Genomic DNA, 230,686 nt, shown 5'->3' on the forward strand with positions numbered 1-230,686 from the left:
CTAGAAAAAAATGCCTCGGAAGATATCTTAGAAAAGATTATTGGGGTAATTTTATTTGCTTGTGCTTTAGTATCTGTTCTGACTACTTTTGGCATTGTAGTGATTATCTTTAAGGAAACTTGGGGATTTTTCCAAGAAGTTTCCTTTGCCCAATTCTTCCTTGATACTAAATGGACACCACTGTTTGCAGATAGACACTTTGGCGTTTGGCCTTTAATTAATGGTACGTTGTTAACAACAGCGATCGCTATGGCTGTTGCTATTCCTCTTGGTTTATCTTCGGCAATTTATTTGAGTGAATATGCTCAACCCAAAGTAGCAGCAATTTTACGTCCCGCAGTAGAACTTTTAGCCGGGATACCAACTGTAGTCTATGGTTATTTCGCGTTACTGTTCGTCACCCCATTGCTACGAAATGTAATTCCTCTAGAATTATTCAACGCCTTAAGTGCAGGATTAATGATGGGAGTAATGATTACTCCTACTGTTGGTTCTATTAGTTTAGATGCTATTCAAGCCGTTCCCCGTTCTTTACGAGAAGGCGCTTATGCTTTAGGTATTACAAAACTTGAAGCAATTTTTAGAGTTGTGCTTCCATCTGCACTTTCGGGAATTATCGCTTCAATTATTCTGGGTGTTTCTCGCGCCGTGGGTGAGACGATGACTGTTGTTATTGCTGCGGGACAACAACCAAGAATTACTATTAACTTCGCGGAATCTGTAGAAACAATGACAGCCTACATGGCTCAAATTTCCGGCGGAGATAGTCCCCGTGGAAGTCTGAATTTTCAGACTTTATATGCAGTAGGCGCTCTTTTGTTTTTAATTACCCTAGCTTTAAATATTTTTAGTTATTGGGTTGCTAATCGTTTTAAAGAAAAGTACGACTAATTAAGTATGGCTACAAGTTATCAACGTGATGATGAATTAGATTCAACGGCGGAATTTACTGATAATATTGAGAGAAGGGAAATCTTAGGTAAAGTATTTGAACTACTCTTTTTATTCGGTTTATTGATTGGCTTATTCGTCCTGGCATTACTACTTTTTGATATCCTCAGAGACGGATTAGGCAGATTTTTAACGCCTGGTTTTTTAACCGAAACCCCTTCCCGTTTTCCAGATGAAGGTGGTATACGCCCTGCAATTATCAGTAGCATTATCTTAGGAATTGTGGTGATTGTGGTAACGGTTCCCATTGGTGTGGGAGCAGCTTTGTATTTAGAAGAGTATGCACCGAGAAATTGGTGGACAGCAATTATTGAGATTAACATTAGTAATCTCGCAGGAGTACCTTCTATTGTTTATGGGTTGCTAGGTTTAGGGGTTTTTAATTACTTACTTGGCTTTGGCCCAGCTTTAATTTCTGGCGCTTTGACTCTCTCTTTGCTGTCTTTACCAGTCATTATTGTGACAGCTAGAGAAGCAATTCGCGCCGTTCCCAACTCCCTCAGATATGCCTCCTACGGGTTAGGTGCTACCAAATGGAAAACTATTAGTAGCCATGTCGTACCCTATGCTGTTCCTGGTATCCTCACAGGGGTAATTATTTCTATATCCCGTGCTATTGGTGATGCAGCTTCTCTCATTGTTGTCGGCGCTGTAGGTTTCCTCACCTTCAACCCTGGTTTATTCCAGAGATTTATGGCGTTACCTATTCAAATCTACAGCTACATTACTCGTCCAGAACCAGGATTTGCTAACGCCGCCGCCGCCACAATTATTGCGTTGTTACTCTTGATTTTAGTGTTGAATGGTGTAGCCATTTATATTAGACAACGCTTCATTATTCGCTAATGAGATTTTTTAATTCATCAGGCATTTATACATACTAGGAGATTAGCAAATGCACTATAGCAGTAACGGTAGAAGTCAATCAGATAGCGCCACGCTAGAACAACACAATACAATCTTTAATGTTGAAGGTGTGAAAGTATATTATGGGGGATTTTTAGCACTTCTAGATGTGTATTTGCAGATTCCCCAGAAACAAATAGCGGCTTTTATTGGCCCTTCTGGATGTGGTAAAAGCACCCTGTTACGTTGCTTCAACCGCATGAATGATTTGATTCCAGGGGCTAAGGTAGAGGGTAGGTTAAATTACCGCGATCGCAATATTTACGACCCCAAAATTAACCCTGTTAAATTACGTCGTCAAGTAGGAATGGTTTTTCAAAGACCAAATCCATTTCCTAAATCAATATACGAAAATATTGCTTTCGGCCCCCGCGCAAATGGATATAAAGGCAATATTGATGAGTTAGTCGAAGACTCTCTCAGACGCGCCGCTATTTGGGATGAAGTCAAAGACAAACTCAAAGAGAAAGGTACAGCTTTATCTGGTGGACAACAACAACGACTCTGCATAGCTAGAGCGATCGCCATGAAACCAGATGTATTATTAATGGATGAACCATGCTCTGCACTTGACCCTATTTCTACTCGTCAAGTCGAAGAACTTTGCCTAGAACTCAAAGAGCAATACACCATCATTATGGTGACGCATAATATGCAGCAAGCCTCCAGAGTGGCAGACTGGACAGCCTTCTTCAATACTGAAATAGATGCAGGTGGTAAACGTCGCGGGAAGTTAGTAGAATTTAGCCCGACAGAACAAATGTTTAATTCTCCTAACACTAGAGAAGCACAAGAATATATCAGTGGACGCTTCGGTTAATTTCTAGTGATATTGCAACATCTTATAAACTGGTTTTCTTAACTCTTACTAAAGAAAACCAGTTTTTTGTTAGCAATAACGGAGAAAACCCTTTATCTAAGCGCTGCTAAAGTTCTATTGCCGATAATTCCGTCTGCTTTCAACCCTCTGGACTTTTGAAATTTAACTACGGCTGCGCGTGTCTTATTATCAAACACACCATTGACGCTGGCGGTATAAAATCCTTTTTGCTTTAACGAATTTTGCGCAGTTTTAACTGTCTCTCCTCTACTACCTACTTTAAGAGTGCTTTCGCGCTGGGCTACATTATTAGACTTGCGTTTAATACTGGCTTTAGGTAATGAGCGAGTTATTTTCATTGTATGAGTTTTTTGGCTAGCTTGCGCTACGTGGGTAGTAGTATTAGCCGCGTGAGTAGCAGTATTAGCCGCGTGATTTTTATCCTTAGTCATGGAGTAACCAGGTAAAGCAGCAGCTAGAGCTAGAACAGGTGCTAATGCAATTACTTTCCAATTCATAACGTTGTTCCTTCTCAAATATCAGACAATTTACATTTAGACAAAAAGAGCATTTTGAACTAAGGCTTGTGCCTTATTCAACTCTTTCTGATAGACTGGAGTTGGGTTGTATTTCAACCATGAGCTATAGCATCACACGTTTAATTGACAGAGTTATTGCAGGGTTATGTCAAAAGCGTGAATTATTTATTAAGGATTGTATTGCACAAGTTATTACTCTAGATTAATGCAAATATATCTAAAATTTTCCTTAAATTATTAATCATTTTATGGTTATCAAGACCTTCAAAAAATCAGCTTACTAGCCATAAATGATATATTTATAACCGTATAACCTTTGATGAATCTATCCCACTAATAAAATCCGATTAATCCAAATATGAATTGTGGCTAGAGAAACAAAAGCGTTGAAGCAGTCTGAAATTCTTTCCCATCGCAATAATCCATCTTCCCTTACTACTCTTAAAATACCCAGAGTAAGATTTAAAACCACAGAGGTACGGAGGCACAGAGAATTTTATTTTCTACTAAGTTAAAATTATTTAGTCATTAAAATATTCAGATGACCTACACACCACCTAAAATACTCACCTTTGAGGAATTTATCGCCCAATATGGTGATAATACTCGTTATGAACTAATTGATGGGGAATTAAGAGACATGGAACCTACAGGCCCCCATGAAGCTGTGGCTGGTAGTATTGCAGGTAGAATCTATGTCGAAATATTTAATGCAAATTTTAACTGGTTGGTTCCTAAAACTTGTCTAATTAAACCACCTGCGGCTGAGGCTACAGCATTACGTCCTGATGTCATAGTTTTAGATAAAGCAGAACTGAGTAAAGAACCACGTTGGCAAAAGGAACCTGTGATTTGTAACGGTAGTACCATCAAACTTGTTACGGAAGTTGTAAGTACAAATTGGCAGGATGATTACGCTAGAAAAGTAGAAGAATACGCTTTTTTAAACATTCCTGAATATTGGATTGTAGACTTTCGGGGTTTAGGTGGTTTGCAATTTATCGGCAATCCAAAACAACCAACGTTTACTGTTTGTCATCTAGTTAACAGTGTATATGAACAGCAAAAATATCGATTAGGAGATACTATTCATTCTTATCTATTACCAAATTTACAACTGAAACTTGACGATATTATGCCTAATTGATAATAAATATTTTTTTTAAATTTAATCATAAATAAAAATTTATGCAGCAATTTATTATTTATGTTGATGTAGACGATACTCTTGTTCGTACATCTAGCGGTAAACGTATTCGGATTCCATCAACAATCAACCATATCAAAGAACTGAAGCAGCAAAATGCTGTACTTTACTGCTGGAGTTCCGGTGGAGCAGAGTATGCAAAAATGGTTGCTGAAGAACTTGGTATATCAGAACTATTTGCAGCTTTCTTACCTAAACCAAATATGCTACTCGACGATCAGAATGTTAATGATTGGAAGTATTTAATCCAAATTCATCCTATGTCTTGTAATTCCATGAGTTTAGATAAATATAGACAACAAGTTTCTGATAACGTTAACTTTGCTGGCTACGCCGATGATTAGCAGCTTGTAGTAACAAGGATTCCGCAAAAGCGATCGCATCACTTGCCGATTTCCCTCCAGCTAGTTGTGCTAGTTCTTCCCGGCGCTTAGTTAAGTCATCTAAGCTAGTCACCCGGACAACAGTACGCTGTTCTGTACTACCATTGTTAGACTTTTTACCTTTACCTTGGGTAATAATTTGCTTATCAACACGGAAATGCCTATCAGCCATCGCTGCAACTAAAGGCTGGTGAGTAACACATAATACCTGATGATGGTTGCTTAACTGTTGTAATTTTTCGGCGATCGCCTGTGCTACCCTTCCCGATACTCCTACATCAATTTCATCAAATACCAACGTCCCCGCCGCATCGGCTTGGGTAAAGCAAGATTTCAGCGCCAGTAAAAAGCGGCTCATTTCCCCACCAGAGGCAATTTCTGTTAATGGTTGCAATGGTTCGCCAGGGTTAGGGCTAAACATAAAAGTAATTTTATCTGCCCCCGTTGCCGTTGGTGCTATTGGGACAATTTCTACTTGAAACTGTACCTTTTCCATTGCTAAAGGTTTGAGTTCAGCTATTAACCGCGATTCTAAATTAGCGGCTGTTTTCTTACGCAGTTGGGTTAACTTATGACAAGCTTGAGTCAGTTTATCAAAACAAGCTTTTTCTTGCTGTTCTAAATTTTCAATAGATTGTTCACTATCATTGAGGGCTGATAATTCGGCTTGAATTTTTTCGTAATAGGCGATCGCTTCTGTTAAACTCGGCCCATACTTGCGGCCAATTTGTTTTAACTCCTGTATCCGTTCTTCTACTTCCTCTAAACGCTGGGGATCAGCTTCTAAACTTTCCCCATAAGTATTAATTTGCCTTGCTACTTCTGTTAATGCTGTTTGCGCGTCCCTAATTAAATCTAACAGTGGTTGCAGCCCAGAATCATATTCCACCATGTTATTTAAGGCGACTTCACTGTCTCCCAACAAATCTGATGCCGAGGGCGCATCATCTTCGTTTTGATACAAAGCTTGATAGACTTTGTAACTCATCTGTTGTAGATCAACCACATGATTCAGGCGTTCCCGTTCTTGTTGGAGTTGTTCCAATTCTTGGGGATCGCTGAGGTTGGCTGTAGATAATTCCTGGACTTGATAAGTTAATAAATCTAGTTGTTGCAGCCGTTCTCGTTCCGAAGTCCGACGTTTTTCTAAATTTGTATGCGCTTGCTGATATGCACTAAAAGCTGTGGCGATCGCTTGACGCTGCTGCATCGACGCATCACCCGCGTACAAATCCAACCAATCACGCACTTGGGCGGATTGCCCTACTTGTACAGTTTGACCTTGGGCTGTAATTTCCACCAAGCGATCGCGTAATCCTACCATAACTTGGCGATTAACCAACACCCCATTCACCCGCGATCGGCTACGGATATTACTTGTAGCCGCTGTAATTTCACGACTAATCACTATAGAATGATCATCAATTAAATCTATTTCTTGTTCTGTTAACCAAGCCGCTAACGGGGGTGTTGTAGTGAAAGTTCCTTCCACCATTGCCCTTGCTGTCCCAGTGCGGATTACCCGACTAGAGACTTTACCACCCAACACAGCATCAATCGCATCTAAAATAATCGATTTCCCCGCACCGGTTTCGCCCGTTAAAACATTCAGTCCCGCGCCGAAATCCAGTTCTAGTTCATCAATTAGGGCAAAATTCTCAATTCGCAGGCAGAGCAACATCAAGCCAAATTCTCCTACAAGGGCAGATGCCGGATATTTCCCACTTTCGGCAACCAGCAATACCTACTAACATTGAAATAGCAAGCACATTCAAGTGTAACAAAAGTCATTAGTTATTAGTCCATAGTCTATAGTCTATAGTCCATATTTATTTTCCCCTGCCCCCCTGCTCTTTAATACCCAGCACTTAGCCCCAAATTACGAATTATTAAATATCTATTGTTACAATACTTAACAAGTTCAATCCGACCGGTGGCTTTATTCATGACTGTGAAGACAATTCCCCCAAATTCCCGACCGATTGAGGGCGAACTACAGCTAAAGGATACTCAAGCCTTGGTTGTCCGCTCACCAGAAACCGTTACAACTGACAGACCCCAGGTATTTATAAATACAAATACCGAATCTGAGACAATAGTTTATGATCCTGTGGCGGTAGCAGAGCATTATCGCCAACGACCACTGCAAGTTATTAATAGGATTTTTGCGGTTTTGCAGCCTACTCTCGCCTTCGTCTTGGGGTTGTGGTGGGACAATAAGCGGGGAGTAGTCGTCAAAAATGACCGCCGGCGGGCTATTCAGTTAAGAGAGTTATTAACTAGGCTTGGGCCAGCTTATATCAAAATTGGGCAAGCTTTATCCACAAGACCAGATTTGGTTCCCCCGGTATATTTAGAAGAATTTACCAGGCTACAAGACCAATTACCGCCTTTTCCTAACGAAATTGCTTACCAATTCATTCAAGAAGAATTAGGACAGCCTCCTCAAGAGATTTACACAGAACTTTCACCCCAACCCATCGCGGCGGCATCTTTGGGGCAGGTTTATAAAGGTAAACTCAAGACAGGTGAGGAAGTAGCTGTGAAGGTGCAGCGTCCTGACCTGAGAGAACGCATTACGATTGACTTATATATATTGCGTGGACTGGCTGCTTGGGTACAGAAGAAAGTCAAACGGGTAAGGAGTGACTTAGTTGGGATATTGGATGAATTAGGCGATCGCATTTTTGAAGAAATGGATTACATCCATGAAGGTCAAAATGCCGAGCGTTTCTTCCAACTATATGGTCACATCAAAGACATATATGTGCCGAAAATATACTGGGAATATACTAACCGTCGTGTCTTAACGATGGAGTGGATTAACGGCACAAAACTTACCCAGGCAGCAGAGATTAGCGCTCAAGGCATAGATGCGCGTTATCTGATTGAAGTGGGTGTGCAGTGTTCCCTGCGGCAACTTTTAGAACATGGATTTTTCCATGCAGATCCACACCCAGGAAACTTGTTAGCCACAACAGATGGAAAATTAGCTTACCTCGACTTTGGCATGATGAGCGAGGTGAAACCGCTCCAACGTTATGGTTTAATTGAGGCGATCGTTCACGTAGTTAACCGCGACTTTGAAGGGTTAGCCCAAGACTACGTAAAACTAGATTTCCTATCCCCAGAAACAGATTTAACCCCAATTATTCCTGCCTTTGCTAAAGTTTTCGCCAACGCTCAAGGTGCAAGTGTCGCAGAATTTAATATTAAAAGCATCACTGATGACCTATCAGAATTGATGTATGAATATCCTTTCCGCGTCCCTCCCTATTACGCTTTAATTATTCGCTCTCTCGTCACCTTAGAAGGGATTGCTATCTATATAGATCCCAACTTTAAAGTGTTAAGTGAAGCATATCCTTACGTATCTAAACGCTTATTAACTGATCCAGCACCAGAATTAAGAACATCATTAAAAGATTTACTTTTCAAAGATGGTAAATTCAGGTGGAATCGTTTAGAAAATCTATTACGTAATGCACGGAAAAGCCAAGATTATGACCTCAGTTTAGCACTCAATCAAGGCGTTGATTTTCTCTCATCTGAACGCGGTGCTTTTATCCGCGACAAATTAGTAGATGAGTTTTTAACAGGTGTCAATGCTTTAGGTAAAAATGTGCTGCATAACTTCACCTACTTATTAAGAGAACAAGTAGGTATTACAGCCATTAACGAAACTCCAGCCGCGACAGTAGAACAACAACAAACCCTACAACACATCCAAAATATCCTAAACATTCTGCGAGAAACCCGTGGCTTTGACCCAGCTAAACTTGCACCCCAAATTGCTCAATTGCTATTTAACCCAGGCGTGCAACGTTTAGGACAACAAGTAGCTAATCAACTACTACAGAAAGCCACCGTCCGGCTAATTCGGGAATTGTTAACACCTCAAGAAACCACAAACAGCGATACAACCTACATAACTACACCTGTAAGAAGAAATTGAGTGAGATAGAAGGGCAGATGGCGCAGCCTCTTCCTACGAGACGCTCCGCGTTCGCGTAAACGTCTGTCTCCGACACGCTCCGCGAACGTAGAGAATGTAGAGAAGGGAATATAGCCCTCTGCCTTTCTTGATAAAATTATGTTGACAGTAGACATTAAGAAACAGAGTTTATGACCATAACAGTCAACAGACTCACATTAAAAGAATATCTAGCCTATGATGATGGTACAGATATTCGCTACGAACTTGTGGATGGAGAGTTGGTAGAAATGCCACCCGAAACTGATAGGAATAACTTAATCTCTCTCTATTTATTGACCCAGTTTCTCAAGTTTGTTCCTATTCAACTTATCCGCCATAAAGATACAGAACTGGTAGTTACAGGGAATAGAACTCGTGTACGGCTACCAGACTTGATGATACTGACACAGGACTTATTAGAAGCGCTCGCACTCGGACGAGCTACAATAACTTCTGATATGCCTTCCCCAGCACTTGTAGTAGAGGTAGTTTCCCCAGGAAAGGTAAATGAAGATAGAGACTATCGCTACAAACGCTCTGAATATGCTGCACGAGGTATTCCTGAATACTGGATTGTTGACCCTGATAAAGCCAAAATTACTTTACTAACTCTGGTAGATGGACTGTACGAAGAAACGGTATTTCAAGGAACAGACGCTATCATCTCCACAATCTTTCCCATGCTTGATTTAACCGCAGCCCAAATATTAAATGCCGGACAGGCGTAAAACTCTGACATAAACATATTTTTGGTTCTGCCAGTAGGACGTAGTAGGATTGTTCAGGTGTGCCTAGCATAGTGATTCATTTACAGTTAGGCGACCTAAAATTAGAGCAAAAGACGATTCCTCAAACAAGCACACTCAAATGCGTATTTCTTTAAACTGGCTGCGGGAACTAGTAGAAATAAAACTTAGCCCAGAAGAACTAGCCCAAACCCTAACAATGGCTGGGTTTGAAGTTGAAGATATTGAAGACCGCCGCACTTGGGCAGATGGCGTTGTTGTGGGGAGAGTGCTTGAACGTCAACCCCACCCCAACGCTGATAAGTTAAGTGTTTGTCAAGTAGATGTCGGTGCAGCCGAGACATTAAATATTGTCTGCGGCGCTGCTAATGTCCGCGCAGATATTTATGTCCCCGTCGCCACCGTCGGCGCTTATTTACCTAACATTGATTTAAAAATTAAACCCGCAAAACTGCGTGGTGTTCCTTCTCAGGGCATGATTTGTTCCTTAAAAGAACTCGGTTTACCCACCGATGTAGATGGCATCCATATTTTCCCTCAAGAAAACCTCACCTTGGGTAGCGATGTTCGCCCCTTGTTAGGTTTGGATGATGTAATTTTAGATGTCACCGCCACTGCTAACCGTGCAGATGCCCTCAGTATGGTAGGTATAGCGCGAGAAGTGGCAGCTTTAACAGGTGGAAAATTAAGTATTCCTGAACCTGGGGAAGTATCTTTATCCAGCACCACCGGGAAGTTAGGTTTAAAAATTGCCGATACTCAAGCCTGTCCTGCTTATATTGGTACAGTAATTGAACAGATAAAAATAGCCCCTTCCCCTGAATGGTTGCAGCAGCGTTTACGCTCGGCTGGGGTAAGACCCATTAGTAATGTAGTTGATATTACTAACTATGTATTGTTGGAATGGGGACAACCGTTACACGCATTCGACCAAGAGCGATTAAAGTCCGTTGCTAATGCCGATAATTTAACTATCGGTGTGCGTTTTGCCAATCAAGGGGAAACACTGAAAACCCTAGATGGACAAACTCGCAACCTAACAACACAAAACTTATTAATTACAGCTAACGATAAACCTGTAGCTTTAGCCGGAGTTATGGGTGGTGAAGAAACCGAAGTTCACGACGGTACGCAAAGCCTAGTTTTAGAAGCCGCATTATTTGATTCTGTCGCCATTCGCCGTTCTTCTCGTAGCGTAGGGTTACGTAGTGAAGCCTCTGGCAGATATGAACGCGGCGTGAACCGTGCAGAGTTGGAGACAGCTAACCATCGCGCCTTATCCCTAATTAGTGAATTGGCTGGTGGCGTAATTGTCCATCGGGAAATCTCTGATACCCGACCCGATCGCTCAACTTGGAGCCATTCAATTATATTGCGTTTAGACCGCGTGAATGAGGTACTAGGCCCCGTTAATTTTGGTGAGACTGGCGAAGTAGAAGCAGCAGATGTAGAACGCATCCTCACAGCTTTGGGATGTCAGCTAACACCAGCCGGAGAAGGTACTTGGAATGTTACCGTCCCACCCTACCGTTACCGCGACTTGGAACGGGAAATTGATTTAATCGAAGAAATTGCCCGTCTCTACGGTTACGACAATTTCTGTGATACCCTCCCAGACAAGGCGGAAGCTGGTTATTTACCCGTAGACCAGGAATTAGTGCGGAAATTACGGGCTTCCCTACGGGCGGAAGGTTTGACAGAATTGATCCACTACTCCCTAGTTAAGCCAGGGGAAGATAGACAGATAGTTTTAAGCAACCCCCTATTTGCCGAATATTCAGCCTTGCGTACCGATTTACTTTCTGGGTTAATTGATGCTTTTCAATACAACCTCGAACAAGGTAACGGTTCCCTCAATGGTTTTGAAATTGGGCGGATTTTCTGGCAAGAAGAAGACGGCTTGCAAGAAAAAGATGCGATCGCAGGTATTATAGGAGGCGATACTACCGTTGGCAAATGGTCAAAAGGTGGTCGGGAACAACCCCTAAATTTGTTTGAAGCCAAAGGTATCTTAGAAAGCGTCTTTCAGCAATTAGGTATTTTAGTAGAATATCAACCCGATTGTCGTGATCATCGCCTGCATCCAGGACGCACCGCCTCATTATGGATTGGTGGTAACAGATTAGGTGTCTTTGGTCAACTCCATCCCCAACTACGCCGCGACAAAGGTTTACCCGAATCAGTCTACGTGTTCCAGTTGGATTTGGATGTGTTGTTAGATGCCTTGGACAAAGATGAAATTATTGTACCCGCATTCAAACCTTACTCTACCTACCCCGCCAGCGATCGCGATATCGCTTTCTTTGCACCTGTCAAAGTCTCCGTCTCAGAAATCGAGAAAGCCATTAACAAAGCTGGTAAAGGCCTACTAGAGTCCGTAGAACTATTCGATGAATATCGCGGCGAAAACGTCCCCCAAGGACAACGGAGTTTGGCATTTAGACTAGTATATCGAGCAAGCGATCGCACCCTCACAGATAACGAAGTCGAACCAGTACACAACAAAGTGCGTGAAGCCTTAGTAGAAAAATTCGGCGTGAATTTGAGAAGTTAACCAAAAAGAAGTGATGAGTTGATATTTCACTCATCACTTCTTTATTATTAATTTTGCGGAAAGTTGCGGTGCGGGGGTTCCCCCCGTTGAGCAAACTTTCCAAGACGAATTTTGAATTGGTATTACTATGCCTAAATATATTGTGTGGGGAACTTATTGTGACGACGTTCTCGAAAAGCGCACCCCTTACCGTCAAGCGCATTTAGATGGACTAGCAAAACAAAAAGAATCAGGTGTACTCATCACCATCGGCCCTACTAAAGATGTCACCAAAGTCTTTGGTATTTACGAAGCCGAAACAGAAGAAACTGTACGTCAGTTAATTGAAAATGATCCCTACTGGCAAAATGGTATCTGGACTGAATATTCTGTAAAAGAATGGATTCAAGCCATCTAGCATTTCCCACAAGGATCATCAACCTTAACTGAAACGTCATAAAAAGTGAAAAATCTGGTGTTGTAGATATGACTTATCCAGCCAAATCAACCAACACCATAACGATTTTTATAAAATGACAAAATTTGCTCTACACGTTGCCGACTTTCGGAGTTAGCTTTTTCTGTCCAACACAGAGATATACTCTCAATTTGGCTTTGATAGTAATCAAACTGTGAGGATGATTGAGGAATTAGACTCACCTCTACGCCTTCGACTTGACGCAGATGAGCGGCTATCTCTCGATACACCGCCAACGGTAAACCAGCAAATTCAATTTTTTCTTTAGTCTCCATCTTTACGAGGCTCCAACAGCAGGAAGATTAAGTTGTAGGTGTTCCCACTGAAGCCGGAGTACCAGCAGGGTTTGTATTCCCTGGTGCTGCTCCGACAGGTGCTTCACCTACGGTTCTGGCAACTTCAATACCATATTGTTCCAGAATTACAATCGGATTGGAACCTGCATTCATTTCAATTCGTTTTACTAGCAAACCATTTGCTAATCTTTGTCCTGCTTGCACATAACGACTGGCAACTTCGTTAGGTATTTTGATAATAGCTTGGGGTTCTCTACCAACAATAACTACACCTGTCACCATCACTGCTCTAGCCAAATCAGGTTGTGCTGGTGGGGGTAATACCGAGACTAAAGTGGGATTAGGCACGATTTGAGGTAGAACTTTAGGTAAAACTGGCATCAAAGTAGGACGCGGTTTTACAGCAACTAATTTCTTACTGGTAGTTGCAGTTGTGTTAGTGTTCGGATTTACCTTTTGTGGCTTAACAGCAGCAGGTAAAGGAGGTAAAGAAGGAACTACTTTGGAGGGTACATTTGTTGGCATTTCGGCAACTGGCTGTCCCATAATGCCAGCAAAGGGGTCAACTCGTCCTTTGGTAACGATATTTACCCGCTCATTGCTATTAGTCAGTTGAATTAAATTAGGAGTCGTAGAGGCAACTTTTTCAGGCACTTTAGCTGATACTACCGGATTACTGAAAGATTGAGCCTTGGCTGGCGCTTTCGCTACAGGCGCAGCAGCTGGGGGGGTAGGGGTTGGAGTAGCAGCTTGTTGTGTATCCTCCGAAGAACATCCGGCGATCGCCACTGTAACAATAGCTGCAAGTAAAATTTTATATTTTCTGCCCATTAGCCGTTCTCTCAAGCTATAGGAAACTGCGATTTACAAAAATCAAAAATGCCTGTTTGTAATTCAGGCATTGTTGTCGTTTCCTTTATAACCTAATTTTTCAAATTTCAAGAGTTGTTTTTGGCACTAATATTTCCGAATAAATGCTGATGACTTAACAGCAAGTTAATCATCCACTGCACACATGAGATTCTTTAACAAGTCCAGTCCTTTTTTGACTCTTCTAGAAACTGTGACTACACTAATTCCCAAGTGTTCGGCTACTTGTTTTTGCGTCAAGTCTTGCAAGAATACACACTCTAAAACTTCACGAGTGCGTTGTTCTAGCTGGAACAATGCTTGTTGTAAACGGATTTGGTCTTCTTGTGCCAACTGAAAGCTACGATAGTGGCTGTCAGGAACCAAGTCTCCCAAACTAGTAGCACCCTCTTCACCATCCTGCACAGGTACATCTAAACTCAAGGGAGCGCGATTTACCCAGGCTAATTTTATTTCCTGCCATTCATCCGGCGAAATTTCCAATGCTGTTGCTAATTCTGTGTCGGTTGGTTGGCGGTTATACTGTTCTCGTAAGGAACGGGAAACACCTATAGCTCGTTGTTGTATCGCTAAGTAACGCCGAGGAATCCTCACTGTTACACCCTTATCACGTAGGTAGTGTTGAATCTCGCCGCGAATATAGGGAATAGCAAAAGAGCTAAAAGCGTGACCTTTAGAAATTTCAAATCTTTCAATAGCTCTAATTAAACCTAAACAACCAACTTGAACTAAATCATCGTAGCTTTCTCGGCATTGATTCATCCAGTAGTGAGCTTCTTTCCTCACCAATCCAAAATTAAGTTGTACCAGTTGATTACGAATATTTTCTGAGCGAGATTGCTGATATTCTCGTAACAACTGCCAAATTTCGTACTTTAGTTCGTTGGTAGCTGCTGTAGGCATAGCATTGCATTATTAGGGAAATAATTATTTGGTTAAACGCTCTTAAATGAACTTGCTAAGAGTTACTCTCCATCTTTGGAGGTCACTGGGTATTAAGAAAAATTGCATATCTACTGTGAGAACTTTGATCAACTCACGGTTTGTATAATCAAAATGCCAAGTATCTAGCAACTAAGCAGAGTTTCACTGAGCAAAAAAAGGTTTTGTATTTGTTATGGGTTTTTGGTATTTTGTGTCGCTTTTTTAGAGCGACATACAGACAAAATATAAAATTTTTAGTTAAATTTAAAACCGAGATTGTACTTAACTTTGTAGAGAAGTCTTTAGGCTGAATTTCTCAGATATTCTTGACTATAGGAACTCTAAGTTCTCAGTAAAGATACTAGTAAAATCATGGTAAATTCATCTAAACTTTAAAACTTACAAGTGAAAAAAAGTAAATAATGATATGTATGAAAATTTTTGAGAAATATCAAATGTAGTCGGAGTGACATGTCAAAAACGCATCACTACTGAAAAATCAGCAGAAAAGTTTATATATTGTTATAAATAGCTTTTAAGGTGAGTGTCATAACCCTCACCCTCAGTAACTTATTCTTTGATATTAGAAAAATATTTAGTTAAGTAGCTCAGTGTTAAAAATTATCGCTATGGCAAGGCAGGAGGCAGGAGGCAGAAGGCAGGAGGGAAGAGGGTTATAGCTTTATTTACCTTTCTTAACTTAGTTTTGTTTTTTCCCACCGACTTACTTAACTTAACGCCAAATGAGTCTTAGAAACTGCCTTTGCAGGTTAAAAACCTAATTCTTTGTTAGTTTGCATAGGCATAAAAAAAGGGCTAGAAGCCCCTCTCTATTGTCTGCTTTTTACCAGATATGGAACTATATTGTCTCTCAGTCCTTGTATTGGCTAGATTCTATCAACTTGAAAATTGCTTAATTAAGCGAATAGCTAACCCATACATGCCTACAAAATTAAGGGAATATGGGTTAACCTTTCACAAGGAACTTGAGTATATGGACAAAAATTGGTTCTACGTGAATCAAGAGAATTTAAGCACGGCTGGGTTCAACACGAGCGTAGAATATTCCCCGAATCTTCACTTCTTTAGGTTCATCAGCACCTAAATCTGTATCAGAAGGCTGTTCGCTCTCAAAAGTACCAGCAATTTCTCCACTAGCACTATCAACTTTAGCTACTTGGAGAGAAATTTTGCCTTTGAGAATTTCTGCACGCTTAATGTTAGTACGGGTGAGGTCTTCATTATCAGCTTGAGCAGGAAGAGCAACAGCATTATCGTAGCCGCTAGTAACACCACGACCTTTAGGATCTAAGAATGCAGCACCACGATAAGAAGGTACTTTGAATGTACCTTCAAAGTCTGTAGAAGTGTTGAGACTGGTTAAATTGGGTTGTGTCTGAGCAACTAAGTTCTTGATAGTGAAGAGGAAAGGTACTCGTTCGCCACCAGGTAATTGCACAGTAATGGCTTGGAAGTCAAGACCATCAGTTTCTACAAAAGTCAAGCTGTTATCATCATTGAACTTAAGATCACCTGCTACTTGGTCAATGGTGGATGTGTATCTGGTTAACAATTTACCAGCGACAAATTCTGCTGATTGACGTTTATTAGCAGGTTCTTCTTTGACGAAGAAGTTAGTTGGTTCTAAGCAAAGTTCTTTGATGACGTAAGACTGGCTAGAATCCAAGGGAATTGAGCCACGGCTTGTTTCTGTCAGTTGAGGACATTTGTTAGCCAAGCCAGTGCCACGAATTTGTTCGTAAGTCAGTATATCTTTGCCACTAGCAGCTGGAGCATCACTACAAGCAGTCAGTAGCCCCAAGCACACAGCCAAGAATGCAACAATTAAAGCGCGATACCTCATGATCAACCTCAATGTCAAAAATCGATATATAAAGGGTTTAGGCATAGGGATAAGTACATTTTGCGCCAAAGTGGCATCACTACTTACCTCAATTAACGCGAAGATTTGTTTTGACTTCGCGCTGTGCTAATGCCACAAGCATCAGCAGGTTCGCCCAAGTCGTTCTGTATTATGTATGTGTTACCACGAAATACAGCCGATCGCTTTATTAGGGAAATCAGCCAGATCATACGATTTTTTTTAACTCAAAATCAAAGCACTCTAGTCTTGAGTAGCTACCGTTGATCCCGTCAGGCTTCTTTTGAGTCTGTGAGAAACGTTACTGCGTCACTTTAGTATTAGAAAGCAGGAGGCAAATCAATTCAAAATTCAAAATTCGTCTTGGAAAGTTTGCTCAACGGGGGGAACCCCCGCACCGCAACTTTCCGCAAAATTCAAAATTAAGAATTTCTCAGCACGGGCTGAACGCCCCGCTTCCGCTAAAAGTACTCAGAACTTTTAAGCTAGAGAGCAGGGTAAAAATCTCTTGAGTATGCCTGTAAAGTTGTATTGAGGCAGAAAAGACAGCTATATTCGGTAAATTTAAGTAAACTTTATCTACACAAAGAGGATTGCATGAGCAACAACGGTACTACAGAATCAGGGCAATTATCGGAACAGTTACATAAGATTACAAATGTAGTGCAGGATGTTGCTAGAGGTTGCCAAGGAAATACTACGGCTCTTTTACAATTGCTGCGTCAGTTGGAGCTATTACACAGAGAAATTCGTGATGGAACATTTCAAGAGAGTTTGCCTAATAATCGTCAGCAACTCTACGCTTTGCTAAAAGACATTGAAGCAGAAGGAGGTTGGCCTTACATTGAACGTATGAGGTTGCAAGCTTTTTTAAGAAATTTGTTAGCAGCAGAGATGGAAGAAAACAACCAAAAGGATGGCAGTCATGATTTATTACGTGGCGATCGCTCTTGAAGTTAGTACAGTCATAATAAACAACTAACAGCACTAGCCCAATAAATTTTACAGATCATCCTTGATATCATCACAAAGTGAGCGATCGCGCTCGTCTACATTGTTATTGTGTTTGAGATAGTTATTGACCCAGCCACAACCACGAGTTAGTAGGTCATCAAGATGTAAATTCCATAAAATAATTGTGCCGTCATCACTAGCTGATGCTAATGTTTGCCCATCTGGGCTAAAACTGACGCTTAACACAGGCGCACTATGACCGTTGAGGGTTTTAATCAATTTGCCCTCACGGCTCCATAATTTGACTGTGCTGTCCCAATTAGCAGTAGCGAGGATTTCACCATTAGGACTAAAAGCTACGGCATTAACACTGTCGCTGAGTCCTTTTAAAAGGGTTTGGATCAAAGTTCCGTCTCGTCGCCATAACCTAACTGTGTTGTCCCAACCCGCAGAAGCTAACAATTGTTCAGTGGGGCTAAAGCTGACACCTAATACCCAGCTATCATGGGGAGCGAGAGTTTTAATTAAACTGCCATCTCGTCGCCACAGTTTGATTGTTTTGTCGTTACTGGCAGAAGCTAAAATTTCTCCATCGGGGCTAAAACTGACGCTATTTACTCGTGCTTCATGCCCTTTTAAGGTTTTGAGCAGACTACCATCACGATTCCACAGTTTAATTGTGCTATCTCTACTAGCTGAGGCGATTAAACTTCCATCTGGGCTGAAGTTAACACTGGTGACAGCATCATTATGACCAGGGAGAGTTTTGAGGAGAGTCCCATCAAGTCGCCAAAGTTTGATGGTTTTATCTTCACTGGCAGACGCTAAGATTTCGCCTTTGGGATCAATACTCACACTGTGAACCATAGCAGTATGATCCTCTAAAACTTTGTAGATATGAGCATCAAGCTTGCCTTTACCTAATTCTCGTCGCCATAGCCTAATGGTGCGATCGCGGCTTCCCGAAGCCAATATCTGCCCATCAGGACTCCAAGCAATGCTGAGAACGCGATCCTTATGTCCTTGGAGAACTGGTAGTGTAGGTGCGGCCAAACTCCACAGTTTTACACTTTTGTCATAGCTTCCTGAAGCCAGCATTTTATTATCAGGACTAAAAGCCACGCTAACAACAGCATCACCATGTCCCTTAAAGGTCTTGATTAATTCGCCAGTCTGACTCCAAAGGTTGATAGTGTTGTCATCACTGGCAGAGGCTAACTGTTTGCTGTCAGAACTGAAACTGAGGCTCCAAATTGTACTGGTATGTTGTTGTAAAGTTCTGTAAAGATTGACTTCTGGACTATTTTTATTAGTGCCGTCCCATTGCCACAGTTGAATTGTGTTGGCGCGATCGCCTGATGCGAGTAATTTACCATCAGGACTAAAGGTGACAGATGTTACACCCTGTCGATGCCCAGATAGAGTTTTCACTAATCTGCCATCTATCCGCCAAATTTTCACGGTCTGATCCTCGCTACCTGATGCCAGAAATTGATTATCTGGGCTGAAAGTGACCCAATTTACAGCATCTTGATGCCCTTTGATGGTTTTGACTAAGCTACCATCTCGATGCCAGATTTTGATGGTTTTATCTTTGCTGGCAGTAGCGATTAATTTTCCATCAGGGCTGAAGTTGACGCTATAAACAAAATCCTGATGTTTTATCGGCTGTTGGGCTGCTGGTTCGTATTTGCCCGTAGTTGGATTTTTCTGCCAAAGTAGCACTGTTTGGTCGAGACTAGCTGACGCTATGGTCTGGCCATCAGGACTAAAAGCAACGCTAGTAACTGCACTAGTATGTCCTTCTAGAGTTTGAAGTAACGTCCCGTCAGAACGCCATATTTTGAGCGTTTTGTCAGTGCTACCTGATACTAACAGTTGCCCATCAGGGCTGAAAGCCACACCCCAAACAATATCGGTGTGTCCCTCCAAACGATTTAACTCAGTGACTCCATAAACTGCCTGCTGCAAAGCTGTCACTACGCGCATGTGAGTTTCTGGATTGACTTCTTTGGCTTGTTTGAGTTTTTGCCAAGCCCTTAAACTTTCTAATAAGGCATCAAATTCTTTGTTAGAAGAAAATAGAGCTTCACTGGATGCAGCGATCGCGCTAATTTGCAAATTGGTTTCGCTAGTTTCAGCACGGGCGGTTTGTAGCTCGGCGGCTTTTTTCTGCATATCAGCTTGCCACCATAAAGAGGCGATCGTCCCACCCATAACCGCCAGCATAATACCTGCTGCCCGTGCTTCTCTTAATCTACGCTGCAACACAGCGTTGAGATGTTCTTGCGATAATTTTTGCGCTACTTCTGCTTGGTTTTTTTCCGATTTGACTTTTTCCAATTCGGCAATAATGCCACGGTCATTTTTTTTGCGAATTGGTTGGACTAAATAGTCATGTACTAGCTGGTAGCGATCGCCTAATTCTTCTCGCCAACACAACACTAAACCGGAACCGACTAAAATTTCTAAAATTAATTCCCAGCATGATTCAAAGTCTGGCTGAATATCAATATCTTTTTCTAAAGCTAGAATCAAATCAGACTTAGTTTTGAGAGGGCGTGTACCTTTTTCATCAGTTAATTCATACAATAATTTCCAACTTAATTCCTCATTTTGTTGACCGCAATCTCTAATAACCTCCTCTAACCAGCGTTCTATGAGTTTTTTTGTTCCCCCACAAAGTTTATATTTTTCTAGCGTTGTAATATTTTCTGCTTGTAGCTGTGCGCCTACTATTTGTAACTCAATAGGATTAACTTCTCCATTTTCTCCGGCTAGATCCTGCACCAACTCTTGAATTAAGTCATCCTTAACTTCATATTGAGATGTTTTGGTAAAATAGCGAATAATGCCGATAGCATCATCACTAGAAAACTTACCTAAATAGTAGCGAATATCTTTATCTAAAATATTTCGGTTAATAACATCTAAATCATGAAAATTGTCAGGTTGAGTCTTATCCCAACGTTCAAAATCTAGTAGATAATGGAGATAGTCTTCGCGGATAGAAATAATGATTTTAACGTAAGGAATATTTAAACACTCACTAAAAAACTGATAAAAATCTAGTTTTTGCTGAAAGCTACTGACAAAGAAGAACTCTTCAAATTGGTCAAAAATGATAATTATGGAGTGGTTGCGTGTAGTAGCAGAGCGCAGTTTATCTAAAAGAATAGTTGGTGTTAATTCTAGAGAACTTGATATATCTAACGGCGCTAACGCATTGTAAAAACTACGTCCAAAAGTTGTGATCCAATCAGTGTAAGCAGATATCACAATAGGTAATGCTACTCGCTCACCGATGAGTTGGTTTTTTACAGTCGGTAATAAGCCAGCTTTGAGTAGTGAACTTTTTCCAACGCCTGAATGCCCATGTACTACTGTTAGTTTATAATCAGCACGGGTGAGCCTTTCAATTAAACGGTTGACATCTTGCTGTCTTCCTGATGCAGCTATTTCATGAGCAACTTCCTCTGGGATGAAGGGGATGTTTTGGGGTTCTAAGACTGAGTTGATTTTGTAACGTTGTGGTTGTAGTTGACTTGCACCAATAAAAGCACGTAAGCCATACTGATGTTCAATTTGAATTTTTTCTTGCTTGAGCTTAAAAGCTTCTAAATATTCTTGTTTCTCAATGAAGTAGAGCGATCGCAATTCTTCTAAAATTTCTAAATATAAAAAGGGATCATACTGTAGCTCACATACTACCCTTGCCCATTCTAAGTTATTGATAGCTTCTTCCCACTTTCCTAACTGTCTCTGGGAACGAGCCAGCAGCAAAAGATACCAGCTTTCATTCTGCCGAGATTCTGTTCCTTGTTCTGTTACTGACAATGCGGTATTAGCTAATTCATGGGCTAGTATCCAATCAGAATTTGCACCTGCCACTGCTGCTAAAAAGCCATAGTCTTGAGCGATTTGGACTTGATGACCATAACTTTTATGTAGATATAAAGACTTTTGAGCTAACTTCTTTAACTCTTCCCAATCTTGCAAGCGGTACAACATTTCACAAGCTGGTGAGATAAATTTAGCAACTAAATCTTGTCTATCTCTCTCCTCTAATACATCCAAACACTGACGAAACCATAAGAGTGCATGTTGCCAATAACTATGATTAGCACTCTGATGTAAATCAGCCATGCGGCGATAACATAGTCCTAAATGAAATAGGATGATGGCTTGCCACAGTCTTTGGTGTTCATTTAATTTTAGATATTTGCTTTCATAACTTTCTTTCTTATCTTCTTGCTGCCGTAAAGCTAGGCTTCTTTGATAATGAGCTAGGGCGCTATTGATTTGATCATTAGCATATTTATCTCTGCCTAGAACAAACTCTAAACTTGCCTCTAATCCCGGTTCTAGTTGGATATTATAAGAACGGTGTAAATCATTACGGGCTGATTCGATTTCGTGGCGATGTTGCGATTTTGGTGCTAAATCAAGGGCATCGTTAGAGATAAATTTTTCCGCACCTACTTCTAAAACCTTGGCAAATAAAGATTCTGTTTGTTGGGTGATTAAGTCAATTAAGTCTTCTTGAGGCATCTCAAATTTAATCGTAGTTGCTGCCCAGCTTTTAAAATCTGGAGCCAACCGAGACAGCAGTGATGCCACTTCATCTTGTAGCCATAAGATTAAAGGAAAGGGAAAACTAGCGGCATAAATATCTCTTGATTGATTAATTCCGGTTAATAAATCTTCTAGTGCAATCACAGACTCTAAACCAAAAACCATGACGGCTGATGGTAGAGAGTCTGTAGCAACTGCTGGGTTATCTAAATGTAGTTGCGATGTGATTGTAGTGTGTAAAGCAGTAATCGAAGCTTGAAGATATAACTCTCGAATATTAATATCCTTAGCTACATCTCGCAGGATATATCGCATTTGTTCGCGTAATTGCTGATAATTGCAACGAACTAGAATTAGAGAAAACTCTCCTTTAGATAGATTGATGGCGCGAATCAGCCTTTGTAATGATTGCTCGTTATTATTGGCGATCGCTGTTGCAAGTTGCGACTGAATCATAATTATAATCTTGGTAATAAAAATCTGAGAAATCACATAGCAGAATTTAGAAAGGCTTGGTTTACCTTTCTAAATCCTGGAATTAAAATGTCAAAAAAACTATTGAAAATGCAACTTGCTACCTTGGTTGTCGCCAAGCTAGAACCTTTTCTGTCTCTGCCAAAGCTGGACTAATACCAAACCAACGCCCCACGCGATCACGGTATTCAAATAAGTACATACTTCTGAGTAAACTTTGATAATCAGATTCCCCTTTGACACTTTGTTGCTGGACTACTTCAAAGAGTAATTCCCATTGGCATTCATCAATGGCTAAAAGTAAATCGTCGCGGTAGTCTTTGATGACAGCTTCCAAACAATCACGGGAAAAGGGTGGATCTTGGCGTTGGAGGCAGCTGTAGAGTAAGCCCAGTAAGTTCCGAATATGTCCACCGCTAACACGGCACAAACGGTCTAGGGTTTCTGTTTGCTCAAATAATTCTGTAACGAGTTGTTGTCTTTGCTGAGTATTAACTTCTGGGAAAGCCCGCGCTAGTACCAACTGACGTAGCAATGACATTCCTGGTTCATAGTCGTTACCATCCCTTTGCCGCACTAGCACCATTGGTAATACTTTCGGTGCAATACCCCCACCTAAGCGGTTTTTCAGGGTTTCGTACTCGCTAGAAAAAATTAAGGCTAGAGGAATGGTGTATACTACGTGACACTTCAGCCTACGTAGCTGTTCGCCTCGATCAATAAATAAGTATTCTGGTTGCGTCCGTCCTGATGCCACAGGACGCATATCTACTCGATCTAAGTTATCTACAATGACTACTAAACCTTTTTGACCGCGCCGCTTTAACTGTTCTACAGCTTTTTCTAAAATTTCTTCATTAATCGCTTGCAGAATGCTATTGGTGCGGGGTTCTAAATACTGTCTGAGTTGATTACGTAACTGAGTGCTATCTTTCGTTTTGGCTGTAATTTTGGCAATTCCTAGAGAAAATTCTGCTTCACCACTAATTTCTATAGGAGCATGTAAAAATTCTCCTATTTCTTGAAATAAATTGGTGAAGTAACCAGGTCTGAGTTTTATGCCAATGGCTTCTAAACTGACACAGACTTGACGAGCTACACTCAACAAAATATCGCTAACGTCAATATCTGCCATATCTAAGTCTTGACTAGACTCAAAATAGACTACGTGAAATCCAACTGCTTCTAATTCTGCTTTGAGGCGTTGTAATTCTGTGGATTTTCCGCAGCCTATGTGACCTGTAAATAACTGGCAGGTTGGTTCATCGGGAGAAATACGGCTGACAGTACGTTGCAGTTCCTCAACAATCTTGCAGCCACGCACATCAGCAAAATCGATATAGTATTGGCGGTCAAGCATCACGCCCATGTTGAGGGTGTAACTAGGGTTACATGCTTTGTAGAAGCGTGACAAATTGATTGTATTTCCCATGCCCAGTAGTAGATGCTTGTTTTTATGTTTTTTTATGTACTAATTTTCTCTTACTATTAATGATTTTTTCTAAGGGCTATTTCGGAACTTTGTTTGAAATAATTGCAAATATAGCTACTAATAGCTTAAGTATACTTACAGCAGAATTATAAAGATGAGATTATTCTTCCGAAAATAGATTTTGCTTTTTTGAGGAAATTTTTGTTGGCAGGATACATAGAAGTTGTGCCATTATTCTCATGTGGTTGCTGTAAAGTTTTACTAGCAAGTCAATTTCAGCTACTTGGCTACAGTGAACAAATTACACAAAACTAGTTAAAAAATTCGTAATCAAAGCAATAAAGAGGTGTTGATGCCAGATATAGTTTCAGTTAGCCAAACAGAATTAGCTCAAAGGCGGAAAAAATTACGCAGACAGCGCCAGATGAAAATTATTCAAGCTATTTGGCGGACTTTGGCGGTTACGGGTTTGGCAGGTGGTTTATTGTGGGTGGCGCTACAACCGATATGGGTACTAAAAACCCCTGAACAGGTGTTGATGAAATCTGGCAATCAACCACTGTCAAAAGAAGCGATGAAGTCTCTGCTACATTTATCTTACCCTCAATCTTTATGGCGGATTCAACCTGGCGCGATCGCTGAGGCTTTGAAGCAACAGCCAACTATTGCTCAAGCAACCGTCAACCGTCGTCTTTTCCCACCAGGACTAATTATCGAAATTGAAGAAAGAATACCTGTAGCAGTGGCTCAAAGGACTCAAGCACAGTCTAATAATACAGGTAACAAAACCACTACAGGTCTAATTGATGCCAATGGAGTCTGGATACCATTAGAAAAATATAAATTGGTAAATCCGCAGATCAAACTGCCTAGTCTCAAAGTAACAGGCTCACCAGAACAATACGCTCCCTACTGGCGAAAACTTTACCCCTATCTCAGCCAAAGTTCTGTAAAAATTACAGAAGTTGATTACCAAGATCCTAATAACTTGATTATCAAAACCGAATTAGGCAAAGTTTATTTTGGAGCAATTACTAGTCAGTTACCCGACCAGATCAATTTATTAGCTCAATTGCGTCATATCAATACAAAATTAAATCCGGCGGAGATAGACTACATCGATCTCAAAAATCCTGAATCTCCTTTAGTACATATGATCCAAAAACCAGAGCCAGTGAAGGCGGAAACTCCTTAACATTGTGTCAAAAATTCCTCATATATTAATAAATTTTATTTTTGTAAATCGATATAATTGTTTACTTTAATGTTTTTGCAGAGTTGCAAAACTAATGGCGATCGCAACTTACGTAAACGAAGAATCATTTGGTACTTATTATTACTGTAAGTTATTGTTGAGCAGCAAGTTTTGAATCCTTGGTAGAGGTGGGAATCTCTTATGTTAATGACTAAAAAGCTTGGTAGGCTTAAATAGTGTTGTCATTAAAATTATATTTAGTCACAAAAAGTAACAAACTGACTCATAAGTCAGGATTTTCTTCATTACCTATGAAGTTTAGGGATATATAACGCACAAAAGCCTACTTTTTTGGTTAGTGTTAAAATTATCCCCAATTTGGAAACCTATCAACTATATTATTAAGGCAGTGAACACTTCCTGTAGCTTCCCTATACAGATGAAGCGCTCTGCTGAGAACCTTTAGTTATGTTATTACTTATATTTTTATTGAGTGTATGTTTAATTGCCTAGAGTTAGCCATTAATACTAATTATGCCAGAGTCGAAACATCATATACTCAGTATATTTTTACATATAAAAATAGCAAACTATACAAAATGTTATCAGTGTTTAATGCTATTGCTCAAAGAAATAACACTATTAAAGGTCAAATTAACTACCAAATAAAATCTTTAACAGAAGTGTTAGCTGGGCATTCCATATACCAACGGTATACTAGGCAAAAACTACAAAGAGGAGAAAATATTAATAACTTGTGGAAGTTATACAGATCAATTTTCAGTAAATGTATGTATACTTCTCTAGAATTAGCTGTACGCTCACCTGTGGTGAGCAAAACGTCATCTCTATGTTCCCTTCTCTTAAAGGATCTGCGTCAACAGGCTACTGCACCATCAATTATGAGTGATGGCTTGGCTCATGGCAGACCTTCACACTTACAATCTTGTTAAGGTTGGGAGGAGTGAACACAATAGAGAACAGTGCGAAAATTTTCAGCACCGTCAAACTTATAGTTGACTCCTAGATGCGCAACACCTAAAAAGTCGTTTATCTACCTTTCACAAATCCAATGACACTTGATAATAACCAAGAACTTACTTATAGAAATTCCCAATCGATGGGACAACCGAGCTTATCACTGGCGGTGAACTCCGGTAATCCCTTTAATCACTCAGGGCTGAATTTTGGACAAAACAACGATAGTAAAAAGATTTCTGTGGAAAGTAGTCGTATTGGTGAGATTGTTCCAGGACGAGTTGCCAACATCAAAGTAATTGGTGTTGGTGGCGGCGGTGGTAATGCTGTGAACCGCATGATTGAGTCAGATGTTTCTGGTGTAGAGTTTTGGTCAATTAATACTGATGCTCAAGCTTTAACTCTAGCCGGCGCTCCCAGCCGTTTACAAATTGGGCAGAAACTTACACGCGGTTTAGGTGCAGGTGGTAATCCTGCAATTGGTCAAAAGGCTGCTGAGGAATCACGCGATGAAATTGCAACAGCGTTGGAAGGTGCTGATTTAGTATTTATAACGGCTGGGATGGGCGGCGGTACTGGTACAGGTGCAGCCCCCATTGTCGCAGAAGTAGCCAAAGAAATGGGCGCTTTGACGGTTGGTGTAGTAACACGTCCGTTTGTATTTGAAGGTCGTCGTCGTACCAGTCAGGCAGAACAAGGTATTGAAGGTCTTAAAAGTAGAGTTGATACTTTAATTATTATTCCCAACAATAAATTACTGGAAGTGATCCCAGAACAAACCCCAGTTCAAGAGGCTTTCCGCTACGCCGATGATGTCCTACGTCAAGGGGTACAAGGGATTTCCGACATTATCACTATCCCCGGTTTAGTAAACGTAGACTTTGCTGATGTGCGGGCTGTCATGGCAGATGCGGGATCAGCCCTGATGGGTATTGGCGTAAGTTCTGGTAAATCAAGAGCTAGAGAAGCTGCGATCGCCGCTATTTCTTCACCACTACTAGAATGTTCTATTGAAGGTGCTAGAGGTGTTGTTTTCAACATCACTGGTGGTAGCGACCTCACCCTACACGAAGTCAACGCCGCCGCAGAAACAATATATGAAGTAGTTGATCCCAACGCCAACATTATTTTTGGTGCGGTGATTGATGACAGATTACAAGGAGAAGTAAGAATCACCGTCATTGCTACTGGTTTTACCGGAGAAATACAAGCAGCACCTCAACAAAATACCTCAAATCCAAGGGTAGTATCAGTTCCCCCAAAACGAACATCACCACAAACACCAGCCGTCAATCCCCCAGCAGCTACTCCCGAACCAAAAGAAAAATCTGGATTAGATATTCCTGATTTTCTCCAAAGACGGCGACCAAAAAATTAAGCGGTTTCAGATTTGGGATTATTTAAAATTTATAGTCTCTAGTCAAGCTAAATGCTTTATAAAAACTGCTAATTATCAAGTTGAGCCAGAGGTGCTTTTGTGATCTCCGGTAAATCTTGATGCTGTTAAACATAAATTGTTAGTATTCAAAAAATAAATACACTTGGGCAAGAGTCTATTGACTTTTTTGTCCAAATGTGTATTAAAAACCAAGATAGAAATTAGGTTTATAGCCATCGCTGGATAGATGAGCATACAAACTAACCAGCAAAAAATCCCAAGTAATACCAATTCTCCAAAATTCAGCAATACATACAAACTCCCAAATCCTTGCCAAATGAGGCTTTCTTAATTTTGAATTTTGAATTTTGAATTGGTATAACTTCTAAACTTGTACCTCATACCCTACTTTTGATTCTGTTCTACCCATTGAATTACTTGATGAGCCAGATGAGTTCCATCTAGTCTGTCAATTTCGCGTATCCCTGTGGGGCTAGTAACGTTAACTTCTGTCAAATAGCCACCAATAACATCAATACCTACAAAGATTAGCCCATCTCGACGTAAATTAGTGGCGATTTGGCTACAAATTTCTTGCTCACGGGGAGTAATTTCCGTTTTGGCGACTGTTCCCCCAGTTGCCATATTATTACGGAAATCGCTGCTACTTGCCAAGCGATTGAGAGCGCCAATAGGTTCACCATTAAGTAAAATAATCCGTTTGTCTCCTTCTTTCGCCTCTGGTAAATAGGTTTGTACCATTACAGGTAATCGACCTTGTTGGGTGCTAAGTTCAACTATGGAGTTAAAATTGCGATCGCCTGCTTGTAAAAATAAAATCCCTTCCCCAGCTTTGTTACCCAAGGGTTTGAGAACAGTAGCGCCTTTAGCTTCCACAAATTGGCGGATAAATTGTTTATCAGCACTGACAATAGTTTCGGGAATTGCTTTGGTAAACTGGAGGGCATACATTTTTTCATTGGCCCTACGGATACCATCAGGATTATTAATCACCAAAGTCTTGTTTTGGTCGATGTAATCGAGGACATAGGTAGCAAAAAGGTAAGCATCATTTACTGGTGGATCTGTCCGCATAAATACGGCATCCATCGTTTCTAAAGAATTGAAAGTGCGATCAGCTACGCTGGGCGGAACGCCATCGCCTCCGGCGGGGCGTAGCCCATCGCCTAACTTATACCAAGGATTTGTTGCTACCCAACGCCCTTCAACTAACTGTATGGGTACTAGTTCTACCCGATGTAATATAGCCCAAGCTTTGCTGTTTACCACACTCAACCAATTCGCTTGAGTCACCCAAACTTCATGTCCTAAAATTTGTGCTGCTTCCATCAGTGCCACACTAGTATCATGACATGGGTCTAACTGATGAATGGGATCAATAATAAAAGCCAGTTTCACGCCTTTTGCCTCAACGCCAGGAATTACTCTGATAAATTATCCCCCGATATCCTGACAGATTGATAACTACTGTTGAGGGAAAAAGCGTAAATCTGTTCCATAATTAGCCAGATGCTAATAGCTCGTCTAGTTTACCTTTACTTTCCAGAGCATGGATATCATCACAACCACCTATATGGCGATCGTTGATAAAAATCTGTGGTAGTGAGCGTCTACCATTAGCTCTCTGAGACATTTTAGCCCGTGCTTCCTCATCCCCATCAATACCATATTCAACAAATTCCACACCCTTCTTGTTCAGCAAATTTTTAGCTCGGATGCAGAAAGGACAAGTTGCCCAAGTATAAATTTCCACTTTAGCTGCCATACATTCCTCAGTTTAATTTCATACTCCTTAATTCTCAATTTTAGAACTTTGCTAGGTCTTGTGGTGAGTTAAGGGCTATCTTCCTATGTTGGACAAACAATTCTCTAAATAAGAAATTGGGTTGAGAAGTTTTAATCCACTCCTCAACCCAGAACTATTGATGTTAGTTACTCAATGGTTTTGTTTACGCCTGTGAGTCATCCTTTTTGTTTTTCTTCCTAATTTTCAAAGCACCTGCTGCAAATAGTCCTAAAGCTGCTATTGTACTAGGCTCTGGAACTTTTCTGGGTTTTGGTGTTGGAGTAGGCGGTTGATAGTAGGGGGTTGGGGTTGGTGTTGGGGTTGGTGTTGGTGTTGGGGTTGGTGTTGGGGTTGGGGTTGGGGTTGGTGTTGGGGTTGGTGTTGGTGTCGGTGTTGGGGTTGGTGTTGGTGTCGGTGTTGGAGTCGGGGTTGGAGTCGGGGTTGGAGTCGGTGTTGGGGTTGGAGTCGGTGTTGGGGTTGGAGTCGGTGTTGGGGTTGGAGTCGGTGTTGGTGTTGGTGTTGGAGTCGGTGTTGGGGTTGGAGTCGGTGTTGGGGTTGGAGTCGGTGTTGGTGTTGGTGTTGGAGTCGGTGTTGGGGTTGGAGTCGGTGTTGGGGTTGGGGTTGGTGTTGGGGTTGGTGTTGGTGTTGGGGTTGGTGTTGGGGTTGGGGTTCTTACAGCCCATTCCTCAAAGCCACCATCATTACCAGTAAATTTCGAGTACAGGTAAACAAACTGGTTCGGGCCTGTAAATAGATCGTCAGGAATGTTTGCCAACATATCATAGCGACCGCTACCAGGATTAATATCTTTCAGTGCAATGGTATTGTTACCATTTGCGTCTAGGTCAAACACCTTGGTAGCATTCGCACCAAAACCATTAGTGGTGGAAAAATTAGTCAGATTTCCGGCATTACCAAGGAAAATCTGTAACATATCTAAGTTGATCGAGCTTTTTTTATCACTATTTGGTTCATTGATATCTAGAATGAACTGGCGATAACGTATCCCATTGATGTCTACGACAGGTACAGCACTTAACAACAGAGAGCGAGTGAAGTTAGAATCTGTTTTCTCATCAAACTGCACACTCCGATAATCTGTGTTGTAACCTTGCTCTGTATCTTGATTGGTGTCAATTCGCAAAAATGAATTAATCAAGCCAGTACCAGCAGGATCATTATTACTAATTTGTTGAAATAAAGCATTATTGATAGATCCTGACGAACCTTGATTAGTCAGATTTAAATTTATTGGAGTTGGTGTGGGTGCGGGTGTTGGCGCGGGTGTTGGTGCGGGTGTTGGTGCGGGTGTGGGCGCGGGTGTTGGTGCGGGTGTTGGCGCTGGCGTTGGTGCGGGTGTTGGCGCTGGCGTTGGTGCGGGAGTTGGCGCGGGTGTTGGTGCAGGTGTTGGTGCTGGTGTTGGCGCTGGTATTGGTGCAGGTGTTGGTGTTGGCGTTGGCGCTGGTGTTGGCGCGGGTATTGGTGCTGGTGTTGGCGCGGGTATTGGTGCTGGTGTTGGTGTTGGCGTTGGCGCTGGTGTTGGTGTTGGCGTTGGCGCTGGTGTTGGTGCTGGCGTTGGTGTAGGTGTTGGCGCTGGAGAGGCTATTCCAGCCAGTTTACTACTGCCATTACGACTAGAGTTGGCAAGCCCTACACTTGTTACACGCAAACCAAACTCCTGACCATAAAACTGGTCTAGAGTTAAAGGTAATGAACTGTTGGACAGAATAAAGGTTGCTACTTGAAAGTCATCTTTGCCGCCTTTTAAACCATTTTCACCAATTTCTATACCATATTCAAATTTATGGGTATTTCCATCACCGTTTAGATTGGCATTACCAACGCTTTCAAGCTGTCCAGCAAGATTAAATGCAGTCGTTGTTATGGGTGTGCCATTTAAACCTGTAACTGTGAGACCAGATAACAGATTGTTGTTTTTAATATCGAAGAAGATTCCGCGTATGTCGCCGATATTATTATTGGTTGCGTTAGGGACAATTTCTACCTTAAACTGAACTTTTCCAGCACCCGCTATTGTGTCATCCAGCGTAAATTTAGCTTGTAACGGGTCGCCAGTAAAATTAGTAATGTTAAAACTCATCGAAGCTGCATTGGCTTGAGAGATTTGCCCAGCCATAACTACAGCTAATGATGACAAACCACAGGTTAAATAACCTATTATTTTTTGTGTATTCATTTGACCCACTTACTTATAAACTCCTTTAAAATGCCAAAAGCCTCAGTGAAATTGCATTTCAGCAGCAAAAATCCCTTCAAAATCTACTTTGAAGCAGTCACAAAATATATGGCTTTCTTTTAAAATTCCGCTTTTTGCGTGAATTATTGCTTCAGCATTTTACTAACTTACTAGTTTGTAGCTGCGAGTTGTATTTACCAATGTTTGAAGGTGGGATGCGCTTAATAGCAATTTCTAAGGCTGTTATCTTTTCAGTTATTAGTAGATACAATTTGCCACAGCAACTTCCATATAGTCTATAGTTTATTTATATTTTTATAGTAACTTTAATTTCAAGGGTAAAAGAACTAAAATTCATGTAAATACCTAAGTATTAACATTTTTAGGCAATAGCTAAATATAAGTATTTTTATGCAATTTTATTCTTTTCCAGAAACTTACTTAAATGTTTTATATATAAATTTTCTTAAAACAGAACAAATTACTTATCTTAAAACGGTTTGTAAAGATTGCAGTAATTTTGATTAAAGTAAATAGGGCTTGCTGAAAAAGTCATTTCAAAGGAAGAGAAAAATTGATTAAGTAGTCAGTCCAGAAAAAAGATAAGTTTTTGTTGTTTAAGGTTTAATGAAATATCAGTTTCGATAATAGAAGAAGTAAAAAAAGACTCAGTTTTGAAAAATAGGCAAAAAAATACACAAAAAAGCCGTAATAGCAGAGTAGAAAGATTCATAACTAAAAAAGTTATGGCAATAGCGGTGAAAGAAGTATGAGGAAGTTTAGCCATAACTCTACCAAGGCTAAATCTTCGTTTACCTTGTCCAAACTTGCCCTCAATACAATTACGAATCCTTTCGTCATAAGCGGCTTGTTTCTTCTTTTCAGGGCTGACATTTTGGGGGGGTCTACCTAGTGGTGGGCCACTAATTCTAATTCCCCTTTCTTGACACCAAGCTCGATTCTCCCTCGTCCGATAAATCTTATCAACATGAACTGATTCAGGATAATATCCGGTGTAGTTTTTGTATGCTTCTACTTGTGATTTTAAGTCTCCTGATTCGTTAAAGTTGTCCCAACTAATATGGTCTAAAAATACATAGCCATCATAGTAACTAGCTGAAAACTTAGCCCCAAACTCTACTGTTCTCCCGGCTTTACCTCGGATAATCGGACGAATGTGTGGTTGGTTTAAACTGACAATGCGGTCTTGTATACTAATTTTTTGATTTTCATATAACCATAACTGTTGACGATAAACTTCTGCTACTACTAGCAACATCTTATATTGACTGTTGCTCAGTTTTAATAGTGACGCACCTAAATTTATTAGCTGCTGAATATGAGTTAAATTTCTGTTGATATATTGCAGTTGCTTTCTGATAGCTTTCCTTCTTTCTTTAACTGTTGGTTTTCTTTTCTTGGCTACTGCTAAATAATCCTTTCTTGCTTTGTTTCTGTAGGTTCTTGGTTTGTTGATATTTCTTACTAATAAGGACTTATATAATGTATCTATGATTGTTTCTGTTTGCTTTCTGGCTTGATTTAATAATCCTAAATCTGTCGGATAACTTATGTCTGCTGGCGCACAACTAGCATCTAATATTAATTTTCCTCTATTGGCTGGCTTACTTTTTGAATCCTCGACCTCTGGCTTTTTTGCTCTTACTTCTACCTCCTGTTTATTTTCTAACATCTTCCTGACTATTTCTTGATTGATTTTATTGACTAATTCTATATCTATCCTTTCTCTAAAATGAACTAGCATTGACGGGTCAAATGCAGATTCATTACTATATGCTGACATTCCTATAAAGTATTGCAGATACGGGTTCTCCCGAATTTGTTCTACTGTCTCTCTGTCACTTATTCCTAATTTTTCTTTAATTATTAATGCTCCCAACGCCATTCTAAATGTTTTGGCTGGCGCTCCCATTCTTGCTGAAAATATTTCTGCGTACTCTGCTTCAAATTTTGACCAAGGTATCATGTTCGCCATGATTACCCATCGGTTATCTGACGCTAGTTTTCCCCCAAAGGGTAGTTCAAAGTTTTCTGCTGCTTTTTCTTGCTTTTGCGCTCTTCGATACATTTTAACGCAACTTGCTACAAGGATTTTTACTTATCTTACCCTTTTTCTTTTCACCTTATTTTTCTTTCCTGACCCTGAAACTCTTCATTCTGCTATCTTTCGCCCTTATTCAGCCAGCCCTAAATAATATAAAAAGAAGACAATGATCAGCGCCTTCTTTACATTAAAAATATATTGCAATGATTCGTTTGATAAAGTGATAGTTAAACTTCTGTTCTACGTACCCAGCCATTGATGGTAAAGCGGCTATCTGCGAAAGACTTAGAAGGACAATTTACAGGTAGAACTTCGTGCATATATCGACTGAGGAAAAACACAAGACTGTTATTACGCGGCTCAACAGTCTTGAATGATTCAGCACTTACATAAAAATTGTTTTTGACTTCACTATCGTAGATAACTAACTCTCCACCAGAAAACTTTTTAGGTTCTCGATAAAAGTAATAGACATATGTGAGTTCTCTTGTAGCTGTCTCTGGGCTACCATTATCATTATGCACTTTATAGAAGTTACCATCATTATGTGCTGTAAGCTGGCTTTCTATTTGCGATACATTAAAGGACGGCATATCTAATTTACTGATGATGTCAGGAATCATTCTCTGAATTTTATTAACAATTAATTCTGAAAATTCAGGAAACGAGTAGAGAGCCATTGAACGACGATAATTTTTATCATTAGTAGAAGTATTAGTTTGTGCAAACGCTGATTTGTTCGCTAGTACATATTTAATTAACCTTTCATGCTCTTTAGCAGATAGAAAATTATCTAGTTGAATATAATTAGAATTTAAAACATTGGTAGTAACAGGTTTGATATTTTCTACTTGTTGTACCCACACAGGAGGTTCTGTAACTACGCCAATAAGTTGGTCACTAGAAAAACATAAAGCAGAACGGCCTTCATTTATAGGAATTTGAAATAAACAATGACTGGCAGATTCTTGTTGAGCAGCACGAGCCACAATTGTAGTTACAAGGTTATTTAGTATTGGTGCGTCTGATTTTAAATAAATAGTATATTGATGTCCTCCAGCTAATAGCAGTTGAACTTTGACATCTTGTGATTGTGATGGTTGCAAACCTGTTTGTATAGTCATTGCTGATAATACTTTGTGAAAGTTGACTTAGTGGCTAAAGATAAGTTAAAAGGCAATTTCTAATGTAATATTCTTTACCTATTATTAATCGTTCTAACATGCCTATCTCAAGATTGTCATTAAGTAAATTCCACATCATTCAATATTAAGAAAGTAGGATGAGCAATGCAGCACCAAAATCATCATAGTTTGAACCTATCCCTAGCTATGAATAAAAAATGCCGCAGTCACAAAGACTACGACAGTATAATAATTTTATGAAGACTAAGGGTTTACCCCAGGTCTACAGCGTACTCAATTAGTTGACCTAAACGATGACGTAAGGTTTCTAATCCTAAACGCTGACTGGCAGAAATAAACACAGCCAGGGGAAACTCTTCCCGTGCTAAGGCTAGAGTTTCACTATTTACTTGATCAATTTTGTTAAAAGCTACCAACGCCGGGCCTGGGGTTATCGGCATTTGTGCTAGTATTTCCCGCACTGCACGAATATGACTTAACCAAGCTGGATGAGATAAATCAACCAGATGTAGTAAAGCATCGGCTTCTGTCACTTCTTCCAAGGTGGCGCGGAAAGCATCCATCAATGATGCAGGTAGTTCATGGATAAACCCTACTGTATCTGTAATCAGAATCTCTTGGGGTTGTCCAGTCTCCGCGTGAGGAATGACTAGGCGGCGTGTAGTTGGGTCAAGGGTAGCAAATAGCTGGTCTGCTGTATATACTTCAGCGTTAGTTAACGCATTTAATAAGGTAGATTTACCAGCATTGGTATAACCCACCAAAGCAACGGAAGGAACTTCCTGATGTTGTCGCCGTTGTCTTAACCGGGAACGGTGCGCTTGTAATTGGTCAACTTCTTGTTGCAGTCGAGAAATCCGGCGTTGAATGGCGCGGCGTTCGGTTTCTAGTTTAGTTTCACCAGGGCCGCGTGTACCAATACCACCCCCCAGTCGGGACATTGCTTGACCTCTACCAGTGAGTCGCGGCAGCATATATTCTAGCTGTGCTAGTTCGACTTGTAATTTCCCGGCGCGAGATTGGGCGCGTTGGGCAAAGATATCTAATATAACTTCGGTGCGATCAACTACGCGGATACCAATTTGCGCTTCTAGGTTGCGGACTTGGGAGGGTGAGAGGTCGCGGTCAAAGACCACTAGATTACACCCCAAGGTTTGGGCTGTCAGGGCGACTTCTTGGACTTTACCCTCGCCAATGACGGTTTGCGGATGAATGCGCGATCGCTTTTGTTGTACTGTCTGTAGTACGTCTCCACCAGCCGTATCCACAAGCCGCGCCAATTCTGCCACAGTGTCGTGGAATTGTTGTAATGACATATTATCAGTCATCACACCTACAATTAACACGCGATCGTGGTCAGCATCTACTTCCTGGGCGACGAACTCTCGTCGGAACTCCTCTTCCAGTCCTTCCACTAGGTCAAGGAAATCTTGATCTGCCAGATCATCTAAATCCAGTGGTGGTGATATACTCCAACCGCCAGACTGACCATTGTTTGACCCAGAAAGTACTGTACTAGGAATCAACGCACGGGCATCTTGCGGGACTAGGTGCGCTAAATACGCTTCTTTGACGTATCCTGTAGCCCCACCACCGCGCCTTGTAAAGCCTGTCCCGGTAATATTGATGACCACTAAGGCATCTAAACGCTGCATTGCCATTGCTGTTAAAGCGGACTCATTAGGCGGTTCCGCCTTGAGATGAGTGGAAATGCAACGGATCCCACTAAGACGTTCTGCACCATAACGCGGTAATTCCATCGGTGGAATTTGCGTCTGACGCGGTGTGCCTACGCCAACCCGAATCACTTGTCCGCGACGGTTGACATAGGCACATACAGGGAGGTTAATTTCCGTGCTAATAGCCGCCAGACGCTGGGAGAACTCAGGCGTTGTGATGCGATCGCCTGGGATGCGCTGGTGGTACAGTCGCTGTAGCTGCTTCAGCTGACTGGATTTTAAACCCTGAAGATTACCGAAAATAGTTTCTATAGGCGTTTCGACCAGCTAAACTGGCCCCCCGAATCCATCTATTGTCTATTTTACAACAGTGCTAAGGGTGCAAGGTCAATCTTGTGTGGGTACATGGCTTTTTAGCTTATCAGCCATTGTTTTCATAAGTATAATCAATACATACAATTGCCTCTATTTCATCCAGCAATGGTCAGCAAATTGGTGTAATGGCAATGGCAAGAAACTTTCGCCATTGGGTGAGGGAACAGTTAGAGATTGAGAAATAGTTGGTTATGAAAATGTGAGTTATACCATTAATTTATATGGTTATTATAGGTATAAGTTTAAAGGTAATCTCATTTTATTTTTCCATCAAGCCTTGAAAACGTTCATCATCCTTAATACTATTAAAATCATCATCATTAATTGCCCATTTACGACATTCATGAGGATTTAGATTAATGGCTCTTTGCAAACTTTCAATTGCTTGTTCAGTGTTACCTTGCAGTGCATAGCAGCAAGCCTTATTGTACCAAGCAAGGTGATCATCTGGTTTAAATTGCAGTGCTTGATCGAAGGATGCGATCGCTTCTTCATTACGTCCTAAATTCCTGAGCGCATTGCCACGATTGTTCCAAGCTAGGTGATAATCTGGTTTAAATTGCAGTGCTTGGTCGAAGGATGTGATCGCTTCCTCATTGCGCCCTAAATTCCCTAGTGCAATGCCACGATTATTCCAAGCTTGATGATCATCTGGTTTAAATTGCAGTGCTTGGTCGAAGGATGCGATCGCCTCTTTATCGCGTCCTAAATTCCCTAACGTATTGCCGCGATTGTACCAGGCTTGGTAATAATCTGGTTTAAATTGCAGTGCTTGGTCAAACGATGCGATCGCTTCTTCATTGCGTCCTAAATTCCTGAGCGCATTGCCGCGATTGTTCCAAGCTTGGTGATAATCTGGTTTAAATTGCAGTGCTTGGTCAAACGATGCGATCGCTTCTTCATTGCGTCCTAAAGTCCCTAGCGCAATGCCTCGATTGTACCAAGCCTGGTGTATATCTGGTTTAAATTGCAGTGCTTGGTCAAACGATGCGATCGCTTCTTCATTGCGTCCTAAATTCCTGAGCGCATTGCCGCGATTGTTCCAAGCTTGGTGATAATCTGGTTTAAATTGCAGTGCTTGGTCATAGGATGCAATCGCTTCTTCACTTCGTCCTAAATTCCTGAGCGCATTGCCGCGATTATTCCAAGCTTCGTGATAATCTGGTTTAAATTGCAGTGCTTGGTCATAGGATGCGATCGCTTCTTCATTGCGTTCTAAATTCCTGAGCGCATTGCCGCGATTGTTCCAAGCTTCGTGATAATTTGGTCTAAATTGTAGTGCTTGGTCGTAGGATGCGATCGCTTTTTTGTAATCGTTTGCAGCAGCGTATAATCTACCTAGTTCACGTAATAATTCTGCTTTGTTATTAACTATTTGATTTTCTGTTGCGATTAATTCTTGAATAGCTAGTATTTTTTGTGTTCGTTCTTCTGGTGTTAAAGCCTGATATTTTTCATAATCTGCATCCTGAAGTATCCGTGATGATTCTTGTTCTAGCGTTTCCGCATCAACAGGAAATTCAAACAAACCTGAACGCCAGTCAAAGAAGTCTGGAGCGCGTTGGATAAAATACTTAATTGCAAATATAGGTAGCAAGAACACAAAACAGATATTAAATTTCTCTCGAAAACGCTCTCGCTGTTGATTGAGGTTGATTAAAACAGGCGGTACACCTTTCCAACTATATGAATGTGTATCTCTACTATCCCATCCTGACAAAGCTTTACATTCTTCGTATTGATAAAATGATTGCTCTAAACCAGTTATAAATAAAATATCAATTTTTTGTTTATTGTTTAATTCATCAATTATTTGATATAAGTTATCAACAGATTCCTTTAACTCCAAAACTTCAATATTTTTATCAGTAACATCTTCTGTAACTTGGTTAACTAACTGCTTACCTTGGGATGGAGAACATCGCACAAATAACAAACCAAAGCTATCTGTAAACTTTAGCGTGCGAACTAAGGCTTGATATTCTTCATCTGCGGCTACTGGTAAATCTTCATCCCAATTAGTTAATTCTAATGTCATAATTTCAGACAAATACTGTAGATACAGTTTAGCTTGATTTAACTTAAGCCTGGGCTAATGTAATTCGCAGCTATACAAGCAAAGTCCGCCTACACGGACTAACCAAAAGTTTAGGGTTTTTCAACCTGCGTTAGGCTTTGCCGTTGCCGTTCGCGGTAGCGTCCCGTAGGGAAGGCTAGGCAGGTTTCGTCTGTGTACACGCACTTTCTAACCGCCCATTTAGCTTTTATTATGAATAAAGTTGATTATATTTATCTTGAAATTCTTTAATTCCTTTAATTAATGGATGGATATCATACCATACCTGACTTTCTCCCTCTTCATTCAAATAACGATATTCCAAAATACAGCGATTAAATAATAAACCTCGATACAGTTGGTTGTTTTCTATTTGTTTAGATTGATACACCCTTGCTAATGCTTCCCATTCATTATAAAAAACAGTATTGCGATAGGTATTTCGCAACTCGCTAATTGAACGCTGTAAGGCTCTCTTAGAAATGGGTAAGCTCTTAGTGTATTTAATCGCTTCCTTCATTAATAATAATAAATTTCGCACATGACCTCCGCTCATCAAGCAGAGATTGTCTAAAGCTTCTCTCTGCTCAAACATATCGACGACAGATAAACTAGGGTTAATCAAACTCAGCCGTTTTTGCAATATTTCCTTAACTTTCTCAATTCCACGCTGATAAGCTTCATTCTCTGGTGTTTGCACCATAATCATCGGCAGAACTTGAGTATTGCCATATATATTTGCCACATCGGCAGCGCGGTTAGAATAAAGTAAGGAAATTGGCACTGTATAAATTAAATGGCAATCTAAAGCTTGTAACTGTTCACTCCTATCAATAAAAATCTGGTCATGATTACTGCGTCCATCTTCTTGAGGTATAGGGACAATTCGGTCTAAGTTATCAGCAACTAACACCAGTTGAGAATAACCATCAGGTAAGTGTTTTTTTGCATCTTTAATGAACTGATTCAACGCCTCAATTAAAGTAACAGTATGCGGGTTGACTCTTTCACGAATTTTTTGACGTTGACTAGGTTCAGTTCTTAAATTGGCGGTGATTTTGGCAAACTGAGAAATTTGAGCCTCTACACTTAAGCTTTCTAAAGCAACTTCCGTCAAAGCAAAATCTTTTAAATCTTGCCAACGGTTGTTGAGCCAATTCAACAAACTTACAGGTTTAACAGTATCTTTTAATCCTTCTAATAAATGTCGGGTGCAAGCTAGGAGAATATCAGTATATTGGGCATCTTCTGGATCAATATCTTCTTCATCGCTGGGAAAATAAACTACAAAGCAGCCACTCTCATCCAAAAATTTCTGGAGACGCAGGAGTTCCGTTGACTTACCCGCACCTCGATGTCCTGCATAAAGTTGACAAGTCTTTCTGTCTGACAACAAAATTTCTCTACCTACTTCCACAAGAATATCGCCGTCTCCCCGCACTTCCCCACAATCGACATAAGCCGGATCTCCTGCGGGTAAAGGTCGGAATGGGTCAAAAGCGTTGTATATTCGCTTCAAAAGAGCAAATTCTTGTGTCATAAGTATAAGTCTCCCAGGTTAGCGCCATATTAGCGCATAATCACGGAGCTAAGTATGCTCAAACTGTAATGTTTTAATACACAATATATATTCAGTTCTAAAACTCGCCAATGAGTATCAAAGACTCATTCATCAGTATCAAAGACTTACCGTCGAGTATCTAGGATAGATGAACACCGTTCAAAGACTCATTCACGAGTATCAAAGACTCGTAGCCGAGATTTCAGAACTCATGAATAATGAGAATATAAGAACATAAACAACTTTGCACAGCTTAATTTTCACAAAATAGAAGCTGGTGTTAAAGTCTTTCGCCATTGTTGCACCGCTTTTTGCAACTCCTCTGACAACCAACCATCAAATTGCGGATACACAGGTAAACGCGGGACTAACTGCCAACCCGCCGGCTGTAAAATTTCCCTTAATTCCTGTTCTTGAAGATGGGGATAATCGGGATTGACTTCATCTATCGGCCCAATTCCCCCTAAATCTCTTGCACCAGCTTCTATACAAGCTAGTAACCATTGCTCATCCTTAACCAAATTAGGCGGAATTTGAATTGTAATATCTGCGGGTAAAATCTGCCTTGCTTGGGTAATGATTTTTGGTAATTGATGGGGGTTAAAAGCTGGTGCATCAAAGGTTTGCTGATTTCCTGGGCTATGGGGTTGTAAAATCACTTCTTGTATATGATGATGACGCTGATGCAGGTTCGATATTGCTTGTAATGTTTCCCAGCAATCATCCAAGGTTTCCCCAATTCCCAACAGTAACCCTGTTGTAAAGGGAATTTGCAACTCTCCAGCCCATTCTAATTGTTTTAGCCTGAGTTCTGGTAACTTACTCGGTGCATGACGGTGGACTGTTTCTAATAATTTTGGCGTTAACTGTTCCAGCATCAAACCCAGAGAAACATTGACGGTTTTTAGTAGCTGCATCTCTGCAAAACTTAAAGGCCCCGCATTGGTATGGGGGAGAAATCCCAGGTTTAAGGCTAATTTACATAAATCATAGATTCTTTGGAACCATGCCTGACGCTGCGGTGAGTGGGGGTGTACTTCACCACTGAGGATGAGGATTTCACAGACTTTTTGCTTTTGCAGTCGCCGTAAGATTTCCTCTGCTGCGGATAAAGTCATCCAGGGACTCTCTCCTGGGTTGGTGCGAAAGTTGCAGTAGGTGCAGCGATTAAAACACTCGTAGGTAGGAACGATTGTATATGCAGGGCTGTAGGTAGTGTAATTGCGGTGAGGCTTGTTACAGTATATCGCACTTGCACTATCGGCATCTAACATAAGAATGATTTTTCCTTAATATAAGTTAATTTGAGTGTGAGTAACACAATTTTATTTTCATTACAAGTTAAAACTATTGTAATAACTGGATCTCAGCCTATTTAATAACTATTTAGAAAAAAGTTTTCTCAAAATACTTTACAAAACGCAATAAGTAGGATTAAGATGTGTAACAGGTGGAAGCACCTAAAACATTCATACAAGCAACGTAATCATAAAGACATGACAGCAACCTTACAACAGCGCCAAAGCGCCAACGTATGGGAGCAGTTCTGCAACTGGATCACCAGCACCAACAACCGCCTATACATCGGTTGGTTCGGCGTACTCATGATCCCCACATTGCTAGCTGCAACCACCTGCTTCATCATCGCCTTCATCGCTGCACCTCCAGTAGACATCGATGGTATCCGCGAACCCGTAGCTGGTTCCTTACTATATGGAAACAACATCATCTCTGGTGCAGTTGTTCCCTCCTCCAACGCAATTGGTTTACACTTCTACCCCATTTGGGAAGCAGCATCCTTAGATGAGTGGTTGTACAACGGTGGCCCTTACCAATTGGTAGTATTCCACTTCCTCATCGGCGTATTCTGCTACCTCGGTCGTGAGTGGGAATTATCCTACCGCTTGGGTATGCGTCCTTGGATCTGCCTAGCATTCTCCGCTCCAGTAGCAGCAGCAACCGCAGTATTCTTGATCTACCCCATCGGACAAGGTTCCTTCTCAGATGGAATGCCCTTGGGTATCAGTGGTACATTCAACTTCATGATCGTGTTCCAAGCAGAACACAACATCCTGATGCACCCCTTCCACATGTTAGGTGTGGCTGGTGTATTCGGTGGTTCTTTGTTCAGTGCAATGCACGGTTCATTGGTAACTTCCTCTTTGGTTCGTGAAACAACCGAGAACGAATCACAAAACTACGGTTACAAATTCGGACAAGAAGAAGAAACCTACAACATCGTTGCAGCACACGGTTACTTCGGACGCTTAATCTTCCAATACGCATCCTTCAACAACTCCCGTTCCTTGCACTTCTTCCTAGCTGCATGGCCCGTAGTTGGTATCTGGTTCACCGCGTTGGGTGTAAGCACAATGGCGTTCAACCTCAACGGTTTCAACTTCAACCAGTCGATCATCGACTCACAAGGTCGTGTCATCAACACCTGGGCTGACATCATCAACCGCGCTAACTTGGGTATGGAAGTCATGCACGAGCGTAACGCTCACAACTTCCCCTTAGACTTAGCGTCTTCTGAAGTTGCTCCTGTTGCTATCAGCGCTCCTGCTATCCACGGTTAATTCCTAAGCTTTAGCTGAATAAAAAAAAAGCGCCCCCAACTGGGGGCGCTTTTTTGCTTTGAGTTTGTAGTAAGGACTTTAGTCCTTTTTTGACTTATCTGAGGACTGAAGTCCTCACTAAATAACCTTCTTAGGAAATATCATCGGCATTAACCCATTCATCATAGGATGAGTCGTAACCGACGTAATGAAGAAAGTATTGATGTCCTTGAATTTTCTCAATCGTTGCAGTGTACCAAGTTTCCTCATCTTCACTCCAACGTTTCACCTTTTTACCGACTGCATATCCGTTATCATCAGTTGCAGCATAGTCGCCTGTACGAATGTCATCTTCACCAACCCATTCGTTATAGGATGAACCGTAGCCGATGTAATGGATAAAGAATTGATCATCTTGAACCTTTTCTATTGAGGCTTCATACCAATCTTCTTCTTCTTCATCCCAAACCTCTACTTTCGTACTGACTGTGTATTGAGTTGTATTATTTTGCAGAGGTTTTGCTGGTTCTGGTGGAATTTCTTGTTTGACTAAAGTATGTGCTTGCAAGATTAATTTGCGAGCTACTGTTTGAATACCTGTATGCTCAAAGTAATTGGTGGTTTGGTCTAGGAATGCAGCTACGAAATCTAAATTATCATCAGCAATTTGAATAAAATTACCCAGATGACTGGAAATTGATTGTGGGGTGATACCTGTCTTACTAACTAAATTATTCATCCAGCCTTGGACAGAGTTGAAACCTTGATTGATAAAGCCAAGTTTATCGGTGGGGTTATTGCCTGGGAGGGAGCTGTTGATGGCTTGGAATACAGGATTTTGAGTTACAGCATTGGAGTCAGCACCACTAATCATGGACTGAATTTTACTCAGGAAGTCGGGGCCTAATGGCAAAATACCATCTAGACAAACTAGGGCTACCATTCTAATTAAGGAAGCATCCTGATAATTATTAGCCAGAGAATTGGCAAACTCTTGGGGGTTTGGTTGGGGAATACCGTTGAGTTTGCAAAAAACGATAATTTCGACGGCAATTTTTAATAGTAAATCAATGGTTTGAGTGAGGTCGGCTTTAGGGGTAATATTGTTTAAAAATGAGAGGAAGCCAATTTTCTCGCCTAATTTATTGGCTAAGGCCGCAGTCGCCATTGCTGTATCGGCTTTATCTAAGGTTTGGTAAAGTTTGATGGCTGCTTGGTAGCCTTGTTGAGGATCGTGATACAAAGAAGTGGCGCGATCGCGGATTCTTTGAATAACCTTAGTATCGGTTTCTCCGGTGACTGCCCGGATGGTATTATCGAAACCTACTAAATTTTGCCATTGACCAGGGGCTACATAATCTAAAGCTTGTAAAACTTTGACGGTAATATTATCACTGGGTAACTCATCAACCAACTGAATAATTGACTTATCCACAAATTAAACCTCACAATCTTGCAGAATACTGATGCAGATAAGGACTAGAGATAGGGGTTTTGCTGATGTATACCCTCATACCCTCCTCAACTCATGGGGCTGATGTTGGCGGTAAACGATACATAGCCTCTTGAGGTAAATCACTAACTGAACAGTATTTATAGAGTTCCCAAGATGGCAAAAAAAGTAACTTATATTTCCTAATACTTACTTAAAGAATGTTAAGATTACTAGTTTAAAATTATTCAAGATGGTTTGGCAAAATTCTTGTAGGTGTATACAACTCTCAGCCATACTTATCCGGTGGCTGATTTGGATGTGAGGTTTTATCGCAAAAATAGAATTTTCTGTAACAATTTCGATATAAAATCTAAAATCCAAATCCTCAATTAAGATGGCAGACTTAACCCCCAATTCTAGTTTTAGTGTTACTCTCCGGTTGCAGATTCCCAATCGTGTGGGAATGTTAGCATCTATTACTCAAGCGATCGCATCCACTGGTGGTAATCTTGGTCAAATCGATTTAATCGAGCAAACTCGGCAGATATCTGTACGTGACTTGACGGTTGATGCTGCAAGCACTGAACACGCGGAAACTGTTGTGCAAGCAGTCAAAGCTATACCTGATATCAAGGTGGTCAGTGTTTACGATCGCACCTTTAATCTACATCGTGGTGGCAAAATTAGCATCACCAGCCGGATACCGCTCAAGAGTGTGTCTGATTTAGCAATGGCTTATACTCCTGGTGTGGGTCGGATTTGTACAGCGATCGCTCAAGACCCCGCAGAAGTTTATAATTTAACGATCAAACAAAATACGGTTGCCATTGTCACCGATGGTAGTGCGGTTTTAGGTTTGGGTAATCTCGGCCCCTATGCAGCTTTGCCAGTGATGGAAGGTAAAGCCATGTTATTCAAGGAATTTGCTGGGTTGGATGCTTTTCCTATTTGCTTGGATACCCAAAATACAGATGAAATTATCCAAGCAGTAAAAAATATTGCTCCTGTTTTTGGTGGAGTAAATTTGGAAGATATCGCCGCGCCACGCTGCTTTGAAATTGAGCAAAGATTACGCGAGGAATTAGATATCCCCGTATTTCACGATGACCAACATGGTACAGCGATTGTCACCTTGGCAGCTCTATTTAACTCCTTGAAACTGGTAAACAAATCAATCGCTGATATCCGTATCGTGATTAACGGCGCTGGTGCGGCTGGTGTGGCGATCGCTCGTTTACTACGGAAGGCGGGAGCGGATAAAATCTGGATGTGCGACTCTAAAGGAATTATTTCTACTAGTCGTACTGACTTGAATGAAGAAAAGAAAGAATTTGCTGTGAAAGCTCAAGGTACACTAGCTGGTGCAGTCCAAGGTGCAGATGTATTTATTGGTGTGAGTGCGCCTGGGGTGTTAACACCAGAGATGGTCAAGTCGATGGCGAAAGACCCAATTGTCTTTGCTATGGCTAACCCCATTCCCGAAATTCAGCCAGAAGTAATTAATAACGATGTGGCTGTAATTGCTACTGGTCGCAGTGATTACCCCAACCAAATTAATAACGTGTTGGCTTTCCCTGGCGTATTTCGTGGTGCTTTAGATTGTCGGGCAAGGACAATTACTACGACAATGTATTTAGAAGCAGCTAGTGCGATCGCTTCTTTAGTTAATCCCTCAGACTTAGATCGAGAACATATTATTCCCTCTGTTTTTGATGAACGTGTTGTGACAGCAGTTGCGGCGGCTGTGCAACGTGCAGCACGGGAAGAAGGAATTGCGCGGGGTTAATACTAATTCCCAATGTTGTCTAGTTAAGAAATAATTCTTGTAGGGTAGGCATCTTGCCTGCCCTGAAAATATGCAAGATACCTAGCCCATACCATTAAAATTATTCTGTACTTTATTATAGTTGGTAGTTTAGCGTGTATATATTATGGTTTCTTAGGAATTGCCTAAAACCATTACCATGTATAAAAAATATTAAGCAGCATAATTTGACGATGTAATTTTAGCTGACATCGTTAATCAATGAGATCAAACTGTGCTGCTATTTTATGATGTTTCGTCCGAGGGTAGCTCTGGTTTGACCCGGCGAATGGGTAAGTTAGCAATCAAGGCGGTTGTTCTTTGATTGCTTTCTAGGGCAAATTCTAGACCATCTGCTTCTACTTCTACATAGCGGCAGACGATATCTAAAATCTCTTTCCGCATTTTTTCTAGAGTTTCAGGGTCTAAGCCGGCGCGGTCGTGAGCAATGACGACTTGCAAACGACGTTTGACTTGAGAACGGCTGGTGTCAGAACCACGTAAAAAAAGTTTATCTAATAATTCGAGGATCATTGCGGATAAGTATGCAGAGATTGGAAAGTAGGTTACACAATCTTAGTCCATAACAATCTTCGCAGGCGGGCGAAGATACTGTCGTGGGGTGCGTCAAGGTCGAGAAATTCAACCGTTTCTCCTTCTAGTCTGCGAGCAATATTCTCAAAGGCTACGGCAGCTAGGGAGGGGGTATCAGCTAATACTAGAGGTTCGCCGCGATTGGTGGAAACAATAACACGCTCGTCATCAGGAAGTACCCCAATTAAAGGTATTGCCAGAAGTTCCTGGACATCCTGAACAGACATCATATCATTTGCTCGTACCATCGCTGGTCTGATGCGGTTGATAATGAGGTGGACGCGCTTTACACCTTGAGCTTCGAGTAAGCCAACTACTCTATCAGCATCTCGGACGGCAGAAATTTCCGGGGTGGTGACAATGAGGGCTTCTTTGGCTGGGGCGATCGCATTTTTAAAGCCGTTTTCGATCCCGGCTGGGCTATCGATGATAACGTACTGGTACTTCTGCGCTAAAGCGTTTACCAATAGCTTCATCTGTTCGGGCGTTACCGCGTCTTTTGTCCGGTTTTGCGCTGCTGGTAGCAGGACAAGGTTTGGCTGGCGCTTATCTTTGACTAATGCTTGTTCTAAGCGGCATTCTCTTGATAGAACTTCTACAGCTGTGTAGACGATCCGATTTTCTAGCCCTAGTAGCAAATCTAAATTCCTCAGACCAAAATCCGCATCGACAAGGGCGACTTGACGACCTATTTTAGCTAAGGCCATCCCCAAGTTTGCCGAGACTGTAGTTTTACCCACCCCTCCCTTACCGGAGGTAATTACGATAATGCGCGTCATGATAACTATGTGCTGGATTTATGGTTAGACAAATATATTAAATATTTATGGTGTTTGGTTGATCTTACTTATTTGATTTCGGGAAAAATCAGTAGCTCTAACGATACGTATGCCTTGAGTAGTAATATGTGCTACTTCTGGATAAAAGTGCGTCGGCGATTTTTCTGGCGCTCTAGCTACAGCATCCGCGATTCGCAATTGGGTAGGTTCCATTTGCAATGCCATAATCAGGCACTCGCGGTTTCCCGCAGCCCCAGCATGAGCAATTCCTCGCATACGACCCCACACCAGAATATCCCCATCTGCCACTACGATACCACCTGGATTGATATCTCCCAATAAAATTACTGTACCTGGATGGCGTATTTCTACTCCAGAACGGATGGTCATTTCCAGATAAAGTGCGTCTGCTTGGGGTGTGGAAAGTGCTTTTGATTCAGAACTGAGGGCCGTTTGGGGTTGTAATTGTTCTACAGAATAACCGGATGTAACGGCGGCGATCGCAGTTTGTCGTCTACTAGTGGCGACTGATTTGAGTTGCAACTGCACTTCACTAAAGGTTTCAGCGAGTTGTTGCAGTTGTCTACCATCTAATAGGCGGTCATAGGCTACTAGGTGTACAGATGTATTCCGAGTACGCAAGCGATCGCCTGCATTTAAACGGAACTTTAACTGTTGCCAAATATCAGCCCAAGTAAATTCTGTTGCAGGCACTTGTAACTCTGTAGGTAGAACTACTAATAATCTTCCCGCTTCAGTTTTTAATTGTACTTGGATGTTATTTTTAACTTTACTCTCAGCTACCACTTCAGGCGCATCAAGACTCTCAAGACTCAACAAACTAGAATTAGTTTCTACTTCAGTTTCCTGAGTATTTGGTTCTAAATTTAGGTCTAATTCGAGGTTAAGTAAGTTTATATCAGTTGGGGTAGAATTTACCTGCTCATCCACAATTGACGAGTCGGACTCAACCTCAGTAACTTCAGAATTTGACTTTAAATACTGAAGAACAGAATTTAGTTCCGCATCAGGAATAACAGAGTTAGATTCTGCATCGGGGTGTGCAGAATTTGCCTCAGAATTGACAACGGTAGAATTATACTCTGCGTCGGAAAATGCAGAATTTGACCCTAAATTGGGGATGGCAGAATCAGAAGTCATGCAGTACCAGCCATAAAGACAAGGGACAGACCCGGTAATTACCAATATTAAACTAGTTGCTTATTACAACAACATCCTTACTTAAGTATTTTTAGTTAATCTTTGATAAACTTTTCCCAAGGCATTAGTATCACCTACGTTACCTGGGAATAATACTACTGGTAAATTGGGGAACTGTGGGTGGTTAGATGATGTTATCACCATTGAACAACCTGGTAAAATTTGCCCTAGTAATCGGGCTGAAGTTAAATCTAATCCTGTACTTAATACATCATTGGAAGTAATTCCACCTTTGCTAATCAGAAAGCCGATATCATTAGGTAAGTTATGGACAATATCCATCAATAAACTTGACACTTTCAGTCCAAAATTTAAACGAGTTTTCACATCCTTAAAGGTGAGTTCTTGACGGCTGGTGTAAACTACTGGTGTTTTCCCTATTTGGTGTACTTCCTCAACCTTTGTTTTGATTTCAGCTAACAGTTTATTTGCTGCATCTAATTGTTCATCAAGTAATCTTGACACATTCACCTCAATTCCTACCGTTCCCGCCTCTTGTAACAGCGCTTCTAATTGTTGTGTCGTCTTTTTTACATGGGAACCAACTATCACGGCTCCTGGTTTACCTTTACGTACATACTCAGCCATATTTTCGGCGGCGACTGGTTGGGGAGGTAAGGCAGCTAAGGCAGTTAAAATACTAGCAGCACTACGAAATAAAAAGCGTTTACCTTGACTGGCGGCGGCTAATACATCGACAGCAAAATTATTGAGATCAGCTTGAGTTTCCCCATCAACTACAGCACACTGATTAGCTGTAAGCTTGAGCAAGCGTTCTAAGCTTCCCTGACGTATGTCATCCAATAAAAATCTTTCTACAGATTCAGCTTGAATCTTACCTTGAGTTTTTTCTTCCACATACTTAGGTAAGTAACTGTGATGATAGGAGAAAACTGAATCACGGGCGAATTCAGTTTCATGGACTGGGGTAGGTACACCATCGATAATTAGGTAGTGGATGCTATCGAGGGTGATGCGTCCTCCCTCGCTACGCGAGGCTTCGCCAACAAAAAAGGCCGGAACGAGAAAATGAGCATCAAACGGGCCGAGTTCTTGGGCGATCGCATCTGTTTCGATGGGATAATGCCCGCGCAAGGTAGAATCAGAACGGCTAACTACGAGAAAGTCGTCCACACCTTCAGCCGCCAGTGCTACCTTCAGGTTTTGACAGACTTCTTTGGTAACAGATGCGGCTGATTCTGGGGTTAAAGCTCTGGTATTGGTCAGTATAAAGAAAATTGGTGCATCATCCCGTAACCCTGCGCGTAAAGTTTCCACATCCCAACGCATCAGCAGCAAACAGCTATGAACTGTTTGAGAACCTGTAGGATCATCATCCAAGACAATAATTTTTGGTTTGTTGCTCATAAGCGTGCTGAGTGCTGAGTTGGGAGTGCTGAGTTAAGATTGTAATTTTCTTAATTGTGCTTCTACATCAAGACCAATCTGCAATACTTGATTGATAATTTGACCATATTCGCTTGCCTGGGTATTTTCTTGGATGGCTTGAATATTGGTTAAATGATTGACAAATAACTCTTGTTGATTAGCAAGCAGTTTTTTATTATCCCGCAAAAGCCGCTCTGTTTTCAAAGCTTGGACTAAATCTTCTCGCAACAGTTGCAGAGTGGTAATAACTTGATCCCTATCTTCAAGACTATTATCTAAGTTCCCTGACACCGCTAATTGGTCGTTGACATCAACGGCTACAATTAAGGCGTGATATTGGTCAACTGCATCTAAAAGCTTGGTGAGGGTTTTGGAAGTTTTGGCACGTTGAGCAAGCGATCGCCCCAGTAACAGCACTACTGCGACTATAATGAATAAAATTATACCTAATTGAATCGCTGAACCAATTGTTGGCAGGATAATTAAGGTATAAATCAAGCCAACAATGATTATAGATAATACAAATACTAAAGATATTTCCTGCTGCCAAAATTTTAAGCGCTGTTGACTGTTGCCAATAGTTCCAGGACGAGAAACTCTATCTGGTGACACTCCTATTAAGCGTCTCAGTTCTCCTTTACTAATTTCTAAACCTATCAAGTCTGGTTGCACAACTGGATACTCCTGTGGGGGTGGGAGTTGTGCAATTATTTTAATGTGGTTTGGTAGCTGTTTTACGCCAATAAAGAAAGTTGAGTAACAGATTCATTAGCAACATAAGCCACTGGCTTATTAATTTTTCTCACTTTCCCCTGTTGAACTGCTTTTTTTAACCACTCTTGCATTTGCGATGGTTGGACTTCTAAACAATGCGCCAGAGTTTTTGCATCTTTCGGTTGCTGTAAATGATTAAGGATGAAAGGTAAAACAGCTTCATAGATGTTTTGTGGAGTTGATGTTAACTCTCGTGCTTGTTTATCCTGGACTATTTCTGTAGAAGTTTGGTTTATTTGAGGATGAGTCTCAACCGCAGAAGTAGCTTCTACCAAAAGTTTTTTTAAGGAACTATTCCCAAGTTCACCAGGAAAAGGTTTTGCACCTTGATTGTATAGCTGCTGATTACCTTCTGAGGCGGTAGGAGACATTCGCACAAAAACTGGAATTTCCTTGAGTTTAGAAAGGGCTTCTACTGCACCAGCCCAAGTCCCGCCTTGACCGAAAGCAGAATTAACTACAAGCGCATAATCAGCTAGGGCGTAGACATACTTGTTACGCCCCATTGCGTTCCCAGCATTAAAACCAGCATCAGGATCGTAACTAGAAATGAGGGTTAGTCTACCTTCTTTAATACTGGAGCGATACTTGCCATTTACTGCGGCTTTAGTCAAACTATCCGCCAGTACACCTACAGATGTGCCTCCATCATTCAAAATACTTAACATAGCCTCTTGATCTACACCACGGGCTGCACCGGAAATTACCTGTATTCCATCTAATGCACTAGCTTCTGCAACTTTTCGCGTATAAGCAAGTAACTCTTCATCCACATCACGGGAACCAACAATTGCTAGCCCTCCCTGTGATAAAAGTTCTCTATTACCAACACCATAAAGAACGGCTGGTGCTGAATGTTTTAGTCGCTGCTTCAGCAGTTTAGGATACTGTGCGTCACTGCGTCCAAGTATCCATAACCCGCGACTTGTCCATTTCTCTACGGCTAAACTTAGCATTGCGCCCCGTTCTAGTAAAGCTAATAGCCTCTCAGGGTCAAGTTTATTGATATGGAGTTGTTTTAATTGTTTTTTTGCTGTTGGTTCGAGTAAATGTGCTGGACGCATTTCCTGTTGCAGCAACCATTCAGCTAAAGAATTATATTCACTTAAGGTTAACGGTTGCGGTTCAATTTGGCGACTTTGCCCAAAGCTTGCACACAAGAGCAAAATTGCTTGAGTATCCGGTGGTAAAATATGATTTAACATCGTCTTCTAGTCGCCTTGACTTAATGTATTGAGGGCTAATGCAACAGGAAACACCTGTCCACTACCAGCACTGCGTAAAAGCGCCGCAATTACAGTAAAAGTCCAACGGGAATCTACCATATCATCAACTAAGAATACAGAACCACCAATTCCTGGCCAAGCATCAATTTTAAATGCACCATCCAAATTATGAGCTTGTTGGTAACTGTTGCTCATAGATTTTTGTAGCTGTGTTTGCTTAACCTTTAGCACAATTGGCATGAAAGTTATACCGAGTTTTTCAGCTAATCTTTGAGCAAAATTTGGTACAAGTTCTGGACGATTTAATGAAGGCACACAAGTCACCCAAGTAGGAAACGGCTGTGGTTGCCAACGTTGAATCATGTCAACAGTAGCTTGCACCAATACATCATCAAAATAATTATCTCTATATTTACCTTGTTTTACCAATTCACCCCAACCAGCATCACCCCATAATGATAATGCCCTTCCTGGTTCTGCTCTTAAATTATTACTAATATTTCTAGGGTTATAAGATGATGGCCATTGTTTACGCGGTTCAATAATTTGTTCACTGCGACGTAAATATAAAACCGCTTTATTTACCATTTCTATTGAACAAATTACTGGTAACAAAGGTCTACCTAAGCAAGCAGCACATTTACCACAGTTTCGCGGATTTGCATCGTCTAATTCGTTTCCCAAAAAAGCCATTAAACATTGTTGACTTTGCATATATGCTGACATTGTGGCTTGTTCTGCGCGACGAATTGCTGTTAATTTGGCAATCTTTTCTTCATCTGGTTGATAATTAATAGCAGTCGCATACCATTTAGAATCTATTTTAGTAACTGGACTAGGAAATTCCAATGATAACAGTTTTAAAACTTTGTCTATTTGTCCTCTAGCAAGATTTAATCTTTGTTCTAATTGTGGTACTGAAAGACCTTCTTCTTCGTTCAGTAGGTTGAGAATCTGTTGAGTATGAATTTGGGGAGGGAAAGCTGTATTAATAAAGTAGTTAATAATTTCCTCATCTTCATCACCACTCAAAAGAATACCATAAGCAAGGTCTACTGCTCTACCTGCTCTACCTACTTGTTGATAATAGTGGACAACGGAACCAGGGCGTTGATAATGAATTACAAAACCTAAATCTGGTTTATCAAAACCCATACCTAAAGCTGTAGTTGCTACTAAAGCTTTAATTTGATTATTTAGTAGTTCGTCTTCTAATGTTTCACGAAGCTCATTTTCTTTTATATCGCTATGGTATGCCTTAGCATTAATGTTTTGAGTTTGTAACCAATTAGCAACCCGATTAGCATCTCTCACTGTTAATGTATAAATAATCCCGCTTCCTGGTAGTTGAGGTAATTGTTCGGCTAACCATGCGATTCTTGCGGCTGGGCTGGGAAGGTAAATATTTTGTAACCGCAGGCTTTCTCTAGTTAAATTACCTCTCATAACACGCAAATTTGAACCTAATTGAGCGATAATATCATCGACAACTCGGTTATTAGCGGTAGCCGTTGTAGCGAGGATGGGAATATTTTGTGGTAGTGCTTGTAAAATTCTCACAATTCGCCGATAATCTGGGCGGAAGTCATGTCCCCAATCGGAAATACAATGGGCTTCATCAACCACAAATAAGCCTATGCGCTGAGATATTGGTAAGAGAATATTTTCTCTAAAATCATCATTAGCTAGTCTTTCAGGGGAAATTAGTAAAATATCTACTTGTCCTGCTAATAATTGTGTTTTGACGGTTTCCCATTCATCTTTATTACTAGAGTTAATTGTTGCAGCCTTGATGCCAATGCGTTTTGCGGCTGCAATTTGATTTCGCATCAAGGCTAGTAAGGGTGAAATTAACAGAGTAAAACCCAGACCTTGATCTCTCAATAGCTTTGTTGCTAAAAAATAAACTAGGCTTTTACCCCAGCCAGTACGTTGAACGACGAGTAAACGCGATCGCCTTTCGATTAATTCTTCTATTGCTTCCCATTATCCTGTGCGAAAATTAGATGTTGGGTTGTCTAATGTCTGACGTAAGAGTATTAATGCTTTTTCTTTATTTGGAGTTACCATATATACACTGTGATTAATTATTCTTGTTTTAGCATCAAAAATAACTAGTATCAGTAATAATAAAGAAAAAAGTGTATAAATTTGGTTGTTTTCTAAACGTAAAGGAATGAGAGGTAAGCACAGAGGGACGCTGAGGAGTGTGGAGTTGAGGAGGGTTTTATAGTTTTAATGACCAATGTATGATGGCTTGGGTTAGTCCATCTAGGGTGTATTCTTGGGCTTCTATATCTACTCGACCCAATAGGGTATGGCAAGTTTTTGAGGTTTGGGGGCCGATGGAAGCAATACATACTCCTTCTAAAGCAGTGGCGATGTTATTAGGAAATACGTTCTCTACAAGTTGGCAGAAAAATTGCACTGTTTTAGAACTGGCAAAGGTAATTACATCTATTGTGCGGTTTTTTAATGCTTGTTCTGCTGCTGCGGGGATACTTTTAGGACAGGAAGATTGATATGCTGCAACTTCTATTATTTCTCCCCCTTTAGCAGAGAGTTCTTTGACTAAAATTTCTCGTCCACCACTTTCTACTCTAGGGAATAATATCTTTTTTCCTAACAGTGTTTCAGGGAAGTTTTCTACTAAGGAATCAGCAACAAAATTAGGCGGAATAAAATCAGGTTGAAGTCCTCTTTGTTTAAGACATTGGGAAGTTTTTTCACCAACAACAGCGATTTTTACTCCAGCTAAAGCGCGAGTATCTTTATCTTGAGTGTTGAGTCTTTCAAAGAAATAATCAACGGCGTTTGTAGAAGTAAGAATTAACCAGTCAAATTGAGATAAATTAGCGATCGCCTGATCTAATTCCTCCCAACTAGAAGGGGGAACTATTTCTAAAGTTGGCATTTCAATTACTGTAGCGCCAAATGCCGTTAGGCGATCGCTAAATTGATTCGATTGTCCCACGGAACGGGTGACTAAGATAGTTTTACCAGTGAGGGGGAGGTGGGAAGGTGAGGGAGATGAGGGAGATGAGTTAATAGTCATAGCCATAGATGTGGTTGAGTTCTCTGAAGATATTTTCTCAGGTTGTAGGTAATTACGTAGCCCAACAACTTCACCAATGACGATGACAACTGGGGAGAGGGATACACCAGCCGTCTGTTCTAAAATATTGCCCAGTTGACCAGCCCAAACTTGTTGACTAGGGGTTCCTGCCCAGCGAATAATGGCTATGGGTGTGAGGTGCGATCGCCCTCTGCGTAAAAGTTCATTTACAATATCTGCAAGGTTTTTCCCACCCATCAATATTACCAGTGTATCTAACCGTGACAGCGCTTCCCAGTCTAAAGCTTCAACTTCGTGGGCTGTCAAGACTGCAAAGCAGCGACTCATCACGGGATCTGTGAGAGGTATTCCTGCTAATAAAGGTGCGGCTGTGGCTGAGGAAATTCCCGGTACTACTTCAAATGCACAACCTGCGACTTTCAAAGCTTCAATTTCTGAGGTACACCGTCCAAAAATAAAGGGGTCGCCTGATTTTAACCTGACGACTAATTGACCTTCTTGGCAGAATTTAACTAATAAATTATTAATGTCGGCTTGGGGTGTGCTGGGTTTACCGCCACGTTTGCCTACATCTATTTTGAGACAATCAGATGATACACACTCTAACAATTGCTCATCTACTAGGGCATCATAAACTAACACTTGAGCCGCCGCCAAAAGATTATCAGCTTTTACTGTCAGGTATGCGACATCGCCAGGCCCCGCGCCGACAAGGTAGACTTTACCCTGTTGTTCAGTCATAGTCATTAGTCCATAGTCATTAGTCCGTAGTCCATAGTTATTTTCCTCTGACTTGTACTAAATTTCTTGATCTGGAAGAAATAAAGTAAATTGACTCCCCACGCCTAAAGTAGATTTTACACTCACATCGCCACCGTGTAATCGAGCTAATTTACGTGTTAAAGCTAAACCTAATCCTGTACCTTCGTATTGACGATTTAACCGACTATCTAACTGTTTAAATGGCTCAAATAAAAATTGAAAGTGATTGGAGTCGATACCAATTCCTGTATCTGATACTGTAAAAGTGATGCCTTCAGATATTTTATTGACTGTCAAAGATACTTCCCCGACTGGGGTAAATTTAATCGCATTGGTGAGTAAATTAAGTAGCATCTGCTTAATGCGACGCTCATCTGCTATAAAAATGTTTGCTTGTGGGTCAATTTCATAAGTGAGTTTTAAGCCTTTAGCAGTGGCGCGATCGCTTACTATGGATAAGACCTCATGACACACATCTACTACTAGCAAAGGTACAAGAAATAATTCCTCTTTACCTGCTTCTACCTTTGATAAATCCAAAATATCATTAATCAGCGCCAGTAGATGTTCTCCACTGCTGTATATACCATCTATATATTCTTTTTGTTTTTCATTGAGCGAACCAACTATTTCCGCTTGCAACAACTGCGACAAACCCATAATTGCATTCAGGGGTGTCCGTAGTTCATGACTCATAGTGGCTAAAAATTCACTTTTAGCTCGACTACCAGCTTCTGCGGCTGCTTGGGAAGTAAGAAGTTTCATTTCCGTTTGTTTGCGTTCAGTAATATCATCAATCATGGCTAAAAAATACTCTGGTTCACCATGAGAACCAGGAATTACGGAAACAGACAGCTTAGTCCAAATTAAATTACCATCTCGATGTATAAAGGCTCTCTCAATGTTTAGATGTGGTTTTCCACCTAGTTGCTTGATATCTCTGGAGGCTGCGATAATTAGTTTTTTATAAAGCTCTCGATCTCCCCGTTGTGGGCAAATATAATCGGTGAAATGCTTACCACATAACTCTACTCGTTGGTATCCTAACATTTGACACAAAGCCGGGTTAGCATCGACTATTTGCGCCTGCATATCCACAAGCCCAATACCAATAGAGGATAGTTCAAAAATTCCTCGAAATTGCGCTTCGCTCTTACGTAAGGCTTCCTGTGCTGTATTGCGTTCTCTGGCTTCGATAGCTAGGGAAACAAAATCTGCAATTGAACCTGCAAAATATTCTTCTTCTGGTGTCCAATGGCGCACTTCACCACAATGTTCATGACATACTACACCTAATAAACGTCCACCTACCCAAATAGAAGCATCAAGTAAGGATGTAATACCGAAAACCGATAGATAAGTAGCAGATAACTCTTGAGTTCTTTTGTCGTTAATGGCATCGTGTACAGCAATGCTGCGTTCTTCCTCCAAAGTTTGAAAGTAAACTGGATAACTCGCTTTTAATAGAGACTGTCCCGAAGTATGAACTTGCTGATTAACATCATATAAATCCATACACTCAAGCGCTGAAGCATTCTGGTTATATAACCACACACTAACCCGTGCAACTAGAAGTGTTTCGGCAGCAGCTTGTGTAATTTCTTGAAGTACAGCATTGAGAGGTTCTTGCTGAAATGTTTTGCTCCTTGCCAATTGCACTAGGGTCTGATTTTGTTTACGTCGCACGTTTTGTGTGTTTCGCACACCCTCCTGATTTGCCTGGCTTTCTGTAACATCTGGAACCACTAGCACCTGCATTTGTTTTCTCTGGAAAGAAATCACTTTGCCTTGCAGTTCTGCAAAGAGAGTAGAACTGTTTTTATTACTACAATTACGCCAGCAACTTTTACATATCTGGAAAATCTTTTTTTCTTTAAATTGATGAATTTAAAATGAAATATAGACACATTTCTGCATCAAAAGCTACGCAAATTTATTTAATTTTCATCGTATATAATTACAACCAGACTAAGCGATCGCACTGAAAAAATAAATTTAAAGTTTTTATAACTTGAGTATAACAAATTTAACATAAATAAATTTATTTACTGATGTCAAAAGTAAAATAAAGACAAATATTAAGTGTTTTTAATTTTTGTCTTTTACTTTTTGCAACATAATCTCACCTGTGGAAAGATACCCCAGAAGTGGAAGTCTGTAACAATGAACTGAAGAACGCAGCTGCTGTTGTAGAGGTGTGTAATGGCAAATGGTAATGTAAGAATTGTCTCTCTAATTCCTAGCGCTACTGAGATTTTAGCAAACTTGGGATTAAGTGATGCGATTGTTGGGCGATCGCATGAATGTGACTATCCCCCAGAGATTCAAAATCGCCCTATTTGTACCCAAGCAAGGTTAAATAGTAACGCGCATAGTAGTGAAATTCATGATGAGGTAAATAAGATACTGCAATCTGCGCTGAGTATTTATCAAATCAAGACAGATGTTTTAGAAAAGTTACAACCCACCCATATTGTGACGCAAGACCAGTGTGATGTCTGTGCAGTCAGCCTTAAAGATGTGGAAAAAGCTGTTGCAGAACTTACCCAAAGTTCACCCCAAATCATTTCCTTACAACCCAATGTGCTTGAGGATGTGTGGCATGATATTGAGCATGTGGCTAATGCGTTTGGGGTTGATTCAGTAAAAGTACTAGAAAATTTAGAAGCGCGGGTCAAAATTTGTCAACAAAAAATCCAAGGACTTTCTCTAGAAGAAGTACCCACTGTAGCTTGCATCGAATGGACAGATCCTCTCATGGCTGCAGCCAATTGGATTCCTGAATTAGTCAACTTAGCTGGAGGACAAACACTATTTTCTGTAGTAGGTCAGCCCTCCCCTCATTTAAAATGGGAAAATCTGGTAGTTAGCAATCCAGATATTATAATTTTTATGCCTTGTGGCTTTGACTTACAGCGTACTCGCCAAGAAGCCCAATTATTCACCCAAAACCCACAATGGCAGAAACTCCATGCAACCCAAACAGGTAGAGTTTACATTACTGATGGTAATTCCTACTTCAACCGTCCAGGGCCAAGACTTGTAGATTCTTTAGAAATTTTGTCCGAAATTTTGCATCCAGAAATATTCGATTATGGCTATAAAGGTAAAGCTTGGGAACCTTTATAGTTGATAATTCACAATTGTTTCATTCAAGGTTTAAAACTTCTCCTTGATAAGGAGAAAAAATAAAAAATTCTTATTGTCCAATACTCTCACTTTCTCCTGCGAGGTAATTAACAATTGTCAATTGTCAATTGTTAATTGTTCATTTCTTAAGAAGATGATGCTTGATTTAGCCATTCAATCAATGTTTTTAAACTATTAGGTAACGCTGCTTCGCCAGCAGTTACCGTATGCCGTTGACCATTATCTTCTATTGTTATTTGATACTGAAAGCGGTCTATTTGACGGTGAGAAGAAATAATCTGTGCAGGTAGGTGAAACAAATCAGCTGCTTCTATCAGCCGTGATAGTTCCTCAGCTTCCTGTTGAGAGAGTTGGTTTGTGTCTACATTAATGCTTTTACTAATTCCAGCAAAGCCGCCTGTGCGTTCTAAAGATACCCGCATTTAACTCAGCCTGGAAGATAAGATTTTCACCTTCCAGTTTAACAAAAATGGGGAATGGGGAGTGGGGAGTGGGGAAAGAGTTATAAGCAATAATAAATTCGTAATTCGCAGTAGAAACCTTTAATTACGAATTACGAATTACAAATTACGAATTAACCCCTACTTGTTTCCAAGCATTCTTCACTGCTTTATGTTCTAAACTACCATCACCATAGAGTTCGCTGGCAACTTGTGTAGTGACATCAGCTGCTTTTTGGAAGTCGGCTTTAGCACGCAGGCAATCGCGCAATGCAATGTACCAAATTTTACCAGATTTTTCCCAGGCGTAGCCGCCAATCTCCATTGCTGCTAGATAAAAAGCACGGTTAGGAATACCTGAATTGATATGTACTCCGCCATTATCCGCCCAACCTGTGTATTGGTCTTTGATATGACCAGGTTGGGGGTCTTTGCCCATAACTGGGTCATCATAGGCTGTTCCCGGTGCTTTCATGGAACGGACAGCAATACCTTTAACTTTGGGCATTAATAGTTCACTACCAATTAACCAGTCGGCTTCTTCCACCGTCTGATTTTTCACCCTTTGTTTAACTAATGTACCAAAGACATCAGAAAAAGATTCGTTTAAAGCCCCTGGTTCACCATAATAAATTAATCCAGCTTCATACTGAGTTACACCATGAGTTAATTCATGGGCAATCACATCAATTGATTTGGTAAAGCGATCAAATAATTCACTATCACCATCACCATAAACCATTTGATCCCCATTCCAAAAAGCGTTTTCGTACTTCACTCCAAAGTGGACGGAAGAGTCTAAACGTAGTCCTTTGTCATCAATGGAATTGCGTTCAAATATTTCGTAAAACAAGTCATAAGTAGCACCTGCACCATCATAAGCCTCATTAACTGCTGCATCATTACTAGGAGGATCGCCTTCAATACGGGCAATAACTCCTGGTAATTGTTCAGTATTTTTAGCATCATAAATAGTGCGGCGTTTTTCACCAGGAGAAGGGGCAAAAAAGACATTACCCACAACATTTCTGCGTCCGCGCAATTGTGCCGAAACATTCAATGTTTGAAAAGCCCAGCTTTTTTGTGTTTCTGTACCATTCAGAGCAATATTTTCTAATATGTGTGGTGGAATAACACAGCAAATAGGACATCTAGTATTAAGTGAATGATGACAATTTAATCTAGATGATTTCTTTTTCTTTCTAGCCATCTAATCCATTCTCCATAGGGAAATAAACATGAAAACAGGAGAGAAATTAAGGTAGATGGCTATTCCCTGGTTAATAATTTGATGAGTCGGTGATACTTTTATTCTCCAATAATTTCATTAAAAGTAAACAGTACTTGTCAAGAGCGATCGCAAATCAGATATTCTGTGGAAATACAGAAATTTCTAATTTATGAATTGTAAGTCGAAGCGAAAATAAGGATTGTTCTGTATTCACACTGGCTATGTTTTAACCAAAGTGGGTTTAAGAATTAGTGGCTGAGAAGAATTATGGCTAGCAATTGATGAAACGATGACATTTTAGAGCGAAGCAGCCAAAATAGAAGTCAAATGCCAAGGCGAAGTATCAGTTATTTTTAATTAAAAAAACACGTATATTTACTCTATGCTGAAAACAAAATTAGATAAAATCCAGCCAACAATCTTCTTAATTGCGATCGCCTGCGGTGTTAGTCTGGTGGTTACGCCTAGTTATCCATCTTCTGCACAGCAAACCATCAACCTCAACGGCTTCACCTTCCGTCCCATCGCCCATACCCGGACTCCAATTCCCAATGGTAAAGGGGGTTTTACCAAATTTGAAGCGCCAATTATTAGCGGAGGTAATATAGCCTTTGTCGGTCGAGGAGAGGAACAAGAGGGAATTTATCTATTTACTAACAACACCCTCAAGCGTGTAGTTGACCGCAATACTACTATCCCTGGCGGTCGTAGTCGATTTCGTTATGTTTCCGCAACAGTCCCAGCAATTAGCCAACAAACCATAGTCTTTCGGGGTAAAGATGGTCGTCCTTTAGCTGACCCTAACGTAGAAATTGGTTTGTATATTTACCGCAATGGCAAATTGCAACGTTTGGTAGACCGCAAAACCCCTATTCCTGGTGGGGGGAATTTTGAAGACGTTGGCGAACCTGTAATTGTTGGTAATAGCATTGCCTTTGTCGGGTCTAATGTCGGCGTTTTAGGAAATGCACCACAAAATACAACTACCCTAGTTGCAGGGGTTTACCTTCACAACGGCACTTCTATACGACCAATAATTAACTTACAGGGTTCGGCTAAAAAGTCGCTGCCTCATATGTTTAGTACCAACCTGTTTCAAACTCTCCGTTCCAGTGGTACAAATATTGTTTTTGTGGGGATGGGGGAAACAGGCAAGTATTATCTCTACTCTAATAATCGTTTGCAAACCCTACCTATGTTACTTAAATTAAATGCTAATCCAGCTTCTTTAGCTCTCAGTGGAACAAATGTAGCATTTGATTCAACTTATGCTATTCCCCAGCAGCCATTACTCGCTTATCAAATTTATATTTATAAACGTGGTAATGTCAAAAAAGTAGTCAACACTACTCAACGCCTTCCTAGCGGAAGTGGTAATTTTCAAAGTTTTGCCAATTTATGTATGAGTGGTTCCAATATAGTTTTTAATGCTGCGGGTGCAAATGACCAGTATGGTGCTTATGCTTATTGGAATGGCAAATTAATTAAGGTTTTAGCTAAAGGCGATAAGATTAACGGTAAAACAGTGCGATCGGCTGTACTGCAAAATCAACAAAGTTTTGATGGGAAAACTATAGCTTTGTTAGTAGTATTTACTGATGAGTCTCAATCTATATATACTGCTACTCGTAAATAATTGAATCAACTACCTGTCATTGCTAAAATTTTCTGAGCTACTACATCAGCAACAGGTATTACAGATAATCTATTTCCTTGTTTAACTAGCAACAACTCATCTGCACTAAATTTTTCTTTCAATATTGTTAATGATATAGGTTGAGAGAAACTTTTGACAAATTCCACTAATACTGTTTGCCAACGTGGGTTTTCAGGAGTTGATTTTGAATCATAATACTCACTTGTGGAATCAAACTGAGAAGGGTCAGCAATATCTGTTTTAACTACACGCATTAACCCCACGATACCCGGTGGGTTTGTATTGGAGTGGTAGAAAAAAGCTAAGTCTCCCGGTTGCATTTGTCGCATAAAGTTACGAGCTTGATAATTACGCACACCATCCCAAATAGTTTGATTATCATTTTGTAGATGAGTGATGCCGTAACTTTCGGGTTCCGACTTCATTAACCAATAATTCATAGAGATTTAATTCTGACAATTTATTTATATAGCAATACGTTTTAGATAAAAATAATTAACCGCCTATAAATACTGATGAATCAATATTTTATGACAGCCTAAAATGCCTAACCTTAGAGGTTGTTTAACAACCTCTAAAATTTTTCTGGTTTGATTTATCAGCGTTTAAGCTACTGGTGTTGCTGCTTTCAAAGTAAAGATTTTCTCAATCACATCTTCTACTACCTTATCTGGTGTAGAAGCACCGGAAGTAACACCGACAACAATTTGTCCTGCTGGTAGCCAGTTTTCTGTAGTTACTAACTCACCATTTAATTGCCGATGTTCAATGGCATTTCTTGATTTAATTCTCTCAACACTATCGATATGGTAAGAAGGCAACCCACGTTCTTGGGCGATTTGTTGTAATTGAGTAGTATTAGATGAATTAAAACCACCAATTACTATCATTAAATCAACCTTTTCTTGCACTAATTCTAACATCGCATCTTGACGTTCTTGAGTAGCGTCACAGATAGTATTAAAACTTTGAAAATGCTGATTTAATTCCACTGGCCCATACTTTTGTAGCATGGTATGTTCAAATAGTTTACCAATTTGCTCAGTTTCACCTTTGAGCATTGTTGTTTGATTAGCAATACCAACTCTTTCTAAATCTGTATCAGGATCAAATCCTGCTGAACAAGCTTTAGCAAATTTTTGCAGAAATTCTTCTCTGTTACCACCGTGCAAAATATAATCAGCCACATATTGGGCTTCTTTTAAGTTTAAGACAATTAAATATTTGCCAGCGAAGGAACTAGTGGCAACAGTTTCTTCATGCTTATATTTACCGTGAATAATTGAGGTATAGTCACCTTTTTTATGCTTTTCTACTGTATTCCAAACTTTCGATACCCAAGGACAAGTTGTATCAACAATTTTGCATCCTTTATCGCTCAATAGCTGCATTTCTTGAACACTAGCACCAAAGGCAGGGAGAATTACTACATCATTATTAGCAACGACAGAAAAGTCTTTCTTCCCAGCTTCAATAGGTACGAATTGTACCTGCATCTCCTGCATACGTTGGTTTACCGAGGGATTATGAATAATTTCATTGGTAATCCAAATTCGTTCTGTGGGAAAATGCTTGCGAGTTTCGTAAGCCATCGCTACGGCGCGTTCCACACCCCAGCAAAAACCAAAGGCTTGGGCTAGGCGGATAGTGACATCACCCCTTTGCAGAGTGTAGTTGCGATCGCGTATTTCCTGAATTAAGCTACTCTGATACTCAGACTGCAATTGGGTAGCGACTTCCGCCTGATGTCCAAAGCCTTTACGGTTGTAATTTTCTGAATGTTGTAAGTTACGCTTAAAAGTTTTTGTATCCATTGTTGTATTTGTTAATATCTTCTCTTTTTGATTCTCTCGCGCTATGAGGACATTTGGGAAGGAGGCAGTTGACAGTTGACAGTTGACAGTTGTTTTTTCTCCCCTACTTCCCCATCTCCCCCCGCTCCCCACTCCCTACTCCCCACTCCCCGCTTCCTGCTGATAAACTTGCAACGCGGTGCGCCAAACTACGTAACCTGCGGGGCTGAGGTGTAAGCCATCGCTGCTAAATTCTTGGCGAATATTGCCTTTTTGATTGATAAACAAGGGGTATAAATCCATGTATTTAACCCCTTGTCTGGTAGCGATACTTTGTAATTGCTGATTTAATTTCTGAATACGGCTGTTGGGAATAGCTAAAAGTTTTTCTCGTCCTTCCCAAGTCGCTTCCTCTCCACCATGAGGCAAAATCGATTGGAGAAAAATCTTTGTTTTGGGGTGAGTTTTTCGTAGGTAACGAAGAATCTGTCGATGATTATCTAAGATGACATCATCACTAACACCGCGAATTAAGTCATTAATGCCAATCATGACAAAGATTGTATCCGGCTGAGTCTTGTCAAACAAACTCAATCTTTGCAATAGCCCACGGCTGGTTTCACCTGAAATTCCCTGATTGAGCCAATTTCTATCCTCTGGTAATAATTCCACCGGAAACCACAAACTCAAAGAATCCCCCGCTAATATGCTTAAGCGCGGGGGACGTTTTTCAGCAGCGACGTTGGCTTCCTGTTTGAGAATCTCTAGCCACTGTTGATAATTGAGTTGGTGGCGGGGGCCTAACTCTGGGGTAGCGGTTTGGGCTTGGTTGGCTGGAACTGATGCAGGTTCATTAGAAAAGACGGTCAATCTCTGCTTTTGCCAAATGAGCAGGATGACCGCCAGCATCAGTATGCCGTTGGATATGAGCGAGAAAAAAGCCCAAACAGGAAAGTGTTTTGCAGTTGACACGACTAGCGACATCTACCAATGATTTGACTCAGATTTTAAATCGGGATGAGTCATTAGTCATTAGTCATTAGTCAACAGTCATTAGTCAACAGAGTTCTGAACTATGGACTGTGGACTATGGACTACTGCACAATGCGATCGCTAAACTCGGAGTTGTATCCTTCTTCTCCGTGTTCGTTGATGTCTAGTCCTTGGTATTCGGCTTCTTCTTTGACTCGTAAGCCAACGGTAGCATCAATAATCTTGAGAATTACCCAAGTGCCAACTGCGGCGATTACGTAAGCAATAAGAATTGCGACTAGTTCTACACCTAGTTCAGCAAAATTACCCTTGAGTACACCGTTTTTACCTGCTGAGTTTACTTCGGCAGTGGCAAAGACGGCGGTGAGGATGGCCCCGACTGTACCACCAACACCATGTACTGGATAGGTATCTAAGGCATCATCAATATTTAGCTTATGTTTGAAACTGACGGCGTAGAAGCAAACGAAAGCGGTGATAAAACCAATCAAAATTGCGGCTAATGGTGTGACAAATCCGGCGGCTGGGGTAATACCTACTAAGCCTGCTACTGCCCCTGTGGCTGCACCTACGGCAGTGGGTTTACCGCGTAACCATGCTTCTAAAATTAACCACATTAAAGCGGCGGCGGCGGCTGCGGTGTTAGTAGCAACAAAGGCTGTTGTCGCCGGGTTGGTGATTAAGTTACCAGAAGTACTACTAGCTATAGATAAGGCACTTCCTGCGTTGAAGCCAAACCAACCAAACCAGAGTAAGCCAGCACCTAACAAAATAAATGGGACGTTGTGGGGAGGGGTGAGGCGGTCTGGATAGGTTTTGCGAGGGCCTAAGACGATCGCCGCAACAAGGGCCGATACACCTGAGCTAATGTGAACAACTGTACCGCCTGCAAAATCGAGCGCACCTAAGCCACCAGCTAAACCTAAAAATCCACCTTTTCCCCATACCATATGAGCTAGTGGTGTGTAAACAAAGGTTGACCACAGCAACACAAATAAAGAATAGGCACGGAAGCTCATCCTTTCGGCGATCGCACCAGAGATTAAGGCTGGGGTGATAATGGCAAACATGGCTTGATAAATCATGAATGCCTGATGGGGAATTGTTGGGGCATAGGAAACTACCTCTGCTGGAGCTGAACCTTGGAGATAACCTGTGGTTTCTAGCCCCACACCATTCAATCCAAACCACTGTAAGCCACCAATAAATGGTAAGCCTGGGGCAAATGATAAACTATAACCCCATAAAACCCAGGTAACACCTACAATCGCCATCAATACAAAACTCATCATCAATGTATTGAGAATATTGCGCGATCGCACAAAACCACCGTAAAAGAATGCTAATCCTGGTGTCATAAGTAGGACTAACGCTGCTGATATCAACATAAATGCTGTATCCCCAGTATCAGCAGGCGGTGGAGTAGTTGCGGGGGTTTGGGCAAAAGCATAGCCCATTATTGGCCATCCTAAAAGTACTAGAGTAGCTACCCCAACGATCAAAACTTTCTTAAACACGTTAATTTCTTTCTCCCAGATGACTAGTAACCTTGTATACTTAGTTACATTTCAATGCTTTTAGCTTAAGATATTTGTCTTACAAGCTACCCAGATTAATCTTTCCATAAAATTTAATCAAAAAATAATTCTTCTGGGGGTGTCTTTAGTCAATAGATTATGCTGTTGCTAATATTGAACTAATAGGGAAAAGCCTGGTTTTGGGAAAACCAGGTTTATGAGCTTCTAACGAAAAGATTGATTAAGTAGTTGAGAAATCTTCACCTTTCGAGTATTCACCAGATGATTTACCTTCTGTAAAGCCATCGGAACTAGCTTCTTTGAGGAATCCACTGTAGGCTTCCATACCGTGTTCACCAATATCCAATCCTTCCAGTTCTTCTTCTCTGGTAACTCTAATACCTAAAGTGGCTTTCAGTGCTAGCCAAAAGACAGTGCTGAGGAGAACGGTAATTCCACCAACAGAGAGAACACCAATTACTTGGGCAATTAATGAGTTAAAACCACCGCCAACAAATAAGCCATGTGGGCCGACTTTGCTACCAGCTGCGTCAACCATCCAAGAATAACCACCAGGGCCGACGGAAAATAGACCAACAGCTAAAGTACCCCAAATACCACAAACTAGGTGAACTGAAGTAGCACCTACAGGGTCATCAATGCCGAGTTTATCGAAAAATGGTACAGAGAAAACAACTAAAATGCCGGCGATTAAGCCAATAACTATGGAACTGGGAACGCTGACATAAGCACAGGAGGCGGTAATACCAACCAAACCGGCTAAAATGCCGTTGATAATCATTGACAGGTCTGGTTTACCTAAGTACACCCAAGCTGTAACAGTAGCAGCAATCCCACCAACTGCACCAGCCATGTTAGTTGTCAAGGCAATATGAGTAATGGCATTGGGGTCAGCAGCCATCACAGAACCAGGGTTAAAACCAAACCAACCCAACCACAGAATTAAGCAACCCAAGGTAGCAATACTCATGTTGTGACCGGGTAAAGCCACAACTTGCTTATTTTGATATCTGCCAATACGGGGGCCAAGGAAGGCTGCACCCATCAAAGCTGCCCAGCCACCAACAGAGTGTACTACTGTAGAACCAGCAAAATCCCAAAACCCAAGGTCAGCTAACCAGCCAGCGCCCCAAATCCAATGTCCGGTGATGGGGTAAGCAATACCGACGAGTAGAAGGCTGAAAATTAAAAAGTCTACAAATTTAATTCTTTCTGCGACTGCACCAGAAACAATTGTGGCTGCGGTTCCAGCAAACACTAGCTGGAATAAGAACTTGGCGGCTAAAGGTACGCCTGTCCAGTTCAGCGCACTAAACACACCTTTGTAATCGGTTCCTATTGCAGGGCTGTTATCTGCCCCAGCTAGGAAAAATCCGTTCCAACCGATGAAATCATTACCATCGCCGAACATTAAGCCAAAACCAATTGCCCAAAATGCTACGGTCGATAAGGCAAATACAATCAGGTTTTTTGCTAGAACGTTAACAGCATTCTTCTGACGGCAGAAGCCGGTTTCTAACATACAAAAACCAGCATTCATAAAGAATACTAAAAAAGCGGCGATCGCTACCCAAAGAGTATCAAGTGCCACTTTCAAATCTGCCGTTGTTGGCCCTGCTGGGGCTTGGGCAACTGCCACATAACTCCAACCTAAAACAATTAAACAAGCTAGAGGTATGCAGGCTTGCCAAGTAGGAGAGAGTCGTTTTACTAGATTAGATATCTTGTTTGTTGAGCTAGATTGTCTATTCTGAGCGTAATTTCTTGCAGAAGAACGCCTATTGTTTGCCCTTGATTTCTGTTTGTACATGGTTGTGAAAACTAACCCTCCAACTAGCTTAAACAGGGAAATATACAAGTGAATAGAAAAACTAACACCTCTATTTCTACACAGTGGCTAAGATAATTTTCCTTTAAAACCACTCGTTCACACATTGTCGATTTAATTGATCCAATTAAAAGTTTAAGAAATTAAAGGTGCTTTTGTAAATATTTATTCCTTTAATCCTGAATAAATTATTTATCATATGTTATTTGGCACATAATTATATATTCTTCATTAACTCTTTAATCAAGATAAAATATTATCTGCTATTGTTTTCATAACTTAAATGGTGGTTAGAATCATGCTGCCTCAAGTCAACCAGTTTAATGAGGTAAATTAAACGAAATTTCGCCGAAGATTACCCAATTACTCCCAAAATCAACTCTGTTTAATAATGCTCATAACTCAAAACGCAAATTGCAGGAATTATGCAAGTAACTCCTGTTCTAAAAGTTGAAATTCAACTCGCTTGTAAATAAATTTGATTGATTTTCTAGTTACTTAAACATTAATTCTGTATTCTGAGCTACAATTTTTATACTTGACAGAGATTTTTTTAGTTATTAAAAGTCAAATAAACTACTTCAATGCCACGCCAAGTCAGCAATTCACTATAATTAGCTCTACTTAGCTATAAAACTATTAAGTTTTAATAAATTTGGTCATTAGTAATTAGTCATTAGTCCATAGTCAAAAGCTATTCTCCTCTGCTCTTCTGCTTCCTCATTCTCCACCCTACGGGTGAATCCTGCAGATACGCTGCGCGAGCGCGTAGCGTCTGTCTCCGACACGCTACGCGTTCGCGTTAGCGTCTCGTAGAGAACGTTAGAGAAGCAAGCTACATCTTCCCCCACTCCCTCATCTCCTTTAAGAAAGTTCTTGCTGTAAATACTGTTGATAGCCTAACTGTTCTAGCTTGGCTTGCTTTGCCATGACTGAGGCTGACAAGTTTTGACGGTACTGTTGGACTTTGGTTAGTAATTCTGGCTGCTGGGTGGCGAGTATCTGTATTGCTAATAGTCCAGCATTTTTAGCATTACCGATCGCCACCGTAGCGACAGGGATACCCGCAGGCATTTGTACAATCGAGTATAGAGAATCTACGCCTTGTAAGTTTCTGGTAGCCACTGGGACACCAATTACAGGTAGGGGGGTGAGAGAGGCTACCATACCGGGGAGATGAGCTGCACCACCCGCACCTGCAATAATTACTTTAATACCTCGATGGTGCGCCTGCTGGGCATATTCCACCATGCGTTCTGGTGTGCGATGGGCAGAAACGATCGCCACTTCATTTTCTACACCAAACTCATCGCAAATTGCGATCGCCTCTTTCATCGTGGGCAAATCTGAATCACTGCCCATAATAATGCCAACCAAAGGAGCCATAATTAATTCAAAATTCCAATTTTCTTTCACCCATCTAGCATCTCATAGGGAGTGGGGAGTGAGGGAGATCAGGGAGAACAACTGTTGACTGTTGACTAATGACTATGGACTAATGACCAATGACTATCGACATAATTAACGCTAAAGTTACCGGCTACCAGGGTTTACAGATGCTTTTGGTAAATCAGGCTGGGATAATTGAACAAATTTTGCCGATGGGAACTGTATTCAAAAGGGTTCCGCCATCAGATTTACAAGTATTGGATGTGGCTGGGGATTGGGTTTCTTTGGGTGGGGTTGATTTGCAAATTAATGGTGCTTTGGGTTTGGCATTTCCTGATTTAGCGGCGGATAATGCCCATTTATTGAGTAAAATATGTGATTTCTTATGGAATGTGGGCGTAGATGGGTTTTTGCCTACATTGGTGACAACTTCAGTGGAAAATATTCAGCGATCGCTTGCTGTCATTGCTGATTTTATCTCGACTGCTCAACTAGGTTCCCAAATCTTGGGCATACATCTGGAAGGCCCATTTTTGAACTACCAGAAGCGGGGCGCTCACCCAGCAGAATACTTATTACCTCTGACAATAGATGAAGTTAAACGAGTTTTGGGAGATTATGCCCATGTTGTCAAAGTTATCACCCTAGCACCGGAGTTAGACACCACTGGCGAAGTGATCCCATATTTACGTTCTTTGGGAATAACTGTCAGTTTAGGACATTCTCAAGCCACAGCGAATCAAGCCCAAGATGCTTTTGCCTTGGGTGCGACGATGGTAACTCATGCCTTCAATGCTATGCCGCCTCTACATCACCGTGAACCGGGACTTTTGGGGGCGGCAATTACTAATCCTCATGTTATGTGTGGATTTATTGCTGATGGGCAACATGTTTCACCTATTATGTTGCAAATACTTTTGCGTGCTACTCCAGGGTTGTTTCTGGTGAGTGATGCCCTCGCCCCCCTTGGGCTACCGGATGGGGTGTATCCTTGGGATACTCGGCAGATAGAAGTAAAACAAGGTACAGCAAGGCTACCAGACGGTACATTATCGGGAACGACTTTACCGTTATTGGTGGGGGTGGAGAACTTGGTGAAGTGGGGAATTTGTGACGTTGAAACTGCGATCGCTCTAGCTACGGATGCGCCAAGAAAAGCAATAGGTTTACCAGGAATTATACAAGATCAAGCTGCGAATTTATTACGCTGGCATTGGGATAATTCTACAAACCAACTTTCTTGGCGGCGGTTGTTATCTTAATTTATAAAGATGCAACGCATTTAACAGAGCGAACTTCCATCACATCGGAAATGTAACAAGTACCGCCAAATTTATTGAGAATTGGTTTGATGTTTTCCACTACTGGTTTGACAAATTCAGGCTGACAGAAAGCGATGATATAAACGTTATCAACCATTATGGTATCTAAATCTTCTGTTGTGCCACGTAATCCTTTACCTTCAACATTACGGATGACGGCGTGACCTTGTACACCTGATTTATCTAATCCTGCTAAAATTTTGCTCAATTCAAAAGCATTGGCAATAATTTCTATCTTTTTAACTAAGTGCATATTATTACTTCCAAAATAAGTTAATACCGTACTGATATAAAGGAATGCCCACAATAATATTGAACGGAAATGTTACTGCTAAAGCGGTGGAAACATACAGGCTGGGGTTAGCTTCTGGAACAGTTAACCGCATAGCGGCTGGGACGGCAATATAAGAGGCACTAGCACACAGTACGGCAAATAATAGAGTGTCTCCTGGAGGCATACCAATGAATTTGGCAATTAGTAAACCAATGCCTGCATTGAGTATGGGAATTAGTATGGCAAATAAAATGAGGAAAAACCCGGTTTTTTGCAAGTCTTTAATTCTTCTAGCGGCTACTAGTCCCATATCTAAAAGAAAGAAGGTAAGAGCGCCATAAAATAATCCTTGGGTGAAGGGTTCTAAAACTTGCCAACCGTGTTCTCCTGTTAAGAAGCCAATTATTAGGCTACCAATTAACAAAAAGACTGAACTATTCAAAAAGGCTTCTTGCAAAACATCTTTCCAGGCAAATTCGCGCTTTTCGTCTACGCTAAAAAGATTAACTAATATTAAACCAACGATGATGGCGGGGGATTCCATTAAAGCTAAGGCTGCTACCATGTAACCATCGAAATTAATGCCCAGTTGACCCAAAAATGTGCTAGCAGTGATGAAGGTGACGGCACTGATGGAACCATAGGTAGCTGCGATCGCCGCTGCATCATAAGTATCTAGTTTTAGTTTTAAAATGAAAAAGGTGTAAATTGGCACTGCACAAGCCATCAGCATCGCCGCCAGAAGTGTCAACACCACATCCTGAGTCACACCACTTTTGATTAGTTCTACACCCCCTTTAAAACCTATCGCAAACAGCAAATACAGAGATAATGCTTTAGGTATAGGCGCGGGAATTTCCAAATCCGACTTAACAAAAACAGCAACCATTCCCAAAAAGAAAAACAGGATCGGCGGATTGAGGATGTTCGACACAATCAAGCTACCATCCATTTCCACCCCTCCTTATACTGATGAAGTCTGTAATTTAACAAATTTTCCATCTTCTAAATTTTAGTGTTTGACTCATGATGTAGCGTGTATTGCCACCTCATGTCAATCGGGTAGGTATGAGTCCAAACTGTTTTCATGAGTTTGTAGTCAGCACTAAAGTGCTTTAGAGATTATTTATAAAGTAAATCTTAAGTAGTGGGCTATCTAGATTAAAATGTTGTATCAGCTAACTACATAGGTACAGAAACACAGAGGTTAGAGAGATTGGAAGCTTTATTTACCTCAATCTAAATGTAGGGAACTCAACAAAATATCTATCATCTTATATCCCCATTTATAGGTGAAAAACCCACAAACAAGTGCCAGAGTTAAACTGCCAATTATGTTTATGGTTAAGGATTGTGAAGTTCCAAACCAATCAGCATAACTCCAATATACGGCTGCAATTAAGGCTCCAGTTAATGCACCAGCACTAAAGCGCATAATTACTATTTTGATACTTTCTGATTTTAATTCCTGTGGGTTTGGCTCTGGTGGTAAAGGATTCATAATAAATTTGTTTTTTGTACTATTTTATGGTAGCTGAAAGGATGAATAAATTCTTTGTTTTAGGAAAATAAGCAGGCGATCGCTCAGTTCTCTTAAACTTAAGCAATCGCCTCTATTATCTACTATCTTCGTTGGATTCCTGTGGAAGTTAAGTATAAATCCTCATTTGCGTTTACAATCCAAGCCAAGCCAAGAAATTTTCCCACCAGGAATAATTGAGATTACCTAAACTCAACTTCATTTTTTTCCGAATATCTTGGATATTCCAGTTAGTTAGTTTTGCTAGAGTTTGCGCTTCTTGTTCAAATCGTTTGGGTAAAGACCGCTTGTATTCTCTACTAGCTTGGCAATTGAGTTCCCCAGTAAAGGGATGCTGCAAAATGTATCTCCCTTGAAAAGACTCGCGGCTAGAGGTTGTTTGAAACATTGGGTCTTCTGGGAATTTGTCGCGGCTGTAGCGAATATGCAGCCGGGTAATGAACACGCTACTACGCGGAAACGGACGACGAATATTAGGTGCTAGAAAGTTATCGTTGGTATCATTATCTAACCAAAATACACCAGCTTGCTTGAGTTCTTCTTGATTGAGAGGTTCTGCTGAACAAGGATCGCAACTACTCATATCCCAAGCATATTCCAAGAAAGCCACTTTCCTGTCTTCTTTAAGGTAGGCAGTTTGGAACATAGATTTGTAGAAATCACTAAATTCATTTTTGACAAACACAGGAATATTTGTATCGGAAGGAACCTTTACTGTGCGATAGTTAGTAATTTCTGCTTGTCCTTGAGGTGAAAGGATATAAACTATTAAATCTTGAGCAGTGTTAGCATTCATCATGCCCAAGCGAATGGGTAGCATGAATTTAGGTGATTGATATGAAATCTGTAGTGGACGCAGAAATTCATAGCCAGATTGCTCAAATTTATCAAGGTTAACTTTAGCAACAAAAAATTTCATGCGAGAGCGAATATAAGGCTGAAGTAATTGTTTTGCTCCTCTAGGAATTTTGTAACCATTACGATTTAGCCAAGTTTCTAGTCCACCTGATTCTTTAGCACTCAAAATTAAAATTTCGTATTCACCTACATTAAATTTTGCTTCAATGGTAACGCCCAAGTTTGCATTATCACCTCTAGTTGCTCCACTAATTCTCGCTGCTGGTGCTGGTACTGCTTCATATAGTCTATCCCTGTATTGTGGAGCGCAAGGATCAGAGTCAAAATATTCTACTAAGCGTGGGGCGCTAAAAGCATCTAATCGCTCGATAATTTTCGGTTGAGCAACGCGCACTTGCTCTTTTTGTATAACTGTGGGTACAGGTACAACCATAGCAAAATCTTTGACTTCGCCTTTAAAGTCATTAGCCATAGTCAAGACAGTGCGATCGCCATCCCGCGCTATCACCACCTGAGATGCTTGATTGTATAATTTACTATCAGCCTTGGCTACATAAAATCCACAAAAAGCCCAAGCTGTCGGCGCAAAACATAAAACGCCTATAGATAATACAAATAATGAAATGATAAGTCTAAATTGCTTCATTTTATACCTCTGTAATTAAAGTGCTGAGTGATGAGTGCTGAGTGCTGTTAGCGGAAGCGGCGCATTTAGCGCGTGTTGAGTTATGAGTAGGAATTTCTCCCTTGTCTCCCCCCTCTCCCTCATCCCCCTCATCGTCCTCCTGCCTTCTGCCTTCTGCCTCCTGCCTCCTACCTTCTCCTAACCAAGAAAATCTGGGAGAAGACCAGAGATAATCTAGGAAAATAGTCAAGGGTGCTAGAGCGAATAGTGACCAGAAAACGGCTGTGGAAAGGAAGAAATAATTTCGTAAAATAAAAGTTAAGCAAGCAATGCAGACAGCCCAAACTACACGGCCGATTTTGGCGTTGGGAATTGAGCGTGGGTCAGTTACCATAAACAGGGCAAACAACAGTAATGAACCACTCATTAAACGATGCCAATATACGTCCCAAGTCCAACCCAACCAAAGGTTACGTATGGCTTCTAATAGGGAGTAGGAACCTAAAAAAGCGACTGTAGTATCCCAACGACCTATTTTTCGCAGAATTAAACCACCAGTCCCGACGAAAACTAAGCAGTACCACCACTCCTCACCCCACTGTCCTGGGGATACCCACGCATTAGATGTGAGAGTTAAAGCAGAGATAATGCCAAAATTGGCAGGATTGAAGAAATGTTTATCGCCAATTTTTAAGAAAAATTTACTGGCGATCGCACTGACGGCTGCTAATGCCATAGTTATCCAATGGTCTGTGCGTAATAACAAACTGAGTCCTAGCGATGTAATCAAGGCGCTACGCAGATTTATGCTGGGCTGTTGTTCTTGATTATTATCAAATGACCAAAAACCCTTGACAGATGATAATAGCCACTGGGTTGATAAACAAAAAGCGATCGCCACAGCGATAAATTCTGGATGCAATGTCCAGTCTCTTGTGCCAATTCCCAAAACCAGAAATAAACCCAAAAAGAGAATTTGATAGTCCCGTGTATCTTTAAGCAAAATTACCCCTATATACGGGGATTACCCATAAATTTCTCCCTAATCTAACCGAGTAAACTGTCAAATACTGTTGCTGTTACAGATTTTGTTACAAGTAGAGTTTCCTCAGTCAAGTTATAATATTTACCCCTAATTACATCTTCTAAAATGAGTACCTAGCCTGTATGATGCTGAGTAGCTTACAAAATAAACTATTTCCGTCAACAACAGTTACACAACCAGATTGGATTAGCAGCAAAGGAGTGTACACAGATGGGGAAGGGTAGATTAGAAGCATTCAGTGACGGCGTGCTTGCTATTATCATCACTATTATGGTGCTGGAACTAAAAGTACCGCATGGTGATAATTGGGCGGCACTGCGTCCACTTATACCAGTATTCCTCAGCTATATACTCAGTTTTATTTTTGTGGGTATCTACTGGAACAACCATCATCACTTACTACAAGCCGTCCGCCACGTAAATGGTCGGATTCTTTGGGCTAATCTGCATCTATTATTTTGGTTGTCATTAATTCCCTTTGTTACCGCTTGGATGGGCGAGAACCACTTCACTGCCTTACCCGTTGCACTGTATGGTGTGGTATTGTTATTTGCAGCGATTGCTTACTATATCCTTACCCGCACCCTGATTGCTCATCACGGACAAGAATCTACATTAGCGATCGCCGTTGCTGAAGATTTCAAAGGTAAGATATCTGTCATTTTGTATGCAGTGGCAATTCCCTTGGCTTTTGTGAACTCATGGTTAGCCTGTATATTCTACGTTCTGGTGGCGATTATGTGGCTCATTCCCGACCGCCGAATTGAAAGGACTCTAACACAGTAAAAAGTCATCTGTAGTTTTTTTAGGCGTTGCAGAATAGAAATATGAATTAGAGCGATCGCATGATTCACATTTTGATTGAGCAACGCCTGATTTTGAGATACCCTTTTTGCAGAAGTTAACGTTTGTGATGGTTTCGCATAGCTTTATGGATTTTCTTCCAACGTTCTTTCTCAACTAAATGTGCCTGTTGATCTTGTTTGCGCACCAGATAACTTAATTCTTTTTGCAATTTTTGGTAACTCAAAAGCCGCGAGTAATCCAGTTTTCCCGATACCACAGCTTGCTGTACAGCACAATCTGGCTCATGCAGATGCTGACAATCACGGAAGCGACATTCCTGAGCTAAAGCGTCGATGTCTGCAAAAGTGCCTTGCAAACTTGCTTCACTTGCCCAAATTTGGATTTCCCGCATTCCTGGAGTATCAATAATTAAACCACCATCAGGCAGTAAAATTAATTCACGATGAGTAGTTGTGTGCCTACCCCGATGATCACTAGCTCTAACAGGTTGGACAGCTTGCACTGTCTCCTCTTTGAGTTGGTTGGTAATGGTAGATTTTCCCACACCAGAAGAACCCAATAAAGCTACTGTTTGTCCTGGTTGCAAATATGCTTGTAAAGCCTCCAATCCTTGCCCATTAGTAGCACTTAAAACAACAATGGGTACACCAAGCGCAACTGTTTCTATTTGGGCTAAGTAATCGTTTAAACAGTTACACAAGTCTGCTTTATTTAAAACAATTACTGGGTTTGTACCACTTTCCCAAGCCAAAATTAGATAGCGTTCTATGCGTCTAGGATTAAAATCTTTATCCAAGCCCGAAACTAGAAATACAGTATCTACGTTAGCAGCAACAATTTGTTCTGCTGTTTTAGTGCCTACTGTCTTACGAGAAAACTTGCTTTTTCTTGGTAAAATTTCATGGATAGTAGCCTGGGTATCTTGTACCTGTATTACAACCCAATCTCCAACAGCCGGAAAATCTTCTCCTTTAACAGACTGATGGCGAAATTTACCTGCAACTTCTGCTGTTAGTTCACCCTGTTCACCATATAAAATGAAAGTGTCTCGGTAAGCGATCGCTACCCTAGCAACACTAAATCCTTTTTTGGCATAGGCTGTAAAGCTGTGAGCAAAAAAGTCACTCCAGCCCAAATTGTCTAAATTCACTGGTATTATCCTCAATATGTGTGGCTTGTGCTACACAGAGCTACACAGAGGAATTACAATTCATTCCTATAAGACTGTGCTTTGTGTAGTTTGGTGAGAAATAGTCAAAGTAACCTCGACAAAAACAAACTCAGTCATATTTTCTCCCTACACGTACTACACAATATAATCTACATTACTACATTAACCGATTTTAGAAAAACTTAAACTAAATCCGTGGTGAGAAACTGCTTCCCCACAGGAAAAACCTGCCCACTCAAATTTAAAAAACTTAGCTTTTCGCCTCTACCTATGCAGTGAGTCTAGTACCTACGGCGGGAAACCCACCATAGGAAACTAAATTACCAAGGAACTACACCATTCTCATCAAAGAACCCACCACTAACACCATCATCAGGTAGGGTAGCCAATTGGACAGCAGCCGTCGCTCCCTGCTCAACAGTGCGATAACCTCGGTATTGATTAATATCTGTAGCTGTGAAACCAGGATCAGCCGCATTAACTTTGATAGGGGTATCTTTTAACTCAGCAGCAAACAATACTGTAAAGGCATTTACTGCTGTCTTTGATGAGTTATAAGCAAGCAATTTCATATCAGCAAACTCGTAATTTGGGTCAGAATTTTGAGTAAGTGAAGCTAAACCACTAGATATATTCACAATTCGCCCGGCTGGTGATTTCTTCAACAGAGGTAACATCGCTTTGGTAACGGCAAACACACCAAAAACATTTGTTTCGTAAGTCTGCCTTAGTGTTTCAATATCTAATTGGCTTGGTGGAACTCGGTCTATGGCAATTCCTGCATTGTTGACAAGGATATCTAGTTTTCCAAATTCACCGTCAATTTGGGATGCAGTGGAATCGATTGTTTTTTGGTCAGTAACATTAAGTTGAACTGCACGTGCATCAATTTGATGGGAAAGAAGCTGATTTGATGCTTCAGTGCCACGTTCTATATTTCTTGCGCCAATGATAACAGTAGCACCTCTGGAACCCAGTTGGCGTGCAATTTCGTACCCAATGCCTTTGTTTGCACCTGTAATCAGCGCCACTTTTCCCTTTAAATCGTCTGACATATTAATTCTCTATTGCTTAGTTTATTTTGAGTCGGTACATCAGAACATTGACAATATAGCGTACAGAAATTTATCAAAGAATAGGTATTAAAGATGCTAAAAAAGCAAAATTAAAATCTGCTGTCCAAGCATGGTTATTGTTATTGCAAAAACATTTTCCTAAGCAATAATATTTGTTTTGTTTGTATAGTTAGCAAAGCACAAAAGACTGGCGAAATATTTCTACGAATTGAAACTCTGCTATAAAAGCCCAATGTCAGCACCTATACGCTACCATTGCCTGACCTTAATAAATATTCCCAAATACGCCGAATTTCTTCTCTAAAAGCTTCCCTGTCGCTCTCAAGAATTTCTATGGCGTTTGTCACTACATCAGTCAAGCTGGCAACATCTTCGGTTAACTGAGCGATCGCCTGAGTATTGGTAGCTTGTTGTATGATGTTTTGGCGAGTTTGTTCTTCAAGCTGGGCAAGCACTTCATTATGGCGGCCCAGTGTCTCTGATGTATTCGTAGCTATCTGTGCGACTTGTGCTATCAGTGGTGTTAGCTGATTCAACATTTGGGCGTGAGTTGTGAGCATAGCTTCAAGCCGCTCTAGTTTATTAGAGCCGTTTTGTGTCATAAAGGGTTGCCATCGTTGTGATCTAGTTTCCAGCGTAAAGCATTTTCAGATTGCTTTCTGCGAAAAGTTCTGTGGATTGGTGCAATTGTAACTCGACGGGAACCGCGTCGGTGCTGGCGCAGCCTCACATAGTGAAGCCTTGAACTGCTTATTTTTAAGAAATGCTTTACACGGCTTGAAAATCTTTTCTAATCAGCATAGAAAAGGACTTTCGTTGACAGTTAACAGTTAAGTGTCAACAGCAAGACATACTAAGTTATTGCGAAAGGATAGCAATAACATCAGCAAAAGAACGATCGCGATCGCGTTCTTCTGGTGTTTCCTTACCCAAAGGCGTATCTTTCACAAAGCGATAAATATCTGCGGCTCCGGTAAAAGTGCTTTCTGTTAAACCAACTGCACCAAAGGTAGCTGCTATTTCTTCCATTTCTCCTATCCAACGGTGTGCTTTTGGTGTCATGGCCGGGATGGAACGCTGGAGGATATCGAATAATTCCTTTTGACTAGTAGATAATTCTTGCCACAATACATCTTCTAAATCTAGACGATGGGCAGCAATTAGTAATTCTGTAGCGATCGCTGTTAATCCTTTGGTGAGGGCAGCATAACACATTTTCAACCCGGACGCTTGCCCAATTTCATCCCCAATCACGCGAACATCCAAACCATAGTCACGTAGTTGTGCAAGGGTTTCGGCTTGCTTACCAGAGGCGTAGATACGGGTGCGGTTGGGTACGTGGGGAGGCGGGCCGATAATTGAAGCATCAACAAACTGTCCGCCTGCACCCTCGATAATTGTGGCGATTTCCTTGACTCTATCAGGTGCGATCGCATTACAATCTGCGTAGACAACACTTTTACCTAGTTGTTGAATAGCCTGTGCTACCTGTTTAGCTGCTTGTGTAGCTGCTGATGGTACTAATACAGAAAGTATGACATCAGATTCGCTCACGAGGTTTTGCAGTGAGCCGACATTCTCCACCTGCACCGCAGCCGCTAATTGCTGTGTCCTTTCACTCCTATCATCCAGCGCCGCCACAGTTCTTAACCCATTTTGATGGAGTACCGAGGCGATCGCGCCTCCCATATCACCAGGGCTGAAAATACCAACGGTTTGTATTTGCATAAAAAGCTTCCTAATTCATTTATTATCAGCTTTTATTTACCACGCTGATTCAGGCTCTTGAATTAAAATACTATAACTCTATCGACTTTTAGCCTTTTTAATTGTACTTAAGTATTTATTGTTTTAACATGAATTATTGTGTTACATTGTAAAATTAATAACCTTCAATCTGTTTTTCTATAAGTAAAAAGTTACTTACTTGTTGAAAAACACTTGAGCAGACTTAATAGAAAGTTGTTAGCTATTACTTCTCTAGGGAGTATAAATAAATGGCGGATACACTCACTCTTGGTTTTCTGCTTTTTAAAGCAGTCGAGGCAATTGTGACGAAAATCGTTGAGTCAGCTTGGGAACCAGCAAAGGCAGGTCTTCAGGAAAGTATCCGCCGTCGGGTAGGCAAAGATGAAGAGAGTAAGCGCAGTGAAGTTTTTGCCCAAGCTGTAGCTACTGCCCGCCAGCAGACAATTAAAGAAACTGACGACTTTCAAAAGGCAGAACAGGTCTTGAAATTGATCGATGATCCAGATTTCCAAGATGTTCGCCCTAGAGTGGCGGAAGAGGCAGCTAAAATAATGCTGTTTTCTGATACTCCTGATATTGATAGTCTGACAAAGTTATTAAGCAAGTATCTCGGCTACAGACAAGCAATATATGCTGAAGCTGCCACCACATCAGAAACAGTAACTCTTATTTTATCAATCTTTTTTAAGAAACTACGCTCTGCTTTACTTGATCTAGAACCTTACAAATCGCTCTTAATTCAACACGAGATCCTGCGTAGCCAGTATGAACAGACCCTAACTTTGAAAGAAATTTCTGGTAAACTATCCCCTGAAGACTACGATAATGAGGAGCAATATCGCCAGCAAGTAGCGGTAATGAATCGTGAATTAGGATTTGTGGGTATTCCCGAATTGAAAGATTCATCACCAATCACAATTAAAGATATCTTTGTGCGTCTGCGAGCCAGTCGAGAAAGCAATAGTGTAGATGTGCAAGAAGATAGTTCAACAGAAGAACACAAACAGCTAGTAGAAAAACAACAAACCCGGAGTCGAGAAGAAATACTTTTAGACGAAGCTTTTAAAGAGGCTTCGTATATGGTAATTTTAGGTGATCCAGGTGCAGGCAAGACAACACTACTCAAGCATTTAACAGTTATTTGTGCAGAAGGAAGAGCAGAAACAGAACTAGGGCTAAAAACAGCAAATGGAATGCCTTTGTTACCAATATTTGTGTCTCTGCGTGCATTCGAGGCTGAGGCTTCTATTCGCAATTTAGACTATGGCTTAATCGACTACTTCTGCACCTATAGCTACGAAAATTTAGGACTTAAAAAAATCCCTCCCAGATTTTTTCAGACAGCTTTGGATGAAAAACTTTGTATAGTCTGTCTCGATGGATTAGATGAGGTTGGCTCGGCAGGAAATCGCGCTAAAATTTGCGACGCTGTAATAGCCTTGGCTAATCGCTTCCCTGGCAACCACTATATTGTTACCTCACGGATAGTAGGTTATCAAGAAGCTCCGCTCAATCGTCGTGATTTCATCCACTATACTATTTCTGAACTTCAAGATGATGATATTCGTGATTTTGTAACCAAATGGTACACGAAGCGAGAACCTGACGAAGTACAGCGTAAAACGCAGATTAATACACTCATCAACACCATACAGGATGAACCTCGGATTCAAAGTCTAGCCCGTAACCCCCTATTATTGACAATTATTACCTTAGTACACCGTATTGAAGCTGAACTGCCAAACGAGCGAGTTAAACTCTATGACAAGTGTGTAACTGCTTTAGTGGAAACCTGGGAGAAGGTTAAAGGATTGACAATTGAAGAAAAGCAACGTCCCTTTTATAAAGGGCGGCGACGGCTACTAGAGCAATTAGCTTATGAGCTGCATACAAGAGCTGAAGAACCAGGACAGGTGCAAAAAGTCAAAAAAGGCACACTGGAACTCATGTTAGCCGGATTTTTACAGCAGAACAAAAACTTGGGACTTGCCGATGACCATGACACGGCGCTTGATGAAGCAAAAGCTTTTGTGTCACTGATTAAAGGGCGTACAGGACTTTTGATAGAAATAGGTGAGGGAGTTTTCAGTTTCCCGCACTTAACATTTCAAGAGTATTTAGCTGCCTGCGACATTGAAAGGCGATATATTAACAAGACAGGGGCGATTTGGGAAGCAATTAAAGAACACTTGCACAATGCTCACTGGCAAGAAGTCATCTTATTACTGCTAGGTAGCTTGAATAGATATGATGAGGCTGCTACTGAGCTAGTACAACAGATTTTAGAAGCGGGCAAGAGTGATAAATTTGAGCCAGTACTCCACCGTCATCTATATTTGGTCGCCCGTGCATTGGCTGACCGCGTAGATGTGGCTATGGATGTGCGTCGTCAAGCCGTAGATGAGCTGTTAGCTATTGCCTGTGATAAAACTATTTCCTGGGAAAGGAAAAATGCTTTCGCTGCTCTCTCAAAACTTGAGGGAAATGAGTATGCGATTAAAGGTTTACTAGAATTAGCACAAAACCAACAACGTGAGGCGAATGAGCGCCGATGGGCAGCCGAAAGTTTGGGAGAACTTAAGTGTGAAGACGATGCAGTACAAGTACTACTAGAACTGGCACAAAACCAGCAACTTGAGGCCAATGAGCGCCGACAAGCAGCCGAAAGTCTGGGAAAACTTCAGCGTGAAGACGATGCTGCACAATTACTACTAGAACTGGCACAAAACCAGCAACTTGAGGCCAATGAGCGCCGATGGGCAGCCGAAAGTCTGGGAGAACTTAAGCGTGAAGACAATGCAGCACAAGTACTACTAGAACTGGCACAAAACCAGCAGCTTGGAGCGAATCAGCGCCGATGGGCAGCCGAAAGTCTAGGAAAACTGAAGCGTGAAGACGATGCAGCACAAGTACTACTAGAACTAGTCCAAAACCAGCAACTTGATTCTTATGAGTGCCGACGGACTGTTGAGAGTTTGATAGAACTCAAGCGCGAAGACCAAGCCGTACAAGTACTACTAAAACTGTTAAAAACTAGACAATTTGGTTCTTATGAACGTCGGTGGGCTATTCAAAGTTTGTTAGAACTCAATCATCAAGAGCAAGCACTACAAGTACTGCTAGAACTGTTAAAAACTAGCCAAATTAATTCTTACGAGTACCGAAGAACTATCGATATTTGGTTAGAACTCAATCATCAAGACCAAGCAGCACAAGTACTACTAGAACTAGCACAAAACCAGCAACTTGATGCTAGTGAACGCCGACAGGCGGCCGAGAATTTAGGAAAACTCAACTACTTTCAAGACCAAGCAGCACAAGTACTACTAGAACTGGCGCAAAACCAGCAACTTGATGCTAGTGAGCGCCGACAGGCGGCCGAGAATTTAGGAAAACTCAACTACTTTCAAGACCAAGCAGCACAAGTACTACTAGAACTGGCGCAAAACCAGCAACTTGATGCTAGTGAGCGCCGACAGGCGGCCGAGAATTTAGGAAAACTCAACTACTTTCAAGACCAAGCAGCACAAGTACTACTAGAACTGGCGCAAAACCAGCAACTTGATGCTAGTGAGCGCCGACAGGCGGCCGAGAATTTAGGAAAACTCAACTACTTTCAAGACCAAGCAGCACAAGTACTACTAGAACTGGCGCAAAACCAGCAACTTGATGCTAGCGAGCGCCGACAGACGGCCGAGAATTTAGGAAAACTCAACTACTTTCAAGACCAAGCAGCACAAGTACTACTAGAATTGGCACAAAACCAGCAACTTGATGCTAGTGAGCGCCGATGGGCAGCCAAGAATTTAAGAAAACTCAACTACTTCCAAGACCAAGTAGCACAAGTACTACTAGAACTGGCGCAAAACCAGCAACTTGATGCTAGTGAGCGCCGATGGGCAGCTGAGAGTCTAGGAGAACTCAACCACTTTCAAGACCAAGCAGCACAAGTACTGCTAGAACTGGTACAAAGCCAGCAACTTGATTCTTATGAACGTCAGTCAGCTCTTGAGAATTTGTTAAAACTCAATCATCAAGACCAAGCAGCACAAATACTGCTAGAACTGTTACAAAGCCAGCAACTTAATGCTTATGAACGTCGGTGGGCTATTAACAATTTATTAAAACTCAATCATCAAGACCAAGCAGCACAAGTACTACTAGAACTGGTACAAAGCCAGCAACTTGATTCTTATGAACGTCAGTGGGCTATTGAGAATTTGTTAAAACTCAATCATCAAGACCGAGCAGAACAAATACTACTAGAACTAGTACAAAATCAGCAACTTAATGCTTATGAGCGTCAAAGGGTAGCTGATTCTTTAAAACAAATACTCTCAGTGTGAAGCACACCCATACCTGAATTACAATTCATGCAATTAAAAATCATTGCTTGGTCAGAAAAACTTAAAAACTTAGCATGAATAAAACCTTATATCTGGTCAGACATTGCCAAGCAACTGGAAAGAATCCTGATGCACCTTTGACGACAGAGGGACAAGCACAAGCAAAGCTGTTGGTAGATTTATTGCGTGATACCGGAATAGAGCGAATTATTTCTAGTCCCTACGTAAGAGCTTATCAATCCATTGTCCCGCTTGCAAATTACCTGGGTTTAGAGATTGAGATAGATCATCGACTTATAGAACGTGTGTTGAGTCCGACACCGCTTGATAATTGGCGTAAAAGCTTAGAGGAGACATTTAGCAATCTGGATCTTTGTTTTGTGGGTGGTGAATCAAGTCATACTGCAATGAACCGTGGAGTTGCTGTAGTCCATGAAGTATTAAAACAACCTATAAACACAAGCGTTATTGTCACACATGGTAATTTGATGACGCTGATGTTAAAGCATTTTGATCAGCACATAGGTTATTCAGAATGGGCCAATCTGCGTAACCCAGATGTTTATTATGTACAATTCTGTAAGGATGAAATATTTGTCAAGCATACTTTGATTTAGGAATACTAATTACTTAAGTGGCAATTCTACTGGTAATTGAGATGGTTCGACGTTAAACCATTTTTGGTAAATCTGTTTGTAAGTACCATTAGATAAGACGATATCTATACCTTTGTTAATAGCATCCAAATGAGGAGAATTTTGAGGCGTAGCAATGCCATAATATTCTTCAGTCAGTAAATCTGCAACAACTTTAAGACCTTTGAGATTACCATTTTTCACTGCATATAAAGTAGCGAAAGCATCACTAATAACTGCATCAATATTACCATTGTGTAGGTCTTGAAAAAAATCTGGGCCGGAATTATATGTAATTATTTTCGCATTCGGGATAGTCTTAGCAAAATCAGCGCCTGTGGAACCGATTTGTACACCAATTTTTTTCTCTTGAAGGCTATTAAAATCTTTAATATCTTGGTTGTCTTCGCGCACAGTAATTGCTAGTCCAGCTTTAAAATAGGGGCGGGAAAAGGCGATGGTTTTCAGGCGTTCTTTGGTAATGGTAATTCCACTAATAGCAGCATCAACTCTTTTGGCTTGTAGGGTGGAAATCATACCATCAAAAGGCAGACTTTCAAAGTTTACAGTTAAACCTACTGCTTGTGCGATCGCCCTCATCAAATCAATCTCAAAACCTACCAATTCACCTTGCGGCGTTTGAAACTCAAAGGGAATAAAAGTCGGGTCTGTAGCTACTTTGAGAGATTTATTATCTGATTGTGTATTAGGAGCTAGAGTATTACAGGCAGTTATTAAGAGTAAACAGCATAAGCTGAGGAACAGATATCGCCACGGGTAAATTAACTTTCTTATATTAATCATGAGTGGGTCAATAAAAAAACACCCCTAAAAACTGGTAAGGTTCAAGGTGTAGAGGTACTTAATGATTTGAATATCTTACTGCTTTCCCACTCACTGTAGGGGCGCACTGTACGCCCTTACAATTGAATTGGTATTAATGCAATCATTAAACTGTCACTAATTCCCGATTGGTAACTACAGACTCAGGTTTTACCCAAATCTTATCCAATCCGCCACTCAACAATCGATATTGCTGGTTAGGATCTTTTTGGAGGTAATCCATGCGCTTGTGCATACCTCTAGTTTCCTGACGTTGCAAACCACTGTTGTACATCCAACGTGCAGTAGCCACCATTGCGGCAGCTTCGCGCGATCGCACAATTTGGCTATCATCTGGTTTACGACTATGGCGGATTTCTTGCCAGAGGTTATCTAGTCTATTTAGAGATGCGCTTAACCCTGTAGCGGTGCGGAAAAGATTGCGATCATAGGGGAAAACTTCAGCTTGAGTTGCGGCGATCGCTTCATCTGGTGAGAATTGACTATGACCTCCACCTTGTAATCCAGCTTCGCCAACTCCCTGTACGCTGCGGTGGTTGGCTTCTCCTAAACTCAGCGCATAGTTAGCCGCAGATTGTCCTGACCAATAGCCAGAAGACATTGCCCAAGCTGCATTATGACTACCACCACCTGTAAAACCACCGCAGATTAACTCTCTAGTTGCTGCGTCACCTGCCGCATATAGTCCTTTGACGGAGGTAGCACAGGTATAGTCGGCAATCCGAATCCCACCAGTACCGCGTACTGTTCCTTCCAAACGTAAGGTGATGGGGAATCGTTGGGTAAAGGGGTCAATTCCCGCGCGGTCAAAGACCACAAAGAAGTTAGGTTGAGACTTCCGCATCCAAGCCTTTGTTTCCTCGTCCATATTTTGGTCGAGACGAGCATAAACTGGCTGGGTTAACAAAGTTTTGGCAATTACAGAACGACCACGCTTAGAACCTGCACCCTCAATCGGAGTACCATCTTCATAGGTGAAAGAAGCCCAATCGTAATAACGAGTTTTTGTGACAGAAGAAAAAGCCGGAGCGATCGCATAAGCATTAGAAAATTCCATGCCAGAGAAGTCAGCACCAGCCTCGGCTGCCATCAATAAGCCATCTCCTGTCAGAACGTTACAACCAAGAGCCTTACTCAAGAAAGCACAACCACCTGTAGCAATCACAACTGCTCCAGCCTTAACTGTCCAACGCTCTCCTGATTGACGATTAATCCCCTTCGCTCCCGCCACAGATCCTTGTGCATCTATCAGCAACTCTAAAGCTGGACTATGATCTAAAATTGTCACCCCTGCTTGCTTAATCTTTTTCCGCATAAAGCGCATATACTCTGGGCCTTGCAAAGAGCGGCGAATCACTTGCCCATTGGCATCCACACTGAAAGCATAGCCCCAATCTGCTAGAGAGTTAATGTTGTCGTAGGTGCGATCTAATACCCTAGTCATCCAGTCGCGGTCTGCCAGAAAACCCCCCATCGCTTCCCGGCTTGCCATTGCTGCTTCCCGTTGTTCTGGATCTGGTGGAACATACCACACACCATTACCAGAAGCTGCGGCCGCACCACTTGTACCGCAATACCCCTTATCTACTAAAACAACCTTTGCTCCATTTTTAGCTGCACTCCAAGCCGCCCAAGTCCCGGCCGGCCCGCCTCCAATAATTAAGACATTAGCATCTAAATTAATCTCAGAGGCATCTTGACGAACATTACTATTCATATGTCCACTCCGTTAATGAGTACTAAGCAAATCTAAGAAAAGGAAGGGTGATACTGGCAAACCTTGAGCGTAAAGATACGCTAGCGATCGCACTAGCTATGTGTGATTTAATCCGAACGTTGCCAATAAAATACTAATTATTTATCGATTTAACGTACTTTAACTTAGCAGTATTGCACGGTACTAAGTAAAATTCAAGTACTTAGGAAATAAAATATCTGTATCGCTAAAATTATTTAACACAAATATTTAGTATCTCTAATTATAATTTTGTGTTAGTTGATGCTGGACAGAATGCCAATAACGCTTATCAAACTATTAGCGGTAGAGTTTAACTAAGAAAGAATGGCAATACTGAGTCTATGCGTCGATAATCGGCTAAATATCGTTATAAAGCAATAAATTGCGGCAAATTCAGACTGTAATAAATCAAGCATCCTCTTTGACGAAAGCAGACTAAATTCGCTTCTCTCAAAGCTTTGAGGTGAAAAGACAGGTTGGCTTGAGGTACTCTTAAAGCTTTCCACAAACTGCTAATACACAGTTGATGCGATCGCAATAATTCTATTACCTAACAGATAGAGCATGAAAGCCTGTAACGATAGTATCGTTTATGCCTATAGCAGAATCCATCAATTGTTTTGAAAATATACTTACAGCATATTATGTTTAAATTTAGGTTAAAAAAAGGTTATGTAATTTTAATAACTATCATATAATACCTCTAAACTACAGTAAATCGCCCAAATTACCGCAGTTAGTAGCTAAGGGGAAAATTTTGAGCATCAAACAAAACTACAGATACACAACTAAACCAATCCACACTTACATTGTTAAGCTTTGGCAAGCTCTAAAACATCGACGGTTTATCTGCTTATTTTTGGTGGGCATCAGTGTCAGTATAGTTATGACCGCTTGCTCTAGGGTTAACGTTGACAATACTATTGCTACAAGTGCAGCTTCTACTGCTGATGTCAAGCTAACTTTTGTGTCTTATTCAGTAACAAAAGACGCATATGATCGCATTATTCCTAAATTCATCCAAAAGTGGAAACAAGAGCATAACCAAAACTTGACTTTCACTCAAAGTTATGATGGGTCTGGTTCCCAAACCCTAAATGTAATTGATGGTTTAGAGGCTGATATCGTACACCTGTCATTAGCTCTTGACATCGATAAACTTGTCCAAAAAGGTTTTATTCAGCCGGGTTGGGAAAAAGAAGCACCTAATAATGGAGTTGTAACTCAATCAGTAGTTGCAATAGCCACTCGTGAAGGAAATCCCAAAAATATTCAAACTTGGATAGATTTAACCCGAAAAGGAGTAAGCGTAATTACAGCTAACCCGAAAACCTCTGGTGGTGCGCGTTGGAACTTCCTGGGTTTATGGGGCTTTGCTACAAAAAATGGCTCTAATGAAAATCAAGCATTAGATTTTGTTTCCAAGGTCTATAAAAATGTACCTTCATTGCCTAAGACTGCTCACAATGCCAGCGAATTGTTCTTCAAACAAGGTCAGGGTGATGCGTTACTCAATTATGAAAACGAAATGATTCTCGCAAAACAAAAAGGTGAGAAGTTTTCATATGTTGTGCCTGATGTAAACATATCTATTGAAAATCCAATTGCAGTGGTGGATAAAAATGTCGAGCAACATGGCACTCGAAAGGTTGCCGAAGCATTTATGCAATATCTCTATACTCCAGAGGTACAAACAGAGTTTGCCAAAATCGGATTTCGCCCCGTTAATAGTTCAGAAGTAAAAGATCCTAGTAACAATTTTCCTCAAGTTAAAACTTTACTGAAAGCTGAGGATTTAGGAGGATGGCGCAGTATTGGCGATAAATTCTTCAGTGAAGGCGCTATTTTTGACAAAATTCAAGCTCAGAAATCTTGAAGGTAAATAGCCCAACTTTTTTATATACCTTTGAAGTAGCTGGAGCATGAGCCATACTAAGAAAAGGCTCATGACTCCACCTGTAGCCAACTATTTTCAATAAAAATCATTTTTTACAAGAGGATGATTATCCGGTTGACATTTTTGTGCGAAAACCTATCAATAGGGGTATTTAATGAACCAGTCTCAGGGAGATGATAAAGACAAGTTTCTTCACCCTCGTAGTCGCTACTACGGGCAATTTAAACCAGAAAAGTTAGTTTTCAATGCTAACTTGCAAGAGTTCGCGCAAAAAGTTGGCTATATTACCGCCTTAGAAACATCTGGCAAACTTTCCAGTGTTGAAGCTTACAAACGGATTAAGACGCTTTGGAAAAGGTTAAAGCGTAGTAAGAAAGAACTTTTGCCAAAAGAGGAGCAGCAACCATAACATGACATCAACAGATAACGAACTTTAATAGATAGCTTTGAATGCCACTAAACCTATCAAAACAACAAAACCCAGCGTTCTGCGAAAATAGTTAACGCCTTCAAACAATTCCAGCCATGCCCAAGTAAATAAGGAACCAGTTGCCACTACATCTAAGACTGTATGAATTGTGCCAGTGGTAAAGATTAGACTGAGTAAACTAGTAACTATCCAAACAATAAGCGGTAGGTTTGGCGCTTGAGCTATGACGATCTTGCCTTCGCTATCACGAAAAGTTTTATCAAAAACTGTACTTTCCATCATGTCTATTTCCAATTCTTTAATATATTCAAACATTTAGATAAATTTACTTTCCACCACCTAATTGCTGAGATTAGAGCAGAAAAATATTTATATAGGAATAGATTGAGAGGTGTAAGAGCTAATTTGTAAACTTAAAAGCTGGGGTGCTTGTTATTACAAATGCCTCTGTATTTTTCCTTGGTGGTGCATAAGGTGCGATCGCGCTCTTTTAGTCCAAAATCATTTTATGGTTTGGGGGAATGAGCCGCAAATGTGGCGATTGAGCAGGTTTTAAATGATTTGCGCGTCCGTTTCGGGATTGAAGTTGAGGGGATAAATTATGATGCGATCGCCGCAGTGACTAATTACATCAAGCAAATGGGGATTTGTCCAGCCGCTTCTTACTCTCAAACTGCACAATGTCAATTCTTTGTTGCGCAATTCCAAAAACTAAGTTTTAGAATTATGGGAAGATGGTATCTTTGAGTAGGAGATTGTATAAATTTACATTTCCAAATAAACAAGTTAAAGACTTAGGAGTACATTGTCTAGATCCTAATGGATGACAATTAATTATGACTTATTTATCCTAGTCTTGGCTATCCACCGGACTCAAGAAATTAAAATCATTTTTAACAGATGCAAGCTACAACTTTTATTGGTAAATTCTCAAAGAATGATTCTTTACCTGATAATGATCTTTGGCGGAATGTCAGAGCGATAGTCTGGCCTTTCTTATACCCTGCCGAGGCAAAAGCCAGAGCATTTTCAGATGTAATTCGTACATGGGGAATGCTTTTTCTCCTAGTATTATTAATAATCATGCTTGTCGGTGTAACTGCGTTTAATAGCTTTGTTAACCGCTATTTACTAGATATCATTACCGAAGAGCAAGATTTAAATAAATTTACTAATACATTATGGCTTTATGGTGCTGCTCTTGTCTGCGTAACGCTCTTATTAGGATTTACTAGATATGTGAGAAAACAAATAGCTCTTGATTGGTATCAATGGCTAAATGATCAAATTGTCGATAAATATTTGAGTAATCGTGCCTATTATAAAATCAATTTTAATTCCGATATTGATAATCCAGATCAACGAATAACGCAAGAAATAGAACCATTAACCAGAAATGCTCTCTCGTTTTCAACTACTTTTCTAGAAAAAGTTCTGGAAATGATAACTTTTTTAGCGATTCTCTGGTCGCTTTCTCATTTTGCGGCGGTTATATTAGTTGTCTATACAATAATAGGTAATTTAATTGCTGTTTATTTAGCTCAAGAATTAAATAATATTAAACAAGAAGAACTAGAACATCAAGGAGATTATAATTATAGTTTAAATCATGTTCGTAATCACGCTGAATCAATAGCTTTTTTCCGAGGAGAGAAACAAGAGTTAAATATAATCTTACGAAGATTCAATAATATTATTAAAAGTACTAAACGCAAAATAAATTGGGAAGTAACTCAAGATATTTTTAACAGAGGATATCAAGCGATTATTCAAATATTTCCATTTATAGTATTTGGGCCTTTACAGATTAAAGGTGAAATTGATTTCGGAGAAATTTCCCAAGCCAGTTTAGCTTGTAATTTGTTTGCTACGGCTATGGCGGAAATAATCAGAGAATTTGCAACTTCAGGGCGATTTTCTAGTTACGTTGAGCGTTTAGTTGAACTGTCGAATGCTCTAGAAGCCGCAACTAAACAACCGGAAAATGTCAGTACTATTGAAACAATAGAAGAAAGGAAACTAGCTTTTGAGCATGTTACCTTACAAACGCCTAATTATGAACAGGTGATTGTCGAAGATTTGTCACTTTCTGTTCAGCCGGGAGAAGGTTTATTAATTGTAGGGCCGAGTGGTCGAGGTAAAAGTTCTTTATTGAGAGCGATCGCGGGTTTATGGAATGCAGGGACTGGTCGTTTAGTAAGACCTCCCCTAGAAGAAGTATTGTTCTTACCCCAACGTCCTTACATAATATTAGGAACTCTACGCGAACAGTTACTTTATCCTAATACCAATCGGCAAATAACCGATGCAGAACTCAAAAATGTTTTGCAACAAGTAAACCTGCAAAATCTAATAAATCGAATTGAAGGTTTTGATACTGAAGTTCCTTGGGAAAACATCCTATCACTAGGAGAACAACAACGTTTAGTTTTTGCACGCTTATTACTGACTCATCCAAGATTCACTATATTAGATGAAGCAACAAGTGCCTTGGATTTGAGAAATGAAAGCAATTTATATCAACAGTTACGAGAAACAACAACAACATTTATTAGCGTAGGACATAGACAAAGTTTATTTGATTATCATCAATGGGTTTTGGAACTTTCACAAGATTCTAGTTGGCGACTTCTGAGTATTCAAGATTATCGCAACCAAAAAACAATTATCCAGAACTCGGTTGAAACTCCTCGCATTAATACAGACAGTTTGCCTAACAATGAATACGAAAGCAAAGCAGTAATAATGATTAAAAAAACTGTCAGTGACGGTCTTTCTCATAAAGAAATGAGTGAATTAACATCCTATACAATTAAGACTATTAGAAGTAAAGCAAGCAAAGGAGAGAATATTGTAGCTAAAAATGGCTTTACCTACCGCTATGACAAAAATCCTCATGTATTGAAATGGATGAGAGTTGAGTAATTACTCAGATTTTGATTTGGAGATTAAGAGACTAATGACTTTGCAATCGCCCATCTTCCATGTGAACAATGCGATCGGCTATATCTAAAATTCTGGCATCGTGAGTTACTAAGAGTACAGAACAACCCTCTTCTTTGGCAAGACGCTGAATAATATCAACTACATCTCTCCCGGTTTTACTATCTAATGATGAGGTGGGTTCGTCTGCTAATAATAATTTAGGTTGGGCAACTAATGCACGAGCGATCGCAACTCTTTGCTTTTGTCCGCCAGATAATTTCTCTGGGTAATAATCTACGCGATCGCCTAAACCTACAGCGTCTAAAATAGCTACAGCCCTTTGTCTATATTGATATTTAGGAATTTCTGGGTGCAGTTTCAAAGACATCCGCACATTACCATAAGCACTCAAGCATTTGAGTAAGTTGTGATGCTGAAAGATAAAGCCGATTTGGTTACGAATTTGTGTTAACTGCTTCTTATTACAACCCTTGAGTTCCTGTCCAAATATTTTTAAGCTTCCTTGTTGTACTGAACGCAAGCCGCCAATTAATGATAATAATGTTGTTTTTCCACTCCCAGAAGGCCCTGTGAGGATGACGATTTCACCTGGGTAAATTGCTAAATCTATATCTGTTAAGACGGGTTTACGTAAAATTCCCTGTCCAAAAAAATGATTGAGGTTGGTGACAGTAACGGTGGACGAGGAAGCCAGGTAATTCATAATTAAGTACCCATCTTTAACCAACTGAAAACTTGATTTACTGTAAGGTTTATTTCTATTTCTGGTAATATAGGTAAAGAATTATCTCCTTGAATTAATTCTGGTTGTTGCCCTGGTAAAAATGTCAAAATACTTGTGTCATCAGGGTCAATAAACCATCCTAAACGACTACCATATTGCAAACAATAGAGAATATTGCCAATTACTTTGTTAGGTTTTTGTTCTGGTGAAAGTATCTCAATTGTCCAGTCTGGGGGAAGTTCAAAGTTATCTGGAACTTGCCCATCTTTTGTAAAGTGTATCCTTTCCCAACTAAATACAGCTACGTCTGGTACGATTGAGCGATCGCCAAAAGAACAGCGTAGTTCAGGAAACGCATAAGCTATCTTCGCATCTTCCGTAACTTGATTTACTGCTGCACAAAGTTTTCCTTGCAAGCGGCTGTGTCTCCCTTTTGGCATCGGTTTAGAGATAATTTCTCCGTTAATATATTCATTGACTGGTTTAGTTTCTGGGAGCTTGAGAAAGTCTTCTAGAGTCAGAGGTTGAGTTGTCGTAGCACTCATAGCTTCTCAATCCTGAAAATATTTGTCCTCAGTTTAGCAAACTAGAACTGGTTAAATTGACGCTACTACTCTAGTATTTAGGTTAAAACACATCGGCGGGGTCGGCGGAACGGAGTTTAGTAGTAGCGATCGCACCTGATACACTACACATGATAATTGTCAAGAGAAAGACTTGAATGGCTACACCCGCCTTCATGACTAGGGGGATGCGGGTGAGTGTAACTAGTAAGTTATAAATACCCACTGAGGCGAAAAAGCCTGGGATGAATCCCATCACACCCAGGATGACAGCTTCTTGTAAGATGACTAATAATAGGGCGCGATCGCTATAACCCATTGCTTTGAGGGTGGCGTATTCTGCCAAGTGATCACTCACATCTGAGTAGAGGACTTGATAGAGAATAATTACCCCCACCACAAAGCCGACAATAGTACCGAATTTGAGGATGATTCCTTCCGGTTGTGATCCGTGAAACTGCTGTTCGCGCTTAATTAATTCCTCATGAGTAAAGACGCTAACTTCTTGAGGAAGACGTTGACGTAACTGCGCCTGTACTGTGCCAATATTTGCGCCTTTTTTCACCTTAACAACTCCCAATCTCGCAGATTTGAGGCTATTTTGCCCATTCCGCAGTGCATAGTTCCAATCACTGATGATAATGTTACCTTTATCGTTGATGGTACTTCCCATGCTGAAAAGCCCCACTGCATAAGTGCGTTGGTTGTCCATGAGGGTGACAACTTCTTTTTGTCTAGTCAGTAATTGTGGGATATCTCCTAAATCTTTTTGAGAAAGACGATCAAACAGCACTGCGTCTGGTGTGGTTAATTTAGGAAGTTCCTGCTGGACTTCTGGTAATTTCATCACAAAGGATTGAGTCGGGTTAAAAGCAATCACTCTGACTTCATTACCAAAAAAACCTCTTCTGCGTGGAACTCGGCGTTGGGAATTATTAGGTTGAGACAACTGGCTGGGATTTACCCAATTGGCGCGACTGATATAAACTGGGGCAACAGCCTCCACACCATCTACAGATGCAGCTTGATAAAGATAAGCCTGGGGAAAACCAATCCGAAATTGTAAACTGGGACTGAATGATGAGACGAGAATTAAATCTCCCCCCAAGCTTTCATGCAGCTTAGTTGTTCCTTCAGTTAACATCGCCAACAGTCCCAGTTGAGTAAACATAAGAATATTGGCAAAGCACACACCAGTAGTTGCTACAGCCAAACGAACTTTTTGATGGGACAATTGCGCCCAAGCCAGGGGAGTCTCGAAGTAAAGGTTTTTGAGAAGGTATTTCATTGGAGATTGGGGAGTTTCTTATTGCTGGAGCCTACATGTATCTAGGAAAAATAAGCATTTGGTGTTTGATTCTTGTGGACAATTTATCCTTTAATTTCATCCATCTTTTCCTTTAGGTATTAAGGCCTTATGAAATCTTTATTTATTAAAGGTTTTGTTAACTATCTTAACTGTCTTAACTGTCCTTGCCTTCTCATTAAAATTATGAGATTTTAAAAACCACAAACATTCAAATACAATTCAAGCAATGTTATCGGAGGTATTAATGGCTGTTGATATTCAAAATTTGTTTAACGAGAAACTTCCTGCTGGTTTCGCAAAGAATCCTGGTGCCGCAAAGGAAATAAATGCAAAGTATCAGTGGCATATTACAGGAGAAGGGGGGGGTTCATGGTACGTTGATGCGTCTGACTCTGGCCCGTCGGTAACACAAGGTGATCCAGGCAAAGCTAATTGCACTGTGAAAATAAGTAGCGAAGACTTCCAGACTTTTTATCTAGATCCCAGAGCTAATTCAATGCAGTTATATTTCAGTGGCAAACTACAAATAACAGGAGATCAAATGTTAGCTATGAAAATAGGTGAACTTTTTAAACTCAGCTTCAGCTGATTTTGTACGGAATCAGTTGAAGCTATCTTCATTTGTGTACGGTGACTTTTTATTTGTTGCTGTGCCAAATGAATGTCATTGAGGGTGTAAGCGAACTGCAAACATAAACGTTTCAAACTGCTTTGCAAGGAAATTTTCAAACCACATTATCCCCCACTAGATCACATCAATCTTCACGCGCACTTGCATTCCCGTTAATGCAGCAACCTTGGGGCTATCTTCTGGATTAATGCGGATTTTGACTTCTACTACTCTGGCGTTAACATCGTTAGTGGGGTTATTTTGGTCTTGATTGAGACGGGTTTTGCCAATTTGCAAGCCAATTTGAGCAACTTTACCCTTAATTTCACCACTAAAGCCGCCATACTCGCTGTTAATAGTCACTGGCTGTCCCAGTTTTACCTTGACGATATCAGTTTCGTATACTTCAGCGATCGCATACATTTGTTTTGTTTGTCCTAGTTCGGCGATACCTTCTTGGGTGTTTACCTGTTCGCCGACGCGGGTATTAATACGTAAAATTTGCCCAGCAACAGGAACTCTAACTTGTGTATCTTCTAATTCGGCTTTGCGTTGTTCTACTTGTATTTGGGCTTGTTGTAGTTCGGCTTTGGCTATCTCAATATCCACTGGACGCACTTCTTGCAGACGTTTGAGATTAGCGTTTTCTTTATTGATTTGGGCTGCTAAGGTAGAGGTGGTGTTGTCTAATTCGGCTTGATTTTGTGCGAGGATTGCTTTTGCTCTATCAAATTGCTCTTGTGCATCATCCAGTTCGGAACGTTTGATGGCTCCCTCTGCTGCTAAAGTTAGATAACGCTGGTATTTAATTTGAGCATTACGTATTGTAGCTTGGGCTTGGGCAATTGTCGCTTGTCTTTGTTTAGTTTCTGTGCGTAATCTGGCTGTTAATTCGGCGATCGCAGCTTTTTGCGCGACAATTTCTCCTTGTTTAAAATCTCCTTGTTGAATTTTACGTAATTGCGATCGTTTAATCGCAACATTAGCTTCGGCTTCTTTTAATTGCTGTTCGACTCTATTTTGTCCTTGAAGAATGGCAATTACTTGATTTTCTCTAACTAAATCACCTTCCTTAACCAATATTTGGTTCACCCGGCTGTCTTGGGCGTTGATCACAGAAATTTTGATGACATCGCCTTCTGGAATTAATCTACCCAAAGCCACTACTTGAGAGGATGTTACAGTTTCTACTGGTGTAGGAGAGTCTGAGGAATTATCTTGTGCCTGCATAGCACTACAAGCTGTACAAGTAATTAAGCTAAGAATTGCTGTGCTAGTAATACATTGACGCAGGATAGTAGACACACATTGCTGGGGATGAACCATATAATTTGTAATTAGTCATTAGTCCATAGTCCATAGTCATTAATCCATAGTTATTAGTTATTTATCTTTTTCTCCTTCCTCCTGCCTGCTTTAAATTTTACTTACAAATACAAAACCGCGAGTTTTTTTGGCAACTGAATCAACTGTATTCATAGCTTTCCATAAGTCTGCTGTCTTCACCCAAACGGGTGGATATTTATAACGAGAGACATCCATAATTAAAAATCTATCTGTCTGTTCGTTATATGCTGCTAAAGGTGATATGTGTCCGCCTTTTTCTTGCCCGATTTCTCTACGTAAATAATTAACTATAACGAAGTTTCCTTTTTGTTTTAAATTTTCTGCTGCTTGTTTTCTAAATTGTTCTAAACTAGTATCACTAGCATGATGAACTTCTACTTTCACACCATAACTAGCTATTAATCCCCCCAATTCATTAAGAGTAATGCCTTGGCGTGCAACTACTTCTGGTGCAATGACAGCTTTGGTTTTTTCGTTACTAAAAAAGTTATCTTGGGTAAATACACGATAGGGTGAATATTGGGGTATTTCTGGTGCGTTGATTCCCAAACTATTCAACACCATAATACTACTAGCTACACCACAATAAGCTTGATTATTTTGCGTGACAAACTGCATACTCAAGGGAAAAAAGTCTTCTCTTGAACGACTTGTGAGTAACAGGTTTTCTCCTTCTGGGGAATTAAAGCCAATGAGGTTAGGTGAGAGTGTGAGGGTTTGAGCAAGAACTTGACTGCTAGACAGTAACAGTCCGATGATTGTTCCTGTAATAAACTTTTTCATGATTATCTTGCAAAGAGGATTTTCTAGGAAGCCTTGAGAAGTCCTTTGGATTTACGGAACTCGCGCACCACTTCTTTAATGTCTTGCAATTCGCCTTCAACTAGGTAATTTAATTGCCGCATTTCGTCCGCAGAAATTTTACCAGTTAGTTGAGCGATCGCATTTTTTAATTGGGGATATTTTTTTAAAGTTTCTTGTCTAATAATTGGCGTTGCTTCATAAGGCGGAAAATATTGTTTATCATCCTTCAAAACTACTAAACCCAAGCGAGAGATTTGTCCGTCAGTGGAATTACCCGCCACCATATCGACTTGTTTTTGAATTAATGCTCTATATATTAAACCCAAGTCCATAATTTGGGGAGGTTTACTAAATTTTAAATTGTAAGTTTTTGCTAACCCTGGAAAACCATCTTCCCGTTCTAAAAATTCATAGCCAAAACCACCACGCCATTGAGGCGTATATTGAACTGCTTGTGTGAGGGTTTGTACATTGTAGCGTCGAGCATCTTCGCCTCGGATGATCATAGCGAAGGTATTTTCAAACCCCAAACTAGGCATGACTTCTAGTTTAAATTGTTGAGCATAAGCTTGTTTGAGTTTCTCATAAACCACTTTAGGATCATTAATTACTGGTTGCTTTAAAATTCCCGTAAAAGCTGTACCTGTATATTCAATATAAGCGTCGATTTGCCCAGCAATAATCGCATTATGGCACACAAATGAGCCACCCAACCGAGGACGACGAGCTACTTTTAAGTTAGTAGTATCTTCAATTTGTTGAGCTAAAATCTCGCCTAAAATATCTTGTTCAGTAAAATCCTTAGAAGCTACAGTAATATCACCACTGCTAGTAATTGTATTAGTATTGCAGCTAGCGATCGCCAACACCAAAGTAAAAGTTAATAAAAAAAATATAATAAATCTTTTCATTAATTACGAATTAACCCTTAACTTCCTTTCCAACCACCCAATTAACAAATCAGCTAATAACGCAATTACCGCCGCAGGCACAGCCCCAGCTAAAATTAATTGATTATTAACTACAGCAATTCCCCGAAAAATAAACACTCCTAAACCACCAGCACCAATTGCAGCTGCAATAGTTGCAATTCCTATAGATATAACCGTCGCCACTCTTACCCCAGCCAAAATTACCCCTATTGCTAAGGGAATTTCTACTTGTAATAATAATTGTCTGTCAGTCATCCCCATTCCTCGCCCAGCTTCCCGAATTGCCGGATCTACACCAGTTATCCCCGTATAAGTGTTGCGAATTATAGGTAATAAGGAATACAAAGTGAGAGCAACAATTGCCGGAATGACACCAATACCACCAATGATAGGAACGGGGATAAGTAAACCAAATAATGCCAAACTGGGAATAGTTTGGAGAATGTTTGCTATACCTAAGATTGGTTGACGCAGTTGTTTTTGACGGGTGATTAAAATTCCTAAAGGGATACCGATAATTATAGCGATCGCGATCGCCACACCTACCAAAAATAAATGCTCCAAGGTATGCTGTAAAATTTCTGGCGCATACTTAATTAAAAAGAAATCTTTCATAAATTAGGAGACAGTTGACAGTTGACAGTTAACAGTTATTTTTTCTCCTCATCTCCCCCCACTCATCACTGAGTACGCAGACATTGCAGGAAAGCAAGAGTTTCTGGATGTTGGGAAGCCATAAATTCATCCTTAGTTCCTAATACTACTAATTCTCCCCCATACATTAAACCAATTCTTGAGGCTAAAACAAAGGCTTCTTGAATATCGTGGGTAACAAACACCACCGTCTTACCTAAATCTTGTTGTAAACGCCGAAACTCTTGTTGCAGTTCTAGGCGTGTGATGGGATCGAGTGCGCCGAAAGGTTCATCCATCAACAAAACTGGGGGATCTGCGGCTAAAGCCCTAGCTACGCCTACTCTTTGCCTTTGCCCTCCCGATAATTCATGAGGGTAACGTTGGGCGAATTGTGCAGGTTCTAAGCCTACCAGATGCAGCAATTCATGAACCCGTGTTTTAATTTGTTTAGGTTGCCAACCTTCTAAACTAGGGACTAAACCTACATTGCGTTCGACGGTAAAATGGGGAAATAAACCAGTTTCTTGAATTACATAACCAATCTTACGCCGCAGTTTAATTTCATCCCATTGTGTTGTAGTTTTTCCTGCAAATAAAACTTCGCCTTGAGTGGGAGTAAATAGGCGATTAATTAACTTCATCGTAGTAGTTTTCCCGCTACCACTACGCCCAAGTAGTACTAATGCTTCTCCTTGGTAGATGGTAAAGTTGAGATGAGATACTAAAGGACGATTGTTGCGGCTAAGTGTAACATCATGAAATTCAATTGTTGCTGGGTTTGTGTTTGACATAATATTTAATAATTATTAATTATTGATAATAATACACAGTATTCTTTGGATTTTTAAATCTAAAAAATTATACTCAATTTATCAGCTAAAAAACATTTAGTGTACATACGGCAGATTTTGGGTAGATGAGGTACATGCCTAAAACCCAAAACCATGTAGAGACGTTACATGTAACGTCTCTACAGTAGTGAACTATATGAGTAGGATGGGCATGAACTACCCTAATGGGAGATTTATAAAAAAATCAAAATCAGATGCCTGTAGTTAGTTTCCTGCTAAGAGGACTTTTGTTGCTGATTCACCAGACTTTTTCAATTGTTTTGTAATTTTGAACAACAATAAACTCAAAATTACACCGTGTCCCATTATTGCTAAAAAGGTAGGAATCATTAATTCATCCCTTATTGTTGAAAATAGCATAACTAATGGTGAGGCTATAGTAAATAGCCAGACAAAAGGTTGGCTGTCAGGGGTAGAAGACAATATTGACAAAATAAATAGTGGCACGATAATGACAGCAACCAATAAGGCATTAACCCAGAATAGTCTATATTCATTTTTCATAAATAAAACTAGTTGGGCTAAGGCTGCATAGATTACAGCTAAACTACCTGCAAAAACTAGAGATAGCAAGGCATAAAACTTGTTATTGCCAGAACTCGGTACAACTACAATGAAGAAAATTAAACAGGCGATCGCTATGAAAACATTGATGGCGATCGCAACTATTCCCGGACTCTTTTCACCCCAGACCAAATCTTTGATTAATTTGTCTTTACCAAGCTTCTGGGAGCTATAAATATGCCGATAGCGTGACCAATCTTGTAACGTTTGGCGATTTGGAGTAAGTGCAGCAATTAGATATAAGAACAACCACAAATTTAAAAACATCAAACAAGCCAAATTCTCTCTCAACCCAGAGTATGAATTAAACTCGTTGGTAAATCCTGACTGCCAGTTAGCACAACCTAAAGTAAAAATTACAAAACTAGAAGTTAATAAATAACTTTGCTTTTTACTCAACATTGTAACAGTTTTATCTTGATAGCAACGTCTCAGAGATTGCCAAATAAAGTAAGTGCCTACTAAATAAACTAGGAGACTGAAACCTACTGTGATGATAAAACTGTTTCCTAATGGCATAGCAAACCAATGAAAACCATCAAATTGAAAGTCACCTAAATGATTGGAAATAAAATAATAAGGGTTCAGTAATCGAAATACTACAAATGGATAATTAAATGTTGAGTTATCTTTTATCACTTCTTTGCTGAATAAAAGCAATCCTAAAATGAGTCCACTACCTAACCAAGCTTGAAAACCTCTTAACCAAGTACCGATTAACCCAAAAAGTAATGCTCCACTGAAGTATAAAATACTAGTTCCTATCAAAACTGCATAAAAGCCAAAAATATGACTTAAGGCAATTTGAGCATGTATACCCAACCATAAATGAAAAGGAACCGCCACTAATGATACAACGTACAAAAGTATGGGAACACCTAGCATTTTTCCTAAAAATATACTTTGGTACGACTGAGGACTAAGACGAATAAAATTGAGTGTACCTCGCCGTTCTTCAGTTGCTAAATCACTAATTAGTAAATAATTTCCCCCTACTAAAATTACAAAAATACCAATTAAACTGAGCAAATTAAAGACATCTTGGCTCCATAATTGCCAGTTGACAATTACACGATCATATTTATCGACGATACATTGCGACAGACTTCCCAAAGAAAGACCTGTACAATAGGCATGAGAATAGTCATAAGTTGTATTGATGTATTTTGGTGGTAGTAGACGTTGGCAATATATTAAGAGAATAAACTGACCGAGTAAAGATATCGCAACGGCTGGTAGAATATTAGTTGCCTGCCAACGTCCTTTAATTTCGCGTAATAGTTGCGGGTTCAATTCGCCTAGTTTGTACATAAAATTTTGTATCATGGGATTAACTCCAAAATAGGCAGTGATAATTTTTGACTAATTAAGAAGCTTGTTTGTGTCCTAACTTTAAGAAGATACTTTCTAAGTCTTCTTGAGTGCAGTGAAAATTGGTGATGGGAATGCCGGATATAATTAGCGATCGCAATAATTCTGCACAATCTTCTTGAGTCCCAGAAAAATTAACCCGCACGCTATTTTTATCAGGAATTGGCTCTAAATATTCCACCAATGGATGATGCTTTAATTCACCGATAAGCAACTCTATATTATCTAAAGTTGATAACACAATCTGTTGTTGAGACAGACGTTGGTAAAGTTCTTTGAGTGAAGCACTTTCTACTAAAAAACCCAACTCCATAATGCCAATGGAAGTACAAAGTTCGGCTAAATCACTCAAAACATGGGAAGAAATAAAAATTGTCATCCCAGCTTCTTGCAAAGCCTTAATGATTTGCCGAAACTGCATCCTCGCAATGGGGTCAAGCCCAGAAACAGGCTCATCTAAAAACAGTACAATGGGTTCGTGGATAATTGTCCGCGCCAAACTCAAACGCTGCTTCATCCCCCGCGATAGGGTGGAAATTCGGCTTTTGCGTTTATTTTCTAGTTGTATCAGTTCCAAAACTTCATGTAGCCGTTGAGTGCGGCGTGGTTCGCGTAAACGATACAACCGTGCAAAATAATCTAAGTAATCCCAGACAGTTAAATCTTCGTATAGGGGATAGTCATCGGGTAGGTAGCCAAGAAGACGCTTGAGAGTGGGGTTACTCTTGTCAAGTCGTAGCTGTTCACCGTTAATATAAATCTCACCCGTAGTTGGTTCTTCAGCTGCTGCCAACATACGGATGAGAGTAGTCTTACCTGCACCATTCGGCCCAATTAGTCCATATACTTCACCAGCTTGAATTTCTAAATCAACATTGTTGACAGCCAAGTGTCTTTCAAATTGCTTGGTTAACCCACAGGTACGAATAGCTAATTCTTTTACCATAGCTGCTACAGTGCGGCCGTTGTTTAAACAATAACCTAACCTGTGTATTGAGGCTGTGCCAGTCTTGTTTCCAAAATTGAAACTAATTAGTCATTAGTCATTAGTCATTAGTCAACAGTCAACAGTCAAAACAAGCTTCCTAGAGATAGATGCAATTTGCTGCCAAAATGGCTAACCTATCTATGCAGCACGGTTAATGGTGCAAAACAGAGAATACGAAAGTAAGCAATTGTCTTATGATGCAAATAGCATATTCGTAATCTCTCAACCCCTAAAAGTTTCCATCTACTCTTGGGTTGGCGATTTTTCACTAGTTGGTGGGTGTTATGTGGTTCAATACCGCTACACAACTGGCTACAAGCTGGGGAGATGAGTATTAAACAAGAACAACTTGCAACTAACACGCGCAGTTTGTTTGGACGAGGTAAACAAGCGGATTATTCTCATGAAAAGGTTTTTGAAGTATCTGAGTCTAGGTTTACTGTCCACTGTTTTGACCGCTAAACCAGGTTTAAGTGCTGAACGCATCAGTCTTTTTTACCCTCCTTTTGGAGAATTTTCTCTACCTGTTAATTCGTTAGAAACTTTTGCTAAGGAAGGAAAGGTTGATAGTGATTTACAATTTTACGCTCAACGTGTAACTCCCGAACAACTGACTCAATTACGAGAATTTCTTCAGCAACGTTTTAAAGTAACGCCTACTTTAATCTCTCAGGTTACTTACTCACCCATCGGTGAACAGGTTTTGCAAAGATTGGGCGATATAGTACAGACTGATTCTCGCCAGAATGGTTTTTATGCTTTGCGTGGCGCACTAATTGTATCAGCTTCTCAACCACAGGGTGTATCAGTTGTTAATGTACTGCGTAATTTTCCTAGCACTAATGTAAGGCTGAATTTTTCAGAAGGCGTGCGAATAGTTAATGACTTATCGCAATTAACTAGAACTAGGGATAAAGTTTTTGCTTCTCTACAACAAGACACTTTAGCCCAGACTATTATTGCTAATCAGAATGAACCTCAATTGCCAGATTTACGATCGCCTGGAAAATTTCGTTGGCAAATAGCCAGCTTTACTCTCAATGATCCTCAGCGCGATCGCACTTTACCTGTAGATTTATATCTACCGCAAACAACTACAGCGAGTACAGGACAGCCGCCCTTTCCCCTCGTTGTCATTTCTCACGGTATCGCTTCAGACCGCTATAGTTTTATTTACCTAGCAGAACATCTAGCATCCTACGGTTTTGCTGTTGCTGTATTAGAACATCCTGGGAGTAACGCTAAACGCTTTGAACAATACTTTGCGGGTTTGGCAGGGCCACCACAACCAAGGGAATTTATTGATCGGCCTTTAGATATCAAAATTCTCTTAGATGAACTCCAGCGTTTAGCACAATCTGATTCTAGACTTCAGGGGAAACTTAATTTTCAGCAAATTGCAGCGATCGGTCAATCCTTTGGCGGTTATACAGTGTTGTCCTTGGGAGGAGCAAAAATTAACTTTCCTCAACTTAACCGAGAGTGTAACCCGGAAAATTCTAGCTTGAATGTCTCTCTATTGTTGCAGTGTGAGGCGAACAAGTTACCACCACAAGATTATCAGTTACAAGATAGCCGCATTAAAGCAGTCATTGCCATTAATCCTATTACGAGTGCTGTTTTTGGTGAAAGTGGTATAAATCAGATGAAACTACCTGTGATGGTGATAGCAGGTAGTCAAGATATTTTCGCCCCACCAGTAGCCGAACAAATTCGCCCTTTTACTTGGTTTCCCAACCCCAACAAAGATTTAGTCTTAATTGACAACGCCACCCATTTCACCCTCATTGGTGACTCACCCCAAGGAAATAATGTCCTACCAGTACCAAGCGGTTTACTTGGCCCTGAAAGGACTGCGGCTTATTCCTATCTCAACGCTTTAAGCGTGGCTTTCCTTCAAGCGAATCTACTCAATCGTGCTGAATATCGTGCTTACTTGCAGCCTACTTACACCCAATCTATTAGTCGCCCTCCTTTGAATCTCAGCATTTTGCAGTCGTTGAGTAACGAAGAATTGACGCAAATTGTAGGAAGTAGGAGATGAGGGAGAAATTATTACTCATAACTCAGCATTCAGCACGCGCTAAACGCGCCGCTACCGCTAACACAACTCAGCACTCAACTTATGATTTCCAGCGTGCTAACAAATGATCGCCTACTCGCAATGAGTTGGCAATGATGGTTAATGTTGGGTTAACTGCCGAACTAGATGGAAAGAAACTGCCATCGACGACATAGAGGTTATCAACATCATGTGTACGGCAATTTATATCCAGAACTGAGGTTTGAGGGTCTTCGCCAAAGCGACAAGTGCCACATTGATGACCAACAGATTGTAATGGCATCAGGTTACGAGGATAAAGGCTGAAGGGAATACAATGTTCTGCACGATCAACTTGTTGGAGAATTTTTACCCAGCGTTTTACCAGGCGATCGCTTGCTTCGAGGTTATTGAGTTTATAGTTTAAATATAGGCGATCGCTTTTAATTTCCACCCGGTTTTCTGGGTCTGGTAAGTCTTCTGTCTGCAACCACCAGCCAACGGTGCGATCAGCTACAGTTTTTAACTCTGCTTCTGGTCTAAGTTTCAACAGTGGAGCCAGTAGTGCGGGAGCTTCGGCTGGTAGCATATCTGCTAAGACATTACCTGTATTCTGGATCAAACCCATTGGGTAGGGAAAATCGGCTTCGCCCCAGTAAAAATCGCTAATAGCAATGGTTTTTTGATAAACAGCAGGGTTAAGTTTTGTGTTTAGTTGTACCATTGCCATGCAAACATGCTTCATCAGGTTACGTCCCACCTGATCGGAACTGTTGGCTAAACCGCGCGGATGTTGATCGTTTTGCGATCGCAACAGTAATGCAGCAGAATTAATTGCTCCACAAGCAACGACAACGATATCGCTGGTAAATAACTGCGGTTCGCCGTTAATTTCGGCTTCGACGCTGCTAACTTCCCTACCTGAAGGACTGGTATGTAGTCGAGTTACTTTAGCTTCGGTGAGTAAAGTAATATTGGCATAGTGGCGAATGGGTTTAATGCAGTTAACTTCTGCATCAGCTTTACCCTGAGTTAAGCAGGGAAAGCCATCACAGGTATTACAACGAATACAGTTCCCCAAGCTTTGGTCAACTTCATTCAGTTTCAACCCTAATGGTAAGTTGAAAGGATGTAAGCCTACCGACTGGAAACCATGAGCTAGTTCCTGCATTCGTGACTCATGTTGCACAGGCGGATAGGGATAGGCGTTACTTCTGGGTGGTTCGGTGGGATCAACTCCTACTTGACCGTGAACATCATACAGTTGCTCTGCTTGAGTGTAGTAAGGTTCTAGGTCTTGGTATTTCAATGGCCATGCTGGAGAAATACCATCCTTATGTTCTACTTGCTCAAAGTCACGTTCTCGTAGTCGCAACAAAGCTGCACCATAAACTTTGGTATTACCACCAACCCAATAATTTACCCCTGGACGGAAGGGTTTATCGTTGATGTCGTACCAATTTTCTTGCGTGTGGTAACGCTCGTTTTGGTAAACCTCCCGCGCACTCCAATTTTCTTTTTCTCTGGGTAAGAATTTTCCCCGCTCCAAGATTAAAATTTTCTTGCCACTGGGAGCGAGATGATAGGCTAAAGTACCTCCTCCCGCGCCAGTACCGATAATGATGACATCGTAATGAGTATTGGCTGTCATAGATTTTCTCCTGGGATGGGAAGGCGATCGCTTAAATCCATTTTGCCGTTACGCTTGTAATCGCAACGAAAAATACAACGCTGATGATTGTCGTGATGCAGCTTGGCACATTTGACGGCTTTTTGACCGAATAAAGATTGGTATAAAATTGATGCAATCAACATACCTATAGGTGGTATAATTACATATATCCAAAATGCTGTCCAAACCCTTGCAGGTAAAGCCGAAGCTAGGCTACGGGCAGGGTTCATACTGAAACCAGATAAAGGTGCTTCAAAAAAGACATAAAGCATTACCAGAAACCCAGCAAACAGCCCTGTATAGCGGTTGAGTTTTTGATTGTTGCTAGTTAATAAAACGGTCATCATCATCACAAAGGCAATGAATAGTTCAGCGAATAAAGCAACTAGCCAACCTAAACTGCCTGGGACTGTGACGATGTAATTTATAGGTGATTGGGTGAATACTTCACCTAACAGTATTGCTACTAAGGAAATGCCTATTAACCCACCCAAACATTGAAAGAGAATGTAGAAAATAGCATCCTGGCGTTTAACTTTTCCTAAACGATAGAATGTCAAGGTGACAGCCGGATTCATGTGTGCGCCAGATTGTTTACCCCAAGGGGAATAGATGAGAGAAATTGCCGTCGTACCCATAATCACACCCATCAAAAATCGCCGTAAATCTCCATTGGGAATTGCTTGATGAATGGGAGAGCCTGGATATTCAAACACACAACTAAATAACCCCGCAGTCATCATAAATAGGGCTAATTCTGCGGCTTCCATGAGGTATTCTGGTAGATGGTCGCTAAATTTAGTCATTAGTCATTAGTCCATAGTCCATAGTTATTCTCCTCTGCTCCCCCCACTTCCCCCACTCCTTCATCTCCCCCACTCCCTCTACTCCTGCGCCCGACACTCAGCGCTGTGGAGAATCATCATTGCCACTAATCCCGTCCAACCCGTTTGGTGACTAGCGCCAATCCCGGCTCCGTTATCTCCATGAAAATACTCATGGAATAAGATATAGTTGTGCCAGTGAGGATCAGATTGAAATGTTTCCAAACCACCATAAACTGGACGACGGCCTGTAGAGTCTTGTTGAAAAATTGCCACCAGTCGATCAGATAGAGCGATCGCAACTTCTTTTAACGTCATCTCTTGCCCAGAACCCGTAGGACATTCCACCTTCAAACTATCTCCGAAGTAGTCAGAAAACTTCCAGAGAGCTTCAATAATTAAGTAATTTACAGGAAACCAAATCGGCCCACGCCAGTTAGAATTACCGCCAAACAACCCTGTAGACGATTCCGCCGGCTCATAGCGGACGCAGTAATCATGCTCTCCTTGATGTAGGATGTAGGGATGTTCTAGATGGTACTTAGAAACTGAGCGAATCCCATAGTTACTAAAAAATTCATTCTCGTCTAACATCCGTTGTAAGATGCGTTGTAACTTGCCTCGATAAGCGATCGCCAATAGCCGCCGCGCACCAATTCCCGGTGTTTCCATACAAGCAACGTTGTTTTTCAAATCGGGACGGTTACGAATAAACCATTCCATCCGCCGCTTGAAACCAGGAAAACGTTGTAAAGTTTCTAACTCCAGTACCGTCACAGCATAGAGAGGAATCAACCCTACCATTGAGCGCACTTTCAGGGGGAATTGTTCGCCATTCGGTAAGTGCAGCGCATCGTAGTAAAAGCCATCTTCCTCATTCCACAAGGAAATATCTGCATTGCCAATGCCATTAATGGCATCGGCAATGTAAAGAAAATGTTCAAAAAATTTGCTGGCAATATCTTCATAGGTAGAATCGGCTTGAGCCAGTTCTAAGGCGATCGCTAACATATTTAAACAGTACATGCCCATCCAGCTTGTACCATCTGCTTGGTTAATATGTCCGCCTGTGGGTAATTCCTTGCTGCGGTCAAATACCCCAATATTGTCCAGACCTAAAAACCCACCTTGAAAGACGTTCTTACCTTCGACATCTTTACGATTTACCCACCAAGTAAAGTTAAGTAACAGCTTGTGAAAGACCCTTTGCAGAAAAGCGCGATCGCCTTTGCCATACACTTTCTGCTCAATCTCATATACACGCAAAGCTGCCCACGCTTGTACAGGGGGATTGACATCACCAAACGCCCACTCATAAGCCGGTAATTGCCCATTTGGCTGCATATACCATTCTCGTGTGAGCCGTTCTAATTGCAACTTGGCAAAATCTGGGTCGATGGCGGCAAAGGGGATCAGATGAAAAGCTAGATCCCACGCCGCAAACCAAGGATATTCCCATTTGTCTGGCATGGAGAGAATATCTTCACTAAATAAACTAATCCACTCATGGTTGCGTCCGGCTTTTCTTTCTGGCGGTGGGGGTGGTTGTCCTGGGTCGCCACACAGCCACTCATGCACGATGTAGTTATAATACTGCTTACTCCACAACAAGCCGGCAAACGCCTGTCGTTGAATATTGCGTTCATCTGCGGACAGGGGAAAAGGACATATACGTTGGTAAAACTCATCAGCTTCCGCTATCCGCGTTTGGAAGATGGTATCGAAATCATTACCAAAGGGGTCTGGTAATGTTTGCACATCACTCAACCGCAGACGCAATACTTGAGTCTCCCCAGGCGCGAACTGTAATTTGTAATGGGCAGCAAATTTTGTCCCTAGACGTTGGGGATTGACGGCTGCTGTTTTACCATTAACTACATAATCGTTGATACCATCTTTGACATAAGCCGAGTCATTGCTGAAGCCAAATAATCTTTCGTAATTAGTTTCGTTATTTGTAAATAGAAGTTCTGCACCGCTTTGGCAATACAACCAGCGAGTTTCCAGGGTGGGATGCTCTGCTTCAATTAAACTAAAGTTGTTATCTGAACTCACCACTTTAATAAATGGTTCGTCAATTTCCCCATCCTTCTGCCAGAGTTTGCGAAACCAAAGTGTGGGTAGTAAATGGAGTGTGGCGGCTTGTGAACTGCGGTTAGTGATGGTAATTTGCATCAAAATGTCTTCTGGTGCAGCTTTGGCATATTCTACAAACACATCAAAATAGCGATTATCGGCAAAAATGCCTGTATCCAGTAGCTCAAACTCTGGCTCAAATTTGCCACGGCGTTGATTTTCTTCTACCAGTTGCGCATAGGGAAATGCTTGTTGGGGATACTTATACAAGCATTTCATGTAGGAATGGCTGGGTGTATTGTCTAAATAAAAATAATATTCTTTAACATCCTCACCGTGATTGCCTTCTGTTCCCGTCAACCCAAACAACCGTTCCTTGAGGATGGGATCATGACCATTCCAAAGTGCGATCGCTAAACACAAACGTTGCTTATTATCAGAAATACCAGCGATCCCATCTTCGCCCCAACGGTAAGCCCGCGATCTAGCATGATCGTGAGGAAAGTAGTCCCAGGCAGTACCATCACGACTATAATCTTCGCGTACTGTACCCCATTGGCGATCGCTGAGATAAGGCCCCCAGCGTTTCCAGTAGGCGATACGTTCCCGATCCTGTTGCAATCTTATTTCTTCTGGAGTCATAGCAATTTTGAGTTTATAAAATTTAAAAATGGAGAACAGGGAGCGATTATCAGAAGTCGGTTAATGAGTCTTTGATACTCGCCAATGAGTCTCGGAACTCGGTTGATGAGTCTTGAATACTCACCGATGAGTCTTTGATACTCGCCAATGAGTCTCGGAACTCGGTTGATGAGTCTTGAATACTCACCGATGAGTCTTTGATACTCGCTGACGAGTCTCGGAACTCGGTTGATGAGTCTTTGATACTCGCTGATGAGTCTTGAATACTCGCCGATGAGTCTCGGAACTCGGTTGATGAGTCTTTAATATTCGCTGATGAGTCTTAGAAATTTATTAATGAGTGATTAATACTCGCTTACAAGTTTCGGAACTCCATTTCCCTGTCCTTGGTTCCTATCTTTATTATTGCTCCTGATAATTCCAGAGTAATCCACCGTCAACAAAGAATGTTGTACCTGTAACATAGTCCGACTCAGCAGAGGCAAGAAAAGCCACAATAGAAGCAACATCCTTTGGTTGCCCTAACCGTCCCAAGGGAATATTTTTCAGCAGCGCACCTAATTTTTCTGGGTCGTTTAAAAGCTTAGTATTAATGGGAGTTTCTATAGCTCCTGGGGCGACATTATTAATAGTGATACCATAGGGAGCTAATTCTACGGCTAAATTCCGGGTGAGCATCTTTAAACCGCCTTTGCTGGCACAGTAAGACGCAAAGTGAGGGAAGGGTAACTCCTCATGTACGGAACTAATATTAATAATTTTGCCTGGTTGTTGGGTTTCTATTTGATGTTTGGCAAATGCTTGAATGGCAAAGAAAACCCCTTTGAGATTCACATTCATCACAGCATCGTAATCTGCTTCGGTTACATTCCAAAAATCAGCGTTTTTTTCTATGCCTGCATTGTTAACTAAAATATCTAATTTACCGAAATGACTAATACTCTCTGTAATCATCCGTTGCACATCAGAGACAATTCCTGTATCTGCTTGAATTGTCAACCCATCAACTAAGTGACACTGCCCACCAGCAGCCTTTACCTTTGATAAAGTGTTTTCTGCTCCTTCAGGATGGGAGCGGTAGTTGATGACAATACTTGCTCCTTCTTGTGCCAAACGAATTGCGATCGCCGCTCCTATGCCTTGGCTACTGCCTGTTACCAGCGCCACTTTTCCTTCTAGCTTCATAATCGATATCCAATGGCTCGAATTTGGGCTTGAACACAGTGTAGAGTTAATTGGATTTAAAGTATTGAAAATAATTGCTAAACGTCCAATCACAGAATTGGGAACCCTAAGTATTAAGTTTTTTATGGAGAAAGTTACATGAGAGTAGCTTCTGTGTACTTGGGTTTGGTGGCAGGAATCTTGACGGGTGGAATCTTCCTTCCTGCGATCGCTCAAGTAAAATCAGACGGAACTACTAACACTAATGTTGATTCCAAACCCCCCGCCAATATACAGCCGCAATTAATTTGTACTACTTCATCTGATTGATTTGGAAAGGTTGCGGGTGTTCAGATCCCCGACTTCTTAAAGAAGTCGGGGATCTATGAGCCTTCACTGTTGCCAGTTCCCGCCAGAGTTAAATTGTCAGGGGATCATCATATTTATGCTGAACTATTCATAAAAACTTATCTAAAAAACGAATTATTTATATATCTGCTTGTAAATAAGTATTAAGAAATTCTTATTAAAGATTGTTGCAGGTACTTGATTTAATTGCTAACGTGTGTAAAGCAACGATACAGATAAACGCTCTGATACAAAAGAGGTCAAACCTATGAGCAATATCAATTTAGCCAATTGTGTAAGAAAGTGATGAGAATCTGCATTGGTTTGCAGATTAGCCTAGAAAATCTATCGTTGCTAGAGGCTAATTGCTTTTCTGTCATTGATGACAACTAAAGATTTATTTTACCTCACGTTGATTGATTAATTCCGAACTGGGGTAAAAGCGAGACTCTGGAGGATAAAATCCATGAAGATTCAAGGTAAGGTTGCCCTAGTGACTGGGGCTTCCCGTGGTATTGGTAGAGCGATCGCTTTAGAATTAGCGCAACAAGGTATCCATAGATTAATTATAGTGGCACGCGATCGCCAAAAATTAAGAGAAGTTGCCCAAGAAATCGAGGCGATGGGAGTCCAAGCTGTCACTTTAGCAATTGATTTAACCCAAGTGACGGAGGTAAACATTGCCATTGCCCAACTGTGGCGCAGTTACGGCCCCATTCACTTACTAGTTAATTGTGCAGGCGTTGCATATCAAAGTTCCTTCTTACGTTCCAAACTTCCGCAAGTCCAAGAAGAACTCTCGGTGAACTTGTTGGGAATGTACACCCTCACAAGTCTCATCGCCAAACGCATGGCCAGCCAAAGACAAGGAACAATTGTCAATGTTTCCAGCTTAATGGGAAAAGTGGCTGCTCCAACAATGGCGACATATTCAGCCACAAAATTTGCCATCTTAGGCTTTACCCAAGCCTTGCGGCGCGAACTAGCTGAGTACAACATCCAAGTAAAAGCGTTACTACCAACTCTCACCGAAACAGATATGGTACGTGACTTAAAGCTATTTCGTTGGGTGACTCCCATGACACCGCAGCAAGTAGCTAAAGCCTTAATTGTTGGATTAGAAAAAGATGCACCAGAAATCTTAGTAGGTTGGCAAAGTCATTTAGCTATCTGGTGTCAAAATCTAGCGCCTTGGTTGCTAGAGTTGATTTTAAAAATAGCCACACCGCCAGTCAACATACAACAAGCTCACGAAAACTCAATTTGGGCAAAAATCCAGCGTTTTGGAGATTTATTATTCTCAAAAAACAAGCTACGCCTTGTATTCGCCCGTAAGATGTGAAATACAGCAGGAGATAGTTCCGTTTCGGTAACTTCCATAAATTTATAAGTTACGTTTAAAATTCCTCAGCCAAAAACTGATGGAATTTTCTAGCGACACCATACAATAATTACGAATTACCAATTACCAATTACCAATTACCCATTACCAACTACCATAATCAATATTCATCATTGTGGAACAACCAAAATGCTTTCCCTAGAAAATACCACCCTGCCGGAAATTATTGATGGGTTGCCAAATATATCTGGTTCGGAAGCTGAGGTTCTGTCTGTAGTTAACAATGATGCGCCAGTCTTCTTACCTACAACCAATATTAACTTAGCAGATGTAAATGCAGTATTTGCGATCGCTCTACATATGCACCAACCAACTATACCAGCCGGTAGTGGTGGCGAATTGATCAGTAATCTGCAATATATGTTTGCCCATCCCCAGGAAGGCGACAACCACAACGCTGGACCTTTTGCTTGGTGTTACAGCCGCATGGGAGATTTTATTCCCGAACTCGTTAGCCAAGGTTGCAATCCTCGCATCATGTTGGACTACTCTGGTAATCTCTTGTGGGGGTTACGGCAAATGGGCCGCGATGATGTCTTAGATAATCTCAAGCGAATTACTTGCGATCCTAAGTATCAACCTTATGTAGAATGGCTAGGTACAATGTGGGGTCATGCTGTTGTTCCCTCCACACCAATCGAAGATATTAAATTACATATTTTGGCATGGCAACAATATTTTGCCGCAATTTTTGGCTGGGAAGCATTAGCCAGAGTTAAAGGTTTTTCTCCGCCAGAAATGCACCTACCAAATCACCCAGATACATTATTTCAATTTGTCAAAGCCCTTAAAGAATGTGGTTATCGTTGGTTACTAGTACAAGAACATACAGTAGAAACAATTGATGGACAACACCTAACTGATAAACATTTGCCTCATCGCTTAATTGCTCGTAATTCTCAAGGCGAAACTATTAGTGTCATTGCCTTAATTAAAACCCAAGGTTCCGATACTAAATTAGTTGCTCAGATGCAGCCATACTATGAAGCCAAAACTTTATCAAAACGTCGTTTAGGAAATGTAGAAATTCCCGCAATCGTTAGTCAAATTGGTGATGGTGAAAATGGCGGTGTGATGATGAATGAATTTCCTAGCGCCTTCAAACAAGCTTGGTGGGATATGGTAAATAACGGCGGCGGAAGGTCTGGTGTTGTTGGGGTATGTGGCACAGAATATTTAGAGTTAATAGAGGCGGCAGGTTGTCAAGTTGAAGATTTTCCTGCTTGTCAGCCAACAGGACAACATCAGATATGGCAGCGTGTTTCTTCAAATAATTCTCAACCAGAAGCAGTAGAGAAAGCTATAGAAGAAATCAAGCAAATTAATCCTAACTTTCATCTAGAAGGAGCTTCTTGGACAAATCATATCAGTTGGGTCAAGGGATATGAAAATGTTTTGTCTCCTATGTATGAATTGAGTAATTTATTTCATCAAAAGTTTGATAGTTTATTACTCGATTCAGATTCATCGATGACTAAACAAGCCAATTATCGTCAAGCATTATTATACAATCTCTTATTGCAAACAAGCTGTTTCCGTTATTGGGGGCAAGGCGCTTGGACTGATTACGCCCGTGAGATTTATCAACGTGGGAAGAGTTATATTAATTCGTAATTTGTAATTCGCAATTACGAAGTTATACAGAATACTCTTGTGGGGTGGGCATCTTGCTGCCCTTATTATGCAAATTGAATGGGTAACAGCTTAATACTCATTCTATAATAATTTATTATTACTTGTTGCCAACAAAACACAGCCCTGAATCATGACCGAATCCAATAATAGTAATGGAATAATTGAAAACTTCGTCAACATATTGATGGGTGTAAAAACTGGAAATAAACAGACTTCAGTTACATCAATAGGTAATACACAAGAACTAGATATCAAAGCAGTTTTAGTGTATAAATTAGGAACTATTACCCAAATAGGGGCTATGGTTCTGGCGTTGCTGGGAATGGAAAAATTAGTAATGTGGATTGATCACAATTCTTCTATGCCCAATTGGTTTAGCACTTTATTGACTGTATTATTTTTTGGTTTATTAAGTTTGCGTTCACGACTTTTTTCTCCTTTAGATAATACCCGTTCTCGTCAGACCTATGACCAAGTAATTAGACCTAGATGGTCACCTCCACCATTAGTATTTCCTATAGTTTGGATGATGATTGCCGTTTTACGGGTAATTTCTTCTGTCTTAGTTTGGCAGCAAATGAATCACCAGTTTTTGGTTCTACCTTTCATTTTGTTTGTAGTACATCTGGCTTTAGGGGATACTTGGAACACCATTTTTACTGTAGAACGACGATTAGGTGCTGCTGTTCCTGTAGTTATTTTAGGCCCTTGGTTGTCTGCCATAGTAGTGACAGCAATTTATTGGCAAACTATTGCGATCGCCGGAATAACTTTATCATTTTCTTGTGTGTGGCTAACTGTAGCGGCTGTATTAGTATTGAGAATTTGGCAGCTAAATGGCTCTGAGCCATTGTATCCTTTAAAACTAACATTAGAAACCAAAGAGCTTGAACATAGATGACAGAATGATAAAACGCCAAGTCAATACTATAGCAGCACTAGCCAAACCAATAGCTAATGTCTAATACTGCTATAGTTTTTGATTTTGTTATGAAATTAGTAGTCAGCCTTTAACTAACATTTATCTGTGTACCAATTGCTGGGCGATTAAAAGATTCCCAGGCATTACCACCCCTAAGAAATACTTCCATCCAGCACGTATGTTCACCTTGTGAATTCATCCAACCACTGCTTCCAGGAGCAAAAGCTAACTGGCCAGTTTTTACTGCAAAACTCCCATCACTTTTGATTGCTTTGTGTTGGTTTTCACCAATTTGCACTAATACAGTATCACTTTGATGTGTCTTGCTTTCCTCATACTTAATAGTAGTTTTTAAATTACCGTAGCCATCAATATAGGCTATACAGTTGGGTGGCACATCAGGTATCTCAGAGCGCGGAATTTCCTCATCTAAAGCATCAGGTAAACCTAAAGCGATCGCACCTGCCGCCTCTGGAAACAAATCACGAGAGCGGAACTGTGAACCCTCTGCGGCAACAGCAGCCCACCGCAATTCTACAGCCAAATCACGTACGAACGAGAAAGTATAACCTGCATTGACACCAATGATACGCACACCCGTAAGCAAGCGGGCAAAAGCCAGACGTTCACCAGCATTTCCAGGGCGTGCCTGTTCATCATCCTCACGGGGTGCAATATTATGATAAATAATTGTCCCGGCTGGAGCTTGATTCAAACCTAACTGTGCGATACAGAAGCTGGCTGCTAGGGTGGCAAAAGCCGGCACGGGTGTCAGTATTGGTTCGGCATCCGGTAGATGAAGCTTAATACGCTGTACCACCTCTGCAAAAGCAAGGTCGCCAAACCCATAATCAGCAATAATATGAACTAGCATAAAGCCCTGTCCTTACTGACACCGTGGACTACTAACATTGGAGTTAAAAGTCAGATACAATTAATGCTTTTAATATCCAAAGTAAAGATGACTTAATTCTTTTTGTGAAACATCACTCTGAGGTTGTAATTTACACATTCATGAAATGTGTTGATGCTGACTTTGAGTTGGGCGATCGCTAGTTTTGTCTCATGGTACTAAGTCCAAGCCCGACAATATTTAGCTAATAATCTTTCAAACTTAAATTCACCTAAAATAGTATTGTTGAGAAAATTGATTATTCCTACTTATTTTGCACCAAGATTCTGGATTAGTTCGCTACTTTTTTAAACTTGCATCTGTAAATGTAATTTCAAATTTAATGGTTCCGTTAGCTGGACTATTAGATGTGATGTTTTTAGGTCATTTAACCCAAATTCGCCATTTAGCAGGTGTGGCACTAGCAACGATTCTATTCAATTACATTTACTGGACATTTGGTTTCTTGCGCATGGGTACAACTGGAATGGTTGCACAGGCAATAGGACGTAAAGATTACCAATCAGTTTTGTTGATTGGTTTACGACATGGAATCTTAGCATTGATATTAGGATTGGTTATTCTAGTGTTGCAGCAACCCTTACAAATTTTGGGATTTGCTATCTTGAATGCAACCCCTGAAGTTAAAGAATCAGGAATTAATTTCTATAATGCTTTAGTCTGGGGTGCGCCTGCCACGTTGATTAACTTTGTGTTGATTGGTTGGTTTTTAGGGCAAGCCAAAAGTAGTAAAATATTGTTGCTTTCAGCCGTTGGTAATTGTGCAAATGTATTACTTGATTATTTATTTATTGTTCAATGGGGATGGGAAAGTAGAGGAGCAGGTTTAGCAACAGCTATTAGTCAGTATTTGATGCTCATGGTGGGTGCTGTGCTATGTTCTCAAGAAATTTCATTTAAACAGTTATCTACTTTGACTGGAAAACTGTTTGAGCTATCGGCTTTTAAGTCGGCTTTAAGACTTAATGGGGAAATTATTATTCGGACTTTTGTTTTAATCTCGACAATGGCAATGTTTACTAACTTCAGTTCAATGTTAGGAACGCAAATTTTGGCAGCTAATACTGTACTAATGCAAGTAGTGGGATTAGCAGCATATTTTATTGATGGCTTGGCATTTGCTACTGAAAGTTTGGCAGGAATTTATCAAAGTAATGCAAATAGTAATAGTTTGAAACAACTATTAAAAATTTCTTTAATTGGCAGTTTAATTATAGGGATAACTGTTGCTGTTGTCTTTATTTTAGCTCCAACATCACTATTAAAATTACTGACTAGCCATACAGAAGTTATTATTAATTTGCGTTCTTATATTCCTTGGTTACTACCCGTTTTAGGATTTGGTGCGATCGCTTATGCACTAGACGGTTATTTTTTAGGCTTGACTCAGGGTCGTATCCTACGAGAATCTATGCTCATCGCCACAACCATTGGTTTTATTCCATCTGCAATGACAGCTTGGTATTTCCACAATAGTCATCTACTATGGTTATCAATGGCTCTATTTATGGCAGCAAGAGCAATAACTTTAGCACTACACTTACCAGCAACATTAAATAAGTAATATCAAGTACGGATAATTCACTCGGTTGAATTATTTACGGAGAATCAAGACTAGTGTCAAGGTCAGTACCCTCATTACGACCATGATCACTGGCGGTATCGTAGTCATCGCTGGCTTGTTGGAGTTCTGCCAATGCAGCGTTAAACGTTGCTTCAGCTTCAGCTTCAGATTTACCAATAAGGGATTTAGCAACATCCTTAAGTTTATCCTGTGCTAATTTAACGTGTTTTTCCTCATGAGCTTTGAGGACTTTCAAGGCACGTTCCCACTCTGCTTTAGCAGCTTTAGGAAGTTTTGCAGCATTTGGCCAAGTAGGCATGGTGACAGTAATTGTTACATCCACTGTTGCATCTGTAACATTGCCATTTTCGTCAGTTTTGACACTGTACTTAGGTTTCCATGTTGTTTCTCCAGCTTCTTCGCGTTGGCTAATTTGGTCAGCAGCTTCCTGCAAAGTTTTTGCGGTAATTGTATAAGTTTTATTTTCCCGTTTGAAATTAGTCTGAGTTTTTGGTTTAGCAGTATTTTTCTTACTTTGTCTCTGAATTGGGAAAGATTGACCAAATCCACTATTACTAACCTGTTGAATCTCATCGGTCAATTCATGGGCTGGTTTAGTTTGTAAAGATTCTTGTTTTAACAATGTATCTGGACGTTTTATAGCGATGTTGGACAAGTTGTGTCCGAAACGTGATGCAGTTTCTAGTCTTGTCTGCAACAAGTCATTCATCTTTGCTTGTAACAGATTCAATCTGTTGCTATCCTTTGATGTGAGGGTGCCGTACTTAGATTGGATCTCTAGTTTAGTTGCCTCAAATTTATCTTGCTGAAACTCTTGATTCTCTATTTGTTTTTGTGTTTGGTCTAAGTTAGAGTAACTTTTCGGCTGAAGTGCCGTTGCTGATGAAAACTGGTTGATGGCTGATAATGGCGAGTATGAAGCCTGACTATTATAAGTTGATGAATTATTTAGCCCAGAACTGCAATTTAAAATTGCATGACTGCGGACACGCAACCTTTCGCTCATACATAACTCCAGCTAGGAAGCGGTGAGATATCTATAAAAATAATCTCATACTGGTTAATTCTAATCTAATAGACTTAAGTCGAAACTTTAGCCATAAGATATCACAATCGAACAGATTGTGCCTTGGATTGAAGTGAGCAGTAGAAGTAGATATAAGGTAAATTCTGGTTGATCACTAACTAAAACTCTTATTGGGCAATGGTTACAGCTTTTAATCTAGTGAAACTGACACTACAAAGGATGAGAAACTTATGCCAAACTTCTGTAAACCATAAACTCAATAGCCTTGATAGGCTACGGCATTAATATGAAACAGATTCAATGGCGGGTACTTTGGACCCTGAATATTGGGATATTCTTAATTAATTTGCAAATTGCACAGGCATATAAGCATAGAAAATCGTTTTCACAATCAGCAACAGAAGTAATTTCTGTAAATAACTCAAAAGAACTACCCCCTCGATTAGAACAACAACCTTTTTTAATTGCTGCACCTGAGAACTTTAATCCTGGTTTACAAATACCACCACCATTACCAAAGCCATCACCAATTCCTATTACCCCATCAACTTCTTCTGAACCAGTTAAGCCATTTGCTGTTTTAGAAAGCATCGAAACTAACTTTCGTAATGATACAGATAACTTCGGTCAACATAATTTGTTCATCGAACCAACATTCCAGTTTCGTTTGCCTAATGGCAATAAAATACTGTTCAGTACAGGTTTCGACTTTTTTGAACAACGCAGTGTAGAGTCAATTAGCAATATTCCTTTAAAAATAGGTTGGCAAGGAAAAAATGGACAAACGACACTGCTAACAACAGCAGGAATTGATATCTTCAACCGTTTACCAACAGCTATAAATTTCAATGCTCAAGTTGAAACCCCAATTGTCCAGCCGCAAGTTTCTTCTTCAGGAAAATTAGTTTCAGGTTTAATACTATCAGTAAATTTAGATAAAGAACCATATAAATTTAATGCCCGAACTTTAGACAACCAAATTAGTGCATGGCGCTTTGGCCCTAATTTATATTGGCAAATAGATGGTAGCACCAGTTTATTTTCATCATTGCGTTTAGGAAATTACAGCGATCGCAATTCTGAGATTCAGTCTTTTAGTAGGCTAGAACGCAAGTTTGGGCAATTTTCTGTAGCAGCTAACTTGTTCACCTGGAGTTACGATCGCAATGTAGAACGCACAAGTGGCTATTTTTCCCCACCAGATTTTTTGGTATACAACGCAGAAGTAGCTTGGGAGGGAGATATTGCCAAGTTCTTGCGCTGTCGGCTATCGGCAAATTTGGGACAGCAAAGACTTAATGGAGAATTTGATAACGCTAATGCTTATCAAACTCGCTGTACAGTCAAAGTTTCACCTGAAATAGAAGCCGACCTTGGCTATAGCTATAGTAATGTACGCAATCAAGACACAGGAAGTAGTGCTTACGGTAGTAACTCTTTAACAGGACAGTTACGAGTCAAATTTTAAGTACTGTTGTCTGTTAGTTAGTTTTGAAAGTTGGGAAGAATAAATTTGTTGAGGGTTTCAAAGCAAGAGTGACTTCAAAATAAGGCTTCTACTGCATGAGTTCTGATTTTCAACCACCTCCAAAAAGCTTGTCTGTGCTAGCTTCTGTGGGAGGGGTGGTAACTGCAATAATTGCGATCGCCACTTTAAATTTTTGGTCTGAGAAAATTTCCCAAAATACCCAAATACCAACAATAGCTAAAACAGATTCTTCTACTACCAAGGTGGAAACCCAAGCCCAGAAGATAGCAAAACTTGATGCTCAGTCCGTAGTTTTACCAGGAAAAGTAATTCCTCTAGGTGAACTGACAATTAGTAAAGCACCTTATGTTGCGCCTGGAGTCGGAAAACTGAACGCAGTGGAGATGGCGAGTGCGCGTCAGGCTTGGTTATATTTCCAACGTAACTGGAATGAAAAAACTGGCTTAGTCAATTCTGTTGATGGCTTTGCCTCTGTTACTATGTGGGATCAGGCAGCCGCGATCGCTGCTTTGGTAAGTGCTAGAGAGTTGAATATCATCTCAGAGGCAGACTTTGAAGCGAAGATGACTAAGATGTTACAGACTTTGGCATCTTTACCTTTATATAAAGGGGAACTACCCAACAAAGTTTACAACAGCAAAACCCTGATCCCTGTTAATTACGGGCAATTAGATAAACGAGAAGAGATTGGTTGGTCAGCCATTGATTTAGGACGCATGGCATTATGGCTGAAGATTGTCGAAGCCAAGTATCCCAAAATGCGATCGCCTGTGCAGAAGGTTTGGCAGCATTTGCAAGTCAAGCGCCTCAGCAAAAACGGACACATGTATGGTAGTGCTGTTGTTCAAGGTAAAGAACAATATAACCAAGAAGGGCGCTTGGGTTATGAGAATTATGCAGCCTACGGTTTGAAACTCTGGGGATTAGATGTTAAACAAGCCTTAGATTACAAGTCTAATACAGCCTTTGTCAATCTTTACGGTCAGGGAGTTCCCTATGACCGCCGCGACGCTAAAAATTCAGGTGCAAATAACTACGTCCTCAGTGAACCTTATATTCTTGATGGGATGGAAACAGGGTTTCAGGCATTACCTAAAGTTTATGCAGATAGGATTTTAGCTGCTCAACAAGCCCGTTATCAAGCAACAAAAGAATTAACTGCACTGACAGAAGACAATTTAGACCGTGAGCCTTACTTCGTTTATAACAGCTTGTTTGTGAACGGCAAAGCTTGGGCAACAATTACCGATACTCAAGAACAGCATAATAATTTACGCTTCCTTAGTGCTAAAGCTGCGATCGGCTGGCACGTACTTTATAATACTGCTTACACTCGCCAGTTATTCGATTTTGTGCAAACTAACCTCAAGTCTCAAGACGGTTGGTACAACGGGTTTTATGAATCTCTGCGTCAGCCGAATAAGTCTCTGACCGCCAACAATAATGGTGTAATTTTAGAAAGCTTGCTGTACAAACAAGTCGGCAAACCGCTTACCGTTTGGGCAGGAGTTCGCTAGTACTTTTGAAATACTGACCAAGCGCGATCATTAGCTACTTAAACCTTAACATCCAAGAGTTGACCTAGTTTGTGAGCTGCTTCATGTGAATTGAGAGGCGACCAAACAGAGTATGTTGCTCCATCTTTTAAGGTTGGCTCTTCTTCTCTGGCTAACTCCGCAATCAAAAACTGCATGACTTTCAATTTTTCTTTGCGAGGTAAGCTTTTTAGAGTTGAAAATAGGTCTATTGTCGTCATAAAACTAAGAAAAATGTGCAACTTCTCTATTTTCTCATAGCCATTCGGTCTGATGATTTTCTGATTTGCAGGATCAAGAAGTTTGCGATCGCTATCACATATGAAATACAAGTATCCACAAGCACGATCACTAAGTTGTAATTTTTAACGCAACGCTAACAATCACTAATTGACAAATGCAAATTATTTGACTCGGACAGCACAGACAGACATTTGTTGACTTAAAAGCGTAGAATAGTTATGTTAGCGAGGGTTTGAGCCATGAGTGTTTTTGTCCCGGATGAAATTTTAACTGCAACCCGCATGACTGAGGCTGAAATGCGTCAAGAAATCGCTGTCATGCTCTTTCAAAAAGAGAAGCTTACTCTAGCTCAAGCCAGTCGATTTGCTCTAATGCACCGCGTTGCTTTTCAACATTTACTTGCAAGTCGTCACATTCCAGTACATTATGGTGTGGAAGATTTTGAGCAGGACATTAACAATCTACGAGAAATGGGCAGATTGTGATTATTGTCAGCGATACATCACCCATCAATAATCTTGCCGCAATTAACCAGCTTCACCTCCTACATCAACTTTACGAAATAGTTCTTATTCCTGAAGCAGTTTATCGAGAACTAACTGATCCCAGTTTTCCCGTTGCAGGCGCAACCGAAGTACAAACCTTTGATTGGATTCAAACTCGTACTGTTAGCGATCGCATACTCATCGAAGCATTGTGCAACGAACTTGATGTTGGGGAAGCCGAGGCGATCGCTTTAGCAGTTGAAATTCAAGCTGATCAAGTGTTAATTGATGAACGTCGTGGTCGGCTAGTAGCAGCTAGGTTCAATCTTCGATATACAGGAATCTTAGGAATCTTAGTAGAAGCAAAAAGTCAAGGTTTGATTGCTGAGGTAAAGCCTTTATTGGATGCTTTGATCAATCAAGCTGGGTTTTGGGTTGCAGAATCTTTATACAACAGCGTTTTGAGCCTTGTTGATGAAATTGACTAACCTTGATTTTTGGAACTAGGAACGAAACACAACATTTCATAGGATTGCTTGGGTTGAACAAAGTGAAACCCAAGCAACTAACTATTTTCCTTAACAAATTTTTCAATAATGGATTTATGAACAAAGTTAGCAACTGAGTTCAGCCGCTCTTTGCATTTATTCCAATAATCGAAAGTAATCTCCACACGATCACCTAAATTATATTTTGTCTGCTTGACCGCCTCTATATATATATCATTGACAACTCCATTATTATGAACCAATAAATTCCGCCTTGCTCTAATCTCAATTAGGGCAGCTAAATATACACCAGAATCCGCCAAATTAATATTAAATTTGGCTTTGTAATAATCCGATTGATCAGCCATTGATTTATAACTCAACTCATTTATTTCTCTACGAGCCATAAACTCAACTAGCTCACCCTTTTGTTGAAGTTCAAGTATTTTGTCGTAAGTTAACTGTTTTTTAGATTTAAGAGCCTCTGGTCTTTCAATCAGAACTGCTGCAAATGCGTCTGTTAGAAAAGCATCAAATAAAGCCACGAGGTAGATAAAAGCCATACCTACAAGGAGGCGTGGATATTCGCCAATCATCTCCCCCCTTTCTGTTATTACACTTACCAGGGCATCCAACTCTTCTTCAGATAATTCTATTGATATAGTTTTTTCATCAGATTTCTCATTTTCAACACTCTCACCTTGGCGGACTTTCCTAAGCTTCTCAGCAATCCGACCATGCTTTTGAGATGTTTCATTGATTGATCTCTGAGTATCTTCTATGAAAGCAGTCAACTCCCATGTTGACTTCCTGTAAGTATTCCATAACTTTGATATGATTTCTGCAAGATTCATCATAAAGTTTCCAGTATGAGACCACCTAAAGGTATGCTTCACTTGCCGCTATCAGTTTTTCTCAATTTTATTTTTTACACTCTAAAATATCAGACAAAATTATACCGTATAATTACTACTTTACTGGGAGATTATACAGAATAATTATGTATATTGATTTAGGGTTGTCTTGAATAGTTTATTACCGATTCAAGACAAACTGTAAAAAAATTTCCGTGTAATTCACCCTGATGTTAAGAGTTTTTTCGGATATCATGCACTAGCATCACTCATCTGTGCGCGTGCAAAGGCTCTCTTAAATCTTTCTTTTATGTTATTCAAGCACCATCAACAAAAGCTGCTGAGATGGATTGCATTTTTCCTCATTGGAACATTTCTGCAATTATTGTTTTACATCCCAACACCAGTTTTATCCCAATCTAATAGTTGTAGTAATATTACTGCCCCGCTCACACCAGAAGAACAAACTTACGCTCGTGCGGCTTGGCAGTATTTTGTCAAAAATTATCAGCCAGCAACGGGGTTTACTAATTCCACTGGGGGTTATCCTTCGGGTACGCTTTGGGATATGGGTAACTACTTGATGGCGTTGAATGCGGCGCGATCGCTAAATCTCACTGATCAAGCAGACTTTGATGCGCGTCTCAACAAGTTTTTGACAACTTTCAGCAACCTGAAGCTATTTGAGGATGCCTTACCAAATAAAGTCTATAACGCAGCGACCGCACAGATGGTTGATTATGGTAATAATCCTACCGAAAGAGGAATTGGCTGGTCTGCTTTAGATATAGGTCGGATACTAGCGGCGTTTGATGTAATTCGCACTTGTCACCCGCAATATAATGATTGGTTAAAGGGAATTGTAGCAAAGTGGCAGGTAGGGCGATCGCTCAAAGATGAGCAACTTTTTGGTGCTATGGTTCTTCCAGATAACAAAACATTGCTAGTGCAAGAAGGACGACTCGGTTACGAGGAATATGGCGCTAGAGGTTATCAACTTTGGGGTTTCTCTGCACCAAAAGCTTTGGCTTTGGAACCATATAAAATGGTGGAGATTAATGGTGTCCAAATTCCTGTCGATACCCGCGATTTTCAAAGTACCAACGCTAATAATTACGTTGTTAGTGAGTCTTACATCCTTGATGGAATTGAATTTGGTTTGCAAGGGGAATTAGCAGATTTCGCTGCTAGGGTTTTGGATGTGCAGAAACGGCGTTACGATACTACAGGTCAGTTGACTGCTGTAACAGAAGACAACATCGACCAAGCACCATATTTTCTCTATAATACCGTTTACGCTAACGGTAATAACTGGGCAACAATTACGGACGAAAACAAACCTTACCCTCAGTTTCGCAGTATTAGTACAAAAGCGGCTTTTGGTTGGCGTTATCTGTTTCCCGATAATACTTACGCTCAAAAACTTTTTGATGCCGTCAAGGATCTGCGTAGTCCTAATGATGATGGTTACTATGCCGGCATCTATGAGGAATCAAAACAACCAAATAAAGCTTTAACTGGTAATACCAATGGGCTAATTTTAGAAATTTTGTACTACAAAGCTAGAGGAAATCGGCCTTTAATTGCTTCTGCTGCTACCACTACACCAAATAAACAGCCTAGTAACAATACTCCGGCTACAACACCTACAACTCCACCAACTTCTACCACTCCTGCTAAAACCCCTACAGATACTGCTGGGGTTACTGAGGTAGCAGTTGCACCTATTCCTCCAGTTGATAGTCCAGATTCATCTTCTAACCTCAAACTAACTCGACCTTTAACAGTAGTTGAACGACGTTATGCAGAAGCAGCATGGAGGTATTTTCAAGCAAATTATCATGCCAAGAGTGGGCTGATAGACGATCGCAGTGACTTTAAAGGTGCTACTCTTTGGGGATTGGGAGATTACCTAGCAGCATTACACGCCGCGAGATCGCTTGATATTATTTCTGCTAAACAATTCGATGAACGCACTCGCCATCTGTTAGCGGCTTTAGGCAAACTACCGTTATTTGCCGGGGAATTGCCAAGTCGGGGTTATGATACGCGATCGCTCCAAGCAATAGATTATGGTGGAAATCCTGTACCTCAAGGTAACGGCTGGTCTGCCCTAGATTTAGGTAGGATGTTGGCAGCGTTGTACAATCTCAAAAGCTATCATCCAGAGTATACCAAAGCAGTTGATCAAATTGTCTTGGATTGGTCATATCTGCGTGTAGTGCGAGATGGAATTTTATCTAGTGCTACTGTCACCAAAGATAAAGAAGGGCGTACCCTTACCCGCGTCAATCCCGAAACTCGGTTGGGTTATGAAGAATATGCCGCGCGTGCTTTTCAATTATGGGGCTTTGATGTTGAGGGTTCGGCTATTGGGGGTGAATATCAAACTGCGTTAGTAGAAGGGGTGAAAGTTCCGATTCAGCGTCAGCGAAATGATACCAATTCCCAGATGAATCAATATACAGTCAGCAATCCTTTCTTACTTTATGCTTTGGAATTTGGCTTAGATCCAAAAATGCGATCGCTCTTTGAACCAGTTTTCCAAGCACAAGCCGAGCGTTATCGCCGTACCGGAACCCTGACAGCCTCAGCCACTACCCTTATAGACCGCAAGCCTTACACTATCCACAGCGCCGTTACTGGCAAAGGTGAACCTTGGGTTGCTTTAGGCGATGATGGGCAACCTGTACCTAAAGCGCGAATGGTAAGTACAGCAGTAGCTTTTGCTTATCATGCCTTGCTTCCAGAAAATCAATACAGTCAGAAGTTATTCCCAGCCACAACGGATTTATATAACCCACTGACAGGTTTTTATGAAGGCTTTTACGAAACCACAGGTAAAACAGCCGTTGGTTTCACAGGTAGCACCAATAGCATAATATTGCAATCGTTGCTGTATAAAGTCATGAATCGCCAACCCTTAATTCGTCCTACTGCAATGAAATCGCCTTGGTGGGTAGCTGTGGCGCAAGGCAGTTCTGGTCGTGGTTTACCCAGAACTCTTGGGTCAACAGCTAAGTTAATTACTGATAGTAATGGAACTTACTGGATTTCTGGGGGTGGCAATAGGAGAGTTTCAAAATAGCAAAATTCTCTCCCTTTAGGCTGTTAGTTATCAATTGAACTAGGGAATACTGAATTTTAAGTCAACGCAAATGATGGCGATCGCGATGACAGGAATAACAAGTGTGCTTCTATCAACCGTTTTATGTGTAAATATCAATCAAGAACCTCCCATCTGCCCTAGTCGTCCGGTAGGGAAATTTGATATAAATACTCAACAACGTCGGCAATTAATTGCTGCACCCGATAATTTTTATCCTGAGCAAGAACAACCAACGCCATCACCTATACCAATACCTGTAATTCCTGCTGTTACTCCAGTTATTCCTACACCAAAACCGACTGTACCCGCTTCTGTACCTCCACTATCACAATTGACGCAAGCCGATCAAATAGCTGCCAAACGAGCTTGGAAATATTTTGAGCGCAATTGGAATAAGCAAACAGGTTTAGTCAATTCTGGAGATAATTATCCTTGGACAACTTGGTGGGATCAAGGTAGTGCTTTATTAGGTATTCATGCGGCTCGGCAATTAGGGTTATTACCAAAAGAATTGTTTGAGCAGCGAATGCAAACATTGCTCAACACGTTAGAAAAATTGCCGTTACCGGAAACAGGTTTACCAAACAAAGCTTATAGCACCAATACTGCCGAAATGCGCCAACTTAATAATAAACCCGACCCCAAAGGTATTAGTGGTTGGTCAGCTTTGGATATGGGGCGATTTTTGTTAGGTTTGCATACTATGCGATCGCATTATCCAGAGTACAGCGATCGCATCAACCATATTGTCTCCCGTTGGCAGTTATCAAAACTTGTCAAAGACGGTTGGTTAAATGGTGGAATTACTGGAAATAACGGCAAAATTCGTGAAGTTCAAGAAGGAAGATTAGGCTATGAACAATATGCAGCGCATAGTTTAAAACTGTGGAATATTCAAGCCTCAAATGCTTTATATAATCCACCAGTCAAAACAGTTCAAGTAGATGGAATTACATTACAAGTTGATCAACGTAATCAACAAAACTCTAATGCGACTAATTACTTAACAAATGATCCTTATTTACTATGGGGTTTAGAACTTGGGTGGACTGATAATATTAAACCCCAAGTGCAAAATCTCTTGAAGGTGCAGGTAAAAAGATTTCAACGCACTGGAATAATCACGGCTGTAAATGAAGATTCATTGGATCGCCCTCCGTATTTTTTGTATTACAGTGTTTATTCCAATGGTCAATCTTGGCAAGCGGTGAATAGCAGAGGAAAATCCTATCCGCAATTACGCTTCGTTAGCACTAAAGCAGCATTTTCATGGTTTGCTATCATGCCAAATGAATATACCAAAAAGTTACGAGACTTTGTACAAAATCTTGCTGAACAAAGTCGCGGTTTTTTCTCTGGCAAGTATGAAAATTCTCAATTAGGTATCAATGCGTCTGTTGATGTGAATACAAATGCAATTGTTTTAGAGAGTTTGCTTTATCGAGCTAGAGGTCAAAAACCAATAGTATTAGGAGGTAACAAATAGTATCTGTTTACGTTTAATAAGTTAACTGCTGTAGATTTATTTTCTGATTAAGTAAGTCGGTGAGAAAAAACAAAACTAAGTTAAGAAAGGTAAACAAAGCTATAACCCTCTTCCCTTCTCCGCAGTTGCTCCACTTGGGCAAAGCCCAAGACCGCACTGCTCTCTGCCTCCTGCCTTGCCATAACGATAATTTTTAACACTGAGCTACTTATACAATGACATCTATATCTATTGATAATTCCCCAAACTTTTCCGGCAACAGCCGTTCAACCTTAAAAAAAAGAACGCTATTATTTCGCTACCTAGCCGAAATTAATTTAATATTTGGTTTTTGGTATTTACAATGGCGGATTACTCATTCGATAAATTTTGATGCGCTATGGCTTTCAATTCCATTATTGTTAGCAGAAATATATAGCTATTTCGGTGGTTTAATGTTTGTCATTGGCTTGTGGCGGCCTTTAGTTAGGCAGATTAAGTCACTTGATCAGATGACTCCACCCTTACCTCAAGCTGACTGGCCTAGTGTAGATGTATTTATTACCTGTTACAATGAGCCACCAGAAATTGTAGAACAAACTGCTCAGGCGGCTTTAGCAATAGATTACCCTGTAAATAAATTGCGCGTTTATGTGCTAGATGATGGTAACTCGGCGGCGATGCGAACCATGACAGAGCAGTTATGTATTGCAGATTTACAGTTACCGCTATTACAACAAGAGGCTAATAAAATATATGCAGAACGCTCTTATTTAATAGAGCGTCTGCAACAATTAGAAAATCTCACATCTAATACTCAAGCTGCTGAACAGTGGCTACAAGAATCAGAACAAGTTGATAATTGGGAAGATAAGACTGTCGGTTCGATTGTGCGAAGTCTGCGACAGTTGATTCTTTGGCTACCTCCTACTCATCAAAGTATTGCTGAACGCCTCAAAACTGAAAAGCAAGCCTTAGAAACAGCTATTGCTCAAAAAGAACTGGAATTAGTTGAACTGGCTCGATTTCGTTACATTGCTCGGCCAAAACTTGCTGGCGTACCTCACCATGCTAAAGCAGGCAATCTCAATTATGCGATTTTCTCTGGAGATACTTCTGGAGAATTTATTTTAACTTTAGATGCCGACCACATACCCAAACCACAATTTCTGAAACGAGTTTTGCCATATTTTTATACTTACAATCTTTTTACAGGTAAGTATGAGGAAAATCGCATTGCTTTTGTACAGACACCCCAAGATTTTTATAACATTCCTACGGGCGACCCCTTTGGACATCGAGCAAGTTTATTTTATGGGCCACTGCAACAAGGCAAAGATGGCATGAATGCCGCTTTTTATACAGGAACAAATGCTATTTTGCGTCGGGAAGCATTAATTAATGTTGGGCTACAATATTTTGCTGATGATTTTGCCAAAGATGAAAAACGGTTAGATGAATTTCATTTAGTCGGGGGTGTATCTAGCAACAGTATTACAGAAGATATGAATACAGCCATGCGTCTACATGGTGCTGGTTGGAAATCAGCTTATCATAATGAGCTTTTGGCAGAAGGGTTAGCACCAGATGATCTTAGTTCTACGTTGAAACAGCGTTTACGTTGGGCGCAAGGAACTATCCAAGTGCTACTGAGAGAAAATCCTTTTATGAAACCAGGGCTAACATTTTGGCAACGTCTGCAATATTTTAAGACGATGTATAGTTATTTTTCTGGTTTTGCGACTCTAATTTTTATTTCTTGCCCAATAATTTATTTTTTCACAGAACTTGTTCCTGTGAAAAGTTATGGTGCTGATTTTGCTCTGCACTTCTTCCCAGCATTTGTTATCAACCGTTTGACATTTTTAGCAGCAACTTGGGGTATTCCAGCTAGTGAAGTTTGGCGCTCTGAACAATATGCGATCGCTCTCTTTCCGTTGTTAATCCAAGCTGTGTGGAGCGTCTTTACAGGACAAAAAATTAATTTTCAAGTTACACCCAAGCAAAGACAAGCAGGTATTTATCTCCGGTTGGTTTGGCCGCAATTACTTGTATTTACCTTGACTATCTTAGGCATATTTTGGAGTATTTTCCGCTTTGCTACCGGACACCTTAACAATCCTGGGGTTCACTTACTTAATAGTGTATGGGCTATTTATAACTTACTGCTTTTGTGGGCTATTATTCGTGCATCTTTTTGGCAACCTGCAAAAGAATAAAAACAAAGTATTTACTTTTAAGTAGACTAAACAACAACTATGAACACTCATTTAAAGCTCAACAATGCGAGTCAGCAAACTGTGTTAACTATTTACGCTCATGCTGATGATGAAGTTTTACCTGCGGCTGGGACTTTACGTTTAATGTCTCAAGCAGGATGGAAAGTTCACTGTCTAATTTTAACTGAAGGTAATCTTTCTAGTTCGTCTATTAAAGGTACACGCCATCAAGAAGCAGAAGATGCTGGTAAAATTATCGGTGCGGCTTATGAGTTTCATGCTCTTGAGGAGTGTAATTTTTCTACACAAGCAGTAATTAAAGTTACAGAAGAAGCTATTGCACGTTGGCAACCAGATTTAATTATTACTCACGCACCACAACCGGAAAAATACGGTCATAGGGATCATGAAGTGTGTGCGATCGCAGTTTCTAATGTAGCTACTCGCAGAAATATTCCTCTTTGGTATTCTGCACCTCCTGTATTTTTACGTGGATTTGAACCAAACTTTTTTGTGGATATTACTGAAGTAATTGAAGAAAAAGTTGCAGCTATTGGTTGTTATGAATCAGAGAGTAACAAAGCTTTTATGCAGCTTGACGCTATCCTTGTATTATCTAGATTTTGGGCGCGAGAATTAGGGCAAAAAGATGGTTATTTTGAAGCATTTGAAATTGCTAGACAATGGGTTAATGCCAGCTTTTTTAATGCTTTATCAAATAGTAAAAATTACTTAACTAATCAAATAAAGTTAGATTAGTTCGTTTTGAATAAATTGATTGTCTGCTTGCCGTTCTAGCAGAATAATGCCAAAATAGTGAAATGGAAATATTAAATCATTGGTAAATAAAATATGAGTCTTACAGTCAAAGTGATTGAACCTTCGGGAATTTTAGATGGTATTAGAGGCAATCAATTGCGTCGTGAAGTTAATGATATTTTAGATAGTGGCATAGAGATTTTATTGATTGATATGAAAGAGGTTAAATTTATAGACAGTTCTGGTTTAGGCTCTTTAGTATCGGCAATGCAACTAGTACGCAATGCTAATGCTAAACTTTTTGTATGCTCCATCAGTGATCAAGTTAGAATGTTATTTGAACTTACTAAGATGGATAGAATTTTTCAGGTTTTTGTAGATCAAGATGATTTTCATCGTCAACTTTTGGCAGTAACGGAATAAAATATATATTTTAGAAGTTACTTTAACTAAATAAAAATTTTAATAAGGAAAAATCATCTTCCAATTTCTCTTGATGATTTAATGTCATAATGTGTTCTAGGACTTGTTTTAGATAACATTTGTTGACATTGCTATATTCTATTAGTAAGTTCATCAAATCATCAAAGCCCCAAATTCTACCGTCTGGTTGATTAATTTCGTAAACTCCATCACTAAAGATGTATAAGGTACTATTTTCTTCAATCTCAAGTACAGCATCTTCAAAGTGAACATCAGGTAAAAAGCCTATTGGCAAATCCAAAGAGCTTAGTTTTTTAACTTGATGGGTAGTTTCTGCTTTACCGGATAGGAGTAAAGCTGGAGGATGTCCGGCGTTGGCGTAAACAAGTTGACGTTTGAAGCGGTGATAAACTCCATACCAAATTGTGAAGTATTTATCACCGTGGTCTTTCATTTGAAAAGCCTGATTAAGTGCTTTGAGAACTTCGCTAGGTTGGTAAAAGTTAGTATTGGTGAGAGATTGCGATCGCAAAATATTCAATACAGATACAGATAATAAGGCAGGACCTACCCCATGTCCTGATACATCTAACAAATAAATTGCTAAATGCTCATCATCAAGCCAATAGTAATCAAAGCAATCACCCCCTAACTGTGCTGAAGGTACAAACAGAGTTTCTGTAGTTACTGCTCCTTGGAGTGGTGATGGTAAGAGCGATCGCACATAATCAGCCGCCTCAGTTAATTCTGCTTCTAAAATTTGTTTTTGGGTATGTAAATCCTGGTTGAGTATTTCTAAGGCTTGTTTTTGGCTTTGTAAATCTTGATTTAATTGATATAATCTCAGTCCTGCTCTTACTCGCGCCTTTAATTCACTCATTTCTATTGGCTTAGAGATGAACTCGTCTGCTCCAGCATCCAATCCTCTAACTCTGTCTTCTTCTTCGCCTGGAGCCGCGCCTTTAGCCGTCAGCAAAATAAAAAAAGTAGTAGCTAGTTCTGGATTTGCTTTAATTTGGCGACACACTTCTAAGCCATCTAACTGTGACATCATCCAATCACAGATAATTAAAGCTGGACGCAACAATTGTGCTTTGGCAATTCCATCCTCTCCATTACTAGCAACAGTGGTTTCATAACCCTGTTTCTGCAACGTTCTATTTAATGCTGCTCTCACAATTGGGTCATCATCAATAATTAAAATCTTAACCATAAATTAGGAAAAAACAAATATCATCATAATTGAATAGTTTCTTAGTTTTAAACTACATACAATTTGGGGATAAATGTATAGTATATATACGTAAATTAAATTAAATAATTTCAATTATGATGAAAATAAATTTTTAAATAATTAACCCGTGGCTCATAAAATATCTTTAACAACTAATACAGATATTACAGCTTTATCTGATGTGCTGTCTTGGTTTGAGCAACTCAACCAACAACAAGTCATCAAACAGGAAGTTTGGTGGCAATGTCAAACTTTGCTAATAGAGGGTTTTACTAATATTGTTGAACATGCACACAAAGGTCTATTACCAGAAACTCCTATTAATATAGAAGCTTACCGTTTTGATAAATCTATACAAATACGTATATTTGCTCAGGGAGAACCTTTTAATTTAGAGCGCCAATTACAAGAAGTAACGGAGTTTGAAGAGAATAATCAAGAGCGTGGACGGGGGTTAAAAATCATGTCAATAATGGCTGATAAATTAAGTTATGAACAAATAGCCGAAAATAGCCATTGTTTAGTTATAAATAAATATTACTAAAGTTTAATTACTTCTTCTCTAGAATTAAAAAACTGGATATTAATAATTATGTCACTATTAAAAATGACAGTACCATTACCTGATAACGAAGCACAGAGAATCGAAGCACTTTTAGAATACAAAATTCTTGATACTCCGTCTGAAACAGCTTTTGATGATCTCACACATTTAGCATCATATATTTGTGGAACGCCTATTGCTTTGGTCAGTTTAGTTGATCAAAATCGTCAATGGTTTAAATCTAAAGTCGGGCTAGATGCACTAGAAACACCAAGAGATATTGCATTTTGCGCCCATGCTATTCTTCAATCTGAAGTTTTTACTGTACCCGATGCTACATCTGATGAAAGGTTTGCCACAAATCCATTAGTTACCTCTGACCCTAATATTCGTTTTTATGCTGGTGTACCTCTAACTAATTCTGAAGGCTATGCTTTAGGAACACTCTGCGTTATTGACTATATACCTAGAAATCTGACTCCGCAACAGGTTGAAGCTTTAAAAATTATAGGTCGCCAAGTTATTAAACAAATGGAGATGCGGCGTAATTTAGCGAATTTAGTACTTGTAACTAATGGACGTAAACAAGTAGAAAAGATACGTAAACATTTTTTTCAAAGAGTTGCTGGTGGCTTTGGGTTAGCATCGGTAATTTTAATAATAATTGGCTTAGTTCATTACCAAAATACAATAGCTTTAATTAATAGTAGTAACCAAGTTAAAAATACTCAAGAGACAATCAATAGTTTAGAAAAATTCCTATCTCAAATAAAAGATGCTGAAACTGGGCAACGTGGTTATATTCTGACTGGAGAAGAGCGTTATCTGCAATCGTATCAGGAAGCGATTACAGAAGTGAAACCAAAAATTGAAAATCTGAGAGATTTAATATCTGATAAATCTCAACAGCAAAATATAGATGTATTAAAACCTTTAATAGTAGCAAAGCTAAGTGAACTCAAGCATTCTATTGAGTTACGTCAGCATAAAGGATTTGATGCAGCGTTGCAAGTTGTCCTTACAAATCAAGGAAAAAACCTTATGGATGATATTCGTAAGGTTATTTATGATATGGAACAGAAGGAAAAAGAACGACTACAACGCCAATCACAGATTGTCAAAGATAGTGCGTATAAGACAATCTTGCAGATAGCGATCGCTATCGGTGCAAGTTTTCTGATTTTGGCTATAATTTACTATTTGATTTATCGTGAGTTCACCCAGCGCAAGACTGTAGAAGATACACTTCATGAAGAGCGAAATTTCATTTCAGCAGTCTTAGATACAGTCAGCGCCCTAGTACTAGTTGTTAATTCACAAGGACAAATTGTTCGCTTCAATCAAGCTTGTGAGCAAATAACTGGTTATTCATTTGATGAAGTTAGGGATAGATATTTCTGGAATTTATTCTTAATTCCTGAAGAAGTAGAGCCAGTTAAAGCAGTTTTTGAGCAGTTAAGAGTTGGTCATATTACTCCTAACTCTCACAACTATGAAAACTATTGGAGAACTAAAGATGGTAGCCTGCGCCTGATTTCCTGGTCGAATACGATTCTTCAAGACAACGAAGGATCAGTAGAATATATTATTGCTACAGGCATTGATATTACAGAACGTAAGCGTGCAGAACAGCATTTAACCGCACAATACCTAATCAATCGCATTTTAGCAGAGTCTCCGACAGTCGCCGAGTCTACTCCCCAGATTTTGCAAGCAATTTGCCAGAGTTTGGGATGGGATGTGAGTGAAATGTGGCTAGTAAATGAGCAGACTAATATACTAACTTTTTCCCAGATGTGGCATCAGCCAGGTTTGGATATCAAAGAGTTCAAAACACTAACTCAGAACATCACATTTGCCCCAGAGATGGGATTACCTGGTCGAGTTTGGAGTAGTCAGGAACCTATTTGGCTAGTTGATGTTGTTGATGATAACAGCTTTTTGCGAAGTGAGATTGCGGCACAAGTTGGGCTGCATGGCGCTTTTGGCTTTCCCATTCGTAATGGGCAGAAAGTTTTGGGTGTGATTACTTGCTTTAGTCACAAAATCCAGCAATATGACCCAGATTTAGTGAAAATCATGAACTCCATTGGCCAACAGGTGGGTCAGTTTATTCAACGTAAGCAATCAGAACAAGAATTACAACGGCAATATAGGCGATCGCAATTACTAGCTAATGTAGCACTAAAAATTCGTGAGTCTTTACAAATCGAAGAAATTCTCGAAATTAGTGTTAAAGAAGTGCAACAAATACTGCAAGCAGATCGTATATTAATTTTACGCTTAGAAATAGATGGTTCTGTAACTGCGGTTCAAGAAGCTGTACTGCCAGGCTTTCCCACAATTAAGGGCGAAACAATTATTGATCCTTGTTTTGCTGAGAGTTATATCCAAAAATATCGCCAAGGGCAAATAGGTATTATAGAAAACATTGAGCAGGCTAATATACAAGCTTGTCACATTAAATTACTACAGAGATTCGCTGTCAAAGCGAATCTTGTTGTTCCTATTATTTATAAACATGAACTCTGGGGACTACTAATTGCTCATCAATGTAGCCAACCACGCCAATGGATTAACTGGGAAATAGAACTTTTGCGAGAGTTAGCTAATCAAATAGGCATAGCGTTAGCTCAAGCTAAATTACTAGAAGCAGAAATTATGCAGCGAAAAGAACTAGAATTTGCTCGTAGTCAAGCAGAGTTAGCGTCTCAAGCTAAAAGTGCTTTTTTAGCTAATATGAGTCATGAAATTCGGACTCCTATGAATGCTGTCTTAGGGATGACTGGACTGATGTTAGAAACGCCTCTCAATCAGGAACAGCAAGATTTTATGGAAACAATTCGTATTAGTGGTGATGCCCTTTTAAGCCTAATTAATGAAATTTTAGATTTATCTAAACTTGAATCAGGAGAAATGGTTTTAGAAAATCTTAACTTTGATGTATCTGTCTGTTTAGAAGAAGTGTTAGATTTATTAGCTCCTCAAGCTCATAAAAAAGGATTAGAAATTGCTGCTTTTATTGATCCTAATGTTCCTATTCACCTGCAAGGAGATGCGGGTCGACTACGACAAATTTTAATGAACTTAATTGGTAACGCTATTAAATTCACTAGCACAGGAGAAATAATAGTACGCGCACAATTGCGCGGGGAGACGGCTACTACAGCTAATATTTACTTTACGATTACAGATACTGGTATTGGCATCACTGAAGAAAATCAACGTAAATTGTTTACTCCATTTACTCAAGTCGATGCTTCTAATACTCGTAAGTATGGTGGTACTGGTTTGGGATTAGCTATCTGTAAGCAATTAGTAAATTTAATGGGAGGAGAAGTTGGAGTAGAGAGTCAGTTAGGTGAAGGTTCTCAGTTTTGGCTTGAGATTCCTTTCACTAAGCAACAAGAGCCTGTTATTGATATTTATGAATACCCTGTATTGAGCGATCGCCGCTTATTAGTTGTTGATGATAATGCCACTAATCGCAAGATTATTTTCCATCAAGCGATCCGATGGGGAATACAGGTAGATCAAGCTGAAAGTGCGGATGCTGCTCTGAAGGCTATGATAGCAGCTTGTGAGCAAAATAAACCTTATGATGTGGTCTTGATTGATATGCAGATGCCTTATATGGATGGTCTAGATTTGGGTAAACAAATTAAGGGCAATTTAGCGATCGCGGAAATACCTTTAATTATGCTCACTTCTACTAATCAACGAGAAGAAGTAAATCAGGCGTTAAACATAGGATTTGCTGCTTATTTAGTTAAACCTGTTAAAGCATCTCGACTACTTGACATAATTATGAATGTTTTAGGAACTAAAAATGAAATATTACAACAGGATTCAGAAGTTATCAATCAGCAGCCAGAAAGAAACAATACAGACCAAATTGCTACTGGTTCATCTAAATTGAGAATTTTACTAGCTGAGGATAATTTAGTTAATCAAAAAGTAGCATTAAAGCAACTTCAAAGTCTAGGTTACACTGCTGATGTAGCTGCTAATGGGCAAGAAGTTTTGCAATTACTAGAAATAATGCCTTATGATTTGATTTTGATGGATTGTCAAATGCCAGTCCTTGACGGTTTAGAAACAACCAAAGAAATTCATCGTCGGCAAGAGAGTTCCTTTGCTAACCATCGTCGTCCTGTAATAATTGCTATGACTGCTAATGCTATGAAAGAAGATAGACAAATGTGTCTAGATGCTGGCATGGATGATTATTTAAGTAAGCCTGTTATTAAAGAAAAATTGGCTTCGGTATTAGAACATTGGAGCCAATTCTTATTATCAACCTCAAAGAAATACATATTAGAACATGCAGATAATAAAACCAAACAAGATGATATTAAAAACATCCCAATTAATTGGCAGCAATTGCATCAAATTTCCGAGAATGATCATGATTTTGAAATCAACCTTTTACAGTTGTTTGTTGAAGATACTGAATCTCGTTTAGAGTTAATTAAACTGGCTATCAGTACTAATAATTTTCATCAATTAGCTCAACAAGCTCACCAAATCAAAGGTGCTAGTGGTAATATAGGCGCTATAACTATGTATGCAACTGTTGACCAATTAGAACAATTAGCTCAAAAACAAGAACATAAAGGTACTACTGAGTTAATTATAGAGATGGAAGAAATTTTTCACCGTATTCAGAGCTTTGTAATCGCAAATCAACATATTTAATATTTATTTAGTGAACTTTATCATAGAATTGGTATTAGTGTCTCTGCACCACTAATCTTGAGTTTCTTGTGTCTTTGCACCAATTTGAGCTTATTTAATTAAAAACTAAAGGACGAATCATGACTGAGAAGGGTTAGAGCAGCTTTAACTGAAAGTTAACCTGCATATGAGATTATGTTTAATTATTTTTTCGCAAGGAGAATCATGGTATTGAATAAACACACAGAACACTTGATTACCCTGAAAAATGTTAAAAAATCTTATCAGCAACCCAACGGACAACAAATTGTCATTTTGGAAGATATTAGTTTAGAGTTGCGTCCGGGAGAAATAGTAGCATTGCTAGGGCCTTCTGGTTCAGGAAAATCTACTTTAATGAGGATAGTTGCTGGATTAATTAGCGCCAGTCAAGGAGAAGTTCTATATCATGAACATCCTCTAGTTGGTTTAAATCCTGGGGTGGCAATTGTATTTCAAAGTTTTGCACTCTATCCTTGGTTAACAGTGCTGGAAAATGTGGAATTAGGTTTAAAAGCTAAAGGAGAACCACCAGAGTCTCGACGGCAAAAAGCCCTAAAGATGATTGATATCATCGGGTTAGATGGGTTTGAAAATGCTTATCCTAAAGAACTTTCTGGGGGAATGCGCCAGCGTGTGGGATTTGCTAGGGCTTTGGCGGTAGAACCAGAACTGTTATGTATGGATGAGCCGTTTTCGGCGTTGGATGTGCTGACAGCAGAAAACCTGCGATTTGAATTACTAGATTTATGGTTGGAAAAACGCATACCCACCAAAGCTGTTCTGATCGTCACTCACGGGATTGAAGAAGCTGTGATTATGGCCGATCGCATTATTGTTTTAGGTCGTAATCCTGGCAGAATCCGTGCAGATTTACCTGTAACTTTACCTCATTACCGCGATCGCAAACACCCCAGTTTTCAAGCCTTAGTAGATCAAGTCTATACAATCATCACTAACCCTGACTTAGATAAAATTGAAACCCCTGCAACCCCCTCCGTACCAACTACAACACCACAACCCAGATATCAGTCCTTACCTGCTGTGCGTATTGGTTCAGTTGCTGGTTTGTTGGAATTATTAGAAGACCGTCAAGAAAAAGACTTATATCGACTTGCCCAAGAATTGCAACTAGAAGTAGATGATATTTTACCAATTGTAGAAGCTGCAAAATTGATAGATTTTGTTGAACTAGCAGAAGGTGATATTAGCTTAAAACCAATCGCCCAAGAATTTATTAATGGCGGTATTGATGAACGTAAACAAATTGTGCGATCGCAGCTGTTAGCTCATATTCGTATAATTCAACAAATTTACCGTTTATTAGAAGCTAAGAATAACCAACGCATTCCCGAAGAATTAGTTTTAGATATCCTAGAAACTCACTTTAGCCCCCAAGAAGCAGAGAAACAATTACAAACAGTTGTAGATTGGGGTCGTTACGCTGAAATATACGGCTACGATGAACCATCTGGACAAATATTTTTAGAGCAAGCTGTTATTAGTCATTAGTCATTAGTCATTAGTCCACAGTTATCCTCCTCATCTCCCTCATCTCCCCCCACTTATGACCAGACCCCTCACGCCTGCAAACAAAACTTTGGGACGTAAAGATTGGACTTGGCAAGATGGATTGCTGATTCTAGTAATTATTTCCTTAATCGTACTCATTATTAGAACTGGTTCTAAATTTAGTGGTACTTTTCAACCTGAGCTAACTATTTCTACTAATATTAGTGCTTTACCAGGATATACTGCCCAAACCTTAATTCGTATGGGGCTGGCTTACTTTTTATCATTAATTTTTACCCTAATATATGCCTATACCGCTTATCGCTTCCGTATCGCGGAATTGATTTTAATTCCTATATTAGATATTCTCCAATCAATTCCAGTATTGTCCTTTTTACCGGGTGTTGTATTAGCTTTAATTGCCTTATTTCCAGGTCAGAGAATTGGTGTAGAACTAGCAGCTATCTTGCTAATCTTTACGGGTATGACTTGGAATATGACTTTTAGTTTTTATCAGTCTCTCCAAAGTATTCCGCGTGAATTATTAGAAGCAGCGCAAGTATATCGCCTCAATATTTGGCAGCGTTTTTGGGCTTTGGAATTACCATCTGGTGTGATTGGTTTGGTATGGAATAGTGTGATGTCGGTGGCTGGGGGTTGGTTTTTTTTAATTGCAATTGAATCATTTACTTTAGGCAATAAAGATTTTCGTTTACCCGGATTAGGTTCTTTTTTAGGTACAGCCGCTAATAAGGGAGATTTTACTGCTATATTTTGGGGTTTGGCGGTGTTGATTGTGGTGATTGTAGCGACTGATTTTTTTGTGTGGCGACCTTTGATTGCTTGGGCAGAAAAATTTAAGCTGGAGATAGTAGAAACGGAAAATGCACCGCAATCATGGGTGTTAGATATATTGAGGCGATCGCCTACTTTACGCGCAGTGAGCGATCGCCTCCTTGTACCATTACAATCAGTTATGGACGATGGTTTAATTCGCTCCTTTCCCGTGCGTCCTGTACCTGTCAACGCCAAAGGTAATCTAAATTTACCGAGTTTTTTCAATTGGGTATTTGTGAGCGGCTTCACCTTAATTGTTCTGTGGGGTACTTGGGAAGCTGTGCTATTATTGCGGACTTTGGGCTGGAATGATTGGTTACAGGTAATCAAAGGTGCTGGGTTGACGGCGTTACGAGTCACAATTGCTTTAATATTATCCCTATTGTGGACTGTACCTGTGGGAGTTGCCATTGGTCGTAATCGGCGGTTGGCTCAAGTTTTGCAACCATTGGTACAAATCGCCGCTTCAGTACCAGCTACAGCTTTATTTCCTGTGCTATTGCTAGGTTTAACCCGTGTTGCTGGGGGGTTGCAAATTGGGGCGATCGCACTGATGATGTTAGGAACAATGTGGTATATCTTATTCAATGTCATTGCTGGGGCGCAGTCTATCCCCTCAGACCTCATCGAAGCCGCTTGGGTATATAAGCTTTCTCTTTGGCAACGTTGGCGAACCTTAATTTTACCCGCCATATTCCCTTACTTAATTACCGGAATTATTACGGCCGTTGGCGGCGCATGGAATGCGAGTATTGTTAGTGAGTATGTCACATTTCAAGGACGAGTAATCACCACTTCCGGGCTGGGTGCGACAATTTCTCGTGCTACAGCTACAGGTAATTTCTCTCTGCTGTTAGCTTCAACTGTGGTGATGTCTCTATTGGTTGTGTTAACTAATCGTTTGATTTGGCGACCTCTATACAATCTAGCTCAGGAGAAATATCAATTATTGGTTTAGGTATGGACGTAGTAGTCCACCACGTAAATTATCATAGGTCATAGATGCCCGACTTTTTAAAAAAGTCGGGCATCTGAACACTCACGACACAAATCAGTTAGATTATTAGGCATTCGGTGAAATAGTATAATCTTGTCCTCTATTTCGAGATATACTTGCCAATTTCTGCCACTAACTCCTTCAAACTGACAGGTTTTGCCATATAACTATCTACACCCACAGCCATGATTTGTTCTTTATCCGATCGCATGGCAAAGGAAGTTAGGGCAATAATTGGGATATGGGCAATATCTGCATCGGCGCGAATTTGGCGAGTTGCTTCTAAGCCATCCATTTGTGGCATCTGCACATCCATAAGAATTAACTGTGGTCGCTGGGTTTTGGCAATTTCTACCGCTTCTTGTCCATTGTTTGCTAAGACAAGGCGATAGCCATAGGCTTTTAGATACTGAGTAATAGTTAAGACGTTAGCTTCGTTATCTTCTGCCAGGAGAATCAATGGTTCAGAAGATATGGTTTCAAGTTCTTCGCTTTTAATCTCAGATTCTTTTACAGCTTCCCTCGTTTGTTTTTCCGGTTCTGTCCACGGAAGCGTGACTATAAATCGGCTACCTTGATTAACTGCACTCTCAGCAGATATACTACCACCATGAAGTTCGGCAATTCGTTTAGCTAAAGACAGTCCTAAGCCAGTGCCGGCATAACGGCGAGTGTAGGAGTTTTCTACTTGAACAAAGGGTTGAAATAAATTTGCTAGATTTTCTGGTGTAATGCCAATGCCAGTATCTACTACACTCAGTTGAATTGTCTTGATTTGATTGGTGAGTACATCTATTTGCGTTGTTACTTCTAGTCTAACTTCGCCACCTTCGGGTGTAAATTTGACTGCATTACTCAAAAGATTTATTAATAATTGCCGTATCCGCATCTCATCCACTTGAATTTTCCCGATATTTTCAGCTATTTGGGAGTTAAGGCAGATATTTTTTTTGAATGCTTGCTGTTTGACAAATATGAGACTGGATTGACACAATTCTCGTACAGAGGTAGGCGCAAGTTCTAGTTCCATCTTGCCTGATTCGATTTTGGCTAAGTCGAGAATATCGTTGATGAGTGTGAGTAGGTGCTTACCGCTATTTTCTAAGGTAGTTAAAGACTTTTGTTGTTCTTGTGTTACTGGGCCGCACACTTCATCTTGTAGGGCTTCTGTGATGCCTAAAATGGAGTTGAGGGGAGTCCGTAATTCGTGACTCATATTCGCTAGGAAAGCGCTTTTGGCAAGGTTGGCGACTTCCGCAGCTTCTTTGGCTTGGCGTAATGCAACTTCTGCGCGTTGGCGATCGCATACTTCTAATGTTAAGGCTACAAAGTCAGTAATCGACCCAGCAAAGTTCTGTTCGCTGAGTTTCCATTGACGAGGAATACCTACCTGTTCGTGAAATACCATCCCCACAACTTCACCCCCAACCCAAATAGGTGCATCTATCAAAGAAACTATGTTGTTTGGCTCTAATAGTTCACGCCAAAATTCCTGTACTCGTGGGTCGTTGCTGGTATCGTTGACAGTAATTGTCCGGGCGTTGGCTACTGCGGCAAAATATATAGGATACTCGGCAAGGCTGCGTTCTTGTCCTGCGGAATGTCGATTGTGGCTACGTTCGTAGAGGTCTACACATTGAAGCTTGCTGCGATCGCTACTATAAAGCCAAATGCTGACTCGTTCTACTTCTAAAGCTTGGGCAGCTTTCTCTGTAATAATATAAAACGCTGCTGTTAAATCTCCGGCGGAAATTGCCCGATGCTTGGCTAGTTCTGCTAATGCTTGACTATGCTGGCGTAATTGTTGCTCATTTTGGATGCGTTCCCGAATTTCCTGCTGTAATTCTTGCGTTCGCTGTTCTACTCGCAGTTCTAATTCTTCAAAAGACGCTCGTAACTCTTGGGACATCTGATTAAAAGACTGTCCCAACACTTCCAGTTCGGCAATACCTTCTATCATCACTACTGGTTCGTCCTTGTCACTGAAACTGCCCTCCAAGGCTTTTTGCGCCAAGGCTTTGGCGGCTTTACTCAAACGCAAAACTGGTTGAGCAATCCAGCGAGTTGTGAAAATCCCTAATATCGTAGCTAATCCGAAAGCTGCCAAACATAGGAGAATAGTAATTTGTGTGTGGCGATTGATTTGCTCCATGAAATCAGCTTCAGGGATAACTACGGCAATCAACCAATTGATATTTTTTTCACTATTAAACGGCTGAATTTCTAGAAATTGGCGTTTACCTGCAACAGAAAATTCTAATTCTTGTAAATTACCTATTTGATTTAAGTTAGCAAATTTGCTGGCTAAATATTTGGCTGTTGCTTGAGTTAGGGAGTTACTACTTGCAGAAGCAGTTAATCTAATAGTTCTACCATTTTTGATGAGGAATGGTTGTTCACCTGTAGAGGAAGCTACTAGTAATCCTGAGCGTTCAATAATAAAAATTTGTCCTGATTTACCCACTTTGAGGTTTCTTAAATGCTGCCCAATATCTGATAGGTGGGATAATGTAGTATTGACCCCCAATAGCTGACCTTGGGAATTGTAAATAGGTACAGAGGCACTTATACGTAGAGTTTTTTCTGTTAATGGTGCGTAAATTTGACTAAAACTGAATTTGCCTTCTTTAAGTGCTGTTTGATAAAAAGGGCGCGATCGCGGGTCGAAATTTTTGATTACTTCCGGTAGTTGAGTGCGTTTGCCTGTGCTATTAACTTTATAGCTGTAAAGATTATAATTACTTAATCTACCCGCTCTTCTTACTAAAAATTCTTCATTATTTAGCTTTTCTACTGATAGGTGTTCTCCTTGTTGATTACTGATAGCAATAGCAAGAGAAGAGGGAAATATTTCTAATTGCTGCATGAGGTATGGTTCCCAAGCAGAAATATCCTGCATATTTAACAGTCCAAACTGCAAGGCGTTTTTGTTGCCATTTAGTATTTGATGGGGAGTGGATAAAAATGTTTGTAAGTCCTGTCTAACATGGTTGGCAATCTCCTGACGCAACTCGCTGGCTACCTCATTTACAGCTTTCTGCCCGTTACGGAAAGATAAGTATCCAATTAAACCCACTGTTAAGGTGATTTGCAGGAGAAAAGGCACTACCATCACCCGGCTGAGTGGCACGTTCTTTACTAAGCCAGAAAGCCAACGTCGCCCAGGATTTTGATTCATCTGCTAAATGCTCCCAGTGCTGTGAGTGTTGTCTGTTGTGCTTGGGTTAAACCAATTGCCCCGGTGATATTCATCCCTTCATAGGGTCTATCCGCTCTAAGAATTTGTACACAATTGCCAGTATGAATGCTCCATAGTCTGATGGTTTCATCGGCACTACTACTGGCTAAGGTTTCCCCATCTAGGCTAAAAGCTACGGATAAGACATGGCTGGTATGTCCGCGCCATGTCTTCAGACATTGACCACTATTTACCGCCCAAAGTTTCACAGTTTTGTCAGCACTACCACTAGCTAGGGTTTGTCCATCGTGGCTGAAGCTGATGGATAAGACTTGATTGGTATGTTCTTGTAGAGTTTTCAGGTTTTTACCTGTCTGCACATCCCAGAGTTTCACTGTGTGATCAGCACCAGCACTAGCCAGAGTACGCCCATCGGGACTAAATGCTACAGATAATACCGCATTGGTATGTCCTTGTAAAATTTGCAGACATTCCCCAGTCATCAAATGCCAAAGTCTTACAATTTGGTCGGCGCTGGCTGTAGCGAGAATTTGTCCATCAGGACTGAAAGCCACAGATAAGACTGCATTTGTGTGTCCTGAGACAATATCAAGACATTCTCCTGTTGCTGTATCCCAAATTCTCGCCGTTTGGTCGGCGCTACCACTAGCGAATACTTGACCATTAGGACTAAAAGCTACTGACCAAACAGTGTCTTGGTGTTCAGTCAAGGTTTTGAGGCATTGTCCAGTTGCTATATCCCACAATTTAATACTGCGGTCAGCACTACCACTGAGGAGGATGTGTTGATGAAGTGCGATGGGCTGCGCCCCGCCGTAGGCGATCGCTAAAATATGATTTGTATGCCCCGTCAATGTTTTAATACATTGCCCTATAGCTGTATTCCACAGTCGAATTACTTGGTCATGGCTACCACTAGCAAGGATTTTATCGTTACCAAACCCAATAGCTGATACTTGGTTAGTATATCCTTGTAATGTTCTGATACATTGCCCTGTAACTGTATCCCAGAGTCGAATTACTTGGTCATCTCCTCCACTAGCTAGGACTGCACTATCAGCATTAAATACTAATGTCCGTACCCAATTTTCATGACCTGACAAGACTCGCAGGCAATTTCCTGTGACAACATCCCACAGCCTAATAGTTTGGTCGGCACTGCCACTAGCAATGATTAACCCATCGGAACTAAAACTGACTGATACAATCGAGTTACTATGTCCTGATAAAGTGCTGATACACTGCGCTGTTTCAATATCCCAAAGTTTGACTGTATGGTCATCGCTACCACTGGCTAAGATTGTCTTCTCACTCCAAGCAAGAGACTGGATAGCTGCACGATGACCATAGAAACTATGCAGATATTCACCTGTGTCTGCATTCCACACCCTGATAGGTTCATCGCCGCCGGCTGTTGCCAACAATGCGCCATCAGCACTCAACGCGACTACCTGAATCTGATTGCTTTGGTCTTGTAAGGTGGCGAAAGCTTTTCCTGTGGACAGATCCCACAAACTGACAGTTTGATTTCTGCCGCGACTGACAAGAATATTGCCTGTAGGATGAGATGCAATCGCTAATACTTGGCTAGTATATCTTTGTATAGTTCTAGTAGTTTGCCCTGTATTTAGATCCCAAAACTGGATGCTTTGGTCTGCACTATGACTAATTAGAGTTTGACCATCCAGGCTAAAACATAGGGACTGTATCGCCAGGGTGTTACCTTTCAAACTTAGATGCAATTGAGCATCGGCAACGCGCCACAGATGCACCTCGCCATTATCATCACCCGTGGCTAAAAATTCTCCATCTGGGCTAAAGGCTGCTGATAAAACACTGCCAAATATTTGTCGAAAAACTGATTTAGAGAAATGAGCATTAGTAAAATTAACCCGGTGTAAATTGACTGCTCTCAGGTCAGCTTGCCAAATTGGGAGATGAGAGAAGTCATAATCACTTAAGTCTGTGTCTAAATTGTGCAGCAGGTTAAGAATATTACCTGCTAAATAACCAGACTCCAGCGATGCTTGCTCACGCTGTGTAGTCAGAATTTGCATTAATTGTTGGGCGATCGCTTTCTTACTACCCAATTGACGCAATAACTCTGCAATTATAGGCTTGACAATTAAACGTATTTGTGTATCTTTAATATAATCATTCGCGGTGGCTTTCACAATTGCATGGGTTATCGGTAGGGACGCAGATTTGTGTATTCCTGCAACAATTTCCGCAGATACCTCTTCTACAAACCGCTCTGTTACATACTCCATAATCACAGGTTGTTGCGTAAACCCGATAATGCTCTGTTCAATGAGAGAACGCCGGAGTATTGATTCTAATGCTTCTAGGAGTTGGTGTTTGAGTAACTGGGGGTAAATATCATCAGCCAACTCATACAGCGAAATACCCTCGCGGTTAATTGCTAACCAATACATTACACTTTTTTCTATTTCAGTCAGGCGTTCAAATTGCTGATTGAGTAATGTGCGAATGCTATTAAAAGTTGAGATACCTGTGGCTAAAAATGCAGAAACATCACCAGCGAATAAATCCTGAATTGCCGTGGCGACAATTTTTAAAGCCAGAGGATTTCCACTGTATAAATCAATTAATTGCTGACTTTCCTGCTGAGATACAGACAAACCCTTAATTGTGAGAATTTCTTGAGCCTCTGCATTTAACCCTGTTAATTGTAGCGATCGCACAGGTAAAATTTCCCCAGCTAAAGCAGCAACTTCATTAGGCTTTTCCCGGCTGGTAATTAGCAAACAACTCTGGTGTGCCACCTCGCCGATACGCCGCAGCAGTTCACCATACCCCTCATACTCTGCCGAAAAACTACCTGCATAGCTGCCATCCTGCATCAAAGTTTCCAAATTATCCAACACCAACAAACACCGATGCTGACGCAGATATTCTATTAACTTAGAGATTTTTCCTGCGCTAGTACTGGGTAATTCTGTAGTCTGTTGTGAAGATAAAACTTTGAGTAAATCGTCCAGCAACTCTTCTAACAAAGGTGCATTCCTGAGACTGCGCCAAATTAAAAACTCAAACTGGTTTTGAATGTCCTCCGCCAGCTTAGTTACCAAAGTTGTCTTCCCAATTCCACCATTACCTAAAATTGTAATCAATCGACAGCGATCGTTTAGCACCCATTGCTGTAATGTAGATGTTTCTGCTGTACGTCCACAGAACAAAGTAACATCAACAGCCTCACCCCAGTCATGATTGACTGGGGAGTGGGGAGTGGGGAGTGGGGAGTAGGTTGTCTCCCCTGCTCCCTGGCCCCCAGGCTCTTCTACTAACTCTATAACTCGCCTTGCACCTGTGTAATCTTCAACTTCTAATTGTAAATTTACAGCTTTAAATACCAGTGCAATAGAATCTTTATCAACGCCTTGACACCGCAAAATTTTCCTAATTGTAGCTGGATGTAAACCTTGACCTTCAACTAATTGAGAACGCCGCACCAATTCTTGCACCGCATAGCGTTCTATTTCTAGCTGAAGCATCCGATTTTGCAGTTTTGCTTGTCCTGTTGGACTAAGCACTACCCCTCGAACTCGCTGTCCTGTAGGCAGATCCATTGCTCATACTCAGCCGGGTCAAATGCAATATATCACTTATTTACAAAAATTACGAATTACGAATTATTAATTCCCGCTAAGGCTAATGACCAAGCCTAAAAGCACAATGATTGTGATGGTAATATACAAATTATCTCGCTGCCGTATAAAAGCTAATAGGGAAAAGGCGACTCTTGCAACTGGTGTAATTATTAATAGAAGTAATCCTAGTTGAATTATGCCACGGCGACGACCAGAAAAAACTGCTGTTGCCACTCCTTCAGGACTACTAAAATATGGGGGTTCACCATGAAAAATCTGATAATTAGGAGCCTCATCACCATGACGAATTAAATATAAAACTCCGCCAATAAAAACTACGACAGTAGCAATAATTACCCCATACCTTAGAAGATTGCCAACTAAGATTTCAAATTGTCTTTCGCTCCAACTTCTTCTATTGGCCGACATCTTAAATCCTCCCAGTCAAACCGTTATAAATCATTTGTATACCTAAAAGCGAAATTACTAAGCTAAAAATAGTTCTTAAAACTCCTACCTTAACTCTAACTAATACCTTTGCCCCTAATAATGCTCCTAATAGTACACCCAACATCACAGGCATTGCTAAACCGGGGTCTATATAACCTCGTTTTAAATAAACTCCTGCACTAGCGGCGGCTGTCACCCCAATCATAAAATTGCTGGTGGTGGTAGAAACCTTAAAAGGAATCTGCATAAATTGATCCATTGCTAATACCTTGAGTGCGCCAGAACCAATACCCAATAAACCAGAAAGCATCCCCGCAACAAACATCAAACTAAAACCAGCTTTGACAGCACGGACTTTATAAGCTTGTTCTCCTTCGGGTGTTGGGTAAGTGCTATTTAAGCGCAGCCTAGTTGCTAAAGTATCAGGTGGTTTGTTGTCTTGGTGTTCTGAGTGGGGTATACGCGAGAGATAAGCACTGTAAAGTAAAATAACACCAAACACTACAGCTATGATTCTAGTAGGAGTGTAGGCGGCGATGATAGCACCTGCGATCGCACCAAATGTAGTAGCAACTTCCAAAAACATTCCTAAGCGAAGATTTGTATAACCTTCCTTGACATAAGCGGAAGCTGCGCCAGAAGATGTGGCAATTACGGATACTAAAGATGCACCAATAGCGTAACGAATATCAACGTGAAATACTAAAGTTAATAGGGGAACCAGTACTACTCCACCGCCTAAACCTGTCAACGCTCCCAAGAATCCTGCACTAGCAGAACTAAGCCAAACTAATAGGGTAAATTCGAGAATATTCAAGCAACACCACCTTCGTTCTTTATGATAAATGAAACCGTCTCACGAAATTTTGTAGTGAGGTACATTTGTACCTATCTACAGTAGATTCATTTGTGGCAAAGATTCTCGGAAATGGTATTGATTATTTAGAAATTCAAGACAACACTCGTATCATACAGGTTAGGGGGCGTAAATCATAGTCACCTCATTGAGCATTAACTAGCAAGATAAATCTTGATATCTCCTTTATTTTGTCTGAGAACTTTGAGCGCTTGTTGCTCTATTTGTCTTATGCGTTCTCGACTGACACCCAGGCGCTGACCAATTTGTGATAAAGAAAGCTCATGACCATCTTCTAAACCAAAACGAAGAGTTAAAACTTCTCGCTGTTGTGGAGATAATTTTGTTAATAACTTTCGCAGGTCTTGTTGTAGAGATTCTTCAACAACATAACTTTCTGGAGAGATTCCCGTATCTTCTATCATGTCTTGTAATTCTGATTCTTGCTGTGAACCAATTCTCGCTTCTAAAGACATCGGTTGACGAGCAAGATATAAACAATCTCGCACTTCTTGAGGTGTTAAGGATAATGCTTTAGCAATTTCATCAGTTGTAGGAATACGCCCTAATTTTTGTGATAATTCTCTCTGCATACGCTTAATTTTATTCAGTTTTTCAAACATCTGAATTGGTAAACGTATAGTACGACTTTGTTGAGCGATCGCACGGGTAATTCCTTGACGTATCCACCAATAAGCGTATGTAGAAAATTTGTAACCTCGTTCTGGATCAAACTTTTCTATCCCCCGTTCCAAAGCTAAATTTCCCTCTTGAATTAAATCCAAAAAATCCATATTCCTTTGTTGATATTTCTTAGCAATAGAAACCACCAACCGCAAATTAGCCGCAATCATTTCTTGCTTGGCTCGTTGTCCTTGATTGAGTTGCTGTTGCAATTTAACAATACTTATATTCAAACAATCAGCCCATTCTTGTAATGTTGGTTCATGTTTTAATTGCACAGCTAATGCTTGTTTAGCAGCTAATAATTGCATCATCTGCTGTATTTGTTGAGCTAAGACAATTTGCTGTTGATGAGTTAATAAAGGTACTCGTCCTATTTCTTGTAGATAAGTGTACATATTATCTCTAACAGCTAGATATTTTTGATTATTGCTACCAACTTCAACAGGAACAGAGCTTAATTTATTCATGGTAAGTAAATCCTTGTAAATTAATACATGCTTATTTTTGACGTTAATAGATAGCCGTTATAGATGAGTTTTTGTAGGGATAAAGCTCAGAATAAACCCATACCCTAATAACAAGATAATTAAAAACAGAAACTCAATTAATGCAATGATAATAAACATATGTCTGTAATTTGTTAATTCTTTGTAGATTTTGCAGTATAAATCGGTTTATTAAACTCTCCTATACTACTGAAGGGGAAAAAGCGAAAAGCTGCTTTACCAATTATATTTTGACGCGGAACGAAGCCCCAATAATGGCTATCAAAACTGTTATTGCGATTGTCGCCTAAAACCAGATAAGAGTTTGCTGGAACAATCACTGGCCCCCATTGATAATCTGGTTTGGCTTCAATGTATTTTTCATTCAAGGGTGACTCATTAACATAAACTTGTCCGTTCTTGACCTCTATCTTTTCTCCTGGTAAACCAATAACACGCTTGATAAAAGCATCGTGATAGTTTTCCTGTTCTAATGTTTTAGTAGGGTTAAATACTACTATGTCACCTCGACGCGGAGAGCTAAAATCATAGCTAACCTTATCTATAATTAAGCGGTCATCTGGCTGGATAGTTGGTTCCATTGACCCTGAAGGTACATAACGAGCCTCAGCAACAAAAGTACGAATACCTAAAGCCAAAATTAAACTTAAGCCAACAGTTTTTATTCCTTCAATCCAAGGGTTTTCTGAGTGAGATGAGCCTGTTTTCTGCTGATGAACGGTAGACATAACTTACTAACCTATTAATTACTATTTTGTCCTTGAGAAGCAAATAAATTACCAGCAGCATCATTTTGATAAACACAGGAAACTTGGGGGGAATTTTCCAGTTTGCCAGTATAAGCAAATGTATTTAGCCTATTTTTGCAATCATTTGTCTGCTGAGATGTGATGAGATTCCTTTGTTGTAAAATTGCCCAATCACTAGTACGTAAAACACATCCCGGCTGCATACGTGGTTGTGTTATGTACACTTTAAAGGGATTGAGTGTAAGAAAAACACGAGTATCTGTGACAATTGCACTTGCACCGTACTGGACACAAATATTTGCATCAGGTGCAGCACTATCAATATAAACACTACTAGCAACATTTTCGGGGTTAGAGTTAGCAACGCTAGTTAAACTGACACCAATCAAAACTCCTACTATTAAGGCGGCGCTAACAATAGCTACTATCATTGTGTTGAGACGGAAAGGCTGAGATTTATGAGGAGTTCGTGTGTTATGCTGCATAATTTAGGCCTGCAATAACTTCTCAAAATAAATTTTAGAAATAGAAGATGAGACTTACTTCAATTAATATATGATAATTCTTTTGGCAAGAGAAGATTTTTATTACCTTGATTATCGATATATTGAGCTAGGATTTGATTGACAGCATCTTTTTGACTTACAGGAATTGAGATACGCCAATAATTTTTAGCAAATGGTAAACGCGGCTGGAAGGAAATTACTAACATTCCGTTTTTTGCTTGTTCCCAACTGTATGATTTCACTCTTGCCCATTCCACCAGAGAAAACATATAACAGATGCCATTTTCTCGTAATTCCAATCTCACTAAGCAACGGGAAATTAGCAGAATTATTGAAGACCAAATTAACACTGTCTCAGCAAGATGTCTAGCGTAGGGACTGTCATAGATTGAATTGCCTTTAAATGCTTCATGGATAAATAACGCAGAGTACAAACTGGCAAACATGATGCTAAATAAGCTCAACCAAACCAAGCGTTTATTCTTGAATAGCCACCCCACATTTAGTAAGCAATAACCAGCTTGTTCTTTACGCAACTGCCAAGTTGATATATATATCAGGTAGCCCAAGAAATACACTTCGTAAATTCCTAGCAAGATTAACCAACCATATTTTGTTAATTGAGGGATGACTAATACGGCAAATACAAACAAAATCCACGGAATAGTATAAAGTATTTCTCTATTCGCGTTTTGTTCACCGACAGCACGACGAGTAACTTGATATCTAATTCCTAGTAATATGAAGAAAATAATTATGGGAAAAGATACCGCAGCAACATGAGTAAATTCATAAGTATTCATAATTTTGTTAGTTACCTGAATAATGGGCAGATATGTCGACTTAAAGAAGACTGACTTATTTATTATTTGTAGCTAATACCTTTGGCTGTAAGTTCAAATTAAGGGTTTGTCCGTTTCGCAAAACTTGCAATTGTAAATTACTGCCATTTGGGGTATTTTCTACAGCTTGCTGCATCTGTTCAGCATCATTAATTGTTTGATTGTTGGCTTTGACAATTACATCACCTGCACGGATTCCGCCTTGATTTGCTGGTGATTTTCGTGCAACCTGAACTACTAATACACCTTGAGATTGATCAACACTAATAAAGGAGTTGGGATCATCATTAATCTGTTGTTTGACTTCCGGCGTTAATGTGAGCATTTTAATACCCAGGTAAGGATGATCAACTTTGCCTGTAGTAATTAATTTGGCCGCGATTTTTTGAGCGGTGTTAATGGGAATTGCAAACCCTAAACCTTGAGTATTTTCAATAATTGCTGTATTGATACCAATTACTTGACCATTGGCATTTAGTAGAGGGCCACCAGAGTTACCAGGGTTGATAGGTGCATCAGTTTGAATATAATCAACACGTTCATTAGGCATTCCTACTTGAGAACTAGAACGACCGATCGCACTAATAATGCCGTGGGTTACAGTATTATTTAAACCAAGGGGATTACCAATAGCGATCGCCCATGCTCCCGGTTGTAATTGATCAGAATTACCTAGTTTGACTGTGGGCAAATTATCAGCTTGGATTCTGACCACAGCCACATCTGTTACTGGATCAACACCCATCACTTTACCTTGAAAAGTGCGTCCATCCTTGAGGGTGACACTCACTGTATCAGCACCATTGACTACATGAGCATTAGTGAGAATTTCCCCATGAGGATCAATAATGAAACCAGAACCAATACCCCGTTCAATTTCTTTGGATGGTACTTGTGGTAGCTGGTCGCCAAAAAATTGCTGAACCAAAGGATCATCTAAAATACCCGCATTGGGATTCTTGATTGTGCGTGTAGAATCAATTCTTACCACCGCAGAGCCGACTTGATCAACTACAGTTGTGATAAAGTTAGGGTTTTTATCTAGTGCTACGTTTGCCGATGGTTGAGTGGCTGTTGCATCTAAGAGTTGCAGTGCTGGAGGTAAAGCTTGTGAGTGAGGTAGCAAACGCAGACTGATAATTGTCGCTCCTGCGCCTGCTAAAATTAGCCCCAAGTAAGATAAAGGTTTTTTCCATTGATAATGCTGTCGTGGCTCAACTGGTGGTGCTGGTGAATCTGCATCAGCCTCAGCTAATGGATGGGGACTATTTTCAAAATCGTGGTTTACTGTCTTCATAACCCAAAACTCCTTGACAAATCGATGTTTTTCATTTCCCTTGGTTACAAGTTTCGGCTTTTGGCAAAGGGTTTTGGGTGAAGATAGATAACTTAGCGAGAATTTAAGGTTATAGCAGTAGGGGCCTACATCTGTAAGTAAGTCGGTGGGAAAAAACAAAACTAAGTTAAGAAAGGTAAACAAAGCTATAACCCTCTTCCCTTCTGCCTCCTGCCTTACCATAGCGATAATTTTTAACACTGAGCTACTTATACCCCTACCTAAATATCAGGAGATTGGGCGAGACAATAATCTTAAAGGTTTCCTGGTATTTGCTTTACCTTGCACCTGTGCAATGTACAAATATTATGGTTATTTTTATTGAGCAATTGCTAAGTTTCTGCATATAAATTCAATTTAATAAATCCTATGGAACGCAAACAGTCTGTATGGGTAGTGGATGACGAACCAAATGGCTTTGAGGTAATTGAGTTGTTACTACGGCGCGAAGGGTATCACCTTACTTACTTCAACAGTGGTAAAGATGTCCTGAGTCAGTTGTCATCTAATTTACCTGATGTCATCTTGTTAGATGTGATGATGCCAGAAATTGATGGGATTGAAACTTGTCGCCGCATCAAAGCCAATTCCCAATGGAAACCAATCCCTATTATTATTGTCACAGCTTTGGACTCGAAGGAAGACTTAGCGCGATCGCTGGCGGCTGGTGCTGATGATTTCCTTACCAAACCGATAAATGGCGTGGAATTACGAGCGCGTGTCCGTTCCATGTTGCGAATTAAACAACAATACGACGCACTGCAAGCCAGTGTAAATCTGCGGAGAGATTTATCTAAACTGGTGGTGGAGGATATACGCCAGCCAATATCTACGGTCTTATTGGGTAGTCATTTACTACTACAGAGTAATCTGGAAGCCAAAGACAAAGAACGCGCCGAAATGGTTCACACAGCTGGGCTAGAGATTGATGCCATTATTAACAGTTTGCTGCGGTTAGCCAAAATGGAATCGGGCAAACTAGTATTAAATCTAGTGGAAGTAGACTTAAATGAATTAGTAGAAGTCGTAGTTGAGAATTTTGGGGCGATCGCTAATTCTAAACAAATCCAAATTATTACTAAATTACCGCAACAAGGACGTTGGTTAACTATTGATGCTGAATTATTTCATCGCCTGCTTGATAATCTCATGAGCAATGCCATTCAATCATCTCTTACACACAGCACAATTACAATAGAAGTTGATTATCCAGAAGAATCTGTAAGAAAAGTAATTATTCGCGTTATAGATGAAGGTGTAGGAATAAATAAAGATTTACAGCAATCCATTTTTACTCAATATGAATCTGGCAGTTTAATTAGGGGTAATTCGCAAATTGGTTTAGACTTGGCATTTTGTCAAATGGTGGCTGAGGCGCATGGCGGAATCATTACCATTGAGAATAATCAGCCTCAAGGTGCAGTTGTGATTGTGGAAATTTAATTATCAATAGGGCGCGTGTAGGAGTGAACATGTTTGCGCCTTTACGAATATTTTCTATCTTTTCAATAACTTATCTTTCTTCATCCCGAATTGACTTTACCAAAATCACACTATAAATGAAAGTCAATTCGCCAAGCTATTTCATAGCTTATTTCAGAATTATGCTCATCCATAAAATCACTAGCATTGGTCTTTTAACTGGATTAATATCACTTTCTTTAGGACACGGTATTGCTTTAGCTGATATTCCTGGGAATCATCCTTACTATATCCATGCACGTAGTGATTTACGCAAAGCTGAATCTCTGCTGGAAACTTCTGATGAATTTAACGTTACTCAGGAAATGCGATCTGCTGATCAATATGTTCGTAATGCTATCCGAGATATTGAAGTAGCCAGTGCCTTAGATGACAAGAACACAAGCAGTTATCCACCAATAGATACTTCACTTAAGCATCGAGATAAATTTCAACAGATTTATCAATTGCTAAATACTGCTAATCAGGATATAGCCAGAGAAGAAGATAATAACTTTGTGTTGAGTTGGCGCAATAAAGCCGAAGTTGAGATTAATCAAGCCAAACATTTTACAGCGATCGCGGCTGTGAGAGATACTGTTGATGATTTGAATGGTGATTAATATATTAGGTAAATTTTAGAACTTAATCATTATGATTCACCATATTTCCATTGCGGCAAAAAATCCACTTCGTGTTGCCAATGCTTTGGCAGAACTTTGGCATGGTGCTGTCTATCCATTTAGCCCCATTTCAGGAGGCTACATTGTCAGGGATTTTGATGAACATGGGACAGCCATCGAAATCTATCCATTGGGAACTAAATTAGCCCCTACTACTGGGAATCGAGAAGTTGTTCATAATTCAATTTCGTCTAAACTATCGCCATTTCATGCGGCAATTTCTGTGCTTGTTGATCAAGAACGAATTGAGCAAATTGCTAGACGAGAAGGATGGTTTGTCCAACTGTGCGATCGCGGCCCTTTCCAAGTAGTTGAATTTTGGGTTGAGAATCAATTACTCTTGGAACTGCTGCCACCTAATCTTACTGCTCAATATCTAGAATTTACTCAGCCACAAAATACCAATCAATTTTTTGGTACGCCAATTACAGCCTAATTAGTAGATAAAAAAAGTGTCATCTCTCTTGTTAGAGATGGCACTTTTCTCATTTAGAATAGCCGACTTGAAATTAATTAATAATTATTAGGAAATTAACAATACTCTAAAATGCCAAAACTCAAACCACTTTATTTATATCTTAACCAGCTTTTTTGCAAAGATTAGTGGAAAAGGCATAGTCTAAAGGTTGAACGTTATCTATAAAATAACGGTGCAAAGCTTGCGGAAGCTGATAAAAATCTTTACCGATAGAAGGTGATGGTAAATTTCTAGAGTTATAAGTATTCCAGAAAAGTATCACTTTCCTTTTGATGTTCTCTTGCCTGATATCATGAACTAATGCAGCAAATGCTTTTCCGGTATAGGTTCCATCTAATGAAATATGTTCATAGTCATTCATCAAAGCAATCGCTTCTAGCCCTGACTCTGTAAATTGAGCATATTCCTTACCAAAGAATTGCTGACGAATAGAGAAATCATTTCCAGTTATTTTTAATGTTGGGAAAGTAGGGTCTAACGATTGTAAAAGTGAGTTGGTGTGATTCAACAAATTGACCATCTTCTTTTCATTAGCAAATTGTGCTTCTACAACTCGAACACCAATAACTTTTGTCTTCAAACCAACAGCTTTTAAACCTAGTACAAGCCCTACAGCCGTTCCCATAGTGCCTAATGGCAGATAAATAAAGTCTGGTTCAGGTATCTGACCTTGGACAATTTGTTCCTTTAACTCAAATGCCGCATTTACATAAGCGATCGCACCCAAAGGTGAAGACCCACCAGGGGCAATAATATAAGGTATATGACCTTCCTTTAAGGTGTAATAAATAAGTTGATATGCTGTGTGAATTACTAATTCTAGTTGCGTCTGATGCTGATGAATATCTGCACCGTAATAATGACTCGCCAGCAAATTACGCCGGACATATTGAGCATTAATTTGCGGCATTAACATTGAAGTAGTGCGGATGCCAAGAGAATGAGCATAAATTACTACAATTGCTACCAATAACAGTAATCCCAAACCAGCAATTGAAGATTGGAACACTTGGGCTGAACCCTGAAAACTGGTGCTAATGGTTGCGGGTAAGGTGTCACGGGCTATTTGCTGGATTTTGTCTGTAACATCGCCCAGAGATACACCGAGTTTGAGGTTAAAGGAAATGGTTGTGGCGGGGAGTTGTCCTTGGTGGTTAACGGTTAATGAACCTACGCCTTTAGTTAAGGTGGCAACGGCATTTAAAGGCACAAGTCGCCCATTAGGAGTGTGAATCGATAACAAATTTAACGCATTCGGGTCTTGTTGATATTGTGGTGATAGCCCTAGTATGACCTCATACTCGTTATCTGGGGCGTAAATGGTGGATACTTGCAAAGTCCCATAGGCATCACCCAAGGCGGTTTCTATTTGTTGGGAAGTTAAACCAAGGGCATTGGCGCGATCGCGATTAATCTCTACATTCACCTGGGGATTATCAATCTGCAAATCACTGTTGACATCCTGTAACCCCGGTATTTGGCTGAGTTTATCTTGCAGTATAGGGGTATATTTATACAGGTCTTGTAAGTTGGTGCTTTGTAAGGAAAACTGATATTGAGCGTTTGTTTGCTTACCACCTATATTAATAGTTGGCGGATTGATCAAGAAGGCTTTAATTCCTGGTTCTTGTGATAAGCTGCTACGCAGCTTATTGCCCAGGTTTTTGAGTCAGCTTTCTCACAGTTCCACGGTTAATATCCAGTAAATCAATATCCAATAGAGTACCAGGACGATTACCACCTTGAGTATGATAGTAAGCAAGCTGAGTTCCGTTAGGCGGCAAAGAAAAGATGCCATCATACGGCTCTTTCTCTGGTTCATCTGTGAGATTTTTTAGCGTTTTCTTCTCTACATTCATCAGGTAAATTTGTTCATGACGGTAATTGCCAGTAGAGAAGGCGAATTGTTTACCATTTGCAAACCATGTTAGTTGAGAAGGAAATTCAGATGGTGCATTTCCTAGCTTTGTTAATCCAGAACCATCAATATTCATTTTGTAGATATTTTTGTCTTTAAAAAAGACTACCTGTTCCCCATTTGGAGATATATATAAAGACGATAAAATATCTGTTTTTGCAGGTAAAGCTCTGGCTATCCATTTTTTGATTAACTTAGTTCCTTGAGTGCCAGTTGTATCGCTGGTAAACAGAGATACACTACCAGGAAGATCAGCCGTTTCGCCATCACAAGCGATTGTGAAAACAAGTTTACGGTCATTTGCTGCCCAAGCAATGCTAGAACGAGGAGCTTTACAACTAAAATTAGTCAATATGGGAGTAAGTTTAGAACCATCTGCATTCACGACATAAATGTTAGAGTCATTACTAAGAAAAGCAAGCTTCTGACCGTTTTTTGACCAGACTATTGTAGGATCAACACTCAATTTATGAGAAAGCTGACGACGAGATGCACCATTAACTTGAACAGTATATAAATTGAAATCATCAGTGCCACGTTTGAGGGCGATAAAGGCCAGTGTTTTAGTTCTTTGTACTGCCAATGCAATCTTGATTTGTTGGGTAAATACAAAACTAAGAATTGCAGCTGAAAATAAGCTAATAAATGCAAGTCGTGAGAATTTAATTGCACGCATATTCATAAGTAAAGATAAATTAACGAGTATAGAGAGTAATTTGCATTGCTGAGGGAATAGTCACAACTTGACGGGAGGAAGGCACAGTTACAGCCCCCACAACCGCGCCTGCGGCTGCACCTCCTAAAATGCCACCTAAAGAAAGATGATGACCAAATATGCTTTCAAGGGCTGTTGCACCTGCGGCTCCTATACCTGCATCTGAAAGGACTTTGCCATCTTTGTTATTAGATTGTTGTTGCCCTTCAATCACATCAGAAGCGGCGTTTATACTATAAATGCGATCGCCAAAACTTACAGAATAGGCAACATAACGTAAACCCCAATCAGACGGCTGAAATTGTCCTTGGATAATTGCGCCAGCCGGGACGTAAACATTGCCCAAGTATATACCTCTGCGAACTTGGAGATGATAATCGTAACTGCGATCGCCATTAAGATATAGAGGTGTATTTGTCGTAATCTTTGCTCTAATAGGAATACCTATAGGTGCTTGTAGTTCATTAATTATTTGCTCTTGAGCCGCGACAGGCTTAACAGATAATAGAGTTACTTGTGTAATACCTACGGTTAACAAACCAGTTAATAGTAGACTTTTTACGATAGTTTTCATGACCTTATCTCCAGTTTATAACTCTAAGGGTGTAAATAAGATGTACACCCTTAAATTTGTATTAGTTGTGTTGTAAAACTTGAGAAACTGCTATGTGATTTATTTGAGGAGATTGTGCCAAGTTATTATGGGTAATTGTGTACATTTCTTCACGCACTGTTAAACTAGCAATACCATCAATTGAGTTAGTGTATCCTCTCTGAAACTGCTGAACTGCATTAATTGTTATTTGCCCATAAAAAGGTAAAATTGGGGAAATATTTACTCCTAGTAAATAATTTAGCTCCTCATGAATACTATTAATTTCTGCTTCTATTTTATTGCTTGTCTCCGTCCCTACAATTCCATCTACTATAAGGTCATAATCCACTTGAAATTTCTTAATTGCTTTTTGGGTTGATTCATCAGTTAAATCTGATTCATCCTGAGAGATAGGAAAATTAGGATCATTACTGTTGATACGGCTTCTATAACCTAAGCCATTGAGAATAGTACGGATTTCGGAATTTTTATAGCTAATCATGAGAAAAAACCTGAAACTAATGAAGTTGATAATTTAAGTGTCTCTGTTAGGAAAGTGGTTGTAGGCGAAGATAGATAAGTTAAGGGCAAGATAAAAAATTTATGTAGGATCGCACTGTGCGCCCTACAAATTTTTCTTTAGTAAACGTAAACCGCTCCAGTGCGGTTAATTGTCAGTGAACCATCGCCTGGTGTTTCACCTGCAACTTGACGGACTTTTACTACAGTAGTGTTACCAATTTTACTTACGTCATACTTCACAGAAGCCTCTTGCTGAGAGGGATAAATCAAAACGTTAGAGGGTAGAGAAATATAATTCATATCCGCAAAATTTCCTGGAAGTAATGTTTTAGGTGAATCAGTTGTCAGTCCATATTGCAAGGGAACGTTAGTTTGATTAATGACTTCTAATTGTGATGGTTGGTCAGGATTGATTCTTGCTACAGGTTGCCAATATCCTAAATGGAATGTCTTTGGTAATTTATTTTCGGCTTTGAGTTCACTAACAAAGACTTGTAAGTTATGATTCATTTGTTTTTGCTGTTCTGGGGTGTAGAAAGGATTCATTGTCAGTTTGATTGAGTGGTAAAAAGTTTGCATTTTCGCCTTCTGCTCAGGTGTAAAACTTGACCAAAAAGCTTGGCGATCGCTTCTATTGGTAGGATGCTCTTTGTAAACTCTGTATAGGCTTTGTTGTTGAGGTGTCAGGATACTCTCAAGTTCAGCTTCTGACTGTTGATTAATTCTGGCGATTTCTGCTTTTTGTTGGGGGGTTAAGTTAACTCCTTGCATGAAATCAAACCCAGCAGCACGAGCTTGTAGAGGAACAGCAAGGCTAACAGCTGTCATGCTTCCTAATAAGATAGCCATGAATTTGAATCGCATATATATCTCCTAAAAAATATTTTTGATGATTTCAAGTAGAGGCTCACATCTCTGTCAGCCTCTAAGCTTTTATTGAATAGCTACAGTCAAGGTGTAGTGAACGGGATAAGGTTTTGGGTTATCTACCTGAATGTGGTAATCTTCAGTTCTGGGTAAGCGTCCGTACCAAGATTGAGCGCCAGACATATTACCGTTTTCCAAGACTGTACCATCGACTCCATATAGGGTGAGCCAAGAAGTATTTATTCCAGGTGAACTGACGTTCACAGACATAAACTGTCCATCTCTAGCGTTTGCTAAGAAAGAGAGAGAAGTGTGAGGCGCAAGAGTACCAGTAATTGTCCTGGAAGTAGCTCCAGGGGCAAATAGTAAACGTTGTGCGCTAGGAGGTTGAATGTTAGGAGGGATTGTCAGTCTCAAGTTATAAGCTACATCGGCTGGTTTGAGGACTTCTACATAATAGTCCTGAGTTTTTGGTAAGCGACCACTCCAACTTCTGAACTCTTGAGGTGCAAGAATTATACGAGTACCATCAGCGCCACTCATTGTCAGATAGACGGGAGCTTGAGATGAATCTGCTTCGATATTTATCCACTGATTGGCGTTGGCTCTAAATACATAACGGACTGGGTAATAGTTCCTGTCATGATAAACCACAGTTGAAGCCGCACCAGGGGCAAATTCAATGCGTTCTGTTTGGTATCCCGCAGGTACTGTCCGAGCCGCAGCCGGATAGCTAGGTAATAACATTGCGCCTGCACTTCCTAAAGCAATAATGCTGGAGTAAATTAGGGTGTTAATTGTACGTTTCATAATGTCTTTCCTTGATGGTGAATCTGTGTACTGGAAATGGTGGGAGCATACATCTGTATGGCTCTACTAGGCTAAATAACACTGGGCGCGAAATAGCAATCCCATCAACTGTTCATATAAAGGGTTAAGTTTACATAAAGCTGGAATGTGTGCGATCGCATGATTGAAAACTTTGATATCTCTGGCAAATGGGCAACTAGCCAAAATAAGTTTGCATAATAATTGTGCTTGTTGAGAATTACAAATGATGATGCTATCTAGTTGGTTGCGGATTGGGTTGAGTAAATCTAATTTATATAAATTCATAATGGATTCCCCTGAAAAGTTGTTGTGTGTTTTCTTTGTTAATTCAATCTTCTCGCGGTATAAAGTTTAAGTGGGTGAAGATAGATATGTTAGGAGAAAGTTAAAAAGAAAGTTACTATAAGTTAAAGATGATTGTAGTAGAGAATGCTGAGGTTATTAAGTATTCAGCACAAAGCTCATATTGAAAATTTCTAAAAGAGTTGGAAGTATATACTTCTTCCAACTCTCAATTGTTTCAACTTACTTTCCGTCAAACAGTCAACCATTTACAAACTAGTTTATTATCCACAATAATCCAGTGAGCCATCAATTTATTACCAACGGGACGATGGTTATTTAGTCCATACTTTTTCAATTCGAGAATAGTCATAGTTTTGCTCCTTGATTATAAATATTTGAGTAAATGTTTTTGGGATTAGTGGATAGTGAAAAAAATAATGCTTTTTCACTATTCACTTATTATGTAAGACACAAACTGATAATTTTAGAATCGGTAGCCAACACCAAGCTGAAAGCTAACAGCATCAGCATCATTATTTTGATAAGCATCAAAACCTAATTTGCCATCACCAAAGGCGACTAAATTTTTATTAATTGCTGTCTCGACACCAGTATCTAAAACTACGGAGTTACGATTACCTAAAGGAGTATCATCGCCTTGTTTACCAATGAAAGAGTAGCCAGCACCCGCATAGAGATTAGTATTTTTGGTAATTGGGATATCGTAAGTAATTGTTGGTACAGTTGCCGTAGTTTTATCATCAAAGAGAAATGAACCGCGAACGGAAAGGGGAGTATGAGAAATAGCAACACGACCTTGAATATCACCACCTACTTGAGCATCATCATTACTGTGTCCACCATTGGTAACTCCTGAAGATATACCAGTACCAATGTAGTCACCTTTTAAACCTAACGGAGCCGCATCCGCAGCTTTTGCAAATGAGCAAGCGAATGCACCAGTAAGTCCGAGTTGAAGTATACAAGAGAGTAAAGCTAATTTTGTTTTTTTAACTAAATCTTTCATCTTCTTTTCTCCTCATCTTCTAGAACTAATTTAAGCTCGTCTTTTGGTTGCACAAAGTAGTTAACTTTGTATATTTACAGTTTCTAGTTTTGATAAAGAAATATGGGTAAAGAAGAATAAGTTAACAATTAAGTTAAGGAAAAGTTATATTGATTTACTTTATTTTGGCTGCAAATAAATTTAGGGACGTACACTGTACGCCCCTACTATCTGTCACCTATTTCTGTTTTAAGATTTAGTTGGTGGAGGAAGAATCTCAATACCATACTTAGGCGCTGTAGCCAGGATATTTTCCAAATCTGCCGGATTTAAAGGAGAGCCAAAATTAACCTGTTTTACTGACTTACCAACATCTGCAATAAAATTCTCAAATCCAGATGGTGTCTGCCATACTAACATCTTTACAGGCAAAGAGGTTTTGTTAGTAAATTGATGTAGTTGTCCTTTAGGGGAATGAATAAATGTTCCTGGTGTGGCAATGATTCTTTCTTCATTTAAGTAAAATTCCAATTCTCCTTCTAATATGTAGAAAGACTCATTATCGTGGGAATGTCGGTGAGGTGGTGCGCCACCTCCTTTTGGAGCAATAACTACTTCACATAGGGTATAAGCGTTTTCTGTATCTTCTCCTAGCGCTTTGAAAGTATATAAATCCTCAGCAAACCAGTAAGAAGTACCTTGACCAGTTGCTTGTAAAAAACTAGTTTTTTGAATAGTCATTCTTTACTCCAAATTAATTTCATTTTTTTGTTTATTTGGTGTATCAAAATGCTTTAATATATAGGTGATCGCCTGATATCAAATAACATAGCATGATGAATCTGCTAAGTTTTAAAAATTGACAAAGGGGGTACGAGGACGAGGAACATAATGAGGTGTGTGCGAAGGGAAAATAGTTAAACTTAATGTGTAAGGGGTTGGTACTCCTGATGGATTTGTTACTCTGATAAAATAATCTTCAGAAGCAGGTAGCTGACCAATCCAAGTTTGATTGTTAGTGTTGAGACGAGTTCCATCAACACCAAATACTGATAGGTTTAACCGTTGTCCATTCAACGAACTAACAGAAACTGATCCTTGTTGTCCTGCATGTGCATTAAATACATAACTATACAAAGATCCAGGTTGCAGATATCCTCTCAAAGACTCTGTATCACTCCCAACTGGAAACTGAATACGGTGTGTTGGTATCACAATAGCCGCCGCAGGTTTTGCGGGTAAAGCCATTCCTAAGATACTCATAGCTAAGACACCAGCCGTTAATACATTTTTCACAACGTCTTTCATGTTTTCTCCTTCTTTCTCAAACCTTATGTTAAGATATATGCAGTAGTATCAATTTGTTTAATTATTTATAAGGGTGCATCACTTTACACCCTTACAATCATTCGCCTTTTCCTAAAATGCTAGAAATTGGTATTAGTTATTGGTTGGGAACCAATGCAGCCCAGGTATTTGCACCGACAACACCATCGACGGTAAGACCCATTGCTTGTTGAAAGTTTTCAACAGCAGTAACGGTTTCGTCTAAATAGTTACCAGTCACAGGTAAGGTTGTGCCGTCGGGTAAAGTACCGTACCCTTCTAAAATTAGAAGCTGTTGTAATATAGCAACTGTTAAACTGGAATACACAGGTTTTTGCAACTGTAATAAATCATCACTGAAATTAGCAATAGCGGTTTTTGTTTGCGTAGCCATGAGTTTTTCTTCCTTTTAAAATGATGTTTGGTTATGGGTGAGTTGTTGTCTCAGCACCACTAATATTGAGTTTCCTGTTTCCAAAAGGATTTGATGGTGAAGAAAGATAAGTTATCAAGGAAGATAAGAGAATATTTAATAAATTTCAAATAATTTATCCATTCTTGCTGGTACAAATACTCGCTCCATTAACCCTCTTGCCATCACACTTATTGGACTTTCTTGCACAAATTGTTCCAAGATGGCTGATAGCATTTTCACTCCCACAACGGTTGAATATGTTGAGAATACATTGAAGTCCTACCTCATATTCCATACGGCGACTGGGTTTCAGTTTTGAATAGACTAGTTCATCTGTTCGCTTTGAAAGAGCTGGGTGAGCATTGCCTACCCTACAGATACTGAGATTTTTATGGCTACGCTTCCGTAAGGGATACAGAAATCAAATCGGATTGCTCTATATAGTTTGATAGTTACAAAAGGGTAGATGAAATTTGCTATGTAGTCTACTTTTGGTTGTAAGCGCTCGCAGATAATGTATTTCTCAAGATAGATTTTTTAGATGCAGCTACGGCGATCTTCACAACAGATGGTATAAATACTGCAAGGAATATACGCCTGATATTAGGGTAAATTTTTCAGCCAAAATTAGCCGGAAATTTGTCACTTTTGCGTCATATTTATTTATGAAAATCTAAATAAACGACTAGTTAAATAATTACTTTTTCTCTAAGCCATAAGTAGCCATGTAGTGTTATTTATTGTAAATTTGTCATGCCCAAATAACTTAGCTGATCATAACTTTCAGTGTCAACAACTAGTGAGGAAGCAATGTGAGTAGAGATACAGACTATAGCTTACTAGAGCCAGTACAGAGTAATGGCAAGGCAGCACCCATGCCACTGTTAACGTTATCGGATGCAGTTGCTCTGATTGTTGGGATTGTTATTGGTGCAGGCATTTTTGAAACGCCTTCATTAGTAGCTAGCCAAGCTGGAAGTGATATTGCAGTAATGTTATTGTGGTTAGCTGGTGGCTTAGTGTCTATCATTGGTGCATTATGCTATGCAGAGTTAGCCACAACTTATCCGAATGTTGGCGGAGCTTATTATTATCTAAAAAGAGCGTTTGGACAAAGAATCGCTTTTTTATTTGCTTGGGCAAGACTAACAGTAGTGCAAACTGGTTCTATTGCTCTGTTAGCATTTGTCTTTGGTGACTATGCGTCTGAGATTTTGCGGCTAGGGACATTTTCATCTTCCATCTATGCCGCAGTAGTAATTAGTCTACTAACAGTCTTAAACATCGTTGGTTTAAAACAGGGAAAGCTGACGCAAAACTTACTCACTGCTGCTAAAGTCTTGGGCTTGTTGCTAGTAGTAATTTTCGGGCTAATTGCTAGTGGTAATTCATCAGTACCAGTAGAATCAACTTCTTCGGGAAATTGGGGACTAGCAATGGTGTTTGTCTTGCTATCCTACGGTGGCTGGAACGAGGCGGCGTATATTTCCGCAGAAATACAAGATAGACAACGCAACATAGTGCGATCGCTAGTTTGGGGTATTGGCATTATTACCGCAATTTACCTACTGATCAATCTAGCTTACCTACGCGGCTTAGGACTTGCGAACATGGCGAAATCATCAGCAGTAGCCGCAGATTTACTACGTACTATTTGGGGTACACCCGGCGCTTTATTTATCAGTTTCTTAATTGCCATTTGTACTCTAGGGGCTACCAACGCCACTATTTTTACTGGCGCACGCACTAATTACGCCTTGGGACAAGATTTCGCCTTATTTAACTTCATGGGACGCTGGCAACAAGCACCCAGTAGCCCAACAACTGCCTTAATTGTACAAGGAGCGATCGCTCTAGCTTTAGTTCTATTAGGCACATTCACCCGCAAGGGTTTTGAAACAATGGTGGATTATACCGCCCCTGTGTTTTGGTTTTTCTTCCTCCTCTCTGGCATCTCACTACTGATATTACGCCAGAAAGAACCACATATACTGCGTCCATTCCGCGTGCCATTTTATCCAATTACACCATTACTCTTTTGTACCGTCTGCGGCTACTTATTGTACTCAAGCATAAATTATACCAATGTGGGCGCAGTCGTCGGTGTTTTAGTAGTAGCCGCAGGTATCCCCATCTATTTCTGGAATCATCACCGACGTAGAGCTTGATTAACAGTGAACAGTAAACAGTGGAAATAACCTAACAACTGTCAACTGATAACTGACAACTGATTCATAAGGAGAACAATTATGCAGTTACAAAAAATCTTACTATCTGTAGTCGCAGGTGTTAGTGTTGTTAGCTTGGGGTTAGCTAGCTGTACAGCACAACAAAATGTAGAAGCACAGACAGAAGCCAATACACCGACTTTAACAGGTCAAACTGAAACTCAAGCACAAGCACCTACTACCCAACCACAAGAACGTCCTGGGGATGTTCCTTATGTACCCACACCACAGTCTGTAGTAGATGCGATGTTAAAAGTAGCAAATGTGGGCAAAAATGATGTCCTTTATGACTTAGGCAGTGGTGATGGACGTATTGTCAACACAGCCGCGCAAAGATTTGGGACAAGGGGTGTGGGTATAGATATTAGTCCAGAACGGATTCAAGAAGCTAATGCAAATGCTCAACAGGCAGGAGTGAGCGATCGCGTAAAATTTGTTCAACAAGACTTATTCAAAACCGATTTTAGCAAGGCTACAGTAGTTACTCTCTATCTTTTGCCAGATATCAATCTTAAATTACGTCCCATATTATTTAAGCAGCTTAAACCCGGTACTCGTATTGTCTCCCACGCTTTTGATATGGGTGATTGGAAACCAGAAAAGACACTGCAAGTAGACGGTAGGACGGTTTACTATTGGGTTATTCCTGAACAAGTACCAGCTAATTTACGCCAGTAGAGATCAGGAAGGGACAGGGGGGAATCAGCTTTAACCCCCAGTTCTTCACTTTTAATGTCCAAAACTACATAATAAAAAATCTATAATAAGGTGAAGATGAACCAACACTTTAATTATTAGGTAAAAGTTCAGAGATTACAAAGTTTACCAAATAGTCAAAGTCTTTTAATCCTATTTCCTGTTAACTAATAAGATTAGGTGATCGCTATCAAAATTATGCCTAAAGCTATATATAATATCGCTATAAATATTCTGTTAGACAGTAGATATATTTTAGTTAGCAATGTAAGAATTTAAGTAGAATAGTTCATTTGAAGATGTTACCACCGCAGATTTTGATCAGGTAATGTTTATAGGCGGTGGCATTGACATTTATATTTTTTTTAGAGAATCTTTGGTAATCCTGAAAGTTAGATTAGCGTTTTTTACTATTGAACCGAGATTAGTAGTGAAATGAGATAACTATGGAAACTCGCCCAATTAATCAACAATCTTTTCAGGAAACAGCAATTTGGCAATTTCTCAAAAATTCCATTATTTATTATAGGGGAAACCCAATTGGTACTGTGGCTGCACAAGATCCAGGATTAGCTGTCCTCAACTATGACCAGTGTTTCCTGCGTGATTTTGTTCCTTCTGCTTTTGTTTTTCTCATGAATGGGCAAACAGATATTGTCCGCAACTTCTTAATAGAAACATTGACATTACAAAGCCATGAAAAGCAGATGGATTGCTTCCGACCAGGAGCAGGCTTAATGCCTGCAAGTTTCAAAGTAGAATACAAGGGTAGTGAAGAATATTTAGTGGCTGATTTTGGTGAACAAGCGATCGCCAGAGTTCCACCAGTTGATTCTTGTATGTGGTGGATAATTTTGTTACGGGCTTATGTAACCGCCACAGGTGATTTACCTTTGGTACGTCAACCAGAATTTCAACAGGGAATCAAGTTAATTTTAGATTTGTGCTTGGTACATCGATTTTCCATGTACCCAACTATGTTAGTTCCCGATGGCGCATTTATGATTGACCGCCGTATGGGAGTCTACGAACACCCCCTAGAAATTCAGGTATTACTTTATGCTGCGCTAAGGGCAGCCCGTGAGTTACTTCTACCTGATGGCGATGGTGAACAGTATCTTAAAAAAGTTCATGATAGATTGGGGGCTTTGCAATATCATATCCGTAATTATTACTGGGTGGATTTAAAGAGATTAAGAGAAATTTATCGTTACAAAGGTAATGAATTTGGTAAAGGAGTTGCCAATCAATTTAATATTTTCTCTCAATCAATTCCCAGTTGGGTAATTGAGTGGCTACCTGAAAACGGTGGATATTTAGCTGGAAATTTAGGGCCAGGAAGAATGGATTTTCGCTTTTTCGCCTTGGGAAACTTGATGGCAATTTTGGCAGGGTTAGCCAGTGAAGCAGAATCTCAACATATTATGAATTTGTTTGTTTATCGTTGGGAAGACCTGATTGGATATATGCCAGTGAAAATCTGTTATCCAGCTTTGCAAGGTTTAGAATGGCAGATTGTTACAGGATGTGACCCCAAAAATATTCCTTGGTCTTATCACAATGGGGGAAACTGGCCGGTTTTACTTTGGTTATTTGCTGCTGCGTCCTTAAAAACAGGTAGAGTGGAACTTGCCTATGAGGCGATCGCTATTGCCGAAAGTCGTTTAACTGAGGATAAATTCCCCGAATACTACGATGGTAAAAACGGTCGTCTCATCGGCAAAGAAGCCAGAATTTATCAAACCTGGACGATTGCTGGATTACTAGTAGCAAAACAGTTCTTAGCTAATCCATATCAGGTGGAATTAATTAGTTTTCCTGAGACTTTTATCGGCCCTGGTTGTAGTCTTTAGAGTGTTACTCTATTCGCCTAGCAACACACATTAAAGACATAGCAGCTTCTGGGGAATAATGGGATAGGGTTTTTGTCAAGAGTCAGCTAACAAAGGCTAGTAAGGTTGTTCATTATTAAGTAATAACTAAACTACAAATACGTACAATTAAGCATGTATTGAATAATAATATAAATAACTAATACGCATAAGTTATTTATTCGGGAAATTGATGATCGCGTACTTCCGCAGAGTAATCTTGTACAGCTTGGGTAATGGTCTGGCGTAAATTAGTGTAGACTTTGGCAAATGGTGGTTGCTTCTCAGATAAACCAAGCACATCAGAAGTAACTAAAACCTGCCCGTCGCAATGGGAACCCGCACCAATACCAATTGTGGGAATGCTAATTTTTTGCGTAATTTGCATTGCCAAATCTGCGGGTATATGCTCTAATACCAGAGAAAATGCACCAGCTTGTTCTAAGGCGATCGCTTCATTCAAAATTCTCTCGGCTGTTTCTTGAGTCTTACCCTGTTTTCGCAACCCCAATTGATGAATTGATTGGGGAGTCAAACCTACATGACCCATAACTGGGATACCAGCTTGGACTAAGCGCGTCACAGTCTCTACCATTGCCGGATAGCCACCTTCCAATTTTACAGCCTGAGCGCCCGTTTCCTTTAATACCCGTCCAGCCGAGTGAATTGCCTGGGAAATACTTTCTTGATAAGTCAAAAATGGTAAATCCACCACCACTAAAGCCCGTTGTACACCACGACAAACAGCTTTAGCGTGGTGTAGCATTTCGTCTAAGGTAATTGGCAGCGTTGTTTTGTACCCCAACATCCCCGCCATTGAGTCACCCACAAGGATTAAGTCTACACCAGCAGCATCGAGAATTTGGGCGATCGCATAATCCCACGCAGTCAACGCCACAATTGCGCGTCCTTGTTGTTTCCATTGAATTAATTGCTGGGTAGTGACTGGCATTTTTCTTTAGGGAGTAGGGAGTGGGGAGTGGAGAGTAGGGGGAGATGTAGCTTGCTTCTCTAACGAGACGCTACGCGAACCCGTAGGGTGGGAGACAAGGGAGAGGGGGGAGACAAGGGAGAAATTATTACTCATAACTCAGCACGGGCTAAACGCCCCGCTACCGCTAACAGCACTCATAACTCAGCACTCCTACTCCCTACTCTCTACTCCCCACTCCCTCATTTAACAGCACGACTAAAAGCTAAATGAGGTTGAGCTTTATCCATTTTAGGCATCAACCAAGCCAACCCTTCACTAGTACCAATCCATAATTTACTAGCAACGTCAGGTACAAGAGATAAAACTCGACTAGAAGGAAGTCCCGCGACCTCATCTAATACCGCGCCTGTATTGGGATTTAATCGTAACAAACCATTGTTAGTACCTACCCAAACACTACCATCATTAGCAAAGCGCACGGCTGTGACATTCTTACCTCGTAAACGCGCCACAGACCGTAAAACTATACCAGTTTTTGGGTTAATCACTAGCAAATTATTAGGCATTCCCGCCCAAATTAAACCTTCGGGACTGATAGCTAAAGCTTGTACTGTTGTACCAGGTAAATCGTTAATTCGTTTCATCACCAAAGCACTAGCAGTATTGATACGTACAACCCCATCTAAAGTTCCTACCCAAAGTTGACCATCAGCATCCAAAGTTAGGGTATTAGCACTAACGCCGGGTAAATTTTTAACTGTGGTCATAATTAAACCTTGGTCGGGACTAATTAAAGCTAAACCACTATCAGTTCCTACCCATACATAACCCCGCTTATCAGTTAACAGCGATAGCACTCGTTTAGAAGGTAAAAATAAATTCTGCGCTGTAATTTCATTAGTACGCGGTTCAACACGCATTAATCCTTCGTAAGTTCCTACCCACAGCCGTCCTACTTTATCTTGTGCTAAAGCACCAATTGCGACATTAGGTAAACTTACACGCGCTAAAATCTTACCTGTTTTCGGGTCAATCCGTGATAGCCCCCGCCAAGAACCCACCCAGAGATTACCAGCAAAATCTCCTAGTAAATTACTCACCCGATAATCAGTTTCTACTGTACGTTCTTGTATATCCCGTTCATCGGGTAGGGGGTCTACCCGTGAGGGTGGTGCAGATGCAGGATAAGCAGGCGTGAGTTCTGATGGTTTAATATCAGGGGTTTTTGGTGTTGGCGTATTAGTATCAGCTTCTTGTGCCGTTGCAAGATTAGCTATACCCAGAACACCCATGCTTGGTAAACTGATTAACCCCAGCAATGCAGAAGTAATAAGTAAATTAGTACGCTTGCGAAATAACACCACAACAATAATTCCCTCAAGAGACGATACCTCTAGCCAGTAACAAAACTGACTAAAGATTGATCTCAGTTTTCCCTTACTGACGATTTTTTAAACAAGCGAGAGTAGCTTAAAGGCACTAGATTTTCTCACACCCATTACCAATTACCTGTTCCCGATACAATTATTGATACATTTTGTAAACTAAATTTAACAAAACGTTTAAAACTTTATGTAATAAAAAAAATAAATACATAAGTTAAGAAGTTTCAAAGAATAACTTATGCCATTTGTTGATATATTGTGAGACAAGCTACAAATTACGTGGTGTGCAATTTTTATCTTTCGCTCATCACTCTACTAAATATCCGTCAAGCAAGTTGACTCCTAGCTTGACTCCTGTAAAAAAGGAAAATAGCAAGAGTGCAAACACGGAAATGTGTGAAAAGCAGCCCAATTCCCTAAAAACCCCGAAATATGGGTAAATAATCTCATACTTTCCGTAAAGCGCGAAGGTCGTGATGGGATAAAAACGATTTAGTGGGTGAGAAGAACAAATAAAAGAGAAATTTTAATGATGGGAAGAGGGAAAAGCAAAAGCGCGAATTATGTAACCCTAGATGGGAAAGACACAGGTGAGGAAAATTTCCCAAAAACCAAGTGTTATTTACAGAAAATAGCTAACCTCAACCTAAATGCAACCTCTAACAAAAGATTGTTCCTGTTTTTCTCCTAGCTGATGGGACGTAGAAAAGTGTGACGAAAAAATTGTACCCAAACGTGATTTGATAAGTAATTAAGAGTGACATCTTGGAAGGATAGATATGTCTTACGCTCAAACGAAGACTCAGTCAAAAGCTGGGTATAAAGCCGGGGTTCAAGATTACAGACTAACTTATTACACACCTGATTACACCCCAAAAGATACAGATATTCTGGCAGCGTTCCGTGTTACACCCCAGCCTGGAGTTCCCTTTGAAGAAGCAGCTGCGGCTGTAGCGGCTGAGTCTTCTACTGGTACTTGGACAACCGTATGGACAGACTTGTTAACTGACCTAGATCGTTACAAAGGTCGTTGCTACGATATCGAACCAGTTCCTGGCGAAGACAACCAGTTTATTGCCTACATTGCCTATCCTCTGGATCTCTTTGAAGAAGGCTCCATCACCAACGTTTTAACCTCAATTGTAGGTAACGTATTTGGTTTTAAAGCTTTGCGGGCATTGCGTTTGGAAGACCTCCGCTTCCCTGTTGCTTACATTAAGACCTTCCAAGGCCCTCCTCACGGTATCCAAGTTGAGCGTGACAAATTAAATAAATATGGTCGTCCTTTGTTGGGTTGTACCATCAAACCAAAATTAGGTCTATCTGCTAAGAACTACGGACGCGCTGTGTATGAGTGTTTGCGCGGTGGTTTGGATTTCACCAAAGACGACGAAAACATTAACTCTGCACCATTCCAAAGATGGCGCGATCGCTTCTTGTTTGTAGCTGATGCAATCACCAAAGCTCAAGCAGAAACAGGCGAAATTAAAGGTCACTACCTAAACGTAACCGCTCCTACCTGCGAAGAAATGTTGAAGCGAGCTGAGTACGCTAAAGAACTCAAGCAGCCCATCATCATGCACGACTACCTAACCGCAGGTTTCACAGCTAACACAACCTTGGCTCGTTGGTGTCGTGATAACGGTGTTCTATTGCACATCCACCGCGCGATGCACGCAGTAATCGACCGTCAAAAGAACCACGGTATCCACTTCCGTGTATTGGCAAAAGCGCTACGTCTATCTGGTGGCGACCACATCCACACCGGTACAGTTGTAGGTAAGTTGGAAGGTGAACGTGGTATCACAATGGGCTTCGTTGACCTATTGCGCGAAAACTACGTTGAACAAGACAAGTCTCGCGGTATCTACTTTACCCAAGATTGGGCTTCTCTACCTGGTGTAATGGCAGTTGCTTCCGGTGGTATCCACGTATGGCACATGCCCGCACTAGTGGAAATTTTCGGTGATGACTCCGTACTACAATTCGGTGGTGGTACACTTGGACACCCTTGGGGTAACGCTCCTGGTGCTACTGCTAACCGCGTAGCCTTAGAAGCAGTAGTCCAAGCTCGTAACGAAGGTCGCAACTTGGCTCGTGAAGGTAACGACGTTATCCGCGAAGCTGCTAAGTGGTCTCCTGAATTGGCTGCTGCTTGCGAACTGTGGAAAGAAATCAAGTTCGAGTTTGAGGCAATGGATACCGTCTGATAAAGGCTGGAGGTGTAAGGATGAAGGTTAAATGAAAAATATCTTTCATCCTTACATTCTTTAAACTTCATCCTTTTAAAGGGCTGGGCCAAGCATGAATCTCAAGCAAATTGCGAAAGATACAGCCAAAACTCTCCAAAGCTACCTGACTTATCAGGCACTAAGGACTGTGCTGGCGCAGATAGGCGAAACGAATCCACCGTTGGCGATTTGGCTGCACAATTTTTCCGTCGGCAAAGTTCAAAATGGGGAAACCTTCATTGAAGAACTATTCCGAGAAAAGCCAGATTTGGCATTACGGATTATGACAGTGAGAGAACATATCGCTGAAGAAGTCGCTGATTTCTTACCGGAAATGGTGAAGAGTGGCATTCAGCAAGCCAACATGGAACAACGTCGCCAGCATCTAGAACGTATAACGCAGTTGAGTTTATCTAACCCAAGTCCTGAAATAGACCAGCAGAAATTATCCGATCCTGATTGGGATAACTTAGCCAGTTAGGATTTTCCAAGTCGTCATAATAAAGCAATACCCTATCATCTGCCATGCAAACCTTACCAAAAGAACGTCGTTACGAAACCCTTTCTTACTTACCCCCCCTCACCGACGCTCAAATTGAAAAGCAAGTTCAGTACATTCTGAACCAAGGCTACTTTCCAGCCATCGAGTTCAACGAACAATCTGAACCCACCGAATATTACTGGACTCTGTGGAAGCTACCTCTGTTCAACGCTAAAACCACCCGCGAAGTATTGGCAGAAGTTCAATCTTGCCGTTCTCAATATCCTAGCCACTACATCCGTGTAGTAGGATTTGACAACATCAAACAGTGCCAAATCCTCAGCTTCATCGTTCACAAACCCAGCAGATACTAAAAGCTGATTTGGTTAAATAATTGATCAATAAAGAGAGGTAAATATTTTTACCTCTCTTTTCGTTTTCTAATATAACTACTTAGTTATTCCAAAATCCAAAATGGTATTAACCTTGATGGCGTGGAGCATTGAAGGCTTCCCAGGCAGCTTTGGCAGCATTTTGTACACGTACACTAAAATCTACAAAGTCTTTCATCATCAAATGCCAGTTTTTCTCAGTTTCATCCTTAAATACTGCCCATAAGTATTCTACGCGATCGCTTCCATCTAAATTGAGCTTATCGCCTTCCACACTTCTTCCTCCTTCAATGGTTTCCCGTATCTTACGCACAGCATTTAAGTAAGTTTCGCGGGTGAAAGTTCCAGCCGTTTCCGCTTCAGCTTGAGCGCGTCTTTTGAGCGCTTCAATTAGTGCTTTAGTTTCGCGCTTTACTTCATCGGTTTCACCAACCATTTCCGCTTCAACTATCTCATCAGTTTGAGAGCTAATTTCTACCACTACGGTAGATTGAACAGTTTCTACAGTTTCAATGATTTCAATGTCATTAGTATTCATAGTTGAAATATCCTTTTAGTTATTAGTCATTAGTCCACAGTCAAAAGTCCATAGTCCATAGTCATTAGTCAACAGTCATTAATGTTTTCTCCTTTGCTCCCCTCCTGAGAAGGTTTAGGGGTGGGTTTCTCCCTCATTCCTAACCTCTAACCCCTTGCAGTTGCTCTAACTTGAGCAGTGCTTGAACTCTTTCTTCTGTGGATGGGTGGCTAGAGAACAAGTTGCTTAAAAACTGCCCGGAAATAGGATTGATAATTAATAAAGCTTCAAAAGCGGGGTTAGCATTTAAAGGTAATTGTCGTGCGGTGGCTTCTAATCTTTGTAATGCACGAGCTAAAGCGCGGGGATTACCTGTTAATTTGGCAGAACCAGCATCAGCAGAAAACTCTCTGGTGCGGGAAATGGCTAACTGAATAATGGTGGCGGCTATTGGTGCAAGCAGTACAGTTAATAAAACGCCTAAAGGATTTCCACCTCTTTCGTTATCTCTTCCACCAACTCCGCCGAACCATAGGCTATAACTCACCATCTGCGCCAAAAACGAGATAGCACCAGCAACGGTAGCAGCTACAGCTTGGGTTAAGGTATCGCGGTTAATAATATGTGTCATTTCGTGAGCGATGACACCTTCCAATTCATCTTCTGGCAATATATTTAAAATTCCTTCAGTCACCGCTACAGCCGCGTGTTCTGGATCTCGTCCTGTCGCAAAAGCATTAGCAGTTTGGCCAGGAACAATATAAATTCCCGGCATAGGAATATTAGCCCGTTGCGATAACTTCCGCACCATACGATATAGTCCCGGTGCTTGGCTTTCGCTTACAGGCTGGGCTTGGTAAGCTGCTAGGGCAATCTTATCTGATTGATACCATGAAAGCAGGTTAGTAACTGCTGCCAAACCAATACCAATAATCAAACCGCCACTACCACCAATTACCCAATAACTGATAGCAATTAATAAGCCACTAAGGGCAGCAAGCAAAGCAAGCGTTTTAAATTGATTTCCCATGTTTTCGCTCTCCTGCTAACTTTGTATTATTTTTTTTAATCTTTTCTAGGCAACAATATTAGTTAAGTCGTACTTTGATTGTATCTATCTAAACAGTGATATATCAGGTAGAAATAACGCTCTACCATGAGTACGGTTTTCCGTCTGCAAGTTGCTAATATTGGGTTTATAGAGATAGTTGTTAATTCAATTTTTGGAAAAACTGTATTATTTAATACTATTTTTAAGTAATTTAATTTTCTAAACGCAGAGTGGCGCGGAGGTTCACGCGGAGGGACGCGGAGGTTTAATAGAGGTTTTTTAATGGCAAAATATTGAGATAATTCCTAAATTTCTGGTATTTTGGCTTATTTTAGGAATTAGTTTAATTCAGGTTAATATTTTGGTAAAAAATAATAAAAAAGCAGTAGTAGATAAATAAAATCTTTATTGAATTAGCTTAAGCAATTCCACCATTGACGCGGATATTTTGCCCAGTGATCCAGCGTGCTTCATTACTAGCAAGAAACGCGACTACATCGGCTATTTCTTGCACATCTCCCAATCTACCAAAGGCTGCCATTTGACTAAGGCGATCAATTTGTTCTTGGGTTTTGCCTTCTCGAAACAGTTCTGTATCGGTGGGACCGGGGGAAATGACATTAACTGCAATCCCTTTTGCACCTAATTCTTTTGCTAAGACTCGTGATATCTGTTCTACAGCGCCTTTAGTGGCTACATAAGCACTATAAGTAGGTAGCATCATGGCTGTGGTAGATGACGATATGTTAATAATTCGTCCACCTTCATTCATGTGGATTGCTGCTTGTTGGCAGGCAAAATAAGTTCCTTTAACATTGATTGCATAGATTTTATCAAATTCTTCTTCGGTGACCTGACCAATTGGCTTATACATGGCGGTTCCGGCATTATTTACCAAAATATCCACTCGGCCAAAGTGAGAGATTGTTTTCTCAAAAAGCTGTTGGATGTCAGGTACTTTACTCACATCTGCTTGTATAGCAATAGCCTCTACTCCTAACTTCTCTATCTCTGCAACAACTTCCTTGGCTTTGTCTACATTCCCAGCATAATTAACGACTATGGATAAACCTTTCGCTGCTAATGTAAGAGCGATCGCTCGTCCAATTCCCCGCGAAGCACCAGTAACAATAGCCACTTTTCCTTGATTTGCTGCCATATTAATGAACTCCTAAAAATAAATGGGGAGTGGGGAGAGATGAGGAAGTGGGGGGAGTAGGGGGAGTAGGGGGAGAAATTTTAATTATCTTGTCTCCCTCATCTCCCCCCTCTCTCTTACCTATGACTACTTGAAGGAACCTTATCATCAAGACTAGGTTCTAACGATAAACGCTCAGGGTGACGACGGAAGCGATCGCGGATTTTGCTAATAATGATGTACAGGATGGGAACAACAAACAAACTCAATGCCGTTGAGACAATCATCCCACCCGCAACGGCTGTACCCAAGGATTTCCTACTTGCTGCACCTGCACCTATGGGGTTAATCAATGGCCAAACGCCCAGGATGAAGGATAAGGAAGTCATGAGAATAGGACGCAAGCGTTCTTCTGATGCTTGGATGGCGGCTTTGATAATTGGTAGACCGCGATCGCGTAATTGGTTGGCAAATTCCACAATCAAAATCGCGTTTTTACTAGCCAAACCAATCAACATTACTAAACCAACTTGGCAAAAGACATCATTACTCAAACCACGCGCCCATTGAGCTGCTAACGCACCCAAAATTGCCAAAGGAACTGAGAACATAATAATCATTGGATCAACGTAGTTCTCATATTGAGCCGCCAACACAAGGAAGACGAACAATAGCCCTAATCCAAAAATTAAGGGTGCTTGACCACCAGATTCTTTCTCCTCAGCCGTAATACCCGACCATTCGTAACCCATACTGGCGGGTAAAACTTCTTTGGCCAAATTTTCCATAGCTGTAGTTGCTTGACCAGAACTATAACCAGGAGCAGCCGAACCGTTGATTGTAATTGAGCGATATAAGTTGTAGTGGTTGATTGTTTGCGCCCCTGTTGAGGGAGTAATTTTCACCAGATTGCTCAGGGAAATCATTTGATTATTGGCAGAGCGGACATATAATTTACCGATATCTTCAGGGTTAGCGCGGAATGGCGCATCTGCTTGTACGTATACTCGGTAAGTCCTCTGCTGTAAATTGAAGTCGTTGACATAGCGCGAACCCAAGTAAGATTGCAGAGTATTGAACACATCGTCTACATCAACTTGTAGAGCCTTGGCTTTGTTACGGTCTATGTCAATAAACATTTGGGGTGTATTAGCACTAAATGTACTAAATACAGCCTGTAAACCTGGAGTCTGATTACCACGCATCATGATTTGCCCCATGACTTGCAGCAGGTTATCTAAACCACTGTTACCGGCTCTATCTTGCAGTTGAAATTCAAAACCGCCGAAACTGCCTAAACCGCTAATTGCAGGAGGACTAACTGGAAAAATTCTCGCTTCGGTAATGCTAGAGAAGGTTCCTGCTAGTTTACCAATAATTTCTTGTGCTGATTGTCCTGGGCCTTGGCGTTCATCCCAAGGACGGAGTGTCGTAAAGATTACACCACTGTTGGCACTGTTACCACTAAAGCTAAAGCCACCAATCGCAAAAGTACCGGTTACTTCTGGTAATTTGAGGATTTCCTTCTCTACCTGAGCCATGACTTTGCTCGTATAGTTGAGGGAAACTCCTTCTGGGCCTTGAATAATGGTGATGAAATAACCTTGGTCTTCGTCAGGGATAAATGCTGTAGGTACGCTGACATAGACCCATCCTGTCAATCCTAGCGAGACAAGGAATAATAGGACAACGATCGCTCTAAACCTGACAAGGAAATTGAGCGATCGCTCGTATCCCCGGCGTACCCAATCCAAGAACCTATTCACTTGGTGAAAAATCCAGCCTAGCCAACCGCGCGGTTTCTGTCCTGGACGCAGTAGTAAGGCTGAGAGCGAAGGTGTCAGGGTAATAGCTAAAAAGGTGGAAATGACCATTGAAAAAGCAATGGTTAATGCAAACTGTTTATATATCTGCCCTGTAGTACCTGGGAAAAAGGCAACAGGAACAAACACCGCAATCAACACTAAGGAAGTGGCAATTACTGCCCCAAATAGTTCTCGCATGGACTCAGAGGCCGCCTGACGCGGTGACATCCCCTCGTCCTCAATTAAGCGAGAAATATTTTCCACCACAACGATCGCATCATCCACTACTAACCCTGTGGCTAATGTCAAACCAAACAAGGTCAAGGTATTAATCGAAAATCCAAAAACCTTAATAAAAGCAAAAGTCCCAATTAAGGTTAGAGGAATGGTAATTACAGGAATAAGTGTGGTACGCCAGTCCTGCAAGAAGATAAAAATTACCAAAACAACTAAAACTAAAGCTTCAACTAGTGTCTTGACTACTTCTGCAAGGGATTCTTCTACAAATAGAGTCGTATCAAAAGCTACTTGATACTTCAACCCTGGAGGGAAGCTTTGCGCCAGTCTAGCCATTTCGGCTTTGACTGCTTTGGCGACATCTAGAGCGTTACTTCCTGGGGTAGGGAATATACCTATACCTACACCCTCATTACCTCTAAATCTGAGAAACGAACTATAATTTTCTGCCCCCAATTCTGCCCGACCAACATCCTTGAGTTTGATCAGTGAGCCATTAGCTCCAGTTTTGATCACCATGTCCGCAAACTCTGTTGCGTCCGTGAGTCTACCGCGAGCCTGGAGGTCAATTTGATACATTTGGTCTGGTAGGGACGGCTGCTGCCCAATTTGCCCCACCCCTACCTGGAGGTTTTGTTCGTTGATAGCATCAATCACATCTTGGGCTGTGAGGTTACGGCTGGCTAGGCGATTGGGGTCAAGCCACAAGCGCATCGCATAGCGACGTTCCCCAAAAATCCGCGCTTCAGCCACACCATCAAGCCGTTTAAGGGCATCTACTATATATTGGTCAGCGTAGTTACTTAAAAATACAGTGTCATATTCTTGTTGGTCGGTATACAATCCCATTGCCAACAAGATATTGTTAGACTGTTTGCTGACTGTGACACCAGTACGCTGCACCGTTTCCGGTAACTGAGGTTGAGCTATCGATACACGGTTCTGTACATCGACTGCGGCAATATCTTTGTCCCGTGATGGGTCAAAGGTGATGGTAATTGTACTAGTACCAGAGTTACTACTGCTGGAGGTCATGTACTTCATACCTTGAACGCCGTTAATTTGACGCTCTAAGATACTCGTCACCGTATTTTCGACAACTTCCGCACTAGCACCAACGTAGTTAGCATTGACAATAATTTGCGTTGGACTAATTTCTGGATAGCGATCGGTAGGTAGAGTAGGTATACTGATCGCACCTACCAGCAAAATAATAATGGCGCAGACACTTGTAAATACAGGTCGCCTGATAAAGAAGTCAACAAACATGGAATTTTAGGGAGTGGGGAATGGTGAGTGGGGAGTGGTGAGTGGGTAATGGGTAATGGGAAGAAGATTTCCTTCTCTACCCCTACTCCCTACTCCCCACTCCCTTTTACTAAGATTCAGGAACAATAGGAACGCCATCACGTAGGTTTAGCAGTCCTGACGTAATGATTGTGTCATTGGGCTGTAGTCCTGAGATGACTTGGTAATTATTGCCTCTGATGTCGCCTAGTTGCACTCGCTTTTGCCGCGCTACTAGTTGGGAATTTCCTTGGGGTGATTTTTCCGTTTGTGTTACATAAACAAAAGTTTCCCCCGCTATGCGAGTAACGGCTGTGGTTGGGACTAAAACTCCTGTACGTTGACTCCAAATAATCCTTGCCCGTACTAGTTGGTCTGCTCTTAGTTGACCATTTGTGTTGTTATACAAGGCTTTTACCAGAATGGATTGTGTATCATTACTGGCATTGGGAGCGATGAAAAATACTCTACTATTCCCTATTACTTGACCTTGGGTGTTCATAATCTCTACAGGCATTCCCTGACGTAATTGGGGGCCTCGTTCTAGTGGAACAGAGATATTAACTTCTAGAGGTCGGTTTTGTGTGATGGTTAATAAAGGTGTGGAAGTATTAACAAAATCACCTATTTTGACTGGGATATTACCTACAGTGCCTTCAAAGGGAGCGGTGATTCTGTAATACTGGAGTTGAACTTGTTGTTGTTCGGTGTTGGCTTGGGCTTGTTGTATGGATTTTTGTGCCTGAGCTATAGTAGCTCTTTGGGCTTGAATTCTAGATTCTATGGCGTTGAGATTCGCTTTAGCTGTGGCTAATCTGTTAGCATACTGCTCTTTGGTTTGTCTAGATACTGCCCCTTGATCAGCCAAGCTGGTATACCTGTCGTAATCCTGCTGATTTAATTGCACATCAGCAACATTGGATAATCTTTCCGCTTCTAAAGATTTCAGGGTAGCTTGAGCATTTAATAATTCCGCTTGGGCTGCTTGGGTTGCAGCATTATTACCGGTGACGGCTGCTTGTTGCTGTCTAGGGTCGATTTGAATGACGGCTGCACCAGATGCGATCGCATCTCCAGATCGCACAAATATCTGGCTAACTTGCCCCTGTACTCTCGGCTGGAGCGTTACAGAACGCCGAGACTCTAAAGTAGCAACAAAATCTGTACTTTCTTCTATAGTGCCGACTTGTATCGGTGATGTCTTGACTCTTACCCCTGGCGGTTGAGCATTAGCATTAGGAGGTGGGCTTGCTGGAGTAAGTAACCGCCAAGCTATAGCTGCTCCACCCCCTAATATTAAGATGGCAGCTAACAATAACCAAGGCCACCGTTGTTGCTTAGGAGGTAACTCACGGGATACCTGGGGAATACTGTCCTGAAAATCAGTTTGAGGCTCAGGGGATGACATGGCTTACAGCGAACCTTAGAGCTAATTTTTTAAATAAAACAAGGATTGATATGTTGGCGCTAAAAACTATTAATTTTGCATGAAGTCACAGAAAAAATTTTGTGTTAGCTCATCCAAAATATACTCTTTTTATGATTTCGCCAATCTACCTTAAGGTGGGTGATTAAATCTAGGTTACAAATATTGAGTAGGTATTGTCTTTTCCATTATTGCGGAAATTATTCTAATCTTGCGGTCATTTTGTAATGTTCTAGTTAATCACTAATATAAAACCATACTGAGATTTTGTAAAAAATAAATTTACTAACTATATATTAGTCATGAAAAATTATTTGATGAGTTAGAAAAAATCTTGAGATAAATCAGAAAAAGTCATTTTTTTATAACAAACAAATGAGGAATGTCATTGATCATTAGTCATTAGTCATTAGTTTTTCTCCTCATCTCCCTCATCTCCCCCTACTCCTTCATCTCCCCCCACTCCCCACTTCCTGCAACAACATCTCCTCGAAAACCTTAGAAAGTCCAGTTTGAAAACGTTGACGATGTTTGAGTTTGTAGAATGGGCGAATAATTTGGGCGTTAATATTCTTCTCGTTTCTGTCATCTATCACACGAATTGCCCGTAGAGTTCCTAATTGAATTTCTTTTTGTACCATCAATTCGGAAATACCAATTGCACCTACACCTGATTCAATGGCAGCCTTGGTCATTTCTCCACTATTGAATACTAAAATGACGTTCAATTCGCTTAAGTTAATCCCCCAATTTTGTAAAGCTTCTTCAAAGCGCTGTTGCGTTCCAGAACCAGGTTCTCGCATTACCCAAGGAGTTTGAGTTAGTTCGCCGATTTCTATTTCTTGTTTTTCAAACCAAGGATGATTTTTGCCGACGACAATTTGTAGGCGATCGCTACCAATAATTTCGTATTCTAGATTATTCTGTAATTCTGCTTTAACATCACCTTCCACCAAACCCAAATCAAACTGTCCCATTGCTGTACCCACAGAAATAGTCTCTGCATTAGCTAGAGTACAGTTAACCGTAATACCTGGGTATTTACTTTTAAATTCACTAATCTTACTCGGTAGCCAATAGTTACCAATGGTGAGGCTTGACCCTAATTTCAATTCTCCTCGTTGCAGATTATTCAATTCTCGTAATCCCCGTTCAGTTAGCCTCACTTGGTCGAGAATTTTCTTTGCTTCTATTTGTAATAACTTCCCCGCCTCCGCAATTTCGATGTGGCGACCAATACGGTGAAACAGTTTCACCCCGTATTCCTGCTCTAAGTTATGAATTGCAGCACTAACGGCGGGTTGAGTAATATAAAGCTCCTCTGCTGCACGGGTAAAGTGTAAATGTTCTGCAACGGCGAGAAAGATTTTTAGCTGTTCAAGTGTCATTCCTGCCATTTTGTATATCTCTAAAACCTGTTGTCAAAAAGCTTCCTACGGAACACTATGCGAATAATTAGTTTAAAACTTGGATTTTGATGAATTTAGAAGATTGTATCCTTTACTACTTTTGTCGAAACTTATAACTTGTATTTATCATTTTGACAAAGAAAAGCATTTGCTCCTATCGATTAGGTTGTCTAAAGTATAAATCAATCCAGCTTGAGACACCAGCCTTTAGTAATAAAGACAAATTTTATCTGTCTTAACTAGAATGTCATGCTGAAAAATAACACTTTCTGAATTAGAAATAAAGGATATCCATACAATGAACAGATAAATTGATTGTTATAGAAACTTAACTTTTAATTCTTTTAGCTGTGATTACTAGTGAGCTATTTTTGTGGATTTTTAATATGAATAATCAGCTATCACATAGAGAGCGTAAGAGTTGGTAATTAGTAATAAGCGCAGTTCAAATAGATAAGCACTAATAAATACACACACAATTAATGCACCTACGCAAAAGCTTATGGTTCAATACATTGGGATTTTATCTCGATAGGTGAACAGTAAAATCCAGGGATATATTTTAGATTTTTTAGTTTGGCTATTTTTAAATTACTGCATTCATCGTACTTGTTTTACAAACATATCTGCATTAAAATAAAACTTGCAAAATGAGTAAACAAAATAAATATTTCTTGAGAGCGCGAGTATCTAACCCGTGGCAGATTATTTGGAAAGATATTTGCCGTTATTCTGCTGTTTTGGGAAGGAAAGCCTCCTTGATTATCAGGGAATTATTGATGTTATTAAAGCCAAAAAATACAGAAGAACTAGAAGAGAAAAAAAAGGCGGCAAGATTAAATCCGTCAAGAGTACGTGATCATTTAGCAAACGAACGTACTTACTTAGCTTGGATGCGAACAGGGATAGCCCTTTTAGGTTTTGGTGTTGTGATTGTGCGTTTACGTGCTTTTCAACCACCCCTAGTCCCTCGTCCTGGTAATGGCTGGAAATTAGGTTTAGTTTTTTCTTTGGTAGGTTTACTCACTGTGTGGTTATCAACAGGGCATTATTTTACTGTGCGTCGTGATATCGAGGAAGACACTTACGAACCGGCAGACCGTTGGATAATTCTTTTTAGCCTAGCTGTGATGCTTTTGGGTGCTGGGGTTGTTTATTTTGTGTTTACAAGTCCTTTAGATCCCCTCAGTCCCGTTATCCCGGAGTAATTATAAAGTCAGTTGTCAGTTGTCCATTGTCATTGGTCAATAGTCCATAGTCCATAGTCAAAAGGTAGGATTCAGTTGACAGGAGGCAGAATTTTTGATTTTTGATTTTTGAATTGATTTCTCCCTCTCCCCCGTCTCCCTACTTTCCGCAAAAGGAAGTAGGGAGTTTTCTAATTGACTTCGTACTTATTACTTATTTACGCTTATAGCCCTACTTTCAGAGTTAACATTACGATACAGATGTATCCTCTGGAGCATTGTGACACGTAATAATAATATATTCTTGCTGCTTTTAACGCTTTGTTGCCTTCTTCGCCAACGATGATTATGGTTGAATTTGATGAACAGCTACGCTGCTTAGTTACCCAAGCCTGTGGACATCCACCCGGAAGCCCTCAGCGTCAAAAGCTGCTCACGCAAATTATTCGCTTGACTTCCCGTAAACTTTGGAGAGAAAACACCTCATACTATCAAGACGCACTGCAACAAACTTGGTTGTATTTTTGTCGCAATGTTTGTGAAGGTTTGACAGGACAGAAGTATGATCCTACCTATGGTAGTGTGATTACCTGGTTAAACGCCTATTTAAAGCGCAGGTTACAAGACTTTTACCTCAACCAGAACAAAGAACAAGCGACAACAGTACCTTTAAGAGTCCGCCAATCTAAATCAGGTGACAGTAGTGAAGTTATTGATCCTGTAGAAAATTTGGCTGCTGCGCCCGAAGCACCACCAATTTTGGAGGAGTTGGAAACTTGGGTAAATACAGACTCAAGTGGAGAACTACGCGGGACTCATGTTAAAGGCCGTCCTGATGTAAACTGTCAGGTACTAATCCTCAAACGCTTACCCCCTGAAGTGAGTTGGAAAGACTTGTCTGAGCAATTTGGACTACCTATTCCCACCTTGAGTAGTTTCTATCAACGTCAGTGTTTACCACGGTTAAAGAAATTTGCTGAGTCAGAAGGTTTAATTTAAAAATTAACTAATAAATCTTGGCGGCAAATAAATAAGTGTAGAGATTCACAAATATACGTCCCTATATAAATCTATTTGTCGCCTTTTTTTTAATGGCTATTCTGGTTTCAATTTACTGAAATGAAGTATATATAGCAGATTGCGATCGCCAATGGCGGGGCGTAGCCCATCGCGCCAATATAGTCACAGATAGGGAGAATCAGCGTAAAATTTATATAAGGTCAAATAGCATAATCAATTATGAATATCCACATTCGGCCGGAACTAGAAAAAATTATCCAAGCGCAAATTGCAACTGGTAGATATGATACTGCTGAAAATGTAATTAGTAAAGCTTTAAAGTTACTTTTAGAGTGGGATAAAGGTTATCAAGAGTGGGTAAATGAAACAAAGGAAAAAGTTGATATTGCTATTAAGCAATTGGATAGAGGGGAAGGTATTGATGGAGAGGTTGTAATTGAACAGTTACGAAATAAGTTGCGTCAAGCCAGAGAAACGCAAGGATGACAATATATATTATCTTACCTGAAGCCAGTAGAGATTTAGTAGAAATTATTGATTATTTTGACAATTCACACTCATTCAGGCTTGATATCGAATTCATCATCTTTTCCAATTTCCGTAAAATCTTGAATTAAAGCAAAAAGTTCTTCTGTTTTTTGTAGCATTGGAGAATTGGTTTGTTTATCAATATCTCTCAGCTTTTCAATATTATTAAACAAAGTTTTATCAAAATACCATGCCTTTGTTCTTGCACTTGCAAATAGCCTCTGCCTAATTTTGAGTTTACTCTTATCTTCAATTAACTGCTGGATATATTGAAGTGTATTTTCAGCTATTTTGAGAGCTTGGTTATGTTCTATTACTACAGGACGTTTTCTAGCTTTACGATTACGAAGACGTTTTTGTTTGCCTTCAATCTGCTCTTTTAACGCCTGAATTATTTGTTCAGCCTGTTCTTTCTTTTTTTCGTTCATCTCATGTATTCTCTGCTTTCTAAGTTCAGAAATACTTAGAGATTTCCTCTCAGGATATTTTTCCAGATAAACCGCTATGGCTTGTTCTTGATATTGCTTTATGTTATTGTCTATTTTAAAAGTATTGGCAAATAACTCAACTAACAATTGTACAGTTTCTTTATTTTGAGCAGCCCATATATAAAGCGGACTACTTTGTATGTACTTACGTATAATATGTGACCTATTTTCTCGACGGCTTTGATAATAGGCTTTCTTATTTTCTCTCTCTTCTGGTGAATCTTTACCAGCCCTTTCTATAAATTTATTTTCCAAGTCATACAATTTATCATCATGGATACTAATTTTTTCTATTTTCTCTTGAGCGTAGTTCCCTAAATTACCTGTATCTAAAGCTTTTTCTATTCCGATAAAACTACTTTTAACTTGTATAGGGAAATAGCAATCATTCCATTGAATGATTACATCCCATCGTAAACCAACATCTGCAACACTATCAGATGGAGTTTGAGCGGCAGTAATTCCAGGAAGTGCATTCAAGGCACAACAAATAACATCAACTGTTTTTTGTCCATGTTGATGATTCTTACTTGTTACCGAATAGCCTCCAAGAAATTCGTTACACATACTCCCAACAAATTCGGGAGATTGAGAATAGCATTTACCTCTGACACCATACAAATTGCGATCAATTCTACCAGAAAGCAGGAAACGGTTTTTATCATCTTGATATAATTCTAGACACCCAGCACTTTTTGAAAGTTTTATAAGACTCGGAATAAGTGATTCACTGTCTAATTTAGATTCTTTTATTTTTTGGTGCTGCAAGAAAACAAAACCTGGCTCTAAAAGCAATTTTCGTTGTTCTTTTGTAAGTGACTGCCACCATTGATTAATAGCATTACCATCAGTGATACCATTTTGCCATTCTAAGATTACATCGTGTGGAATAGAAATTTCTAAGTTATGTTTCATAAGCTAGACAATTGGTTCAATTATTTTATACTACACAGCCAATTAAATAATGTCATATAATTAGGTTTGCTTTCCAAGGTAACAACTTGATGCTTAGGTTCTATCTGTAATGCTGTCTTTGGTATTGAGGAAGTCTTATATTTATCTATTCCTAATTCTTCACGACAGCATTCATCTGGAAACTGTACTGCTGTATATCCACCAATATTTTGAATGGCTTTCAGTCCATTTGCACCATCTCCATATAGTCCACAAAGAAGTAAAGCTGCTATTTTTGGTTTGCTCTTACTAGCAGCAACTTCATCCATTAATTTGTCTATGCAAGGCATATCTCTATACATTACTCTTTCTGGGGGGTGATCCTGTGCTGTTGCTTTTAATCGAGATATGTTTGCGCCAGTAGGCAGTGGGAAATTATGCAAATATTGATCATCAATATTACCCAGATCACGAGCGGTCATTTGCCGCTTTGTACCAGAAGCATCAAATGGGTTATTATTAAACCATTCCTCAACTGATTTTTTTGAGCTTTCCACATGGAGTTTTAATTGATATGTATCACCAATAAAACTTGTGGAAAGATATTCTTTCTGTACAGGCAGTCCAGGTATATCCAGTCCAGGATCAGGTAGTACATAAATACATCCTGTTTGAACTGTAAATTGCCCAGGAGTAAAAATAAAGGAAAATTGTGGCTCAAATTCAGGTAAATAAAAATCTAACTTGATTTTAGATTTAAAGTCATCTGGGTTAATTGGTGTTCTGTCCGTTTTATTAAAACCTCTTAGCTTAAAATATTGATGAATTGCAATAATTACTGCCCATTCATCTAAAAATTTGCTATCCATCAATGCTTTACTAATTTTTTGAGGCGTATTTTTGTTAAAAGTAGAACCGCCAATAATAAGGATTTTCCTAGCTGGCTTCATTTTTATAATTGACCCTGTTCTTAAAATTGTTGATAATTGCTATATATCAAACTAAAAAAGGGATAAGCAAAATGCTTATCCCTAAACAATTAACTAATTAATTGATCAAGTTCCACTAGTCCAGGAATTGATGTATTCAATTTGGTCTGGTGTGAGGGTGTCGATGTAAATACCCAAGGCTTGCAACTTCAAGCGGGCAATTTCTTGGTCAACTTCAGTAGGAACTGAATGTAAACCGGGTTCTAACTTACCTTTGTTCTTCACTAGGTATTCTACTGCTAAGGCTTGGTTCGCAAAGCTCATATCCATTACGGCGCTTGGGTGTCCTTCGGCGGCTGCTAGGTTAATCAAGCGTCCTTCACCCAAAACGATGACTGATTTACCACTGTTGAGGCGATACTCTTCAGTAAAGGGGCGTACTTGCTTGATTTCTTTGGCTTGACTTGCCAAGTATTTCAGGTCAAGTTCAATATCAAAGTGACCGGAGTTACAAACGATCGCACCATCTTTCATCGCGTCAAAATGTTCACCACGAATGACGTGCTTGTTACCAGTCACGGTAATGAACAAGTCACCTTGGGTTGCAGCTTCAGCCATTGGTAATACGCGGAAGCCATCCATTACTGCTTCAATAGCTTTGATGGGGTCGATTTCGGTAACTATGACGTTAGAACCAAGACCACGGGCGCGGAGGGCTGTACCTTTACCACACCAGCCGTAACCAACTACAACTACAGTTTTACCAGCTAGGAGGATATTTGTAGCGCGGATAATCCCGTCTAAGGTGGATTGACCTGTACCGTAGCGGTTATCAAAGAAGTGCTTGGTGTCAGCGTCGTTAACGTTGACGGCGGGGAAGGTGAGAACGCCATCTTTAAACATGGCTCTGAGACGGACGATACCTGTGGTGGTTTCTTCGGTAGTCCCAATTAAGTCAGCAATCTGGTGTTGACGTTCTTTTACCAGGGTTGCTACCACGTCGCTACCATCGTCGATGATCACGTTGGGGCGATGGTCTAAAGCGATTTGCACGTGACGGTTATAGGTTTCCGCATCTTCGCCTTTTTGCGCGAATACGGGAATTTCATGGTCTAAGACGAGGCTGGCTGCTACGTCGTCTTGTGTGGATAGGGGGTTACTCGCAATTAACAGCGCGTCTGCACCACCAGCTTTGAGCGCGATCGCCAAATGTGCTGTTTCTGTGGTGATGTGGGCGCAAGCTACAAGACGCAAGCCAACAAAGGGCTTTTCTTGAGCAAAGCGATCGCGGATTTGCCGTAATACTGGCATTTCCCGTCCAGCCCATTCAATACGCTGTCTTCCCAAGGGAGCGAGGGCGAGGTCTTTAACCTCGTGCTTTAATCGGGGAGAAGTTGCGGTCATTAAATATACCTCTAAAAAGTCAAACGAGTTACGTAATTGCTTACGCACTCTACTAGATTATTCCATGACTAGCAAATTTTGGGAGTAATTGCCAAAAACCTAGTCAATGGTTTCCTGGATTAGCTTGACGTTTCTCTTACACAATGTCAACGCCAGACTCAGCTTTTTCCTTTTTACTTGATTTCTGGTAAAAGTATTAGGAATGTTTTCTAACGCTTGCCTTTACAGTAAGCAAAAGCCTATTGTCATCTATCTAAAGATAGTAAATAAACAGTTAAATCAACATTTAAACCCAAAAACTCAACTTTAGATAGGTACAACTACCGCGTTGAATTTTGGAGGATAGCTAAGGAAAAGCTCAATAGGACTTTTATAATTTTGAATTTTTTAAGGAGGTGTGGTAGTGAAATTTAACTTTTTGGCGATCGCGGGTTCAATGGCTATTACCATTGTCTCTATGCCAAAAGCGACAGCCCAGATTCCATTTTTACAACAACTACCAGTACCAACCAGTGCCAGCAACCAGCCGGATAATAAAGTTGTATCTGAGTGGGTTTATTTGGATGGTCGCCGCTTATTTCAAATAGCAGCAACTAAAAATAATCTTGCAGAACGCAAGGAAAACATTGAGCAGAATTTGCAAGAAATTACTCGTAATTATGTACGTTCATCGGCAGCAGAACCTAATGTACAAGTCCTCACACTCAACGGATTACCAGTAATTTACGTTAACAATCGTTACTTAATGACGATCACGCCTCAAGATGGTAGCCAAGGTGAGGGTGATGCTTTTGCATTAGCTGAAAGTATTAAAGAGTCGTTAAAGCAAGACTTACAACGAGCAAGACAAGAACGACAAACTCAATTTTTCGTTGACCAAGCAAAAATTGCTGGTGCGATCGCCTTAACCATGCTGATCGCCAGTTGGGGAGTTACACGTTGGCAACGTCGTGTTTTCAAGAACTCTGCACAATCTGGGGCTTCTTCCCTACCAGATACCAATCAAATTACAACCCAGTTAAATCAACAGCAGCAGCGACATCTGCGAGAAGTCAAAAGAAGGCTATTTCAATTCACCCAACTAGGTATTTGGGGTGGGGGAAATTTCATTATTTTGGGTTTATTTCCTTATACACGTAGCTTGCAAGTAGCTATTCTCGCAGCAGCCCAAATTCCTTTACGATTAGCTGTGGTAGGCGTAGGAACTTATGTAGTGATACGTTTGACCTATGCGCTGATTGACCGCTTTACCACCACCCTCATTAGCAGTGGTGCTTTGCTCACAACAGCAGAAGCCGCCGAACGTCTGCGATTGCGAGTCTCTACATTCTCTGGGGTAACGAAAAGTATTTCTACCATCGTCTGTGTAGGAGTTGGGATTCTACTAGCGTTGGTATCCTTGGGTATAGATATCGTTCCTTTATTGGCTGGTGCGAGTTTAGTTGGTGTAGCTGTATCTTTAGCCTCACAGAACTTAATCAAAGATGCAATCAACGGCTTTCTGATTATTTTAGAAGACCAGTACGCTTTAGGTGATGTGATTAATGTTGGTAATTTCGGCGGCTTAGTAGAGAATCTTAATCTGCGTATGACTCAGATACGCGACTCGGAAGGACGGTTAATTACAATTCCCAATAGTGAAATTAAAATTGTGGCTAATCTCTCCAGCCGTTGGTCACGCGCAGATTTATCTATACCTGTAGATTATCAAGCCGATATTGACAAAGTTTTAAAGTTGATTGGCGATGTCGCTTTAAAGATGGATCAAGATCCCCTTTGGCAAAGGCAGATTATCGAAACACCGCAAGTATTGGGAGTTGATAATTTTGGCGATCGCGGTTTGATTATCCGCGTCTGGATTAAAACGCAACCCCTCAAGCAATGGGACGTAGCCAGAGAATACCGCCGCCGCCTGAAAATTGCTTTCGATCAAGCAGGTATCTTTATTCCTGTACCACAACAAGCAGTTTGGGTGAATGATAATCCTCATGTACTACACGCGCAGGAGAATGGGAAGGGAGTGGGGAGTGGGGAGTAGGAAGTGGGGGAAGATGAGGGAGTCTGACAGGTGTAGGTTTTTGATGTGGGTATGAGTGGACACTCTCAAACAGAGTTCTAAGTAGGTGGTTGCAATTAAATATAAAGCCCAACAAACTTTAGATGAAACTGGTCGTATCACTGTAGTTGTTCAAGACAATGGCTGTTTGCATAGGAGTAACAAAGCAAAACAACGATGGCAACAATGGCAAGAACAGCGATTATACCTGTTTTTCTTACCACCATATTGTTCCCAAATGAATCGAATTGAGGAGGAGTGGCATCAATTGAAAACTCATGAGATTGCTGGACAGATGTTTGATAATAATTATGATTTAGCGATGGCAAGTATTGATGGCATTGAAGCCAGAAGCCTTAAGAATGGATATGCTCTTGAGCGTTTTATATTTAATTGCACATAGCTACTTATTTGAATCTCATTAGGGAGTCTTAAAACTCTTTTAGAGAACTTTAGAAAAGTTCTTGGTTGTGATTTTAGCCTGGTAAGGCAAATTCCCACAAATTCATGGTTTATACATAAAACATTAAGTAACGAATATAGCTTTTGAAACAGCCTCCAAGAAATTCAAAATTCCTGAAAAAGCTGCTATTTAGCCATCTGGAGGTAATAAAGCGATTTTTAAATGCAAACCTAATGTTATACCTGAGACAAAACATCAATCAGATAATAATGCCAGGATATCAACAATGAACCGTGAAATTACTGAACCCCGATTTCCAGAGGCAGCAATGACTGCTAGTCGTGAGGAACTAACGAATTTACCTCTGAATGTAGTTGATGGACATATACCGACAGATTTAGCTGGACACATGTTTATCATTGCTCCTGTAGGTACTGTAGCTTCTGGGGGTTTACCTAATCCTCATGGAACCCACATTTTTAACAGTGATGGGATGATTTACCGCTTGGACTGGCAAGATGGACAGGTGACAGTGAAGACCAAGCTGGCACGTACACCATGCCACTATGCAGATCAAGCAACTTTTAAGTATCCTGCTTATCGCTCTCATCAATTCCGTGATCATGGGTTGTTGCGCTTCTCCCCTTCCTTGGGCTTGCGAGATGAAGTAGATATTGCTTTTCTCGCCTTTAAAACGAGCGCAAATAGCCAAGAGCGATTAATGATTACCTATGATGCTGGTCGTCCTTACGAAATTGATACCGATAGTCTAGAGGTAGTTACCCCAGTGGGAGGCAATACTGAGTGGCAACCATTTCTACCTTTTTCTTATCCATTTCCCCCGGTGTTGAGTACATCTCACCCAGCTTTTGATGGTTATACTAACGAAGTTTTCTTAGTTAACTATGGCCGATCGCTAGATAATTTTTTAGAAAGTGCGCGTTTCATTTATCAGCTAGAACAATTACCCGATGAACTAGAACAACTGCTAAATGCGATCGCTAAACTTTTAGAAAATAATCCCCTACAACTTCCCTTGGGAATGTTCTTTAAGTTTTCGCAGAGATTGGGGCAACAATTTTTTGACTGGATTGAGCATAAGTTAGGCACTGCCATGCCCAATTTTGTTTATCTGTTGCAGTGGGATGGTGTAGGTAAACTCAATCGCTGGCAGTTAATGCTACCCGATGGTTCTCCAGTACGCATTGAACAAAGCATCCATCAGTTGACTGTTACCCAAGATTATGTAGTGCTGATGGACACTTCCCTCAAGGTTGGGCCAGAACAAATCCTCAATAACCCAGTTCCCGATAGTTGGGAAACTGAGCGTTTACTACGACTGTTACTGACGCGATCGCAGCAACCCAATTCTCCAATTTATATAGTACGTCGGGCTGACCTCAAGGCAGATGTCGATACTGTAGTAGTCCGTCCAGCCGTCATTCCTCTAGAAACAGTACATTTTTTGACCGATTACGAAAATCCCGACGGGCAAATCACTCTGCACACTGCCCATCTCTGCGCCACAGATATTGCTGAATGGGTACGCAAATATGATGTCTCCAAATTTGACGCTCCCAAGTCTGCGCCTCTATGGTTAGGTGGAATGCTGGCTAATGGGCAAATGGATATCGGTCGTCTGGGTCGTTATCAAATAGACGGCGAAACAGGTCAAATCCGAGATGCTAAAGTAATTTACGATACTCGCCGTCATTGGGGTATAGGCTTCTATGCTTCTCAAGAAAAGCTGGCTTCTGGATTGCCTCCCAAGCGATTTGATAACGTTTATTGGCAATCTCTCGGTTTTTGGCCAGAATTACTAACTGAGTTTATTTACAATTTATACAAAGATTATCCCTACCGAGTTGTACCACTACAAGAACTACTGCAACGAGAAGAAGCATTTCATCATCGCCCTTCTTCTTTATTCCGGGTAGATACAACCAAAATGGAGGTAGCAGATTTTTATGATGCACCCCCCGGCTACTTCATGAGTTCGCCTCAGTTTATCCCTAGATTAAACGGCGATGGTAGTTCTACAGACGGCTATATTGTTTGTACAGCATTTGGGGAAAATAGCAACGAAATTTGGGTCTTCCAAGCCGATAAGTTAGGGGCTGGCCCCGTATGCAGATTGAGCCATCCACAACTGAATTTTGGCTTTACAATGCACACGGCTTGGTTATCAGAAATTGCACCTCGCACTGCTAGTTACGACATCCCTGTGCGCCAAGATTACGATCCGCTACTTAAACAACCAGCTATTCAGCAATTATTCCGAGACGCAGTTTATCCGCACTTTCAGTAAATGCGATCGGCACATTACTAATACTTAGGAATTAACAGTATATGACTAAACTCTCTCAAGATGCACGAATTTGTATTGTCGGTGCAGGCGCAGGTGGATTATCTACAGCTTACTTTTTAAAAAAACAAGGCTACCGCAACGTAGTTGTCTTAGAAAAAGCAGGACGGGTAGGGGGATTATGTTGTTCTATTACTTACAATTCCCGTTCTTTTGACTTAGGTGCAAATTATCTCACTCCTGCCTATAAAGAAATCCTCAAAATAGCGGCAGAAGTCGGCGCTCAACTTTACACTGAAGGGTCAGGGCAAGTCTACAACCCATTTAAATCTCAACCGGGAAAACCTGCTTACACCTCAATAAAGAATGCCGTTCTTGCCGGAACTAACATATTGACATTTTCAGCAGCCGTTGGGCGCTTTTTATGGGAGCGTCTTTTGCTAGATCCAATTATTTCCGTGCCTGGATTTGCTGGTATCAGTCAACATCCCGAACTCACCCAACCTTTTTCAAAGTGGTTAGCGCAGAAAGATTTGTCATGCTTAGAAACTTTGTTTGAAATTCCTATTACGACAATGGGCTATGGCTACTTAAATGAAATCCCCACCGCCTATGCTCTCAAATACATGACTAGAGAAACATTTTTAACTTTAGTGACCTACGGCGCAGATATGGGCTGTGGTTGGCCAAAAAGATTTATTGATGGTTTTCAACGCTTCTGGGAACGTGTTGCTTGGGGTCTAAATGTACGCTTGAATATCGACATCAAAGAAATCAAGCGTGGGGCAATTACACGAGTAAAATTTACAGAACAGGAACAAATTGTTGACGAGATTGTTACCCGTGAAAAAGTTTTAGAATGTGATTATCTCATCCTCGCTTGTCCGTTAACACTAGATGTTTTAAACAAGTTTCTTGATTTGTCAATACCAGAGAAAGACCTATTTGAACAAATAATTCTCAATCCCTACAGCTTGATTACATATCAGATTCCTGATTTGCAAATGCCAACCCCAGTCACTAATGTCATTCCTGTAAACGCAATGGGAAATCCTTGGTTTATTGCTCAACAGTTCGCTGACAATGACCTAATTGCTTTTTACACTCGCCTAGACCGCGAGGGAAAAATCACTAAAACAGAAGTTCTCCAAGGGATTGAAAAGACAGTCAAGAATTTGGGTGTGCAGATAGACAAAAATTACTACACCTACGATGAGTGGCCTTACTTTCCTCACGTTACCTCAGAAGCGATGCAGGCTGGATTTTACGATCACTTAGAAGCCATGCAAGGTCAACGCAAGACCTTCTATGTAGGAGGTTTGTTGAATTTTGAATTGGTTGAGACAATTGTGGAGTATTCAAAAAGTTTAGTCGAGAAGAACTTTTAGCCGAAAAAACTTTAAAGGCGACGGGGTGACTTTCCCGTCGCCGAGTCAGTAGCAAAAAACAACTGATAACTGACAATAAAACCCACTCCCTTTTAAGGCTAGAAAGAGCCTAATTTCTGGGCATACCGCTAATTTCAATTTCTTCCTGGCTAAAAGTATCTTTTAATATCTTGCGGAGGACACGCTGAATATGTAAGTGTTTTCCTGGCTTGACTTTTGTTAAAGTCAGCAGTAACAAGTTATCTTCTCCAAAATGTTCTAGTCCCGCTACCCGTGTAGGTTCTAAAACATCATTCTCTTGTGATTTTAACTGCTGTCCTATCTTATCAATCACTCTATAAACATGGTCTAAATTTGAGTCGTAAGCAACGCTAACTTCTACCCTGGCATATATATATTGCTTAGAATAGTTGATAATCGAGCCAATATCTCCATTACGCACAATCTGCAACTGACCATCAGGATGGCGGACATGAGTTGTTCGTAGTTCAATTGCTTCTACAGTTCCCTCAATATTTCTTTCTTCTACTTTCCCGACTTCAACATAATCACCCACTAAATAATAGTTTTCAAACAAAATTAAAAATCCACAAACGACATCATTAATCAGATTTTGCGCCCCAAGCCCAACAGCTATACCTACAATTCCTGCACCTGCTAAGATAGGCGCAGGATCAATACCAATGAGCTTAAGTATAGTCACACCAGCAGTAAAATAAATAAAGTATTTGGCAAAACTCCGTAATAAGGGAATTAACGTCATTCGTTTCTGCCGTTGTGAGTCATTAACATCTGTAGTTTTTAAATAAAACTCATCCAGCACGAAATAAACGACTTCAATTAAAACATTACTAATAAAGAAAACCCCTATAATTTGCACAATTCTAGGCGTATAACTACTTATCCAGGCAATAGGTTCTATTTCTGGAACAACAAGATTAACTATACCGATATAGAGGACGTATTCTAAACACTTTTTAAACAGTGGAATTAAATGACGTAAATGCTCGTATAATCTGAGTAAATCATTGTGTTTAGAGTATTTAAGACTTAAAGCATCAAGTGTATCTACAATTGTCGCTACAGCTTTGACAATGAGTAAACCGAGAGAGATAGTAATGTATATTTTTAAACCGATATAAATATATTTGCTAACAATTTGTGGCAGGTAAAGAAATTGAGCGCATAAAATAGCAGAATATATCCAGACAGTATGAATAATAATTCTTTTTAAGACTTTGAAAAAAGCCTCGACACTTTCATCATTAGCCTTAATTTGATCTACTCTTTTTGTGTATTCACAAACCCAATCTATACCACAACTTAGGGGTGAGATGCTAAATTTAACTAGCAAAAGCAAACTAACTGTTTTCAAACCCGCAGTAACAGCATTAATCCAAAATTGAGTAGGAAGACTACGAATAAGATTCAGTTGAAATTGCTGGAGGTTTTCACCCCGATAAACGAGCATTCCATTGATACCAGTCAGCACCAGACATAGCACAACAGAAACTAAAAATAAAATTCTCCTAATGCTGCGCCGCAGGAAGATAATATCTAAATTTCTTCCTTGCAGTAAAGAAACTCTAGCTAACTGCTTAAATATCATACCAGTCAGCCAGTTAATTAGCCAAAATATGACTAATATAACTATAATTTCTCCCAGGATAATTAGTATATTCATCATTAATAAAAAGACAGTTAAGATAGTTAAATTATTTTTTTTGATATTTGAGTTTATGTTTCTAGAAAAGCAGTTAGCAACGTCAAATTAGCTACTGCCTTTACCTTTGTGCATGAATGTAATCTACAAAATGAAATCTCAGATGGAGCCAGAATCTTAACCAAGCGTAAATGCCTAACCCTAATAGTGCGATCGCCTTGGACTCCGTGATGACAAAAAGGGACATGACTTGGATCTGCCGCATTTTCTATCAGGGTTTGCCAATCAGAAATTCTGAAGCTGGTAGTACGTCTTGAGCAATACTCATTAATCACCTCTTTAGTATTCTTTTGAAGATTTACTCTGTATCTAGCAGTTATAGAGAGTATAAGAAAGAAATTACGTTTTCTTTCCATAGTTCTTTCTATAAATGTTGATTTATTGCTTGAGTACATAGTTTTCAATATTCTCAAAATTAGAATAAAGACACAAGGACAGTTAAGACATTTAAGAACTATTTTTGATAATTAGTAATATCTGAAAATAAAAACACATGCTAGATTAATGCTTGATATCATACAGCTATTAATATCAAGCTACCGAGAAAAAGATAGAGGGAAATACAGAAAATTTGAATTAGATGAGTAACGACAACAAAAATTTTGCGGGAAACCAGCATTTAAAGAACTAGCACCTTTGAATATTTCTCTGCGAAATGGAAGAACTGTAAGGGAAAGAGAACAGGAAGTTAGAGCAGTCGGGTTACTCCGAGCAGGAGAGAGGAAGCATAACATTATGTTAACTGTCTCAAAAATTTGCTTAACTGTCTTAACTGTCCTTGCATATTTAAGGGCGATCGCTAGGTGATAACTCTAAATATGCAATCATTAAGGTGTAAAAACAATGACAACTGCAACTCAAGGAACTACACAAACAACAAGTCACTAAGCATGATACTCACCTTGTCTATTCATCTGTTCTGAAAAAGTATTTTCAGAACATCTTTAAATTAAATGCTACATATTTACGGAGGTCAGGGAATGGATTTAGATAACTTATCACAGATTTCTAAACGCGATTTGGAAATTATTCAACTACATCAGTTTCAACAACCTATTTACTGTTGCAATGTGACTGCGATCGCCTATGCTTTTACTGCATTAGGATACTTAACCACCGTTGATGAGATTTTCTACGTCACTCAACTGCCAATCGCATCGGTTTTAGATGATGGTATGACGTTAGCAGAAACTTACGATACCTGCCGCACTTATATTGAAAGAAAAGGATGGCCTATTTCAATTCGGGTAGAACATTTTGATAAACCGAGCATAACGCTGGAATCGTTTATCCGTGAGGTTGAAGTTGCTGTTTGTGATGAAAGTGACGTTCACATTCTAAACTTTAATACTCGCATTGTTCATGAAAACCCCAGCTTAGAAGGTGGTCACTTCTCTTTATTGGCAGACTATGACCCCAAAACTCAAGAAGTCACCATTGCAGATACAAATCCCAAACGATATACCCGTTTTTGGAAATGCCCAATTCAGCGTTTATATGCAGCCTGCGTAGATAAGGACTCCTCATCAAATCGTTCCCGTGGCATGATTGTGCTACGTAGACAGGAAAAAGCCATGTTAGCGGGTAACGGAGCAATTCATCCATCTGAAATCGCCTTAAGCGCTCTCCATTCTGAAAACGGTTGAGCAAAGTCGTAGTTAGCGACGGCTTCCCCTGGTGAGAGAAGCCGTAGTTAGCGACGCTCAGGATATATGAGCAATTTCATTATTTTAGAGTGCAGCACTCTACATTTGGTTGAGTAGCAAAATCATTCAAACCTATAGCTTGTAAAAGCATTGCCCAAGAAGGATCTTGCGGATTGGTACGCCGCAGTTCTCCAGCAGCGTTCAACGCTTCATACCAAATACCATTTGCCGCATAAAGCCTTATGCGCTTGGTTGGTGCTGCTTTTTTTAGTTGAGTTTTGAGACTTAAATTTAATTGTTGTCGTTTAACGTACCCTTCAACATTGGCAATAATTTGGCGATCGCTTTTACAGTAAATATTAAAATACCAACGATATTGTTTATCTATTTCCAGAGGTTTTGTGTTTGATGGCAAGCTAAGACTGATTACTCCTGGTGTGTTTGGCAAAGAAGTTTTGTAAATGAGTTGATTTTGTGCGTCATCTTCTAGAACAAACTCTCCATCAGCAAAGGAAGACAAGTAAGGAACGTAGAACCAGAAGCGAGGATGTTCTGCGATCGTTGTGGCAAATACCAATTCTGATGAATAAACAGGCACTAAGGCTGTAAGCTGCTTTGCAGCAGCCAAGGGCTGATTATTGGCTTGTTCACAACCGCGACTACCAGCTTCTGCTCGCTTACCTGGTTCCCCAATGTCTACTGGTGGGGGTGGCGCAGCAAATATTAATGATTGATTCGGTTGTGCAGACACTTGTGTATAGCTAAAAAATATTAAACTGATAGCTACAAAAAGTGGAATTTTATACAAATAGGTTGTCATAGTTTTTCAAACTTCAAGTAGTCGCTGACTTCGTTGCTCATTTAAGCAAATTACATTTATACCGCCAGTGACGACTAAAACTATTACTGACGGGACAAGGGGAAGCCAAACACCAGAGGTAAAGAAAACGAAGCAAAGCAAGTATAAAATGCTGATTGCACCGCTACCAAGTACTAATAGACGTATTCCTGAGTGATGAACTACGCCCGACTGTCGCTCATAGCCCAAAGCAATTAGCCCACCAATCAAAGACCAACTCCAAATCCATAACACTTCACCCCAAATAGGCCAAACAACTAGTAAAGGTCTGCCATCTTTGACTGCACTTACAAGTTGGCTTACCATCTGTGCTTGCAGAATTACCCCTGGTATTTCCTGGTGAGAACCATCCTCATTTATGTAAGAGGTAGGAATATAATCACGGAAACTTTGAGCAGTAGTCCCGATGAGGACGATTCGGTCTTTGACTTGAGCAGGATTTACTTTCCCTCGCAATACATCTGTCAGCGTAACTTTAGGAGCAATTTCTAAAGGAGAACCTTGAGAGGAACGGTAATTGAGCATTATTTGATAAGCGATTCCTGATGATGTAGTGTTAGAAGCGCGGCAACAATACGACGATGCACGCGCCAGCATTGATGAAGCTGAATCTCAGTTAAAGCAACTAGACCTCAAGGAAGCCGATGCACAACGACAATACCTGTCGAATGTAAACGAAATTAAAAACATCCAAGCTCAGTTGCGAGAACAAAATAGTAAAGCAGCTACGCTGGCTCAACAAGACCTGCAAACTGCAACTACCCGCAAAAATGAAATTCAAGAAGTCAAGCGAGACATCGCCAAACTCCAACAGCAACTAGGCAATGACAGCCAAATTATCTCCCAAAACTCAGGACGTATTCTAGAAATTACAGTGACATCTGGACAGGTTATTAATGCTGGAACCCGTTTGGGTAGCATAGATGCAGAAAATCCAACTAGCAAAATGGTTGGCATTACTTATTTTCCAGTGGGAGAGGGCAAAAAAATTCAACCAGGGATGACGCTGCAAATTACACCCCAAACTGTGAAGCGAGAACGCTTTGGCGGTATCGTCGGTAAAATCACTAATGTCTCACCGTTTCCTATTACCAGAGAAGCTGCCGCTAGTGTAGTGGGTAATCCCGAAGTGGTGGCTGGTTTGGTGGGTGAGAAACAAGAGGCATTTATCCAAGTATTTGCTGATCTACAGCCAGACTCGACTAATTTTAGCGGCTATAAATGGTCTTCTTCTGAGGGGCCGCAGTTAAAAATCTCTTCTGGAACGACTACATCTGTGCGAGTCAAAGTGGAAGAGCGATCGCCAATTACATTTGTTTTACCTATTCTGAGGTCTGTCAGTGGTATCTACTAATCCTTCATTAGTAACCCCTATTAATCCTTTGCAGTTTTTGCAAAACCTGCGGAAAAATTCGGTGCGGGTAAAAACTCCTACGCTTTTGCAAATGGAAGCAGTAGAATGTGGTGCTGCTGCTCTGGGAATAATTTTAGGTTACTATGGTCGGATTGTACCTTTGCCAGAACTGCGGCGAGAATGCGGAGTTTCCCGCGATGGTAGCAAAGCTTCTAATGTCGTCAAAGCTGCTAGAAGATATGGACTCCAGGCAAAAGGCTTTAAAAAGGAACTGGATCAGTTGCCAGACCTCAGCCTTCCTTATATTGTGTTCTGGAACTTCAACCACTTTTTGGTAGTAGAGGGATTTAGTTCTAGTTGGGTGTACCTGAATGACCCAGCTACCGGGCCGCGCAAGGTGTCTCGGCAAGAATTTGACGAGGGGTACACCGGAGTAGTTCTGGTCATGGAACCAGGAGCGGAGTTTGCACAAGGAGGTCGCAAACCCAGCCTAATTTTATCTTTGTGGAAACGCTTACAGGGTTCTATTGGTGTTTTAATTTACTGTCTGCTGGCGGGATTTTTGTTAACACTCGTGGGGCTAGCAGTACCTGTATTTAGTCAAGTGTTTGTAGATGAAATTCTGGTGCAAGGACGACAACATTGGCTGCGGCCATTATTGCTGGCAATGGCGATCGCGGCAATACTTCAAGGAATACTAACTCTGTTGCGATTGCGCTATCTCCGCCGCTTAAAAGTCAAGCTGTCTGTGGGAATGTCTAGCCGTTTTCTCTGGCACATCCTGCGCCTACCCGTAAGTTTTTACGCCCAACGGTTTGCAGGTGAAATTAGTAATCGCGCCAGTCTCAATGACCAAGTTGCTGATGTGCTTTCGGGTAGGTTGGCAAGTACCCTTATTGATGCAGTGATGGTGATTTTTTACGCCCTGATTATGCTGCAATATGATTGGGTGCTGACTTTGTTAGTAGTTAGCTTTGCTGCTGTAAATGTCTTAACCTTGCAGTGGATTTCTCGTCAGCGCGTCGATGCTAATCAACGATTAATCCAAGAGTATGGCAAAGCCGCAGGCGCGTCTATAGCTGCTTTGCAAAGTATAGAAACCTTGAAAGCATCAGGGTTAGAATCTGATTTCTTTTCTCGATGGTCAGGTTATTACACTAAAGCGATCAATTCTCAGCAGGAATTAGGCCTAACAAACCAGACTTTTTCTGTATTACCTACACTTTTGTCGTCACTTTCAGCGATGGCCTTGTTGGTTGTGGGTGGTTTACGGGTGATGAATGGAAATTTGAGCATCGGAATGCTCATCGCCTTTCAAGGACTAATGCAGAGTTTTTTACTACCTGTGAACAATCTGGTGAGCTTTGGTACTACTTTGCAAGAAATGGAAGGGAATTTGATTCGTTTAGATGATGTGCTGGATAACTCGGTTGATGAGGCAGGGGGCAGTGGTTCGACTACGCTCACCAACCAGAGGCAGGTGGTCGCCGAGCGCAGTCGAGGTGAGGCAGGAATCAGTAATTATTCTCCCTCATCTCCCTTATCTCCTCTACCTCGATTGCAGGGATATGTCGAACTGAAAAATGTCACGTTTGGCTATAGCCGCTTAGATCCGCCTTTGATTAGCAACTTTAGCCTTTCAGTGAAGCCTGGACAACGAGTAGCACTTGTAGGTGGGAGTGGTTCTGGTAAGTCTACCATTGCCAAACTCGTAAGCGGACTCTACGAACCTTGGGAGGGGGAAATTTGCTTTGATGGTCAAGCTAGAAAACAGATTGCGCGATCGCTACTTACTAACTCTGTGGCTATGGTAGAACAGGACATTTCCATGTTTGGCGGTACTGTTAGGGAAAATTTAACTTTATGGGATAGCACAGTACCAGATAAAAACTTGCTCCAGGCTGTTAAGGATGCTGCCATTGATGATGTCATCTTCTCTATGTCTGGCGGATTTGATGCCCAACTGATTGAAGGAGCAGCTAATTTAAGTGGAGGTCAACGGCAACGTCTAGAAATAGCCCGTGCTTTGGTAAATAATCCCTCAATCTTAATTATGGATGAAGCTACCAGTGCCTTGGATTCGGAAACGGAAAAAATTATCGATCAAAATCTGCGGCGACGGGGATGTACTTGCTTGATTGTGGCACACCGATTAAGCACCATCCGCGACTGTGATGAAATCATCGTTCTTGAAGGTGGAAAGGTCGTGCAACGAGGCACTCATGAGCAATTGTGGCAAGTAGAGGGGGTTTACTCACGATTGATTAGCAGTGAGGAGGGTGCTTAATTATGGTTATCAACCCAGTTAGGATGAAAGATTTACAGGGGCAATTATATGGTTTTAAGGGTAATGAACCAATTCTGTTAAACGACCCGCAGATGATTTGGATTGTCCAGTCCGGCTCTGTGGCGTTGTTTGCGGTCACAGTTAAAAATGATGTGATAGAAGGAACTCGTCGTTATTTGTGCAGTAGCGAACCAGGAAACGCACTTTTCGGCACTCTTGATAGTGGTCAGCACTACCGAATCTTGGCAGTACCTATGGGAGAGGTGGAACTGCTAAAGGTTGACAGGGAATATTTTGCAGAGTTAGTGGCTGACGAGGATGCTAGGATAGTTGCTTTAGTACAGGGATGGTTGCGGCAACTGGAAACTGCACTTTCCTACATTGTCACGCCAGCAATTCAAGTCCGAGCAGTAGGAGAAGCGCGGTTTTCCTTGATTAATGGTCAGACTCTCCAACCTGAACGAGATGCAATCGCCTGGGCGCAGATTCAGCAAGGAACTGTTCGCTGGATGGGGTTTGAGCAATTAACTTTAGATTCAACATCAGGGATTTTTCCTCTAACTGATGGTATGTGGTTAGAAGCCATAGGTGAGGTTCAACTAGCTACTCAAACTACCAGTGCAATTGCCACCGCAGATATCTTACTTGGGGGGCTTTCTCAACTGCACACTCAACTGCTGCAATATATTCACATTCTACAGCAGCAGGAAACACAGGAAGAACTACAACGACTGAGCGATCGCGATCGCCTCAATCATCAGGTGACAGCCGAGGCTTTAGGAGAACTAGCATCTTCCTTGGGAACACAAGCCGCAACCTTTTTCTTAGAAGGCAAGCCACTGTTAGTTGCGGCTGGTGCTGTGGGCAGGTCTTTGGGTGTCACAATTCGTCCTCCTGCTCGCTCACAAGACCTCAAGCGCGTTAAGGAACCCTTAGAAGCAATTGCCAGAGCCTCGCGGTTACGGATGCGACGGATTCTGCTGCGTGATAATTGGTGGGAAAAGGACTGTGGGCCTTTGGTTGCCTACACCCAAGAGGATCATCAACCTGTGGCATTATTGCCCATTTCTGCCACAAGCTACGAAATTTTTTACCCAGGATCTCGCACTCGTTTGAGTGTAGATGCTAATATTGCTTCAACGCTGAACCCCTGTGCTTATATGTTTTATCGGTCTTTGCCCGATAAAGTCCTAAAAGCTGGGGATTTATTGCGGTTTGCGCTGAAAAATCGTGGCAAGGATCTGCTAATTATTGTTTTGACTGGCATTGCCGCCACACTCTTGGGGATGCTCACACCTCAAGCCACTGCCATTTTAATTGATAACGCAATTCCTGATAGCGATCGCGGATTGTTGCTACAAGTTGGGTTGGGGTTACTAGTTGCAGCTTTGGCGACGGCAGTATTTCGGCTGGCTCAGGGATTTGTACTTTTGCGGGTAGAATCAATTTCTGATGCTTCCACCCAAGCTGCTGTGTGGGATCGACTGCTCAACCTGCCAGTATCTTTTTTCCGTCAATACACTACAGGGGATCTTCAGTCCCGCGTTACATCGATTAGCACCATCCGCCGTCTACTAAGTGGTACAACCCTCATCACTCTGGTTACAAGTCTGTTCTCGTTACTGAACTTAGGACTTTTGTTTTACTATAGCTGGCAGTTAGCTTTAGTTGCTGTGGCTGTAGCAATAGTTGCGATCGCTGTTACTAGTTTCTCTGGGATACTGCTGATTCGCAAGGTTCGCCCACTGCTGGAAGTCAAGGGGAATATCTTTGGGCAGACGGTGCAGTTAATTAACGGTATTTCTAAACTACGTGTTGCTGGAGCGCAAGAGCGGGGTTTTGCTTTTTGGAGCAAAAATTATAGTCGGCAAATTAAACTGGAACTCAGCACCCAGAACGTTGAAGATGCGGTTGCTCTTTTCAATACAGTCATGCCAACGCTAACTTCTGCTGTTTTGTTTTGGTTTACTATCCAACAGCTTCAGGAGGCTCAAATTGCCGGTAGCATCGGTCTAACCATTGGTACTTTTTTGGCTTTCAATACTGCCTTTGGTACTTTTATTAAAGGTGCTACAGATGCCAGCAATACAGTTATTGGCGCTCTGCAAGTCATCCCCCAGTGGCAACGCGCTCAACCAATTTTGGCAACTATCCCAGAAGTGGATCTTACCAAAGCTGATCCTGGTAAACTTAATGGGAGAATTACTGTGGATTATGTTAGCTTCCGCTACCGCAAAGATGGGATGTTGACCTTAGATGATGTCAGTTTACATACCGAGCCTGGGGAGTTTATTGCACTTGTAGGCGGTTCTGGAAGTGGTAAATCTACTATCTTGAGGTTGCTATTAGGATTTGAGACACCTGAAGATGGCACTATCTATTATGATGGACAAGATTTGTCTGGGTTAGATGTTGATGCAGTGCGCCGACAGTTGGGTGTGGTTTTGCAAGGTGGGCAACTGACGGCAGCTTCGATTTTCGATAATATTGCTGGTGGCGCTCATATTACTCTAGATGAAGCCTGGGAAGCAGCCCGAATGTCTGGGTTTGCCGACGATGTTGCCGCTATGCCCATGTCTATGCACACTGTAATTAGTGAAGGAGGCGGCAATCTTTCTGGAGGACAACGACAACGTTTATTGATTGCCCGTGCTTTGGCATTAAAACCCCGCATTTTATTATTCGATGAAGCAACCAGTGCTTTAGATAACAGAACTCAAGCAATTGTCAGCGAAAGTTTAGAAAAGTTACAAGTTACCAGAATAGCGATCGCTCATCGACTAAGCACAATTCGTAATGCTCATCGCATTTATGTACTACAATCAGGACGAATTGTGCAACAAGGAACTTTTGACCAGCTAGCTGCTCAGGAGGGAATATTTGCTCAGTTAATGGCTCGACAAATGACATAGCCACTAGCTATTTCAAAACTCGTGTGGCGTTTAAGATTGCTAATAATGCAACACCAACATCAGCAAACACGGCTTCCCAAAGCGTTGCAACACCAAATATCCCTAAAATGATAAATAACCCTTTAATACCCATTGCTAGTACAATGTTCTGCACAACGACTTTCCGGGTTTTTTTAGCAACCTGAATCGCTTGAGCGACCTTAGAGGGTGCATCGGTCATAATTACTACGTCAGCCGTTTCAATCGCAGCATCCGAACCCAAAGCGCCCATTGCCATGCCAATATCGGCTCTAGCAATGACAGGGGCATCATTGATGCCATCTCCCACAAATACAACTTTACCTTTATCAGTTCGGCTTAATAACTGCTCAATTGCCTGGACTTTTCCTTCTGGCAACAATTCAGCTAGGTAGGAATCTACACCTAATTGATGAGCAACACTTTGCGCAACCATTTTGTTGTCGCCTGTCAGCATTACAGTTCGCTCAACCCCGACTCGTTTGAGGTCGTGAATAGCTTGAGTCGCATCATCTTTAATTTGATCGGCAATCAGGATGTAGCCTGCATAGCGTTGATCTACGGCAAGATGAACAACAGTTCCTTCCACATTGCAGGTATCATGGTCAATGTGTTCTCGATGTAAAAGGCGATCGTTTCCAGCTAACACAATCTGACTATTCACTTTGGCACGGATGCCATGACCTGCAATTTCTTCATAGTCAGTTACATCTGTATCATCGATTGATTGATGGTATGCTTCACGGATCGATACTGCAATTGGATGGGTGGAGTGAGATTCAACCTTTGCTGCTAGAGTTAGCAGTTGAGACTCTGAAAAACCATTTTTAGTTACGATCTGTGTGACCTTAAAGACACCTTGAGTCAGAGTACCAGTTTTATCAAATACAACAGTTTTAACGTTAGTTAGAGCATCAAGAAAGATTGAGCCTTTGACGAGAATACCCTGTTTAGCAGCGCCACCAATACCTCCAAAGTAACCAAGGGGAATGCTAATGACTAAACCACAAGGACAAGAAATAACAAGTAAAATCAAAGCACGATAAACCCATTGTTCATGAGTTGCACCAGCAATAAATAAGGGCGGTAACAGAGCGACTAAGAGCGACACAATAACGACAACTGGCGTATAGTAGCGAGCAAAACGAGTGATAAACTTCTCTGTTTGTGCTTTCTTATTGGTAGCGTTTTCTACCAAATCGAGAATTTTGGCAATTGACGATTCACCAAACAGTTTTGTTACTCGCAGGGTCAACACGCCTGTCTGGTTAATCATTCCTGCTAATACGGTTTCTCCAATTTTGACTATTCGGGGAACAGATTCTCCAGTTAAAGCAGAGGTATCAACTTGAGACATTCCTTCTAAAATTTCACCATCTAGCGGAATCTTTTCGCCTGGTTTGACCAAAATCATGTCTCCTACTCGAACAGCTTCTGGCGAAACAGCTTTGATAGAACCATTCACTTTAAGATTTGCACTGTCAGGACGCACTTCCAAAAGTGATTTGATGGAGCGGCGTGAACGATTAACGGAATATTCTTGAAATAGTTCTCCAATCCGATAAAACAGCATCACAGCCACGGCTTCAGGAAGTTGATGAATAGCGATCGCCCCCACAGTCGCAATAGTCATGAGAAAATTTTCGTCAAACACCTGCCCTTTAAGAATATTCCGTCCTGCTGCCTTCAATACAGTCCAACCGCTCAACAAATATGCAGGGATGAAGACCGCATATTCTCCGATACTGTATGGTGTTTCATGCAGCGCTTTCTGGAAAATCATTCCTCCAGCTAAAAGAGCTATAACTAAAACCACTCCAAAAATTTCTGCCTTCAAATTAAATTTACCATCACCATGACTATGCCCGTGGTCGTGGTCATGGTGATGGTCGTGGTCGTGGTTATGCTTGTAGTCATGCTTGTGGTTATGGTCGTGCGTCTGTGACGTGGGAGTAGTAATTGTATAGCCCAAACTCACCACTCGATTTTTTATGTCTGCCTCAGTAACCTGTTGCGGATTGTAAGAAATTGTTAGGCGTTCAGTTGCAACACTCACAGATACTTCAACTACACCTACTAACTTTTCCAAGGCTGTTTCAATCTTGGCCGCGCAGCTTGCACAATCCATCCCTTTGACCTGCATCTGCTGAGTTTTGAGTGATGGAGTTTGAGTCATAACAGTTTGGCAATCACTGCGAAAAGTTAACTGTCAATATTCTAATACAACATCTGAACAGTTATTCAAATGTACAGAAATCTTGATTTTTAGATATGATTGAGATTGATAACCATTGCTAAATAAATTCTGCTATGAATAAGCACAATAACAAACAAGACTTAGAGCGAATACAAAGTTCTGACATCCCTACCTGTGACACTCATCTAGTGCATCTAGATAATGTACGGTCAATCAAAGCACAAATCTTGTCTTCAGATCAGGCACAACAGATAGCCCAAATATGCGGAATATTTGCAGATCCAAATCGTCTTAGGCTGATATCAGCATTGTTCTCTGGGGAATTATGTGTTTGTGATTTAGCGGCATTAACAAAAATGACCGAATCGGCAGTTTCTCATCAACTGAGATTATTGAAAGCGATGCGTCTAGTTAATTACCGTCGAGAAGGAAAAAATGTTTATTACAGCTTGGCTGATAATCATACTATCAATTTATATGGCTTTTTAGTAGAACACTTAGATAAGTAAAATAATAAATTTTATTTAAGTATCAAGATGCCTCATTAGGGCGATCGCCTAGTTATGCCAAAAATCCGAACGCTGCTTTGTTGCGTGGCTGTTAAAACGAGGTAGAATGCGATCGCCTGGGCGTGGGGTGGAGCATCGTTGCCAGCCCCACTTCTACACCTAAACTGCACACAAGCTAATCATTAAAGAAATACAACCTTAGCGTTCTAAAAAATTAATTGGCTTTTGGTAAGATATTATTAATAGAATAAATCTGTTTCCATGCCTTTACAGTATTCTTACCAATTTCATAATCCCAATTTTCCCCTTCTGTAGTAATCAAATGAACCCAAATATTTTTTTCTGGAAGACTAGATAGAAATTCTTTTAATTCAAGTGGTACTTCTCCACCCCTGTAGACATATTTTCCAGCATCAAATTGAATTTCTTGTATATTATACTTTTTAGTAAAAGATGTATAAATAGGTTCTTCAGCAGTATAAGAAATAGTCTGATAATCTGTATTTCTCTGCCGATGATGAGAATGGCGATCGCGCCTATCTTGTTCCTCATGACGGTTTGTTCTAGGAACCTTTTTAAATTTTGTCACCCAGCGAGTTCCTGTTTTTTCTTGCCAGTGCTTGACAGCTTCGAGACCAATAAAATCAGAACACCATGTAGATTGGAAATCGATGGGTTGGTCATGGTGATCAGCAACACATGATTTACCTTGAGTATTGATAACTTGTGACCAGTGACCTTGTAGTTCTTGGCTTTGAAGAGGTGGAGAAACTTGAGCAAATGTAATATTTTCCTGAGCTATTAATCCAACAGTAGCTAAAATAGTAGCAGCTAATTTTTGCCTCATGGGATATTTCCTCCTGTTTCACCTGTAAAATTAACTTGTGATTGATATCCTTCTACCTAAAATTAGCTAAGGACTGTTAGTTATTTGAGGTAGAGAAAAAATTGTTATTAATTCTCTTATTGCATTCATTTAAGTAATGGATGATTTCGGATTTTTATGAATTTTTCCGAGTTTTAGCCAACGCAGTACAATATAAAATGATACCAAAGTGACTGTTGGGTATAACAATAACTCTGCTTCAATACTTAGTTTTCTTCAATCTATTAAAAATTAGATTTTAGCTTAATACTTCTTAGCAGAAATTGTAGAAGTGATTCTTGATGAGAAATGATATCAACGCGACCCTGCATCCCTGATTGAAGAGTACACTTGTAGTTTGCTTTACCTAAAACAAGACTATTGGGTTTAATCATGACTTGATAAAATGTATATATTTGCTTAGAACTGGTTGGGTTATTTAAAATGGAAACATTATTTTCAGGTAACTGAATAGTGTCTAAAGAAATTTGACTAACTGTACGTTTATTAAAAACTTAAGTAATAAGCAGCCAAACCCAGTTACAAGTGTTAGTTACAGCCCTGACGGAAATTACTTAGCAGTCGCAAAAGATGACAGCACAGTTCAACTGTGGAATTTATCTCAGAAAAAGACACCTGAACCACTTCAATGGAACACTTATCAAGGTATGGTGACAAAGGTGCAATTTAGTCCAGATGGCAAATCTCTTGCAACTATAGGTGGTACTAGAGTAGATATTCGGAATCTGTCAGGACAGAAAATTACTCAATTAATCGGTCATCAAGGTGATGTTTTGAGCTTGAGTTTTAGTCCTAGCAGTAAAATTATTGCTACAGCAGGCGCAGATTATCAAGTATGCAGCGATCGCCTCTACTAAATCAGAGTTAGAAAAATAGTGACTATGGGTTGGTAGTTGGTGAATTAGTAAGTAGGTGGACACAATTATTTATAAGACGCATTTCGACTACGCTCAATGCTCGTTAACCTTATTAGAAGAGGGTTAAGCGCAGTCGAAACCCGGCGCTATCAAGTTAAGTTTAATTTAGTCCTTCTACTTATCGAAAATTTGCGGTTCTCAAGCCTGTTTCCTACTTCTTACCATACATCTTAAAACCGTTAAGATGTATTTAAAAATATGGAAAAAGTTTGTTTATGCTAAAGCGGAAATTTTTGGTGGAAATTTTAGTGTATTTTTTGATATTTTTTAGCTTCAGTATGACACCGAATCCTGCGCTGTCGGATAATACCTTTCCTGAGAACTGGCAAGGGACATGGAGAGGTATTATGTACGATCGCCATCTCAAAGGAAAGTCTCAAATTGTACCAATGATGCTCCGAATTAAGGCGATTTCTCAAAATCCCATACGCTACACTTGGCAAATTACTTACGGAACAGGAGCAAAAAAGATAGTACGTAATTATGAGTTAGTTGCTAAAAATCTTGATACTGGTCATTTCGTCATTGATGAAAAGGATGGGACTCTCATTGATACTTGGTGGTTCAAAGATAAGCTCTACAGTCAATTTAGACTTGGGAATCAACTAATTAGTACCGCAGAGCAACTACAAGGTAATAAGCTACACTATGAACTTGTTGCTTATCAGTTCCTAACACCTCAGATACAGGTTTCCGAGCAGAACACGTCTTTTGAAAGCTACCAACTGCGAACTGTTCAGTCTGCTGACTTATCATTTGTGAAAGAATAATTGTTTGCTAGATAACCAAGTTTTTTATCAAGTTAAGTATTTTGTTTTTAATAAAAATTGAAGACTAAAGTTATAGCAGGAATATTTCAACAATGGAAAACTAACAATTTCCTACTAGGAGGAGGTGAGAGGATTGGAGAATAATAATTTTTTTATTTTTCTTCTTGATAGAAAAGGGTTTCAAAATTGAATAAAATAATTATCATCTGTTAATTTATAAAAATTGTATAAAATGTCTAATCCTATATTGTATCACAAAAACAAATTAAAGCTTGCTATTATTTAGTTATCATTCAATTAAAAAAGATTGTCAGTGTTTAATTTTTTTTACTTTATTTTGTCAAATTATTAATAATCTGTCTTAACTGTCTTAACTGTCTTAACTGTCCTAAATCAATCTCTTCTTAACTGTCTTAATTGTCCTTGCATACATATTTAATTACTGATAATCTTTTAATGGCCAAAATAATTTCCTATAGGAAAAACATCATGTCTACAAGTAAAACTAAGACAGTGGATGTTGGAGTGGTACCATTCTTTGCGCGTTTCTTGGAAGGACAAGCTACGGAAGGTGAAGGTACTGAGACTCCTTCTTTCCCTTGGACTTTCAAGTATCCTTCAGATTTAGAAGACAAGTAATTTAGTCTTCTTCATCTAAAAGAAAGTGAGTGGCAGTTATCAACTTACTCCTACTCCCGGTTAACAACCAATATCAAGGAACATTACCATGTCTACCAACGCAGTACAAACAGCTAACGTGGAAGCTGTACCTTTCTTCGCCCGTTTCTTGGAAGAGCAAGTAGCCCAAGCACCTGATCCTGCCTATAACATACCTGAGACTTTAAAGTATCCTTCCGATTGGGAAGAATATTAAATCTAGTTAGCTTCAACTGAAACTAAGGGAGTAGTAGTTATGGACTAACTCCTACTCCTGATTAACAATCAATAGCAAGGAACATTACCATGTCTACCAACACAGTACAAACAGCAAACGTAGAAGCTGTACCATTTTTCGCGCGTTTCTTGGAAGAGCAAGTAGCTGAAGTATCTGATACTGCTCCTTACGAGACTAGAAAGTATCCTTCCGATTGGGAAGAATACTAAATCTAGTTAGGTTCAACTGAAACTAAGCGAGTAGTTATCGAATAACTGAACGCTACTCTTGGGAACGCGATGATCGCCTCCATATTACCTGATCAATAACATGGAAGCGATCGCCCTTCCCCACATCACCAAGATATAGATAGCAGTTTGTTTGGTATTCCTAAATATCTACCTAAAGACAATTCTCAATAAAAATATTTTATGCGCCTGTCTCGTGATGTTGTTTTATTAATCAGCCATAGTGGTGATTTTTTCACAATAGATAGAGTGGCTGAAGCCTTATTAAAAAAAGGAGCGCAACCATTTCGTTTAGATACGGATAAGTTTCCTCTAGATGTGCAATTAACAGCACATTTTGACAAGTCTAAAAGCTACCACACCATAGAATATAACAACCAATCTATCAGCACAGAGCAGGTGCAAGCTGTATGGATGCGGCGCATTTGGGAACCACAACTAGGTGAAGAGTTAGCGCCAAAGTTCCGAGAAGCTTGTATAAGAGAATCAAGCGCAACTTTAGATGGTTTTTGGGATAGTCTCAAGGACGCTCGTTGGGTAGATAATTTAGAGCGGATAGATTATGCAAATAACAAACTGCGTCAACTGCGGGTTGCATCGGAAGTAGGTTTTGCTATTCCCCAAACTCTTGTCACCAACAAAGCCGAAGCAGCCAGAGAGTTTTTTGTCCAAGTCAATGGCAAAATGGTAAGCAAGCTGTTAACTGCTATTTCCCGCAGTATGCAGGCTAACTCCTCATTCTTTGTTTACACCAGCACCGTTAAAGAAGAAGACTTACAAGATGCCGAATCACTGCGCTACTGTCCAATGGTATTTCAAGAGCTAATTCCTAAGCAACAAGAATTGCGGGTAGTGTATGTGAATGGCAATGTATTTGTAGGGGCGCTCAATGCAGAGGTGTATGCAGGAGCTAAAGTTGACTGGCGTAAACCAGGGGTTGATGTTGGCGCATGGCAACACCATCAGCTTCCAGATGAAGTAATTCGTCGTTTGCAAGCCTTCATGGCTAAATTTGGGCTTTCCTTTGGCTCATTAGATTTCATCCTCACCCCATCAGGAGAATATGTCTTTTTGGAGGTCAACCCCGTAGGCGAATGGGGAATGCTAGAAAAGGATTTAGACTTGCCAATTGCGAATGCGATCGCTGATACTCTGCTTTCTAAATAAAGCTTGTAGTCAGGACTTTAGTCCTTAAACTAAAAAAATCAAGTTAAAATTCTATGACAGTATTAATAGTTACATTTAGCAACGACAACGAAAGCATTCCTCTAGTCATCAAAGAAATTGAAGCCAGAGGAGAAAAAGCATTCCGCTTCGATACAGACAGATATCCCACCGAAGTCAAGCTAGATATTTATGCTGGTGATACTGAGCGAGTAATTATCACTGATGGCGAACAGCAGCTAGATTTAAGTGACGTGACCTCAGTTTGGTATCGGCGGATGCGCTACGGACAAAAAATCCCTAACTCAATGGACAAGCAATACAGAGATGCTTCAATTCAGGAATGTCGCGCCACAGTGCGGGGGATGATTGCCAGTCTGCAAGCGTTTCATTTTGATAAAATGTCTAATGTGGATCGGGCGAATAATAAGCAACTACAGTTGCAAATTGCCAAAAAAGTAGGGCTTTTAACTCCCCGGACATTAACTTCAAATAATCCCGAAGCAGTGAGGAAGTTTGCTCAAGAATGTCCGCAAGGTATCATCACCAAAATGCTTTCTTCCTTTGCTATTTATGATGATCAGGGGCGAGAAAACGTAGTGTTTACTACTCCAATTACAGATGATGATTTGGAGAATATGGAAGGACTGCGTTTTTGTCCAATGACATTCCAAGAAAATGTGCCAAAGGCGCTGGAATTACGCACAACTATTGTCGGACATCACGTATTTACAGCCGCAGTAGATTCTCAAAGCTTAGAAGGATCTACTTATGACTGGCGCAAAGAGGGAAGAACTTTATCTAAGAATTGGCAACCCTACAACTTGCCAGAAGATATTGAGAAGAAGCTCCTTCTACTCATGGCTGAGTTTGGCTTAAACTATGGAGCCATTGATATTATTGTCACTCCCGATGGTCGTCATGTATTCTTGGAAGTAAACCCAGTCGGGGAATTTTTCTGGATGGAGATATACTCTCCACACTATCCGATTTCCCAGGCGATCGCAGAAGTACTACTAACTAATAAAAACTAGGATTAAGCATTGTATAGTTTTCTATTTCTTTAACATTTAAGTACTCAGTTCAATGATACTTTGGCAATAGCGTTATCTCAAGGAAAATAGTAGCGATCGCAACTACATCTCCTACTGCTTTTAAGCTCATTAGTACAATTACTCTATATATTCAATATTTTAAATTACGAATTACGTTAGCGTAGCGGGGCGTAGCCCATTACGAATTATTTATATTTGGAGCTGAAATTATTGTGACAGACCTCATAGATACACAAATAGTTTTAACATTTGATGGTGTAGATGATTATATAGATTTTGGCAGAAATGATCTAGGCGGCGTTTTTGCTCAAGGAAATACAGCATTCACTGTTTCTGGATGGATAAATCCACATGAACTAACAAGTAAATCCACTAGTTACGGAACACGTAATGTATTCTTTGCTCGTTCTTCTGAGCGATATAGTGATAATTTTGAATTTGGCATTAGTGAAACAGGTGGCTTAGATATTTACATTGATGAAACTGTTAGCAAAGGTATCAAAACCTTTGGCAGAGGAGAATTGACTCTAGGACAATGGCATTTTTTTGCTATTGTCTTCAACAGTAGTAAAGTTACAGTGTATCTTGATGATAATGAATACACTGATTCTCTTCGAGGGTCAGCCTTAAATAAAGCTACAAGTTCAATAACTTTAGGGGCAACTTTACACAAACAAGTATATTTTAAAGGGCAATTAGCAAACATTAGCGTTTGGAATTATCCGCTTACTCACGAACAAATTCAAACCCATCGCTGTGGGCTAATAGTTGGGGATGAAGAAGGGCTTGTGGCCTACTGGAAATTAAATGATGGGCAAGGCACAACTGTTAAAAACCAAAAAGGAAAATCCTATCAAGGAAATTTTCGTGGTAATCCTAGTTGGGAATTAGCACAAATCCCCTTTGCAACAGAATTAACTGCTCAAGTTCCCCTTGCAGAATCAATATCTATTCAAGAAGATATCCAAATTGAAACAGAAGTTATATCCGATATTTCTGAAGAAAATATCTCAACTCTAACTACAGATTTATTAGCAGCAACAATACCATTAGTAAGTAACGAAGAAGAGCAGATACAGGAAATTCCCCAGATAAAAATAAATAGTGAAGAATCAGACATTAACCTGACTTTGATTACTCTCCAACCAAATGAAGAGGAATCTAAAAAAGACCAAAAACAAGTTTCTGAAAATATCCCACAAGCACCAACATTTACACAAGAGGAAGTGCCAGAAAAAATGAATACAGAAGCGCGTCCTAAATATAAAATACTTGCCATTGATGGAGGCGGTATTCGGGGCATAATTCCTGCATTCCTGCTAGCAGAAATAGAAAGGCGGACACAAAAGCCTATATTTAGTTTGTTTGATTTAATTGCTGGTACTTCAAGCGGTGGCATTTTAGCACTCGGACTAACCAAACCTCGGTTAACTACAGATGTATCTGATAATTCTCCAGTTGCTGAATACACTGCTGAGGATCTCATACAGTTATTTATTGAGTATGGAGTAGAAATATTTTATGAGCCATTATTTGAAAGAATACTTGGCCCCTTAGAAGATATATTTCTCCAACCAAAATATCCTTCTAAAAGCAAACAAGAAATTTTAAAACAATATTTTGGTGATAGCCTTTTAGAAAATAGTCTTAAAGAAGTCTTTGTCACTAGTTACGATATAGAACAGCGCCTTCCCATATTTTTTACCAGTCAACTAGAAAAACAAGAGGTAGAATCGAAAAAGTTTCGCAAATTATGTGCGGGTTTTTCGCGCCTGGATGCAGCATTAGCCACTAGTGCTACTCCCACTTATTTTGCTCCCCATCGTATTGCTAGCCCCCACAATACAAACGGCTTTTATACTTTAATCGATGGTGGCGTATTTGCTAATAATCCAACCCATTTAGCTACTTTAGAAGCCCAAATTAATAGTAAACGCCAAGCCAACACAACCCTCAATCTGGAAGATATCTTAGTAGTGTCTTTAGGCACAGGTTCATTGACAAGTGCTTATCCATATAACGAAGTCAAAAATTGGGGTCTTTTGCAATGGAGCAGACCACTTTTAAATATTGTATTTGATAGTGGTAGTGAAGTCGTATCTGGACAGTTAGAACGTTTGTTTGAACCTAGTAATCAAGATGCTAAAAGTTATTATTATCGTTTTCAAGCTTTGTTAGATGGAGATGTAGAAGAAATAGATAACATTAAACTAAAGAATACTCGTCAACTACAAACAATAGCTCATCGCCTAATTTCTGAGATTAGCCCTCAAATTGATGAAATTTGTAGTCTATTGTTAGGTTAAATCAAATTTATTATATCTTGCACCAAGCAAGTAGCATATAACTTTATAATTGCTAATGCTAGGTGCAAAACGTAAGATTTCTAATTTCTTTAAAAAAAGAATTAGAAATCACTCTCTCAACCTTTTTCACCTTATATTTTAGGTCAATACAATGGATGAACTCGTCAAAAAAATTGCTGGCTTAGGCCTTCCTGGTATACTCTTCGTGATTGCAACTGCTACATCAGGGGGTAGTGTATCCGCCGTTGTCGCTATGCTCTCAGCTTTGGGAGGGCCTTTAGGCTTATTAGGAGGTTTAGGACTGCTTGGTCTGGTAGGCGTTCTAGGAGAATATATAACTTCATCTGGAATTGAAGCCATTCTTAAGCTTGTTTATACAGAACGTAGCAAAACTGATTCTGTAAGATTTCTGCTCAAAGAAATTAACGAATTACCCATTACAGATGAGCTAAAAGTCAAATTGAAAGAACATCTCAGCCCAGGAGGCGTTACTGATACCCAAGAGACTCAAGCTCCGAAAACAATCGAAATTGTTGAAGAAGAACCATTAATATAGTGTATTCTATGGGCTATTCTTTATCCTTTTAAAAAAGGATATCTGAAAAGTCTTTGATTGTGCTTTTAGGTACTTGTTGATTCCCCCTATTGCCTGATTTTTTACGGTGATTTAGGGGGATCTAAATTAAGAAGTTATAAAATATCTACTAAATCTATTCAACCTTAAACTTACTTAATTAAAAACCACTGATCTCTATAACTATTCAGTTTTTTAAACTGCCACATTTTTAGAATATGCAAACTTCGTCTGTACGTGAGAAAACCATAACAAATCCTTTTTCGATACTAACTCAATTTTGGCAAGATGTCAAAATAGTAGCTGGGCCTTATTGGTATCCAACACAAGCAGAAGGAAGAGTATTTACAGATGTGATTCGTTCATGGGGAATGCTGATTCTGCTTGTGTTTTTAATAGTTGCATTTGTAGGTGCAAACGCTGCTAATAGTTACTGGAATCGTTATGTAGTTGATATTATTATTGAAGACAGAAGTTTAGATAAATATAACACTACTTTGTTGCCTTCCTGCTTTATTCTTGTAGGGATGGTTCTTTTAGTAACTTCTTTAAGATATGTCAGAAAGAAAGTTACTCTTGACTGGTATAAATGGTTAAATAATCATATTTTAGACAAATATTTTAGCAATCAAGCTTACTATAAAATAAATTTTAAATCTAATATTGATAATCCCGACCAACGTCTATCCCAAGAACTTGAACCTATTACTAGTAGTGCTTTGAGGTTTTCGACTACATTACTAGAAAAATTTTTAGAGATGGGAAGTGCTTTGTTAATTCTCTTGATGGTTTCTAGAGAAATTACAATTTACTTAATTATTTATACAATTATTGGTAATTTAGTATTTGTTTATTTAAATCAGACAATAAATAAAGTTAATCAAGAAGAAATTGCATTTAAAGCGGACTTTGCATATTGCCTAAGTCATGTTCGCAATCATGCTGAATCAATTGCTTTTTTTCATGGAGAGGAAGACGAATTAAATATAATTCAGCGCAGATTTAATAATGTGTTAGCAACTGCTGAACGTAGATTGAATTTAGAGAAAGGACAAGACGCTTTTGGTAGAGCCTATCAGTCTGCTATTGGTGTATTTTCCATGTTTATCCTTACTCCTTTATTTATTCAAGATCAAATTGATTATGGTGAAATTAACCAAGTAAGTTTTGCGTGCTTTGTTTTTTCTAATGCTTTGGGAGAGTTATTAGCTGAATTTGGAACTTCAGGGCGATTTTCTGGCTATGTAAAGCGTTTAGCTGAGTTCTCAGATGCGTTAGAAGCTGTTAGTCAACAACCAGATAAGGTCAAGACTATTCAAGTTCTAGAAGAAAAACGGTTAGCTTTTGAGAATCTCACATTACAAACACCAAATTACGAGCAAGTAATTGTTGAAGATTTATCACTATCGGTTCAGCAAGGTGAAGGTTTATTAATTGTAGGCCCTAGTGGTAGGGGTAAGAGTTCTTTGTTAAGAGCGATCGCAGGTTTATGGAATGCTGGAAGTGGTCGCTTGGTGCGTCCTCCCCTGGAAGAAGTACTATTTTTACCTCAACGTCCTTACATTATTTTGGGAACTCTGCGGGAACAGTTGCTATACCCACACACAGATCGCAAAGTGAGCGATCGCGAACTCACAACAATTTTGCAACAAGTTAACCTGCAACACTTGCTTACTCGTGTAGGCGGCTTTGACACAGAAGTTCCTTGGGAGAATATTTTATCTTTAGGAGAACAACAACGCCTAGCTTTTGCACGACTACTTATTACACATCCTAGTTTTACCATCTTAGATGAAGCAACCAGCGCCTTAGATTTGCACAACGAAGATAATTTATATCAACAATTACAGGAAACAAAAACAACATTCATTAGTGTAGGCCATAGAGAAAGTCTATTTAAATATCATCAATGGGTACTAGAACTTTCACAAGAGTCTAGTTGGCAACTTGTTTCTACAAAAGATTATCGTAAACAAAAAGGCATAGCTGATAAATCAATCCAAAAGGAGCAAGTCACTATCGATGTTTTACCTAAAAATGAACTCGATATAAAATTAGACAAATCAATAACCGCGACAATTGTAGGGCTATCTCATCAAGAAATTCAACCACTCACAAATTATGCTATTAGCACTATCAAAAGCAAAGCTAATCGAGGAGAGCCTATCACTACAAAAGATAATGTAACTTACCGCTACAACAAAGATTCAAAAGTAGGCAAATGGGTCAAAGAATAGCGTTAATCATCTAAAAGAGAGCCATAACATTATTCTAATATGGAAAAAATTTCTACCCCACGGTTAGAGCTAGTACCTTTTAAACTAGAATTAGTAAAAAAGGCCATTTCTGGGAATGCTGAATTAGCATCATTTATGAGTGTGAAAGTGTTATCCGATTGGCACGGGCAAGAGTTTTTTGAAAATTTGCCGTTTATTGTAGATATTCTTTGCCAATATCCGTTACAAGGTGAATGGGGGTGGGGAGCCTTAATCATTCATAGAGCAGATAATACTCTTATTGGTCACGTTATGGTAAAAATCATTCCAGATAGTACAGGTTCTCCTTCAGGTTCCTTGGAAATTGGTTATTATGTAGCCTCATCATATCGACGACAGGGGTATGCTTCTGAAGCTACGAAAGCTGTGATAGATTGGACGTTATCTCAACCTAGTGTGCAAACTGTAACTGCTGGATGCAATCCCGATAATATAGCTTCAAAGCGAGTGTTAGAAAAAAGTGGTATGCAGCTTGTAGAATCACGAGAGAAAGTTTTGGTGTGGAAATTAAGCAAAACAGCTAGCGTCAAGTAATACCATTTTGGATTTTGGAATGGTTTACTGATAAGCTTTACAGCTATCCATTTATCTTAATCATGTTTCAAATTGGTATAATTTTATGTTGTTGTCAAAAATTTCTCAACATTGAAATAAAGAAAAATTTAGGAGAAGTTGGATTTCTTATAATCAGTGATGCTAGCTAAAAGGCAAAAACAACTAATTACTTATGAATCAATTACGATTTATCAGAAAAATTATAAATTTCCCATTCTGAAAAATGCCGAATTAAAAAAAGTTAAAAAGAAAATTAATAACTGCCAAAATTTAATTAAGGATGGTACAAAATATCATTCTTATTTTTGGGGAGTAGTTAAACAAAAAGAAGAAATTAGCCAAGGGGAAGTTTTAGCAGAAGTTAAGTTATTAATTAAAGATTATAGTCAATTAATAGATTTTTTGGAAAAATATAAAGATAGTTATCAAGATTTTTTATTAAAATTCATAGATGACTGGAGAAACCTGTATAGTCAAAAATATCTTGAAATTAAAAAGATTAACGAAGAAAGAAATAAACTAGAAATTAAGAATAGAGATAATCATCAAATTCTAGAAAAACTCAAGTGGGAGAAGGAAGAAAACATAAAATCAACATTATTGTTGAGTAATACTAATCTTTTGATTTTAGAAAAAGTCAAAATCCTTAGTGAAGGAATTAAGGAATTAGCGGAAGATACTAAAAAGCAGAAGCAGGCTATTAGACAAATAATTAAAGATATAGAAATATATCAAGAAATTTATGAATATCAAATCAAAGCTACAAAAATTCGTCAAGAAATAGCTAAAATAGCCGAAACAGCAATTAATTTAGAAAATTCTCTACAAGAATACTTTAGTCCATTTCAGTCTTTAATAGATGAGTTAGTAAAAATAGATGCGAATTTTTACGCCACTATTGGAGAAATTCAAAATTTAACAAGTAGTGCTTTAAATTCCCAAGCAAATATATTAACAATACAAGACAGTAATACATCTCATAACATCCTCAATTTACTAGTAGAAAGTTATGAGAAAAAAGATAGATTACAAGATGCTTTTTTACAAGCACATTTTTTAAATGAATCAGTTAATAATGATGATTTAACTCAAGATGATCTAACTGTAAATCAAGCGATTTACTTAATATCTAATTATATGTCTACTCAACTGGTTGCTCAAAAAAAGATATTAGGGATAGTAGAAACAGATACGACTCCTCTTAGTCATCAGCCTTATATAGAAAAAGTAGAACTTGAGGAACCATCTAATAATGATATTGAGTTTAACCAAGAATTTGAAAAAAATATATCTATTGATTATGGCAGACTGCAAAATCTTCTAGCACAGTATAAATGGCAAGAAGCAGATATTGAAACTGCTAAATTAATGCTACAAGTTATGGGGAAGAATTATTGGCATGAAGTTTATAAAGAAGATATTGTGAATTTCTCCTGTCAGGACTTCCATAAAATTGATCAACTTTGGCAACAATATAGTCGTGGTTACTTTGGTTTTAGTGTTCAGTTAAGTATTTGGCATGAAATAGGCGGACAAGTGGATTATGAAACAAAAAAGAAGTTAGGCGATCGCCTGGGTTGGCGCAAGGAGGGAAACTGGTTAAATTACAACCAACTAACTTTTAAATTATCCCCGACAACACCGATGGGACACCTACCAGTCAAATGGTTACATTACGACCAAGATATGTTTGATATATCGCTAAACTCATCCGCCGAACCTCTATCAATGGGTGCTTGGCGAGTTGGTTCTTGGCTAATATGGCAGATGCACTTATTTTTTATTCGTGCAAAGATTTGTCATGAAACTTCATCATGAGTTAGTTAAACATTAAGTAGAACAAGATGAAAAAACAAAACTATATTTATATAAAGTGAACTAGGCTGAGACCCTCTTCCTGTGTGCCTTATCCCAACCCTACATATTCACATCGCCCTATTTATACCAATTTTCTATAAGGTTCCACATAACATAGAACCCATTAATTTATCCGCGTTTATCTGTCTTGAAAAGTTTCCTACGGAGGGAAACCCTCCTACAGAACTTTTCGCTGCGTGCATCTGCATTCAATTATTCTATGCAGCTTCATATTAATTTGGTATTAGCGCTTTTTATTACCTTAAAAATAAAATCTCCGGCAAATTTTTGTGTATTGAGTTCCTATTCAAGAATTGTGTATTTTACTATTGAGATAGTAAACATATATTTTTTATATACTATATCTTCTCTAAATATTTTTAGTAATATTCCTTAAATTATCCACAGTCATGGCTAACATCCATAAGCTAATTAACCAAATTGCTAGTGCAGAAGCCAAATTGTACAATACCCAATTCCTCGCGCCTTGTGTCAAGGGTGGACGAGTTCGCACAAGGGTAGCTGGGATGATTTACACCTTCACGCCAAAGCCTAATCAGTTTGAAGGCTGGGGTATCTTTCAACCAATGGATGAGAAAACGGCAAAAGTTGTGGAGGAAGCCGACTTACCCCAAATCGCAGAATATTTACAACACTTTCCCCAAATCCGACTGCGGTTAGCGCATAAATTACAGGGACAAACTTGGTTAGCATACCCCATCAATGAAGCTGATATACGTCAACGAATGCAGGTAGTTAAACCACTTACTATCCATCTAGTAACTGAAGGTATTATCTTTGACCAAATCATTGCCCGATGGAATGGTCAATCTTGCTGGTTTGAAGAAGTTGATCGCCGTGCCGATCCGGCTATTGTAGAAACACTGCAATCTGCTGTGAAACATCTGATTCCAGTGGAAGAATTACAATTTAAAGGTATGACTCCAGAAATCCGTACAGTCTACGAGTTAGCAACTGGGCGTATTCAGGACTTTAACCAACCCCAACAGGATGAAAAACGACTGAGAAAAGCATTACAGATGGGCGGGGGTGAATTAAAGCAATTTCAAGATCGCGGTGATTATTGGACAGTCGATTGGACAACCTCTGATGGTATTCGCCATAGTAGTGCGATCGCCAAATCTGACTTGACTGTGATCAGTTCCGGTATTTGCTTAAGTGGATATGATAGCGACTTTGATTTGCAATCTTTAGTGGGTGTAATAGAACAAAAAGAGTAGTATATTCGCTTAAATACTTACTTTTCAAATCTTGGGGGTTGGTAATTGGTAATGGTAAAAAACAATTCAATTATCCATTCGTTATTACCTATTACCGACTAAATCAACCATATCGAAAGTAATTAGCCAGACTGGATATTAATTACGAATTATTATGAGTATCTTTTTTCACGAACAGCTTTACCGTAGCCATGCAGTAATGGCAAAGTTGAAAAACTATCCTATAACAATTTGTGGGGCTGGAGCATTAGGCGCTAACATAGCTGAAAACTTGGCTCGGTCTGGTTTTGAGAAACTAACGATAATCGACCGCGATCGCATTGAGGAACGTAATCTTTCTACTCAACCATACTATCGTTCTGATGTAGGAGCATTCAAAGCAAAAATTTTGGGGAATAATCTATATCGAGCAATTGGTACTAAAGTAGAAGCCAAAACCAAGGAATTAACACCAACAAACACAACTCAACTCCTCAAAGATAGTCAACTAATTGTTGATGTCTTTGATAATAGTGTGGCACGCCAAGCAGTGAAAGATTATGCTGAAAAGTTTAGCGTTCCTTGTATTCATGCTGGACTAGCAGCTGATTATGCAGAAGTAATTTGGAATGAATCTTATCGCGTACCTTCCGACGTGAATGATGACGTTTGTGATTATCCCCTAGCGCGTAACTTAGTTATGTTAACTGTTGCTGTAACTTGTGAGGCGATTGTTTCATTTGTGGCTACAGCACAACAGCGTAACTTTACCATCACCTTGAAAGATTTAACTGTTATCGCAATTTAATCTGAGTAGGGTCGTACATCTGTACGCCCCTACAGGTAATGAATGTGTTGCAAAGATTTTTTGAATTGGTATTATTTTTGTGCTGCACCAACAGGGACAGGTTCACCCAGAATTTTGGCAAATCTTTCTAAAAAGGGCTTGCTGAAAAAGTCATTTCAAAGGAAGAGAAAAATTGATTAAGTAGTCAGTCCAGAAAAAAGATAAGTTTTTGTTGTTTAAGGTTTAATGAAATATCAGTTTCGATAATAGAAGAAGTAAAAAAAGACTCAGTTTTGAAAAATAGGCAAAAAAATACACAAAAAAGCCGTAATAGCAGAGTAGAAAGATTCATAACTAAAAAAGTTATGGCAATAGCGGTGAAAGAAGTATGAGGAAGTTTAGCCATAACTCTACCAAGGCTAAATCTTCGTTTACCTTGTCCAAACTTGCCCTCAATACAATTACGAATCCTTTCGTCATAAGCGGCTTGTTTCTTCTTTTCAGGGCTGACATTTTGGGGGGGTCTACCTAGTGGTGGGCCACTAATTCTAATTCCCCTTTCTTGACACCAAGCTCGATTCTCCCTCGTCCGATAAATCTTATCAACATGAACTGATTCAGGATAATATCCGGTGTAGTTTTTGTATGCTTCTACTTGTGATTTTAAGTCTCCTGATTCGTTAAAGTTGTCCCAACTAATATGGTCTAAAAATACATAGCCATCATAGTAACTAGCTGAAAACTTAGCCCCAAACTCTACTGTTCTCCCGGCTTTACCTCGGATAATCGGACGAATGTGTGGTTGGTTTAAACTGACAATGCGGTCTTGTATACTAATTTTTTGATTTTCATATAACCATAACTGTTGACGATAAACTTCTGCTACTACTAGCAACATCTTATATTGACTGTTGCTCAGTTTTAATAGTGACGCACCTAAATTTATTAGCTGCTGAATATGAGTTAAATTTCTGTTGATATATTGCAGTTGCTTTCTGATAGCTTTCCTTCTTTCTTTAACTGTTGGTTTTCTTTTCTTGGCTACTGCTAAATAATCCTTTCTTGCTTTGTTTCTGTAGGTTCTTGGTTTGTTGATATTTCTTACTAATAAGGACTTATATAATGTATCTATGATTGTTTCTGTTTGCTTTCTGGCTTGATTTAATAATCCTAAATCTGTCGGATAACTTATGTCTGCTGGCGCACAACTAGCATCTAATATTAATTTTCCTCTATTGGCTGGCTTACTTTTTGAATCCTCGACCTCTGGCTTTTTTGCTCTTACTTCTACCTCCTGTTTATTTTCTAACATCTTCCTGACTATTTCTTGATTGATTTTATTGACTAATTCTATATCTATCCTTTCTCTAAAATGAACTAGCATTGACGGGTCAAATGCAGATTCATTACTATATGCTGACATTCCTATAAAGTATTGCAGATACGGGTTCTCCCGAATTTGTTCTACTGTCTCTCTGTCACTTATTCCTAATTTTTCTTTAATTATTAATGCTCCCAACGCCATTCTAAATGTTTTGGCTGGCGCTCCCATTCTTGCTGAAAATATTTCTGCGTACTCTGCTTCAAATTTTGACCAAGGTATCATGTTCGCCATGATTACCCATCGGTTATCTGACGCTAGTTTTCCCCCAAAGGGTAGTTCAAAGTTTTCTGCTGCTTTTTCTTGCTTTTGCGCTCTTCGATACATTTTAACGCAACTTGCTACAAGGATTTTTACTTATCTTACCCTTTTTCTTTTCACCTTATTTTTCTTTCCTGACCCTGAAACTCTTCATTCTGCTATCTTTCGCCCTTATTCAGCCAGCCCTAAATAGAAGTCTACAGGATTAGCTACTGATTGAATTGAGGCGCGCTCGCGTACCAAATTCCACCATGTATGCAAACGAGGCGTTTCTGCTGGGAGTGTAAATTTACGGAAGTATTCTAACAGTGGTAGGCGTTCAAACCAAGGATAGAAGCTGATATCAACCAGACTAAACTGATCGCCTAAGAAATATTCACCTTCACCAAAGGCTTCTTGTTCTATATATAAAAGTGCTTCTGTAAACTCTTTTCGTCCTTGTTCCTGTTCTTGGCTATCTTTACCGCGTAGGAATTTGTTAAATGCAGGGACAAAGCGAGTATTAGCGTAGTCTATCCAGATACGAGCGATCGCTTTCTTGGCTGAATCACGAGGTAATAACGCTGGTTCTGGGAAAACTTCATCTAGATATTCATTGATAATGGCAGACTCGTAAATTACAACATCGCCATGCTTAATAGTCGGAACTTTACCATAACGGGAAATTTGCGTATAACCTTCTGGCTTGTCCTGTAAATTAATTTCTATCGGAGTAAAATCAATATCTTTCTCCAGTAAAACTACACGGGTACGTTGCGAGAAGGTAGATGCTTTAGCGAAGTAAAGTTGTACGTTGCTCATTAAATTCTTTCCTTGTAATTATTGAAGACACAAATTATTTCCATTGCCCAGTTCTCACCAGAGCAATACTGTTTAATACTTGCATTATCCCGAATGGAACAACCAAACCCTAAAAGCATTTTTGAACGAAGCTTCCTTAGAAATAATTGTCTTTAAAGGTGATGAGCGTTCAAAGGAAGTAGCGAAACACAGTTACCTATGGCATCAGTCACCAGATGAAGCTATAGCTTTTATCAAAAAGGTATCTCATAAAGATGCAGAGGCTATTGTATTACCTTGTACAGCATGGAGAACATTTGAAGCGATCGCACAATTAGAGGCTGAATTAAATATTCCTGTAATTACAGCCAACCAAGCCACAATATGGAGTTTAGCAAAACACGCTGCTCTTGAGTTTGCACTTCATCCAAAGAGTATATTATTTGACAGCTAACTACGATTTCTGGAACTGGTATTAATTTCAAAATAAAAAGCGCCCCCAATTGGGGGCACTTTTTATTTTATTCAGCTAAAGCTTCGGAATTAACCGTGGATA

At 40.2% G+C, this 230,686-nt stretch carries 191 protein-coding genes and 1 pseudogene (2 of these 192 only partly in view); 84 read left to right on the plus strand and 108 right to left on the minus strand.

Annotated features, from left to right (window positions below; translation table 11 throughout):
* The 3 genes in view from pstC to pstB are tightly spaced (at most 49 nt apart) and all read left to right on the plus strand, a layout consistent with a single transcriptional unit that may run on beyond the window.
* Positions 1-891, plus strand: partial view of a phosphate ABC transporter permease subunit PstC gene (pstC, locus tag NSMS1_RS01230; RefSeq protein ID WP_224090274.1) — the 3' portion only. Its footprint begins 48 nt before the window's first position; the window shows 891 of its 939 coding nt (coding positions 49-939); the start codon falls outside the window, past its left edge; the stop codon is at positions 889-891.
* Positions 892-897: 6 nt separating this feature from the next.
* A complete protein-coding gene (pstA, locus tag NSMS1_RS01235; protein ID WP_224090275.1) occupies positions 898-1,797 on the plus strand; it encodes a phosphate ABC transporter permease PstA in 900 nt (299 codons plus the stop codon).
* Between the two features lie 49 nt (positions 1,798-1,846).
* Positions 1,847-2,677, plus strand: a complete 831-nt coding sequence (pstB, locus tag NSMS1_RS01240; RefSeq protein ID WP_224090276.1) for a phosphate ABC transporter ATP-binding protein PstB — start codon at positions 1,847-1,849, stop codon at positions 2,675-2,677.
* Between the two features lie 92 nt (positions 2,678-2,769).
* Here pstB and NSMS1_RS01245 read toward each other — a convergent pair whose 3' ends face one another.
* Positions 2,770-3,195: a peptidoglycan-binding domain-containing protein gene (locus NSMS1_RS01245; protein ID WP_224090278.1), complete on the minus strand. Its 426-nt coding sequence runs from the start codon at positions 3,193-3,195 to the stop codon at positions 2,770-2,772.
* A 562-nt stretch (positions 3,196-3,757) separates the two neighbouring features.
* On the opposite strand from NSMS1_RS01245, the gene NSMS1_RS01250 reads away from it, so the two are divergent.
* Together NSMS1_RS01250 and NSMS1_RS01255 are read left to right on the plus strand one after the other, a co-directional pair.
* Positions 3,758-4,363: a Uma2 family endonuclease gene (locus tag NSMS1_RS01250; RefSeq protein WP_224090280.1), complete on the plus strand. Its 606-nt coding sequence runs from the start codon at positions 3,758-3,760 to the stop codon at positions 4,361-4,363.
* Positions 4,364-4,404: 41 nt separating this feature from the next.
* Positions 4,405-4,767: a DUF705 domain-containing protein gene (locus NSMS1_RS01255; protein ID WP_224090282.1), complete on the plus strand. Its 363-nt coding sequence runs from the start codon at positions 4,405-4,407 to the stop codon at positions 4,765-4,767.
* Here the strand turns inward: NSMS1_RS01255 and recN are convergent.
* Positions 4,739-6,487, minus strand: a complete 1,749-nt coding sequence (gene recN / locus NSMS1_RS01260) for a DNA repair protein RecN (protein WP_224095415.1) — start codon at positions 6,485-6,487, stop codon at positions 4,739-4,741. The genes NSMS1_RS01255 and recN overlap by 29 nt on opposite strands.
* 264 nt (positions 6,488-6,751) lie before the next feature.
* Here recN and NSMS1_RS01265 point away from each other — a divergent pair, with 264 nt between their 5' ends.
* The 4 genes from NSMS1_RS01265 (at position 6,752) to NSMS1_RS01280 (ending at position 12,479) form a co-directional block, all read left to right on the plus strand.
* Positions 6,752-8,761 carry an ABC1 kinase family protein gene (locus NSMS1_RS01265; RefSeq protein ID WP_224090284.1) on the plus strand — a complete coding sequence of 670 codons (2,010 nt, stop codon included), beginning with the start codon at positions 6,752-6,754 and terminating at the stop codon, positions 8,759-8,761.
* A gap of 170 nt (positions 8,762-8,931) precedes the next feature.
* Entirely contained in the window at positions 8,932-9,510 is a 579-nt protein-coding gene (locus tag NSMS1_RS01270) for a Uma2 family endonuclease (RefSeq protein WP_224090285.1), read from the plus strand.
* Between the two features lie 139 nt (positions 9,511-9,649).
* On the plus strand, positions 9,650-12,082 hold the full coding sequence (pheT, locus tag NSMS1_RS01275) for a phenylalanine--tRNA ligase subunit beta (RefSeq protein ID WP_224090286.1): 2,433 nt from the start codon (positions 9,650-9,652) through the stop codon (positions 12,080-12,082).
* Positions 12,083-12,209: 127 nt separating this feature from the next.
* Positions 12,210-12,479, plus strand: coding sequence for a YciI family protein (locus NSMS1_RS01280; RefSeq protein WP_224090287.1), 270 nt, complete (start codon positions 12,210-12,212; stop codon positions 12,477-12,479).
* Between the two features lie 86 nt (positions 12,480-12,565).
* On the opposite strand, the gene NSMS1_RS01285 is transcribed toward NSMS1_RS01280, so the two are convergent.
* The 5 genes from NSMS1_RS01285 to NSMS1_RS01305 form a co-directional block, all read right to left on the minus strand.
* Positions 12,566-12,814, minus strand: a complete 249-nt coding sequence (locus NSMS1_RS01285) for a hypothetical protein (RefSeq protein ID WP_224090288.1) — start codon at positions 12,812-12,814, stop codon at positions 12,566-12,568.
* A 27-nt stretch (positions 12,815-12,841) separates the two neighbouring features.
* On the minus strand, positions 12,842-13,666 hold the full coding sequence (locus NSMS1_RS01290) for a hypothetical protein (protein WP_224090289.1): 825 nt from the start codon (positions 13,664-13,666) through the stop codon (positions 12,842-12,844).
* Positions 13,667-13,831: 165 nt separating this feature from the next.
* Positions 13,832-14,608 carry an RNA polymerase sigma factor SigF gene (locus tag NSMS1_RS01295; protein ID WP_224090290.1) on the minus strand — a complete coding sequence of 259 codons (777 nt, stop codon included), beginning with the start codon at positions 14,606-14,608 and terminating at the stop codon, positions 13,832-13,834.
* A 1,051-nt stretch (positions 14,609-15,659) separates the two neighbouring features.
* Positions 15,660-16,493: a photosystem II manganese-stabilizing polypeptide gene (locus tag NSMS1_RS01300; protein WP_224090291.1), complete on the minus strand. Its 834-nt coding sequence runs from the start codon at positions 16,491-16,493 to the stop codon at positions 15,660-15,662.
* Positions 16,494-16,585: 92 nt separating this feature from the next.
* On the minus strand, positions 16,586-16,723 hold the full coding sequence (locus tag NSMS1_RS01305) for a hypothetical protein (RefSeq protein ID WP_224090292.1): 138 nt from the start codon (positions 16,721-16,723) through the stop codon (positions 16,586-16,588).
* A 385-nt stretch (positions 16,724-17,108) separates the two neighbouring features.
* Here NSMS1_RS01305 and NSMS1_RS01310 point away from each other — a divergent pair, with 385 nt between their 5' ends.
* On the plus strand, positions 17,109-17,465 hold the full coding sequence (locus NSMS1_RS01310) for a hypothetical protein (protein ID WP_224090294.1): 357 nt from the start codon (positions 17,109-17,111) through the stop codon (positions 17,463-17,465).
* A gap of 48 nt (positions 17,466-17,513) precedes the next feature.
* Here the strand turns inward: NSMS1_RS01310 and NSMS1_RS01315 are convergent, their stop codons facing one another.
* Together NSMS1_RS01315 and NSMS1_RS01320 are read right to left on the minus strand one after the other, a co-directional pair.
* Positions 17,514-22,496 carry a hypothetical protein gene (locus NSMS1_RS01315; protein ID WP_224090296.1) on the minus strand — a complete coding sequence of 1,661 codons (4,983 nt, stop codon included), beginning with the start codon at positions 22,494-22,496 and terminating at the stop codon, positions 17,514-17,516.
* A gap of 118 nt (positions 22,497-22,614) precedes the next feature.
* Complete coding sequence (locus NSMS1_RS01320; RefSeq protein WP_224090298.1) at positions 22,615-23,946, minus strand: ATP-binding protein; 1,332 nt, start codon at positions 23,944-23,946, stop codon at positions 22,615-22,617.
* Positions 23,947-24,298: 352 nt separating this feature from the next.
* Here NSMS1_RS01320 and NSMS1_RS01325 point away from each other — a divergent pair, with 352 nt between their 5' ends.
* The 3 genes from NSMS1_RS01325 (at position 24,299) to ftsZ (ending at position 27,497) form a co-directional block, all read left to right on the plus strand.
* Complete coding sequence (locus tag NSMS1_RS01325; RefSeq protein WP_224090300.1) at positions 24,299-25,141, plus strand: cell division protein FtsQ/DivIB; 843 nt, start codon at positions 24,299-24,301, stop codon at positions 25,139-25,141.
* A 599-nt stretch (positions 25,142-25,740) separates the two neighbouring features.
* Complete coding sequence (locus NSMS1_RS01330) at positions 25,741-26,094, plus strand: hypothetical protein (protein WP_224090302.1); 354 nt, start codon at positions 25,741-25,743, stop codon at positions 26,092-26,094.
* Between the two features lie 119 nt (positions 26,095-26,213).
* On the plus strand, positions 26,214-27,497 hold the full coding sequence (ftsZ, locus tag NSMS1_RS01335) for a cell division protein FtsZ (RefSeq protein WP_224090304.1): 1,284 nt from the start codon (positions 26,214-26,216) through the stop codon (positions 27,495-27,497).
* Positions 27,498-27,902: 405 nt separating this feature from the next.
* On the opposite strand, the gene gshB is transcribed toward ftsZ, so the two are convergent.
* The 6 genes from gshB to hflX form a co-directional block, all read right to left on the minus strand.
* On the minus strand, positions 27,903-28,916 hold the full coding sequence (gene gshB / locus NSMS1_RS01340) for a glutathione synthase (protein WP_224090306.1): 1,014 nt from the start codon (positions 28,914-28,916) through the stop codon (positions 27,903-27,905).
* A gap of 103 nt (positions 28,917-29,019) precedes the next feature.
* The gene (grxC, locus tag NSMS1_RS01345; RefSeq protein WP_224090307.1) at positions 29,020-29,283 is read right to left on the minus strand and encodes a glutaredoxin 3; all 264 of its coding nucleotides are present in this window, start codon (positions 29,281-29,283) and stop codon (positions 29,020-29,022) included.
* Between the two features lie 184 nt (positions 29,284-29,467).
* Positions 29,468-31,501, minus strand: coding sequence for a hypothetical protein (locus NSMS1_RS01350; RefSeq protein WP_224090308.1), 2,034 nt, complete (start codon positions 31,499-31,501; stop codon positions 29,468-29,470).
* A 586-nt stretch (positions 31,502-32,087) separates the two neighbouring features.
* Positions 32,088-33,590, minus strand: a complete 1,503-nt coding sequence (locus NSMS1_RS01355) for an IS5 family transposase (protein ID WP_224085439.1) — start codon at positions 33,588-33,590, stop codon at positions 32,088-32,090.
* Between the two features lie 203 nt (positions 33,591-33,793).
* On the minus strand, positions 33,794-34,690 hold the full coding sequence (locus NSMS1_RS01360) for a 2OG-Fe(II) oxygenase (RefSeq protein WP_224090309.1): 897 nt from the start codon (positions 34,688-34,690) through the stop codon (positions 33,794-33,796).
* Positions 34,691-34,962: 272 nt separating this feature from the next.
* Complete coding sequence (hflX, locus tag NSMS1_RS01365) at positions 34,963-36,519, minus strand: GTPase HflX (protein ID WP_224090310.1); 1,557 nt, start codon at positions 36,517-36,519, stop codon at positions 34,963-34,965.
* Here hflX and NSMS1_RS34980 point away from each other — a divergent pair, their 5' ends adjacent.
* Positions 36,520-36,648: a hypothetical protein gene (locus NSMS1_RS34980; protein WP_263432551.1), complete on the plus strand. Its 129-nt coding sequence runs from the start codon at positions 36,520-36,522 to the stop codon at positions 36,646-36,648. It abuts the gene before it with no gap.
* Positions 36,649-37,024: 376 nt separating this feature from the next.
* On the opposite strand, the gene NSMS1_RS01370 is transcribed toward NSMS1_RS34980, so the two are convergent.
* The 3 genes from NSMS1_RS01370 to cofG all read right to left on the minus strand — a co-directional run bounded on the left by NSMS1_RS01370 (position 37,025) and on the right by cofG (position 41,656).
* Entirely contained in the window at positions 37,025-38,803 is a 1,779-nt protein-coding gene (locus NSMS1_RS01370) for a tetratricopeptide repeat protein (RefSeq protein ID WP_224090311.1), read from the minus strand.
* Positions 38,804-39,032: 229 nt separating this feature from the next.
* Complete coding sequence (locus NSMS1_RS01375; protein ID WP_224090315.1) at positions 39,033-40,361, minus strand: ATP-binding protein; 1,329 nt, start codon at positions 40,359-40,361, stop codon at positions 39,033-39,035.
* Positions 40,362-40,642: 281 nt separating this feature from the next.
* Positions 40,643-41,656: a 7,8-didemethyl-8-hydroxy-5-deazariboflavin synthase subunit CofG gene (cofG, locus tag NSMS1_RS01380; RefSeq protein WP_224090318.1), complete on the minus strand. Its 1,014-nt coding sequence runs from the start codon at positions 41,654-41,656 to the stop codon at positions 40,643-40,645.
* A gap of 222 nt (positions 41,657-41,878) precedes the next feature.
* Between cofG and psbA (NSMS1_RS01385) the strand changes: the two genes are divergently transcribed.
* On the plus strand, positions 41,879-42,961 hold the full coding sequence (psbA, locus tag NSMS1_RS01385; RefSeq protein ID WP_224090320.1) for a photosystem II q(b) protein: 1,083 nt from the start codon (positions 41,879-41,881) through the stop codon (positions 42,959-42,961).
* Positions 42,962-43,091: 130 nt separating this feature from the next.
* On the opposite strand, the gene NSMS1_RS01390 is transcribed toward psbA (NSMS1_RS01385), so the two are convergent.
* Positions 43,092-44,375, minus strand: coding sequence for a hypothetical protein (locus NSMS1_RS01390; protein ID WP_224090322.1), 1,284 nt, complete (start codon positions 44,373-44,375; stop codon positions 43,092-43,094).
* 394 nt (positions 44,376-44,769) lie between these two features.
* Here NSMS1_RS01390 and NSMS1_RS01395 point away from each other — a divergent pair, with 394 nt between their 5' ends.
* Complete coding sequence (locus NSMS1_RS01395) at positions 44,770-46,161, plus strand: malic enzyme-like NAD(P)-binding protein (protein ID WP_224090324.1); 1,392 nt, start codon at positions 44,770-44,772, stop codon at positions 46,159-46,161.
* A 264-nt stretch (positions 46,162-46,425) separates the two neighbouring features.
* Here the strand turns inward: NSMS1_RS01395 and minE are convergent, their stop codons facing one another.
* The 9 genes from minE to NSMS1_RS01440 form a co-directional block, all read right to left on the minus strand.
* Positions 46,426-46,713 carry a cell division topological specificity factor MinE gene (gene minE, locus NSMS1_RS01400; RefSeq protein WP_224090325.1) on the minus strand — a complete coding sequence of 96 codons (288 nt, stop codon included), beginning with the start codon at positions 46,711-46,713 and terminating at the stop codon, positions 46,426-46,428.
* 32 nt (positions 46,714-46,745) lie between these two features.
* Positions 46,746-47,552: a septum site-determining protein MinD gene (minD, locus tag NSMS1_RS01405; protein ID WP_224090326.1), complete on the minus strand. Its 807-nt coding sequence runs from the start codon at positions 47,550-47,552 to the stop codon at positions 46,746-46,748.
* Positions 47,553-47,597: 45 nt separating this feature from the next.
* Positions 47,598-48,713: a septum site-determining protein MinC gene (gene minC, locus NSMS1_RS01410; RefSeq protein ID WP_224090327.1), complete on the minus strand. Its 1,116-nt coding sequence runs from the start codon at positions 48,711-48,713 to the stop codon at positions 47,598-47,600.
* An 81-nt stretch (positions 48,714-48,794) separates the two neighbouring features.
* Entirely contained in the window at positions 48,795-50,141 is a 1,347-nt protein-coding gene (locus NSMS1_RS01415) for a four-carbon acid sugar kinase family protein (RefSeq protein WP_224090329.1), read from the minus strand.
* 33 nt (positions 50,142-50,174) lie between these two features.
* On the minus strand, positions 50,175-50,834 hold the full coding sequence (locus NSMS1_RS01420; RefSeq protein ID WP_224090330.1) for a hypothetical protein: 660 nt from the start codon (positions 50,832-50,834) through the stop codon (positions 50,175-50,177).
* 62 nt (positions 50,835-50,896) lie between these two features.
* Positions 50,897-52,141, minus strand: a complete 1,245-nt coding sequence (locus tag NSMS1_RS01425) for a DNA-processing protein DprA (RefSeq protein WP_224090331.1) — start codon at positions 52,139-52,141, stop codon at positions 50,897-50,899.
* Positions 52,142-52,147: 6 nt separating this feature from the next.
* Entirely contained in the window at positions 52,148-54,139 is a 1,992-nt protein-coding gene (locus tag NSMS1_RS01430) for a RecQ family ATP-dependent DNA helicase (protein ID WP_224095416.1), read from the minus strand.
* Positions 54,140-54,389: 250 nt separating this feature from the next.
* Positions 54,390-55,979: a uroporphyrinogen-III C-methyltransferase gene (cobA, locus tag NSMS1_RS01435; protein ID WP_224095417.1), complete on the minus strand. Its 1,590-nt coding sequence runs from the start codon at positions 55,977-55,979 to the stop codon at positions 54,390-54,392.
* A 57-nt stretch (positions 55,980-56,036) separates the two neighbouring features.
* A complete protein-coding gene (locus NSMS1_RS01440) occupies positions 56,037-57,758 on the minus strand; it encodes an ATP-binding protein (protein WP_224090332.1) in 1,722 nt (573 codons plus the stop codon).
* Positions 57,759-58,202: 444 nt separating this feature from the next.
* Here NSMS1_RS01440 and NSMS1_RS01445 point away from each other — a divergent pair, with 444 nt between their 5' ends.
* Positions 58,203-59,129: a cobalamin-binding protein gene (locus tag NSMS1_RS01445; RefSeq protein ID WP_224090333.1), complete on the plus strand. Its 927-nt coding sequence runs from the start codon at positions 58,203-58,205 to the stop codon at positions 59,127-59,129.
* Between the two features lie 146 nt (positions 59,130-59,275).
* Here NSMS1_RS01445 and NSMS1_RS01450 read toward each other — a convergent pair whose 3' ends face one another.
* Both NSMS1_RS01450 and NSMS1_RS01455 read right to left on the minus strand, forming a co-directional pair.
* Positions 59,276-59,572: a protealysin inhibitor emfourin gene (locus NSMS1_RS01450; RefSeq protein ID WP_224090334.1), complete on the minus strand. Its 297-nt coding sequence runs from the start codon at positions 59,570-59,572 to the stop codon at positions 59,276-59,278.
* A gap of 145 nt (positions 59,573-59,717) precedes the next feature.
* Positions 59,718-60,800, minus strand: a complete 1,083-nt coding sequence (locus NSMS1_RS01455) for a M4 family metallopeptidase (RefSeq protein ID WP_224090335.1) — start codon at positions 60,798-60,800, stop codon at positions 59,718-59,720.
* 403 nt (positions 60,801-61,203) lie between these two features.
* On the opposite strand from NSMS1_RS01455, the gene NSMS1_RS01460 reads away from it, so the two are divergent.
* Positions 61,204-62,457 carry a hypothetical protein gene (locus tag NSMS1_RS01460; protein ID WP_224090336.1) on the plus strand — a complete coding sequence of 418 codons (1,254 nt, stop codon included), beginning with the start codon at positions 61,204-61,206 and terminating at the stop codon, positions 62,455-62,457.
* A gap of 5 nt (positions 62,458-62,462) precedes the next feature.
* On the opposite strand, the gene NSMS1_RS01465 is transcribed toward NSMS1_RS01460, so the two are convergent.
* The 6 genes from NSMS1_RS01465 to purE form a co-directional block, all read right to left on the minus strand.
* The gene (locus tag NSMS1_RS01465; protein WP_224090337.1) at positions 62,463-62,918 is read right to left on the minus strand and encodes an EVE domain-containing protein; all 456 of its coding nucleotides are present in this window, start codon (positions 62,916-62,918) and stop codon (positions 62,463-62,465) included.
* Between the two features lie 165 nt (positions 62,919-63,083).
* Positions 63,084-64,292 (minus strand): 4-hydroxy-3-methylbut-2-enyl diphosphate reductase, encoded by a 1,209-nt coding sequence (locus NSMS1_RS01470; RefSeq protein ID WP_224090339.1) that lies wholly within the window; start codon positions 64,290-64,292, stop codon positions 63,084-63,086.
* A gap of 135 nt (positions 64,293-64,427) precedes the next feature.
* Positions 64,428-65,180 carry an SGNH/GDSL hydrolase family protein gene (locus NSMS1_RS01475; RefSeq protein WP_317986606.1) on the minus strand — a complete coding sequence of 251 codons (753 nt, stop codon included), beginning with the start codon at positions 65,178-65,180 and terminating at the stop codon, positions 64,428-64,430.
* A 185-nt stretch (positions 65,181-65,365) separates the two neighbouring features.
* Complete coding sequence (locus NSMS1_RS01480) at positions 65,366-66,781, minus strand: ammonium transporter (protein ID WP_317986564.1); 1,416 nt, start codon at positions 66,779-66,781, stop codon at positions 65,366-65,368.
* 241 nt (positions 66,782-67,022) lie between these two features.
* On the minus strand, positions 67,023-68,612 hold the full coding sequence (locus NSMS1_RS01485) for an ammonium transporter (RefSeq protein ID WP_224090343.1): 1,590 nt from the start codon (positions 68,610-68,612) through the stop codon (positions 67,023-67,025).
* 882 nt (positions 68,613-69,494) lie between these two features.
* Positions 69,495-70,016, minus strand: coding sequence for a 5-(carboxyamino)imidazole ribonucleotide mutase (gene purE, locus NSMS1_RS01490; protein ID WP_224090345.1), 522 nt, complete (start codon positions 70,014-70,016; stop codon positions 69,495-69,497).
* A 119-nt stretch (positions 70,017-70,135) separates the two neighbouring features.
* On the opposite strand from purE, the gene nagA reads away from it, so the two are divergent.
* Entirely contained in the window at positions 70,136-71,281 is a 1,146-nt protein-coding gene (gene nagA / locus NSMS1_RS01495) for an N-acetylglucosamine-6-phosphate deacetylase (protein ID WP_224090346.1), read from the plus strand.
* Position 71,282: 1 nt separating this feature from the next.
* Here nagA and NSMS1_RS01500 read toward each other — a convergent pair whose 3' ends face one another.
* From NSMS1_RS01500 to NSMS1_RS01520, 5 genes are all read right to left on the minus strand, one after another.
* On the minus strand, positions 71,283-71,594 hold the full coding sequence (locus NSMS1_RS01500) for a P-II family nitrogen regulator (protein WP_224090347.1): 312 nt from the start codon (positions 71,592-71,594) through the stop codon (positions 71,283-71,285).
* Positions 71,595-71,598: 4 nt separating this feature from the next.
* The gene (locus NSMS1_RS01505) at positions 71,599-72,567 is read right to left on the minus strand and encodes a sodium-dependent bicarbonate transport family permease (RefSeq protein ID WP_224090348.1); all 969 of its coding nucleotides are present in this window, start codon (positions 72,565-72,567) and stop codon (positions 71,599-71,601) included.
* A gap of 282 nt (positions 72,568-72,849) precedes the next feature.
* Complete coding sequence (locus NSMS1_RS01510) at positions 72,850-73,116, minus strand: hypothetical protein (protein WP_224090349.1); 267 nt, start codon at positions 73,114-73,116, stop codon at positions 72,850-72,852.
* Between the two features lie 172 nt (positions 73,117-73,288).
* Positions 73,289-74,659, minus strand: coding sequence for a DUF2330 domain-containing protein (locus NSMS1_RS01515; RefSeq protein ID WP_224090350.1), 1,371 nt, complete (start codon positions 74,657-74,659; stop codon positions 73,289-73,291).
* Between the two features lies 1 nt (position 74,660).
* Complete coding sequence (locus NSMS1_RS01520) at positions 74,661-75,644, minus strand: RnfABCDGE type electron transport complex subunit D (RefSeq protein ID WP_224095419.1); 984 nt, start codon at positions 75,642-75,644, stop codon at positions 74,661-74,663.
* Between the two features lie 249 nt (positions 75,645-75,893).
* Here NSMS1_RS01520 and NSMS1_RS01525 point away from each other — a divergent pair, with 249 nt between their 5' ends.
* Positions 75,894-76,469, plus strand: a complete 576-nt coding sequence (locus NSMS1_RS01525; protein WP_224090351.1) for a TMEM175 family protein — start codon at positions 75,894-75,896, stop codon at positions 76,467-76,469.
* Positions 76,470-76,584: 115 nt separating this feature from the next.
* Here the strand turns inward: NSMS1_RS01525 and rsgA are convergent, their stop codons facing one another.
* From rsgA to NSMS1_RS01545, 4 genes are all read right to left on the minus strand, one after another.
* A complete protein-coding gene (gene rsgA, locus NSMS1_RS01530) occupies positions 76,585-77,640 on the minus strand; it encodes a ribosome small subunit-dependent GTPase A (protein WP_224090352.1) in 1,056 nt (351 codons plus the stop codon).
* 341 nt (positions 77,641-77,981) lie between these two features.
* The gene (locus NSMS1_RS01535; RefSeq protein ID WP_224090354.1) at positions 77,982-78,716 is read right to left on the minus strand and encodes an SDR family oxidoreductase; all 735 of its coding nucleotides are present in this window, start codon (positions 78,714-78,716) and stop codon (positions 77,982-77,984) included.
* 263 nt (positions 78,717-78,979) lie between these two features.
* Entirely contained in the window at positions 78,980-79,339 is a 360-nt protein-coding gene (locus NSMS1_RS01540) for a hypothetical protein (RefSeq protein ID WP_224090356.1), read from the minus strand.
* Positions 79,340-79,595: 256 nt separating this feature from the next.
* A complete protein-coding gene (locus tag NSMS1_RS01545; RefSeq protein WP_224090357.1) occupies positions 79,596-80,465 on the minus strand; it encodes an NAD(P)-dependent oxidoreductase in 870 nt (289 codons plus the stop codon).
* A 269-nt stretch (positions 80,466-80,734) separates the two neighbouring features.
* Here NSMS1_RS01545 and NSMS1_RS01550 point away from each other — a divergent pair, with 269 nt between their 5' ends.
* Both NSMS1_RS01550 and NSMS1_RS01555 read left to right on the plus strand, forming a co-directional pair.
* The gene (locus tag NSMS1_RS01550; protein ID WP_224090363.1) at positions 80,735-84,832 is read left to right on the plus strand and encodes an NACHT domain-containing protein; all 4,098 of its coding nucleotides are present in this window, start codon (positions 80,735-80,737) and stop codon (positions 84,830-84,832) included.
* Between the two features lie 74 nt (positions 84,833-84,906).
* Positions 84,907-85,449 (plus strand): histidine phosphatase family protein, encoded by a 543-nt coding sequence (locus NSMS1_RS01555; RefSeq protein WP_224090365.1) that lies wholly within the window; start codon positions 84,907-84,909, stop codon positions 85,447-85,449.
* Positions 85,450-85,458: 9 nt separating this feature from the next.
* On the opposite strand, the gene NSMS1_RS01560 is transcribed toward NSMS1_RS01555, so the two are convergent.
* The 3 genes from NSMS1_RS01560 to NSMS1_RS01570 form a co-directional block, all read right to left on the minus strand.
* Positions 85,459-86,271, minus strand: coding sequence for a basic amino acid ABC transporter substrate-binding protein (locus NSMS1_RS01560; protein WP_224090367.1), 813 nt, complete (start codon positions 86,269-86,271; stop codon positions 85,459-85,461).
* A gap of 145 nt (positions 86,272-86,416) precedes the next feature.
* A complete protein-coding gene (locus tag NSMS1_RS01565; protein WP_224090369.1) occupies positions 86,417-88,027 on the minus strand; it encodes an FAD-dependent oxidoreductase in 1,611 nt (536 codons plus the stop codon).
* A 388-nt stretch (positions 88,028-88,415) separates the two neighbouring features.
* Positions 88,416-88,586 carry a helix-turn-helix domain-containing protein gene (locus tag NSMS1_RS01570; protein ID WP_411908657.1) on the minus strand — a complete coding sequence of 57 codons (171 nt, stop codon included), beginning with the start codon at positions 88,584-88,586 and terminating at the stop codon, positions 88,416-88,418.
* A gap of 258 nt (positions 88,587-88,844) precedes the next feature.
* Between NSMS1_RS01570 and NSMS1_RS01575 the strand changes: the two genes are divergently transcribed.
* Together NSMS1_RS01575 and NSMS1_RS01580 are read left to right on the plus strand one after the other, a co-directional pair.
* Complete coding sequence (locus NSMS1_RS01575; RefSeq protein ID WP_224095420.1) at positions 88,845-89,924, plus strand: sulfate ABC transporter substrate-binding protein; 1,080 nt, start codon at positions 88,845-88,847, stop codon at positions 89,922-89,924.
* Between the two features lie 175 nt (positions 89,925-90,099).
* The gene (locus NSMS1_RS01580; protein ID WP_224090371.1) at positions 90,100-90,354 is read left to right on the plus strand and encodes a hypothetical protein; all 255 of its coding nucleotides are present in this window, start codon (positions 90,100-90,102) and stop codon (positions 90,352-90,354) included.
* A gap of 24 nt (positions 90,355-90,378) precedes the next feature.
* Here NSMS1_RS01580 and NSMS1_RS01585 read toward each other — a convergent pair whose 3' ends face one another.
* Positions 90,379-90,654 carry a hypothetical protein gene (locus NSMS1_RS01585; RefSeq protein ID WP_224095421.1) on the minus strand — a complete coding sequence of 92 codons (276 nt, stop codon included), beginning with the start codon at positions 90,652-90,654 and terminating at the stop codon, positions 90,379-90,381.
* 255 nt (positions 90,655-90,909) lie between these two features.
* On the opposite strand from NSMS1_RS01585, the gene NSMS1_RS01590 reads away from it, so the two are divergent.
* Both NSMS1_RS01590 and NSMS1_RS01595 read left to right on the plus strand, forming a co-directional pair.
* Positions 90,910-91,122 carry a hypothetical protein gene (locus NSMS1_RS01590; RefSeq protein ID WP_317986566.1) on the plus strand — a complete coding sequence of 71 codons (213 nt, stop codon included), beginning with the start codon at positions 90,910-90,912 and terminating at the stop codon, positions 91,120-91,122.
* 153 nt (positions 91,123-91,275) lie between these two features.
* Complete coding sequence (locus NSMS1_RS01595) at positions 91,276-93,300, plus strand: ABC transporter ATP-binding protein/permease (protein WP_224090372.1); 2,025 nt, start codon at positions 91,276-91,278, stop codon at positions 93,298-93,300.
* A gap of 31 nt (positions 93,301-93,331) precedes the next feature.
* Here the strand turns inward: NSMS1_RS01595 and NSMS1_RS01600 are convergent, their stop codons facing one another.
* The 3 genes from NSMS1_RS01600 to devC all read right to left on the minus strand — a co-directional run bounded on the left by NSMS1_RS01600 (position 93,332) and on the right by devC (position 95,896).
* Positions 93,332-94,024, minus strand: a complete 693-nt coding sequence (locus NSMS1_RS01600) for a DevA family ABC transporter ATP-binding protein (RefSeq protein ID WP_224090374.1) — start codon at positions 94,022-94,024, stop codon at positions 93,332-93,334.
* Positions 94,025-94,026: 2 nt separating this feature from the next.
* Entirely contained in the window at positions 94,027-94,590 is a 564-nt protein-coding gene (locus tag NSMS1_RS01605; protein WP_224090376.1) for a Uma2 family endonuclease, read from the minus strand.
* Between the two features lie 82 nt (positions 94,591-94,672).
* On the minus strand, positions 94,673-95,896 hold the full coding sequence (devC, locus tag NSMS1_RS01610; protein ID WP_224090385.1) for an ABC transporter permease DevC: 1,224 nt from the start codon (positions 95,894-95,896) through the stop codon (positions 94,673-94,675).
* Between the two features lie 265 nt (positions 95,897-96,161).
* On the opposite strand from devC, the gene NSMS1_RS01615 reads away from it, so the two are divergent.
* Positions 96,162-96,506 carry an SCP2 sterol-binding domain-containing protein gene (locus NSMS1_RS01615; protein WP_224090387.1) on the plus strand — a complete coding sequence of 115 codons (345 nt, stop codon included), beginning with the start codon at positions 96,162-96,164 and terminating at the stop codon, positions 96,504-96,506.
* A 156-nt stretch (positions 96,507-96,662) separates the two neighbouring features.
* Here the strand turns inward: NSMS1_RS01615 and NSMS1_RS01620 are convergent, their stop codons facing one another.
* The 7 genes from NSMS1_RS01620 to NSMS1_RS01650 all read right to left on the minus strand — a co-directional run bounded on the left by NSMS1_RS01620 (position 96,663) and on the right by NSMS1_RS01650 (position 103,978).
* Positions 96,663-97,832 (minus strand): HlyD family efflux transporter periplasmic adaptor subunit, encoded by a 1,170-nt coding sequence (locus NSMS1_RS01620; RefSeq protein ID WP_224090388.1) that lies wholly within the window; start codon positions 97,830-97,832, stop codon positions 96,663-96,665.
* 111 nt (positions 97,833-97,943) lie between these two features.
* The gene (locus NSMS1_RS01625) at positions 97,944-98,657 is read right to left on the minus strand and encodes a phytochelatin synthase family protein (protein ID WP_224090390.1); all 714 of its coding nucleotides are present in this window, start codon (positions 98,655-98,657) and stop codon (positions 97,944-97,946) included.
* 23 nt (positions 98,658-98,680) lie between these two features.
* Positions 98,681-99,589: a glycine betaine ABC transporter substrate-binding protein gene (locus tag NSMS1_RS01630; protein ID WP_224090392.1), complete on the minus strand. Its 909-nt coding sequence runs from the start codon at positions 99,587-99,589 to the stop codon at positions 98,681-98,683.
* 3 nt (positions 99,590-99,592) lie between these two features.
* Complete coding sequence (locus NSMS1_RS01635; RefSeq protein ID WP_224090394.1) at positions 99,593-100,225, minus strand: ABC transporter permease; 633 nt, start codon at positions 100,223-100,225, stop codon at positions 99,593-99,595.
* 65 nt (positions 100,226-100,290) lie between these two features.
* On the minus strand, positions 100,291-101,037 hold the full coding sequence (locus NSMS1_RS01640) for an ATP-binding cassette domain-containing protein (protein ID WP_224090395.1): 747 nt from the start codon (positions 101,035-101,037) through the stop codon (positions 100,291-100,293).
* 264 nt (positions 101,038-101,301) lie between these two features.
* Complete coding sequence (locus NSMS1_RS01645) at positions 101,302-102,987, minus strand: hypothetical protein (protein ID WP_224090397.1); 1,686 nt, start codon at positions 102,985-102,987, stop codon at positions 101,302-101,304.
* 40 nt (positions 102,988-103,027) lie between these two features.
* Positions 103,028-103,978, minus strand: coding sequence for an ABC transporter ATP-binding protein (locus NSMS1_RS01650; protein WP_224090403.1), 951 nt, complete (start codon positions 103,976-103,978; stop codon positions 103,028-103,030).
* A gap of 291 nt (positions 103,979-104,269) precedes the next feature.
* Between NSMS1_RS01650 and NSMS1_RS01655 the strand changes: the two genes are divergently transcribed.
* Both NSMS1_RS01655 and NSMS1_RS01660 read left to right on the plus strand, forming a co-directional pair.
* Positions 104,270-104,482, plus strand: a complete 213-nt coding sequence (locus NSMS1_RS01655; RefSeq protein ID WP_224090405.1) for a hypothetical protein — start codon at positions 104,270-104,272, stop codon at positions 104,480-104,482.
* A complete protein-coding gene (locus NSMS1_RS01660) occupies positions 104,424-106,064 on the plus strand; it encodes an alpha/beta hydrolase (protein ID WP_224090406.1) in 1,641 nt (546 codons plus the stop codon). Before NSMS1_RS01655 ends, NSMS1_RS01660 begins: the two co-directional genes overlap by 59 nt.
* A gap of 79 nt (positions 106,065-106,143) precedes the next feature.
* Here the strand turns inward: NSMS1_RS01660 and NSMS1_RS01665 are convergent, their stop codons facing one another.
* The 4 genes from NSMS1_RS01665 to NSMS1_RS01680 all read right to left on the minus strand — a co-directional run bounded on the left by NSMS1_RS01665 (position 106,144) and on the right by NSMS1_RS01680 (position 112,460).
* On the minus strand, positions 106,144-107,712 hold the full coding sequence (locus NSMS1_RS01665) for a GMC oxidoreductase (protein WP_224090407.1): 1,569 nt from the start codon (positions 107,710-107,712) through the stop codon (positions 106,144-106,146).
* Positions 107,709-108,539, minus strand: a complete 831-nt coding sequence (locus tag NSMS1_RS01670; protein WP_224090408.1) for an MIP/aquaporin family protein — start codon at positions 108,537-108,539, stop codon at positions 107,709-107,711. Before NSMS1_RS01670 ends, NSMS1_RS01665 begins: the two co-directional genes overlap by 4 nt.
* Positions 108,540-108,617: 78 nt before the next feature.
* Positions 108,618-111,275, minus strand: a complete 2,658-nt coding sequence (locus NSMS1_RS01675) for an MGH1-like glycoside hydrolase domain-containing protein (RefSeq protein WP_224090409.1) — start codon at positions 111,273-111,275, stop codon at positions 108,618-108,620.
* Between the two features lie 402 nt (positions 111,276-111,677).
* Complete coding sequence (locus NSMS1_RS01680) at positions 111,678-112,460, minus strand: glucose 1-dehydrogenase (RefSeq protein WP_224090410.1); 783 nt, start codon at positions 112,458-112,460, stop codon at positions 111,678-111,680.
* A gap of 138 nt (positions 112,461-112,598) precedes the next feature.
* On the opposite strand from NSMS1_RS01680, the gene NSMS1_RS01685 reads away from it, so the two are divergent.
* From NSMS1_RS01685 to NSMS1_RS01700, 4 genes are all read left to right on the plus strand, one after another.
* Positions 112,599-112,769 (plus strand): hypothetical protein, encoded by a 171-nt coding sequence (locus NSMS1_RS01685; protein ID WP_224090412.1) that lies wholly within the window; start codon positions 112,599-112,601, stop codon positions 112,767-112,769.
* A 484-nt stretch (positions 112,770-113,253) separates the two neighbouring features.
* Positions 113,254-114,129, plus strand: a complete 876-nt coding sequence (locus NSMS1_RS01690; RefSeq protein ID WP_224090416.1) for an SDR family NAD(P)-dependent oxidoreductase — start codon at positions 113,254-113,256, stop codon at positions 114,127-114,129.
* 189 nt (positions 114,130-114,318) lie between these two features.
* Positions 114,319-115,803, plus strand: coding sequence for a glycosyl hydrolase family 57 (locus NSMS1_RS01695; RefSeq protein ID WP_224090417.1), 1,485 nt, complete (start codon positions 114,319-114,321; stop codon positions 115,801-115,803).
* A 151-nt stretch (positions 115,804-115,954) separates the two neighbouring features.
* Positions 115,955-116,725 (plus strand): TspO/MBR family protein, encoded by a 771-nt coding sequence (locus tag NSMS1_RS01700; RefSeq protein ID WP_224090419.1) that lies wholly within the window; start codon positions 115,955-115,957, stop codon positions 116,723-116,725.
* 109 nt (positions 116,726-116,834) lie between these two features.
* On the opposite strand, the gene NSMS1_RS01705 is transcribed toward NSMS1_RS01700, so the two are convergent.
* On the minus strand, positions 116,835-117,620 hold the full coding sequence (locus NSMS1_RS01705; protein WP_224090421.1) for an S-adenosyl-l-methionine hydroxide adenosyltransferase family protein: 786 nt from the start codon (positions 117,618-117,620) through the stop codon (positions 116,835-116,837).
* Positions 117,621-117,912: 292 nt separating this feature from the next.
* On the opposite strand from NSMS1_RS01705, the gene gntT reads away from it, so the two are divergent.
* Positions 117,913-119,223, plus strand: coding sequence for a guanitoxin biosynthesis MATE family efflux transporter GntT (gene gntT, locus NSMS1_RS01710; RefSeq protein ID WP_263432552.1), 1,311 nt, complete (start codon positions 117,913-117,915; stop codon positions 119,221-119,223).
* Positions 119,224-119,257: 34 nt separating this feature from the next.
* Here the strand turns inward: gntT and NSMS1_RS01715 are convergent, their stop codons facing one another.
* Positions 119,258-120,250: a DUF922 domain-containing protein gene (locus tag NSMS1_RS01715; protein ID WP_224090425.1), complete on the minus strand. Its 993-nt coding sequence runs from the start codon at positions 120,248-120,250 to the stop codon at positions 119,258-119,260.
* Between the two features lie 307 nt (positions 120,251-120,557).
* On the opposite strand from NSMS1_RS01715, the gene NSMS1_RS01720 reads away from it, so the two are divergent.
* Positions 120,558-121,739 (plus strand): hypothetical protein, encoded by a 1,182-nt coding sequence (locus NSMS1_RS01720; protein ID WP_224090427.1) that lies wholly within the window; start codon positions 120,558-120,560, stop codon positions 121,737-121,739.
* A gap of 95 nt (positions 121,740-121,834) precedes the next feature.
* The gene (locus tag NSMS1_RS01725; protein WP_224090428.1) at positions 121,835-123,277 is read left to right on the plus strand and encodes a DUF3131 domain-containing protein; all 1,443 of its coding nucleotides are present in this window, start codon (positions 121,835-121,837) and stop codon (positions 123,275-123,277) included.
* A gap of 38 nt (positions 123,278-123,315) precedes the next feature.
* Here NSMS1_RS01725 and NSMS1_RS35290 read toward each other — a convergent pair whose 3' ends face one another.
* Entirely contained in the window at positions 123,316-123,627 is a 312-nt protein-coding gene (locus NSMS1_RS35290) for a hypothetical protein (RefSeq protein ID WP_317986567.1), read from the minus strand.
* 150 nt (positions 123,628-123,777) lie between these two features.
* On the opposite strand from NSMS1_RS35290, the gene NSMS1_RS01735 reads away from it, so the two are divergent.
* Both NSMS1_RS01735 and NSMS1_RS01740 read left to right on the plus strand, forming a co-directional pair.
* Entirely contained in the window at positions 123,778-124,023 is a 246-nt protein-coding gene (locus tag NSMS1_RS01735) for a UPF0175 family protein (protein WP_224090429.1), read from the plus strand.
* Positions 124,020-124,511 (plus strand): DUF3368 domain-containing protein, encoded by a 492-nt coding sequence (locus NSMS1_RS01740; RefSeq protein ID WP_224090430.1) that lies wholly within the window; start codon positions 124,020-124,022, stop codon positions 124,509-124,511. Before NSMS1_RS01735 ends, NSMS1_RS01740 begins: the two co-directional genes overlap by 4 nt.
* A 77-nt stretch (positions 124,512-124,588) precedes the next feature.
* On the opposite strand, the gene NSMS1_RS01745 is transcribed toward NSMS1_RS01740, so the two are convergent.
* Positions 124,589-125,368: a hypothetical protein gene (locus NSMS1_RS01745; protein ID WP_224090431.1), complete on the minus strand. Its 780-nt coding sequence runs from the start codon at positions 125,366-125,368 to the stop codon at positions 124,589-124,591.
* A gap of 307 nt (positions 125,369-125,675) precedes the next feature.
* Here NSMS1_RS01745 and NSMS1_RS01750 point away from each other — a divergent pair, with 307 nt between their 5' ends.
* The 5 genes from NSMS1_RS01750 to NSMS1_RS01770 all read left to right on the plus strand — a co-directional run bounded on the left by NSMS1_RS01750 (position 125,676) and on the right by NSMS1_RS01770 (position 133,340).
* Positions 125,676-128,453: a DUF3131 domain-containing protein gene (locus NSMS1_RS01750; RefSeq protein WP_224090434.1), complete on the plus strand. Its 2,778-nt coding sequence runs from the start codon at positions 125,676-125,678 to the stop codon at positions 128,451-128,453.
* Positions 128,454-128,538: 85 nt separating this feature from the next.
* A complete protein-coding gene (locus NSMS1_RS01755) occupies positions 128,539-129,960 on the plus strand; it encodes a DUF3131 domain-containing protein (protein WP_224090435.1) in 1,422 nt (473 codons plus the stop codon).
* A 215-nt stretch (positions 129,961-130,175) separates the two neighbouring features.
* Positions 130,176-132,158 (plus strand): glycosyltransferase, encoded by a 1,983-nt coding sequence (locus NSMS1_RS01760; protein WP_224090436.1) that lies wholly within the window; start codon positions 130,176-130,178, stop codon positions 132,156-132,158.
* A 39-nt stretch (positions 132,159-132,197) separates the two neighbouring features.
* Positions 132,198-132,917: a PIG-L deacetylase family protein gene (locus NSMS1_RS01765; RefSeq protein ID WP_224090439.1), complete on the plus strand. Its 720-nt coding sequence runs from the start codon at positions 132,198-132,200 to the stop codon at positions 132,915-132,917.
* A gap of 93 nt (positions 132,918-133,010) precedes the next feature.
* A complete protein-coding gene (locus NSMS1_RS01770; protein WP_224090440.1) occupies positions 133,011-133,340 on the plus strand; it encodes an STAS domain-containing protein in 330 nt (109 codons plus the stop codon).
* Between the two features lie 22 nt (positions 133,341-133,362).
* Here the strand turns inward: NSMS1_RS01770 and NSMS1_RS01775 are convergent, their stop codons facing one another.
* Positions 133,363-134,553: a PP2C family protein-serine/threonine phosphatase gene (locus tag NSMS1_RS01775; protein WP_224090441.1), complete on the minus strand. Its 1,191-nt coding sequence runs from the start codon at positions 134,551-134,553 to the stop codon at positions 133,363-133,365.
* Between the two features lie 148 nt (positions 134,554-134,701).
* Between NSMS1_RS01775 and NSMS1_RS01780 the strand changes: the two genes are divergently transcribed.
* The 4 genes from NSMS1_RS01780 (at position 134,702) to NSMS1_RS01795 (ending at position 143,141) form a co-directional block, all read left to right on the plus strand.
* Positions 134,702-135,118 carry an ATP-binding protein gene (locus NSMS1_RS01780; RefSeq protein WP_224090442.1) on the plus strand — a complete coding sequence of 139 codons (417 nt, stop codon included), beginning with the start codon at positions 134,702-134,704 and terminating at the stop codon, positions 135,116-135,118.
* Between the two features lie 63 nt (positions 135,119-135,181).
* Entirely contained in the window at positions 135,182-139,816 is a 4,635-nt protein-coding gene (locus tag NSMS1_RS01785) for a GAF domain-containing protein (RefSeq protein ID WP_224095423.1), read from the plus strand.
* A gap of 204 nt (positions 139,817-140,020) precedes the next feature.
* Positions 140,021-141,346, plus strand: coding sequence for an AAA-associated domain-containing protein (locus tag NSMS1_RS01790; protein WP_224090446.1), 1,326 nt, complete (start codon positions 140,021-140,023; stop codon positions 141,344-141,346).
* A gap of 55 nt (positions 141,347-141,401) precedes the next feature.
* Complete coding sequence (locus NSMS1_RS01795) at positions 141,402-143,141, plus strand: ABC transporter permease (RefSeq protein WP_224090449.1); 1,740 nt, start codon at positions 141,402-141,404, stop codon at positions 143,139-143,141.
* Between the two features lie 139 nt (positions 143,142-143,280).
* Here the strand turns inward: NSMS1_RS01795 and NSMS1_RS01800 are convergent, their stop codons facing one another.
* The 9 genes from NSMS1_RS01800 to NSMS1_RS01840 form a co-directional block, all read right to left on the minus strand.
* A complete protein-coding gene (locus tag NSMS1_RS01800) occupies positions 143,281-146,358 on the minus strand; it encodes an ATP-binding protein (protein ID WP_224090451.1) in 3,078 nt (1,025 codons plus the stop codon).
* Complete coding sequence (locus NSMS1_RS01805) at positions 146,355-149,969, minus strand: NACHT and WD40 repeat domain-containing protein (protein WP_224090453.1); 3,615 nt, start codon at positions 149,967-149,969, stop codon at positions 146,355-146,357. Before NSMS1_RS01805 ends, NSMS1_RS01800 begins: the two co-directional genes overlap by 4 nt.
* A gap of 66 nt (positions 149,970-150,035) precedes the next feature.
* On the minus strand, positions 150,036-150,419 hold the full coding sequence (locus tag NSMS1_RS01810) for a DUF1634 domain-containing protein (protein WP_224090456.1): 384 nt from the start codon (positions 150,417-150,419) through the stop codon (positions 150,036-150,038).
* 1 nt (position 150,420) lies between these two features.
* The gene (locus NSMS1_RS01815; RefSeq protein WP_224090461.1) at positions 150,421-151,257 is read right to left on the minus strand and encodes a sulfite exporter TauE/SafE family protein; all 837 of its coding nucleotides are present in this window, start codon (positions 151,255-151,257) and stop codon (positions 150,421-150,423) included.
* A gap of 194 nt (positions 151,258-151,451) precedes the next feature.
* The gene (locus NSMS1_RS01820) at positions 151,452-152,450 is read right to left on the minus strand and encodes an RpoD/SigA family RNA polymerase sigma factor (RefSeq protein WP_317986568.1); all 999 of its coding nucleotides are present in this window, start codon (positions 152,448-152,450) and stop codon (positions 151,452-151,454) included.
* A 173-nt stretch (positions 152,451-152,623) separates the two neighbouring features.
* Positions 152,624-153,217: a signal peptidase I gene (gene lepB, locus NSMS1_RS01825; protein ID WP_224090463.1), complete on the minus strand. Its 594-nt coding sequence runs from the start codon at positions 153,215-153,217 to the stop codon at positions 152,624-152,626.
* Between the two features lie 14 nt (positions 153,218-153,231).
* Entirely contained in the window at positions 153,232-153,723 is a 492-nt protein-coding gene (locus tag NSMS1_RS01830; RefSeq protein WP_224090464.1) for a DUF3172 domain-containing protein, read from the minus strand.
* Between the two features lie 59 nt (positions 153,724-153,782).
* Positions 153,783-154,547, minus strand: coding sequence for a DUF5673 domain-containing protein (locus tag NSMS1_RS01835; RefSeq protein WP_224090465.1), 765 nt, complete (start codon positions 154,545-154,547; stop codon positions 153,783-153,785).
* 55 nt (positions 154,548-154,602) lie between these two features.
* Positions 154,603-155,883: an HhoA/HhoB/HtrA family serine endopeptidase gene (locus NSMS1_RS01840; protein WP_224090466.1), complete on the minus strand. Its 1,281-nt coding sequence runs from the start codon at positions 155,881-155,883 to the stop codon at positions 154,603-154,605.
* A gap of 408 nt (positions 155,884-156,291) precedes the next feature.
* On the opposite strand from NSMS1_RS01840, the gene NSMS1_RS01845 reads away from it, so the two are divergent.
* From NSMS1_RS01845 to NSMS1_RS01855, 3 genes are all read left to right on the plus strand, one after another.
* Positions 156,292-157,365, plus strand: a complete 1,074-nt coding sequence (locus NSMS1_RS01845; protein ID WP_224090468.1) for a hybrid sensor histidine kinase/response regulator — start codon at positions 156,292-156,294, stop codon at positions 157,363-157,365.
* 161 nt (positions 157,366-157,526) lie between these two features.
* Entirely contained in the window at positions 157,527-158,006 is a 480-nt protein-coding gene (locus NSMS1_RS01850) for a hypothetical protein (RefSeq protein ID WP_224090470.1), read from the plus strand.
* 31 nt (positions 158,007-158,037) lie between these two features.
* Positions 158,038-158,502: a hypothetical protein gene (locus tag NSMS1_RS01855; protein WP_224090472.1), complete on the plus strand. Its 465-nt coding sequence runs from the start codon at positions 158,038-158,040 to the stop codon at positions 158,500-158,502.
* Positions 158,503-158,644: 142 nt separating this feature from the next.
* Here NSMS1_RS01855 and NSMS1_RS01860 read toward each other — a convergent pair whose 3' ends face one another.
* From NSMS1_RS01860 to NSMS1_RS01910, 11 genes are all read right to left on the minus strand, one after another.
* Positions 158,645-160,150: a 1-aminocyclopropane-1-carboxylate deaminase/D-cysteine desulfhydrase gene (locus NSMS1_RS01860; RefSeq protein WP_263432553.1), complete on the minus strand. Its 1,506-nt coding sequence runs from the start codon at positions 160,148-160,150 to the stop codon at positions 158,645-158,647.
* A 43-nt stretch (positions 160,151-160,193) separates the two neighbouring features.
* Positions 160,194-161,144 (minus strand): TolB family protein, encoded by a 951-nt coding sequence (locus NSMS1_RS01865; RefSeq protein ID WP_224090473.1) that lies wholly within the window; start codon positions 161,142-161,144, stop codon positions 160,194-160,196.
* A gap of 13 nt (positions 161,145-161,157) precedes the next feature.
* Entirely contained in the window at positions 161,158-161,751 is a 594-nt protein-coding gene (locus NSMS1_RS01870; protein ID WP_224090474.1) for a hypothetical protein, read from the minus strand.
* A 61-nt stretch (positions 161,752-161,812) separates the two neighbouring features.
* Complete coding sequence (locus NSMS1_RS01875) at positions 161,813-162,274, minus strand: peptidoglycan-binding domain-containing protein (RefSeq protein ID WP_224090476.1); 462 nt, start codon at positions 162,272-162,274, stop codon at positions 161,813-161,815.
* Between the two features lie 137 nt (positions 162,275-162,411).
* Entirely contained in the window at positions 162,412-163,158 is a 747-nt protein-coding gene (locus tag NSMS1_RS01880; protein WP_224090477.1) for a Spy/CpxP family protein refolding chaperone, read from the minus strand.
* 69 nt (positions 163,159-163,227) lie between these two features.
* Positions 163,228-163,971, minus strand: a complete 744-nt coding sequence (locus NSMS1_RS01885; protein WP_224090478.1) for a hypothetical protein — start codon at positions 163,969-163,971, stop codon at positions 163,228-163,230.
* A gap of 66 nt (positions 163,972-164,037) precedes the next feature.
* The gene (locus NSMS1_RS01890) at positions 164,038-164,277 is read right to left on the minus strand and encodes a Mo-dependent nitrogenase C-terminal domain-containing protein (protein WP_224090479.1); all 240 of its coding nucleotides are present in this window, start codon (positions 164,275-164,277) and stop codon (positions 164,038-164,040) included.
* Positions 164,278-164,761: 484 nt separating this feature from the next.
* The gene (locus NSMS1_RS01895; RefSeq protein ID WP_224090481.1) at positions 164,762-165,304 is read right to left on the minus strand and encodes an outer membrane beta-barrel protein; all 543 of its coding nucleotides are present in this window, start codon (positions 165,302-165,304) and stop codon (positions 164,762-164,764) included.
* Between the two features lie 228 nt (positions 165,305-165,532).
* Positions 165,533-166,024 carry a cupin domain-containing protein gene (locus tag NSMS1_RS01900; RefSeq protein ID WP_224090482.1) on the minus strand — a complete coding sequence of 164 codons (492 nt, stop codon included), beginning with the start codon at positions 166,022-166,024 and terminating at the stop codon, positions 165,533-165,535.
* Between the two features lie 111 nt (positions 166,025-166,135).
* The gene (locus NSMS1_RS01905; RefSeq protein ID WP_224090483.1) at positions 166,136-166,591 is read right to left on the minus strand and encodes a hypothetical protein; all 456 of its coding nucleotides are present in this window, start codon (positions 166,589-166,591) and stop codon (positions 166,136-166,138) included.
* Positions 166,592-166,727: 136 nt separating this feature from the next.
* Positions 166,728-167,003, minus strand: coding sequence for a peptidoglycan-binding domain-containing protein (locus tag NSMS1_RS01910; protein ID WP_224090485.1), 276 nt, complete (start codon positions 167,001-167,003; stop codon positions 166,728-166,730).
* Positions 167,004-167,836: 833 nt separating this feature from the next.
* On the opposite strand from NSMS1_RS01910, the gene NSMS1_RS01915 reads away from it, so the two are divergent.
* From NSMS1_RS01915 to NSMS1_RS01925, 3 genes are all read left to right on the plus strand, one after another.
* A complete protein-coding gene (locus NSMS1_RS01915) occupies positions 167,837-169,192 on the plus strand; it encodes an APC family permease (protein WP_224090486.1) in 1,356 nt (451 codons plus the stop codon).
* Positions 169,193-169,273: 81 nt separating this feature from the next.
* On the plus strand, positions 169,274-169,930 hold the full coding sequence (locus NSMS1_RS01920) for an SAM-dependent methyltransferase (protein ID WP_224090487.1): 657 nt from the start codon (positions 169,274-169,276) through the stop codon (positions 169,928-169,930).
* A 464-nt stretch (positions 169,931-170,394) separates the two neighbouring features.
* Complete coding sequence (locus NSMS1_RS01925; protein ID WP_224090488.1) at positions 170,395-171,801, plus strand: glycoside hydrolase 100 family protein; 1,407 nt, start codon at positions 170,395-170,397, stop codon at positions 171,799-171,801.
* A gap of 196 nt (positions 171,802-171,997) precedes the next feature.
* Here the strand turns inward: NSMS1_RS01925 and panB are convergent, their stop codons facing one another.
* Positions 171,998-172,771, minus strand: a complete 774-nt coding sequence (gene panB, locus NSMS1_RS01930; protein WP_224090490.1) for a 3-methyl-2-oxobutanoate hydroxymethyltransferase — start codon at positions 172,769-172,771, stop codon at positions 171,998-172,000.
* Positions 172,772-172,992: 221 nt separating this feature from the next.
* Positions 172,993-174,117 (minus strand): two-component regulator propeller domain-containing protein, encoded by a 1,125-nt coding sequence (locus tag NSMS1_RS01935; protein WP_224090491.1) that lies wholly within the window; start codon positions 174,115-174,117, stop codon positions 172,993-172,995.
* Positions 174,118-174,917: 800 nt separating this feature from the next.
* Between NSMS1_RS01935 and NSMS1_RS01940 the strand changes: the two genes are divergently transcribed.
* From NSMS1_RS01940 to NSMS1_RS01950, 3 genes are all read left to right on the plus strand, one after another.
* Positions 174,918-176,348, plus strand: coding sequence for a form I ribulose bisphosphate carboxylase large subunit (locus tag NSMS1_RS01940; RefSeq protein WP_224090494.1), 1,431 nt, complete (start codon positions 174,918-174,920; stop codon positions 176,346-176,348).
* A 94-nt stretch (positions 176,349-176,442) separates the two neighbouring features.
* On the plus strand, positions 176,443-176,850 hold the full coding sequence (gene rcbX / locus NSMS1_RS01945) for a RuBisCO chaperone RbcX (protein ID WP_067767069.1): 408 nt from the start codon (positions 176,443-176,445) through the stop codon (positions 176,848-176,850).
* Between the two features lie 44 nt (positions 176,851-176,894).
* Entirely contained in the window at positions 176,895-177,224 is a 330-nt protein-coding gene (locus NSMS1_RS01950; protein ID WP_190467618.1) for a ribulose bisphosphate carboxylase small subunit, read from the plus strand.
* Between the two features lie 106 nt (positions 177,225-177,330).
* Here NSMS1_RS01950 and NSMS1_RS01955 read toward each other — a convergent pair whose 3' ends face one another.
* The 6 genes from NSMS1_RS01955 to NSMS1_RS01980 form a co-directional block, all read right to left on the minus strand.
* Entirely contained in the window at positions 177,331-177,780 is a 450-nt protein-coding gene (locus tag NSMS1_RS01955) for a hypothetical protein (RefSeq protein ID WP_224090495.1), read from the minus strand.
* A gap of 139 nt (positions 177,781-177,919) precedes the next feature.
* Complete coding sequence (locus tag NSMS1_RS01960; protein WP_224090497.1) at positions 177,920-178,789, minus strand: zinc metalloprotease HtpX; 870 nt, start codon at positions 178,787-178,789, stop codon at positions 177,920-177,922.
* A 439-nt stretch (positions 178,790-179,228) separates the two neighbouring features.
* Complete coding sequence (locus tag NSMS1_RS01965; RefSeq protein ID WP_224090498.1) at positions 179,229-179,969, minus strand: SDR family oxidoreductase; 741 nt, start codon at positions 179,967-179,969, stop codon at positions 179,229-179,231.
* 116 nt (positions 179,970-180,085) lie between these two features.
* Complete coding sequence (locus tag NSMS1_RS01970) at positions 180,086-183,259, minus strand: efflux RND transporter permease subunit (protein WP_224090499.1); 3,174 nt, start codon at positions 183,257-183,259, stop codon at positions 180,086-180,088.
* Positions 183,260-183,368: 109 nt separating this feature from the next.
* Positions 183,369-184,685, minus strand: coding sequence for an efflux RND transporter periplasmic adaptor subunit (locus tag NSMS1_RS01975; RefSeq protein ID WP_224090500.1), 1,317 nt, complete (start codon positions 184,683-184,685; stop codon positions 183,369-183,371).
* Positions 184,686-185,152: 467 nt separating this feature from the next.
* On the minus strand, positions 185,153-186,100 hold the full coding sequence (locus NSMS1_RS01980; protein WP_224090501.1) for a LysR substrate-binding domain-containing protein: 948 nt from the start codon (positions 186,098-186,100) through the stop codon (positions 185,153-185,155).
* A 662-nt stretch (positions 186,101-186,762) separates the two neighbouring features.
* Here NSMS1_RS01980 and NSMS1_RS01985 point away from each other — a divergent pair.
* The 3 genes from NSMS1_RS01985 (at position 186,763) to NSMS1_RS01995 (ending at position 188,805) form a co-directional block, all read left to right on the plus strand.
* The gene (locus NSMS1_RS01985) at positions 186,763-187,320 is read left to right on the plus strand and encodes a YidH family protein (RefSeq protein WP_317986569.1); all 558 of its coding nucleotides are present in this window, start codon (positions 186,763-186,765) and stop codon (positions 187,318-187,320) included.
* Between the two features lie 327 nt (positions 187,321-187,647).
* Entirely contained in the window at positions 187,648-188,298 is a 651-nt protein-coding gene (locus NSMS1_RS01990; protein WP_224090502.1) for a sigma-70 family RNA polymerase sigma factor, read from the plus strand.
* A gap of 240 nt (positions 188,299-188,538) precedes the next feature.
* Entirely contained in the window at positions 188,539-188,805 is a 267-nt protein-coding gene (locus NSMS1_RS01995) for a type II toxin-antitoxin system ParD family antitoxin (protein WP_224090503.1), read from the plus strand.
* Between the two features lie 71 nt (positions 188,806-188,876).
* Here NSMS1_RS01995 and NSMS1_RS02000 read toward each other — a convergent pair whose 3' ends face one another.
* The 3 genes from NSMS1_RS02000 to ahcY form a co-directional block, all read right to left on the minus strand.
* Positions 188,877-190,250 (minus strand): hypothetical protein, encoded by a 1,374-nt coding sequence (locus tag NSMS1_RS02000; protein WP_224090505.1) that lies wholly within the window; start codon positions 190,248-190,250, stop codon positions 188,877-188,879.
* A gap of 20 nt (positions 190,251-190,270) precedes the next feature.
* Positions 190,271-191,179, minus strand: coding sequence for a chemotaxis protein CheB (locus NSMS1_RS02005; RefSeq protein WP_224090506.1), 909 nt, complete (start codon positions 191,177-191,179; stop codon positions 190,271-190,273).
* A gap of 105 nt (positions 191,180-191,284) precedes the next feature.
* On the minus strand, positions 191,285-192,562 hold the full coding sequence (gene ahcY, locus NSMS1_RS02010; RefSeq protein ID WP_224090507.1) for an adenosylhomocysteinase: 1,278 nt from the start codon (positions 192,560-192,562) through the stop codon (positions 191,285-191,287).
* 403 nt (positions 192,563-192,965) lie between these two features.
* Between ahcY and NSMS1_RS02015 the strand changes: the two genes are divergently transcribed.
* The 4 genes and pseudogenes from NSMS1_RS02015 to NSMS1_RS02030 all read left to right on the plus strand — a co-directional run bounded on the left by NSMS1_RS02015 (position 192,966) and on the right by NSMS1_RS02030 (position 198,714).
* Complete coding sequence (locus NSMS1_RS02015) at positions 192,966-194,600, plus strand: mechanosensitive ion channel family protein (protein WP_224090508.1); 1,635 nt, start codon at positions 192,966-192,968, stop codon at positions 194,598-194,600.
* Positions 194,601-194,703: 103 nt separating this feature from the next.
* A pseudogene (locus NSMS1_RS02020) lies at positions 194,704-195,021 on the plus strand (transposase); the annotation flags it as partial.
* A gap of 286 nt (positions 195,022-195,307) precedes the next feature.
* Positions 195,308-197,329 carry a carotenoid oxygenase family protein gene (locus tag NSMS1_RS02025; protein WP_224090509.1) on the plus strand — a complete coding sequence of 674 codons (2,022 nt, stop codon included), beginning with the start codon at positions 195,308-195,310 and terminating at the stop codon, positions 197,327-197,329.
* Positions 197,330-197,370: 41 nt separating this feature from the next.
* Positions 197,371-198,714 (plus strand): NAD(P)/FAD-dependent oxidoreductase, encoded by a 1,344-nt coding sequence (locus NSMS1_RS02030; RefSeq protein ID WP_224090510.1) that lies wholly within the window; start codon positions 197,371-197,373, stop codon positions 198,712-198,714.
* A gap of 109 nt (positions 198,715-198,823) precedes the next feature.
* Here NSMS1_RS02030 and NSMS1_RS02035 read toward each other — a convergent pair whose 3' ends face one another.
* Entirely contained in the window at positions 198,824-200,398 is a 1,575-nt protein-coding gene (locus NSMS1_RS02035; protein WP_224095427.1) for a mechanosensitive ion channel family protein, read from the minus strand.
* A gap of 170 nt (positions 200,399-200,568) precedes the next feature.
* Here NSMS1_RS02035 and NSMS1_RS34985 point away from each other — a divergent pair, with 170 nt between their 5' ends.
* Positions 200,569-200,694, plus strand: coding sequence for a hypothetical protein (locus tag NSMS1_RS34985; protein WP_263432554.1), 126 nt, complete (start codon positions 200,569-200,571; stop codon positions 200,692-200,694).
* 723 nt (positions 200,695-201,417) lie between these two features.
* Entirely contained in the window at positions 201,418-202,083 is a 666-nt protein-coding gene (locus NSMS1_RS02040; RefSeq protein WP_224090512.1) for a phytochelatin synthase family protein, read from the plus strand.
* A gap of 79 nt (positions 202,084-202,162) precedes the next feature.
* Here NSMS1_RS02040 and NSMS1_RS02045 read toward each other — a convergent pair whose 3' ends face one another.
* Entirely contained in the window at positions 202,163-202,903 is a 741-nt protein-coding gene (locus NSMS1_RS02045) for a DUF928 domain-containing protein (RefSeq protein WP_224090514.1), read from the minus strand.
* Between the two features lie 6 nt (positions 202,904-202,909).
* Positions 202,910-203,467, minus strand: a complete 558-nt coding sequence (locus NSMS1_RS02050) for a CHASE2 domain-containing protein (RefSeq protein WP_263432555.1) — start codon at positions 203,465-203,467, stop codon at positions 202,910-202,912.
* A gap of 28 nt (positions 203,468-203,495) precedes the next feature.
* Here NSMS1_RS02050 and NSMS1_RS02055 point away from each other — a divergent pair, with 28 nt between their 5' ends.
* Genes NSMS1_RS02055 through NSMS1_RS02065 form a run of 3 tightly spaced genes read left to right on the plus strand, consistent with a single transcriptional unit; the run spans position 203,496 to position 209,495 of the window.
* A complete protein-coding gene (locus NSMS1_RS02055) occupies positions 203,496-204,296 on the plus strand; it encodes an NHLP bacteriocin system secretion protein (RefSeq protein ID WP_317986570.1) in 801 nt (266 codons plus the stop codon).
* Entirely contained in the window at positions 204,283-206,583 is a 2,301-nt protein-coding gene (locus NSMS1_RS02060) for an NHLP family bacteriocin export ABC transporter peptidase/permease/ATPase subunit (RefSeq protein WP_224090517.1), read from the plus strand. Before NSMS1_RS02055 ends, NSMS1_RS02060 begins: the two co-directional genes overlap by 14 nt.
* 2 nt (positions 206,584-206,585) lie before the next feature.
* Positions 206,586-209,495, plus strand: a complete 2,910-nt coding sequence (locus NSMS1_RS02065) for an NHLP bacteriocin export ABC transporter permease/ATPase subunit (protein WP_224090518.1) — start codon at positions 206,586-206,588, stop codon at positions 209,493-209,495.
* 7 nt (positions 209,496-209,502) lie between these two features.
* Here NSMS1_RS02065 and NSMS1_RS02070 read toward each other — a convergent pair whose 3' ends face one another.
* Positions 209,503-211,689: a heavy metal translocating P-type ATPase gene (locus NSMS1_RS02070; protein ID WP_224090519.1), complete on the minus strand. Its 2,187-nt coding sequence runs from the start codon at positions 211,687-211,689 to the stop codon at positions 209,503-209,505.
* A 134-nt stretch (positions 211,690-211,823) separates the two neighbouring features.
* On the opposite strand from NSMS1_RS02070, the gene NSMS1_RS02075 reads away from it, so the two are divergent.
* Positions 211,824-212,219 carry an ArsR/SmtB family transcription factor gene (locus NSMS1_RS02075; RefSeq protein WP_224090520.1) on the plus strand — a complete coding sequence of 132 codons (396 nt, stop codon included), beginning with the start codon at positions 211,824-211,826 and terminating at the stop codon, positions 212,217-212,219.
* A 35-nt stretch (positions 212,220-212,254) separates the two neighbouring features.
* Here the strand turns inward: NSMS1_RS02075 and NSMS1_RS34990 are convergent, their stop codons facing one another.
* Together NSMS1_RS34990 and NSMS1_RS02080 are read right to left on the minus strand one after the other, a co-directional pair.
* A complete protein-coding gene (locus tag NSMS1_RS34990) occupies positions 212,255-212,389 on the minus strand; it encodes a hypothetical protein (protein ID WP_263432556.1) in 135 nt (44 codons plus the stop codon).
* 44 nt (positions 212,390-212,433) lie between these two features.
* Complete coding sequence (locus NSMS1_RS02080; RefSeq protein ID WP_224090522.1) at positions 212,434-213,066, minus strand: hypothetical protein; 633 nt, start codon at positions 213,064-213,066, stop codon at positions 212,434-212,436.
* A 506-nt stretch (positions 213,067-213,572) separates the two neighbouring features.
* Here NSMS1_RS02080 and NSMS1_RS02085 point away from each other — a divergent pair.
* The 14 genes from NSMS1_RS02085 to NSMS1_RS02150 all read left to right on the plus strand — a co-directional run bounded on the left by NSMS1_RS02085 (position 213,573) and on the right by NSMS1_RS02150 (position 227,729).
* Positions 213,573-213,962: a WD40 repeat domain-containing protein gene (locus tag NSMS1_RS02085; RefSeq protein WP_224090523.1), complete on the plus strand. Its 390-nt coding sequence runs from the start codon at positions 213,573-213,575 to the stop codon at positions 213,960-213,962.
* Positions 213,963-214,300: 338 nt separating this feature from the next.
* The gene (locus NSMS1_RS02090; protein WP_224090526.1) at positions 214,301-214,792 is read left to right on the plus strand and encodes a hypothetical protein; all 492 of its coding nucleotides are present in this window, start codon (positions 214,301-214,303) and stop codon (positions 214,790-214,792) included.
* Between the two features lie 489 nt (positions 214,793-215,281).
* Positions 215,282-215,431, plus strand: coding sequence for a microviridin/marinostatin family tricyclic proteinase inhibitor (locus NSMS1_RS02095; RefSeq protein ID WP_224090528.1), 150 nt, complete (start codon positions 215,282-215,284; stop codon positions 215,429-215,431).
* Between the two features lie 88 nt (positions 215,432-215,519).
* Positions 215,520-215,666, plus strand: a complete 147-nt coding sequence (locus NSMS1_RS02100) for a microviridin/marinostatin family tricyclic proteinase inhibitor (RefSeq protein WP_224090533.1) — start codon at positions 215,520-215,522, stop codon at positions 215,664-215,666.
* An 89-nt stretch (positions 215,667-215,755) separates the two neighbouring features.
* A complete protein-coding gene (locus tag NSMS1_RS02105; protein WP_224090535.1) occupies positions 215,756-215,896 on the plus strand; it encodes a microviridin/marinostatin family tricyclic proteinase inhibitor in 141 nt (46 codons plus the stop codon).
* A 201-nt stretch (positions 215,897-216,097) separates the two neighbouring features.
* Entirely contained in the window at positions 216,098-217,081 is a 984-nt protein-coding gene (locus NSMS1_RS02110; RefSeq protein WP_224090536.1) for an MvdC family ATP-grasp ribosomal peptide maturase, read from the plus strand.
* 53 nt (positions 217,082-217,134) lie between these two features.
* Positions 217,135-218,112, plus strand: coding sequence for an MvdD family ATP-grasp ribosomal peptide maturase (locus tag NSMS1_RS02115; protein ID WP_224090538.1), 978 nt, complete (start codon positions 217,135-217,137; stop codon positions 218,110-218,112).
* Positions 218,113-218,345: 233 nt separating this feature from the next.
* Positions 218,346-220,439: a patatin-like phospholipase family protein gene (locus NSMS1_RS02120; protein WP_224090541.1), complete on the plus strand. Its 2,094-nt coding sequence runs from the start codon at positions 218,346-218,348 to the stop codon at positions 220,437-220,439.
* A 151-nt stretch (positions 220,440-220,590) separates the two neighbouring features.
* Positions 220,591-220,995, plus strand: coding sequence for a hypothetical protein (locus NSMS1_RS02125; RefSeq protein WP_224090543.1), 405 nt, complete (start codon positions 220,591-220,593; stop codon positions 220,993-220,995).
* Between the two features lie 236 nt (positions 220,996-221,231).
* On the plus strand, positions 221,232-223,250 hold the full coding sequence (locus NSMS1_RS02130) for an ABC transporter ATP-binding protein/permease (protein ID WP_224090550.1): 2,019 nt from the start codon (positions 221,232-221,234) through the stop codon (positions 223,248-223,250).
* 39 nt (positions 223,251-223,289) lie between these two features.
* Positions 223,290-223,823 (plus strand): GNAT family N-acetyltransferase, encoded by a 534-nt coding sequence (locus NSMS1_RS02135; RefSeq protein WP_224090551.1) that lies wholly within the window; start codon positions 223,290-223,292, stop codon positions 223,821-223,823.
* Between the two features lie 159 nt (positions 223,824-223,982).
* Complete coding sequence (locus NSMS1_RS02140; protein WP_224095428.1) at positions 223,983-225,662, plus strand: GUN4 domain-containing protein; 1,680 nt, start codon at positions 223,983-223,985, stop codon at positions 225,660-225,662.
* Between the two features lie 449 nt (positions 225,663-226,111).
* The gene (locus NSMS1_RS02145) at positions 226,112-226,942 is read left to right on the plus strand and encodes a hypothetical protein (protein WP_224090552.1); all 831 of its coding nucleotides are present in this window, start codon (positions 226,112-226,114) and stop codon (positions 226,940-226,942) included.
* A 154-nt stretch (positions 226,943-227,096) separates the two neighbouring features.
* Positions 227,097-227,729, plus strand: a complete 633-nt coding sequence (locus NSMS1_RS02150; RefSeq protein ID WP_224090553.1) for a ThiF family adenylyltransferase — start codon at positions 227,097-227,099, stop codon at positions 227,727-227,729.
* 184 nt (positions 227,730-227,913) lie between these two features.
* Here the strand turns inward: NSMS1_RS02150 and NSMS1_RS02155 are convergent, their stop codons facing one another.
* Positions 227,914-229,416 (minus strand): IS5 family transposase, encoded by a 1,503-nt coding sequence (locus tag NSMS1_RS02155; protein ID WP_224085439.1) that lies wholly within the window; start codon positions 229,414-229,416, stop codon positions 227,914-227,916.
* A 105-nt stretch (positions 229,417-229,521) separates the two neighbouring features.
* Complete coding sequence (locus NSMS1_RS02160) at positions 229,522-230,151, minus strand: glutathione S-transferase family protein (protein ID WP_224090554.1); 630 nt, start codon at positions 230,149-230,151, stop codon at positions 229,522-229,524.
* A gap of 79 nt (positions 230,152-230,230) precedes the next feature.
* Between NSMS1_RS02160 and NSMS1_RS02165 the strand changes: the two genes are divergently transcribed.
* The gene (locus NSMS1_RS02165; RefSeq protein WP_224090555.1) at positions 230,231-230,584 is read left to right on the plus strand and encodes a hypothetical protein; all 354 of its coding nucleotides are present in this window, start codon (positions 230,231-230,233) and stop codon (positions 230,582-230,584) included.
* Positions 230,585-230,673: 89 nt separating this feature from the next.
* On the opposite strand, the gene psbA (NSMS1_RS02170) is transcribed toward NSMS1_RS02165, so the two are convergent.
* Positions 230,674-230,686, minus strand: the end of a protein-coding gene (gene psbA, locus NSMS1_RS02170) for a photosystem II q(b) protein (RefSeq protein ID WP_224090557.1). The gene runs 1,070 nt beyond the window's last position; only the last 13 of its 1,083 coding nucleotides appear in the window; the start codon falls outside the window, past its right edge; it ends in the stop codon at positions 230,674-230,676.

Source organism: Nostoc sp. MS1 (genome assembly GCF_019976755.1).
Taxonomy (GTDB): Bacteria; Cyanobacteriota; Cyanobacteriia; order Cyanobacteriales; family Nostocaceae; genus Trichormus.

Excerpts from the sequence above, each read along its gene's own strand:
- pstA (WP_224090275.1), top strand. The coding sequence starts at position 898 with ATGGCTACAAGTTATCAACGTGATGATGAATTAGATTCAACGGCGGAA.
- pstB (WP_224090276.1), top strand. The coding sequence starts at position 1,847 with ATGCACTATAGCAGTAACGGTAGAAGTCAATCAGATAGCGCCACGCTA.
- NSMS1_RS01245 (WP_224090278.1), bottom strand. The coding sequence starts at position 3,195 with ATGAATTGGAAAGTAATTGCATTAGCACCTGTTCTAGCTCTAGCTGCT.
- NSMS1_RS01250 (WP_224090280.1), top strand. The coding sequence starts at position 3,758 with ATGACCTACACACCACCTAAAATACTCACCTTTGAGGAATTTATCGCC.
- NSMS1_RS01255 (WP_224090282.1), top strand. The coding sequence starts at position 4,405 with ATGCAGCAATTTATTATTTATGTTGATGTAGACGATACTCTTGTTCGT.
- recN (WP_224095415.1), bottom strand. The coding sequence starts at position 6,487 with ATGTTGCTCTGCCTGCGAATTGAGAATTTTGCCCTAATTGATGAACTA.
- NSMS1_RS01265 (WP_224090284.1), top strand. The coding sequence starts at position 6,752 with ATGACTGTGAAGACAATTCCCCCAAATTCCCGACCGATTGAGGGCGAA.
- NSMS1_RS01270 (WP_224090285.1), top strand. The coding sequence starts at position 8,932 with ATGACCATAACAGTCAACAGACTCACATTAAAAGAATATCTAGCCTAT.
- pheT (WP_224090286.1), top strand. The coding sequence starts at position 9,650 with ATGCGTATTTCTTTAAACTGGCTGCGGGAACTAGTAGAAATAAAACTT.
- NSMS1_RS01280 (WP_224090287.1), top strand. The coding sequence starts at position 12,210 with ATGCCTAAATATATTGTGTGGGGAACTTATTGTGACGACGTTCTCGAA.
- NSMS1_RS01285 (WP_224090288.1), bottom strand. The coding sequence starts at position 12,814 with ATGGAGACTAAAGAAAAAATTGAATTTGCTGGTTTACCGTTGGCGGTG.
- NSMS1_RS01290 (WP_224090289.1), bottom strand. The coding sequence starts at position 13,666 with ATGGGCAGAAAATATAAAATTTTACTTGCAGCTATTGTTACAGTGGCG.
- NSMS1_RS01295 (WP_224090290.1), bottom strand. The coding sequence starts at position 14,608 with ATGCCTACAGCAGCTACCAACGAACTAAAGTACGAAATTTGGCAGTTG.
- NSMS1_RS01300 (WP_224090291.1), bottom strand. The coding sequence starts at position 16,493 with ATGAGGTATCGCGCTTTAATTGTTGCATTCTTGGCTGTGTGCTTGGGG.
- NSMS1_RS01305 (WP_224090292.1), bottom strand. The coding sequence starts at position 16,723 with ATGATCTGGCTGATTTCCCTAATAAAGCGATCGGCTGTATTTCGTGGT.
- NSMS1_RS01310 (WP_224090294.1), top strand. The coding sequence starts at position 17,109 with ATGAGCAACAACGGTACTACAGAATCAGGGCAATTATCGGAACAGTTA.
- NSMS1_RS01315 (WP_224090296.1), bottom strand. The coding sequence starts at position 22,496 with ATGATTCAGTCGCAACTTGCAACAGCGATCGCCAATAATAACGAGCAA.
- NSMS1_RS01320 (WP_224090298.1), bottom strand. The coding sequence starts at position 23,946 with ATGGGAAATACAATCAATTTGTCACGCTTCTACAAAGCATGTAACCCT.
- NSMS1_RS01325 (WP_224090300.1), top strand. The coding sequence starts at position 24,299 with ATGCCAGATATAGTTTCAGTTAGCCAAACAGAATTAGCTCAAAGGCGG.
- NSMS1_RS01330 (WP_224090302.1), top strand. The coding sequence starts at position 25,741 with ATGTTATCAGTGTTTAATGCTATTGCTCAAAGAAATAACACTATTAAA.
- ftsZ (WP_224090304.1), top strand. The coding sequence starts at position 26,214 with ATGACACTTGATAATAACCAAGAACTTACTTATAGAAATTCCCAATCG.
- grxC (WP_224090307.1), bottom strand. The coding sequence starts at position 29,283 with ATGGCAGCTAAAGTGGAAATTTATACTTGGGCAACTTGTCCTTTCTGC.
- NSMS1_RS01350 (WP_224090308.1), bottom strand. The coding sequence starts at position 31,501 with ATGAATACACAAAAAATAATAGGTTATTTAACCTGTGGTTTGTCATCA.
- NSMS1_RS01355 (WP_224085439.1), bottom strand. The coding sequence starts at position 33,590 with ATGTATCGAAGAGCGCAAAAGCAAGAAAAAGCAGCAGAAAACTTTGAA.
- NSMS1_RS01360 (WP_224090309.1), bottom strand. The coding sequence starts at position 34,690 with ATGACTATACAAACAGGTTTGCAACCATCACAATCACAAGATGTCAAA.
- NSMS1_RS01370 (WP_224090311.1), bottom strand. The coding sequence starts at position 38,803 with ATGACATTAGAATTAACTAATTGGGATGAAGATTTACCAGTAGCCGCA.
- NSMS1_RS01375 (WP_224090315.1), bottom strand. The coding sequence starts at position 40,361 with ATGACACAAGAATTTGCTCTTTTGAAGCGAATATACAACGCTTTTGAC.
- cofG (WP_224090318.1), bottom strand. The coding sequence starts at position 41,656 with ATGTTAGATGCCGATAGTGCAAGTGCGATATACTGTAACAAGCCTCAC.
- psbA (WP_224090320.1), top strand. The coding sequence starts at position 41,879 with ATGACAGCAACCTTACAACAGCGCCAAAGCGCCAACGTATGGGAGCAG.
- NSMS1_RS01395 (WP_224090324.1), top strand. The coding sequence starts at position 44,770 with ATGGCAGACTTAACCCCCAATTCTAGTTTTAGTGTTACTCTCCGGTTG.
- minE (WP_224090325.1), bottom strand. The coding sequence starts at position 46,713 with ATGATCCTCGAATTATTAGATAAACTTTTTTTACGTGGTTCTGACACC.
- minD (WP_224090326.1), bottom strand. The coding sequence starts at position 47,552 with ATGACGCGCATTATCGTAATTACCTCCGGTAAGGGAGGGGTGGGTAAA.
- minC (WP_224090327.1), bottom strand. The coding sequence starts at position 48,713 with ATGACTTCTGATTCTGCCATCCCCAATTTAGGGTCAAATTCTGCATTT.
- NSMS1_RS01415 (WP_224090329.1), bottom strand. The coding sequence starts at position 50,141 with ATGAGCAACAAACCAAAAATTATTGTCTTGGATGATGATCCTACAGGT.
- NSMS1_RS01425 (WP_224090331.1), bottom strand. The coding sequence starts at position 52,141 with ATGTTAAATCATATTTTACCACCGGATACTCAAGCAATTTTGCTCTTG.
- cobA (WP_224095417.1), bottom strand. The coding sequence starts at position 55,979 with ATGACTGAACAACAGGGTAAAGTCTACCTTGTCGGCGCGGGGCCTGGC.
- NSMS1_RS01440 (WP_224090332.1), bottom strand. The coding sequence starts at position 57,758 with ATGCAGGTGCTAGTGGTTCCAGATGTTACAGAAAGCCAGGCAAATCAG.
- NSMS1_RS01445 (WP_224090333.1), top strand. The coding sequence starts at position 58,203 with ATGGCAAATGGTAATGTAAGAATTGTCTCTCTAATTCCTAGCGCTACT.
- NSMS1_RS01450 (WP_224090334.1), bottom strand. The coding sequence starts at position 59,572 with ATGCGGGTATCTTTAGAACGCACAGGCGGCTTTGCTGGAATTAGTAAA.
- NSMS1_RS01455 (WP_224090335.1), bottom strand. The coding sequence starts at position 60,800 with ATGGCTAGAAAGAAAAAGAAATCATCTAGATTAAATTGTCATCATTCA.
- NSMS1_RS01460 (WP_224090336.1), top strand. The coding sequence starts at position 61,204 with ATGCTGAAAACAAAATTAGATAAAATCCAGCCAACAATCTTCTTAATT.
- NSMS1_RS01465 (WP_224090337.1), bottom strand. The coding sequence starts at position 62,918 with ATGAATTATTGGTTAATGAAGTCGGAACCCGAAAGTTACGGCATCACT.
- NSMS1_RS01470 (WP_224090339.1), bottom strand. The coding sequence starts at position 64,292 with ATGGATACAAAAACTTTTAAGCGTAACTTACAACATTCAGAAAATTAC.
- NSMS1_RS01475 (WP_317986606.1), bottom strand. The coding sequence starts at position 65,180 with ATGCTGGCGGTCATCCTGCTCATTTGGCAAAAGCAGAGATTGACCGTC.
- NSMS1_RS01485 (WP_224090343.1), bottom strand. The coding sequence starts at position 68,612 with ATGTACAAACAGAAATCAAGGGCAAACAATAGGCGTTCTTCTGCAAGA.
- purE (WP_224090345.1), bottom strand. The coding sequence starts at position 70,016 with ATGGCTCCTTTGGTTGGCATTATTATGGGCAGTGATTCAGATTTGCCC.
- nagA (WP_224090346.1), top strand. The coding sequence starts at position 70,136 with ATGACTATCGACATAATTAACGCTAAAGTTACCGGCTACCAGGGTTTA.
- NSMS1_RS01500 (WP_224090347.1), bottom strand. The coding sequence starts at position 71,594 with ATGCACTTAGTTAAAAAGATAGAAATTATTGCCAATGCTTTTGAATTG.
- NSMS1_RS01505 (WP_224090348.1), bottom strand. The coding sequence starts at position 72,567 with ATGGATGGTAGCTTGATTGTGTCGAACATCCTCAATCCGCCGATCCTG.
- NSMS1_RS01510 (WP_224090349.1), bottom strand. The coding sequence starts at position 73,116 with ATGAATCCTTTACCACCAGAGCCAAACCCACAGGAATTAAAATCAGAA.
- NSMS1_RS01515 (WP_224090350.1), bottom strand. The coding sequence starts at position 74,659 with ATGAAGCAATTTAGACTTATCATTTCATTATTTGTATTATCTATAGGC.
- NSMS1_RS01525 (WP_224090351.1), top strand. The coding sequence starts at position 75,894 with ATGGGGAAGGGTAGATTAGAAGCATTCAGTGACGGCGTGCTTGCTATT.
- NSMS1_RS01535 (WP_224090354.1), bottom strand. The coding sequence starts at position 78,716 with ATGTCAGACGATTTAAAGGGAAAAGTGGCGCTGATTACAGGTGCAAAC.
- NSMS1_RS01540 (WP_224090356.1), bottom strand. The coding sequence starts at position 79,339 with ATGACACAAAACGGCTCTAATAAACTAGAGCGGCTTGAAGCTATGCTC.
- NSMS1_RS01545 (WP_224090357.1), bottom strand. The coding sequence starts at position 80,465 with ATGCAAATACAAACCGTTGGTATTTTCAGCCCTGGTGATATGGGAGGC.
- NSMS1_RS01550 (WP_224090363.1), top strand. The coding sequence starts at position 80,735 with ATGGCGGATACACTCACTCTTGGTTTTCTGCTTTTTAAAGCAGTCGAG.
- NSMS1_RS01555 (WP_224090365.1), top strand. The coding sequence starts at position 84,907 with ATGAATAAAACCTTATATCTGGTCAGACATTGCCAAGCAACTGGAAAG.
- NSMS1_RS01560 (WP_224090367.1), bottom strand. The coding sequence starts at position 86,271 with ATGATTAATATAAGAAAGTTAATTTACCCGTGGCGATATCTGTTCCTC.
- NSMS1_RS01565 (WP_224090369.1), bottom strand. The coding sequence starts at position 88,027 with ATGAATAGTAATGTTCGTCAAGATGCCTCTGAGATTAATTTAGATGCT.
- NSMS1_RS01580 (WP_224090371.1), top strand. The coding sequence starts at position 90,100 with ATGAACCAGTCTCAGGGAGATGATAAAGACAAGTTTCTTCACCCTCGT.
- NSMS1_RS01585 (WP_224095421.1), bottom strand. The coding sequence starts at position 90,654 with ATGGAAAGTACAGTTTTTGATAAAACTTTTCGTGATAGCGAAGGCAAG.
- NSMS1_RS01595 (WP_224090372.1), top strand. The coding sequence starts at position 91,276 with ATGCAAGCTACAACTTTTATTGGTAAATTCTCAAAGAATGATTCTTTA.
- NSMS1_RS01600 (WP_224090374.1), bottom strand. The coding sequence starts at position 94,024 with ATGAATTACCTGGCTTCCTCGTCCACCGTTACTGTCACCAACCTCAAT.
- NSMS1_RS01605 (WP_224090376.1), bottom strand. The coding sequence starts at position 94,590 with ATGAGTGCTACGACAACTCAACCTCTGACTCTAGAAGACTTTCTCAAG.
- devC (WP_224090385.1), bottom strand. The coding sequence starts at position 95,896 with ATGAAATACCTTCTCAAAAACCTTTACTTCGAGACTCCCCTGGCTTGG.
- NSMS1_RS01615 (WP_224090387.1), top strand. The coding sequence starts at position 96,162 with ATGGCTGTTGATATTCAAAATTTGTTTAACGAGAAACTTCCTGCTGGT.
- NSMS1_RS01625 (WP_224090390.1), bottom strand. The coding sequence starts at position 98,657 with ATGAAAAAGTTTATTACAGGAACAATCATCGGACTGTTACTGTCTAGC.
- NSMS1_RS01630 (WP_224090392.1), bottom strand. The coding sequence starts at position 99,589 with ATGAAAAGATTTATTATATTTTTTTTATTAACTTTTACTTTGGTGTTG.
- NSMS1_RS01635 (WP_224090394.1), bottom strand. The coding sequence starts at position 100,225 with ATGAAAGATTTCTTTTTAATTAAGTATGCGCCAGAAATTTTACAGCAT.
- NSMS1_RS01640 (WP_224090395.1), bottom strand. The coding sequence starts at position 101,037 with ATGTCAAACACAAACCCAGCAACAATTGAATTTCATGATGTTACACTT.
- NSMS1_RS01645 (WP_224090397.1), bottom strand. The coding sequence starts at position 102,987 with ATGATACAAAATTTTATGTACAAACTAGGCGAATTGAACCCGCAACTA.
- NSMS1_RS01650 (WP_224090403.1), bottom strand. The coding sequence starts at position 103,978 with ATGGTAAAAGAATTAGCTATTCGTACCTGTGGGTTAACCAAGCAATTT.
- NSMS1_RS01660 (WP_224090406.1), top strand. The coding sequence starts at position 104,424 with ATGAAAAGGTTTTTGAAGTATCTGAGTCTAGGTTTACTGTCCACTGTT.
- NSMS1_RS01665 (WP_224090407.1), bottom strand. The coding sequence starts at position 107,712 with ATGACAGCCAATACTCATTACGATGTCATCATTATCGGTACTGGCGCG.
- NSMS1_RS01670 (WP_224090408.1), bottom strand. The coding sequence starts at position 108,539 with ATGACTAAATTTAGCGACCATCTACCAGAATACCTCATGGAAGCCGCA.
- NSMS1_RS01675 (WP_224090409.1), bottom strand. The coding sequence starts at position 111,275 with ATGACTCCAGAAGAAATAAGATTGCAACAGGATCGGGAACGTATCGCC.
- NSMS1_RS01680 (WP_224090410.1), bottom strand. The coding sequence starts at position 112,460 with ATGAAGCTAGAAGGAAAAGTGGCGCTGGTAACAGGCAGTAGCCAAGGC.
- NSMS1_RS01685 (WP_224090412.1), top strand. The coding sequence starts at position 112,599 with ATGAGAGTAGCTTCTGTGTACTTGGGTTTGGTGGCAGGAATCTTGACG.
- NSMS1_RS01690 (WP_224090416.1), top strand. The coding sequence starts at position 113,254 with ATGAAGATTCAAGGTAAGGTTGCCCTAGTGACTGGGGCTTCCCGTGGT.
- NSMS1_RS01695 (WP_224090417.1), top strand. The coding sequence starts at position 114,319 with ATGCTTTCCCTAGAAAATACCACCCTGCCGGAAATTATTGATGGGTTG.
- NSMS1_RS01700 (WP_224090419.1), top strand. The coding sequence starts at position 115,955 with ATGACCGAATCCAATAATAGTAATGGAATAATTGAAAACTTCGTCAAC.
- NSMS1_RS01705 (WP_224090421.1), bottom strand. The coding sequence starts at position 117,620 with ATGCTAGTTCATATTATTGCTGATTATGGGTTTGGCGACCTTGCTTTT.
- NSMS1_RS01715 (WP_224090425.1), bottom strand. The coding sequence starts at position 120,250 with ATGAGCGAAAGGTTGCGTGTCCGCAGTCATGCAATTTTAAATTGCAGT.
- NSMS1_RS01720 (WP_224090427.1), top strand. The coding sequence starts at position 120,558 with ATGAAACAGATTCAATGGCGGGTACTTTGGACCCTGAATATTGGGATA.
- NSMS1_RS01725 (WP_224090428.1), top strand. The coding sequence starts at position 121,835 with ATGAGTTCTGATTTTCAACCACCTCCAAAAAGCTTGTCTGTGCTAGCT.
- NSMS1_RS01735 (WP_224090429.1), top strand. The coding sequence starts at position 123,778 with ATGAGTGTTTTTGTCCCGGATGAAATTTTAACTGCAACCCGCATGACT.
- NSMS1_RS01745 (WP_224090431.1), bottom strand. The coding sequence starts at position 125,368 with ATGATGAATCTTGCAGAAATCATATCAAAGTTATGGAATACTTACAGG.
- NSMS1_RS01750 (WP_224090434.1), top strand. The coding sequence starts at position 125,676 with ATGTTATTCAAGCACCATCAACAAAAGCTGCTGAGATGGATTGCATTT.
- NSMS1_RS01755 (WP_224090435.1), top strand. The coding sequence starts at position 128,539 with ATGACAGGAATAACAAGTGTGCTTCTATCAACCGTTTTATGTGTAAAT.
- NSMS1_RS01760 (WP_224090436.1), top strand. The coding sequence starts at position 130,176 with ATGACATCTATATCTATTGATAATTCCCCAAACTTTTCCGGCAACAGC.
- NSMS1_RS01765 (WP_224090439.1), top strand. The coding sequence starts at position 132,198 with ATGAACACTCATTTAAAGCTCAACAATGCGAGTCAGCAAACTGTGTTA.
- NSMS1_RS01770 (WP_224090440.1), top strand. The coding sequence starts at position 133,011 with ATGAGTCTTACAGTCAAAGTGATTGAACCTTCGGGAATTTTAGATGGT.
- NSMS1_RS01775 (WP_224090441.1), bottom strand. The coding sequence starts at position 134,553 with ATGGTTAAGATTTTAATTATTGATGATGACCCAATTGTGAGAGCAGCA.
- NSMS1_RS01785 (WP_224095423.1), top strand. The coding sequence starts at position 135,182 with ATGACAGTACCATTACCTGATAACGAAGCACAGAGAATCGAAGCACTT.
- NSMS1_RS01790 (WP_224090446.1), top strand. The coding sequence starts at position 140,021 with ATGGTATTGAATAAACACACAGAACACTTGATTACCCTGAAAAATGTT.
- NSMS1_RS01795 (WP_224090449.1), top strand. The coding sequence starts at position 141,402 with ATGACCAGACCCCTCACGCCTGCAAACAAAACTTTGGGACGTAAAGAT.
- NSMS1_RS01800 (WP_224090451.1), bottom strand. The coding sequence starts at position 146,358 with ATGAATCAAAATCCTGGGCGACGTTGGCTTTCTGGCTTAGTAAAGAAC.
- NSMS1_RS01805 (WP_224090453.1), bottom strand. The coding sequence starts at position 149,969 with ATGGATCTGCCTACAGGACAGCGAGTTCGAGGGGTAGTGCTTAGTCCA.
- NSMS1_RS01810 (WP_224090456.1), bottom strand. The coding sequence starts at position 150,419 with ATGTCGGCCAATAGAAGAAGTTGGAGCGAAAGACAATTTGAAATCTTA.
- NSMS1_RS01820 (WP_317986568.1), bottom strand. The coding sequence starts at position 152,450 with ATGAATAAATTAAGCTCTGTTCCTGTTGAAGTTGGTAGCAATAATCAA.
- lepB (WP_224090463.1), bottom strand. The coding sequence starts at position 153,217 with ATGTCTACCGTTCATCAGCAGAAAACAGGCTCATCTCACTCAGAAAAC.
- NSMS1_RS01830 (WP_224090464.1), bottom strand. The coding sequence starts at position 153,723 with ATGCAGCATAACACACGAACTCCTCATAAATCTCAGCCTTTCCGTCTC.
- NSMS1_RS01835 (WP_224090465.1), bottom strand. The coding sequence starts at position 154,547 with ATGAATACTTATGAATTTACTCATGTTGCTGCGGTATCTTTTCCCATA.
- NSMS1_RS01840 (WP_224090466.1), bottom strand. The coding sequence starts at position 155,883 with ATGAAGACAGTAAACCACGATTTTGAAAATAGTCCCCATCCATTAGCT.
- NSMS1_RS01845 (WP_224090468.1), top strand. The coding sequence starts at position 156,292 with ATGGAACGCAAACAGTCTGTATGGGTAGTGGATGACGAACCAAATGGC.
- NSMS1_RS01850 (WP_224090470.1), top strand. The coding sequence starts at position 157,527 with ATGCTCATCCATAAAATCACTAGCATTGGTCTTTTAACTGGATTAATA.
- NSMS1_RS01855 (WP_224090472.1), top strand. The coding sequence starts at position 158,038 with ATGATTCACCATATTTCCATTGCGGCAAAAAATCCACTTCGTGTTGCC.
- NSMS1_RS01865 (WP_224090473.1), bottom strand. The coding sequence starts at position 161,144 with ATGAATATGCGTGCAATTAAATTCTCACGACTTGCATTTATTAGCTTA.
- NSMS1_RS01870 (WP_224090474.1), bottom strand. The coding sequence starts at position 161,751 with ATGAAAACTATCGTAAAAAGTCTACTATTAACTGGTTTGTTAACCGTA.
- NSMS1_RS01875 (WP_224090476.1), bottom strand. The coding sequence starts at position 162,274 with ATGATTAGCTATAAAAATTCCGAAATCCGTACTATTCTCAATGGCTTA.
- NSMS1_RS01880 (WP_224090477.1), bottom strand. The coding sequence starts at position 163,158 with ATGCGATTCAAATTCATGGCTATCTTATTAGGAAGCATGACAGCTGTT.
- NSMS1_RS01885 (WP_224090478.1), bottom strand. The coding sequence starts at position 163,971 with ATGAAACGTACAATTAACACCCTAATTTACTCCAGCATTATTGCTTTA.
- NSMS1_RS01890 (WP_224090479.1), bottom strand. The coding sequence starts at position 164,277 with ATGAATTTATATAAATTAGATTTACTCAACCCAATCCGCAACCAACTA.
- NSMS1_RS01895 (WP_224090481.1), bottom strand. The coding sequence starts at position 165,304 with ATGAAAGATTTAGTTAAAAAAACAAAATTAGCTTTACTCTCTTGTATA.
- NSMS1_RS01900 (WP_224090482.1), bottom strand. The coding sequence starts at position 166,024 with ATGACTATTCAAAAAACTAGTTTTTTACAAGCAACTGGTCAAGGTACT.
- NSMS1_RS01905 (WP_224090483.1), bottom strand. The coding sequence starts at position 166,591 with ATGAAAGACGTTGTGAAAAATGTATTAACGGCTGGTGTCTTAGCTATG.
- NSMS1_RS01910 (WP_224090485.1), bottom strand. The coding sequence starts at position 167,003 with ATGGCTACGCAAACAAAAACCGCTATTGCTAATTTCAGTGATGATTTA.
- NSMS1_RS01920 (WP_224090487.1), top strand. The coding sequence starts at position 169,274 with ATGCAGTTACAAAAAATCTTACTATCTGTAGTCGCAGGTGTTAGTGTT.
- NSMS1_RS01925 (WP_224090488.1), top strand. The coding sequence starts at position 170,395 with ATGGAAACTCGCCCAATTAATCAACAATCTTTTCAGGAAACAGCAATT.
- panB (WP_224090490.1), bottom strand. The coding sequence starts at position 172,771 with ATGCCAGTCACTACCCAGCAATTAATTCAATGGAAACAACAAGGACGC.
- NSMS1_RS01940 (WP_224090494.1), top strand. The coding sequence starts at position 174,918 with ATGTCTTACGCTCAAACGAAGACTCAGTCAAAAGCTGGGTATAAAGCC.
- rcbX (WP_067767069.1), top strand. The coding sequence starts at position 176,443 with ATGAATCTCAAGCAAATTGCGAAAGATACAGCCAAAACTCTCCAAAGC.
- NSMS1_RS01950 (WP_190467618.1), top strand. The coding sequence starts at position 176,895 with ATGCAAACCTTACCAAAAGAACGTCGTTACGAAACCCTTTCTTACTTA.
- NSMS1_RS01955 (WP_224090495.1), bottom strand. The coding sequence starts at position 177,780 with ATGAATACTAATGACATTGAAATCATTGAAACTGTAGAAACTGTTCAA.
- NSMS1_RS01960 (WP_224090497.1), bottom strand. The coding sequence starts at position 178,789 with ATGGGAAATCAATTTAAAACGCTTGCTTTGCTTGCTGCCCTTAGTGGC.
- NSMS1_RS01965 (WP_224090498.1), bottom strand. The coding sequence starts at position 179,969 with ATGGCAGCAAATCAAGGAAAAGTGGCTATTGTTACTGGTGCTTCGCGG.
- NSMS1_RS01970 (WP_224090499.1), bottom strand. The coding sequence starts at position 183,259 with ATGTTTGTTGACTTCTTTATCAGGCGACCTGTATTTACAAGTGTCTGC.
- NSMS1_RS01975 (WP_224090500.1), bottom strand. The coding sequence starts at position 184,685 with ATGTCATCCCCTGAGCCTCAAACTGATTTTCAGGACAGTATTCCCCAG.
- NSMS1_RS01980 (WP_224090501.1), bottom strand. The coding sequence starts at position 186,100 with ATGGCAGGAATGACACTTGAACAGCTAAAAATCTTTCTCGCCGTTGCA.
- NSMS1_RS01985 (WP_317986569.1), top strand. The coding sequence starts at position 186,763 with ATGAGTAAACAAAATAAATATTTCTTGAGAGCGCGAGTATCTAACCCG.
- NSMS1_RS01990 (WP_224090502.1), top strand. The coding sequence starts at position 187,648 with ATGGTTGAATTTGATGAACAGCTACGCTGCTTAGTTACCCAAGCCTGT.
- NSMS1_RS01995 (WP_224090503.1), top strand. The coding sequence starts at position 188,539 with ATGAATATCCACATTCGGCCGGAACTAGAAAAAATTATCCAAGCGCAA.
- NSMS1_RS02000 (WP_224090505.1), bottom strand. The coding sequence starts at position 190,250 with ATGAAACATAACTTAGAAATTTCTATTCCACACGATGTAATCTTAGAA.
- NSMS1_RS02005 (WP_224090506.1), bottom strand. The coding sequence starts at position 191,179 with ATGAAGCCAGCTAGGAAAATCCTTATTATTGGCGGTTCTACTTTTAAC.
- ahcY (WP_224090507.1), bottom strand. The coding sequence starts at position 192,562 with ATGACCGCAACTTCTCCCCGATTAAAGCACGAGGTTAAAGACCTCGCC.
- NSMS1_RS02025 (WP_224090509.1), top strand. The coding sequence starts at position 195,308 with ATGAACCGTGAAATTACTGAACCCCGATTTCCAGAGGCAGCAATGACT.
- NSMS1_RS02030 (WP_224090510.1), top strand. The coding sequence starts at position 197,371 with ATGACTAAACTCTCTCAAGATGCACGAATTTGTATTGTCGGTGCAGGC.
- NSMS1_RS02035 (WP_224095427.1), bottom strand. The coding sequence starts at position 200,398 with ATGAATATACTAATTATCCTGGGAGAAATTATAGTTATATTAGTCATA.
- NSMS1_RS34985 (WP_263432554.1), top strand. The coding sequence starts at position 200,569 with ATGCCTAACCCTAATAGTGCGATCGCCTTGGACTCCGTGATGACAAAA.
- NSMS1_RS02040 (WP_224090512.1), top strand. The coding sequence starts at position 201,418 with ATGGATTTAGATAACTTATCACAGATTTCTAAACGCGATTTGGAAATT.
- NSMS1_RS02045 (WP_224090514.1), bottom strand. The coding sequence starts at position 202,903 with ATGACAACCTATTTGTATAAAATTCCACTTTTTGTAGCTATCAGTTTA.
- NSMS1_RS02050 (WP_263432555.1), bottom strand. The coding sequence starts at position 203,467 with ATGCTCAATTACCGTTCCTCTCAAGGTTCTCCTTTAGAAATTGCTCCT.
- NSMS1_RS02065 (WP_224090518.1), top strand. The coding sequence starts at position 206,586 with ATGGTTATCAACCCAGTTAGGATGAAAGATTTACAGGGGCAATTATAT.
- NSMS1_RS02070 (WP_224090519.1), bottom strand. The coding sequence starts at position 211,689 with ATGACTCAAACTCCATCACTCAAAACTCAGCAGATGCAGGTCAAAGGG.
- NSMS1_RS02075 (WP_224090520.1), top strand. The coding sequence starts at position 211,824 with ATGAATAAGCACAATAACAAACAAGACTTAGAGCGAATACAAAGTTCT.
- NSMS1_RS02080 (WP_224090522.1), bottom strand. The coding sequence starts at position 213,066 with ATGAGGCAAAAATTAGCTGCTACTATTTTAGCTACTGTTGGATTAATA.
- NSMS1_RS02090 (WP_224090526.1), top strand. The coding sequence starts at position 214,301 with ATGACACCGAATCCTGCGCTGTCGGATAATACCTTTCCTGAGAACTGG.
- NSMS1_RS02095 (WP_224090528.1), top strand. The coding sequence starts at position 215,282 with ATGTCTACAAGTAAAACTAAGACAGTGGATGTTGGAGTGGTACCATTC.
- NSMS1_RS02100 (WP_224090533.1), top strand. The coding sequence starts at position 215,520 with ATGTCTACCAACGCAGTACAAACAGCTAACGTGGAAGCTGTACCTTTC.
- NSMS1_RS02105 (WP_224090535.1), top strand. The coding sequence starts at position 215,756 with ATGTCTACCAACACAGTACAAACAGCAAACGTAGAAGCTGTACCATTT.
- NSMS1_RS02110 (WP_224090536.1), top strand. The coding sequence starts at position 216,098 with ATGCGCCTGTCTCGTGATGTTGTTTTATTAATCAGCCATAGTGGTGAT.
- NSMS1_RS02115 (WP_224090538.1), top strand. The coding sequence starts at position 217,135 with ATGACAGTATTAATAGTTACATTTAGCAACGACAACGAAAGCATTCCT.
- NSMS1_RS02125 (WP_224090543.1), top strand. The coding sequence starts at position 220,591 with ATGGATGAACTCGTCAAAAAAATTGCTGGCTTAGGCCTTCCTGGTATA.
- NSMS1_RS02130 (WP_224090550.1), top strand. The coding sequence starts at position 221,232 with ATGCAAACTTCGTCTGTACGTGAGAAAACCATAACAAATCCTTTTTCG.
- NSMS1_RS02135 (WP_224090551.1), top strand. The coding sequence starts at position 223,290 with ATGGAAAAAATTTCTACCCCACGGTTAGAGCTAGTACCTTTTAAACTA.
- NSMS1_RS02140 (WP_224095428.1), top strand. The coding sequence starts at position 223,983 with ATGCTAGCTAAAAGGCAAAAACAACTAATTACTTATGAATCAATTACG.
- NSMS1_RS02145 (WP_224090552.1), top strand. The coding sequence starts at position 226,112 with ATGGCTAACATCCATAAGCTAATTAACCAAATTGCTAGTGCAGAAGCC.
- NSMS1_RS02150 (WP_224090553.1), top strand. The coding sequence starts at position 227,097 with ATGAGTATCTTTTTTCACGAACAGCTTTACCGTAGCCATGCAGTAATG.
- NSMS1_RS02155 (WP_224085439.1), bottom strand. The coding sequence starts at position 229,416 with ATGTATCGAAGAGCGCAAAAGCAAGAAAAAGCAGCAGAAAACTTTGAA.
- NSMS1_RS02160 (WP_224090554.1), bottom strand. The coding sequence starts at position 230,151 with ATGAGCAACGTACAACTTTACTTCGCTAAAGCATCTACCTTCTCGCAA.